General features: G+C 56.0%; 157 protein-coding genes, 1 tRNA gene and 1 pseudogene. 86 read left to right on the top strand and 73 right to left on the bottom strand.

Annotated elements, in window-relative coordinates:
* Nucleotides 1-556: 556 nt before the first annotated feature.
* The 9 genes from Pla52o_RS22970 (at nucleotide 557) to Pla52o_RS22935 (ending at nucleotide 6662) form a co-directional block, all read left to right on the top strand.
* Complete coding sequence (locus Pla52o_RS22970) at nucleotides 557-1096, top strand: hypothetical protein (protein ID WP_146596971.1); 540 nt, start codon at nucleotides 557-559, stop codon at nucleotides 1094-1096.
* A 68-nt stretch (nucleotides 1097-1164) separates the two neighbouring features.
* On the top strand, nucleotides 1165-1797 hold the full coding sequence (locus Pla52o_RS22965) for a hypothetical protein (RefSeq protein WP_146596970.1): 633 nt from the start codon (nucleotides 1165-1167) through the stop codon (nucleotides 1795-1797).
* A 359-nt stretch (nucleotides 1798-2156) separates the two neighbouring features.
* A complete protein-coding gene (locus Pla52o_RS27145; protein ID WP_197169449.1) occupies nucleotides 2157-2324 on the top strand; it encodes a hypothetical protein in 168 nt (55 codons plus the stop codon).
* A gap of 613 nt (nucleotides 2325-2937) precedes the next feature.
* Nucleotides 2938-3807, top strand: coding sequence for a hypothetical protein (locus Pla52o_RS22960; protein WP_390620920.1), 870 nt, complete (start codon nucleotides 2938-2940; stop codon nucleotides 3805-3807).
* Between the two features lie 306 nt (nucleotides 3808-4113).
* The gene (locus Pla52o_RS22955; RefSeq protein WP_146596968.1) at nucleotides 4114-4389 is read left to right on the top strand and encodes a hypothetical protein; all 276 of its coding nucleotides are present in this window, start codon (nucleotides 4114-4116) and stop codon (nucleotides 4387-4389) included.
* Between the two features lie 178 nt (nucleotides 4390-4567).
* Nucleotides 4568-4942 carry a hypothetical protein gene (locus Pla52o_RS22950; RefSeq protein WP_146596967.1) on the top strand — a complete coding sequence of 125 codons (375 nt, stop codon included), beginning with the start codon at nucleotides 4568-4570 and terminating at the stop codon, nucleotides 4940-4942.
* 89 nt (nucleotides 4943-5031) lie between these two features.
* Complete coding sequence (locus Pla52o_RS22945) at nucleotides 5032-5562, top strand: hypothetical protein (RefSeq protein WP_146596966.1); 531 nt, start codon at nucleotides 5032-5034, stop codon at nucleotides 5560-5562.
* A 61-nt stretch (nucleotides 5563-5623) separates the two neighbouring features.
* Entirely contained in the window at nucleotides 5624-6100 is a 477-nt protein-coding gene (locus Pla52o_RS22940; RefSeq protein ID WP_146596965.1) for a hypothetical protein, read from the top strand.
* Nucleotides 6101-6203: 103 nt separating this feature from the next.
* On the top strand, nucleotides 6204-6662 hold the full coding sequence (locus Pla52o_RS22935; protein ID WP_146596964.1) for a hypothetical protein: 459 nt from the start codon (nucleotides 6204-6206) through the stop codon (nucleotides 6660-6662).
* Between the two features lie 669 nt (nucleotides 6663-7331).
* Here the strand turns inward: Pla52o_RS22935 and Pla52o_RS22930 are convergent.
* Nucleotides 7332-7538 carry a hypothetical protein gene (locus Pla52o_RS22930; RefSeq protein ID WP_146596963.1) on the bottom strand — a complete coding sequence of 69 codons (207 nt, stop codon included), beginning with the start codon at nucleotides 7536-7538 and terminating at the stop codon, nucleotides 7332-7334.
* 403 nt (nucleotides 7539-7941) lie between these two features.
* On the opposite strand from Pla52o_RS22930, the gene Pla52o_RS22925 reads away from it, so the two are divergent.
* The 11 genes from Pla52o_RS22925 to Pla52o_RS22875 all read left to right on the top strand — a co-directional run bounded on the left by Pla52o_RS22925 (nucleotide 7942) and on the right by Pla52o_RS22875 (nucleotide 20336).
* Nucleotides 7942-8475 carry a hypothetical protein gene (locus Pla52o_RS22925; protein WP_146596962.1) on the top strand — a complete coding sequence of 178 codons (534 nt, stop codon included), beginning with the start codon at nucleotides 7942-7944 and terminating at the stop codon, nucleotides 8473-8475.
* Nucleotides 8476-8612: 137 nt separating this feature from the next.
* Nucleotides 8613-9077 carry a hypothetical protein gene (locus tag Pla52o_RS22920; RefSeq protein WP_146596961.1) on the top strand — a complete coding sequence of 155 codons (465 nt, stop codon included), beginning with the start codon at nucleotides 8613-8615 and terminating at the stop codon, nucleotides 9075-9077.
* Nucleotides 9078-9190: 113 nt separating this feature from the next.
* The gene (locus Pla52o_RS22915) at nucleotides 9191-9676 is read left to right on the top strand and encodes a hypothetical protein (RefSeq protein WP_146596960.1); all 486 of its coding nucleotides are present in this window, start codon (nucleotides 9191-9193) and stop codon (nucleotides 9674-9676) included.
* A 1668-nt stretch (nucleotides 9677-11344) separates the two neighbouring features.
* Nucleotides 11345-11668, top strand: a complete 324-nt coding sequence (locus Pla52o_RS22910; protein ID WP_146596959.1) for a hypothetical protein — start codon at nucleotides 11345-11347, stop codon at nucleotides 11666-11668.
* Between the two features lie 513 nt (nucleotides 11669-12181).
* Nucleotides 12182-12712 (top strand): hypothetical protein, encoded by a 531-nt coding sequence (locus Pla52o_RS22905; RefSeq protein WP_146596958.1) that lies wholly within the window; start codon nucleotides 12182-12184, stop codon nucleotides 12710-12712.
* A gap of 537 nt (nucleotides 12713-13249) precedes the next feature.
* Nucleotides 13250-13975, top strand: coding sequence for a hypothetical protein (locus Pla52o_RS22900; protein WP_146596957.1), 726 nt, complete (start codon nucleotides 13250-13252; stop codon nucleotides 13973-13975).
* Between the two features lie 2539 nt (nucleotides 13976-16514).
* Nucleotides 16515-16985, top strand: a complete 471-nt coding sequence (locus tag Pla52o_RS22890; RefSeq protein ID WP_146596956.1) for a DUF6585 family protein — start codon at nucleotides 16515-16517, stop codon at nucleotides 16983-16985.
* Nucleotides 16986-17132: 147 nt separating this feature from the next.
* Complete coding sequence (locus tag Pla52o_RS22885; RefSeq protein WP_146596955.1) at nucleotides 17133-17630, top strand: SecDF P1 head subdomain-containing protein; 498 nt, start codon at nucleotides 17133-17135, stop codon at nucleotides 17628-17630.
* 943 nt (nucleotides 17631-18573) lie between these two features.
* Nucleotides 18574-18996 (top strand): hypothetical protein, encoded by a 423-nt coding sequence (locus Pla52o_RS22880; RefSeq protein WP_146596954.1) that lies wholly within the window; start codon nucleotides 18574-18576, stop codon nucleotides 18994-18996.
* Between the two features lie 352 nt (nucleotides 18997-19348).
* Nucleotides 19349-19507, top strand: coding sequence for a hypothetical protein (locus Pla52o_RS27135; RefSeq protein ID WP_197169447.1), 159 nt, complete (start codon nucleotides 19349-19351; stop codon nucleotides 19505-19507).
* 292 nt (nucleotides 19508-19799) lie between these two features.
* Nucleotides 19800-20336 carry a hypothetical protein gene (locus Pla52o_RS22875; RefSeq protein WP_146596953.1) on the top strand — a complete coding sequence of 179 codons (537 nt, stop codon included), beginning with the start codon at nucleotides 19800-19802 and terminating at the stop codon, nucleotides 20334-20336.
* An 801-nt stretch (nucleotides 20337-21137) separates the two neighbouring features.
* On the opposite strand, the gene Pla52o_RS22870 is transcribed toward Pla52o_RS22875, so the two are convergent.
* The 4 genes from Pla52o_RS22870 to Pla52o_RS22855 all read right to left on the bottom strand — a co-directional run bounded on the left by Pla52o_RS22870 (nucleotide 21138) and on the right by Pla52o_RS22855 (nucleotide 25543).
* Nucleotides 21138-22331: an exo-beta-N-acetylmuramidase NamZ family protein gene (locus Pla52o_RS22870; protein ID WP_231612576.1), complete on the bottom strand. Its 1194-nt coding sequence runs from the start codon at nucleotides 22329-22331 to the stop codon at nucleotides 21138-21140.
* Nucleotides 22332-22357: 26 nt separating this feature from the next.
* The gene (locus Pla52o_RS22865) at nucleotides 22358-23563 is read right to left on the bottom strand and encodes an exo-beta-N-acetylmuramidase NamZ family protein (protein WP_146596951.1); all 1206 of its coding nucleotides are present in this window, start codon (nucleotides 23561-23563) and stop codon (nucleotides 22358-22360) included.
* 2 nt (nucleotides 23564-23565) lie between these two features.
* Nucleotides 23566-25101, bottom strand: coding sequence for a sodium:solute symporter (locus Pla52o_RS22860; protein WP_146596950.1), 1536 nt, complete (start codon nucleotides 25099-25101; stop codon nucleotides 23566-23568).
* Between the two features lie 253 nt (nucleotides 25102-25354).
* Nucleotides 25355-25543, bottom strand: a complete 189-nt coding sequence (locus Pla52o_RS22855; protein ID WP_146596949.1) for a hypothetical protein — start codon at nucleotides 25541-25543, stop codon at nucleotides 25355-25357.
* A gap of 19 nt (nucleotides 25544-25562) precedes the next feature.
* Here Pla52o_RS22855 and murQ point away from each other — a divergent pair, with 19 nt between their 5' ends.
* Together murQ and Pla52o_RS22845 are read left to right on the top strand one after the other, a co-directional pair.
* Entirely contained in the window at nucleotides 25563-26465 is a 903-nt protein-coding gene (gene murQ / locus Pla52o_RS22850) for an N-acetylmuramic acid 6-phosphate etherase (protein ID WP_146596948.1), read from the top strand.
* Between the two features lie 12 nt (nucleotides 26466-26477).
* Nucleotides 26478-27419: an N-acetylglucosamine kinase gene (locus tag Pla52o_RS22845; RefSeq protein ID WP_146596947.1), complete on the top strand. Its 942-nt coding sequence runs from the start codon at nucleotides 26478-26480 to the stop codon at nucleotides 27417-27419.
* A 167-nt stretch (nucleotides 27420-27586) separates the two neighbouring features.
* Here the strand turns inward: Pla52o_RS22845 and Pla52o_RS22840 are convergent, their stop codons facing one another.
* Entirely contained in the window at nucleotides 27587-30730 is a 3144-nt protein-coding gene (locus tag Pla52o_RS22840) for a DUF7133 domain-containing protein (protein ID WP_231612575.1), read from the bottom strand.
* Nucleotides 30731-31843: 1113 nt separating this feature from the next.
* Here Pla52o_RS22840 and Pla52o_RS22835 point away from each other — a divergent pair.
* The 4 genes from Pla52o_RS22835 to Pla52o_RS22820 all read left to right on the top strand — a co-directional run bounded on the left by Pla52o_RS22835 (nucleotide 31844) and on the right by Pla52o_RS22820 (nucleotide 36767).
* A complete protein-coding gene (locus tag Pla52o_RS22835; RefSeq protein WP_197169445.1) occupies nucleotides 31844-33094 on the top strand; it encodes an MFS transporter in 1251 nt (416 codons plus the stop codon).
* 3 nt (nucleotides 33095-33097) lie between these two features.
* Nucleotides 33098-34597 carry a M81 family metallopeptidase gene (locus Pla52o_RS22830; RefSeq protein WP_146596944.1) on the top strand — a complete coding sequence of 500 codons (1500 nt, stop codon included), beginning with the start codon at nucleotides 33098-33100 and terminating at the stop codon, nucleotides 34595-34597.
* A gap of 7 nt (nucleotides 34598-34604) precedes the next feature.
* Complete coding sequence (locus tag Pla52o_RS22825) at nucleotides 34605-35735, top strand: mandelate racemase/muconate lactonizing enzyme family protein (RefSeq protein WP_146596943.1); 1131 nt, start codon at nucleotides 34605-34607, stop codon at nucleotides 35733-35735.
* Between the two features lie 102 nt (nucleotides 35736-35837).
* Nucleotides 35838-36767 (top strand): alpha/beta hydrolase family protein, encoded by a 930-nt coding sequence (locus tag Pla52o_RS22820; protein WP_231612574.1) that lies wholly within the window; start codon nucleotides 35838-35840, stop codon nucleotides 36765-36767.
* 572 nt (nucleotides 36768-37339) lie between these two features.
* Here the strand turns inward: Pla52o_RS22820 and Pla52o_RS22815 are convergent.
* Together Pla52o_RS22815 and Pla52o_RS22810 are read right to left on the bottom strand one after the other, a co-directional pair.
* Nucleotides 37340-39157 carry a hypothetical protein gene (locus Pla52o_RS22815; RefSeq protein ID WP_231612573.1) on the bottom strand — a complete coding sequence of 606 codons (1818 nt, stop codon included), beginning with the start codon at nucleotides 39155-39157 and terminating at the stop codon, nucleotides 37340-37342.
* Nucleotides 39158-39228: 71 nt separating this feature from the next.
* On the bottom strand, nucleotides 39229-40401 hold the full coding sequence (locus Pla52o_RS22810; RefSeq protein ID WP_146596942.1) for an SGNH/GDSL hydrolase family protein: 1173 nt from the start codon (nucleotides 40399-40401) through the stop codon (nucleotides 39229-39231).
* Between the two features lie 994 nt (nucleotides 40402-41395).
* On the opposite strand from Pla52o_RS22810, the gene Pla52o_RS22805 reads away from it, so the two are divergent.
* From Pla52o_RS22805 to Pla52o_RS22765, 9 genes are all read left to right on the top strand, one after another.
* Entirely contained in the window at nucleotides 41396-42547 is a 1152-nt protein-coding gene (locus Pla52o_RS22805; RefSeq protein WP_231612572.1) for a thiolase family protein, read from the top strand.
* Nucleotides 42544-44394, top strand: a complete 1851-nt coding sequence (locus Pla52o_RS22800) for an AMP-binding protein (RefSeq protein WP_146596941.1) — start codon at nucleotides 42544-42546, stop codon at nucleotides 44392-44394. The genes Pla52o_RS22805 and Pla52o_RS22800 overlap by 4 nt, the downstream gene beginning before the upstream one ends.
* On the top strand, nucleotides 44391-45149 hold the full coding sequence (locus tag Pla52o_RS22795; protein ID WP_146596940.1) for a 3-hydroxybutyrate dehydrogenase: 759 nt from the start codon (nucleotides 44391-44393) through the stop codon (nucleotides 45147-45149). The genes Pla52o_RS22800 and Pla52o_RS22795 overlap by 4 nt, the downstream gene beginning before the upstream one ends.
* The gene (locus Pla52o_RS22790) at nucleotides 45146-46543 is read left to right on the top strand and encodes a GntP family permease (protein ID WP_146596939.1); all 1398 of its coding nucleotides are present in this window, start codon (nucleotides 45146-45148) and stop codon (nucleotides 46541-46543) included. The genes Pla52o_RS22795 and Pla52o_RS22790 overlap by 4 nt, the downstream gene beginning before the upstream one ends.
* 122 nt (nucleotides 46544-46665) lie before the next feature.
* Nucleotides 46666-47700, top strand: coding sequence for a peptidyl-alpha-hydroxyglycine alpha-amidating lyase family protein (locus Pla52o_RS22785; protein WP_146596938.1), 1035 nt, complete (start codon nucleotides 46666-46668; stop codon nucleotides 47698-47700).
* Between the two features lie 305 nt (nucleotides 47701-48005).
* Nucleotides 48006-48875, top strand: a complete 870-nt coding sequence (locus Pla52o_RS22780) for a sugar phosphate isomerase/epimerase family protein (RefSeq protein ID WP_146596937.1) — start codon at nucleotides 48006-48008, stop codon at nucleotides 48873-48875.
* A 359-nt stretch (nucleotides 48876-49234) separates the two neighbouring features.
* Nucleotides 49235-50092: a 23S rRNA (guanosine(2251)-2'-O)-methyltransferase RlmB gene (rlmB, locus tag Pla52o_RS22775; protein ID WP_146596936.1), complete on the top strand. Its 858-nt coding sequence runs from the start codon at nucleotides 49235-49237 to the stop codon at nucleotides 50090-50092.
* 524 nt (nucleotides 50093-50616) lie between these two features.
* A complete protein-coding gene (locus tag Pla52o_RS22770; protein ID WP_146596935.1) occupies nucleotides 50617-52212 on the top strand; it encodes an NAD(P)/FAD-dependent oxidoreductase in 1596 nt (531 codons plus the stop codon).
* Between the two features lie 293 nt (nucleotides 52213-52505).
* Nucleotides 52506-53930 carry a sulfatase family protein gene (locus Pla52o_RS22765; protein WP_231612571.1) on the top strand — a complete coding sequence of 475 codons (1425 nt, stop codon included), beginning with the start codon at nucleotides 52506-52508 and terminating at the stop codon, nucleotides 53928-53930.
* A 248-nt stretch (nucleotides 53931-54178) separates the two neighbouring features.
* On the opposite strand, the gene Pla52o_RS22760 is transcribed toward Pla52o_RS22765, so the two are convergent.
* The 6 genes from Pla52o_RS22760 to Pla52o_RS22735 all read right to left on the bottom strand — a co-directional run bounded on the left by Pla52o_RS22760 (nucleotide 54179) and on the right by Pla52o_RS22735 (nucleotide 63412).
* Nucleotides 54179-56335, bottom strand: coding sequence for a sodium:solute symporter family protein (locus Pla52o_RS22760; RefSeq protein WP_146596934.1), 2157 nt, complete (start codon nucleotides 56333-56335; stop codon nucleotides 54179-54181).
* 235 nt (nucleotides 56336-56570) lie between these two features.
* Nucleotides 56571-57377, bottom strand: coding sequence for an MBL fold metallo-hydrolase (locus Pla52o_RS22755; RefSeq protein ID WP_146596933.1), 807 nt, complete (start codon nucleotides 57375-57377; stop codon nucleotides 56571-56573).
* Between the two features lie 128 nt (nucleotides 57378-57505).
* Nucleotides 57506-60133 (bottom strand): aminopeptidase N, encoded by a 2628-nt coding sequence (gene pepN / locus Pla52o_RS22750; protein WP_146596932.1) that lies wholly within the window; start codon nucleotides 60131-60133, stop codon nucleotides 57506-57508.
* Between the two features lie 236 nt (nucleotides 60134-60369).
* Nucleotides 60370-60948 (bottom strand): alpha-ketoglutarate-dependent dioxygenase AlkB family protein, encoded by a 579-nt coding sequence (locus Pla52o_RS22745; RefSeq protein ID WP_146596931.1) that lies wholly within the window; start codon nucleotides 60946-60948, stop codon nucleotides 60370-60372.
* Between the two features lie 83 nt (nucleotides 60949-61031).
* On the bottom strand, nucleotides 61032-62375 hold the full coding sequence (locus tag Pla52o_RS22740) for an outer membrane protein assembly factor BamB family protein (RefSeq protein ID WP_231612570.1): 1344 nt from the start codon (nucleotides 62373-62375) through the stop codon (nucleotides 61032-61034).
* 284 nt (nucleotides 62376-62659) lie between these two features.
* Nucleotides 62660-63412: an MIP/aquaporin family protein gene (locus Pla52o_RS22735; protein ID WP_146596930.1), complete on the bottom strand. Its 753-nt coding sequence runs from the start codon at nucleotides 63410-63412 to the stop codon at nucleotides 62660-62662.
* A gap of 457 nt (nucleotides 63413-63869) precedes the next feature.
* Between Pla52o_RS22735 and Pla52o_RS22730 the strand changes: the two genes are divergently transcribed.
* The 3 genes from Pla52o_RS22730 (at nucleotide 63870) to Pla52o_RS22720 (ending at nucleotide 66801) form a co-directional block, all read left to right on the top strand.
* Nucleotides 63870-65141, top strand: coding sequence for a lactonase family protein (locus Pla52o_RS22730; protein ID WP_146596929.1), 1272 nt, complete (start codon nucleotides 63870-63872; stop codon nucleotides 65139-65141).
* A 320-nt stretch (nucleotides 65142-65461) separates the two neighbouring features.
* On the top strand, nucleotides 65462-66466 hold the full coding sequence (locus Pla52o_RS22725; RefSeq protein ID WP_146596928.1) for a sugar phosphate isomerase/epimerase family protein: 1005 nt from the start codon (nucleotides 65462-65464) through the stop codon (nucleotides 66464-66466).
* Nucleotides 66467-66480: 14 nt separating this feature from the next.
* Nucleotides 66481-66801, top strand: a complete 321-nt coding sequence (locus Pla52o_RS22720) for a hypothetical protein (protein ID WP_146596927.1) — start codon at nucleotides 66481-66483, stop codon at nucleotides 66799-66801.
* Nucleotide 66802: 1 nt separating this feature from the next.
* On the opposite strand, the gene Pla52o_RS22715 is transcribed toward Pla52o_RS22720, so the two are convergent.
* Nucleotides 66803-67015, bottom strand: coding sequence for a hypothetical protein (locus Pla52o_RS22715; RefSeq protein WP_146596926.1), 213 nt, complete (start codon nucleotides 67013-67015; stop codon nucleotides 66803-66805).
* 948 nt (nucleotides 67016-67963) lie between these two features.
* Here Pla52o_RS22715 and Pla52o_RS22710 point away from each other — a divergent pair.
* Together Pla52o_RS22710 and Pla52o_RS22705 are read left to right on the top strand one after the other, a co-directional pair.
* Nucleotides 67964-69892: a potassium/proton antiporter gene (locus tag Pla52o_RS22710; protein WP_231612569.1), complete on the top strand. Its 1929-nt coding sequence runs from the start codon at nucleotides 67964-67966 to the stop codon at nucleotides 69890-69892.
* Nucleotides 69893-69899: 7 nt separating this feature from the next.
* Nucleotides 69900-70343 (top strand): acetyltransferase, encoded by a 444-nt coding sequence (locus tag Pla52o_RS22705; RefSeq protein WP_146596925.1) that lies wholly within the window; start codon nucleotides 69900-69902, stop codon nucleotides 70341-70343.
* Between the two features lie 49 nt (nucleotides 70344-70392).
* Here Pla52o_RS22705 and Pla52o_RS22700 read toward each other — a convergent pair whose 3' ends face one another.
* Both Pla52o_RS22700 and Pla52o_RS22695 read right to left on the bottom strand, forming a co-directional pair.
* Complete coding sequence (locus Pla52o_RS22700) at nucleotides 70393-71238, bottom strand: alpha/beta hydrolase (RefSeq protein WP_146596924.1); 846 nt, start codon at nucleotides 71236-71238, stop codon at nucleotides 70393-70395.
* A gap of 375 nt (nucleotides 71239-71613) precedes the next feature.
* A complete protein-coding gene (locus Pla52o_RS22695; protein WP_146596923.1) occupies nucleotides 71614-73296 on the bottom strand; it encodes a Na/Pi cotransporter family protein in 1683 nt (560 codons plus the stop codon).
* 578 nt (nucleotides 73297-73874) lie between these two features.
* Here Pla52o_RS22695 and Pla52o_RS22690 point away from each other — a divergent pair.
* The 7 genes from Pla52o_RS22690 to Pla52o_RS22660 all read left to right on the top strand — a co-directional run bounded on the left by Pla52o_RS22690 (nucleotide 73875) and on the right by Pla52o_RS22660 (nucleotide 82242).
* A complete protein-coding gene (locus tag Pla52o_RS22690) occupies nucleotides 73875-75083 on the top strand; it encodes a hypothetical protein (RefSeq protein WP_231612568.1) in 1209 nt (402 codons plus the stop codon).
* A 347-nt stretch (nucleotides 75084-75430) separates the two neighbouring features.
* Complete coding sequence (locus tag Pla52o_RS22685) at nucleotides 75431-76741, top strand: beta-ketoacyl-[acyl-carrier-protein] synthase family protein (protein WP_146596921.1); 1311 nt, start codon at nucleotides 75431-75433, stop codon at nucleotides 76739-76741.
* Between the two features lie 221 nt (nucleotides 76742-76962).
* On the top strand, nucleotides 76963-77898 hold the full coding sequence (locus Pla52o_RS22680; protein ID WP_146596920.1) for a sugar phosphate isomerase/epimerase family protein: 936 nt from the start codon (nucleotides 76963-76965) through the stop codon (nucleotides 77896-77898).
* A 13-nt stretch (nucleotides 77899-77911) separates the two neighbouring features.
* A complete protein-coding gene (gene rsmH, locus Pla52o_RS22675) occupies nucleotides 77912-78880 on the top strand; it encodes a 16S rRNA (cytosine(1402)-N(4))-methyltransferase RsmH (protein ID WP_146596919.1) in 969 nt (322 codons plus the stop codon).
* Nucleotides 78881-79340: 460 nt separating this feature from the next.
* Complete coding sequence (locus Pla52o_RS22670) at nucleotides 79341-79865, top strand: HEAT repeat domain-containing protein (protein ID WP_146596918.1); 525 nt, start codon at nucleotides 79341-79343, stop codon at nucleotides 79863-79865.
* A 94-nt stretch (nucleotides 79866-79959) separates the two neighbouring features.
* The gene (locus tag Pla52o_RS22665) at nucleotides 79960-81114 is read left to right on the top strand and encodes an endonuclease/exonuclease/phosphatase family protein (protein WP_146596917.1); all 1155 of its coding nucleotides are present in this window, start codon (nucleotides 79960-79962) and stop codon (nucleotides 81112-81114) included.
* 162 nt (nucleotides 81115-81276) lie between these two features.
* Nucleotides 81277-82242 carry a lysophospholipid acyltransferase family protein gene (locus Pla52o_RS22660; RefSeq protein WP_146596916.1) on the top strand — a complete coding sequence of 322 codons (966 nt, stop codon included), beginning with the start codon at nucleotides 81277-81279 and terminating at the stop codon, nucleotides 82240-82242.
* A gap of 125 nt (nucleotides 82243-82367) precedes the next feature.
* Here Pla52o_RS22660 and Pla52o_RS22655 read toward each other — a convergent pair whose 3' ends face one another.
* The gene (locus tag Pla52o_RS22655) at nucleotides 82368-83630 is read right to left on the bottom strand and encodes an HD-GYP domain-containing protein (protein WP_197169443.1); all 1263 of its coding nucleotides are present in this window, start codon (nucleotides 83628-83630) and stop codon (nucleotides 82368-82370) included.
* Nucleotides 83631-83989: 359 nt separating this feature from the next.
* Here Pla52o_RS22655 and lhgO point away from each other — a divergent pair, with 359 nt between their 5' ends.
* The 4 genes from lhgO to Pla52o_RS22635 all read left to right on the top strand — a co-directional run bounded on the left by lhgO (nucleotide 83990) and on the right by Pla52o_RS22635 (nucleotide 88229).
* On the top strand, nucleotides 83990-85258 hold the full coding sequence (gene lhgO, locus Pla52o_RS22650) for an L-2-hydroxyglutarate oxidase (RefSeq protein WP_146596914.1): 1269 nt from the start codon (nucleotides 83990-83992) through the stop codon (nucleotides 85256-85258).
* 266 nt (nucleotides 85259-85524) lie between these two features.
* Nucleotides 85525-86430 carry a 4-hydroxy-tetrahydrodipicolinate synthase gene (gene dapA / locus Pla52o_RS22645; RefSeq protein WP_146596980.1) on the top strand — a complete coding sequence of 302 codons (906 nt, stop codon included), beginning with the start codon at nucleotides 85525-85527 and terminating at the stop codon, nucleotides 86428-86430.
* A gap of 597 nt (nucleotides 86431-87027) precedes the next feature.
* The gene (locus Pla52o_RS22640; RefSeq protein ID WP_146596913.1) at nucleotides 87028-88011 is read left to right on the top strand and encodes a D-2-hydroxyacid dehydrogenase; all 984 of its coding nucleotides are present in this window, start codon (nucleotides 87028-87030) and stop codon (nucleotides 88009-88011) included.
* On the top strand, nucleotides 88008-88229 hold the full coding sequence (locus Pla52o_RS22635; protein WP_146596912.1) for a hypothetical protein: 222 nt from the start codon (nucleotides 88008-88010) through the stop codon (nucleotides 88227-88229). The genes Pla52o_RS22640 and Pla52o_RS22635 overlap by 4 nt, the downstream gene beginning before the upstream one ends.
* 1313 nt (nucleotides 88230-89542) lie before the next feature.
* Here the strand turns inward: Pla52o_RS22635 and Pla52o_RS22630 are convergent.
* Nucleotides 89543-90037 carry a 6-pyruvoyl trahydropterin synthase family protein gene (locus tag Pla52o_RS22630; protein WP_146596911.1) on the bottom strand — a complete coding sequence of 165 codons (495 nt, stop codon included), beginning with the start codon at nucleotides 90035-90037 and terminating at the stop codon, nucleotides 89543-89545.
* A gap of 648 nt (nucleotides 90038-90685) precedes the next feature.
* On the opposite strand from Pla52o_RS22630, the gene Pla52o_RS22625 reads away from it, so the two are divergent.
* Nucleotides 90686-91390: a hypothetical protein gene (locus Pla52o_RS22625; protein ID WP_146596910.1), complete on the top strand. Its 705-nt coding sequence runs from the start codon at nucleotides 90686-90688 to the stop codon at nucleotides 91388-91390.
* A gap of 242 nt (nucleotides 91391-91632) precedes the next feature.
* Here Pla52o_RS22625 and lepA read toward each other — a convergent pair whose 3' ends face one another.
* On the bottom strand, nucleotides 91633-93429 hold the full coding sequence (gene lepA / locus Pla52o_RS22620) for a translation elongation factor 4 (protein WP_146596909.1): 1797 nt from the start codon (nucleotides 93427-93429) through the stop codon (nucleotides 91633-91635).
* 139 nt (nucleotides 93430-93568) lie between these two features.
* Nucleotides 93569-94435: a lipid II:glycine glycyltransferase FemX gene (locus Pla52o_RS22615; protein ID WP_197169442.1), complete on the bottom strand. Its 867-nt coding sequence runs from the start codon at nucleotides 94433-94435 to the stop codon at nucleotides 93569-93571.
* 737 nt (nucleotides 94436-95172) lie between these two features.
* On the opposite strand from Pla52o_RS22615, the gene Pla52o_RS22610 reads away from it, so the two are divergent.
* Both Pla52o_RS22610 and Pla52o_RS22605 read left to right on the top strand, forming a co-directional pair.
* Entirely contained in the window at nucleotides 95173-96585 is a 1413-nt protein-coding gene (locus Pla52o_RS22610; RefSeq protein ID WP_146596907.1) for an arylsulfatase, read from the top strand.
* 868 nt (nucleotides 96586-97453) lie between these two features.
* Nucleotides 97454-98368: a DUF4838 domain-containing protein gene (locus Pla52o_RS22605; protein ID WP_146596906.1), complete on the top strand. Its 915-nt coding sequence runs from the start codon at nucleotides 97454-97456 to the stop codon at nucleotides 98366-98368.
* Nucleotides 98369-99245: 877 nt separating this feature from the next.
* Here Pla52o_RS22605 and Pla52o_RS22600 read toward each other — a convergent pair.
* From Pla52o_RS22600 to Pla52o_RS22585, 4 genes are all read right to left on the bottom strand, one after another.
* Nucleotides 99246-99941 carry a hypothetical protein gene (locus Pla52o_RS22600; RefSeq protein WP_146596905.1) on the bottom strand — a complete coding sequence of 232 codons (696 nt, stop codon included), beginning with the start codon at nucleotides 99939-99941 and terminating at the stop codon, nucleotides 99246-99248.
* Between the two features lie 575 nt (nucleotides 99942-100516).
* Nucleotides 100517-100918 carry a TadE/TadG family type IV pilus assembly protein gene (locus Pla52o_RS22595; protein ID WP_197169441.1) on the bottom strand — a complete coding sequence of 134 codons (402 nt, stop codon included), beginning with the start codon at nucleotides 100916-100918 and terminating at the stop codon, nucleotides 100517-100519.
* Nucleotides 100919-100944: 26 nt separating this feature from the next.
* Nucleotides 100945-102096 carry a VWA domain-containing protein gene (locus Pla52o_RS22590; protein WP_146596903.1) on the bottom strand — a complete coding sequence of 384 codons (1152 nt, stop codon included), beginning with the start codon at nucleotides 102094-102096 and terminating at the stop codon, nucleotides 100945-100947.
* 14 nt (nucleotides 102097-102110) lie between these two features.
* A complete protein-coding gene (locus Pla52o_RS22585) occupies nucleotides 102111-102479 on the bottom strand; it encodes a TadE/TadG family type IV pilus assembly protein (RefSeq protein ID WP_261343358.1) in 369 nt (122 codons plus the stop codon).
* A 1184-nt stretch (nucleotides 102480-103663) separates the two neighbouring features.
* Between Pla52o_RS22585 and Pla52o_RS22580 the strand changes: the two genes are divergently transcribed.
* From Pla52o_RS22580 to Pla52o_RS22570, 3 genes are all read left to right on the top strand, one after another.
* Nucleotides 103664-105052 carry an MFS transporter gene (locus Pla52o_RS22580; protein WP_146596901.1) on the top strand — a complete coding sequence of 463 codons (1389 nt, stop codon included), beginning with the start codon at nucleotides 103664-103666 and terminating at the stop codon, nucleotides 105050-105052.
* A gap of 525 nt (nucleotides 105053-105577) precedes the next feature.
* A complete protein-coding gene (locus Pla52o_RS22575) occupies nucleotides 105578-106111 on the top strand; it encodes a shikimate kinase (protein ID WP_197169439.1) in 534 nt (177 codons plus the stop codon).
* A 196-nt stretch (nucleotides 106112-106307) separates the two neighbouring features.
* Nucleotides 106308-108497 (top strand): transglutaminase-like domain-containing protein, encoded by a 2190-nt coding sequence (locus tag Pla52o_RS22570; protein WP_146596899.1) that lies wholly within the window; start codon nucleotides 106308-106310, stop codon nucleotides 108495-108497.
* A gap of 125 nt (nucleotides 108498-108622) precedes the next feature.
* Here Pla52o_RS22570 and Pla52o_RS22565 read toward each other — a convergent pair whose 3' ends face one another.
* The 6 genes from Pla52o_RS22565 to Pla52o_RS22540 all read right to left on the bottom strand — a co-directional run bounded on the left by Pla52o_RS22565 (nucleotide 108623) and on the right by Pla52o_RS22540 (nucleotide 121336).
* Nucleotides 108623-109537 carry a hypothetical protein gene (locus Pla52o_RS22565; protein WP_197169438.1) on the bottom strand — a complete coding sequence of 305 codons (915 nt, stop codon included), beginning with the start codon at nucleotides 109535-109537 and terminating at the stop codon, nucleotides 108623-108625.
* Nucleotides 109537-113388 carry a secretin N-terminal domain-containing protein gene (locus Pla52o_RS22560; protein ID WP_146596898.1) on the bottom strand — a complete coding sequence of 1284 codons (3852 nt, stop codon included), beginning with the start codon at nucleotides 113386-113388 and terminating at the stop codon, nucleotides 109537-109539. The genes Pla52o_RS22565 and Pla52o_RS22560 overlap by 1 nt, the downstream gene beginning before the upstream one ends.
* Before the next feature lie 313 nt (nucleotides 113389-113701).
* Nucleotides 113702-114205, bottom strand: a complete 504-nt coding sequence (locus Pla52o_RS22555) for a flagellar export chaperone FliS (protein ID WP_146596897.1) — start codon at nucleotides 114203-114205, stop codon at nucleotides 113702-113704.
* 40 nt (nucleotides 114206-114245) lie between these two features.
* Nucleotides 114246-117017, bottom strand: a complete 2772-nt coding sequence (gene fliD / locus Pla52o_RS22550) for a flagellar filament capping protein FliD (protein ID WP_146596896.1) — start codon at nucleotides 117015-117017, stop codon at nucleotides 114246-114248.
* Between the two features lie 291 nt (nucleotides 117018-117308).
* Nucleotides 117309-119063 (bottom strand): flagellin N-terminal helical domain-containing protein, encoded by a 1755-nt coding sequence (locus Pla52o_RS22545; RefSeq protein WP_146596895.1) that lies wholly within the window; start codon nucleotides 119061-119063, stop codon nucleotides 117309-117311.
* Between the two features lie 518 nt (nucleotides 119064-119581).
* Nucleotides 119582-121336: a flagellin N-terminal helical domain-containing protein gene (locus Pla52o_RS22540; protein ID WP_146596894.1), complete on the bottom strand. Its 1755-nt coding sequence runs from the start codon at nucleotides 121334-121336 to the stop codon at nucleotides 119582-119584.
* Between the two features lie 252 nt (nucleotides 121337-121588).
* Between Pla52o_RS22540 and Pla52o_RS22535 the strand changes: the two genes are divergently transcribed.
* On the top strand, nucleotides 121589-121858 hold the full coding sequence (locus Pla52o_RS22535) for a hypothetical protein (RefSeq protein WP_146596893.1): 270 nt from the start codon (nucleotides 121589-121591) through the stop codon (nucleotides 121856-121858).
* 118 nt (nucleotides 121859-121976) lie between these two features.
* Complete coding sequence (locus Pla52o_RS22530) at nucleotides 121977-122303, top strand: hypothetical protein (protein ID WP_146596892.1); 327 nt, start codon at nucleotides 121977-121979, stop codon at nucleotides 122301-122303.
* A 154-nt stretch (nucleotides 122304-122457) separates the two neighbouring features.
* Here Pla52o_RS22530 and csrA read toward each other — a convergent pair whose 3' ends face one another.
* Entirely contained in the window at nucleotides 122458-122685 is a 228-nt protein-coding gene (gene csrA, locus Pla52o_RS22525) for a carbon storage regulator CsrA (protein WP_146596891.1), read from the bottom strand.
* Nucleotides 122686-123856: 1171 nt separating this feature from the next.
* Here csrA and Pla52o_RS22520 point away from each other — a divergent pair.
* Nucleotides 123857-124555, top strand: coding sequence for a helix-turn-helix transcriptional regulator (locus Pla52o_RS22520; RefSeq protein WP_197169437.1), 699 nt, complete (start codon nucleotides 123857-123859; stop codon nucleotides 124553-124555).
* A 63-nt stretch (nucleotides 124556-124618) separates the two neighbouring features.
* On the opposite strand, the gene Pla52o_RS22515 is transcribed toward Pla52o_RS22520, so the two are convergent.
* Nucleotides 124619-124816, bottom strand: coding sequence for a hypothetical protein (locus Pla52o_RS22515; protein ID WP_146596889.1), 198 nt, complete (start codon nucleotides 124814-124816; stop codon nucleotides 124619-124621).
* A gap of 529 nt (nucleotides 124817-125345) precedes the next feature.
* On the bottom strand, nucleotides 125346-127241 hold the full coding sequence (locus tag Pla52o_RS22510; RefSeq protein ID WP_146596888.1) for a hypothetical protein: 1896 nt from the start codon (nucleotides 127239-127241) through the stop codon (nucleotides 125346-125348).
* A 362-nt stretch (nucleotides 127242-127603) separates the two neighbouring features.
* Between Pla52o_RS22510 and Pla52o_RS22505 the strand changes: the two genes are divergently transcribed.
* The 3 genes from Pla52o_RS22505 to Pla52o_RS22495 all read left to right on the top strand — a co-directional run bounded on the left by Pla52o_RS22505 (nucleotide 127604) and on the right by Pla52o_RS22495 (nucleotide 131785).
* A complete protein-coding gene (locus Pla52o_RS22505) occupies nucleotides 127604-128269 on the top strand; it encodes a BON domain-containing protein (protein ID WP_146596887.1) in 666 nt (221 codons plus the stop codon).
* A gap of 396 nt (nucleotides 128270-128665) precedes the next feature.
* Nucleotides 128666-129148 carry a PEGA domain-containing protein gene (locus Pla52o_RS22500; protein WP_231612567.1) on the top strand — a complete coding sequence of 161 codons (483 nt, stop codon included), beginning with the start codon at nucleotides 128666-128668 and terminating at the stop codon, nucleotides 129146-129148.
* 6 nt (nucleotides 129149-129154) lie between these two features.
* Nucleotides 129155-131785 carry a hypothetical protein gene (locus Pla52o_RS22495; RefSeq protein ID WP_197169436.1) on the top strand — a complete coding sequence of 877 codons (2631 nt, stop codon included), beginning with the start codon at nucleotides 129155-129157 and terminating at the stop codon, nucleotides 131783-131785.
* Between the two features lie 111 nt (nucleotides 131786-131896).
* On the opposite strand, the gene Pla52o_RS22490 is transcribed toward Pla52o_RS22495, so the two are convergent.
* The 4 genes from Pla52o_RS22490 to mnmD form a co-directional block, all read right to left on the bottom strand.
* On the bottom strand, nucleotides 131897-132556 hold the full coding sequence (locus tag Pla52o_RS22490; protein WP_146596885.1) for a toprim domain-containing protein: 660 nt from the start codon (nucleotides 132554-132556) through the stop codon (nucleotides 131897-131899).
* A gap of 184 nt (nucleotides 132557-132740) precedes the next feature.
* Nucleotides 132741-135209, bottom strand: a complete 2469-nt coding sequence (locus tag Pla52o_RS22485) for a protein kinase domain-containing protein (protein WP_146596884.1) — start codon at nucleotides 135207-135209, stop codon at nucleotides 132741-132743.
* Nucleotides 135209-135805, bottom strand: a complete 597-nt coding sequence (locus Pla52o_RS22480) for an ECF-type sigma factor (protein ID WP_146596883.1) — start codon at nucleotides 135803-135805, stop codon at nucleotides 135209-135211. The genes Pla52o_RS22485 and Pla52o_RS22480 overlap by 1 nt, the downstream gene beginning before the upstream one ends.
* A gap of 258 nt (nucleotides 135806-136063) precedes the next feature.
* Entirely contained in the window at nucleotides 136064-136858 is a 795-nt protein-coding gene (gene mnmD, locus Pla52o_RS22475) for a tRNA (5-methylaminomethyl-2-thiouridine)(34)-methyltransferase MnmD (RefSeq protein ID WP_146596882.1), read from the bottom strand.
* A gap of 590 nt (nucleotides 136859-137448) precedes the next feature.
* Between mnmD and Pla52o_RS27130 the strand changes: the two genes are divergently transcribed.
* On the top strand, nucleotides 137449-138306 hold the full coding sequence (locus tag Pla52o_RS27130; RefSeq protein ID WP_197169435.1) for a DNA-binding protein: 858 nt from the start codon (nucleotides 137449-137451) through the stop codon (nucleotides 138304-138306).
* Between the two features lie 56 nt (nucleotides 138307-138362).
* On the opposite strand, the gene Pla52o_RS22460 is transcribed toward Pla52o_RS27130, so the two are convergent.
* The 6 genes from Pla52o_RS22460 to Pla52o_RS22435 all read right to left on the bottom strand — a co-directional run bounded on the left by Pla52o_RS22460 (nucleotide 138363) and on the right by Pla52o_RS22435 (nucleotide 143826).
* Nucleotides 138363-138584 carry a hypothetical protein gene (locus tag Pla52o_RS22460; RefSeq protein ID WP_146596881.1) on the bottom strand — a complete coding sequence of 74 codons (222 nt, stop codon included), beginning with the start codon at nucleotides 138582-138584 and terminating at the stop codon, nucleotides 138363-138365.
* 167 nt (nucleotides 138585-138751) lie between these two features.
* Nucleotides 138752-139441 carry a hypothetical protein gene (locus Pla52o_RS22455; protein WP_146596880.1) on the bottom strand — a complete coding sequence of 230 codons (690 nt, stop codon included), beginning with the start codon at nucleotides 139439-139441 and terminating at the stop codon, nucleotides 138752-138754.
* Between the two features lie 131 nt (nucleotides 139442-139572).
* Nucleotides 139573-140127, bottom strand: a complete 555-nt coding sequence (pyrE, locus tag Pla52o_RS22450) for an orotate phosphoribosyltransferase (RefSeq protein WP_146596879.1) — start codon at nucleotides 140125-140127, stop codon at nucleotides 139573-139575.
* Between the two features lie 111 nt (nucleotides 140128-140238).
* On the bottom strand, nucleotides 140239-141678 hold the full coding sequence (locus Pla52o_RS22445; protein ID WP_231612566.1) for a L,D-transpeptidase family protein: 1440 nt from the start codon (nucleotides 141676-141678) through the stop codon (nucleotides 140239-140241).
* Between the two features lie 187 nt (nucleotides 141679-141865).
* Complete coding sequence (locus tag Pla52o_RS22440; protein ID WP_146596878.1) at nucleotides 141866-143023, bottom strand: glycosyltransferase; 1158 nt, start codon at nucleotides 143021-143023, stop codon at nucleotides 141866-141868.
* Nucleotides 143020-143826, bottom strand: coding sequence for a lysophospholipid acyltransferase family protein (locus Pla52o_RS22435; RefSeq protein ID WP_146596877.1), 807 nt, complete (start codon nucleotides 143824-143826; stop codon nucleotides 143020-143022). The genes Pla52o_RS22440 and Pla52o_RS22435 overlap by 4 nt, the downstream gene beginning before the upstream one ends.
* Nucleotides 143827-144305: 479 nt before the next feature.
* Here Pla52o_RS22435 and Pla52o_RS22430 point away from each other — a divergent pair, with 479 nt between their 5' ends.
* Together Pla52o_RS22430 and fliG are read left to right on the top strand one after the other, a co-directional pair.
* Nucleotides 144306-145229: a metallophosphoesterase family protein gene (locus Pla52o_RS22430; RefSeq protein ID WP_146596876.1), complete on the top strand. Its 924-nt coding sequence runs from the start codon at nucleotides 144306-144308 to the stop codon at nucleotides 145227-145229.
* Between the two features lie 124 nt (nucleotides 145230-145353).
* Complete coding sequence (gene fliG, locus Pla52o_RS22425; protein ID WP_146596875.1) at nucleotides 145354-146403, top strand: flagellar motor switch protein FliG; 1050 nt, start codon at nucleotides 145354-145356, stop codon at nucleotides 146401-146403.
* A gap of 86 nt (nucleotides 146404-146489) precedes the next feature.
* On the opposite strand, the gene Pla52o_RS22420 is transcribed toward fliG, so the two are convergent.
* From Pla52o_RS22420 to Pla52o_RS22365, 12 genes are all read right to left on the bottom strand, one after another.
* On the bottom strand, nucleotides 146490-147425 hold the full coding sequence (locus tag Pla52o_RS22420) for a lactate/malate dehydrogenase family protein (RefSeq protein WP_146596874.1): 936 nt from the start codon (nucleotides 147423-147425) through the stop codon (nucleotides 146490-146492).
* Nucleotides 147426-147574: 149 nt separating this feature from the next.
* Entirely contained in the window at nucleotides 147575-148441 is an 867-nt protein-coding gene (locus Pla52o_RS22415) for a class II aldolase/adducin family protein (protein ID WP_146596873.1), read from the bottom strand.
* A 115-nt stretch (nucleotides 148442-148556) separates the two neighbouring features.
* Nucleotides 148557-148835, bottom strand: a complete 279-nt coding sequence (locus Pla52o_RS22410) for a EutN/CcmL family microcompartment protein (RefSeq protein WP_146596872.1) — start codon at nucleotides 148833-148835, stop codon at nucleotides 148557-148559.
* 16 nt (nucleotides 148836-148851) lie between these two features.
* A complete protein-coding gene (locus Pla52o_RS22405; RefSeq protein ID WP_146596871.1) occupies nucleotides 148852-149439 on the bottom strand; it encodes a hypothetical protein in 588 nt (195 codons plus the stop codon).
* Nucleotides 149436-149705, bottom strand: a complete 270-nt coding sequence (locus Pla52o_RS22400; RefSeq protein WP_146596870.1) for a EutN/CcmL family microcompartment protein — start codon at nucleotides 149703-149705, stop codon at nucleotides 149436-149438. The genes Pla52o_RS22405 and Pla52o_RS22400 overlap by 4 nt, the downstream gene beginning before the upstream one ends.
* A gap of 86 nt (nucleotides 149706-149791) precedes the next feature.
* Nucleotides 149792-151219, bottom strand: coding sequence for an aldehyde dehydrogenase family protein (locus tag Pla52o_RS22395; RefSeq protein WP_146596869.1), 1428 nt, complete (start codon nucleotides 151217-151219; stop codon nucleotides 149792-149794).
* A 62-nt stretch (nucleotides 151220-151281) separates the two neighbouring features.
* Nucleotides 151282-151593, bottom strand: a complete 312-nt coding sequence (locus Pla52o_RS22390) for a EutN/CcmL family microcompartment protein (RefSeq protein WP_146596868.1) — start codon at nucleotides 151591-151593, stop codon at nucleotides 151282-151284.
* Between the two features lie 23 nt (nucleotides 151594-151616).
* Complete coding sequence (locus tag Pla52o_RS22385; protein WP_146596977.1) at nucleotides 151617-152804, bottom strand: acetate/propionate family kinase; 1188 nt, start codon at nucleotides 152802-152804, stop codon at nucleotides 151617-151619.
* Between the two features lie 95 nt (nucleotides 152805-152899).
* Nucleotides 152900-153169: a BMC domain-containing protein gene (locus Pla52o_RS22380; RefSeq protein ID WP_146596867.1), complete on the bottom strand. Its 270-nt coding sequence runs from the start codon at nucleotides 153167-153169 to the stop codon at nucleotides 152900-152902.
* A 77-nt stretch (nucleotides 153170-153246) separates the two neighbouring features.
* A complete protein-coding gene (locus tag Pla52o_RS22375) occupies nucleotides 153247-153543 on the bottom strand; it encodes a BMC domain-containing protein (RefSeq protein ID WP_146596866.1) in 297 nt (98 codons plus the stop codon).
* A gap of 94 nt (nucleotides 153544-153637) precedes the next feature.
* Complete coding sequence (gene pduL, locus Pla52o_RS22370; RefSeq protein WP_146596865.1) at nucleotides 153638-154429, bottom strand: phosphate propanoyltransferase; 792 nt, start codon at nucleotides 154427-154429, stop codon at nucleotides 153638-153640.
* 76 nt (nucleotides 154430-154505) lie between these two features.
* Nucleotides 154506-155327: a DeoR/GlpR family DNA-binding transcription regulator gene (locus tag Pla52o_RS22365; protein WP_231612565.1), complete on the bottom strand. Its 822-nt coding sequence runs from the start codon at nucleotides 155325-155327 to the stop codon at nucleotides 154506-154508.
* A gap of 379 nt (nucleotides 155328-155706) precedes the next feature.
* Here Pla52o_RS22365 and Pla52o_RS22360 point away from each other — a divergent pair, with 379 nt between their 5' ends.
* Nucleotides 155707-156504, top strand: coding sequence for an SDR family NAD(P)-dependent oxidoreductase (locus Pla52o_RS22360; RefSeq protein WP_146596864.1), 798 nt, complete (start codon nucleotides 155707-155709; stop codon nucleotides 156502-156504).
* A gap of 301 nt (nucleotides 156505-156805) precedes the next feature.
* Here the strand turns inward: Pla52o_RS22360 and rimI are convergent, their stop codons facing one another.
* The 5 genes from rimI to Pla52o_RS22335 form a co-directional block, all read right to left on the bottom strand.
* Entirely contained in the window at nucleotides 156806-157282 is a 477-nt protein-coding gene (rimI, locus tag Pla52o_RS22355; RefSeq protein WP_146596976.1) for a ribosomal protein S18-alanine N-acetyltransferase, read from the bottom strand.
* A 338-nt stretch (nucleotides 157283-157620) separates the two neighbouring features.
* Entirely contained in the window at nucleotides 157621-158787 is a 1167-nt protein-coding gene (locus Pla52o_RS22350) for a trans-sulfuration enzyme family protein (RefSeq protein WP_146596863.1), read from the bottom strand.
* Between the two features lie 368 nt (nucleotides 158788-159155).
* Nucleotides 159156-160499 (bottom strand): trans-sulfuration enzyme family protein, encoded by a 1344-nt coding sequence (locus tag Pla52o_RS22345; protein ID WP_231612563.1) that lies wholly within the window; start codon nucleotides 160497-160499, stop codon nucleotides 159156-159158.
* Between the two features lie 572 nt (nucleotides 160500-161071).
* Nucleotides 161072-162250 carry a sialidase family protein gene (locus tag Pla52o_RS22340; protein ID WP_146596862.1) on the bottom strand — a complete coding sequence of 393 codons (1179 nt, stop codon included), beginning with the start codon at nucleotides 162248-162250 and terminating at the stop codon, nucleotides 161072-161074.
* A gap of 678 nt (nucleotides 162251-162928) precedes the next feature.
* Nucleotides 162929-164641: a hypothetical protein gene (locus Pla52o_RS22335; RefSeq protein ID WP_146596861.1), complete on the bottom strand. Its 1713-nt coding sequence runs from the start codon at nucleotides 164639-164641 to the stop codon at nucleotides 162929-162931.
* A 733-nt stretch (nucleotides 164642-165374) separates the two neighbouring features.
* Between Pla52o_RS22335 and Pla52o_RS22330 the strand changes: the two genes are divergently transcribed.
* The 3 genes from Pla52o_RS22330 to Pla52o_RS22320 are packed head-to-tail and all read left to right on the top strand — an operon-like array spanning nucleotide 165375 to nucleotide 170194.
* Nucleotides 165375-168776 (top strand): WD40 repeat domain-containing serine/threonine protein kinase, encoded by a 3402-nt coding sequence (locus Pla52o_RS22330; RefSeq protein WP_146596860.1) that lies wholly within the window; start codon nucleotides 165375-165377, stop codon nucleotides 168774-168776.
* The gene (locus tag Pla52o_RS22325) at nucleotides 168715-169767 is read left to right on the top strand and encodes a DUF1559 domain-containing protein (protein WP_146596859.1); all 1053 of its coding nucleotides are present in this window, start codon (nucleotides 168715-168717) and stop codon (nucleotides 169765-169767) included. The genes Pla52o_RS22330 and Pla52o_RS22325 overlap by 62 nt, the downstream gene beginning before the upstream one ends.
* Nucleotides 169751-170194 carry a hypothetical protein gene (locus Pla52o_RS22320; protein WP_146596858.1) on the top strand — a complete coding sequence of 148 codons (444 nt, stop codon included), beginning with the start codon at nucleotides 169751-169753 and terminating at the stop codon, nucleotides 170192-170194. Before Pla52o_RS22325 ends, Pla52o_RS22320 begins: the two co-directional genes overlap by 17 nt.
* A 32-nt stretch (nucleotides 170195-170226) precedes the next feature.
* Here the strand turns inward: Pla52o_RS22320 and ygfZ are convergent, their stop codons facing one another.
* From ygfZ to Pla52o_RS22305, 3 genes are all read right to left on the bottom strand, one after another.
* A complete protein-coding gene (gene ygfZ / locus Pla52o_RS22315; RefSeq protein ID WP_146596857.1) occupies nucleotides 170227-171132 on the bottom strand; it encodes a CAF17-like 4Fe-4S cluster assembly/insertion protein YgfZ in 906 nt (301 codons plus the stop codon).
* A 263-nt stretch (nucleotides 171133-171395) separates the two neighbouring features.
* A complete protein-coding gene (locus Pla52o_RS22310) occupies nucleotides 171396-173348 on the bottom strand; it encodes a 6-phosphogluconolactonase (protein WP_146596974.1) in 1953 nt (650 codons plus the stop codon).
* A 28-nt stretch (nucleotides 173349-173376) separates the two neighbouring features.
* Nucleotides 173377-174312, bottom strand: a complete 936-nt coding sequence (locus tag Pla52o_RS22305) for an ROK family protein (RefSeq protein WP_146596856.1) — start codon at nucleotides 174310-174312, stop codon at nucleotides 173377-173379.
* Nucleotides 174313-174649: 337 nt separating this feature from the next.
* Between Pla52o_RS22305 and Pla52o_RS22300 the strand changes: the two genes are divergently transcribed.
* Nucleotides 174650-175450 (top strand): 3-keto-disaccharide hydrolase, encoded by an 801-nt coding sequence (locus tag Pla52o_RS22300; protein WP_146596855.1) that lies wholly within the window; start codon nucleotides 174650-174652, stop codon nucleotides 175448-175450.
* Nucleotides 175451-175605: 155 nt separating this feature from the next.
* On the opposite strand, the gene metF is transcribed toward Pla52o_RS22300, so the two are convergent.
* Complete coding sequence (metF, locus tag Pla52o_RS22295) at nucleotides 175606-176472, bottom strand: methylenetetrahydrofolate reductase [NAD(P)H] (RefSeq protein WP_146596854.1); 867 nt, start codon at nucleotides 176470-176472, stop codon at nucleotides 175606-175608.
* A gap of 278 nt (nucleotides 176473-176750) precedes the next feature.
* Nucleotides 176751-177581, bottom strand: coding sequence for a phytanoyl-CoA dioxygenase family protein (locus Pla52o_RS22290; protein ID WP_146596853.1), 831 nt, complete (start codon nucleotides 177579-177581; stop codon nucleotides 176751-176753).
* A 505-nt stretch (nucleotides 177582-178086) separates the two neighbouring features.
* On the opposite strand from Pla52o_RS22290, the gene Pla52o_RS22285 reads away from it, so the two are divergent.
* The 8 genes from Pla52o_RS22285 (at nucleotide 178087) to Pla52o_RS22250 (ending at nucleotide 193238) form a co-directional block, all read left to right on the top strand.
* Entirely contained in the window at nucleotides 178087-179451 is a 1365-nt protein-coding gene (locus tag Pla52o_RS22285) for a metallophosphoesterase family protein (RefSeq protein WP_231612562.1), read from the top strand.
* Nucleotides 179448-183293 carry an AAA family ATPase gene (locus tag Pla52o_RS22280; RefSeq protein WP_146596852.1) on the top strand — a complete coding sequence of 1282 codons (3846 nt, stop codon included), beginning with the start codon at nucleotides 179448-179450 and terminating at the stop codon, nucleotides 183291-183293. Before Pla52o_RS22285 ends, Pla52o_RS22280 begins: the two co-directional genes overlap by 4 nt.
* 589 nt (nucleotides 183294-183882) lie before the next feature.
* Entirely contained in the window at nucleotides 183883-184944 is a 1062-nt protein-coding gene (locus tag Pla52o_RS22275; RefSeq protein WP_146596851.1) for a TIGR03009 domain-containing protein, read from the top strand.
* A 1370-nt stretch (nucleotides 184945-186314) separates the two neighbouring features.
* Nucleotides 186315-187061, top strand: a complete 747-nt coding sequence (locus Pla52o_RS22270; protein WP_231612561.1) for a ParA family protein — start codon at nucleotides 186315-186317, stop codon at nucleotides 187059-187061.
* Nucleotides 187054-188037 carry a ParB/RepB/Spo0J family partition protein gene (locus Pla52o_RS22265; protein WP_197169434.1) on the top strand — a complete coding sequence of 328 codons (984 nt, stop codon included), beginning with the start codon at nucleotides 187054-187056 and terminating at the stop codon, nucleotides 188035-188037. Before Pla52o_RS22270 ends, Pla52o_RS22265 begins: the two co-directional genes overlap by 8 nt.
* Nucleotides 188038-188820: 783 nt before the next feature.
* A complete protein-coding gene (locus Pla52o_RS22260; RefSeq protein ID WP_146596849.1) occupies nucleotides 188821-189744 on the top strand; it encodes an alpha/beta fold hydrolase in 924 nt (307 codons plus the stop codon).
* The gene (locus Pla52o_RS22255) at nucleotides 189734-190585 is read left to right on the top strand and encodes a triphosphoribosyl-dephospho-CoA synthase (RefSeq protein WP_146596848.1); all 852 of its coding nucleotides are present in this window, start codon (nucleotides 189734-189736) and stop codon (nucleotides 190583-190585) included. The genes Pla52o_RS22260 and Pla52o_RS22255 overlap by 11 nt, the downstream gene beginning before the upstream one ends.
* Nucleotides 190586-191114: 529 nt before the next feature.
* Nucleotides 191115-193238, top strand: a complete 2124-nt coding sequence (locus Pla52o_RS22250; protein WP_146596847.1) for a hypothetical protein — start codon at nucleotides 191115-191117, stop codon at nucleotides 193236-193238.
* A gap of 353 nt (nucleotides 193239-193591) precedes the next feature.
* Here the strand turns inward: Pla52o_RS22250 and Pla52o_RS22245 are convergent, their stop codons facing one another.
* The 3 genes from Pla52o_RS22245 to Pla52o_RS22235 all read right to left on the bottom strand — a co-directional run bounded on the left by Pla52o_RS22245 (nucleotide 193592) and on the right by Pla52o_RS22235 (nucleotide 197915).
* The gene (locus tag Pla52o_RS22245; protein WP_146596846.1) at nucleotides 193592-194956 is read right to left on the bottom strand and encodes an acetylxylan esterase; all 1365 of its coding nucleotides are present in this window, start codon (nucleotides 194954-194956) and stop codon (nucleotides 193592-193594) included.
* A gap of 461 nt (nucleotides 194957-195417) precedes the next feature.
* Complete coding sequence (locus tag Pla52o_RS22240) at nucleotides 195418-196800, bottom strand: neutral/alkaline non-lysosomal ceramidase N-terminal domain-containing protein (protein WP_146596845.1); 1383 nt, start codon at nucleotides 196798-196800, stop codon at nucleotides 195418-195420.
* Nucleotides 196800-197915 carry an alpha/beta hydrolase gene (locus Pla52o_RS22235; protein ID WP_197169433.1) on the bottom strand — a complete coding sequence of 372 codons (1116 nt, stop codon included), beginning with the start codon at nucleotides 197913-197915 and terminating at the stop codon, nucleotides 196800-196802. The genes Pla52o_RS22240 and Pla52o_RS22235 overlap by 1 nt, the downstream gene beginning before the upstream one ends.
* Nucleotides 197916-198261: 346 nt before the next feature.
* Between Pla52o_RS22235 and Pla52o_RS22230 the strand changes: the two genes are divergently transcribed.
* The 4 genes from Pla52o_RS22230 to Pla52o_RS22215 all read left to right on the top strand — a co-directional run bounded on the left by Pla52o_RS22230 (nucleotide 198262) and on the right by Pla52o_RS22215 (nucleotide 201435).
* The gene (locus tag Pla52o_RS22230; protein WP_146596843.1) at nucleotides 198262-198738 is read left to right on the top strand and encodes a hypothetical protein; all 477 of its coding nucleotides are present in this window, start codon (nucleotides 198262-198264) and stop codon (nucleotides 198736-198738) included.
* Between the two features lie 274 nt (nucleotides 198739-199012).
* Nucleotides 199013-199969, top strand: a complete 957-nt coding sequence (rarD, locus tag Pla52o_RS22225; protein ID WP_231612560.1) for an EamA family transporter RarD — start codon at nucleotides 199013-199015, stop codon at nucleotides 199967-199969.
* 326 nt (nucleotides 199970-200295) lie between these two features.
* Nucleotides 200296-200586 carry a hypothetical protein gene (locus Pla52o_RS22220; RefSeq protein WP_146596841.1) on the top strand — a complete coding sequence of 97 codons (291 nt, stop codon included), beginning with the start codon at nucleotides 200296-200298 and terminating at the stop codon, nucleotides 200584-200586.
* Nucleotides 200587-200742: 156 nt separating this feature from the next.
* Nucleotides 200743-201435 carry a hypothetical protein gene (locus Pla52o_RS22215; RefSeq protein WP_146596840.1) on the top strand — a complete coding sequence of 231 codons (693 nt, stop codon included), beginning with the start codon at nucleotides 200743-200745 and terminating at the stop codon, nucleotides 201433-201435.
* A gap of 95 nt (nucleotides 201436-201530) precedes the next feature.
* Here the strand turns inward: Pla52o_RS22215 and Pla52o_RS22210 are convergent, their stop codons facing one another.
* From Pla52o_RS22210 to Pla52o_RS22195, 4 genes are all read right to left on the bottom strand, one after another.
* Complete coding sequence (locus Pla52o_RS22210; protein WP_146596839.1) at nucleotides 201531-202937, bottom strand: tetratricopeptide repeat protein; 1407 nt, start codon at nucleotides 202935-202937, stop codon at nucleotides 201531-201533.
* Complete coding sequence (locus Pla52o_RS22205) at nucleotides 202934-204277, bottom strand: ATP-binding protein (protein WP_146596838.1); 1344 nt, start codon at nucleotides 204275-204277, stop codon at nucleotides 202934-202936. Before Pla52o_RS22205 ends, Pla52o_RS22210 begins: the two co-directional genes overlap by 4 nt.
* A gap of 229 nt (nucleotides 204278-204506) precedes the next feature.
* Entirely contained in the window at nucleotides 204507-208631 is a 4125-nt protein-coding gene (locus Pla52o_RS22200) for a hypothetical protein (RefSeq protein ID WP_146596837.1), read from the bottom strand.
* Nucleotides 208632-209002: 371 nt separating this feature from the next.
* Nucleotides 209003-210700: an alpha-keto acid decarboxylase family protein gene (locus Pla52o_RS22195; protein ID WP_146596836.1), complete on the bottom strand. Its 1698-nt coding sequence runs from the start codon at nucleotides 210698-210700 to the stop codon at nucleotides 209003-209005.
* A 309-nt stretch (nucleotides 210701-211009) separates the two neighbouring features.
* On the opposite strand from Pla52o_RS22195, the gene Pla52o_RS22190 reads away from it, so the two are divergent.
* The 3 genes and pseudogenes from Pla52o_RS22190 to Pla52o_RS22180 form a co-directional block, all read left to right on the top strand.
* The gene (locus Pla52o_RS22190) at nucleotides 211010-212809 is read left to right on the top strand and encodes a proteasome accessory factor PafA2 family protein (RefSeq protein ID WP_146596835.1); all 1800 of its coding nucleotides are present in this window, start codon (nucleotides 211010-211012) and stop codon (nucleotides 212807-212809) included.
* Between the two features lie 239 nt (nucleotides 212810-213048).
* Nucleotides 213049-213133 (top strand) — tRNA-Leu (locus tag Pla52o_RS22185).
* Between the two features lie 202 nt (nucleotides 213134-213335).
* Nucleotides 213336-213639, top strand: a pseudogene (locus Pla52o_RS22180) (hypothetical protein); the annotation flags it as partial.

Below are 213639 nucleotides of genomic sequence, written 5' to 3'. Positions count from 1 at the left end.
AATCAAAAAAATGACGCATTTGCAATTCAACGTCTTTTGCATAGCCTTCCATTGAAAACCTCCGTAAATTGAGTCTTTCAACATGATAGCCGATTCCACGAAGTTATTTCCGAACAGTGCCCTACTACGAATGCTGGGGCGACAACCTTGCGCAATGGCTTTGCGAAAGTGAGACTGGCGGGTACGACGAATTCAAGCCAGCGTTCCGATCCATGACCGATGCTGATATCGTTTCCGTCTCGTCCGGAGGCACATCAAATGCATTTGGGATTTTCGACACATACCATCACCCATCTTCCCTCGTGTTACAATACCGTCGAACAACGACTGACGGAACAAGTCGATTGCATCGCGTACGGATTCCGATCCCGCCAGGGCGTGGCGACCGTGAGACCTCCCTCGACTTTACCCAGGCTGGCGTAGAACAAAAAAATGCACGGGAGATCGCGAGCTAGATTACTGGGTCGTTAGAATATCGCTCGCGCGATCCCCGTGAATTTAGGCGTTCGTCGACTATTTCGTTTCTTTCTCCAGCCACGACCCACGAGTTCCTACTATGACCTCACGACTTCTACTTGCCGTCATATTCACTGCTGCCGCGTTTACACAGGCCGGCTACGGTACTGACTCTTCGGGTTCTACGAAGGCGATCTGGGTCGTAGTTGAATCGCTACCTGACTCAACCGATGGAAAGCCGCGGTATTCGGTTCAGGTCTCCAGCGGAGTGGGGTTTGGCCTGGCTGACGCTATCTCCGAAGCACTCACAGGCTCTGCGACAGAAAATACCTTTTTGAGGCCGGTGACGGATTTCGATCTTTCGCTGTCGTTGCAGTCATCATTAGTGATGAAGATTGATAAGAGCCATTTGACGATCGCGCCGGGGGAGAGATTTTCGTTTTCAAAGGTTGCTGAACTGGCGAAGCGGCTTGAGAAAATTGGACTGAGCGAGGCATCCATTGCCTCCATTGATACTGTTTTGACACCAAAACCCGTATTGACAGACCGAAAGACAATTTTCAGCCATCCCTTCGAAGAATCATTTGAGTTTCACGTCGCCACGACTTCGCCATCCGATGCGGCGCCAATTGGTCGGTAGGCTGCGCAATCTGAATCGCCGCGACGAACCAACCGATGCAAGCGAGCGGCGAAGTCGGATGTGTTCAAATGGATGATCTTCCGTCGCCGCCGGGTGAACGCCGCCGTAATGCCATATCGATTGGAATACCAAAAATGCAAGTTGAAAGACGTCCTCGGCTACGATACTCAATAGCATCTCTGCTGTTGTTGTTTCCGCTGGTCGCCATTGCAATGGTGTTTATTCGCACAAGACAGGGGATCGCGAGCGAGCAGCGCAATGCCGTGGCCTGGATCGAATCGCAAAACGTCGGACTGATACGTTACGACTCTCAGCCATCCGAAAATGGTTACGTCGATCCCCGTATGGCAGACCCAGGAATTGTCGGACGGCTAATTGGAGCGGAGTATGTACAGTCCATCGAAGAGATAAACATCTATGATCCAGGATTGACCGATTTATCGCCGATCGGTGATCAAGTCCAAATCAAAATCGCAATGATCAATACCAATGCGGAGCTCGATATTTCCGCGCTCTCAAAACTGAAGAAGCTAGAGTCGTTACAGTTGAGCGCTAAGGAAATCGATTCCCTTGCCCCGTTGTACAAGTTGGAGAACCTGACGCGGGTTATGCTGGTCGACACTAACGTATCCGACGCCGAAATGTCAGCTTTCAAGGACGCTCGCCCGGATATTCAATTTGAGTCGCTCATTTCACAGTGATCTGCAGAACAAAGGCATTCATGCGGAGGCCAAAAGTCAACGTAGTTGGTATTGGTGAGTGTCGATACTGCGGCATCGGTGTTGCATATCGCTCTGCCTGTAAATCCTTGCTCGGTCGACCGCCTAAGCACGAGGCGAACTCGGTCCGCCTGAGTTTGTTATCCTTCAGAGGCGGATGGACCGCGACGGTTGGGGAGCCAATCGTCGCTCAAGCCAAGCGGCAGAACCATGAAATGCACGCGAGAACGGGTGGTGCGTTTACTCGTCTGCTTGCAACTCTTTCGCCCATTCCACGTGATTTCTAACGTTCTGGCAATCGTAACGATCCGGTCTACATTCATCCCCAACGGAGAGTATCCATGAGCTTCCCAAAATACGCGTTGCCTGTTCTGGTCTCGGTTGTTGCAATTGGTACCGTTGCCTCATTGGCAGCAACCAATGCTTCGAATAGCGAATCTAAGCTTGCCGGAAAATTTGTGCTCGTAGAACAACCTGGGGTGATCTTCAGCGTCCATGAGAAGGTCTGATTTGAATCGGCTGGTCAAACCGATTTCGTTGTTGTACCGATGCAACATACCGACACAACGGTTACTTACGACTACTGGATCCCATTGAAGGATGTGAGCCTATTGCGGGTCTTCCATTCGAAAGAAGACGCTAGAGACTACATTGATAGACGTGGCAAGAGGCGACAGGCGGCATCGGATCGGTAGTGCTCAATGAGAACTTAGGATTCAGACTGTCTCATCGGCGAACCATCCCGGGCAACGGAGCGGCGGTGGCTGGGCGTTACGAAGTGGATGGTCAACTTCCGCCACCCCGCTGATGCGAACCGTTCGCCGACTGAATGGACTGTCTGGTTTTTGTGAACTTGTTGGTAAGGCTAGAAGACGACTTGGATCGCATCCCGCGTTCTCGCTCAATCGTGGCCCAGAATCACCCCGAGGCGACTCTGGACGTGTATCGAACTGCTCCTGATTTCATGGCAGGGTATTTCCGACTCGCAGCAGGGGTTCAATCGACGCGCTACCGCCAACCAATCGCACCGCAGTCGCCGATCACCTGTGAAATAATCACACTCCAAGTCAACGGTCCGAAGAGAAATCCATGTACTATCTAAAAACGCTTGTATTGGTCGCTGTGGTCGGTTTGTGGCTACAGCCGGTTATCGCCGACGAGCAAGAACAGCCTGCTGCGGAAACCGCCTCGAAGGAGGAGCCATCGGAGACAAATATTGAACGCATCCGATCGGAGTTCGAAGATCTCCTAATTGCTCAGGCGACGGATTTTTCGAGTCCCACCGCGACGCTGGCCAAGATGTCGAATTTGTCGAATAAGTACTTGCGGGCCGATGAACGTTTCAATCAGCCGATTCGCGAGGTGCTACTGCGTTACGCCTCCAGTCGATCGCCGGACGATTCGAACGGGGCCGGCGACTTGTCCATGGCGGTGCAGATGTTTGAGCTTACGACGTTTCCGCCGGAAGTAGCGGCCGAACTATTGTTTAAGCCCTTGTTGTCGGAGCATCCGGCGATCAAAGATGCTACGCGCTCACAAATAAAGTCGTTGCTTTCCAAACGTCCGGATGAAACCAGCCTCCTGGTTCTGGAAGCGTTGCGTCGTGGCGAACGGTCACCATATGTTTTCTCGTTGACAGGCATCACGGGCGAAGCCAGCGAAGCGGTGGCCGGCGAGTTGCTGAAAATAGCCAAGAGCGGTGATGCCGAACACACACCGGCAGCCCTGGAGTCATTGGCCTCGGTGATCGACGAAGTGGAGCGTTTCAATCAGCGACGACAGGCCGGCTTGGGATCGGACACTGCTGATACCAAGCTTTTCAAATACGCCCGCAGGATCGTCGCACGCTATGATCGCAATCAGGATGGCAGTTTGACGAAGGACGAATACCGGTCGATGTTATCGTCTCCCGAGCCCGCCGACGCCAACCAGGACGGAGCGATTAATGTGGCCGAATACGCCAAATGGCTGGCTGAGCAGAGAAACCGTTAGCCGGACGCTGGCCCAAGCCCCCGTAACTGGCCCCCAATAAGCCAACTGCCCGCCGGGCTGGTCCGGTGAGAGCCGTTAACCGGACCAGCATCCAACCGGCGAGCGATCCTGTATAGCGGCGGAGGGTTTTCCCAGGCTCAGCCCACTTTCGCGGATGATCGACACTCAGTGTGAGCCGTTCTGGAACGGTAAACAGCGGCGAACCAGCGGATGCATGCGAGTCGCCGAGTTGAGTTTTTTGAAGTGGTGAGTCGTTGGCGACGACCACGTGATCCGTATCGTTATTCGACTGAAATGTACTCTGCAGTGTTACAGGACATGCTTCGACAACGCTTCCTACCTCGTACTATCACTGCTTCATCGGACACCGGTCGTGAATCGGGGTTTGTCGCTGATGGGTACGACCGTTTAGTTTCCGCCGTGGAGTCAGACGCGCGCCTCATCATCGAGACAAAATATGCCGACGAGTGGAATGCGAACAGGCTGATCCGTCGGTGGAAGTTGCAACGCAAAATGGACGCTGAAATTGCGGTGCTCGTTGCCGAAATGATGCCTGGCGTTTCGCCGGACGCTTTGTTCTGATGGTATGCTTGTTGATACTTGGCCCTGCTTGATACAGGTAACGACCTGACGTCCATGCTCGATCTAACACGGCGGGGAACCAAGCGATGATGACGGAGCGGCGGTGATCGCCGTTTTCGTCTGCTTGTTAGGTAATCGCCGCCGCCCGCACATCGCTACCGTTAAGCCACAGAAAAATATGTCTGATTCCAAGAATTACATTCCGCTTTCGGAACGTCTTCAGCAGGACGTATGGCACGACAACTTCGTTCCGAAATACTCTGCGCTCGCATCGGTAAAGCCGAGTAAACTCGTCTTAATTGGCGTCTGGTTGATCTTTGCCCCGGGGGCTCTAGGTGCGATTGCTGTCGGACTATCGACACTATCGGACTCGCCTGATTTGGCTACTGCCGTATTATCCTTGATTGGGCCGGTTCTGTTCTTCATGCTCGCTGCCGCGATCCTGTTTACTCAGACGCGACGTTACCGACTCGCGAAATTGCAGTCGGACGACAACGGCGACGAAGCTGACGATACCAACTATGCTCCGGGCGAAGGCGTAACCAAGTCGTGAACCGGAACGCCCGACACGCGTTTGCAAATGGAAAGTCTTGGGCGGTCGCCCTTTACGACCACCGTTCTGTTAGTCAATTGGAGACTGAAATGCGATCACGATTTAAGCGTCCTGCAATCGCACTCGTGATGGCGTCGCTGTGGATCGGATGGGCGGTTTGGGCCAACGCCCCTCACTACTATGACGCTCAAGCAATGGAGAGGGAGATCGCGGCTGTCCTCGGCCACGCAGACGTGAATCTGCAACCGGCAGAGGCTGGTTTCCCCTTCGCGTACATGCGGTACGATTATTCTGATTCCAACCAGCTTTCAATCCACGCCACGGATCTCTCGGTCCTATTGCCAAACGTTTTGTTCTCGCTCGCTGGCACGTTTGGCGTAGCATTACTCGTGGTGCGAATGCGCCGTATGTCGCTTCTTGGCATCGTCGCCTTGTGTTGCCTGGTTGCTCCAGCGGCATTCATGTCCATCCGCCTCAATGGATTGCATCCCACGGTCATGAGTTGCCTCTATCTCGTGCCACTAATCTTGCTCATGATGTCGCTCGCAGCGGAAGCAATTCGAGGCGGAAGAGTGCGGAGCAATTCTATGCAACGGAGCTCGGCGTCAGGCGTTTACTAACGGAAAACAAATCAGCCGTACCCGCTGATGCCCACCGTTCTGCAATGGACTACTGATACCCGTGACAACGAACCATGACAGCCTGAGAGCAAATGTTCGACGTTGGACTCTGATCCTTGGGGTTCTCCAGATCACGGTCGGCTGCATCGTCGGTTTCATCCCACCGACCGCCGTGGCATGGTTTCGCGGCATCGTGATGGCGCATATCGAGTTCACCGCGAACGGCATCCTGATGGTTGCCTTCGGGTTTTTGGTTAATGAACTCGCTTTAGGCCGGAAGGCGTTGTGGGTCTGGTTTGCGACGCTACAGATTGGCACATGGACAAACGGTGCGGCCGGAGTGGCGGCGGCGTTCATGGGCGCTTCGTCGAAGCTGATGCCCACAATCAACGAAGCATTTCCACCACCTCACGGCACTGACAATCCGATTGTTTCGGGGTCACTACAGGTGTGTGGCGTGACCATTATGGTAATGCTGCTACTTACACTTTATGGCCTGTGGCAATCCAGGGGGGCGGACAAAGTGCCGATCGCCTAACAACGGGGGGAACCGGAGTGGCGGTTCACGCGGAATTTGAAATCATCGTCGTTGGCCGCCACTCGGTTAACCTAAGCGTTTTGCCCACCAAATGGAAACCGTTATGAACCGAAAACCTATCATCTTCGCTCTCGTTCTGCTTCTCATCGTGTTGGCGATCGGTCTTCGTCCCTCCGAAAGGACGGACGATATCGCGATGGTCGGTCAAACGGTTCCGGTCAATTTTAAAAACTACGGTTCGGGCGCTTTACTTGACTCCACGACGCTTCTTCACACCTACGCTGCTCCTGACGGCCGATTCCGTGCTGCCGCCGATGCCAATGGTCTCGTTCGCATGGTCATTCCGGTTGCGGATGATTTTAGGTCGCCGGAAGGAATTTCGCAGAGTTCGACATTTGCTGCCGTGAAAGAGGTGACTGATTCCGCACTACGGAAAGTTCCCGGATACGGGTACCTGCTAGACATGCCATCGGGGTGGACGGCGGTCTTTTGTGTTGGCAATGGGATGACCGATTCAGAACCGAATGACAACACTTGGGTCACGTTCATTTGCCAACGTTAGACAGAAGAGGCAGAACCAGAGAACTTGCACAGGAGTGGCGGTGGCCGCGCGATTCAAACGGGATGATCAACTCCCGCCACCGCGTGAATTCCGCCGTTCGTAGACGCTGGTGACTCTACGGGCGGTTCGCGGTATCGATCACTCCGGAGCGACTTGGGGTTCGGGATTAGTGTTTGCTTAGTGCGGATTAGTGTTCCCCAAAACGAGGCTGCGCCGAACACTAATTTTCGCTGATCGGACACTGATCCAACGCTGGTGATTTCCGAAGCCTGACCGCAACGCCCGAAAATGCGAGCGACTCAATCGGAGACTCGATGCGATACAGATGCCGTCAACATTTGACTGTGTGCCGCTATACGCTTAACCCAGGGGACGCGGCGACCCATTCGATGCACGGCAGCGGCGAAGTCACGGTTTCTAAGAATGGAACATCGAGCGTCGTCGCCCCGTGAACGCCGTCGTCCGCCAATCGGAGATGCAGTCACGAATTCAACTGCCTGCTATCGCTTGAAACCCTACGTTCGCAACGTTGGCGTAGCGTGTACGACGCTGTTCGCGGTGATCGGCCTAGCGTCTGTGTTCGTTGCATACTTCAACGTGGACAACTCCTTTTCGAGACCGCTCCTTGCTGCAACCTGCTTCGGTATATTTGGGTCTTGCCTTATACTCCTAGGCGTTTGGCAACGATTGTTGCACCGTCGACACCGTGTCTTCATCACCGATGACACAATGCGTCAATGTGGTGTAGTATCCGATCACACCGTGACGCTGTCCGCGGTAGACCAATTCAAGTGACGACGAATTCCGTTCGGCGGCCACGTGCGGATTTCGGGCGTTGATGGCACTCTCAAAATCGAACTCGGTAACTTTGTTCACTCCCAGCGTGATGACGTCACTTCGTTTTTGCGTAGTGCAATTCCTAATGATCGTCAGTTCAGGTGGGACGAATTTCTCAGGCAACTTCAAGACGGTCCAGAACGGAAAATTCGGACGCGACGTGTGTCGTGGGATATTTCGCTAATACTCGCGTTTCATGCGATCGCATTCTCGATCCTCGGGGGCCTGCGATTTGGCGATCAGTGCTTACTAATTGTGCTCGTCAACGCTGCATTCATTGTATACTTTTGTCGAGGAACCCTGAGTCGCCCAGCGGACCCGAAAGCTGGCGAACTAAATAGTACACCCGAGTCGCGACGTCGGGCGTTTTGACAATAGAGAATCTCTCGTCGCGACCGGGAGATTGCAACTATTCTGCCCTGACTCTCGTCGGAGAAACGACATGCGACTACTCTCATTACTTATCGTTGTTCTGGTGCTGACTCCTGCGTTTGGTCAGGATCAGGAGGTGCGTTCCGCCGTAGAGTCTGCGCCGCAGAAAGCGGACCCGACGCAGGTCGCTCCAACCGCTCTTTGGAACGTTGCACCACTTTCGGCGTCCGAAAATCAGCTAGTTGGCGAGTGGAAACAAACGATTCTACCGACGAACGAAGAGGGCCCAACGTGTACATTCTCATCAGACCGCGTGTTTCGTTCTGATTCCGGGATTGCGGGGCGATGGCATGTCAGTGACGAACTGCTGCACGTTCAATACTGGACTGACAAGCCGTCTGTTTTGCCGTTTGCCGACCTTTTGCGACGCTGGCAAGCTCCGTCGGATACCTGGAAAATCACGTTTAGCGACGAGGGCAACCGGGTTGAACTGGCTCCACCCAACAAAGCGACTGAGGCTGTGTTCACGCGTTTAAAGGACGAGGGCAAACGCAGCGTCGCTGATCAGCCATTAGCTTCACATAAGGAAATAGGCGGGGAGTAGCAGAACCAAAAATAGCAGGGGAGATCGCGAGCCGGATCTCTTGGCCGTCAGAAGATCTACCGCGCAATCCTCGTGAATTTTGACGTTCTGCCGACTGAAAACGACTTCCCCCTTCGTAACCAATCAAGGTAGCCACAATGGATGAAACACAAACCGTAGGGCCGCAGCGAGGATCATGGGTTGGCACATGTTCGTTGTTGTCCGTGCACTTAATCGCGTTTGGAATGCTCGACCTCGTTCTCGTGCAAATGAATTGGGCGTTTGGTGACTGCTTCATCGTTGTCGGAACAAATCCAACGCCAAGGTTTGAGTCCGCGTCAATGATTTCAGATTTCATTGCCGCATTCACTCCTGTGGTCCTCGTCTTGCTCGCGTTGCATCTGTTTGTTGTTTTTTGTTTGGCACGCCGCGGCAATCGATGGACATCCGCGTATTCGCATTTGGCCCTGGTCTGCATGGGAGCCACTGGATTTCTCTGGACCGGATGGGGAGTTCATGCAATGAGTTGGGGCCAACCAGGAATCGCGAATCCCAAAGCGTTTGCCACGGCTGCACTTAATGCTGATCAATTTGCCATCGCCAACATCATGCGTGACGAATAGCGGCGAACCATCCGATGCGAACGAGCGGCGAAGTCGGGCGTTGTGACAATGAGAAATCTCTCGCGCCGACCGGGTGATCCGCAACGTTCGCCGACTCAAACCGATACCATCGATTGCCACGCTTCTCGCTACTCTCGATTTTCTACTTCGTCGCCGGGTGCGTGGGCTACTTCGCATTATTTATTATCGCCGGTCGCAATGATCCTTTCCTGTTGGCATGGCTCGCAAATTCTCTCGGCATGCTTTACGGGACGCTGCTTTACGTTAGCGGTTTAGCGTCGTTCTATGTTGCCTGTCGATGTTCTTGGCGATTCGCAGATGCATCGGAGGTCGCAGTCGCGCTTCCGTTTGCATTTTTGCCTGCGTTTGTAGGTTTGATTGGTCTCGTTCACGGTTACATCAGCGTGTTTCGAATTCTGTCCATGTATGGCACGCCCCCAAAGCCGACCGAGATGTACGAAGCGCATGCAACGATTTTGGTGTGCTTGCTGGTGGGCCTATGCCTTTCATTGATTTCTTTTGCTTTACTGGCTATCGCGATGCTCGTAAAATGCCACAAACCACAACACTCGACCGCGACATCCGATCGCGGCGGATAACCATCGGATCCAACGGCGGGCCGGTGACGCGTTTTTCACGAATGGTTGCTCCATTCCCGTCCCCCGCTATTATCCGACTCGATACAGATCTCGCGACACAGGAATGCTCTTAGCCACTGATGCGATTCACGACCTGCACGCTGTTAACCTTCATCGCTGTGTTCGCATGTGCTTTCGCATCGATCAAGCATCCAAGCACGATGGTAATTGAGGTACTCACTCACCTCTACGTTCTGTCTGCGTGCACCGCACTTGTCGCCGCGTTCCACTCAACCGGTCGCGTTCAGAGCTACTCGCTCACATACGGCGTATTCGGATTCGGACTAATCCAGTTTCGCTCTTTCCCACAATCTATATCAATGTGGATTTGGGAAAACGTTACACATGACGGGCCACAAACCGTGCCGATTGATAACGGCGAGTGGTATCTAGTTCAAAATATTGTGGAGACGACGACATCCGTAGTATTGTGTCTTTTCGCCGCTTCATTAGTCGCTGGCTTTCAACGTCGTGCTTCAGATGCTTGAATGGCTGGTAACGATGTCTGCACTGAAGGACGGCATATTATATTTACACATGGAAACCACATTGGACGTCCTCGGTGTCGACCAACGTTCCCCGACATAAGTAACATCTTGAAGCGTCACTGTTGGCACGCATTCCAAAGATCGAAATAAGCAGCCACGACGAGTTGCTCATCTATCTGAAGTCCGAATTAGGGTAGTGCGGTGGCGGCTACTATGAGGAAGCGATTCGGGGTCTTCGGGACATACTGCAGTTCGCTGCTGACCGACAAGAAACGCGTGGAGATGATTTCGAACCATTCTCGGCAATTACACGTGATGTGGAAGCATGGTTGCTGGCGTCACCAGGACTTGCGACATCGTTCGTTTGGCTGCTCGACAAGCATGATCTCATCTGGCACGGATTTAATGCATCGGACATCTGGATAAGCAAAAAGGGAACTGCTGTCCTGGATGCGATTAAACAACACAATGTGTTTCGTGGATTGCCCAACGACGATTCGAGCTAGCAATGGCCATTCAACGTGTGATTTGATCGATTGTTCTGAACGTTCTCTTGCGACAGACTAGGAAGCGGGGAACAATGAATTGCACGTGAGTATGGGAGTCAGGTTTCTTGGTCTGCTTACACGTCGCTCACCCGTCCCCCGCCTGATGTCCGCCGTTCGGATCAAAGCACTTGAACCACTCCACAACAGAGATTCGATGGCTCCCCCTAGTCTTCGTCGGTTTTTTGCAGTTCGCTCTTCTTCCCGTCGCTATTGGAGTAACGGTCTGGATCAACGACCCCAGCTGGATGCCGCTATACAACGAGATGGGCTGGACATGTGTTCCCTCAGCGCAGACGGCGTTGTCCACACTTTATTTGGCCTTTGGCGCAGGTGGTTTGGTGCTTCGATTTTCGCTGACCCTTGTAACGCTGGTCATGATCCTCCTCTCGACAGGATGGGCTTACGGCGTCATCGGTGTTTTCGATAATCCGTGGGCCGAATTGCCAGGTCGGTCAGGGTGCACTGTGGTCCCCGCATCACTTACAGGGCTATTCCTGTCATTGCTCCGGCCTTGGATCGGGACTGTCCGTTGTACTCATACAATCGCTGACGCGCGCTGCGGAATACAGGACTTACTTCTCACCACGTTTTTCGTGAGTGTGCTGTTGTGTTGGTATCGCTATGCTGTCTCGGTCGTCTCAGGCGAACCAGTGGATGTTTTGATGCTTGCGCTGTACAGCAGCCTAATCGCCTTATTTGGCCTGTCCTGTCTACTGCTTGTGATGGGCTCGACCCATCTTCGCCGGTTCGCTGGGGTCGCGGGATTCGCCATCGGTTTGACGGTCAACGTTTCTCTGTTTTCATGGTCGACTTGGTTCCAAACGGTTTCGGTGTGGGGGATCGTCATTTGTACGCTCGCAGTACTTCGCGTTTCAGGCGTTTGCTTGCGTAGAATTACTACTGCAACTACCAAGTAACCAGAACACGAACCGGAGAACGTCATGGCGCCGTTTCAGATGCATCGCACATTAGGCGATCCCCGCTAGGGGCATCGATATTTGTGAGGAGTGGTGTTGTTCAACGCAAATGCAACTTGCCGACTGACGTATCCAGGCTGCTGCGGACTCGCAAACCCGATAATGGCTTCGGAGCCGATTTCGGAATCGGAAATCGTTGGCTCGCATTCTCACTACAGCGTCGAGATGTAGAATATCATGACCGACGTCGTTCTACAGGAATGGTTCGGTTTACGACTGTCAATCTCGCCATTTTCGCTCCCTGAATGACTACCTGTTCATCCTGCAGCAGGTGTATCCTGATGGTAACGGCGGAACGCAACAATAATCAAGCGATGAATGCGGAGCGGCCGATCTCGCGTTTTCACAGTGGAAGATCAACCGCGGCCACCCGGTTAAGCTCAACGTTGTTCGAATTGAAATATTCCTTTGCCTTTCCACATCCCTGTTCTAAAGGACGTTACGATCATTCGAATGCTTCTCGTGTTTGTGTCGCTTTGTTCATTGGTTCTCTCTGGTAGTGTTGGTATCGCATCTGATACCGGCACGAGTGAGCCCGTCTGGGCCGCAGTGGTACAACATTCATCTTCGCAAGAAGGTGGGCCTAAGTACCATGTGACGATTACGAGCGGTGCGAGATTTGATTTGATATCAACGATTGTCGACGCACTCGCCGTCGACAACCCCGACAAGATCACTCTCGCGCCCAAAAAAGAACTTGAACTGAAATTCCATAGCAGTCCAATTCTGGTTTTGAAGGTTGATAAAAGAACCGCGACGATCGCGCCCGATGATCGTTTCCCGTACGCGGTGACTGAAAGTCTAGCGAAGTCGCTAAAGTCACTTGGCACGCCTGAAATCCATGTGTCTGCGTTGGATGATTTGCTGAAACCGTTGCCAGAGCTAAAGCAAAGCGGCGACCCATTTGGCGATCCGTTTCACCGAAGATTTGCGTTTCGCCAAACAGAGTTGGTCGATCTAGAGATTGAAGGAACGGAAAACTAGAAGTTCTGTAGCAGGCTAGGGCTGCAAACCAAGCAATGCGACAAATACCCATCGCATTGCGAGTGGCCGTCCGGTGCACCGGAGCCAGCCGTAAGCGGAAAGGGCTAGTTGAGACTTAACACGCCCGGCCCGGTGACCTCTACCGTTTTATCCGACTTAAATTGAACCGAACGCCAATAAGTTCGCCACACTCAGTGGCTTCGGATCTCTAGCATCGAGGAAATGGCAGACTCTCATGACGCGACCCGGTTACGGTCAGCATTCGTCAACTCAATCGCGATCGAACGTGACGCCAGTTACATGGAACACTCGCGAGTAATGTCGTTACAAGATTCGTTCACGGAGAGAACACATGAAACTGACTGTACTTTGCTCGTTGCTTGGACTCTTCGCGTTGGCCAATGCGGGTGAATCAGTCAGTCGAAAGACAACGCAGCCGAATGTGTCGCCACTATTCGATCGATGCGTGGAAATTGCCAATCAGCCGCTTTTTGATTTCCCCATCTCACGTGAAGTGGGTGTGTCAATAAACTATGAATGGGAGCCGCCGAAACCAACGGATACTCAGGTTTTCAGCTTCCTGATCGCCATGGAAGCGGGACATCGGTAAACGCAACTCCGCATCGCAAGCCGCCGCGACCAACGGGAGTCGTGTTGTGTTCCAATATTGCAGACCTAAGTGATGTGACGAACCCAGCAATGCTCTGCGGCGGCGAAGTGGGCTTTTTTGAAGTTGCCGCTGTGACGTTACTGAAATGGTCAATCATGGGCGGCAACGTGGTTACGCCATCGGAGCATTCAGGATTCATCGGCGAGGTCGAACTGAACGAGAGCCCATACATTCCGCCACACACATCGGATCAGTCCACGACAACAAGAAAACCTCATCGCACCTTTCGAGGCCCGTTGCTCTACTTTGCTGTCGCCGGATTGCTCGGTGCTGTTTGTGCGATGCCGCTTTTAGCGCCTACCTCAATCTACACTAACCCAAATCCGATTGGATACCTTGTAATCTTACTCAGCCTGCCGATCGGTGGGGTGGTATATCGTGTTCGGTCACGGAATTGGCCAATCGACACCACCGTCCGGCGACGCCAGTGGCGAGCCTGTCTAGCAACGCTACTGCTACCAATCGCTATCGCAATGATGACGGGGATGCGAGCACAGGGATTTCACATGACCATACTTGGCGGGATTGTGTCTGTCGCCGTCATGTTCGCTATACTGATCTCTGGGCAACGCCGTGCCAGGAACATGGCGTGACCATGGCATCCATCCAAGCCGCGTTGGCTGGACAAGTTGCTAATCGTAAATCGTTTTCCGCGGCTGGGTGACTATCGCTGTTACCCGAGTAAATGCATGAAGCGAAATGAGTCGACAATGCGACCGTCGTTTGTGGCACTTTGGATTCGATCGCTGACGAAGTCGGACCTTCACTCGCTAATTGAAGACGTGAAACGTGGCGATACCGACGCTGCAACACGAGCGGTTGCGTTCGTGACCGCGGAGAGCTTGGGGATGTGGCACAACCGGGCTCGTGCGAAACTGTGTCGGTACTTCAAAAATCACCCGCCGTCTGACGATCAATGCAAATCCATGGTCGACGCAATCGTCAATCGCCTTATTGATGGTCGGTTCTACGAGCAATTCAAAGACCAACTTTCGATGGCCATACGGTTTGCTCCTGCTCGAATGGCGGAAGCTGCTGATGTAGCATCTTGTTCCAACAGAGAGTACATTCGCAGGTATGCAGCCTGGGTGCGTCGTGCCGTTGACTCATCGGCCACTGTCCCAAATGGCGGGTAACAATGCGATGCACGGCGGGTCGTAGTTATTGAAGTGGATGATCACTCACGGCGACCACGTGCTCGCGGACGTTCTTGCTCTCCGTCGATGCGCAGTGGATTGCCACGCTCCGTGTCGGTTGCTCGATTGCTCGCCGCTGCCAACCGAGGCAGTGCGGCCCTCCACGGCAAAGCCTTTCGTGTGCGATTAGCGAAGATGAGTGTTCTTTCCGACTGAAACACTCATCGCCACGAATAAACACTAATTGTTGCGCGGTCTCGCCCACGTCCGACTTCCAGCGCAGTCGATGATCGCTGGTCGTCGCCGAGTTGCTTGTTTGCTGGCTTGCTCGGTCGCCTGTTGCTCGGGCCCTATTCGGCCCGTATTCTAAGGTTTGTGGATCTCGTCCGATTGGCGAGTCGTCTGCCACTCAAGCCCAGTGCAAGAACCATGTGTCGCACACGAGATCACGAGCTGGGTTATTGGGGCGATAGAGAATCGTCCGGGCAATCCGTGTGAACATCAACGTTCTGGGATGGAAGAAGTTATGCAGTCGAATCGGTGCGACTAATCTGCGCGGTCGATGATTTGATCGCAACATCGTGAGGCCGATCCATTGGTTCGCGTTGGTGCCGTCAACGCTCGAAATCAAGGGACGCCGCAGACGCTTTGAACCAGGCGACGCGCTGTCGAGGCTCTTTCTCCACTGCATTGCCGACAAAAACATGTGGGGCAAAAAGACGTCTAACGTATGGGAAAGAACACAACGCCGTGATTGCCAAGATCCATTCTTCATTTTTTTTGCCAGACATCTTTTTACCTTCAACACGATCCATACGTTCGGATTGAACAGGAGGTCGCAGAGTCAACGGAGATGCCGGTCAATTCTCCTCTGTTCTCTCCGTTTGCTCCTGTTCGTTCATTTCTTCTTGCGGCGACCAACCTATGCTCCATCGTTCGCGGACAAATCGTGCGCTGACGATCAAACTCTGGTATCCTTTTGGGGCACTTGTTCTGACGGTGGCTCGTCCGCTTGGATCGGGTGACCGCCACCGTTCTGGCATGGAAGTAATCACGAGGTCGATCCAGTCGTTCGCGTTGATATCGTCAACGCTCGAAATCAAGGGACGCCGCAGACGCATTGAACCGGGCGACGCGCTGTCGAGGCTCTTTCTCCACTGCATTGCCGACAAAAGCATGTGGGGCAAAAAGATGGGTAACGTGTGGGGAAGAGCTCAACGCCGCGGTTGCCAAGATCCATTCTTCATTTTTTTGCCAGACATTTTTTTGCCTTCAACACGATCCATACGTTCGGATTGAACCGGAGGTCGCAGAGTCAACGGAGATGCTGGTCAATCCTGCTCTGTTCTCTCCCTTTCCTCCTGTTCGTTCACTTCTTCTTGCGGCGACCAACCCATGCTTGCACGTGTGAGTACAACTCTTGCGCTGCCGATCGAACTTAGCTGCTCTTGATGGGCGCGGACTTGTTCTGAGGGTCGGGGCAATACCCGGACCAAAATTGCCAGAGCCAAGCCGTGCACCCGCAGGACGACTTGCGTGGTTTTGCAAATGGAAAATCAATCTTCCGTGCTCGATGAATTTCAGCGTTCTGGCATTCGAAGTTGATTTCCGGGGACGTGTTTTCGCTCTGCAATGCTCTGGGGCTTTGCGTTGATATGAAAGTGCAGCGTTTAGTAGAGGTGTGGTGCCGAAATGCTGCGCGGCCGAGGATTTGCTGGATGCTGATGGGGTGACAAGCTCGGTTTGGATTGGGCGATTTGATGTCTTTCGAAGAAAGCCAGTGCCATCCGATGCAACCGAGCGGCGAAGTCGGGCGTTTTGAAGGGGAAGATTGACGGTCGGCGCGGGTTGATTGGTGTTGATTGGTAACGTTCGCTGTACAGATAGCGTCGACGACGCCTTACTCAAATTAACGGGAGTTTTGAAGTGGATACCTCCACCTGCAGACCGGAATCACTTGGACGTTTAAAAAACGCTTCAACCAAAAAATGAAAACGTGATCGCTGATTATTTAATTTCATTCCTGTTTCTTTGCGGCGGTGGATACTTGGTCTACGCAGCGCAACAGGACTTTGAGCCAATGGGAGAGTATATCATGGCGGCAGCTCTCTTCGTCGCTGCGGTGGAATTTGGTTATTACGTGAGAAGATTGTCTCAGTCGAAAGTCGCTATTCATGAACAGGGGTTCGTGGTTCATCGAGGATCAAATCGACCCACGTTTGCTTGGGATGAAATTGAGTGCCTTACCGAAAGGGTTGTTCATGAGGGCTTGCCACTTAAGGGCGTCACCGGAAAACTCTCCGCACGTATAATGGGAAAGAAAGCATATCGCTACACCGTTGCACGAAACGATGGCGAAGCGTTCTTATCCGACAATAACGTTGTGCCGCGTGGGGCCTTGCTTGCGGGGCCGCTGCGGACAGCACAGAGGAGCCATGACTTTCGATGGAGTACCGAAACGGATTGATCGCCGCAGAACGAGCGGCACGAATTTGAATCGCACCTGCGAAGCATGCGATGAACCGAAGCGGCGGTGGAAAGTTTGGCTCCAAGGGTGGAGCAAGTTCCCCCGTCTATCTCTTGTTACCATTGTCCCACAAACATCGAGACCGTTATGAAATGCATGATCCCGCTGGCATTGACCGTCGTGCTTTTGGCCGGTTGCGAACCGGGAACGACTGCGATTCCTGGCCCTGTTCCGCCGGGCGTAATAATCGAGATCTACGCTGTGGCCGCAGTGGAGGGGCTAGGCACGAAGGCTGCCGTTGACCCGACCACAAAGGCGACGATCAACTTGGTCGGCCCCCCCGTGGTACAGACTTCGGATATTGCGACGGTCGCAAAATCGATGATTGAGATTGAGACGGTCGGTGGTGTAGAACCTGCCGAGTCGGTTCCCGCTCTCGAAATCGTATTGAATCCTGCTGGCACGAAGAAGATGCTTGCTGCAACCACTTCTCCAAATTCGTCGACGCTTGCCGTACTCGTGGATGGCCAGGTTGTTTCAGTACCACAAATCTTCAGTCCCATTAACGGCTCCTTCCGCGTTACGGGTGACCATCGCGACCCTTCGTTCCTGAACGCTATTTCCGCGGTAACCGGGCAGCCGTAGCGATACCCATGGCGTGAACCAGAGCGGCTGAGAACGTGTGACTAAAAATCAGAGTTTGCCGCGGCCGCAACAAGTTTTTGCAAATGGAACATCTACTCACGTCTCTGCGTGAACTCCGCCTTTATCGGACTCAGAACATGATGTTTGGCTTCGTTGCCAATTCGGTATTTGTATCAATGCCCCGCTCGTCAGACGGATGCCTTGACCCGCGTTCAATCTGAGAGTTCGCCGCCAACGGTGATGTGCAACGAATCTCTATCCGCGTTCGCTGATCGAGAAGACGCTGAGCTGTGTGGCTCGTATTCTGATACTGGCCACCTCGTTTGCCTCGTTGGCGGCGATGTCTTTACGTAGGGCTTGGTCGGTTGAACCGTGCGTCACAGGAAACGCTTTGCGCGGTTAGGCCTTGAGGACGGAACCCGTGGTCGCAAATTCACGTCGTCGGTTGAACCGTGCGACGATCGCTGTCGACGCTACCGCGGCGATTGATCGTCGTTGTTTGCCTTGCATTTTGTCCCTAATGCAATTCCGTCATGCGGCGCTCATTCGCGATGAATAGCGTGATTCGTGGGCAAACGTTTAGTGCGAATTTGCGCCAAGAACTAAGCGAATCTGCGCGAATCTCAATGCTCGCGATGCGGACTTGATCGTGATTGTAGAGTGCGAAGGGATGCCGGTTGAGAGCTGTTGGCTGGGAGCCCGGATGCGTTAACTGCCCCCTTCGGGTTCCGAGAGGGGGCGGTGGGTGAATTGGACCAAGAACAGATATCGCGATACCACGAAGCAGGAATCCGTGGCACATGGTGAATACAAAGCGTATCCTAAACCTGAAAGACCCTCGAGCGACTCGCCCGAAGCACGGAAGTGACCGAAATTTGATGGATCGTTCACTCTCCGTCCCTGGTGATCGGATTGGAATTCACGCTTGTTCAAAGGTGTTTGAATGACTCGTCGAACAAAACGACTGCTCATCACCGCGATGACGTTAGGCGTGATATGCATCTCCATTGCGGGATGGAGTGCGGTCAAGGTGGTCGCTTGGGCTCGTGGCCTTCCAAACCGTATCGTGATTGACGGCGACGGACTGGCCGACGCATTTGGTGCCGCGGTTGTCCAGTCATACCACGAGGGCCTGATCAATGGTGATACTCCGACGCAAAGTCAAATCATTCGTGACTTCACCGCTTTGGTTGAAAACAACGTCGCCGCTCAAAGGTGGGTCCGCACGGAATACGCGAATGACCTTCGTCAGCTGACTTTATCACCAAACGCTGACGTTGCCGCCCTTGCTGGCACGCTACTCACCTTGCTGCCTGAATCACCAGACCCCGTTCAATGCCATTCAACAGATCAAGGTCTCCGGTAACAATGCTGCGCACACGGATTGTGGCTTGCATCATTTTGCAAATGGCGAGTCGGCTCTGCGTGCTTGGTGGCGACCGAGGTTCGGGGAGTAATTCGAACTACGAAATCGAAAGGGGCCGCTCGAATCGAAAGGGGCCGCTCGTGAAACTTGATTTGAACGACCGCGTCGCACTTGTTACCGCTTCCCTCGCTGTTTTTGATTGCCAGTCCGAATGACGCCATCGCACCCGTGCCCAAACTGTTCCGAACAACGTTCTGCGTGGGACGCCAGCTGTGATTCGTGTGGCTACCCAAAGCACGCTCGCGCCGTATCATCCGAGTGTCATCGCCCTGCCACGGCGCTGCAGTTTCATTTGTGCACCATTTTTGCCGCGGTCACCATCGCCGCAGTGGTCTTTGCGATCTTACGTGCTGTCGGATACGAGGGACTTTGGTTTTCGATCGAGATTGGCGCGGCGTTTGTTCCGCTGGCTCATTTGATTCGCGCGTTCCACAAGAACCCGATCGCTTGATTTGTTCATTCAACTTCGACGATCGTTGCCGGATGGGCTCACGGTCGATATTTGCACGGTCCTTCGATGGATCGGCTATGCTGGTGTGTCCGCAGCCCCTGAACTGGTTGACCTCGACCCGCAGCTCCCAGCAACCGATCACCCCACGATGGCGGTGAGCGGCGGTGAATGCCAGTTGGGGCTGCTTGCCAGTCAGTGCCCGCCGTCAGTCTATCGCCAACGCTCTTATGCGATGGAGGTCCGGTCGAGATCCAACGACTAACCCCGTGTGCTTGGAATTCAATTTCGCACCGTGTCCCGCTCCCCCGCAGACGAGGATGGTTACGACATGTTCCGTTCCAACAAAAAGGTGACCGCAATGAAAGCGTGCCTCCACTCTTTGTTCTGTCTATTCGTTTTTACGACGTTGAGCGTCGGAGCACCACCACGTGACGAACGCAGTAAACCGTCTGACCCGCACGCCAATGAAACGGCCTTCGATGAAGCTGTCGATGCGCAGCCGAAGCTACTACGCATCTCGGGGCAATTTGATGGTAGTGGACGGATCGTCTTTGATCGCGATGCCGTGCGTTACGTACACAAACACTGGGCACGCCCCAAGAAGGTGCTTTTCGATGGAGAGCCTTGGATCAAGTTGCATCGGACTCCCACGCCATGGCGAGATTTCGGAAATCGATTGGATCTATCGAAGGCAAGGATCGTTAATCGTCAAGGTCGAGACGTGATCGCAATTGAGCATACGCCGGACGGTTTCGATATCTATTTCAGTGACTCGCCCGTTGGAGCCGCCGACTACGCTGTGACTCTCGCCATCCCTCGACGAAACTGAAATGAAGTTTAGAAGGCCGATCCACTTCTTGGATCGCTAATTGGCTTTGAATGCCAAACCGTTGGTCGGGGCCACTCTTGTGCGCGTGAGCTGCTGTTGCGCTATCGGCGTTCATGGAAGAAGCGGAGCGGTTCGATTGGTTGGTCGCGATGAACGCGGGCAAAGTTTTGGCCGAAGGAACCGCTGCTGACTTGCGTACGAAGACGAACAGCGAAACGTTGGAATCGGCATCCGCGAAGTCTGGCCGCAATTCGCCGCGACGGCCGGACTCGGGCTGCTGTGTTTTTTGGACAGCCTAATGCTGTTCCGCCGCTCGATTGCCGCGAGCCATTGAGGCAAACGTGACCGGTACCGCAACACTCTATGGCCAGTGGTGATGCTGGTGGAGTGACATCGCATTGCAACGCATGGCCGGGGGGACTCGGTCGGCAAGATTCGAAAAGCTGCCTGTCATGCGATGCGGCACCTGAACCTCAGCAGACGCGTCGGCGACCACGCGTGGAGCGATGAGAGGCAATGGAGGATCGATTGGTATCGCGACGCAGGCCCCGCATTCTGGAGCCATGCCAAGGGCAGGGCATGGACGTACACGAAGAACGATTTTGGCAAGTGGGGGCTAAGGGGACGGGGCTAAGGGGACAGTGATCGTTTTCAGGAACGTCCCCTTTGCCGCGGCCGAAAAAGAGAGTCTGGACTTTGACGGCCGGACGTTTATGCAAAAAGATAGATGGCAAAGAGTTGAATGCGGTCAGTAGAGGACGGGAGAAGCATTTCGAATCATCAATTGGATACTCCACTCGCTCAACCGCGAAAACGCTGCTCGCTGGGATCGTAGATTTGGAATTCGAACGTTCGTTGGTTCCACGCGGTGACATCGACTTCGGTAAGTCCGTCGACCGTCTGGCCCGAACCTAATCCCTCTCGTAACTTGTTGCTGCCGTAGATAATGTCGATCGGCGGCTTTCGTGTCTCGTACTCGTAGGGTGGATCGAGCCAGCGAAAATCATTGGGCCAATGTTGTTGGATCACGGAGAGGATTGCGATCGATGTTTTCAGTGAGCGGAAACGTTCGGCGTCGGTGATGTGAATGGAGACGCCTCCACAGAGCTGGTCTCGCCATTTGTCAAAGGTAGGCCGAAAATAAAGCGGCAAAAAATGGACGCCTGGTAGGTCGATGTCGCCTAGGGCTTGGATCATGGTATCAGGATCGATAAACGGAGCACCGACGACTTCGAATGGCGTCGTGGTGCCACGGCCTTCGGAGAGATTGGTTCCCTCGAGCAAAACTTGGCCAGGATAGATGATCGCGGACTGGGCGGTGGGCAAGTTGGGTGAAGGTAATAGCCAGTGCCGACCGAGTGCTGCAAACAAGTCCTCCGGAGACCATCTCTGAACGGGGACAATCTCAAGCGAAACATCGATTTGCAACTCGGATTTCAGCAGCAACGCTAGTTCGCCCATCGTCAATCCATGACGCATCGGAACGGGCGCTCCGCCGACAAAGCTGCGATACGCGTCCTCTAACAAGGGGCCTTCGATGATCCGGCCGCCGATCGGGTTGGGCCGGTCCAACACCAGTACCGCGACGTTTGCTTCGGCACACGCGTGCAGGCACTCCAGCATCGTCCACACGAAGGTGTAAACACGTGTGCCCACGTCTTGCAAGTCGATCACAAAGCAATCGAGTCCGGCGAGCATCTCGGGTGACGGTCGCCGCGAGGCGCTGTACAGACTATAGATCGGAACGTCCAACCCCGCGTGCCAGCCGTGGTCGGTTTCGATCATATTCGCTTGGGCGTCGCCCCATAGCCCATGCTGAGGTGTGAACAGGGCGGCGATTTGGCCTGGATACGCATCGTGCAAGACATCGCAGGCCAAACGAAGGTTGCGGTCAACCGAGGCGCGGTTCATCAGTAAACCGATCCGCGCGGATCGGAGCGCCGGGGGACGCTCGGCCACGCAGGCTTCGAGCCCAAGCATGATTTCACGCTTCATCAATTTCACGGTTCTCTAAGGAAGGATTAGCGATACAGCAAGAACGCTTCGCGGCGGCGTATGAAGTCGTTCAGCTCGTTTTGGTAGGCCGCTTGCAGTTCGTCAATCGATTTGCCATCGAGAATCCCATCGCGAGTTTTTTCGCTAACCAGCAATCGGTTCAGCGACGTTGTCTTCCAATCCTTGGGATAGAGTCGATGCAGCGTAATAGCCAGCAACAAACCGGTTTCGAGCGGATCAAAGCTGGCTCGGTCGATGACGATGATGTTCACGCCGCCACACGTTTCGGACTCGTACTTACTCGCGTTCGGGGTGAACTCGACCGGCACGAACCGCACTCCTTTGAGTGCGGCGGCGTTCAGTTCCCTCGCCAGCGTGAGGGCATCGATCCAGGGGGCGCCGAGAAGTTCGAAGGGAGTGTCAGTACCGCGTCCCACCGAGACGTTGGTGGTTTCCAACAGCCCGATTCCGGGGTAGAGCAACGCTTGGTTCAAGCTGCGCATGTTCGGTGACGGGTTGATCCACAGTCGTCCTGTGGCGTCAAACATCTCGCGGCGATTCCAGCCCTCAATTGGAATGGTTTGTAAATCGAGATCAAGTTTCCATTCGGCTTGGAACATCCTTGCCAATTCCGCAATCGTCATGCCATGGCGTACGGAAATCGGGTGGTATCCGACGAACGACTCGCCGCCACGATCCAAGACAGGGCCTTGCACGGTGATCCCATCGATCGGGTTGGGGCGATCCAAGACAACGAAGCGAACGCGGTGCTCGGCCGCTGCCTTCATCGCGCCGCCCATCGTCGAGATGTAGGTGTAGAAACGCGTGCCGATATCTTGAATGTCAAACACGAGTGTGTCGATTCCTGCGAGCATCTCGGGTGTTGGCACTCGTGTTTTGCCGTACAAGCTATGGACTTTCAGACCTGTCAATGAGTCACGTTGATCCCCGATGTTCTCATGGTCCAAGACGCCGGCGAAGCCATGCTCGGGACTGAACAGCGCCACTAGGTTAACATTCGGCGAATCATGAAAAAGCTTGACGGTGGAAACGCCGCGAGCGTTGGCCCCCGTGTGATTCGTAATCAAGCCAATCTTGCGACCGGCGAGTTGTTGGAAATGGTCTCTTTCGAGCACATCGATGCCGGCGAGAACTTGAGCGGGGGCAGTCCGCGGCAACGCCGTAAATAGAGCAACGGCAAACAACAGAGAAAACAAAACGTTTCGGTTCATGTTTATTCCTTGTCACGCATCGAGTCATCCTCGACGGTAGACGCAGCGGGTGCATGGAGAGGGGAAATCAATTGACTCGCAAGGTAACCGCAGACAAAGGTGGTCAGCGATCCAATGATCGCGTACCAGGGCCAAGCAATGGTGGTTCCAAATTTGATCCCGGTCAAAACCGCGATCCCGCAGACCATCCCCACCAGGGCACCGCGTTGATGGGCCGAACGGGTGAACATGCCAAGCCCGAACACCCCGAGCAAGATGCCAGCGGTGAAGCCCGCGATCGCCAACGCATCTCCGACGACGCTGCGTGACACGTAGCTGGCTCCCATTCCAATGGCGATTTGGAGTATCCCAAAAATGATGGTGAAGGAACGGCCGGCCAACAGCAGTTTGTCGCTGTGATCGGGATGAGATGGATCGTCGCCGACCTCGGGGTAAGCCCAAGGCGCGTAGAAATCCGATACGGCGGCAGCGGCGGAAGAGTTCAGTGAGCTGGAAAGGGTCGACATCGCTGCGGCGAAGACGGCGGCCAGCGTGATTCCGACCAAGCCGATCGGTAGATGGTCGACAATAAAGGTGGCAAAGACTTCGTCGTTGTGGGCGAAGGTTTGGGGATCGACATTGGTGTAATAGGCGGCCAAGGCAACGCCCAGCAGTAGAAACAGGGCGAATTGAGCAAAGACCACAAAGCCGCTGGCGATGACGGCGCGTTGCGCATCGCGTCCGCTGCGCGCACAAAGGTAACGCTGGACAAACATTTGGTCGGTGCCATGGGTGCCTAGCGTCAGCACAGCGCCGCCGATCAAACCCGACCAAAACGTATACGTTTCGCTCCAAAGGTTAAACGTGGCGGTCGATTGCCAGCGGAAATCGAGGATGTGAAAGCGCCCGGTCGAGTTGCCAAATTCGAACAACTCAGACCACCCGCCCGGCAAGAAGCCGACTAAGATCTTCAACGCCAAGAAACCGCCAACCATGTAGACGACCAATTGGATACAGTCGCTCCAGATCACGGCCTTCATTCCGCCAAAGAACGTGTACACGATCGTGGCGATCCCGATCACGGCGATGCAGAGGTGCAGGTCGATTCCGAGCACCTTTTCGAGCGCGATGCCGGCTAAAAAGAGCCGCAGTCCGTCTCCCAGATTCCGCGTGATCAGAAACAAAAGGGAGGCACATTTCTTGCTAGCCCCGCCGAATCGCTGTTGCAAAATTTCATAGGCGGTAAAAATTTCGCCACGACAGTACAACGGCACCAGCACGATCGCTACGATCACGCGGCCCACTAGAAATCCGAACGCGAGTTGTAAGAAACGCATGTCGCCGTCGGCCGCGAACGCGATTCCCGGCACACTTAAAAATGTGGCGGTACTGGTTTCGGTCGCCACGATCGAACCCAGGATCGCCCACCACGGCAAATCGCGTCCGCCGAGCAAGTATCCCGATAAATCCTTCTGGTCACGCCCTACCCAAAGCCCCAACGCGACCATGATCAGCATGTAGAGGACTAAGATCGCAGCGTCGATCGAACTGATTGCCAAACTAATATTCCTGTTGGAAAGTCGCTCTTGAGGCCCCCCGATGGATATCGGAAACCTGGCGAGGTGTAGGGAAAGCGGAGGCAGTGGGACGAACGTGAACTCATTTAATCATCGGGATCACTCCTGTGACAAGCAGGCGGGCGGCGAAAATAGGGGAGAAACCAAAACGCATTATGTGCCAGACGACTGACACCCCAGGCAATCGATTGACGTCACTTCGGCTTTACCATGTCACCGAAAATGACGAGCCACGCTATTCTACAATACCGTGTTTCGTTTCTTGAGGTTGCTTGTTATGACAATGCATGATCGAGGCCATCGTGGAATCATCTTTGGGGTGGTCGTCGACGATCCGGTGCCCCCCTAATTCGCTGGCCCCCGCGTTCGCTGCGACCCGCGTTCGATCCGTGTCGATTGGCAACGAAAACGATGAATCAACCATCTGCAAAGAACAACCAATTATGCTTGAAAAACTGACTACGGAAGCTCGCAATCCTGAGTCGAGCAAAATCGATTCGCTCTCGGCGCTCGAGATCGTGCGGTTGATGAATTCGCAAGACGCCAGCATTGCTGCGGCCGTGGCCACTCAAGCGGAGTCGATTGCGGCCGCGATCGATGTGATCGCCGATCGTTTTCGCGCGGGAGGTCGACTGCTTTATATGGGGGCGGGCACCTCCGGCCGCTTGGGGGTATTGGATGCCAGCGAATGTCCGCCGACGTTCAACACCCCCGCCAAGATGGTGGTCGGTTTAATCGCAGGCGGCCGAGACGCGCTAACGCGAGCGATCGAAGGCGCCGAAGATCACCCCGAGTTTGGCCAGCGAGATTTGGCCGACCATCACGTTTGCGACAAAGATGTGGTGATGGGGATCGCGACGAGTGGGCGAACGCCTTACGTGATCGGCGGTCTGCAATTCGCCAACCAAGTCGGTGCGTTCACGATCGGATTGAGCTGCAATGCCGATTGCGAACTGAGACCTCATTGTCAAATCATGATTTCGCCCGTCGTCGGTCCTGAAGTGATTAGCGGTTCGACCCGCATGAAGGCGGGGACCGCCACCAAGATGGTGTTGAACATGCTCACCACCGGGGCGATGGTCCGAATCGGCAAGACGTACGGCAATTTGATGGTCGATCTACGCGCCACCAATGCGAAGTTGAGCATGCGATCTTGCCAAATCGTTTCGGACATCACGGGCATCGCACCCGAGGAAGCTCGCCGTTTGTTGGACCGTTGCGATGGCGAAGTGAAGACGGCAATCGTTTCGCATTTGCAAGAAGTCACTGCGGAGGCGGCGCGTCAACAGCTGGCCGATTGCGGGGGACATTTACGCCGCGTTCTCAACCAAGATCGTCCTCAATAAAAAAACAGCGTGATGCACCAAGACGACTTGATTCTAGGTATCGACGGAGGCGGTTCGAAGACGGTTGCGTGGTTGGCTCGTCGCAATCACCAATGCCGCACCGAAACGATCGGTCGTGGACGGTCGGGACCCTCCAACGGCCGCAGTGTCGGGTTCGACCAAGCGACCGCGAACCTCGACCTCGCGATCGACGCTGTGTTTGCGGACGCCAAGCGAACCAGGACAACGGTGGCGAGCGCGTGCTTGTCGCTGGCCGGTGCCGATCGCGAGGCCGAGCAACAGTTGATTCGCACGTGGGCCGAGCAATGCCAATTGTCGCATCGCATAACGATCACCAATGATGCGATGCCGGTGTTGTACGCGGCGTCGCGTGATGGAGTCGGCATCGCATTGATCTCCGGCACTGGATCGCTGGCAATCGGACGCAGTGCGGACGGATCGACGGCGCGGTGTGGAGGTTGGGGTGGTTTGTTTGGTGATGAGGGAAGCGGCTACCAAATCGGAGTGGCTGGTTTGCGTGCCGCAGCCCGCGCCGCCGATGGACGCGGTCCGCAAACGAGCTTGCTGCCGAGCATCCTCGAGCATTACCAAATCACCAGCCCAAGCGAATTGATCCCGGTCATCTATTCCGAGCAAACCAATCGCGCGTCGATCGCTCGGCTTGCCTTGATTGTGTTCGCAGCTGCGGAGTCGGGGGATGTTGCCGCAGGAGACATTATCGAGTCCGCCGCGGCGGAGTTGTGCGAGATGGTCACAGCGTTGGCAACGCGTCTGGGATTTGCCGAAACGCCGTTTGCGTTTGCCGTCACCGGCGGCGTGCTGACGCAACAGCCACGTTTTGCCGATCGTCTGTGTCAGCTGCTGTCGGATGTGGGGCTGCAACCGCAGATTCATCCGATCCGCGAACCGGTCGCCGGAGCGGTCTCGATCGCTGCGACCCAGCTAAACGCCTAGGCAGGAGTTTTTACGCAAAATCAGCCGCATGGCGTTAGCCGCGGTTCCCGCAACAAACGCGACCGCCGGCCTTTAACTAATGCATTTTTAATTTTGCTGTAGCTCATGTCGCCAGACGGTGGACCGCGTTCTTGCGAACGCAGCTACGAAAGCGAACCCGACGGGAACTACTTCGCCGATTGCAATAATGCCATCAGGTCCGAGAGCTCTTCGATTGTCAATTGCTCGGCCAAGCCGGCTGGCATCACCGAGATGTCGCTCGGTTCAAGCAGTTCGATCTCTTCGCTTGGGATCACCACCAATCGTTCGGCGGTGACTTGCAGTTCGATGGTTTCGGGGGTGCGATGTTTGATCAGCCCGTTGTAGACCTGGCCATCGATCGTCAACACGCGAGAGCCCTGGTAACTCTGTTCTTGGCGGGCGCTGGGGAACAAGATCGCTTCCAACAACGCGTCGGGTGTCCGGCTGGCGCCAATGCGAGTGAGCTCGGGGCCAACGTCATGTCCGACGTAACCGATGCGGTGGCAAGCACTACAGGCTGCCTTGCTGCTACGGAACACTTGCAATCCGCGAACGGGATCGCCGCTGCTCAGTCGGGCCAGTGTCTTGTCGACCGTGGCCTTGACGTCCGCCGCGGGACGGATCAAATCCGCGGCGGTCTGCTGGGCCTGTGCCTGCAGTTCCTTGGATGATCGTTTATACAGATTCGTCAAGTAGGTTTGCGGCAACGTTTTCGCGGCAGGCAGGGATGCGAGTCCCGCCAGCATCTTGGATTGGATTGCATCATTGCTGGCCCGATGGACCGCTTCGATGGCGGTCGTCAAGGATTGCGAGGGGATGCTTGGCAACGCATCGGCCAATTGGCTTGCATCCGAGAGTTTCACTCGCTGGAGCACTTTGGATGCTAGCGGGGCAAGCGTTTCGTCGTCGCTCAAGAACGACGCGACGACCTCTTTTTCGAGTTCGGGATCGTCGACTTTGCGTCCTGCGGGGAGTGCCCCAAGCACACGCAAGCGATGGTCGGTCGATTCCGCTTGACGTGCGATGCGAATGATTGTTTCGGGTAACGAGGACGCATCGGCCGCTTCGATTTGGAGCCGAGGTAAATTTTCGGTTAGCGCCCGTTGCACCGGTTCACTCGCGGCTTCCAACCACGTCGCGATTGGGGCAGCCCAGTCACGTGGGACCTTCGTGGGCGAGATTTGGCTCAGCTGAGTGGCCAAGAACCGTTGCTGCGACGGTTTCGCTGCGGCGGCGTTGCCGATCCAATCGGCGACCAATTGCTGGGTCGATGGTTCGTTCTTCCAACCCGCGACCAGACGTGCGAGGTTGTCCGCAGCGGGGGAATCCGCAGCATCGAGCTGAGTGTACATCGCAGCGATCTTGGTGATCGATTCCGATGCCCATTGAGGGTGCTTGGCCAAAATTTCTGCGGCGATGTCACGCAACTTGGGATCGCTGCTGCTCCAGGCCGTAAAGAACCGAGAGAGCTCGACTTGGTCGCTGCGTCCGACGCGGTCGAGAACCAGCAACACGGCGGTCCATTGCGTGTCGGAGTTAGCCATCGCGATCAGATCGATGGAATTCGATTGCGCGATTTCGATCAATGCGTACAACAAGGAGTGTTCTAAGTGGCGATCGCCGCCGGTATGTTCGCATGCGGATAGTAATGTGGGGGCCGAGGCAGCGCTCGCGATTTGGCCGAGTGCTTCGGCGGCAACGCGGCGGACGGCAAGCGAGGGATGTTTCAGTAAACGCTCGAGTTGCGGGCGCGAGCCCTCGTGGCGGTGAAGCGACACGGCGTGACAAGCCGCTTGCACCATTTGCGGATTGGGATCACGCAGGTGATCGGAAATGGTAGCGACCGCCGCGGGGCTGCCGACTCGGCTAAGCGACCACAATGCGGTCAGTCGGTCGTCGATCGAACGATCCGCATCACGGAGGATGGCATCGAGAGACTTGGTCGCTGTGTCGCCCGCAACCGTCACGGCCAAGCCCGCTTGGCGACGAACCCAAGGCCGCCGATCGTACAATTGTGCTGTCGTTACCGACGCTTGGTCAGCGGCGGAGGAAACGACCACCGGCCCGCGAGCGAAGCCGTTTTGAGCTGTCTTGTCCGTCGAGATTCGATAGATGCCACCTGAGGCCGTTTTTTGATCGATTCGCGACGTAGGGCAACACAGGTCGTACCAACCTCCGGTATCGATCACCAGTAGACTGCCATCCGCGTCTTCGATCACATCGGTGGGATGAAAGTCAACACGGTCGGCGACCACCAAGTCGTGATCGATCGTGCGGAAGCTGGCACCCTCGGGAACCAATTGATGGGCGGTTACTTTTTGCAAATTGAACAAGGCGGCGACAAGGACACGTGTATCCGGGTGCTCGGTGAATCGCGTCAATTGATTGGATCTTAGGCAAGCGAGTCCACTGGGCGCCGCCGGGCCAAGTTGGGTCAAAATTGGCATCAATGGTCCCGTGCGAGGATGATTCGCCAAGACCGAATTCTCTTTGCCGTACACGCCTCCGTAGACAGCGTGGGCGATCCCATCGCGGAGTCCGCCGCCAGGTTGTTGCAAAAAGGTGCTGGTAAAGAATTTCTCGCCCTCAGGGGTGATGGCGACTTCGACTGGATTGTCCATCCCGCCCGTCATCACCGGTTCAATCGGTCCCCCGTCGATGCGGCGACGAAAAATGTGAGCGGCTGAGGTTTGCAGGGTCTGGCCATTAACAAGATCGTGCGTCTGGGCTGCAAAGGCACCCTTGCACCAATAAACCCATCCATCGGGACCAAGATACGGGCCATGTAAATCGTTTGCACAGCCGGTGATCGTTTGCCCATCGAACCAGACTTCACGATCTTCGCAAACTCCATCCCCGTCGGCATCGGTCAGTTTCCAAATCAACGGCGGTGCCGAGACGAGCACGTCGTTTCCCAGACACAAGACGCCTTCGGGAAAGGCGAGTTGCTCGGCGGCAACGATTCGCTTGTCAAACGTTCCATCGCCGTTGCTATCGACTAAACGGATCAGTTTGTGAGGTTTGGTTTTGTTGTGTTCGACGATGGGCTTGGTGACGCCTGCGGACTCGGCGACCACCAAACGACCTTGATTGTCCCAATCGGCGACGATCGGCCATTTGATCAAGGATTCGTTCGTGACCTTTTCAATCCGCAACCCCTCGGCGAGCGTGAAGTGAATCCCATCAATCTCGGTGGTCGAACTCGCTTGGTTTTGGGCAACCGCGATCTGCGAAATCAGGCTGGAAATGACTGACAAACAGACAATCGAGAAAAGCGGCCGATGGAGCATGGTGCACATTGTTCGCTACAGGTTTTTTTGGGGGAAATAAGGCAGGAGGGGGGCGCGGTGTCACAGTATAGGTGGCCATGTCGCCCGATTCCATCACGTAAGGAAGTCCCAAGGTGCATGAGGGCGGATTCGACGATGGCACGGGGGCCAAACTGGGGGGCGTCAAGCCGAGTCACGAATCAGTCATGATTATAGGAGTCATGATTATAGCGAAACCGTAGTCGTGCGGTTGTGGCGTTGATTTGCATGGCCGGAGCGTCTGTGTTTGAAGTGAGCGACGGTGTTTGAAGTGACGGTGTTGCCGTTTTTTCTAGCAATACACATCCCCACGCGTCCGTAACGGAGTGACTCAAAAAGGTTCTCCTTCACTTGCACACAACTTGGGCATACACACCGAGGACGCTGCGGGTTCACGGGTGCAAGCGGTTGAAATGTTCTTTTTGTTCCCGTTTGTCAATGACGCGATCAATTCAAGGTTGCGTTCAACAGACGCCGTGGCCGGCGTGCAATTACGAGGCTGGTTTCGGCTGCGGGACTGGCTTCGTTGAGGTGAAACGCCTTTCGGCGCGAGACTCGACTCGCAGACAAGAAGGTGAAACGATGCGTGAGGACACTGTGCTTGGTGAACCGCTAACGAACCTTTAATACTGACACGGATGCAAGCGGTTGTGGTTTTCGGTTCGTCTGCTGCGGACGCCACTAAGGTCGCAGGCGAATTTGTTACGGCAAGTGGCCAAGGGACGCTGCTGGTTCACGGTCGTAGGTAACTCGGGTGCGATAGCGCATCATTGTCGTTGTGTACCTGCGTACGTGGGGGAGTGTTGATGTGAATGATGTGAGTGTTGAGCATCGTCGATGCTTTTTTTAGCAGAAACTGGATTTCTCAGTTTCGATCGGATAGACTCCAGCCTCCCCAAAACGGTTCGTGCTTTCCCCCAGGGTTCGCGGACTGCAGATCGGACGCCGTCATGGCCGTGCTCCAACCCGGCGCGGGCTCGACCGTTCGAGAGTCCCACCGGAAGCTACCTGCACCGTGCCTCACACCGAATGTCGATTGTGTCGCGGGCATCGCGTTTAGAATTCCAATCCTCCAACCCCTGGCCCGCGCAGATCGTGACACAAGCTGAAATTAAGCAGAGCGGGCGCAAGGCCACGCATTTGGTCGCATTCATGTGGTGCGCCTATTTTTTGAACTACTGCGACCGACAAGCAGTGTTCGCGATGTTCCCTGTCTTGCAGTCCGATTTGGGACTGACGGACCGCGAACTGGGCTTAACCGGATCGATCTTTCTGTGGGTCTATGGGCTGGGGTGTCCTTTGGCGGGGCAGATCGCGGATAAGTACTCAAAACGCGTGTTGGTCGTGTTCAGTCTGGCGATCTGGAGTTTGGTGACGGTGGGGACTGGATTTGCGACATCCGCTTTCATCTTGCTTGCCCTCCGCGCCGCGATGGGGGTTTCCGAATCGCTGTACATGCCCGCCGCGATCGCGTTGACGTCCAACGCCCACGCACCGGAAAAACGCTCACGCGCGGTGGCGACGCTGACGACCGCCCAGATCGTGGGTACCGTGGCGGGCGCGTGGTTCGGGGGCTGGATGGCACATCAAGGATACTGGCGTGAGGCGTTCTTTATTCTCGGCGCGATCGGGCTGCTTTATTGCTTGCCGTACGCGATGTTTTTGCGCACCGTGAACGAGGACGCGGAGGTGGAAACGAAGCGCGCGGACGGCACATTGGCGATCACCGAATTAGTGAAAGTGCCAACCTTTTTGCTGCTCTGCGTTGTCTTTCCCACCTTCGTCTTCGGTCTCTGGATGCTGTACAGTTGGTTGCCCAGTTTTCTCTATGAAAAGTATTCGCTGGACCTTGCGGATGCGGCCTTTACGGCGACCGCTTATCTACAGAGCACCACGTTTATCGGACTGCTTGGAGGCGGCTTCTTGGCGGACAAACTGTTTTTGCGTACCAAGGCAGCGCGGCTGTGGTTGATGGCGATTAGTTTGATGTTGTGCGCCCCGTGCCTGCATTGGATCGGCAGTGCCGAGTCTCTCGATGCGACCCGGATTGCAGCGGCCGGTTTCGGATTGTTTAGTGGTTTTTTCATTGGCAATGTCTTTCCGGCTGCCTTTGAAGTGGTCCCCGCTAATACGCGCGCCTCGGCGGTGGGATTGCTTAATTTTTGCGGAGCGGCGCTGTCCGGTTTTGCGCCACTGGTCGGTGGCATTTGGAAAAAATCAGTCGGCTTGGAGCGGATGCTCTCGTACACCTCGCTGGCGTTCGCCGTGGCCGCCGTCCTATTGGTCCTCGGCATCCTCTATCTGTTTCCCAAAGACTACGAACGAATTCATCACGACGGAGCCTAGCTGATGCCAAGGATTTTGATTGCGGAATGCAAACAAGAAGTTTCCACGTTCAATCCGCAGCTCAGCGGCTACGATGACTTTGCGATTCGTCACGGCGATGAACTGCTCCGCTACCACCGCCGCGTGCGTAATGAAATCGGGGGAGCGCTGAGCGTTTTCGATGCAACCGATGGCGTTGAGATCGTCGCGGGATACAGCGCGGCGTTCATTACCTCGGGAGGGACATTGGCCAAGGAGGCGTGGCAGCGCATCGCACGAGAGTTTCTCGACAGCGTTCGCGAAGCAGGGGCGGTCGATGCGGTTTATTTCTGCATGCACGGCGCGATGGCGAGTGAGGATGAACTCGATCCGGAAGGCTATCTGATGGCGGAGGCACGCAAGATCCTGGGTGAAGACATTCCGATCGTGCTGTCGCTCGATCTGCACGGCATTCTGACCGATCGGATGGTGGAGCACAGCGACGCGATTGTCGCCTACCACACCTATCCTCATGTCGATTTCTATGAAACGGGACAACGAGCCGCTCGGTTGCTGCTGCGAATCGAGTCTGGCGAGGTGAAGCCGGTGACGGCGAAAGTGGCGGTTCCTGCTCTGGTTCGCGGCGATGAGCTGATCACGTCCAGTGGGCGGTTTGGCGAGAGTATTCGTATCGCTCAGCAAGTCGAAGGCGATACCGTGGGGCTTTCGGCGGGCATGTTCATCGGCAATCCGTTCACCGACGTTCCGTCGCTGCAAACGTATAGCTTCGTCGTCACCGATAACGATCCCGAGTTGGCGAAGCGTGAGGCGCTGCGGATCGCAGATCGTTTTTGGGAGCACCATGCCAAGATGCGAGTCCCCTTGGCCAGTCTCGATACGATGGCAAGTGTCGCTTGCGCCCACCGCGAAGGGACGCTCGCGTTGGTGGATGCTGCGGACGCGACAAGCTCGGGAGCATCGGGCGACAGTAATGCCGTTCTGCGGAAACTGGTCGAAGCCGGCTTTAAGGGACGCACCTTGGTTCCGATTGTGGATGCCGAGGCGGTCGCCCAAGCGTTCGCGGCAGGCGTTTCCGCGACGATTCAAACGACGATTGGCGGCAGCGTGGATCCCGAGCGGTTTCAGCCGCTGGAGATGACGGCGACCGTACGTTCGCTTTCGGACGGTCACTTCCATAGTGAATCGTTTGGGGAACAGTGGTTTGCCGGGCCTACGGCGGTGCTCGAGTCAGAAAACTTTACGCTCGTGGTCAGCAGTCGGGCAGTGAATTTGTACGATCGTTCCTTCTTTTACGCTCACGGCCAGAACCCGAAAGCGTTTGATGCCGTGGTGGTCAAGTCGCCTCATTGCCAGCACCATATGTATGCGGATTGGTGCACGCAAATGGTCAATATCGATGCGCCGGGTTCGGCCAGTGCGAACGTGCCGTACCTTGGTCACACCCGCTGTCCCCGTCCAATCTTTCCGCTCGATGCCAACGTCCCTTTCACGCGTCAAACCCAACTGTTTCAACGATCACACTAAAGACTTTATGAAAATACGAGAAATACGCTGCGCGGGTCTGCGCGGCGCAACGCCCGAGGGCGGTTGGAGCAATGAACTGCGGCCCGACGATTGTGTGCATACGCTGATTGCGGTCCATACAGATGAAGGTGCCGTGGGACTGGGCAGCGTGTTCACCAACGATGCATTGGTGCAAGCGGCATTGGCAGTGCTCGAGCCGTTGTATCGCGGCGAAAATGCGCTCGAACCCGAACGCGTTAGCGAAAAGTTGCATCAACATATGTTTTGGCTCGGGCGTGGCGGTTCCCTGACCCATGCGATCAGCGGCATCGACATTGCATTGTGGGATTTGTTCGGTCAAGCGACGGGGCAACCGGTGGGCCGATTGTTGGGCGGACGTTATCGCGATCGAGTGCAACCTTATGCCTCGTTGTTGATGGACGAACCGAGCAAACTGCGAGATCACTTGTTGGCAGTAAAAGCCGAAGGGTTTCGCGCCTTCAAAATTGGCTGGGGACCGTTCGGTCGTGTCAATGCAGCGACAGATCGTGCGATCGTCCAAGCCGCGCGAGAAGCGGTCGGTGCCGAGTGCCGATTGATGGTGGATGCCGGTGGCAGCGACGCGTTTTGGACGAACGGCTACAAGTGGGCGTTAAACACCGCAACGATGTTGGCCGATTATGATGTGCACTGGTTCGAGGAAGCGCTTCCCCCGGACGCCATCGAAGATTACGCCAAGCTCCGCGAGCATTCTCCGGTGTCGATCGCAGGCGGCGAGGTGCTGACGCGCCGCCAAGCCTTTATGCCTTGGATGGCCGCCCGAGCGTTGGATATCGTGCAACCGGACGTCACCAAGGTTGGCGGGATCAGCGAAGAACGCCGGATCGCATGGATGGCTCAAGAGCACGGTATTCGCTTTATTCCACATGGATGGAACACCGCGGTAGGACTCGCCGCCGACTTGCATCTTGCCTCGGCGTTCCCTGGTACTGATCTCGTCGAATATTTAACCGGCTCGCCATTCATCGATGAAATCAGTGCGAACCAGTTCAAGTTGGATGCCGATGGCATGCTCGCGATTCCATCCGGCCCGGGTCTGGGGCTCGAGCTCGATCCCGAAATCGTGAAGAAGTACACGGGCGGAGCAAATCTGTTGTAACGTGATTGCTTCCTGGCGAACGGTTTTCTGATTCCTCTCCTTCGTTGCACCTTGTTGAGAATTATGCGTACAAAAAGTCAATGTCACCCATCGATCCGGTTCGTGAAGCTCGTGCGATCGATGCCAAGTTCATGGCGTTTGAAGCGGTTGAAAGCGAAGGCATTGGTTGAACATGTCCAACGATCCTTGCGGCCTTTCGCGCTCGCCAGCGTTTGTATCGCATTGTTGGCGCCATCAATGGCGTTTGCCGAAGACAAAGCGTCTCCGTTTGCGGCGATCGTCGATCGAACGTTCACGGCGGATTACGACGGAAGTGAGCAAAAGTACGTCGAGCTGACGCCGCATCAATTTGCAGCGGACAAGCCGATTTCGGTGTTGATCGTGTTGCATGGACACGGTTCAGACCGTTGGCAATTTGCCACTCAGATGCGAGGTGAGTGCCGAGCGGCACGTGACGCTGCGGCCGCAAACGGGATGCTGATGATCACACCTGACTACCGAGCGAAGACATCGTGGATGGGGCCGGCCGCCGAAGCCGATCTGTTGCAGATCATTCGCATCCTGAAGAAACAGTATCAAGTGGAACGTTTGATCGTGTCGGGCGCATCGATGGGGGGCAGTTCCGCGCTGACGTTTGCCGCATTGCATCCCGAGTTGGTTGACGGCGTCGTTGCCATCAATGGGACCGCGAACCATGTCGAGTACGAACGCTTCCAAGACGCGATCAGCAAATCCTTTGGCGGGTCGAAGCAGGAAGTTCCCGAGGAATATCGCAAGCGCAGTGCGGAGTTCTTCCCCGAGAAGTTCACGATGCCATTCGCGGCGACGACCGGAGGCCGAGATGAGTCGGTGCCGCCGGAAAGTGTTCTGCGGCTCGTCGAAAGTCTCCGCAAACAGCCTACGAAATTGCTCAGTATCCATCGCCCCGAGGTCGGGCACACCACCAGCTACGACGACACGAAGCGGGCGTTCGAATTTGTGATTGCCGCCAGCCAAACGGCCTCGCGGGCACCACAATCCGCAGGGCAATGATCACGACCTTGGCGTGAACAAGGTCGGTTCCGCATCCGATCACGACGGGTCGCAATATCCATGATGATGGATCTGTGACCTCCTTCGGAGACTGCTGACTTAGTAGCATCACACCCTCCCAAATGGGAGGGTCGAGCCTAAGCGAGGGGAGGGCTTAGGTTGGTTTAGAAACGTTACAGACGAGCCACGAACGCCTAAAGCCCTCCCCGCTCGTTCCTCGCGACCCTCTCAGAAGGGAGGGTGTTTCTTGTTTTACGTTTCCTCGACGACGCGCAACGCGACTACGTCAGCGGTCTCTTTCGGGGTCGGCGTTTACGTTTCGATTGGTTTCCGGCGGTTTTCGCTTCGCTCGGCCGCCGGCTAATCTCTGCTGACGCCTCCGGCGTAATCGTCTTTGTGGATAATCAGCAGCCCGTTGGGCGGAGGCGAGGCAGATTGCCGGGCTATCGGCCCGGAATACATACAAAATCGCAACTTCAAAACGCGTCAGCGAGGGATCTAGTCGTGCCACCGTCCAAGGCGGTCCCTCGCATACGCTCCGGGTTATGAAAGACGCGCTGCTGCGACGCGTGTCAGCGAGCGGTGTCGGTGTTCGGCTTCGATACCGCCGTGCCGATGCCAGTGTTTCCATAACCGTTTCCGCAATAGAACATTCGCAAGTGCTCTCCCTCGCGAATGACCGTTGGGTATTCCACCATTTGTTTCTCCCAGCCGTCGCCGGTAGGGGTTAGTTGCAGATTGTCGTCGGATTTTGTACCGCGACGCCAGTGCATTCCATCGTCGGATTCGGCGTAACAAATCGAATAGAATCCCCATCGTGATCCGATTGCGGAATACCACATGCGAAACGTTCCATCGGGTTCCTGGTGGACCACGGGACCGGCAACCGCGATGTCTTCGTAGTCACGCTCGGGATCACGCAGCAGCACCGCTCCACGTTTTTCCCAGTGGATGGCATCGTCGGAGACAGCCAAACAGATGGTCTTTTGCTGATGCAATGCGTGGCTCTTTCCCGTCGTCGGGCAACCGGTGTAGTAGAACCGCCACTGGGTTGATCCGTCCTTTTGACGCACCTGCAATACCGATCCTCCGGCGATCCCGATCGCATCAGGGTCACCGTGTTCACCGCTGCGGGCTAGCACAGGTTGATCGCTGGTACGAGACCACGTCTTGCCATCGGAACTGGTCGCCATTCCGATCCCGATAAACGAACTCAATCCCGTTCCTTTTCCAGCGTTGCCGGTGTAATAGAGATGCCAACGGTCGTCACTGATTTGGACGACATGCGGTAGCACCGACCAATTCGCATCGAACGATCCTTTGCCGCCGTTTTCGAATAGCGGCCCCACCCGATCCCATTGGGTGAGATCATTGATCGGGGCAGTGGCGAATCCGATGCGCTGCTTTTTACCGTTGATGCCACCGGAGTAAAACACTCGATACGTTTCATCGGCACGCACGACCCACGGATTCATCACTCGTGAGGAATCGAATTCACCTTTACGCGGCGGAAGCACTGGATTGTTCTCGTTTCGAACCCACTGGACCGGTTGTTTCAGCGCCGCATATTCGTCGCGGTGAGATAACCGCATCGTGACCACTTCATGGCTGCTACGCACGATTCCAAACAAGGTGCCGATATCGCTGCGGTCCCAGGCAATTCCTTGACCGGCGATCGGAGCGGGGACCGTGGCGATGTGATTGAGTTCGCCGTTGGTCTCGGGCAAGGTCAACACATACAACTCCGCGTGGTCATGGCCGGTCACGAACAAGCGTCCATTGGGTCCAAATGCGCCCCCTGAATTACTATTGGGCAGAAATCGCTCAATGACGGATTCCGGAAATGTCCACGATCCCGTCTTTTGCCACTGGTCGTCGTAGCGAACCAGATGGGTGCGACGGACGTTTGCCTCGCCATAAAATGCGAACGCAATCCACCACGATCCGCGATGCCGTTCGACCCAGTTGATGGCCCCTTCGTTTTCGTCGAACTCTTTTCGCTCAACAGGTTCAAGTGTTTCGGCAGAAAAAATCTCGATTGAGTTTTTGAGCGGGGACTTAGGCCAATTCGAGTTGGCACAATACAGCCGACCGTCGACCACGATACCACTATTGAGGTGGATGACGGGAGAGTCGTCGGGAGCGGTCCATTTTGCCAACGGACGGAAGGTTTCTTTCTCGTAACGGCCAATCGTGCGATTGGAGATTGCATAAAACGAGGACGCATCGACAGCAACGGCCTGGTGTGCCTCGGGCACCGAGACTCGAGAACGTTGGCGAAGCGTGATCTCCGACGCCGTGCCTGTCGGCGACGCAACGAATAAAACGCTGAGCAAGATCACCGCGGCGGAGGACTGTAAACGGACGGCATTCATAGAAGTGCGGTTCATGGGGGGGAGTGAGAAGGTGGATGGGAGGCAGGGAAACCAAGCTTTGATTTCCCTGCCCTGCTGGCAATGAATTATTCGGCGCCTACGGATGCGGCAGCTGGCGACTCGGCAGCTGGGGAGGCGGGCTGGGCGTTTGCAAGCTTCCATTTCAGCCAGGCATAGACACTTGCGCCGATCTGTTTGTACCCCGCGGTATTGGGATGCACCGCATTGTTGTTAGGGTAGCCATCGATGGGGTCGAGGTTCAACTCGGTGGGCAGGATCGTGATCATTGGATCCTGCTTTTCCGACACGTACATCATTTGGCGTTGAACCAAATGATGTTGAATCTGCTTCCATCCCCAACGTGTGTACCGATCCTTGTAGTTGGCCTTGAACGCTTCGGGGCGATCATTTCCGGGCGTGGTCAAACAGATGCCAATGTGTGCTTGGGGCGCAGCCTCGCGGATCGCGGCCAGCAACGTATCGGCAAACCCGAACACTGTATCGATGCGGGCGTCCATGCCTGCGCGATCATTCACCGGGGCTGAGAAGCAATCGTTGATGCCGAGCTTGATGATGACGTAGTCGGGGCGTTGGTCGTCACAATGCTCTTGGAAATAACGAGTCAGATTTAATTGCGGTTTAGCGTTCTCGTCGAGGAACAAAAACGGACTGCTGCGTTTGGCATAACTGCCATCGGGATTGGGTTCATACTTGGTCACAAAATTAGCCCAAGTCCAACCGCCGTACCCTTCATGAACAACGCCCTCGGCGGCTGACGATGGCTTGTGGGTTCCCAGCATCGTCCATTTCGGATTGTTTTGCCGTGAAAGCAAACGAGCGATTTCGTTGGGATAGGCCGATGCGTGCGTCAGACTGTCTCCGATAATCAAAAGCCGAATCGGATCATGCTGCTGCGGGTCGTCATCGGGAATCACCTTCAAGACGCTCGACTTTGATTCCAACAATTTGTTGTCAGCGGAGTAAACGGCCACGCGCAGTGGATGATCCCCAACGTCTTGGGCGGTGGGCGTCAATTCCCAACGTCGATCGGCACTTTCGCCAACGTCGCAAGTCACTTCGAATCGATAGTCCGTCGGCGATTGTGTCAACACGATGTTATCGAAGTAGATATGGGTCGGCACTCCGGTGACGGCATAGATTTCCGGCGGCAGAGTTAACTGTAATTCAGACTGTTTCTGCTCGCCCCAAGCCGGGGTCACGCTGAAGAGCAGTAAAACCGCGAAAGCAAGACGCATCATGTTGGGGTCTCAAAATTAAAGGAGAATCAAGGCAGGTAATACAGTGTCGTTGATCGCTCCGCGATCTTAACGTTAGGGTGTGGGCTTGACGTTGGGTTGTGGAGTGCTCAGCGACGCAATGCGATCACCGCGTCCCAATCGATTCGTTTGATCGGGTGACCTCCGCGGACCAGTTTCCTTGTGAAGTCCCGGTGTCTTTCCAGATGCCCGAGTCCGCGGGACGGTCTCGCCAGCAACGTTTCTCGCACTAACCTGGGTGGGAATGACAAGCGGTGCGGCAAACGCTAGGAAGGGCTGCATGGTGGGGACGTGGTGCGGATTCGTTCATCGTTAAAATCGTCGTTGAATTCGGCGCTGCACTGCAAACTTCCGTAGCGAAGCGTGCGTAAAAGTGAAGCGGCGCTATAACCTCAAGCCACATGCATCATGCCACGACGATTGAATCGGTGAACTTGTTTCCGTCGCTTCCTAGAATAACACGGATGACAAGCGAGATGAACTTCCGCTTGAAGAAAACAAGCTGAGACACCCAGCGACGCTTGCGATCGGCTAGAATCATCTGGCAAACGAGCGGGGGCAAATTCGGTTGCGAACTTCTACTGTGATGTCATGTGGGTCAAAATTACAAACCGTTTTGATCAAGAATCTCTCTCCCAAGCACACGAGCCCTGCGCAGATCGTTATGTTGTCTTCACTGAAAAAACGGTCTGTTTCGAAAGTTCAAAACAGTTGGTGAATGATTGACCTGTTATCGACGTGGGATCGAATCCCCTGCTAACGCGTTTTGAAGTTGCGGTTTTGCCGTTTTTTCCAACAAAATATAACCCGAAGCGTCAGCGAGGGACCGAGTCGAGCGTCATGTTCCCTCGCTGACGCATCGGGTTATGAAAAAAGCAACTTCAAAGCGGGGCAGCGAAGGTTGCAAGTGCAACCATGCTTAAGCCGCCGAGCCGGGATTCCCGCACCCACCCCACATTTTAAGTCAAGAACGCGAGTGAGTAAAAAGTTGACAAACCGTAGCAACGCCGTCTGGATCGTCGCGGCAAAACGTACACCTCAGGGGCGGTTACTTGGGGCGCTGGCCAAACATTCTGCGGTCGATTTAGCGGTCGCTGCGGGGCGCGAGGTAATCGCAGGCATCGATCCTCACCGGATTGACTCCGTTATCATTGGAAATGTGCTCGGTGCAGGCTTGGGAATGAACGTCGCTCGACAAGTGGGCGTTGGATTGGGGTTGCCGATGGAAGTGCCCGCGTTCACGGTCAACATGATGTGTGCCTCAGGCATGCAAGCGGTGATGCTGGCGGCTCAATCGATCCAACACGGTTCAGCGCGGATGGTGTTGTGCGGTGGAACCGAATCGATGTCCAACGCCCCGTATTTGTTACCGCGTGCCCGCGGTGGCTACAAACTTGGTGATGGCGTGCTCGTCGATTCGTTGTTACGCGACGGATTGACCGATGCCTTCAGCAGCGAGCACATGGGATTGACGGCGGAGCGTGTGGCGGAGTTGCACGGGATCTCACGCGAGTCCCAAGACCGTTTTGCCGCGACCAGTCAGTCGCGATGTGCGGCGGCCCTAAACGCTGGCCATTTTCACTCGGAAATCGTTGCGGTCGATGGGCTCGATGCGGACGAGCATCCACGACCGGGCACGACGTATGAAAAACTCTCGTCGCTGGCACCGATGTTTAAGAAAGAGGGTACGGTAACGGCCGGCAACGCTTCGGGGATCAACGATGGCGCGGCACTGCTGCTGCTCTGTGACGAACAATGGGGCCGCGAGTGTGGGTTGCAGCCGATGATGGTGCTGACCGCGACTGCGGCGGCCGGTTGCGAGCCTTCGCTGATGGGAATGGGCCCGGTCCACGCGGTGCGAAAGCTCGGCGTCGACGCGCGAGATTTCGACATGATCGAACTTAATGAAGCGTTTGCTTCCCAATCGCTCGCTTGTATCAAAGAACTCGACCTGGACGAAGCGAAGGTGAATCCCGATGGCGGCGCGATCGCATTGGGGCACCCGATCGGAGCCAGCGGGGCGCGGCTGCTGGTTCATTTGGCACATCGCCAGCCAGGTCGCGGTCTAGCATCGTTGTGCGTCGGTGGTGGAATGGGATGTGCCGTGGTTGTGGAGCGTCCGTCATGAAAACCGTTAAAGCAAACTCCGCTGGCGTCTGGACCCCAACGCCCGAATCCCTTGTCGACACCAACGTGGGTTGGTTGATGCGGCATGCGGCGGTCGATTCTTATGGCGACCTGCATGCCTGGTCGGTGCACGAGCGTGAGCGTTATTGGGCCGCCGTGATCGATCGGTTGGGCATTCAATTTCACCAGCCCTATGATCGCGTGCTCGACCTTTCCGGCGGAGTGGAATCGCCGAGTTGGTTTCCGGGCGCGAAGATGAACATTGTCGAAAGCTGTTTTTCCGCTCCGGCGGATTCCCCGGCGATCGTGTATCGCGCCGAGGGTGGCGAGCTCTCGGTGATCACCGTGGGTGAATTGAAAACGATGTCTGCTCGCGTTGCCTCTGGGTTGGTCCGATGTGGGTTCACGCCCGGCGACGCGGTGGCGATCATGATGCCGATGACGCCCGAGTGTGTGGCGATCTATCTGGGCATTTTGTGGGCTGGATGTGTCGCCGTCAGTATCGCGGATAGTTTTCGTCCCAAGGAGGTCAGCACGCGTCTCGAACTTTCCAACGCCGTGGGGATCTTTACTCAAGACGTCATCCGCCGCGGTGGCAAATCCCATCCGCTTTACGCCAGCGTGAAGGAGGCCGAGGCACCTCTGGCGATCGTGATCGGAGACGACGAGGGAGTGGAAATGCGCGAGATCGATTGTCGGTGGAGCGATTTCCTAGGCGATGCGGATGCCGCTCCCGTGGTCGTTCAAGACCCCTCGGCGCCGCTGAATATCCTCTTTTCTTCGGGCACGACCGGCGAACCGAAGGTCATTCCGTGGACTCAAACCACCCCGTTGAAATGTGCCGCCGACTCGCATTTTCATCATGACGTTCGCCCCGGTGACGTCGTGGTTTGGCCGACGAACATTGGGTGGATGATGGGGCCATGGTTGATTTTCTCTAGCCTCTTGAACCGCGCCACGATGGGACTGTATTGCGGCGCTCCGACGGGCGCCGAGTTTTGTCGCTTCGTCCAAGACTCGCGTACCACGATGCTCGGTGTCGTCCCCAGCCTGGTGAAAACCTGGCGTGCGACCGGAGCGACTGAGGGGCTGGATTGGTCCTCCATCCGATTGTTCAGTTCGACCGGTGAGTGCTCGGACGTTGGTGACATGCGTTGGTTGATGGAACAAGCCGAGGGCCGCCCGATCATCGAATATTGTGGCGGAACCGAGATTGGTGGTGGCTACATCACGAATGTCCTCGCGCGGCCCTGTGTGGCTGCGGAATTCAACACACCCACGTTGGGGTTAGACATGGTGATCCTCAATGAGGCCGGTGAACCGGCCGACAGTGGCGAGGTGTTTTTGGTCCCGCCTTCGATCGGATGCTCCACGACGCTGATGAACAAGGACCATCACGAAGCCTACTATGCCGACACCCCGAAGGGGCCTAATGGGGAACGGTTGCGGCGTCATGGTGACCAAATGGAGCGGCTTCCCGGCGGCGGTTGGCGCGCCTTGGGACGCGCCGATGACACGATGAATTTGGGGGGCATCAAGGTCAGCTCCGCTGAAATCGAACGGGTGTTGCAAACCGCCCAGGGGGTCTCCGAAACCGCTGCGATCGCTGTGGCTCCTGGTGGCGGTCCGAGTCGTTTGGTCGTGTATGTCGTCGCGGCTCAAGGACACCCGCAGGACAAAGCCTCGATGATGGAGCACATGCAGTGTGCGATCCGTCGAGAATTGAATCCCTTGTTCAAAATCCACGATCTCGTTTTTATCGACGCGCTACCACGTACCACTTCCAATAAAGTGATGCGCCGCGTGCTTCGCGACCAATTCCTCCAACAATCCCAGCTTGGCTCATGAATCAGACGATCCTAATCACCGGCGCGGGCAGCGGCTTGGGGCGCAGCTTGGGGATTTCACTAGCGCAACAAGGACACACGATATTGGTCACGGATGTCGACGAGACGCGTGCCCAGAGCGTCGCGGGGGAGATCGTTGCCGCGGGGGGAACAGCAACGGCGCACCGCTTGGATGTGACTTCCGAAGCCGACGCTCAACGATTGCTCGATGAACACGGCCCCGTTGGGGTTTTGATCAACAATGCGGGGTTACAGCACGTCGCTCCCTTGGATGAGTTTCCAGTCGCGAAGTGGGATTTATTGATCGATGTGATGGTCAAAGGCACATTTCTAATGACACGCGCGGCGCTGCCCGGTATGCGCGCGTCGGGATTTGGCCGCATCATTCATATCGGCTCGATTCATTCGCTCGTTGCGTCGCCTTACAAGTCGGCCTACACCGCTGCGAAACACTCGTTGATTGGATTTTCTAAGGTGCTGGCGTTAGAGACGGCCGGCACCGACATCACCAGCAACGTGATCTGTCCCGCCTACATTCGCACCCCGTTGGTCGACGCTCAAATCGGCGATCAAGCTCGCGCTCGAGGTATTTCCGAACAACAAGTGATCGACGATGTGATGCTTGCTCCGATGCCGAAAAAGGCCTTCATTAGCTGTGAAGAGGTTGCGGGGGCCGTTGGCTATCTGATCAGTCCGTTGGCGCGGAATGTGACCGGGCAAGCGATCACCATTGACGGAGGCTGGACGGCGCAATGAGTTTATTGATCATCTTGGCGGCGCTTGGGTTTTTGATGCTGGCGGCCTATCGCGGTTTTAGCGTGATCTTGTTTGCACCGGTGGCAGCGATGGGGGCGGTGTTTTTGACCGACCCGGCGGAGGTCGCGCCGATGTTCACGGGGCTATTCATGGAAAAGATGGCCGGGTTTTTAAAACTCTATTTTCCGATCTTCCTGTTGGGCGCTGTGTTTGGCAAAACGATGGAGTTATCGGGGTTTGCCAAGTCGATCGCGTCGTCGATCATCGTTTTGTTGGGACCTCGCCGTTCGGTGTTGAGCATCGTTGTCGTCAGCGCGTTATTGACGTACGGCGGTGTGTCGTTGTTCGTGGCGGTGTTCGCGGTTTATCCCTTTGCTGCCGAATTGTTCCGTCAAAGTGGAATCCCCAAGCGATTGATGCCTGCCACGATTGCGTTGGGGGCGTTTAGCTTCACGATGGACGCAATGCCGGGAACGCCGCAGATCCAGAATGTGATTCCCGCTGCGTTTTTCAAAACCAATATTTACGCCGCACCGTGGTTGGGCATTGCGGGCAGTTTGTTTGTGTGTGTCGTTGGCCTGCTCTATCTGCAATCACGTTGCCGCCGGGCTGCCGCCCAAGGCGAAGGTTACGGAGACAAGCTGCTCAATGAACCTGAGCCGTTTCATCACGATACCCTACCGGCCGCTTGGATCGCGATCCTGCCCTTGATCCTGGTTGCGGCGACAAACAAAATTCTCACCGGCGTGATCCCTCGTCTGTACGACGAACACCACTCCTTTTTGCCCTCGGTGGTAGGTTCGGCGGAACCGATCCAACAAGAGGTCGCGAAGATTTCAGCGATTTGGTCGATCGAAGCCGCGTTGTTGATCGGGATCTTATCGGTGTTGTTGCTCGCTTGGCGACAGGTGCGTGACAAGCTTTCCGAAGGCACGAAGCCGGCGATCTCGGGCGCGATGTTGGCCGCCACTAACACGGCGTCCGAGTATGGATTTGGTGCGGTGATCGCGGCGTTGCCCGGCTTTCTAATCGTTTCCAATGCAATGAAGTCCATCCCGAACCCGTTGGTCAACGAAGCGGTCACCGTGACCGCACTGGCGGGCGTCACTGGATCCGCTTCGGGCGGCTTGAGCATCGCCTTGGCAGCGATGTCGGAATCGTTCATTGAAAACGCCCAGGCGGCGGGAATCCCGATGGAGGTGCTGCATCGTGTGGCGTCGATGGCCAGCGGTGGGATGGACACGCTGCCTCACAATGGTGCCGTCATTACGTTGTTGGCCGTCACTGGGCTGACGCATCGCCAAGCGTATGGCGACATCTTTGCAATTACAATGATCAAGACATTGGCTGTGTTCGTCGTGATTGCGCTCTATGAAGCGACCGGTTTGGTTTAACGAGCCCGCGTTTTTAAAACCACTCGTTCTCCAATGGGGCCCAGCGCGACCCCACGCGTGCTTGTGCATCGACTAGATTATCTAGACCACTGCCCCGTCATCTTTTGAGAGAACCTAGATATATGACACGCCACCTGCCGTTGCTTGCTTGTGCCGTTGCGCTCTGCACTACGACTACGTTTTCGGATCCGTCGCATGCTGCGGAGCCTGACAAGGGGAAATCGCCCGATTACCCACGCGTCAATGTTGCCCCTTGGTATCGTGTCGATCCGACGTGGCCACAGAAACCCGACGATTTCATTTGGGAAGCCGTTCCGGCCGTCGCGGTTGACAAGCATGACCATGTGTATGTGTTCACGCGTTCGAAGCCTCCGATCCAGGTCTATACGACGGACGGAAAGCTCGTGCGTTCATGGGGCGATGATACGATCGAGACGGCTCATCATTTGAAGATTGATGACGAAGGGAACATCTGGGTTGCCGATATTGGTTTGCATGTGATTCGGAAATTCAGTCCCGAGGGCAAGGTGTTGTTGACGATTGGGACCCCAGGCGTGTCGGGGGAAGACAATACGCATCTCGACAAACCCACCGATATGGCGATCGCGGCCAACGGCGACGTGTTTGTCTCGGACGGCTACGGCAACAATCGCGTCGTCCACTACGATGGCAAAGGAAATTTCGTCAAGGCTTGGGGCAGTTTGGGGACGGGACCGGAACAGTTTTCGTTGCCTCACGCGATGGCGATCGACTCGGCAGGACGGTTGTACGTCGCGGACCGAAACAATGCCCGCGTGATGATTTATGATCAACAAGGCACGTTGTTGGATAGTTGGGACAACGTGATCGTGCCCTGGGGTTTCTGTGTTACCGCAGAGGATCACATTTGGGTTTGCGGCGCGTCACCGATGCAGTGGAGGAATGATCCCGACTACCCCGGTGCGCCGCTGAGTTGCCCGCCGAAAGACCAAGTGCTGATGAAATTCAATACCAAGGGAAAAGTGCTTCAATTATGGACGATCCCGAAGGGCGAAGATGGCAAAGAGCAGCCGGGTGATGTGAATTGGTTGCACGGTTTGGCGCTCGATTCGCATGGAAACATTTATGTCGGGGACATCATTGGCAAGCGAGCTCAAAAGTTGGTGCTACAGAAATAGCATGCTTGGTCGCTCGAAGCGTGAATCGTTGTCCTTCGATTTTCATCACGATTGGGAGTCGTTGGACGGAGCGTCGTTGAGCTCGCGAGTCTCCAGTGGATTGTTAAGTCAAGTTTTCTCCACGCCGGCACGCCGCGTGGTTATACTGTGACGCCGAGCTACGGCTCCGGATAACCCCACCCACCGAAAATTCGCCCCCAGGCGAGTGTTTGTTCACCTGTCCCCCCTTCCTTATCGCTGGCCAGATTCCCGCTCCTATTCGCTGGGAATCGTCGCGATGGGTCACCTTCATAAAGGAATCCAAGATGTCACTCGATCGTCGTCAATTTCTCGCCCATTCCGCTGTCGGCCTTGCCGCACTCTCGGCACCGCGCCTCGGGGCTGCCGAAGCTGCCAAGAATCCACTTCAACTCGGTCTGGTTACTTACAATTGGGGCAAGGATTGGGATGTACCGACCCTCATTAAGAATTGCGAAGCGTCCAATTTCAGCGGCGTTGAATTACGTAGCACTCACAAGCACGGCGTCGAAATCACGTTGGATGCGAAACAACGCGATCACGTTCGCAAACAATTCGCAGACAGCAACGTGGCCGTCGTCGGACTTGGCAGCGCGTGTGAGTATCACGCGATTGACCCCGCGGTGCTGAAGAAGAATATCGAAGAAACTCAACAGTTTGTGAAACTGTGTAAGGATGTCGGCGGCAGCGGCGTGAAGGTGCGGCCCAATGGATTGCCCGCGGGACGTCCCGTCGAGCAAACGCTCGAGCAGATCGGCAAATCGCTCAATGAGGTCGGTCGTTATGCCGCCGACTACGGCGTGCAAATCCGAGTCGAAGTGCACGGTCGAGGGACGTCGGAGATCCATCACATGAAGACGATCATGGACATCGCCGACCACCCGAACGTCGCGGTTTGCTGGAATTGTAACCCGGCGGACATGAATGGTGAGGGACTCAAGCACAACTACAACTTGTTGAAGGATCGAATGGGGACGGTTCACATCCACGACCTTCGCAACAACAAGTATCCTTGGACCGAGTTGTTTCCGATGTTGAAGGCGACCGACGCAGAAAGCTTTACCGGGTGGACGTTGGTCGAGGAAGGCGCCGTTCCTAAGGACTTGGTTCAAGCGATGAAAGAGAATCGCGTTCGTTGGGAAGAGTTGGTGAGCTAGCCGAATGGCATCCGCGTAGCAGCATCAGCGTCCGTCACGTCAACCAAAATGGCCTCGGTTCGGTGGTGTGTGTCGCTCCTTTGTGAGCTTTCGGAGTTAGGTTACAATTCGCGGTCCCACACCGCGATGTTTTCCTACTCAGGAAGCTCACGCGGTGTTTTGTGGACCGTTGCTACGTCTTTTGAAGTGGCGCTATAATCGTTTTTCCCGGAGAATCATAATCCGAAACGTCTGCGAGGGACCGAGTCAAGATCGAGATTCCCTCGCTCACGCTTCGTATTGTGAAAAACACGCAACTTCAAAAGCTACGCCCCCCCCTGATCACGGAACCGCCGCAGGCTGCGGAAAAACATTGCCCCATGGTTGAACCGACACGCAAGAAGAACAGGAAAGCGAAGAAGTCGAAGGGCAACTACAGCGGAAATCATCAACGCGGTTGGTTGTGGGGGCATCATGCCGTCACCGAAACGCTGGTCACGGGGACATGGCCGGTCAATGAGATTTACGCAAATCAAAAGGCGTTTGATCAATTCTCGGACTTGTTGCTTGCCAAGCAAGCTGCAGGAATTCCGCTGGAAATCGTCGACAATGCTCGACTTGAGCAACTGTCACGTTCGAGTGAGCACCAAGGATTGGTAGTGCGATTGGGCGGGTTCCCCTATCAAACCTTGGAATCCTTTACGCCGGTCCTTCGCCAAGCTTTGGTCGGTCACGCCAGCGACGCATCGCCGCCCGCCGAAGTCGCCACGTCACCCCCGTTGGTCGTGATCTGTGATCGTTTGCAGGACACCTTTAATTTCGGAGCCATTCTGCGCTGTTGTGATGGTGCCAACGTGGTGGCGGTGATTGTCGGCAATCGAAGCCAAGCGGAGGTGACCCCGCATGTCGCCCGTTCCTCTTCGGGTGCTGTGAACCATATTCCGATCGTCCAGGTGGACGACTTGCTCGGCACCGCCCAGTTCGTGAAAGATCAAGGAATGCAATTGATTGCTGCCGATTCCAATACGAAAACAAGTGTCTGGGATTCACAGCTCCGTGGCGCGACCGCGCTGGTGATTGGCAGCGAAGCGACCGGGATTCAACCTGAGCTATTGGCGCTTTGCGACCAACGCGTCTGCATTCCGATGCAGGGCAAAGTGACGTCGTTGAATGCGGCGGTCGCGGCGGGAATTCTGCTGTACGAGATTCGCCGCCAACAAGCGGCGCCGCTGAGCTAGAGCTGGGCTGCTAAAACCTTGGTATGGACAGCGCATTTCGTGAAGGCATTTTTGGTCCGCGATCTTCGTGCTGACGGCTTTGGCTTCATCCCGAAGGGGGGCTAAGAGAATAGCCGGGGATAAGCGTAGCGACATCCCCGGCATCCGAACCGTTGGCTTTGCGGTGGTGTTCGCTGCGCTCAAACCACCGGCTACGGTCTGTCATCCCGTCGGGATGAAAATTGCGAAAACCCAAAAAACCGAAACCCCAACTTTTCCACCGTCCAGGCGAGAGCCTATTAAAAATTGATGTGGGATGATTGGCCGCTTCCCACCGGCCAATCCTTCGCAGCGGTCTCGCCCAGGATGGCCGCGTGCCCCCTTTTTGGCTTCTGCGGTATTCAAATCCGTTCGGTTTGAGTCAAATATCACTCCTAGCAGCGAGCGCGGGGAGTGCCCTCCATCTCGTCCATATCGATGCCAGATTTACTTTGACGGATCATCATCGAGCAAGTCTCCTCCCCCCCACTCGAAAGCCAACGCCAATGATGCTGCGAATCACCAATCTTCGCACACGCGTCGAATCGCCTGAGACCGATCTAGCCTCACGAGCCGCAGCCGCGGTGGGGATCAACGAGGATCAATTTCGCTCGCTCCGGATTTTGCGGAAGAGTCTCGATGCTCGCCAACGCGAAAGTCTGCAATTCGTCTATTCGTTGGTGGTGGACGTCCCGGATGACGTGAAGACGAGACGTTCGCTTGATGTTCGTGTAGAACCGTACCAGCCGAAGCCGTTCTTTGATCCTGATCCAGGCAAGGAGGAGTTGCCACAGCGACCGGTGATCGTCGGTTCCGGTCCCGCCGGATTATTGGCCGGATACTACTTGGCATTGAAAGGGTACCGGCCGATTATTTTGGAACGCGGGCTGGCGGTCAAAGAGCGTGTGCCTGCGATTCGCAAGTTTGATCGGGGCGGCGAACTCGATCAGGAGAACAACTATCTATTTGGCGAAGGAGGCGCGGGGTGCTTCAGTGACGGAAAACTGACTTGCCGTATCACTGGGCCCGACGTTGATTGGGTGTTGCAGAGTTTCGTCGATTGCGGCGGTCGTCCGTCCTTGATGTATGAACATCGTCCCCATCTTGGCAGCAACAAACTGCCGATGATCTGTCGCAACTTTCGGCGAAAGATTGAAGCGTTGGGTGGCGAGTACCGCTTCGGTTGTCGTTTTGATGGGCTGACATTCAGCGAGGGACGACTGACGGGATTGTCGACCTCCACCGGTTCGATCCCGACCTCGCATGTGTTGCTGGCGATGGGGCATAGCGCGCGCGACACCTACCACATGTTGCTCGAGGCGGGGTGTCCGCTGCAAGCGAAAGCGTTCCAACTTGGGCTTCGTATCGAGCAACCGCAAGCACTGATTAACGAGCATAAGTACGGCCGCCCTGAGTACCTCGAGCAACTCGGCGCGGCCGACTATACGTTGGTTGCCAAAGGAGAACGCGATCTGTTCACGTTTTGTATGTGTGCTGGGGGAATCGTGATCCCGAGTGTTTCGGAGCCGAACATGTATTGCTCTAACGGGATGAGCAATTCGCGGCATGACACACCCTTTGCAAACAGCGGTTTGGTGGTCACGTTGGATCCGGATCAATTCGGCAGCGACCATCCGCTGGCGGGCGTCGAGGTCCAGCGAAAATACGAAGCCATCGCCTTTCAACTCGCCGGTGCCGACTATCAGGCTCCGGTGCAACGCGCCCATGATTTTCTGGCCAATCGCACGCCTTCGAGCAAGGATGTCGTTCCGTCCTCGTATCAACGAGGTGCCGTTCCGCGGAACTTGAACGAAGTTCTGCCTCCGGTGATTGCCAAAGCGATCCACGCCGGGTTGCCGTTGATGAATGAAAAATGGAAAGGCAAGTACCTTCCCGACGCGGTTTTGGTCGGGCCTGAGATGCGGGGCAGTTCTCCGGTCCGAATCGATCGTGATCGTGAGTCGTTTCAAATTCCGGCGATGCCTGGTGTTTATCCGGTTGGGGAAGGGGCGGGGTATGCCGGTGGAATTGTCACCGCCGCAGTCGATGGTTTACGCGCGGCACGCAAAATCGTTGAACATTTTGCCCCCTGCAAGGGGTGAGCCTGGAGCACGCACGGTGGTAACGGGAAGGACGTCTATAGGAAGTGAGCCCGTAGGAAGGGAGCCCATCGAAACATAGCCCGCAGGAAGGGAGCCCGTAGCACGGGATCTCGGACCGTGACTCAAGCCTGCGTCGATCAACGACACCAACGGCACGGTCACTTGGGTTAAACTGATTTACAATCATTTTCCTCGCCCACCCCACCACCCAGCGCAGGTGACACCGGCTCATGCACGCCTTACTCCCACTTAACTGCCATCTTGCCATTTTGGCCCTCTTCATCGCGACGATGATGGTTGATTTGTCTCACAGCCATGCGGATGAAGGAAGCAAGCCCAACTTTATCATCATCTACTGTGACAACTTGGGGTACGGCGACATCGAGCCGTTTGGGTCGACGCTGCATCGCACCCCGAATCTCAATCGAATGGCAAAGGAAGGCCGTAAGTTCACTCATTTCTGTGTCACCGCTGGCGTGTGCACTCCCTCGCGAGCGAGCATTATCACAGGGTGTTACTCGCAACGGATCGGCTTGCACACGAACCCTCGAGACGGCCAAGTGCTGCGTCCGGTCTCGCCCTACGGTTTAAATCCTGATGAAACGACGATCGCAGAATCGTTAAAAGCCCAGGGCTATGCGACGGCGATTGTCGGTAAGTGGCATTTGGGGGATCAGCCTGAATTTTTACCCACGCGGCATGGCTTTGATTGGTTCTTTGGCGTCCCCTACTCCGACGATATGACGGAGCGAGTTTGGCAGGATGGATCGAAGTGGCCACCGCTGCCGTTGATGGAAAACGAAACGGTGATCGAAGCTCCGTGTGATCGTGATGGCTTGACCAAGCGTTACACCGAACAGGCAATGCAATGGATTGCATCGCATAAAGACGAGCCCTTTTTTCTGTATTTTCCCCAAGCGATGCCCGGCAGCACCTCGACGCCGTTTTCGAGCACTGAATTCAAAGGCAAAAGCGCCAACGGCCCGTGGGGAGATTCCATCGAAGAACTGGATTGGTCGATGGGAGTGATGCTCGATCAGTTGCAGGAATTGGGGATCGCCGAAAACACGTTTGTGATTTGGACCTCGGACAACGGCGCGCCAATCAATCGCGACCCCAATGATCTTCGTCGCGGTTCCAATCGACCGCTCCATGGCCGTGGCTATACGACCAGCGAAGGCGCCTTTCGCGTGCCCACGATCGTGTGGCAACCCGGCAAAGTGCCTGCCGGAACGGTCTGTGACGAGCTCGCTACCACGATGGATCTGTTGCCCACGTTCACCCAACTTGCCGGTGGCGAGGTTCCCAGCCGTCCTAAGATCGACGGCCACAATATCGCCCCCCTGTTGTTCGGGCACGACGACGCAAAGTCGCCCTATGAAGTGCTGTACTATTACCACCAAGACCAATTGCAAGCGGTCCGTAGCGGACCTTGGAAGTTGTTCCTGCCGGTTGAAGCGGCGGGGCATCCGCACTTTAAACCGAATCAACCCCGATCGGCATTGCTCTTTAATGTCGTTGACGATATCGCCAGCGAGCATAACGTTGCTGCGGAGCATCCTGAGGTCGTCGATCGATTGATGCAGTTGGCCGAACGCGGGAGAAGCGAATTGGGGGACAAAGGACGTCGTGGATCGGGACAACGCGAACGCGGCCGGATCGCTGAGGGAACGATACCGCAGCCACACCGATTGATCCGTCAATCGGAGCCCAAGTGAGCCACCTTCGCCGTTGAGGTGAATAGCCCTTCGCGTGCGTTTTGAAGTTGTGCTTTATTGACAACCCGAAGCGTCAGCGAGGGGATCTCAATCTTGACTCGGTCCCTCGCTGACGCGTCGGGTTGTGATTTGCTTGGTGAAATCCGACTGCTTGGGCGGAGACCGGTCACGAACTCAACAATGCCCAGACGCGGTGCTGGAAAATCCATGCACCGCGAGTGCCCAAACCAATTCAAACGGCCATTGCATCAATTCCCAGACACGCTGCCGATCGTTGCGACCCACATTAGCATTCCGACGAACAGAACACAGAAGATACACGAGGCGACAAAACCGGCCACGTCCTTGCTCGTCGGTTTGACAAATTCCCAATCCGACGCTGGGAACAATTTACGCGTTGCGGTGGTCGCCGGAGAAGCGTAAGCCTGCTCGAGCAATGCTTGATCAGCCTCGGGGTCGGCTACGACCGGGGTGTTCATTTTGGCAAAGTATCGATTCAAGACCTCGGTGCTGCCTCGCGGTGTCAGCAAGCTGAGTAGGATCAGAACGAGGAACGGGGTTAACAAGCGTGTCGGCAACCGCAACGTTTCTAACGTCGCCCGAGAGGCTCCCGACAAATCGATGCCAACGGCGGAGTAAAGCAGGAAGTCCAAGTTGAACGAACCTTGACCGATTTGCGGCCCGGTTTTTCGCTCCACACGGACCAACATGTCGCCTTCTTGGCGTTCATCGACCAACTCTAATTGCGGCGTACCCACCGCTTGCACATCACCTCTCCAGAAGATTGAGGCTCCGCCGCTTTTGATCGTAATCGCAATCGGTTGACCGAGCGTTGCGGCCGGGGGTGGCGGTCCGATTGTCGCCTTTGCGGATCCGCCGTTCGCTGCCAACGCCGCATTGGCGGCGGTCCATGCTTCGTGGCGAGCCACGTCGGACTCGGTCGCCGTGCGCTCGAATGTTTTCGTCACCACGTGGGTGGTCGTGGCCAGCGAGGGATTCGTGCGGAGGCCGGGATTGATCATCGGAATCGCAACGGGCAAGATGAAGAAGAGCAGCAACGAGAACGCGATCGTACCCCATACCGCCGTCCGATTGACGCGCCGCCAATACATGCCAAGCCAAAACGGTGCGGCAAACAAAATCGGCAATTCCATCGCCATTTTGAACTGACCAAATACATCGGCATACATCAATGCGAATACGGCGGCGCCAATGATGATCACCAAACCGGTCATCCGTCCGACTAATACGTATTTCTTTTCGCTGGCCTCGGAATCCACATAAGCAGCGTAGACGTTGCGGACGACCAATCCCGAGGTGACGATCATGTAGGTGTCGGCCGAGCTCATCATCGCCGCTAACAAGCAAGCCAGCATGAGCCCAACGAGTCCTAGATTCAACGGTCCCAGGATCTCTCGAGCCGCGACGCCCCAGACGCGATCGGGGTTCGTGGCAATCTCGGGATTGCCCGCCAACAGTGCTAACGCGATCAACGCGGTTAACGCCCAACCGGCAGTGCAAAGTCGCTTCAAAAAGTTACCGACGACCAATCCAATCCGAGCTTCGTCTTCGGTTTTTGCTGAACCGCCTCCGGTAGCAATGAAGTGGGGTTGCACCACGATGCCGACCATCGCCAACAACGATAGTGAAATGATGTAGTGAATCGGAAACTCACCACTGCTGGGACCGGAGAATAAGTTGAAATAGTCGATGGAAACGCGTTCGTGCATGATGCGAAACCCGTCCATCAATCCTTGTTCGTTCTCGCCGCCGTATTGTTTCGCCAACGCCCACAGACCATACGGAATCAGCAGGACCGAGAGCAAAATAATGAACAGCCCCTGAACCAAGTCAGTCCAGTACGCCGCAGTCAAGCCACCCAGAACGCCATACAAAATCACGACCATCGCAATCGCAGGAATCAGCGTGTACTTTAAATCGTATCCAAAGAGTCCGGTTTCTACGCCCATCAAAGGCACCGCAAACGCCGCCAGGGCGGAAAACATCGTCGACAGATAAACCATATAGAAGACGATCGCGAATAATGTGTAGGCCGCTCCCATGTTGCGTGATTCATACCGTTCGACGAACCAATCCCCCAGCGTCAAATGACGCATGCGGCGATACCAGACTGCGGTGATCCAATAGATCGGAGTGACGAATAACCACATCAATGCGGACCAAGCTCCACTCAATCCGCTGGTCCAAGCCGTGCTGCCAACTTGGACCGGTTCGTGGGCACCAGTGCCCGCACCAAAGGCCGCAAAGGTTTGCATCACTTTGCCAAAACCACGGCCGCCCATGAAGTAGTCTTCTTGGTCGCTGACCCGACGCATCGCCCAGATACCGATCGCGATCATGACGGCGAAATAGCCAGCGAGTACAAAATAGTCGATCGGAGTCATTGAAAGGGCCGTGAATATATTTGCGGGGGATCGCTGTAAACACAACAGCAGCGAAGAATGGCTGCAATGATACCGTGGCGGGCGTCGCAGAAACACCTATTTAGCAGGCCTCGCAGCGCTGTTTTTGCGATCGAATTCGACTGGCCAAATGTCATCTCGATTCCCGCGATGACGTGATGCCTCTCAAGTGCACGGATCCCCAGGCAAGCGATCGGTGAGTCCCGGTGACGCACGATCAATCTTGAAACGCGTCAATGTAACGCCGAGCGGATCGATCGACCGCCGCCTTCGCGTCCGACGGAACCACCTTGTCCCACCATGCACCGTAGATACGGGCAAAATCGTAAGGGGCGACTGATTCGGCGATGCGCCGGACCTTTGCTGCCGACAATGGGATCAGGTTCGGATACGAATGCATGAAGCTGACCCAACGGCGATCGGGGACGACTTGCAAAATATCACCACTGAGCATCACTCCGTTGCCATCGGCCCCGTTCGCCCAGTGAAGTACGGTGCCGCCAGCGAAGTGACCGCCACAGCGCACCAGCGTCAAACCCTCCCCAATCGTTTTTGTCTCGCCCTCCCAGAACTCGATGGCCGGGTCGGGGCGCATCACCCATTGGCGATCCGCCGCGTGCAGATAGATCGGACACTGGAACGCTCGGCTCCACTGCACCATGCTGCTGTAGTAGTGTGGATGGCTAATCGCGATCGCGGAGATGCCGCCGATCCCGTGAATCATTTGCACCAAGCCATCGTCGATCAACGGGATACAATCCCAGAGCACGTTTCCGCTGGGATGGGTGACCAACAAGGCGCGTTGGCCGATCGCGAACGCAGGCTCGATGCCGATGCCAACTAAGCCGGGCTCTGCCAACTTGACGGTGTTGCGGTGCGATTGTTGCAATCCGCTCAGCGTGGTCCAGCGCTGCCCAGCGAGGCCGACGTATTGTCGCTCGTCCTCACAGATCGTGCATGAATCGGGAGGCTGGTCGGTCGCGGCGAATTGCGTCCCACAGGTCACGCAGATGAATTCCGTCATCGTATTCTCCATTGGATCCAGCAAGTCACTCGATCTAAAACGTCATTCTCCATTGATGCCACTGACGATCCCGTGGGATCGTCGGCTCAAGCATCCGAGCGGAGGGGAATGCACTTCTGGATAGAATTTTAGAAAGACAGGGCTCGTTGTACGATCTCGTGAACGTCTTTGCACAAGCCAGGATGGTCAGCAATCCGTTTCAGTTCGCCTCGGATGATCGCTTGCCGCGAAGCATCAAATCGCCGGTAACTATTAAACGCCGCCACCAATCTCGCGGCAAGCTGAGGATTGGCAGCTTCGATTTGCAGCACATAATCCGCGAGCAATTGATACCCCGCCCCGTCGGCTTGATGAAAACGGACTTGGTTTTGCGTAAACGCTCCCAATAACGATCGCACGCGATTGGGATTCTCCATGCAAAAATCTTGGTGCTCCGTCAATTGTCGGACTTGCTCAATCCCATCGGCACGTTGCGAACCTGCTTGAACGGCAAACCATTTGTCGATGACCAAGGGATCGTGGTGATATTGATCATAAAACGCAGCAAGCGCTTGCTCTCGATCGGGCGTGTCCAAATCGGCCAACAATGACAATGCAGCTTGTTTGTCCGTCATGTTATCCGCCCGCTCGAATTGGTTGCGGATCAACGCGATGACCTCGTCGGAGTGCTGGGTTGCAAGGTATCCCAACACGACGTTTTTCAAGCGGCGACGATTGATCGAAGTTTGATCGTTTTGATACGCCCCATCGGCAGCCAACGCGTGATACATCGCCATGAATTCGGTGTAGAAAACTTCGCCAAGACGGCTGCGAAAGAATTCACGTGCGGTGTGTAGTGCATCGGGATCGATCACATCCATCTCTTGCCCCAACACGCTCTCACGCGGCAGGGTCAAGGCAAGCGCTTTGAAGGCTTCGTCCACAGCATCATCCTGCAGCACGCGAGCAAACGCGCTGCGGAAATGTTCGGATAATTTCAGTTCGACGCCATCAGACACGTCTTTGGCTGACTGTAGCAACAATTTTGCGGCCAGCGTTTGGCCGGCATCCCAACGATTCAGGGCATCGGTATCGTGTGCCATCAGAAAGGCAAGTTCAGCATCGCTACGATCCATTCGCAGCCGAACCGGCGCCGAAAAACCTCGTAACACTGACGCGATCGGCTTTGCGTTCAGACCGCTAAATGTGAACGTCTCGGACTCGGTTTCCAATTGCAGCACACGTGAATGCTCGTTCAACTCATCGCCGCTGTTGGCGTCGAGCAAGCCAACACGGACGGGCAACGGCACCGGTTTTCGGTGGGTGGTGCCGGGATTGCCGCCGGAAAGCGACGGATAGGCTTGTTGCAACGTGAGCGAGAATTCACTCTTGTCGGCGTCCCAGTGTTCGCTGACGAACAACTCCGGCGTTCCCGCTTGCGAATACCAGCGATCAAACCGATCGAAATTCATGTCGTTGGCATCCGCCATCGCAGCCCGAAAGTCGTCGCAGGTGACGGCGCTGTTGTCATGCCGTTGGAAATACAGATCCAGTCCGCGTCGGAATCCTTCGGGGCCCAACATCGTGTGATACATTCGCACGATCTCGGCCCCTTTGCGATAGACCGTTGCGGTGTAGAAGTTGTCCATCGAGATATAAGATTCGGGCCGGATCGGGTGTGCCATCGGTCCGCTGTCTTCCACGAACTGGCCCGCCCGCAATCCCGACACATCATCGATTCGCTTGACCGCCGCGGAGGTTTGATCGGCGGTGAATTGTTGGTCACGGAAGACCGTTAACCCTTCTTTCAACGTCAATTGAAACCAATCGCGACAGGTGACGCGGTTGCCGGTCCAATTGTGAAAGTATTCGTGGGCGATGACCGCTTCGATCAACATGTAGTCTTCGTCGGTCGCCGTCTCGGGCAAGGCGAGCACGTACTTGGAATTGAAGACGTTGAGGCCTTTGTTTTCCATCGCTCCCATGTTGAAATCGTTGACCGCTACGATCATATAGATGTCCAGGTCGTATTCGAGCCCAAAGACGTCCTCGTCCCACTTCATCGATTTCTGTAGCGATACCAAGGCGTGTTCACACTTGTCGATGTTTTGCGGTTCGACCCAGATTTCCAGCGCCACTTCGCGACCGCTGGCGGTGGTGAAGGTTCCGCGATGGCATTTCAAATTGCCTGCGACCAACGCAAACAAGTAACTGGGTTTGGGGAAGGGATCTTCCCAGACGACTTCGTGTCGATCGTCGCCCAAATCTCGTTGGGCAATGCGATTTCCGTTGGACAGCATCACCGGACACGTTTTCTTGTCAGCACGAAGGGTCACCCGATACGTCGCCATTACATCGGGGCGATCAAGAAAATAGGTGATCCGGCGAAAGCCGACCGCTTCGCATTGGGTGCAGTAATTTCCCGAGGTTTGGTAGAGCCCCGAGAGCGTTTTGTTGGAGACCGGCGAGACGAGCACTTGGGTCTCGATCACGCACGTTTCGGGGAGCTCCGTTAGCGTCAAAGATTCGTTGCTGATGGAGTATTCGTTGGCGCTGAGCGGTGTGCCATCGACCGACACGGATTGCAGCTGCAAATGTTGTCCGGCCAATTCGAGCGTGTGGGAAGCTTGGTCCGCATTGCGACGAACCGCGATCCGCGCCGTCACGAGCGTCTCGCGAGGATCGAGATCGAATTCAAGTTCGACGTTGTCGATCCAATAAGTCGGGGGTTGGTAATCGCTGCGATAGACGGCTTGAACAGATTGGGTAGCGGTCAAAAGAATGGCTCCGGCAATGGAAGGGTTGCGAGCGCTCTATTTGACCTGACGGCACGGGGCGCAGGCCAGCCCCGTTAAAAATTCAGCCCCGTAAAAATTTTATTACCGCACGATTCCGGGGCTGGTGAAACGGCAAAGGGGGGCGATCCGGCGACTCCGCGTCAGGCAAACCCAATTGGATATACGCCACTGGATACACGCCACCACGGGAAATCCAGTCTCGGCGAAAGCTAAGTCTACTTGATCTCAGTTTTCTTGATCTCACGGAACGTCAGATTGATTCTCTCGCCCACCGCTTGCGTCGTCTTTGGAATATCGTGTTTCCAGAATTGCTGCATCGTTCCGGCCATGATGATCAAGGTTCCGTGCCCGGCGGGAAACTTCCTCGTTTCCTTGCTAAAATTATGGCGAATTCGAAACGTGCGGGTCGCCCCTAACGAGAGTGATCCGATCACGTTGCCCATCTCCGGTTCATCATCGGCGTGCAATCCCATGCTGTCCGACCCCGATCGGTAGCGGTTCATCAGACAGTAGTTGTATTGGCCGCAAACCGCTTCGATTCGGTGTTTGATCTCCAACATCGTCGCGGTCCACGGCAACGCGACATTCACGGTGCCGGAATAGCGATACGTGATTCCTGCGTCGCCGTAGGACGCGGTCAAGCGAGGTTGCATGTGACCAAACAACGCCGGTTTCTGTTCCCAGAGGCAATGATCCCGCAGTTCGACAAAATAGCGATCCGCCAGCTCTGGCTCTAGAAAGACTTCTTCGTAAAGCAGTCGTCCTCCGTCGGCGAGTTCAATCGTCTCCACCATCGCTCCTGGTGTCGTTTCAAAATGAGCTGGCTATCTCAGCGGAGCTGGGGCTTGACGCAGCTTAGGCTCGCGGGAGATCCGAATCATTTTCCAATGCAGTACAGGAATTCTTGACGTGTATCACCCTCGTATTGGCCCACGCGAAGGTAGATCTGGCCACCGGTGATCGCCGGTGACGCGAAGACACTTTCGCCGAGCTCGTTCTCAGCCAATTTTTCAAAGCCATCCGGGGTCGCTCGGAACACAAACGTGACGCCTTCTTCGTTGGTTGCGTAGATGCGATCTTGAACGAGAACCGGCGAACTGCTGAAGGTTCCCCCCAGTCGCTCTTTCCAGACCGTTTCACCGGTGTTGCTGTCCAAGCACATCGCAACGCCTGCGTCGAGCGTGAAATAGAGGTAGCCATCTCGATGCAGCAGCGAGGGGACATAGAGTCGTAGGTTCAGGTCCCAAACGATCTCTCCGGAGCCATCCGCGGCGATCGCGGCGATGTGGCTGCGTGGGTATCCACCACTGCTGTAAACATGCTTGCCGTCGGTCACGGTGGTGGTCACACATTCCGTGGTCGCTCCCTCAATTTCCCACAACGTTTCCCCGGTCAATGGATTCAGACTGGTCACCAACTCACACCCGGTGACGATCAATTGGTCGCGTCCGTCGATCTTCAACACGATCGGAGAGGCATAGTTGGGTAACTCGGGACGATCGCGTTTCCAAACAATTTTGCCACTGTTGCGATCCAATGCCGCGATCGCACCGCCTCCTTTGTTGTCAGACGTCACGATCACCAAGCCTTGATAGATCGTCGGTGACGAACCGTAACCTTGGTGGATCAAATAGTCACTGATTCGCGTCTGCCACAGAACCTCGCCCTCCAAGCTGATCGCGGAAGTGAACATGGCGCTGTCATTGATGAAATTGATAAACAACTGCTTTCCATCGGTGGCGATGGTCGAGGAGGCTAGGGTTGCTTTCTCGTTGGCTTTGCGACCACTTTTGTTCTCGAAACCGCCGCGATGCACCACTGACTCCCAAATCGGTTTTCCCGTCTCGCGGTCCCAGCACAACACCTTCTGAGTTTCATTCGCTGCATCGGCGGTGGGAAGGTACACCCGTTGCCCCAACACGGTGGGTGAACCATGGCCGCGACCAGGAACCGGCACTCGCCAGCGAACGTTAGTGGTATCACTCCATTTGATTGGCGGATCTTGCTCGGAGGACGCGACGCCGTCACTATTGGGGCCTCGCCATCCGGGCCAATCCGTTGACGTTAGCTTCACAGGATCGGCCGCCAACGTGGGCTCCGCAGCTTGCGTGGTCGACGGTGCGTTTGGCATCGCGCCGAACGGGGCCAGACCGAGCACCAAGGCGGAGAAGGCAACCACGTAGGAGCTTGCAATCCAAGGGGAAGGGGGGAATCGCTTCAAGGGAAAATCCAATCAAGTGAGAGTCGCGGTGAGATCATTGCCGTGCAAGGTCGGCTTCTGCGAATCCGCAGAAGGCATCCCGCGCAGTCGCAATCATACCTGCAGCGAGGGGGTGGCGTGATGACGATCGGCATGGGGAACCGAAAAATTGTAACTCAGAATGCGAGGGTAAGGAAATGATTCCGCAGCGGGACGGTAATTCGCGTTGCCTCGTCCGCTGCCGACGTTTGCCTTGCCGGCGGATGTCGAAGGGATTCATCCCGCCTACCACTGGTTTATTCAGCCTACCATTGCCCAATGATCTCGTAGACGTACGCAGCCAGGGCGCCGCCGACTATCGGTCCAACAACCGGCACCCAGGCGTAGCCCCAATCGCTCGAGCGTTTGCCAGGGATCGGCAGCAGGGCGTGGACCAATCGTGGCCCCAGGTCGCGAGCCGGGTTGATCGCGTATCCCGTTGTCCCGCCTAGCGACAACCCGATCCCGAAGACCAGCATCCCCACCGGTAAGAATCCGAGGGTGCCGAGGCCCAATACCGGATCGGTATCGAGCGGTGCATCACCTTGGGTCAAGCTCGGCGTGATCATCAAAAAGATGGGCAGAATCAAGGCGAAGGTGCCAACCGCTTCACAGAAGAACGCTTGCGGCAAGTTGCGGATGTTGGGGGAAGTGCAAAAACAGGCCAGCTTCAGATCGCCATCATCGGTCGCTTTGAAGTGTTCGCGATAATACAGGTACACGAGCACGGCACCGGTGATTGCTCCAAGCATTTGAGCCGTGAAATAGGGGACCGCCGAGGCGGTGCTCAGCTTGCCAGCCACCAGCATGGCGACGGTGACGGCCGGGTTGAGGTGGGCGCCGCTGAAGTCATTCGCACAAAATGCACCAATGAAAACTGCGATGCCCCAGCCCGCTGCGATCACAATCCATCCCGAATCGTTGCCTTTGGTTCGCGCCAGCACCACATTGGCCACCACGCCGTTGCCAAACAGGATCAGCATCATCGTTCCAATGAACTCAGCAACAAATGGCGACATCGATTAGGCCTGGGCGGTGAGAGAGTGTGTGTGAGTGAAATGGGGCGAGCGAGCTTCGAACGGCGGCGGAGACGCGAGAGATGGCAAGCGAATCAAAACGCACCGCTTCGTTCGGCGTTTCCTTGGTCAACGTTACCCAATCGAGCGGCGCCGGATTATAGCAATCTGCATCGTGTCGGTGGAGAAGTGAGCGGGTGAGCCGAGTTGTCGTCCGTACGCAAACCAAAAGTAACCGGTTGAGCCAACGGTCGGCCAACCGGCCCTCTCGCACGGTGAGTGCCCCGTCGAAGCGGGCGAATTCGACTATAGTGTGCTGGACGTCGGGATGCTGGATATTTAAACGGCGAGAAACATTGGCATCGACGCCTTCGCGTCTTTGTAGCTCCCACTCGCATTGGTTCACCGACGCCCCCCCCTTCTGAATCCTCATGAATTTTACTCCATCGATAAATTAGCTATGACTCCACAGGACCGTTCCCGCCGTTCGTTTCTAAAAACCTCCGCCGTCTTAGCGGGGGCTACTCCGTTGATCGCTGGATTGCCTCAGGCACTGGCTGCCGAAGGCGATGGGCCGTTGATGGCCTATGTCGGCACCTTCACTTCGCCGCTGCGTGACGTGTTACCAACGCAAGTCGATTTACCGCCAGGCAACGGTCGCGGGATTCACCTATTCGAGGTCGATCGCCACAGCGGCGCGATGACGCCCGCCGGCATTCACGAGATGGGAACCAGCCCCAGCGATTTGGCGATCAATGACGCTGGCACTCGGCTGTATTCGGCCAACGAGACCGATCGCGTAGGCGAAGACAAGCAGGGCACCGTCAGCGCGTTCGCCATCAATCGCGCCAATGGAAAACTCGAGTTATTGAATACCGTTTCCTCGGGCGGCGCCGGACCAACCTATGTCAGCATCCATCCTTCACGCCGTTTTTTGTTGGTGGCTAACTATTTTGGCGGTTCCGTGGCGGTGCTGCCGATTCTAGCCGATGGCCGGTTGGGCAAGGCCAGTGACGTCAAAGTGGATGAGGGGGAAATTGGTCCCACCAAGGCAACGCACGCTCCCGAGGGCAGCTTTGCGATCAGCGGCCACGATCGGACGCATGCCCACATGATCCTGGCCGATCCCTCTGGACGCTTCGTCATGCATGTGGATTTGGGCTTGGACAAGATCTTCGTTTGGAAGTTTGACGAGACGACCGGAACGCTCACCGCGAACGATCCCCCCTCGGTCTCGCTTCCTCCAGGCGACGGGCCGCGGCATTTCCATTTTCACCCCAATGGCCGTTGGTTCTATTCGATCCAGGAAGAAGGATCGACCCTCGTGTTGTTTGACTACGATGCCGAAACGGGACGATTGACGGCACGCCAAACGATCTCGACGCTGCCGCCGGGGTTCAAGGGGAGTAACTTCTGCTCCGAAATCTTGGTTTCCGCCGATGGGAAATTCGTCTACGCGGGTAACCGTTTGCACGACAGCATCGGGATCTTTTCGGTCGGCTCCAACGGCGAGTTGACGTACCTCGGCGAAGAATGGACACGCGGGAATTATCCGCGCAGCTTCAACTTCGACCCGACCGGTCGATTCCTCTATTGTTGCAACCAACGCGCCGATCACATTACCGTCTTCGCGGTCAATCGTGAGACCGGGGGACTGCAATTCACTGACCACTACGCTGCGGTTGGCAATCCTTCGAGCATCCTTTTTCTTGATCTCGCCAAGCGAAATTAGCGTCGCTGCTCTCTAGAAGCGGCGTTTTGAAACGCCGCAGTTTCGAAGTTGCACGATTGCAGTTTGCCCCGGAAATCATAACCCGAAGCGTAAGCGAGGGGCCGAGTCATGAGTGGTGTTCTCTCGATGACGCGTCGGGTTGTGATAAATAACTTCAAAACCCAGGCAGGCGTGCACCACGCGGACGCTGCTGTAATCGACGTTTCCCAGGTCGCGAAAGTGATTTTCCGCTCCTCGTTGTGGTAGGATCCACACAAGCGGATGTCGTCCGGGGGTGCGTACGCCCGACCGCACTCTCTCTAAGCTGCGAGGCCAATTGAATGCTCCCTCCATCGTCACTCAAGCGTCGTGATTTGTTGACCTATGCCGCGTTCGGCAGCGCGGCCCTTGCAGCTTCAGGTCAAACCGTTGCAGCGACATCCGAAGGGGGCTCCCCAGACCGGCCGCGGCCTACCTACACGATGAAAAAGTCGATCAATTTGTGGGCGTTTCCTTATCCTGACAAGATGACGTTACGGCAATGTTTGCAGCTTGCCAAAGCAGCGGGGTTTGACGGAATTGAACTGAACTACGATCTTGAGAGTGACTTGTCACCCAAATCGGGCAGCAAGGAGTTCAAACAGATTCGCCAGATGGCGGACGAGATTGGAATCGCGATTAGCGGCCTGTGCTCGTTCCTGTTTTGGCCTTATCCGTTGACCAGCAATGACCCTGCGGAGCGAGCCCGGGGGATGGAATTGGCCAGCAAGATGACGCAAGCGGCACACGACTTGGGCTGCGAGAATTTGTTGGTGGTCCCCGGCGCCGTTCATATGCCTTGGCGCCCTGATCATGATCCCACTCCCAATGACGTTTGTGAACGCCGCGCACGCGAAGCCATCGGCAAGTTGTTGCCGCAAGCCGAGAAGTTGAAGGTTTCACTGAACATGGAGAATATCTTCTTCAATGGGTTCCTGATGTCGCCGATGGAAATGGTCGACTTCGTGGACCACTTTTCCAGCGAGCATGTGAAAGTCCACTTCGACACGGGAAATATCATGGAGTACCAGTTCCCGGAGCACTGGATTCCAATTCTCGGCGACCGCATCAAGAACGTGCATTTAAAAGAGTTCACCAAGAAGGGAAGCGACCACTCGCTCGAAGCATTCCGACCGCTGTTGGATGGAACCACCAATTGGCCAGCCGTTTTGTCAGCGTTCGATCAGATCGGGTATGACGGCTACCTCACGTTCGAATACTTCCATCCCTACTCGCACTTCCCCGAAGCGTTGATCTACCAAACCGCAGATTCGCTCGACCGCATGCTCGGGATCAAGCAAGGTTAATCCGCAAGCGTTCAATGGAGGACGCGACGCGTCCCTTGATCACCGCAGTGAGTCACGGAGAAAAAATCGCGATTCGTGGTAACACTGAATGGAATGGCTCAAGTCGCCGCCGATTCGCATGGATGAACGGAATTCAGGTGGCTGAATATTTCAGCTTGCCAAGCCAAGAGAGTGGCCGAGGGCTGGTCAAGCCTGGGGGCGGGATTGGTCGCAGAGGGGGAGAGGCGGTGAAGGCCGAATCGCTCGACTCGGCGTTCCCTTTTTGCCGTGGCCGGTTCATTGCGGCCAAATCATTGCGACGGGGGCAAATTGACTTTGCCGCCGTTGATCGCTGACTTACGCCTGCGGAGCGCAAGCTTGGTTTGACGGTTGGCATTCCGTGGTTTGATCGATGCCCGAAGTCAGCTGCTTTGTCTCCGTGGATTCCGGTTGATTTAGCGAGAGCGGTTCAAAAAAGACTTCCTGTCGCAGTCCATGTACGGTCTCGACCACCATACTGACACGTGGTGAGCTGGACTTGCTATTTCCCTGTTCCGTCATCAGAATCATTTTGAATTACTTTCGTTAAAACGGCATTGATTTGACACTGCATTGGGATGTGTCAACGGTGCATCGGAGGCTAGGATCGGCCCGTGACGCTGGACGACACAATTCTCCGCACCTCTTTAGCAATTGTCGTGCCGCAGCGGTTTGGTAACCGTCGCTCCACGCGTAGGGGCACCATCTACGGGAGCAACTCCGCCAATGCAGGCGAGAAAGCGATTGTTTAAGGCAGACAATCGGGCGATAAAGATTTTGCCACTGATTGTGTCCGAGACCCGGCGTAGGGACCGTGGGGCGATCCAACGAAGCGACTGCAACGAAACGAGGCACCTCGATGTCGCCCCGGGATGACACGAGCCGTCCTCGGACGTCAACGTTAGGTGACAGCCGTGGGAAGTCATGTCGCCATCACGTTGCGATAAGGTTCACTTCAACGTCCTTTCCGCTCCGTCCATGGTTGCGCGGGGGGAGGCGTTTTTTGCCAATCCGACCTCAATGGGTTTCGTTGCGCGATTGGGCTTCGTGTTCGGTTACGGCAATGAGATCCGCCGATTGCTGCCGCCATGTGAAGACTGACTGCGGGAACCTAGTGGGTTCATCGGTCGCAGACCACCCAGTATAGATTCTCCGAGCTCGATCCGGGCGGAGTTTGCATCGTGTTTAAGAGAGCCAAGCAGGTGCCGATTCAACGAGAATTTCACTCGATTTTGATGCGTCGCAACCGCCGCGTGCGTGTGCATCGCCTTAGGGCGTCTTCCCTCGCAAAAACGACGCATTTGACGTGATGTGGGGCCATTCACCAAAAGGCTGTGTGCACTAAACTGTTCCCTGAGTGAGCGTGCCAAGTCAAGCGAGCCCTAGGAAATGGGCCGCCGCCAATAGGCCAAGCCGTATCGCGGGCGTTACGTTTCGCCAGCTTGTGCGATCGCTCTGTCCCCCTAACCTGGCCTGCGCATGCTAAGTATTGAAACATTGATCTTGATCACCAGCGTTCTGTTGTTGCTGGGAATTGCATCTAATAAATTCTCGGCACGGATGGGGGTTCCCGTGCTGGTTTTGTTTCTTACGGTCGGAATGTTGGCAGGTTCCGAAGGCCTGGGGGGGATCGAGTTCGAGAATTACTCGTTGGCGCACGGCATCGGCACGATCTGTCTGAGCTTGATTCTCTTCGATGGCGGGCTGCGCACTCCCTATCGGTCAATCCGTTCGGCTTGGAAACCTGCGGGGGTGCTTGCGACGGCGGGCGTGTTTGTGACCGCCTTGATCACCGGCCTCGCAGCCTCCTGGTTCCTGCAAATTCCGCTACTCGAAGGTCTGCTGCTGGGCAGTATCGTGGGCTCAACCGATGCGTCGGTCGTCTTTTCGGTGCTCCGCTCCGGTGGGGTGAATATTCGCCGCAGGTTGGCCGACACGTTGGAAGTGGAAAGCGGATCGAACGATCCGATGGCGATTTTTCTAACGGTGGGGTTGATCCAAGTTTTGACCGGTGCGGTTCCGTTGGGAACGGGATTGCTGACGCTGTTTCTGTCCCAGATGATTCTGGGCACGGTGGTGGGCGTGCTGGTGGGATGGGGCGGAGCTTGGCTTTTGAAACACATCCGACTCGACGCCGCGGGGCTGTACCCGGTGTTGGCGACCGCCCTGGGATTATTCTCATTCGGGTTTGCCGCGGCCTTCGGAGGCAGCGGATTTTTGGCGGTCTATTTGACCGGAATCGTGATTGGAAACCGGCGTCCGGTCTTCCATCGAGGCATCTTGTTGTTTCATGATGCGATTGCCTGGATCTGTCAAATTTTGATGTTTATCGCGCTGGGGATTCTGAGTTTTCCCAGTCGCTTGTTGGAGGTCGCGGGACCCGCCCTGCTCATTTCTGCGGTTTTGATCTTAGTCGCGCGACCGCTTGCCGTTTTTCTATGTGTCGCACCGTTCAAGTTCGCCTTTCGTGAACTGACCTTTTTATCGTGGGTCGGATTAAAGGGAGCCGTTCCCATTACGTTGGCCACCTTCCCGATGCTGGCCGGATTACCCGGAGCGTCCTTGATGTTCGACACGGTGTTCTTTGTGGTCTTGGTTTCGGCCGTGGTGCAAGGATGGACCTTGCCCGCGGTGACGCGTTACTTGAAACTCGAAGTACCGACCCGATTACCGCCTCCGGTAACGCTCGAGATCAGTTCGTTGCGAAACGTCGACGGGGACATCGTCGATTATTTCGTCGACGATGAATGCCGGGTTGCCGGTCGGATGTTAAGTCAATTGGCATTGCCCGACGGCGTCGTGGTCGCGTTGATCGTCCGGGACGAGCAAATCATCCCGCCGCAAGGCCGCTCGCAAATCGAAGTCGGTGATCACGTGATTGTGGTTCTGCGTCCCAGCGTACGTGCGATGGTCGACCGCATCTTCGCCCATCGTGAACAGGAACCCGTAACGTTGCCCACCGCTTTAGAGTTCCCATTGCGGGGCTCGATCAAGGTGGGCGATGTGGAACAATTCTACGACCTGCAACTGGGCGGCAAGCCAGAGTTGACGCTCGACGAGGTCATGCGTGAACGATTGGGAACCAAACGGCTTGTTTTGGGGGCCTCGGTTCGTTACGAACAAATCGTGTTGTTTGTCCGCGAGCTCAACGCATCGGGTACGGTCGAATATGTTGGCATGATGATCCTTCCGCAATCGGAGCCCGAAGCTGAAGAATCCGTGAAACCTGAAGTTTCGCCGGTTGAACCGTCGGGCACAGAGGGTTCGGGCGCTGAGAGAACGGGCATAGAGGGCACGAAACACGAACCGCAGGCTGGGACTCCGCCAGCACCGGAGGCTCTCAGATCTCCGGTGAAACCAGCCCCCCATTCTCCAACTTCAAACGACTCGGTGCCTCGCAAACCGTAACGGTCCCATGCAAATTCGCCAAGCTGTGTCCGACGATCATGATGTTTTACTCGACATTTGGCTGCGATCGGTGCGTGCGACTCACACCTTTCTGTCGGAGGACGACATCCAATTCTTTCTGCCCTTGGTGCGCGACCAAGCCTTAGTGGAACTTGAATTATGGGTGCTCGTAGCGGAGGACGACGCGGCGATCGGTTTCATGGGGCTGGCGGGTAACCAATTGGAAGCCCTTTTTCTAGCCCCAGAACAGCGGCGTCGCGGAGGGGGGCGATTGTTGGTCCAGCACGCTCAACAGCGCAAAGGGCTGCTGAGTGTCGATGTGAACGAACAAAACCCGATGGCCAAGCGGTTCTATGAATCGTGCGGATTCGTCGTCGTAGGGCGATCGGAATGTGACGGCTCGGGAAAACCGTTTCCGCTTCTTCAGATGCGTCAACTCGTTGCCGGCTAGGTTCCAGCGACCTCAATCGTTGGGGCGCCAGCGGCGACGTGAGCCGCGTTTACTTTTTCGCAGGCAGTTTTTGGGCATGCTGCTTGACGAACCGTAACAACAAGGGCATCGCGGGCTCGACCATCTGGCTATGGTTGGACCCATCGAGCTCATAAAGCGTGGTTTGGGTGTGACCGGCGATCTTCATCATCCGCCACAGGTAGGCGTTCTCTTCATAGCGACCGAGCAATTCAAGCTCGCGATCTCCGGTGATCAACAACAACGGCGGGCAATCGCCGCGTACATGAAACAGCGGCGCCATGTCATCAACGATCGGTTGCTTTTCATCGATGCCTCGTTCCTTGCGGACGGTGAAATGGGTGATCGTATGACCGCTCAACGGGATCAATCCGGCAATCGTGTCGGCGTCAACGTGATGTCCCGCCAGCCATTTTTTGTCGAGTCCGATCATGCTGGTTATGTAACCACCGGCGGAGGCTCCACTGACAAAGATTTTCTCAGCCGATCCACCATACTGTTCGATGTGCTTCAATGTCCATGCGACCGCGGCGGCGGCATCGTCAAGGCAATCGGACGCTTTGACCGAGGGGCTGAGTCGATAGCTGACCGCGACGACGGCGACGCCTTGCTGTCGCAATTGCTTTGGCACTCCCCGTTTACCCGCAGTCAAACCTCCACCATGAAACCAAACGATCGTTGGGAATTCACTAATGTGTTCGGGATAATAAACGTCCAATCGACATGACTTGTTGATCGAGGCGTCATCCGACGTGCGGTAAAGAATATTCTCGTCGGTGCTATATTTGGGCGTCTTCGCTGCGTTGTCCACGGCCAACGCGTTGGTCGATGTCCAGGTCGTCAACAACGCCAGTAACAAAAGCAAAGGTCGAGTCATGGGGGGCCTCTTGGAAAGAGAGGGGGCGGGCGCGGTGGGTACAAGAATGTACCACACCACAACGAACGCGGTGCCGTGTCGACCCATTCGCTTCGATCGCGTCGACCCATCGTCGCTGCCAAGCGAACCCCGTGCGGCGCTGCGACTAGAGCCTATTTCGTTTTGCTGTAGCGACTTTCGCCAGCCGATGGACCCCGTTCTGGCGAACGCAGCTACGGCTTGAATCCCATATCGCCATTACAAATGGCTCTAAGGTAAGCCCCGTTGGGCTCGCCTTCACATTAGAGCCAGACGCGTTATCACTCGCCGTTCCCGTGCGCATCGGAATCGCACAAGGAGAGCGGGGTGAATTGGCGAACTTCGCTTGCCGTGCGACTACTTTTCCGCAGGGATGGATTCGGCGATGTTTTGGGTATGGTCGCGAACGCGGGCAAACGCGTTCAATGCCGCCAAGTAGGCCACGCTGACAAGCGGCGCGATCTCCCCATCAGAGAGCTCTTCCAGGTGAGCTTTACGCAGCGTCTTGATTTGGCTTCGTACGCGTTTGTTCGCCGCATCGGTCTGGGTTAGCACGTTGTCATTACCGAGATGAAAGGCCTCGTTGACTTCGCGTAGATATTCGGCGGTGTTGCGATTGAGTGAAACCAAGTCGAGTTGTTGTTGATGGGTGAAACGCAATCCATCACGTCGTAACTTGCGATCAAACTTGTCCAAGTTGACGAGGTAATCGCTGATCGATTCGTACTCGTCGGCCATCCGCAATTGCCGGCGAGCTTCGTCAGCGACGGAATGGGGCAGGTTGCTGGCGAGCAGATTGGTGACGTAAACCGCGATTTCGTCTTGGATCGAATCGAGAACTTGTTCGCGTTTGCGCAATCGATCGGCTAAGGGTTTGTCAGGGTGTTCTTGCTGAATCAAGTCGACCAACCAATCGAGCATCTTGGAGCAACCGTCGGCCATCCGCTCCACCTCGTGACGAGATTGCTCAATCGCCAATAGGGGCGTTTCGAGCAAGCGAATGTCGAGGTCGGTCAGACGCGGCTTTTCTTTGAAATCCTTTCCGGGAACCGCCCAATTCAAAAAGCGAACGAACAGCGAAACAAAGGGAAAGAACATCAGCACGTTGGCGATATTGAATATCGTATGTGTCGCGGCAATCGCGGCGGTGCGATTGGGATAGGTTATTTCATCCGCGACCATCACCTCGGCATCGATATCGCCGACCATCAACCACTTAATCAGCACGATATAGAAGCGGAAGATCGCCGTGATCCAAAACACGCCAAAGAGGTTAAAGATCACATGGAAATAAGCGGCCCGCCGCGCGTTAGTGGTCGCTCCGAGCGATGCGAGGAAGGCGGTAATCGTGGTGCCGATATTTTCACCAAGCACGAGTGCGGCAGCCGTTTCGTAGGAGATGATCCCTTGCGTGGCTAGCGAGATCGTGATCCCGAGCGTTGCCGAGGAGGATTGAACCATGGTCGTTAAAACGCAGCCAACGAAGGCACACTTCAAGACGCCGATGTACGAATCGGCCTCGAACGTTTTGAACCAGGCTTCAAAATCAGGCATTTGCTTGATGATCGAACAAGCGTCCTTCATCAACTCCAAGCCAAAGAAGACCATCCCCACGCCCATGATCGCCATCGCCCAATAGCGTGCCCGTTCACCCCGCGAAAACAGATAGATAAACGCGGCTCCCCCGAGCACCGGCAATCCATACTTGCCGATCTTCAGCACCAAGATCCAACCGGTAATCGTCGTGCCAATGTTGGCTCCCATGATCACCCCGATCGCCTGAGAGAGCTCCATCACGCCACTGTTGACGAAGCCGACGACCATCACCGTCGTGATCGAACTCGATTGGACCACGCAGGTCACGATTACGCCGACCGTGGTCGCAAAGATGCGATTGTTGGTGACCATCGCGATCATTTTTCGCAGACTGCTGCCGGCCACCGCCTGCATCCCCTCGGACATGTTTTTCATGCCTAAGAGAAAGATCCCAAGTCCGCCGACGAGACCACAGATAAGTTCGGTAAGTGCAGAGAATTCCACGGCAGAAGTCCGATGAACGCGAATTGTTCGGCAAAGTTAAAACGGGAACCAAGATGGAGGAGAATTCTAATCGCCGCATCGAGAAAACAACAACCGCTAGCAAATTCGAATCGTGTTGTCCTCCGCTTTCGCCGAGTTCCAAGACGCGCTCGTCCAATCCTTAGACGCGTTCGCCACCCCTCTTCGATCGAGAGGATCCACAGGTAGGGGGGGCTGGCGACGCTCCTGCCCGCAAAACAATCCGGGCTTGTCCCCCATCGGTGATTCTCAGCCGCGAAGGAAGGTCATTGGCCCGTCATCCCGGATGGGAAGAGGCCAAAACAGCCCTCCGCAACGGGGCTGTCCCCCCTTGTGAAGTTGTCTTCCCCCCTGGTTCCTCTCGCAACAGGTTTGCTGCTCCCAAGCAAAATCTAACCGTAGGGGACGCTGGCTGCGGCCGGGATACTGCTGGGAACATCGTCTGAGATTGGGCAATCGAGAAATCTTTGTTTTTTTCTCCCTTGCGACCACTTCGGCTCAAGTCGTATAGGCAGGGTTCGAAAAACTTGTCTCCTATCGCCCGACCAGGAATGGAATCGATGCGTCCAATTTTGATTGCCGGGGTGCTTTGCGCCACTCTCCATGCCACGAGCGACATGCCCGCGGTTCATGGGCAAGCGCCACCTCAACAAGCCATGGGACTGCCACCGGGGGCGACGCCGCCAAGTTTGCAGCAATCCCCCGCCACTCCACCCGCTGGCGCCGCACGCCCTTCGGGCAACGGCCAAGTGACTGGGGGAGGCGAATTGCCGCGTGGCGCCGGGCAAGAGCACCGGGTCTACGATTTATCGCCCTACACACGTTATTTGACACAACACGATCGGCCGGAACAGGCCGTGATCGACTGGATTTTACGAGAAACCGGGACCGACGTTTGGTTCACCGAGCCGTTCGGGTTCATGAGTGCCACGCGTGATCAATTGTCGGTTTACCACACACCGGAAGTTCACCAAGTGGTCGCCAGCATTGTCGATCGCTTTGTCGCCGGCGACATCCAGCCCCAGGTTTTGCATTTGCGGTTGATGACCGTCGGGAACCCCAATTGGCGAGCTCGCGCTCACATGTTGATGACGCACGTGCCGGTCGATTCGGCTGGCGTCCAGGCATGGCTATTGAGCAAGGAAAACGCGGCGATTGTGTTGAACCTGCTTCGCCAACGCACCGACGCACGTGAAGTCCAAGGGGTCGATCTTCCGATTTTTAACGGACAAACCGAAAAATTGTCACAAACCCGCGGCCGTAACTACGTTCGCAATGTTCGCGAGTCACCGCATGGATGGCCTCCCTACGAACCGGAAACGGGCGAAGTTCAAGAAGGTTACCGGTTGTCGTTGAGTCCCTTGTTGACGACCGACAACGGAATCATCGATGTAATGATCAAGGCTGAAATCGACCAAGTGGACAAATTCAATCCGGTTGAACTCGAGCTGCCGCTTCGCAATCAACAAATGCATCGCACCCGTATCGACGTGCCTCAAGTCGTCAGTTGGCGATTGCACGAGCGGTTCCGTTGGGAATCCGACAAGGTGTTATTGCTCTCCTGCGGCGTGGTTGCGAGTCCGGAACGCAAAGGGGGATCTTCGATCATGAATCTCGACTTTGTGACTGGAAACACCTCGGGGCGAGCTGACGCATTGATGTTCGTCGAATTCCGAGGCCGCGCGTCGGAGAATTTGTCGACCAACCCGATTGCTCCGCGAACCGCAACTGCGATCCCATTCGATGCTCCCCATCGCGGTCGCTACTAGTTCAAGGCCGCGGGATTGGCCGATCCTGTGAAAACGACGGACACGAAACGCTCCACGTTTCGCGTCTTTGACTGGGGGGATTTCCCTTCTGCGTTAATCGTTCTGCGTTAATCGTTGCCGTCCAAGTTCCTTTGCTGCAAAATGCCCCTTGCTGCAAAAAAAGGTTTGCGGCTACGAAGCTAGCAGTGGCGGATTAAAATGATGCCGATTGTGTTGCTCCCCCCTGAACATGCCCCCACTGAAACCATTCGCCAAAACTGGCTAGAATACTCCCCTTCGTTGTTTCCGGCGCGTCATGCGTTTCTCGACACTCTTAGCGAATCGACCGGTTTGGTCGCAAACCCTCCATGGATAGAACCCCCTCACGTCGCGTTGTGATCACTGGTCGCGGTGTCGTCAGTCCTCTCGGAATCGATTCTTCCACGATGTTGTCGGCTTTGCGAGCAGGCACGAGTGGTGTTCGACCTTTCACACAATTGCCGCTTGGGGTGCTCAGTGTGGATCATGGGGCGGAGGCAATCGAGTTCACGGGCGATATTTCGAACTACGGACCGTTGGACAAAGCCCTGCAGCGAACGATTCGCAAAGGCAGCAAGGTGATGTGCCGCGAAATCGAAATGGGCGTCGCGGTGGCGCAGTTGGCGCTGCATGATTCCGCGCTCAGCGAAGACAAACGCGTTCCCGAGCGAGTCGGTGTGGTCTACGGCAGTGATTACATCATGTCGTTGCCGGAAGAGTTTTCCGCTGGGATTCTCAAATGCATGGACGAGGACGGCACCTTCGATTTTGACAAATGGGGCAGCACGGGCAAACCGCAAGTCAATCCGTTGTGGTTGTTGAAGTACTTGCCAAACATGCCGGCCAGTCACATTGCGATTTATAACAATCTTCGCGGCCCCAACAATTCGATCACCGTTCGCGAAGCGAGTGGCGGTGCGGCGTTGGGCGAAGCCGTCTCGACGATCGAGCGTGGGCATGCCGATGCATTGGTCGTCGGCGCGACCGGATCTCGAGTCCATCCGCTGCGAACGCTGCATGCGTCGCTGCAAGAAAAACTCGCTAAAGACACCGAGGATCCTGCAACGATGAGTCGCCCCTTTGACGCGTCACGCGATGGCAGCGTCGTTGGCGAAGGAGCCGCAGCGATCGTTTGCGAGTCGCTTGAGCATGCCGAAGCGCGGGGGGCGACAATCTTAGGCGAGGTCGTCGGCTACAGCAGCAGTGCAGTCGGTTCCCAAGCGGGCGATGATTTTATCCGGATCGCCGTTCGAAACGTGCTCAAGGGAGCACTCGGCAAGGCCGATCCCAAGTCGGTCGGTCACATTCACGCCCATGGACTTGGCACCGTCCAGAGCGACCGTTGCGAGGCCGAGGCGATTGCCGAGGTTTTCGGTGCCCCCTCGGAACAACCACCGGTGACGACCGCGAAGGGCCATTTTGGCAATTTGGGTGCGGGAGGATCGATGGTCGAGATCGTCGCCAGCCTCGATGCACTTGGCGGCGAATTGTTTCCGATCTTGAATTGCGGAAAACTCGATCCGGCATGCCCGATCAACGCATGTGTCGATTCGGGCGTCCCTGCGGGCAACGAGTTCATCAGCGTGAACGTCACTCCCCAAGGTCAAGCTTCGGCCGTCCGCATTCGCCGTTTCGCCTAGCCGGGTCGCATCAACCGGTTCATTGGCCGGAGTGTTACGGACACGCAACGTTCTCGGCAAACTCTCCCTGTGACGGTCAAACCGGTGATTCAACCGGGATGGGAACCGCGATGCCGGTGAATTTCAATCGCAACCGCTATCTTGTTCCTGCGAGCGGTTGGTTCGTCTACAATGGCGGACTCTACTATTGAATCTCACCTTTGCCGGGATAACAACGACTGATGAATAAACCCACTCTGTTTCCACGACGTCAGATCCTTCAACTTGGTGCTGCGTCGGTTGCCGGTTTGGCGATGATGCGAACCTCGGCCGTGGATGCCGCCCCCGCTGCGGGCAAACCATGGCTGCGAAAAACTCTGAAAATCGGCATGATCGGTGTCAAAGGTTCGCTTGCCGATAAATTTGCCGCGGCTAAAGAAGCGGGGTTTGAGGGTGTCGAACTTAACGCTCCTGGATTTAACGTCGAGGAGGCCAACGCGGCTGCCAAGGCCACCGGTTTGATCATTGATGGCACCGTGGGATCGGACCACTGGGGCGTCCGGCATACCGATCCCGATCCCGAAGTTCGAGCGAAAGCACTCGTAAGCCTTCGTAAAGGAATCGAACAAACCGCGGCGGTCGGTGCCGATACGATGTTGTTGGTCCCAGGTCGTGGAAGCGACGGAACCGCCGACGAGGTCTTCAAGCGAGCGCTGGACAACATCAGCCAAGCCCTTCCCGATGCGGAAAAGCACGGTGTTTCGATCTTGATGGAGAACGTTTGGAACGAAATGTTCTACGATGTCGACGGCGGCACCGAGCAAACCGCCGATGCATTTGCCGCGTTCATCGACGCCTTCGATTCGCCGTGGGTCGGTGCCCAATTCGACATCGGCAACCACTGGCGGTTCGGCGATCCTGCGGGATGGGTTCGTACGCTCGATCAGCGAATCAAGAAGCTAGACATCAAGGGATTCTCTCGCGAGACTGGCAAGTTCACCAAAATCACCGAAGGCGACATCGATTGGCCAAGTGTGAAGAAGGCACTTCGCGACATCAAATTCACCGGTTGGTTGGCTGCGGAAGTCGGCGGGGGAGATTTGGAGCGTTTGAAGGAAGTCAGCCGTAATTTAGACAAGGCGCTGCAATGCAGTGAATCGGTTCCGAGTGTTGGATAGTTCAAGCGAGCCCATGAAAACGACTGAGAACGGCATCGGCGAAACGAACGTGGATGAAATCGACGCGAACGAAATTGATGCGAACGAAATCGACACGTGCCATGTTTCGGTGATGCCCGACGAAGTCGTTTATTGGGTGGCCGATCCGACCGTAGCCGAAACGCCAACGAAGATCGTTGTCGATGGAACCTACGGTGGCGGAGGTCACTCGCGATTGTTGCTCGAGGCGTTGCCGGCCGATGACGTGCGCGTGATCGGCCTGGACCGCGACCCCGCAGTCAGTGCGCGGGTCTCCAGCGAAACGCACGATCCTCGGTTGACCGTGTTTCTGGCCAGCTATGAACAAGTGCCCAAGGCGCTCGACCAATTCGATCTCACCGCCGCTGACGCGTTGGTTTTAGATCTCGGTTTATCGAGTGACCAATTGGCCGACCGCGAACGTGGGTTTAGCTACACGGTGGATGGACCGCTCGATTTGCGGTTTGATCCTGAGAATGGCGTGCCGGCAAGTCGTTGGTTGGCGATGCACGATGAAAAACAGATCGCCGATGCGATTTACCAATACGGTGAAGAGCGTTTTAGCCGCCGGATTGCCCGGGCGATTGTGGCTAAGCAACGCGAGCGTCAACCGATCAGCACGGTGAACGAGTTGGTCGAGATTTGCCGTCGCTGTGTCCCGCGTAGCCGCAATCATGACATTCACCCCGCCACGCGAACGTTCCAGGCACTGCGCATCGCGGTCAACGACGAGCTTGGCATTCTCGAGCGAACGCTCCGTGATGCACCGAATTGGATCGCACCGGGCGGCCGGATGGTGATCATCAGCTTCCATTCGCTCGAAGACCGGATCGTCAAAAACGCGTTTCGCGAGGACGATCGTTGGGAGATCTTGACTAAGAAGCCGCTACGGCCAACGGAATCCGAGGTGGCGCATAACGCACGTAGCCGAAGTGCGAAATTGCGAGTCGCCCGTCGGCGATAACCGCGGTTTTCTCTTTTGACCGTCCCTTGGCCACGGGCCTTAAAATCGGAGCAACGCGGTTCACGCGTGCGCCGCTAACGCTCTGTTGCACGGTTAAAATTTCCCCGGCCTCGTTGCCATTGACGCCAACGGCGTTCAACCACCGAGAGCATCGTTAGATAGGGCGTAGGCCGGTTCCAGCCGGCCGGATTGTGGTTGGCCGGATTCTTGCGTCCTTCCGCTAAGCAATGCGATTCCGCTGGGGCGATGGTGGTTGGGATTCGCTTAGCACCGTCGCAGATCTTGTTGCATGCATTTCTGCGGTTCGGGAACTTGATCTTGTGTGAAACTGAGATTTTTTGCTACCTCGGACGCAGCATGCTGGTGAAGCAAGTGTTTTCGGGCACCGGACGCTAACGCAGGCTGTCCTACGTGAGGGGCCGACTGCACAGTGGCAATGTGCTTCACAAACCGATTAACGATGACGGCAAGGGATGGCAAGGCGATGATGGCAAAATCGGATTGGGCCGCGGGCTTAGCGAGCCAACGCGTCGAAGACAAAATTGCGACCTTGCGAACGCTGGCCAATCAGGACGCCGTTACCGGTCTGGCGGTGGCGTGCATCAAGCTTGTCGTCGACTCGGATGAAGAGGTTCGGATGTGGGCCGCCGAAGCGTTGCAGCGTTCGGTTTTGCCAGACGTGGACGACGTTGAAACGCTCGCCGAATTGGTGCTTTATCCGAACGATGGCGAGATCCCCTATTGGGCTGCGACGATGCTGGGCCGTTTGCAATCTGAAGCGGTTGGCGGCGTCGAGGCGTTGCAGCATTGTTTGTTGAATTCAAATTACTTGCCGGCGCGAGAACGCGCCGCATGGGCGTTAGCCCAAATCGGCCCCGCGGCTGCGAACGCAATCGGATCGCTCGAAAAGGCGGCCCCGACGGCTCCGCCACGATTGAAGCAATTGGTGCGTGAAGCGATCCAAGCGATCGGAAACGCGGCGTAGAGACGCGTCGGTTTCGTGATGATCGCGGAGCGATCAACGACGATCACAGAGCGATCAACGACAAACGAGAGCAACCATCGGCAAGGAGGCCGGGATGGGCTTACTAAAGAATCTACTTCCCAGTCTGCTCCAGAGCAGCCGATCGCGATCACGCAAAAAATCGGGCTCCGGTGCGCGCTCCGTCTCTAGCTACATTCCGTTCTCTCGCTGGCTGGGCCCGTCGATCAGTGTGTTGGGGATTGTCGGGGCAGTGTTCCTCGTCATCACCGGACGCGTCGACCTTGCCTCGCTGGATCGTTTAACGACGAGTGAAGCGGCTTCCACTGCGACCGACGGGATGCCCGTTCAACCGATCACGCTTAAGCAGCTTGGGGAGCGGTCACCGATGACGATCCGGTTGGCGAGCTTCAACATCCAAATGTTCGGCGACAAGAAATCTTCGACACGAATGCGCGATGGCGTCGACGTGATGGCCACGCTCGCCCAAATCGTCAGCCAATTTGATTTGGTTGCCATCCAAGAGGTACGCGGCGGAAACAGCGTTCCCGTTGAACGGTTGGTTCAATTGATCAATACGTCTGGGGCACGCTACACCGCCACGGTCAGCCCGCCCATCGGCCGAACGTCGCAAACCGAATGTTATGCGTTCGTTTGGGACGAGACTCGCATTGAAATGGTTCGCGACAGCGGCTACGTCGTGCAGGACACCGCCGATCGAATGCACCGCGAACCGATGGTGGCTTCGTTTCGTGCCTTGGCCGTTCCACGCGCTGGACACGACCCGTTCAGTTTTACGTTGATCAACGCCCACACCGATCCGGATGAAGTGACGGCAATGGCGACCAGCAACGAGATCAACGTTCTCGACGACGTTTTTGTGCGTGTTCGGCAATACGAGTACGATCGGCTAGGCGAAGAGGACTGTATCTTGCTGGGCGATTTGAACGTCGACGCCGACAACCTTCAAGAATTGGCCATGATCCCCAATGTGTTTTCCATTGCCGGTAACACGCCGACCAATACGCGTCGCACAAAGACTTATGACCACATTCTCATCGACGGACAAATGACGCGGGAATACACAGGGAGATTCGGCGTGATTGATTTGCAAAGTGACCTCGGTTTGAGTGAAACGCAAGCGTTATTGGTCAGCGATCACATGCCGCTTTGGGCCGAGTTCAGCGCTTACGAGATCCCTCAAACGCCTGCGGTCGCGGCGCGGCCCGAAGCGGTCCCGATGATGCGTTAGCCGATGCGGGCATCCTTGTTTTTAGTGCCGTCTGCGGCATGACGGCGCCGAGGGCATTGGGCTCGCGTCATCCGCTCACTAATATATCGCATGGGGGCAACCGCCCGAAATGCGTTCTTCCAACGACATTGCCTTGATCCTTGACGAACGGACTCGCTTGCTGTGAAACAAACTCTCGGTCGCATTCGCACCTTGATCATCGACTTTGCGGCCTACACGGTCGTTCGATTGTTGGTTGCCGTGATCCAGACATTGCCCTTGGACATGGGGAAATCGTTTGCCACGGCAGTCGCATGGCTCGCCTCCGGTCCGCTCCAAATTCGCCGTACCGCGACTGACGAGAACCTCCGTCGCGTGTTTCCTGATGCAGACGAACGCGAACGCACCGCATTGTCTCAAGCGATGTGGCAGCATTTGATCCTGATGGTTTGCGAGATCGCTTGGGCGCAGCGGCGATTGCACCTGACGAACTGGAGCGAATACCTGACGTTCCGCGACAACCGATTGATGCTAAAGGCGCTGTTGAGTAAACGACCGATGGTGGGGGTGACCGGTCACTTTGGCAACTTCGAAATTGGCGGCTATGCGCTTGGCTTGATGGGGTTTAGTACCACCACCATCGCCCGCAAATTGGACAACCCGTTCTTGCACCGCTGGGTGGAGCGGTTCCGTGGCGCCAAAGGCCAAGTGATGGTCGACAAAGAAGGTTGTGCACCGCTAATTGATCAACATTTGCAAAACGGCGGCGTGCTGTCGCTGCTGGCCGATCAACATGCCGGCGACAAAGGGTGTTGGTTGCCGTTTCTCGGCGTACCTGCGTCCAGCCATAAAGCATTGGCGTTGTTCTCTCTCAGTTCCAACGCCCCGATGTTGGTTAGTTTTACGATTCGGGCCGATGGCGAGCCGATGAAGTTTGTATCGGGATGCGTTGGCGTGGCGGATCCACAAAATGATCATGCCGGGGTGTGCCAATCCGTGACGACATTGACTCAGTGGTACAACGAACGGTTGGCCGTGGCCATCGACATGGCACTCGAGCAATATTGGTGGTTGCACCGGCGCTGGCGACAACCGCCCGAACGTGTGGCAAGGCGGTTAGCTAAAGAAGCGGCCAAACAGGCCGCCTAACGCGCATTTTGAAAAATCAGGTAGGCACTGGGAAAGTAGCTACGTTTGCCAGAACGTGCTCCGCCGCGAACGCGACGATAGCGACATCAATGGGAAAGAGGCTCTAGGACGGCGCTGAACGGCGGTTACACGGGGACAAAATTCTCAGCCGGGTTCCACTTGATCGACATCATTTGCGACGCGGTGATCGCCATCTGGTTCATCTTGGGCGCCGATACCGGACGAATGATTCGATTCTCCGAGTTATCCTCGTGAACCCGTACGCCGTCTTCACGCAATAAAGTGGGACAGGCGTAACTATGAGGGGAGCGGCGGATGATGGTCGCTCGACTTCCCGAACGTAATTCAACGTGGCTGCCCAGCGGGTACAATGACTCGGTATTCAATAGGGCGCGGACAACATCGGGATCGAAAATACGCCGAGTTGCTTGATGTAAGATCATGCCAATTGCACTGTGCGGCAAAATCCCAGCTCGATTCTTCGATGGCGTGATCAGTTGGATGTAAGCATCCACCACATTCAAGATTCGTGCATACAGATGTGTTCGGGGGCCACGTAACCCACGTGGGTAGCCTGAACCGTCATATTGCTCGTGGACTTGCTGAACCGCGACACGTACTGAGGCCGGCGTTTCCGGGATCGCTGCAATGCAATCGAGCGCGATGATGGGATGTTTCTCGTACTCCCAGCGCTCGGAATCACTCAACGTTTGAGTCGGATCGCGGAACTTTGGGTCGAGCAGGTAGAGGCCGATATCGTGAAGCAAACCGGTCAAACCAATTTCCAACGACGTGGGGGCGTCGAGTCCCATTTCGATCGCGATTGCCATGCCCATCACGGCAAGTTGTACCGAGCGATTCTCCAGCCCAAGGTCTTCGCTGGCGGAACCGATCACTCCAACGGTTTGGTCGAAATCTTCGATAATCGACCTGGCGAATTCATCCGAGGTCATGTTGAGTGAGGATGTCGAATCGAAGTCACGCGTTTGCAACGCCCGGTTGATCTGGTCGAAGCGAGCTTTCGCAGTCGCTACCCCTTGTTTCAAGCGGGCGGTCCGTGCGTCGCAGAGCGGTTCGTCCGAGCGGTCCGTTAGCAGATCTTTCAGCGAGATCGATTCATCCCATTCCCCAGTGAAACGAGGCATTTCACTGGCAATTTCCGCTTGGCTGACACGGCCTCGCTGCGTTCCGGTCAACTCCGCGAGATCTCTCGGTTCGATCGCAATCGTGTCCGTTCCTTGGTCACGAAGCTGGGCCAAAACCGCCGGCGTGATGTGGGTTCCCGACCCTAACAGCATGACGCCGTTGTGATCGAGTATCGGATAACCGCACGTGGCGCCGACTCGCAATCGTTCGACGGGTAGCTCAATTGAATCTGGACGTGACATTTGCCCCTCATGTCCCAAAAACTTCATTCATGACAAAGCACGCATACGACGTGACAACGATCGGCGGATAATGCCGCTCGCTTTCACCAGCGACAAAATGAAGTACAATTTCCGCCGCGCTGTAGTGCATCGATGGAAACCTACGTCGGCTTTCGTCGACATCACAGCGCGGAAGACTCTGGTACCGTCGGTTTGCGGTTTCCCGCACTCGTTTGCGAGTACTCGTCCCGCCCAAGCGACTCGAGCGATTCCGATTGTGGGGATCGATCCGATAATTTTGAATCGACCACCATTCCGCAACGAGGCATCGTAGAATGACGTCTCGTCCCGATGGATCCCTTCTCATTGCAGCGCGTTTCATGAATTCTCCGAGATCGAATGCTCCAAACACGCTTCCTACCAACCCGGACGTCGTGATCATTGGTGGGGGGATCGTTGGTTTAGCGACGGCGTTGACCCTGATGAGACGCAATCGGTCGCTGTCGATTTGCGTTGTCGAAGCCGAATCTCATGTGGCGGCGCATCAAAGTGGCCACAATTCAGGTGTCTTGCACTCCGGGATCTACTACAAACCGGGCTCCGTCAAAGCGATCACCTGTCGCACAGGCAAAGCGATGATGGAAGCCTTTTGTGACGAGCACCACATTCCCTGGGACCGCTGTGGCAAGGTCGTCGTCGCTACCAATGCGAGTGAGGTCGAGCGATTGGAAGCGATCGCCCAACGAGCGACCGCTAACGGAGTCTCCTTTGATCGCATCGACACCGACACGCTGCGGAAACTCGAGCCCGCCGTCGCGGGAATCGCAGCGCTGCACGTGCCCGAGACCGGAATCGTCAACTACGCGACCGTTTGCGAGGCGATGCGGAGCGAGGTCCTCCGCGGCGGGAACAACGTCGTGTTGTCTTTCAAAGTCACGAAAATTGAAACGTTTGCCGACTCGTTGGCGATCATTGATGATCAAGACCGCACGATTCATTGCGGGCGAATGATCAATTGTGCGGGATTGCAGAGTGACCGCATCCTGCGATTGGCTGGTGCGGAGCCCACGGTCAAAATTGTGCCGTTTCGCGGTGAATACTACGAATTGGTGCCCCGCAGCGAACACCTGTGCCGCAATTTGATCTATCCCGTTCCCGATCCCTCCTTTCCATTCCTAGGAGTCCATTTTACCCGCATGATCGATGGCGGCGTGGAGTGCGGTCCCAACGCCGTGCTAGCGCTATCGCGGCATGGCTACGATTGGCGAACCTTCAATTCCCGTGATTTCATTGAAACGCTCGGTTATGGCGGTTTTCGCAAACTGGCACGTACCTATTGGCGCACCGGACTCGGCGAGATTCATCGCTCGCTCCGCAAAGCCGCGTTCGTTTCGGCACTGCAAAAATTGATTCCCTCAATCCGGGCCGCCGATTTGAAAACAGGACGCAGCGGCGTGCGAGCTCAAGCGGTCACGCCCGCAGGCAGCCTGGTCGATGATTTTTTGATTCACTCGACGCAGCACGCCATTCATGTGCTCAACGCCCCCTCGCCCGCCGCCACCGCCTCGTTGGCGATCGCCGCCCAGATCCTAGATCGGTTCGATTCGATCGACGGGAAAGAAGTCTCCCTCCCGGGCGTGGTGCGCTAGCGGCGGCTTTGGGAGGGGAAATCAATGTTTTCCTCCCTTTCTCGACGGAGGCCCTCGCTTTCTCACGCCAGACCCTCGCTTTCTCACGACGGAGACGTCTGGCCTAGAACGCCCTCGACCGCAACTCGGGTTGCCAATCCAATTGAGACGCTTGACGAATCAGGGCTAGAAACACTAGGTTTTCGGCATATCCGAAGCCGATGACGTGTTTGATCGGCTCCGTCTACCCTTCACTCCAAAACCGCGATTCCAACATGACTTTTGAGATCCGCCCACGAAAGGGATCTGATTTTGCTGGCCTTTCGGTCGCGATTGTCACCCCCTTCACCGATGGTGAGGTGAATTACCCGCGTCTGAGAGAGCAGGTCGAATTCCAAATCGAAGCCGGCACTCGCTGTATCGTTCCCGTTGGAACGACGGGCGAATCGCCCACGCTTTCACATGACGAACACGAAAAGGTGATCGCCGAAGTGATCCAGTGCGTTGCGGGGCGTGCAAAAGTTATGGCCGGTACCGGTAGCAATAGCACCGCCGAAGCTTTGCGTTTGACCAAGCGTGCGGCCGCCGAAGGGGCCGACGCGACATTGCAAGTGGCGCCGTACTACAACAAGCCAACCCAAGAAGGGTTTTACCAACACTTCAAAGCGGTTGCCGAAGCGGTCGAGATTCCGGTTTGTGTCTACAACATTCCCGGTCGCTGTGGCAAAGAGATTGAGGTCGAAACGATCCAACGCCTCGCGGACGTTCCCGGCATCACCATGGTCAAAGAAGCGACCGGCAAATTGGACCAGTGCTCGGCAATCGTCGGGACGACCGACTTGACCGTTCTGAGTGGGGACGATTCGTTGACGTTGCCGATGATGAGCGTGGGTGCGGAAGGAATTGTCTCGGTGGTCGGAAACTTGGTGCCACGCGATATGATTGAATTGGTCGAAGCCGCCGCCGCAGGCGACTTAGCCAAAGCAATGCGCATGCATCACAAGTTGTTTGCGTTGTGCCAAAACATGCTCGGCTTGTCGACCAACCCGATTCCGTTGAAAGCTGCCATGATGATGGTAGGACGCGACTCAGGCGAGTTGCGATTGCCAATGACGACGCTCGATGCGTCCTCGATGCAGAAGTTGCAAGAGACGTTGTTCGCCTACGGCATGAACTCGGCTCTCGCAAAATAAGCGGATCGGTGCTGCGTTGCCGTGTTCCTCCCAGCTCGCATGCATGGCGATGGCGTAAGATTTCCTTTCGTGCGCCCGTCGCGGCGTGACTTTTGTGCACTCCGTCGCAGCGTGAATCGACTCGCTGTGCTTAGCGGGGCGTGGTCGCTGGCGCCGGGGGGCGGGGTCGCTGGGGGCGGGGGGCGTGCGCACGCATCGATGCTGGGTTCTCCGATGCTGGGCTGCTCCGGTGTTGGGCCTCTCCTGTGTGCCGGTCACGTGTCGCAGCGTGACTCGGACGCCATCGTTTGCGCAGCGGCTGTACCGCTTTTCCCTTTTGCTCTTTTCCTCCGCAAACCGGCGGGGGGAACGCCCGTTGAGAGGACGACGCGAAAGGGCACCTTTGTGCGGTGCTGCGGGGAAGTTAAGTTCTTAGTGGCCATGTTGTTCAAGGGTCCCAAAGGCCGCCCAAACGTCTGCTATCCGTCACGCCTGCTCCGCGATCCGTCACCACACGGCACTCGTTGCGAACGGAGACGCGAATGGGGGAATTTCCCGCCGCAGGCGGTTCATTGTTAACGCTCTCTAAGCCACCTTTCCTTTCAAGTAACCATAGCCATGCGAATCGTTCTTTGTTTTCCGGTGACCGAAAAGCACATCCAACAAATTCAAGACGCAGCGCCGGAGGCGGAGATCGTCAACGCAGGGCAAGAGCGGATCGATGAATGTTTGCCCACCGCCGATATCTTTATCGGACATGCCAAAGTTCCAGTGGATTGGCAACGAGTGCTCGATGCAAAACGTTTGCAGTGGATCCAATCCTCCGCCGCGGGGTTAGATCACTGCTTGGTGCCTGGCGTGATTGATTCGGAGATCCCTGTCAGCAGCGCTTCGGGATTGTTTGCGCCCCAGGTGGCCGAACAAACCTTTGCATTGCTGTTCGGTTTACTGCGTTCGCTGCCGCTGTTTTTCCGGGCCGAAGCGAAACGTGATTTCACGCGATTGCCGACCGATGATTTGCGAGGCAAAACGGTCGGCATCGTTGGTCTCGGTGGTAATGGCCGGATGATCGCGCGCATGTTGGCACCGTGGGACGTGCGGATCGTGGCGACGGATTATTACCCAGTGGAAAAACCAGACGAAGTCGATGTGCTTTGGCCGGCGGATCGTTTGGATGACTTGTTGGCGGTCAGCGATATTGTGATTTTAACGCTGCCGCTAAACGCCGGAACGCTCGGTTTGTTTGACGCACAACGCATTGCGAAAATGCGACCGGGCAGCTACTTGATCAATGTGGCCCGTGGAAGCGTTGTCCAGGAATCGGCATTGGTGGACGCCTTGGCCAGCGGTCATCTGGCCGGCGCGGGGCTGGATGTAACCGAGGTCGAGCCATTAGCTGAAACCAGTCCGTTATGGGACGATCCCAAGGTGATCATCACGCCACATGTGGGAGCCCAATCGTATCGCCGAGTCGATGACACCGTTGATTTGGTGTGCGTGAACTTGAAGCGATTCCAGCAAGGGAAATCACCTTATAACTTGGTCGACAAGTCGTTAGGGTTTCCGCATCCGACGGTGGTTTGGCAAGGAGAAACCGAGTGAGCAGCCCCCGAGGAGTACGCGAGTGCCAAGCCGTGCTTCACTGTCCGGCCGATGGCGGCATCAAGCGTGCCGTGCCTAGCCCGATCGCGCTGCCGGAAGTCGACAGGGACGCGTTTGTTGATGAGTTCCAACGCGTTTATGCGTCTCTGGGTTGGACCATTGAAATGATCAAGACGATCGCCCCAAAATCGGAGCAGGCGAAGAAGGACTCGCGTTAAGTGGTGCGTGAGTCTACGAAAAAATCCTCGACGGCTATCGTGGCAGCCGCCGAGGATTTTGTTGTTTCGATGCTGAACTAGAGCATGTCGCGGTATCGGATGGGATGCGACATCTAGTCGATCATTCTATCCTGCAGTCAAGCAATGACTACCAACCAGCGCCACAGCTTGGCTCAACGCCGCAGGTGGGCTCAACGCAGCAAGGTGCAGCGTCACAGCAGTTGTTGTGCTTGTGGAACAAGCCCTTCAAGAAGCCCTTTACTTTTTGGCCGCAAGTAGGACCACAAGCGGGAGCACATTGTTGCTCGCATCCGCAAGCTGGCTCGATGACTTCGCAACCACAAGCTGGCTCGACGCACGAATCACAGCCGTGATTCTTGTGGAACAAGCGAGACAGAAGGTGAGGGCGTTTGATCTTGAATCCGCTGTCGCAGCAAACGTCCGCTCCGCAAGTTGGCTCTACAGCACAACCGCAAGCGACGGGTGCTTCGCATCCGCAAGCAGGTTCAACGTCACAACAAACACTGTCACAGCCGTTGTTACAAAGTTTGTCGAAAAGGCCGAATGCACTTGCATTGACCGATGAGCTAGCGACGAAGGCAACGGCTAGCAAAGCAGGAATGAATACACGACGCATCGTGGTTATCTCCAAAGATGTTTTAGTTATGGGAAGGTTGAGCTAGCACTGCCGCAAAAAGGGCCAAGTCGCTCCGTTGGATTGACTTGTAGTAGTGCGTAACCCTGGGTTAGCGAAAACCACACACTGTGATCTTCAATAACGTGTGATACGGCAGAGCCAGCGAGAGTGAAATCAATTGTTGTTTCCCTCTCACACAATGAAGTATCGACCCCATTAGTGAACCAGCAGACAAGTTCCTTCAAGAATCCCCCATCCGCTAGCATCCTGGTTGGGAACGTAATGACGGTAGTAGTTAGACGGAAGAGAGGGCCGCACGATCGGCACGTATTTACAAGGAACCCGTCTGTAGAAGTGCATTGCAACCCGCCGAAAAGCGGTGGGACCACCCTCGATGTCTCGATTTCAATCTCCAATCGGGTGGTTTGGGTGCGGCTATGTGGGTGCAGGCGTGATTCGCACCGTCCCCTTTTTACCCGTGCAGGTACTTCCGAAGAGACGGTGACATCGGGGGGAGGTGCTTTCGGTAGGGCAGGTTGGGTGTCCCCACCTAGGTATCTGCCATCGAGACCTTTGGCGTCGCCACCCGATATCGACATGCGTGCCCTGGGGACACGCATTAGTACGTCAGTGACTTACTTCCTACTTCCGATTACCTTCAGTGACGAAGCGAGTCTTAGGCCCACGGCATGCGGCAGACGCCCCATTGGCCAGCGTTCTCATCGACGGCGACTTCCAACCAGGTTAACGCGTCGCCAAACTTCTCACGTGTCGCCCGCATGACACGCTCGGCAATCACCCGGGCGATCTCTTCGGCCGTGGTGTTCACCACCGGCAAGATCACGCAATCCTCATTGGGGAACACCCAGCGGCGATCGCGGAACGTCGCCGTCGTCTCTTTTGCATCGCTGGTAATCTTGATCTCCGCGTGACTCGCCGGCAGGATCACATGGTGATCGAGCTGCGATGTTTCCGCTAAGACCGCATCGCGTAACGCGATGAAATCCACGACGTAGCGGTTTTCATCGAGCGGCCCCTCCACACTGGCACGCACTGCATAGTTGTGTCCGTGCAGTCGTTCACAGATATCGCCCGCGAACGTGATGAAGTGGGCCGCCGAGAAAACAAACTGCTCTTTGCTAACGTCGACTCGGAAGAGGGGCTGGGTCATGGGATGTGCAGGGGCTAGAGAAACGAAGCGGGGGACCATCGGGGTCGGCCGGCCGGTAGACCGGATTCTGGGCTGATTCTACTCGTTCGCTTGGCGACCGCGACCGCCAAGCGGTTTTGCACAGCCAGTGCTGAGCCCGCGACGCTGGCGTGGTTCCAAGATACGATCCATGCGTTGGGTTTCAAAGGTCGTCTCCGTGATCGCCTTTTAGGAAAGGTGGGGGCGATTGGCAACTTAGGGTTCCGGCTTACTCGCAATGCTCGCAAAACCAGGTCCCGGGGCTAGGTTGATTCTCGCCATTGGCGTAAATGAAATGGAAACGAGACCCAAGGGAAACGTAGCGGTGCAAGCAAATCCGGAGTCATGTGCCACGTTTTAACCGCCTAGGCTAACACCATGCGGCTAATTCAGGGAAAAGACGCCTGCCTCGGTACTTCGCAACGAGGAGGCGTGGTTCCACGGCGGGAAAGAAGAAGAGGTAAGCAAACATCTTGGCTTGCTATCGGAGCGAAAAATGAGCTAACTTCGGGCCACCCACCTGGCAGCGCTCAGTGCCGTGCATCCTTGGCAATGACGCGGCGGTGTGTGGCAACGTCGCAATCAGGTCACTCTGCAATCTGGCAACTCGGAAATTTGGGAACGACATCCATGTACTGTGTTCACTGTGGTGCCGAAGGGGCAGCCGCGTTTTGCGCCGAGTGTGGCCAACGTCAAGATCCCATCGTTGGCAAAGACGACTCTCCAACCGAAAGCGTCGACGCGATCATCGAGGCGGTGATGCATTGGACCGAATCGATTCAATACGAAACGGTGCTCGGGAACTCCGACGCGCGAAATCGCATTGCCTTCGTGGCCCGTGACACTCAGCAAGGAGTCACCGGAGAGGACTTATTGGCAGTGTTTGATGCCGTATCGCCGGTCGGGGTGTCGCTGGTCAAACTCAGCAAAGTGATTGTGCCGATCTGCGATAAACTGGGGATCAAGACCGATCGACAAGCACAGCATGCGTTTGTAGCGCCACCCGGACGCGTACTATTGGCGACCTTGTGCGCGATGGCATCCAAGTCGTTGGTGATTGCCGAGGTGCGCCAGGATGTCGAGAAGTGTTACTTGTCCGCAGAGATTCCAGCGACGTTGATCACCCATTGTGGCAAGCTGCAGATCTTGCTCGAAGTCAGAGACGGTTATGTTCAGGTTTCGTTGGCGACAACGATTTCCGCTCAATGGTACGACTGGGGGAAATCAACGCGGTTGATCCGCGAGATTTTCGCAGCGATCGATAACGATTTGAGAGACCAGCAAGCGCAGCAGTTGGCGTCATCTGACTCGGCGAGTTTTCGCCAAGTCGCGTGATCGCTGGTTTTGAAGTGGCGTTATTGGATGGGGATTGGGGGCGAGGACCGCCATTTTTGGGCCCGTCGATTTTGCCAGCCCGTCCATTCTGCTAGCCGGTCCATTTGCCAGCCCGTCCATTTGACAGCCCGTCCATTTGACAAATGACGCGGGATTCAAGCCGTCGCTGCGCTCGCCAGAACGCGGTCCACCGGTTGGCGACGTAGCTGCTCGATCAAATTGAAAATGCGTTAGGCGTCGCGTCAGTCTTTCTCGGCGCGGAGCACCGAGATAAAGGCCTTTTGGGGGATATTGACGCTGCCGAACTGCTTCATCTTGGCTTTGCCCTTCTTTTGTTTTTCGAGCAGTTTGTTTTTCCGAGTGACGTCACCGCCATACAATTTTGCGGTCACATCCTTGCGGAACGGCTGGATCGTCGCGCGGGCAATGATGGTCCCGCCAATTGCACCCTGGATCGGAATCTTGAATTGGTGACGGGGAATGGCTTCGGCAAGTTGTTCGCAATAGTGCAGCGCCCGCGTTCGCGCCTTGTCGCGATGGACCAAATACGAGAGTGCGTCGATCGGTTCCTTGTTGACCAGAATTTCGACTTTCACGACGTCGGTCTTTCGATATTCAATCGGAGCGTAGTCAAACGATCCGTAGCCGCGCGTGATCATCTTGAGTTTGCCGTAGAAATCGAACAGCACTTCGCCGAGCGGCATCTCGCTGGTCACTTCGACTCGTCCGGCCGAGAGATAATTCATCGTTTGGGTCTCCGAACGATGTTCCCGGCACAGTTCCATGATCGGACCGACGTACTCTTCGGGCGTCAGGATCGATGCTTTGATATAGGGTTCGCTGGCCGAGGCGATCTTCATCGGATCGGGCCAATAGCTGGGGTTGTCGACCTCCAGCGTCGTGCCGTCGGTGAGCTCCAGTTTGTATTTCACCGAGGGGGCGGAAATGACCAACCCGATGTCAAACTCGCGCTGCAAACGCTCCTGGATTACATCCAAATGCAACAGCCCGAGGAATCCACAGCGAAATCCAAAGCCGAGGGCTGCTGAACTATCCTTTTCATAGGTCAGCGCGGCGTCGTTGATCGCGAGTTTGTCCAACGCCTTGGTGAGGTTTTGGTACTCGTCGGTGCTCATCGGATAAACCGACGAAAAGACGACTTGGCGGGCTTCTTGGTAACCGGGGATCGGTTCGGCCGCGGGGCGGTCCAGCAACGTGATCGTGTCGCCGATTTCAATGTCTTGAACGCTCTTGACCCCGGCGACGATGTAGCCGACTTCGCCAGCACTGAGCTGCTTTTTGGGATTGAGTTTGAATTGGTTGTAGCCCAGTTCATCCACCTTGAAGTCACGATTCGCATGCATGAAATGGATCGTATCGCGAGGTTTCAGTGTCCCATCCATCACGCGGCACTGCAGAATCACCCCTCGATACTTATCGAAATGGGCGTCGAAGACCAATGCCTTGAGCGGCGCGTCGGGATCCCCTTGAGGGGCAGGTAGATTTTTAACGATACCGGCTAACACATCCTCAATGCCCTCGCCCGTCTTGGCGGAAACCGGGATCGCAGCAAATGGATCGAGTCCCAAATCGGCGTCGATCTCCTCGCGGACTCGGTCGACATCCGCCGCAGGTAGATCGATTTTGTTGATCACCGGCAGCAGCTCCAGATCATATTCGAGCGCTAAGTAGAGGTTGGCCACCGTTTGAGCCTCCACTCCCTGAGAGGCATCGACCACGATCAAGGCGCCGTCGGAAGCCATCAACGAACGCCGCACTTCGTGAGAGAAGTCCACATGGCCTGGGGTGTCGATCAGATTCAGCAGATAGTCTTGCCCGTCCGGGGCAGTGTAATCGAGCGTGACCGTATTGCTTTTGATCGTGATCCCCCGCTCTCGCTCGATATCCATCGAGTCAAGCATTTGGTCATGAAACTCACGTAGCGAAATGCCACCACAGGCTTGGATTAGCCGGTCGGCCAGCGTCGATTTGCCGTGATCGATATGGGCAATAATGCAAAAGTTCCGAATCGGTTTCATGCGTCGCGTTCTTCTCGAAAATGGGCCGGTGCTTCGTTCACCATGGTCAGTCTAGTGAATAAGGCATCTTCCTGACAGGGATTCGGATCCCCGCAGCCAAGGGGCTAAGCCAAGTTAGCTCCTCGGGGCTGCATTCGCTCTATTTTCGATATTCTCGGTACTCGCGGTACGCATCGCGATGGTAGGGGTGGTCCAGTGCGGGGCCAAAATGAAGCTCGCGTCCGCCAAACTTTCTCTTGAAGGCGCTGAAGTCGGCCCAGCGATCATCGGGTTGATCGGCGGGCGCCACGCCGTAGAAGTCGTACCATTTGTGCCCACGTGCTTTGGCATCGAGCATCGCTTCGAAGTGCAATCGATACGGTGCCATCACGCTGCGATGGGACAATCGCGTGCCGCCGTATTTGTAGGTGGCGTAATCACCACAGCGGATCATCAGCATGCCGGCAAGCCGGATCCCTTCGTATTGTGCGAACATTAGCGAACCGCGATCACGTGCAAAGAGCAACTCGGTTAACGTCGCAAAGTAGTTCCGCGAGTGTGCGTCGATCTGTTGTCGCTGCACCGTTTCTTTATAGAGGCCAACAAAGTCCGCGAGGCCCTGCGGCGAGTTATCTTCGACGACGGTGACGCCTTTCTTGCCAGCCAGACGAACGTTGTAGCGGCCTTTGGGTTTCATCTGTTGCAAGATTTCATCGGGGCTCAGGTCAAGGTCGATACAGAGGGTGTCGCGGGGTTCATTGCACATACTCGTCGCCCGGAAACGGGAGACGAAGTTCGGTTGGGTTTGCCAACGAGGTTCGATGCGAAGATGGCTGACCCGGCACGGATCGGCTTGGCGATGCTCATCGATCCGCTCCATCGTCGCCGCGAAGACCTGTTCCGCGGCGTTAGGGTCGGCGGGTAAAACGGGCCCATCGGGGATGTGGTAGTAGCACCGGTGCTTGGCGAAGTAACGCACGTAGACCCTCGCACCACCGATGGGCAGGCCGCCTGCGTCACGAATCATCACTACAAATTGACCCCAGTTACGCGATGCCAGTAGATCGCCCCACCAGGAAAATTGTTTGTAACCAATGTCTGGTCGCGAGGTCTGAAGAAAACGGTCCCATGCGTCACTCTCGCTCGTCAACTCCGAATGTATTTCTGGGGCGGTCGAGCTGGGGACGGTCGAGCTTGCTCTTGCGTTGCCTGTTTCGCTCATTAGGGGGGGCTCGCGATTGGTTGGGGGCCAAAGGGGGAGTCATGTCTGCCCGCGATCGTGACCGGACCGGCTTTGGTGCGGGGGTCCGGTTTGCCCCATTAGTATATCTTCGCCGTTCGGGTGTGGTGGCGATCAATTAGGGGGGGAATACGAACTCCCGCCGAGTTGTTTCGATATTGCGTGATGGTCGTTTGTTCAAGGAAATCACAATCCAACGCGTTAGCGGGGACCGAGTTAAGTTCGATTTTTCCTACGCTGATGCGTTTTGAGCCATTTGAAAAATGTCGTGAGATTCAAGCCATCGCTAGGGTCGCCAGAACGTCGTGCACCGACTTGCGACGGTCGCGGCATCAGATTTCGAAATGTTCTAGCGTGCCGATCCCTGGTCGATCTGCTGGGGATGGCTTTGCTGGGGCCGCCCCTCCAGCGAAGGCCTCTCTTCCTCGAGTTAGCGGGTCGACGCGATTTGCTTAGGTTTTGTGTATATTGGAACAACCTCAATCTCGTTTTTCGACCAATTCTCTCACCATCTAACGTGCTCAATGTCGTTTTTGCGTTTCAGTGTGCTGGTTGCCACTGCTGTATGTTTGTCAACGGCGCTGGCGACGGCGAAGTCGCCGAACATGATTTTCATCATGGCCGATGATCTCGGTTACGGTGATTTGGGGTGCTACGGTCAAACTCAGATCAAGACGCCTCGGTTGGACCAAATGGCGGCCGAGGGCCTTCGCTTCACTCAGTTCTATGCGGGCAATACGGTTTGTGCTCCCAGCCGGAGTGTGTTGATGACGGGGCAACACATGGGACATACGCATGTGCGCGGAAACGCGAGGCCCGGAAATCGGTCGATTCAGTCGCTTCGCGATGAGGACGTTACCGTTGCCGAGGTGCTCAAAGGTGTCGACTATACCACCGGATTGATCGGAAAATGGGGGCTCGGGGAAGCGGAGCACGAAGGCTATGTGTTGAAGCAGGGGTTCGATCGCTTCTTTGGCTATTTAGATCAAACTCACGCGCACAACTATTACCCCGAGTTCGTCTGGAACAACGATGAAAAGCTTGCTCTGGAGAATGTTGTCAAACGGGTCGAAGGCAAGGACCCCCAACGCGGTTTTGTCGGAGGCGCGGCGACCAAGCGAATCGACTACTCGCACGATTTGTTTGTCGACGAAGCGATGAAGTTCATCGATGCTCAGAAAGAGAAGCCCTTCTTTTTGTTTTTATCGTTGACGATCCCGCACGCCAACAACGAAGGTTTTCGCTTGACCGGAAATGGCGCGGAGGTGCCTGATTTTGGCATCTACAAAGATCACGCATGGTCCGACCAAGACAAGGGGCAAGCGGCCATGATCACGCGGATGGACGGTGACGTGGGCCGAATCCTCGATCAACTTCGCGAGTTAAAGATTGCCGAGAACACGCTCGTCTTTTTCACCAGCGACAACGGGCCGCACAACGAGGCCGGTCACAACCTCGATACGTTCCATCCCTCGGGACCGCTGCGAGGGATCAAGCGGGCGTTGTACGAAGGCGGAATCCGAGTGCCCGCGATTGCGTGGTGGCCTGAGACGATTGCCGCAGGGGGAACGTCCGACCACATCGCTTATTTTGGCGATTGGATGGCGACGGCAGCCGAGATGGCCAGTGCGGAATTGCCACCCAATGTCGATAGCATCAGCTTTTTACCCACGCTCACCGGCAACACCGCCGAGCAGAAGCAACACGAGTATTTGTACTGGGAGTTCTACGAGCAAGGTGGTCGCCAAGCGGTTCGCTTTGGAGAGTGGAAAGCGATTCGCCAACCGATGAAAACGGGGCCGGTCGAATTGTACGACTTGAGTCGCGATTTAGGCGAACAAGACAACATCGCGAGTGAGCACCCGGAGGTGGTGGAGCAAGCGAAGAAGTACATGGACGAAGCGCACACGCCGCATCCCAATTGGTCGCCTCGTTAAACTGCAGAGCAGTCCTGGCCCGCATCCCACCTGATTTTCCAGTAGTCCACAGAGGCACCGAGTTGCAACAACGCACGAGTGCTTTGTCTGAACTGAAAATCGGGGGTTGACCGTAGCGGAAGTCGTCAAGACTTTCGTCGTATTTGCCGCACGATCCAAAACGCTCACGCTTGTTCAGCTACCCCTGGAGCTGAACTTAGATGAAGTCCTAGGGGGGAGAAGTTGGTGGGAAGATTAACCCGGACGCGACATAACAACGGTTCGGTCATGGCGTTGTGATGTCGATGCTCATCGCCGAGTTCGGTTCTTAGCGCTCGCAGAGGTGCGCGGTCGGATTGAACAGGAGAGCACAGAGGAAACGGAGGCACTGGCCGATTCCCCTCTGTTCTCTCGGTTTCCTCCTGTTCATTCATTTCTTCTTGGGCAATCCTTTGAACAAAACCCAGGTTCCTGGAGCCGCTCCCGCGATTGTGCTCGCTGTAGCACGGTCAACGGTTCGGTGGTGGCATCGTGATGTCGATGCTCCTTGCCGCGTTCGGTTCTTAGCGCTCGCAGAGGTGCGCGGTCGGATTGAACAGGAGCGAGCAGAGGAAACGGAGACGCTGGCCGATTCCCCTCTGTTCTCTCGGTTTCCTCCTGTTCATTCATTTCTTCTTGGGCAATCCGTTTAGTTCCGACAACGAACCAAAAAAACGACGCATTCGTCATCCAAGCTCTTTCGCATCGATTTCCGGTGAATACCTTCGTGAAAATGAGTCATTTAACATGATCACCGATTGCACGAAGTTATTTCTGAACCGTGCGCTAGCGAAGTAAGTGCGTTTGCCAAGTAGAAGCAGACAAAAAGCGATAGTAAATTATAAAAACCATGATTCAAAAACAACGCTTTAGCTTACCTGCCATTGCTCGATTCGTATTCGCGCCCATCCTGGCATTGGCAACTCTATCAATTGGTTCAGCGCAACCCGTAGCGTTCACATTCAACGCCGAGAGCAACGTTTCGATTATCCTCCCACAAAACGCGACGCTGCCCGAACAGACGGCTGCTCGCGAACTGAGCGATTATCTGACGAAAATTACCGGCGGTGACTTCGCGGTTCAAAACGAACCGGCCACAGCGACGTCGACGGCGATTTATGTTGGCGACACCGCGTTTGCTAAAAGCGTAGGTGTGGTTGGGAGTACTGTGGCGTCCGAAGCATGGCGTATGAAAACGCAAGACGACAATTTGATTTTAGTCGGCGGTGGAACGCGTGGAACACTGTACGCCACGTATCGTTTTTTGGAAGATGTGGCTGGCGTGCGTTGGTGGAGTCCGTGGGCCGAAACCGTGCCGAAGCGGGGCTCACTCTCGGTGCGGGCGATGGATGTGAGTGGCAAACCGGCTTTCGCCTACCGCGATATCTACGCGACTTACGGCAATGACAATGGCCGCTTTGCGATTCGCAATCGATTGAATCGTGATGGCGATTGGCCCATCGGCGCAGAGTATGGCGGCGGCCGTGACTACGGTCCTCCATATCATGTTCACACATTTTTCAAAATCCTCTCGCCCGCCAAGTATTACGCCCAGCATCCCGATTGGTTTGTCGTCCGTGGACCGGGCGCTCCGACGGTTAACACCGCTGAATTGGCGATGTCGAATCCGGAGATGCGGCAAGAGTTTTTGAAGCTGTTACGGGAGATTATTCGCAAATCGCACCAGGACGCCAAAGACAAAGGCTTGCCGCTGCCGGATGTTTTCAGCGTTTCGCAGGAAGACAACGACGTTAGTGAAGTTTGAAGGCCCGATGTTCCCGCACGGAACTGGCGATGAGAAGAACTCGATTTCTTTGGAACGCGTGGTGCTGGTTAAGAAGTCGTCCTCACTCTCGACAACGCATCGATGATTGAGGGTGCAATTCTCGCTGGCTCGAGAAAGAACCCATCGGTCAGTCTGCTGATTGGCTGTTGAGGCAAACTAGCGTGGGCGGCCACGCATTTCTCAATGCGTGGATTGCAGATAGCGCTTTCGTGCGTGCGAACCGAATCAGTACAGATCGCCGAAGGGCTGGTTTCGAGCGTCCTATCTTCCTACCTCCGTGTTCCGACCAAAATAGGTTCTCACCTGTGATCGATCAGCAAGAGGCTTAGCGTTCTAACGGAGGTGTATCGCCCGATTTCACCTGAGGTTGTGGTTGGACTAAGTCCATTCGTGTCGTTCCTCTCGCATTGGTCTCGATCGCTGCGGTCGCTACCACGGCTAGAGGGCGTCGTTCATTCGCGTGATTTGCGGGCAAACTTGGACGTGCGGTTTTGGGTCGCGAATCAGGCGAATCTCCAGGAAGCTCAATATGCGTTAACGTCGCCCGATAACAATGCAACCGGCGGTTCGGAGACAATTCGGTGGTCCATTGGGGAGTGATACATTGGACCGTGATTCATTGGATTCGGATCAAATATTGTGATACCGCAAAGGTGAACTCCGGGGCAAACCGTGAACACAAAGCGTATCCTAACACCCGAGAAACAGCGTTCTACTCGCCGAAAGGACCGTTTGCGGCGTTTGTCAGAATGGATGTTCCGTTCCCCGTTCCCCGTGATGTCTGACGTGCTGGCTGCCTGATGAGCGTTATCGCAGACGCTGGGCGAAACACGTGCGGTGTGACGCTGGTGCTCGTTTACTTCACGCCGAAGAACAACCAGTCCGTTTGCTCATCATTGACCAGGGCGTTGAAGGTTCTGATCGGCTCAACGTGAACGGTGTCGAACGTCTCCCGTAATGCATCGGAAAAAGTGCTGCTTTCCGCATAGGACCACACCGCCAGCACTCCGCCATCGGCCAGATGTAACTTTGCGGTGGCAAGCCCCTTGGCTGTATAGAATTCATGCTCGACTTCGCCCAGCTGGTCACCCGGTGAATGATCGACGTCGATGACGATCAGATCGAACGTTTCCTCAGGCTCGCTAAGCAGTCGCTGATAAACATCACCTGGCGTGAGTCGCAGATGTTCGGCGGCATTCAATTCGGTTGATAAGGGAATCAGACCGTCGCGAAGCCACTCGAGGACCTGTGGCAAATATTCAACCACCTCGACGGACGCAACACCATCACGTTGCAACAGCTCCCAGGCAGTGTAGCCCAGACCGAAGCCGCCCACCAACGCTTTGAGTTGCCGACCGCCATGGATCTCAACCGCTCGATTTGAAATCGCTCGCTCTGAGTCGGTGTTGTAACTACTCATCAAGAATTCGTGGTTCAAAGTCACCTCGGTGACCACCGTTCCCGGTTCAGCCTGCAGTTCACGTCGACGCAGGCATAGTGGCCCCAGCGACGTTTCTTCGTACGCCAAAATCTCCAACTTGAGTGGGCTCATGGATCGATTTCCAGGCTTGTGGATAGAGGTTGCCGAGTGATTCATCAATGCCGTCAACGCACTTCGATGACGGGCAGAAGTCGCGTCTAACCTAACGCGTCTGTGGCGTGAGTCGCAAGCTAGAGCCCCCTGCAGAATGCGTCATCACTTCGTTTGTTAATAAAACCAACGTTCCGGAAGTCGCTTCCGCAATTGTGCTCGCTGTAGCACCGTCAACGGTTCGGTCGTGGCATCGAAATGACGATGCTCAGCGCCGCGTTCGGTTCTTACCGTTCGCAAAGGTGCGTGGCGGAATTGAACAGGAGCGAACAGAGGAAACGGAGGTGTTGGCCGATTCCCCTCGGTTCTCTCGGTTTCCTCGTGTTCATTCATTTCTTCCTGGGCAATCCATTGTGCTCGGTGTTCAGGGGAACGCCGAATCGAATTGAAGTGCCCAATCCCCAGCCTCGCTGAACCGCGGTTCCTGGTCGGCGTGACTGGAGACGCAGTGTCGGGACAGGGCGATTTGTAGGACAGCAAGATTGATGCGGAAGTGGCAACCGAGAGCGGCCGCGGGGCCGCTGCGATTGTCTTAACTAGAAGGTCGCTTCACGCGGCAGCGTGACGCTGGTGACGATGTTCCTTCCCAGGAAGTACTGGGGCGCGATGAACGAGTTCTCCGACGTGATCGGTACTGTTACGGTGACCGTGACCGCTTTGGTGTTGGCTTGAATGGTGCTAGGAGTAACAACCGCGGACCCACCGCTGATGTCAACGAAGTTCAAAAGTTGAGTTGCGGCCTGTGCACATTCGGATGACGTGGCCCCTGGCACAATTCCCTTTCGAGCCCCTTCGTATGCCGCGTTGATCGCGGTATTACGAATCATGTTCACCCGAGAGAACTCGATTCCAGCGAAGGTGAACAGTAGCAGAATGGGGAACGCGATGGCGAACTCTACCGTTACGGCTGCGCGACGTGGTTTTCTCGATCGGGTCATTGGTGTGGCTTGGGGTATCGAGAATATCATTGGGTCAGGATCGAGATCGAACCTGCGATTTTGCTAAACGCATCATTGAGGGTCGCGGCGTCAGGCGCGTGGAAATGGTACCCACCGCCTGCGATGGCAGCATCTTGCATATCGGAGATCACCGAAGCGGGACAGGAACCGAATGTAATGGTATGTACTTTGATGCGGTCGCCCGCAGCCAATGCTGCCACATCCGCCGGATGGACGTTGTTGGTATAGGCTCCATCGGTCAGCACGACCATGATCTTTTCTGCGGTAGCGCGAGCGCCGGCTCCATTAAGTTCGGTTCGAGCGAGCGACATGCCTTCGCTTGTTTCCGTGTTGCCGCCCCACACGGTGGTACTCAAAACTTCCATCGCAGATGTGATGCTGCTAAAGTCGGAAGTCAGGGGTTGATCGAGTGTGACGTTCTGGTTTGTCACATCACAGGCGGTATAGTTGCTGGAATAGGTCACGACCGCGACTTGTTCTTCCGCAAGGGTATCGTTCATCTTCGCTAAGAATATTTTGATGGCGTTATCCAGTGCGATCCATCGACTATCCGCCCACGGAATATCGCAGGAGCGAGGATCGCCGCCGCCCATGCCCGTAGCGGTATTCGAAGCGGCCAGTTTCATCGAACTCGATCGATCCAGGACCAAACAAATATCGGCGTTGATGAAACCTGCGGTTGCGTCGGCGACCGTTTGAAAGCCCTCGCCATTAAGCAGACCGGAGAAAAAGAGATCAACTTCGCCATCGGGGGCATCCGAGGTGCGGCGACCGTTGACTTGAACCGCGTTCATAGGCGAACCCTGCGCAGTGAACGTCCATTTGCCAGTGGTGGATCGAATGGTATTACCAAAGACAAAGTCCGTGTCTTGAAGTGTCAGCCCGTTCCCGGCGACCTTGTTAGCGCTGGCGATTTGCTTTCCTTTGGCGATCGCCTTTGCGGTATCGCCGGTTTCCGCCAGTTCAGAGGACGCGGCCTTGGCGGCCAAGTCTGTTGCCGCGCGCAGTTCGGCACGCGATAATTGCATGTAGGCAAGGTCAACGGAGAACCCGAGCAACAACATCAACACAGGAAGCATGATGACAAAGGCCACCGCGGTTGCCCCTCGGCGACAACGATTTGCCCATGTTCGGGATTGGATGCTTGAATGTTTCATTGCGATTCCATGGTTTATTGCTTGATGGCCGTCAATTGACTCGACAAGGAGTGAGTAAATCCGAACAATTGAGGCCCGGCGATATTTCCGTTGGTAGCCGCTTGGATGGTCACGGTGACCGTATCGCCGCGGGCCAGCGTACTGTAGGCAGCACCTCCAGCGCCTGCGACGGAAACTTCGGATGGCGTGACGCCACGAGATGCGAGCGTGGCATTGACTCGGTCGACGACATCCGACTCCGTTGCATCGGGTTTCAGGGCGACCAGTGCCCCTTCGTAGGCTGATTCGCAGATGACTTGCTTCATCGCGATCATGTTACAGGCTTCAATCGAGGCAAATACAACGAGGAACAGAACTGGCATACAAACCGCCAATTCCACCATTGCCGTCCCGCGTCTGCTTCGTTCTCTGCTTCTACGCACAGGTCGATGTCCCGAGATTGAAAAATTGTTGATCGAGAATGCGATCGCTCGCAAACTGAAAAACGGAAACCCCATCAAGACGAGTGCCCCGGTTAATCACTGAGCAATGAGGGTATACGAATATGTACTACAGATCGCAGTGTCCGGTCATGATGACAAGTCAAATGTGATGGGCAATTGACGCCAGTCCGCGAGGCTGTAACGGTCGCAGCGATTGGATGGTCCAGAACAGTCCCCCAGAGGAATGCTTTCCATGGTGTGAGTATTTGCAACGTGGCTGATATGCGTGAAAAACGCTTGCTGTGTCAGTACGCCACAGGAGGACCATGACGTTTTTAGCAAACGGGATGTTTCATGAGCAAAGACAAAATCGAGCGATGGAACGAAACTCCGTTCACGCCCACCAAGCTTTTGCATGAACGAACAAACATCGCCCAGGCGTCGCGGGGTGCGTCGACAAAATAAAAGTTCCGACCGAGCAAAGGATTCAGGAACCGCTCCCGCGATTGTGCTCGCTGTAGCACCGTCGATGGTTCGGTCGAGGAATCGTAGTGTCGATGCTTATCGCTGCTTGCGCGCTTAACACTCGCTGAAGGAGCGTGGTGGGCTTGAACAGGAGAGCACGGAGGAAACGGAGGTGTTGGCCGATTCCCCTCTGTTCTCTCGGTTTCCTTCTGTTCATTCATTTCAACTTGGGCAATCTGCGGGGGGGCGGCTTCGCTGGGGGGCAGTCCTTAGAATAAATCAAAGGATCCTGAACAAATCAAAGGTTTCTGGAACCGCTCCCACGCCTGTGCTCGCTGAAGCACCGTCGATGGTTCGGTCGAGGAATCGTAGTGTGGATGCTTATCGCTGCTTGCGCGCTTAACACTCGCTGAAGGAGCGTGGTGGTCTTGAACAGGAGGGAACGGAGGTGTTAGCCGATTCCCCTCTGTTCTCTCGGCTTCCTCCTGTTCATTCATTTCCTCTTGGGCGATCGCGGGGGGCGACTGCTTCCCGGTACGTTGAACGCGAAATGAAACCTGCCCAACCTTGTTGAAATCACAGCGAACCCATACACCTATGTTCTGTCTAAAGTGTGCATGCGTCTTCGCGGGACGTTTCTTTGCTCGAGATTCCCTTTTTTCCATCGAAGCGAGTGGTCCATGGTTGAGGCTGATGCGCGTGGCAACCCTAGCTACAACGAACGGTGGATTCTGTTCGTATTGGCGACGGTTCAGTTCATCACCATCGTCGATTTTATGATTGTGATGCCGCTTGGTCCTCAGTTAATGCGAGTGTTGCATATCGATCCCGCGGCCTTTGGGCTGATCGTTTCCTCCTACACACTTGCGGCCGGAGCGGCTGGGCTTGTTGCCTCGGCGACGGTGGATCGTTTCAGCCGAAAATCTGCATTTCTCGTGCTGTATGCTGGATTCATTCTAGGCACCCTGTTGTGTGGATTCGCACCCAACTATGGAACTCTGGTTTTTGCTCGGGTGCTCACGGGGGCCTTTGGCGGCATTCTGGGAGGCCTTTCGATGGCGATCATCGGAGACGTTTTTCCCGATCATCGTCGCGGGCGTGCTACCGGCGCCCTGATGACGGGCTTTGCGATCGCTTCGGTCGTCGGCGTCCCATTTGGGTTGGTGATAGGCAACCACTTTGGTTGGAACATGACGTTCATTGCGTTGGGGTTACTCGGGACGCCGATTTTCTTCATGGCGGCGTATGCGCTGCCCACCTTGGATGCTCACTTTGGCGAGGCTCACGTTTCCCCGTTGGAATCGCTTCGCAGGACGTTCACGGTAGGCAATCATCTAAACGCGTTTGCGCTGATCATTGCCTTGACCTGTAGCGGTTTCCTGATATTCCCTTACGTCAGTGCTTATTATGTCGGAAATATCGGAATGTCCGAATCGCAATTGCCTTGGGTGTACATTGTTGGAGGGGGGCTGACGTTTGTCGCCTCTCCCCTGGTTGGCCGCTGGGCCGATAGAGCAGGCAAGCTATTCGTGTTTCGCGTGATCGCTCCTCTCTCGGCCGGACTAATGTTTGCGATCACCCATCTCGGTTCAGGTGAAATCATTCTTGCCGTCGCAGTCTTCGGAGCGTTGATGGTTTGCAATGTCGGTCGAATGATTCCCGCAATGGCGATGATCACCGCCAGCGTTGCGCCGCGAAATCGTGGAGCGTTTCTTAGTGCGAACTCATCCGTCCAGCATCTCTTTGGCGGAATCGGTGCGTATGTTGGAGGATTGATGGTGTCTCAAGCCGGCGAAGGGGCGCCGTTGGAAGGTTTTGGAACCGTGGGTTGGCTTGCCGCCGGCATCGGGTTGATCAGTGTGTGGCTGGCGGGACGGTTGCGCAGCGGCGAGCAAGGGGATGCGATTTCGGCGACCGAGCTCTCGCTACCGGCGGCGGCAGAAGCTGCCTTTGACGCTAGCGAGCCGTTGATCGCATTGGTCGACGGTGCCTCCGACTTGAACACAGCCCGGCTGAGGCCCAGCGATCCTGAACTTCGCCGCAACCGCGACACTCAGTACCTGCAGTAACTGCGTCAGGACCGTAATCATCATGGCCCAAGATCGCGAATTCCCTTCTGCGGTTTTATTGAGACGCGAGGGGCTTCCGAAACGCGAGGGGCATTCGGCCCGATCGAAGTTGACTTGGTTATGTCCTGCGGCAACTGGATCCGTCCCGTCACCGATGACAGGGCGGCTGGATCGCTCGGGCATCAAGAAGGTTGGTTTCAGAGGAGTGGCCTAGCTGACCCCGTAGTGGTGATGGACAATTCCGCTATGGACGTCGATCGTCAATTATGGACGTCGATGGTCAATCGAGTGGCTCGAGCAACGCTGGGGTTGGGGCGGGAAACGCGCGGCCTGATTTCGAATTGCTCACTTGGGCACAGCCGAGTAGGATGTTGAGCCCGACGGAGGTTGCCAATGACGCGTCGCAGGACGGCTGAGAAATTCCGCCCTTGCGTCGTTGAATGCCGAGCGATCCACGATCGTGGTCACTTGGCAAGACCTCCTTCGATTTTCTGATACCTCTATCGCTCTCAAGTCGACGACCTGTTGTTGAATCATCTCTATCTCACTGGATATCGTGGAACGGGAAAAACTTCCGTTGGAACCTTGGTGGCTGCTGCGATGGGGCGAGAGATGATTGATCTCGACGCGCGTGTGCAAGCCCACGCCGGACGTTCGATTCGCGAAATTTTTCAGGATTCCGGTGAAACCGGGTTTCGAGACCTCGAGTCAGAGATGCTTCGCGTCGTTGCCGCCGAGTCGCCTGCGGTGGTTTCGCTCGGCGGAGGCGCAATACTGAGAGCGGAGAACCGAGCGATTCTGCGCGCGAGCGGGAATTGTATTTGGTTGGTCGCGACGGCGGAGACCTTGGCAAACCGGATCGCCGCGGATGTGGCAACGACGGCAAACCGTCCGGCGTTGACATCGCTGGGAGTCTTGGACGAAATCCGTCAAATGCTTGAGACTCGCCAGCCGCTGTACGCCGACGCGGCGGATCTGAGCATTGACACCTCCGCCAAGTCGATTAAACAAGTCAGCGACGAGATTGTGCGAGTCTGTCGCGACCGTAGCTGGTGCTGATTTCTGGGGCGTTGTCGCGTTGAATCCAACGCATTTGATGTCATTCGTCAACGATGGCCCGGCTTTTCGGGGCATTTTGATGAGGCGAACGGACCACGGGCTTTATGCTGCAGGGGCCGCGGCAGTGCGATAGAATGTCGGGTGGTTGCGGAATACACCTCTGTAGGCCGCCGGACTCGAGTCGCATTGGAATCCCATGTTGTTGCGTCATCAATGGTTTCTAGTGGTTTTGTATTTAGCGCTCGGCGCGTTCGTTGGCAATACGTTCCAAACCTGGGCGGTGCTGTTCTGTATCACGTTGGCTGCCGCCGCTGCGTTGCTGGCCCAGCGGTATCTTCAAAGCCATTCTCACAACCCAGCTGACTCGTTGGCACGTGTGGAGGCCACGCCTCGAATGGGCGTTCGGGTCGCCGGAGGGGCGTGTCTGCTGGCGATCCTGGTGATGCGTGCCGGACCTTTGGTGATATCGTCACAGTCCGATCCGTTCACTGGGGTGGCCGATGGCGTTGTGCATGCCGCGTTGGCGTGGATCGCGTTTTTGTGGGTGATTCGCCGAGCGGAGGGGCATCCATTGATGCTGGTGCTCGGGATGATGATCGTGCTGCTTTGTGTCTCCACAGGCGACACGCTTAGCAGTTCGGCGAGCCAAATGATCGTCGGCTTGTGCCTTTGTTCGGGATATGCACTTGCCTCCCAATGCATTTTGGGATGTGGACCGCTTTCGGACTCGCGATTTCGCACGCGATCTTCTTCGCTAAGTGAAGCGGCAGGGGCAAACCAAAATGCGGCTGTCGCCCCAGAAACCTCTTACCGTGCATGCAATCGCAGCGTTGTCATTTTGTCGGCGTTTGCGTTGGTCGCGATGATCATCGTGACTGGCGTGATCGGGACTGTCGCGAGGTCCGTGTTGCCGCAGATGCAGGCCGCGGTTCAATCGACACTGAAAAACAGCGTCGAAGCCTCGTACAGTATGTTCGCGGAAGTCGGAACTCGCTACGTCAGCGGGTCCACGTTAGGATCGCTATGCTCGGATAAGGGGCAGAACGCGGATGAGATCGGGTTGCGCATCTATGCGCATGATACACCCGGTTATTTGCGTGGGACGGTATTTGATTTCTACAAACAATCCCGTTGGTGTATCGAAAGCACTTACGACGGTAATTCCATTGAGGGAATGAATCCCAATCTAATTCGTTCCGTTTTTGCAGCGGGGCGAGGCTTGTCGAATTTGAAACATGGTCGCGGGAATAAATTGGACCATTTTGAATTTGTCTCCGAATCGAAGGATCCTGTGCAGACGATGGAAGTTCACAATGTTCCATTTAAGGGGACGACCATCTTCCTGCCTCTAGGCACTCGTTGGATCGAAGCCCAGAGTACCTGTGTCTACGTGTCGCATCATCAATCGGTGAGTTATGGGGTGGACGTCACTCAGCCCTACGTGGTCGCTGTTGCTGCAGAGCCGGCGAAGGAGGAACTCAATCGATACCGTCACGAATTGTTGACTCAGGTCCCTGAGGAAGTTCGAAGCGTTGCCAAGCCATTGGCGGAACACATTTGTGTTGACGATTTGGACGTGCGTGAAAAAGCGAACAAGATTGTCGACTTCTTTCGTCTCCATTTCGATTATTCATTAGATCTGACGAGGGCTAGAGAGGGAGTCGACCCCATCGTTTACTTTCTACAAACGCGGCACCCGGCACATTGTGAATACTTTGCTTCGGCCACGGTTGTGTTGCTGCGTTCGTTGGGAATTCCGGCTCGTTATGTGACCGGTTATGTGGTCGACGAGCATCTCCGGAATGGAGGATATTGGGTTGCTCGGAATCGCGACGCTCATGCATGGGCAGAAGTGTATGACGCGGAATCGCAAACGTGGTTTGCGGTCGAGTCGACTCCCGGGCATCGCTATTCGGCACTCGCGAACCGCCCAATGGAAGATCGGCAGTGCGACCTCGCCGGGGCACCTCTAGCGGCGCGAAGTACGTTCATCGCTGCGGTTGGTTCTTCGCTCGCTGCGTTCATGGTCTCGATTCAGTCCAGCGATTCGGTGTTGGCACTGTTGCGTCTCTTGCATGCCCCAATGTTTTTGCTGTTGTCGATTGTTGTTTGGCGACGCTATCGGCAGGGGACGCGACGCAGTTCGGATCCCTTGGAGCTGCGAAGCCGGAAGATGTTAAAGCGAATCGATCGTCGTTTGCAGCGAAGGGCGTTGGTCCGTTCGGGGAACGAGACGATGCATCAGTTCGCCGACCGAATAGACGCCTACAACGATTTCGAGAGGAAGGGCGATTCCGAGGGAATGCGTTTGCTTGCGGATTGGTACCGCGAATTCGCCCAGGCACGTTATCAAGGCGAGCTGCCGACGGAGATACGCAAAATATAGCGGAGATGGCGTAACGCGGCTTGTCGAGAAACCGCAAACGCCGCGATGGGCATTTGTCAAATTCCGTTTTCCGTCTACGTTTTGCGGCTACGTTTTGCGTCGATGGCTTCACATGCCCGATCCCGCTATTGCAGTGGCAAACTGACGCTGGCGGGGCGGATGTCGCTTTGCGAATCTCGTTTACTCATCTTGATCTCGGCCGACGGAGTGGACCGTCCCTCCACCAATTGTGCACTTGGGATTGGGCTTGGCGATGGTTCGATCGATTGCGAGGGCGTGTTTCGGCCGCGGCGTTGGATGGTCGTGGTGGTCAATCCCGACGTTTGCGTACTGATCGACGCCGCAGCTTTTCGGTACTCTTGGTACTGGGGCGACAGCTTGGTTTCGGCTTTCGCCAGTGCGGTTTCTGCCGATTCTTTGCCAGGCAACATTACGGTCGCCGGCACGCCTTGGACGGTGACGCCCGCCTCGGTTCGGAACGAGGCGACCAAGGAAATGCGTCGCACGTCACCGCCGACAGCATCCCAGGGCACCCAAACGCTATAGGAAGCGCCTAGGTCCGATTGGCTAAAGTGACGTGTGAATTGCTCCGGAGTGAACTCGAATCGCTTGGTTGCTTGATCGGCTGATTCCGCTTGCTCGTCAAATCCATGCACGACAAGCGTTCCGTCAACAGGGACGGCGCGTGATTTTTCATCGTAAAAAAAGATTCGACCGCCGAAGCCACGTGTCGGAGTGCGATTGGTTTGGACCAGGGTATCAGGGGTCCACGTTGCCGCCATCTTGACTGGATTTGGATACGGTTCCGGCACCGCGTCTTTCTTCTTTGCCCAAGGCATCTTTTCGGCAAGGGAGCTCTTGGGTTTCTTGATGACCTCGCCGTTGGGGCCGACCGTGGTGCAACCCATCACCGAAGCGATCATGATGATGGCGACGGATTGGGTGAACCGATTGGCAACCGTGGGGGCGATGGAAACGGTGGAGTCCAGAGCACGCCGAGGCAATCGCGACGGGCTGGATGCTGTTCGTGATTGTGTCATTATCGAATCCATGTCTTCGGGGAGATGCTCGGGATTGGGTTCACTCGGGTTGCGGTTTCGATCGGAAGCTGATCGGGTTGGCCAATCGGCGTGTCGCGAGGGTCCGCAACGGAACCTAAGCGTTGGGGGCGAGTGCCGTTGAAGCGAGCAAAATCGACTGCCTTGTCCGCGGTGGACGTTTGCAGCCAACTGACTTGGTTCGCACTGGGTTCCTCGCCGAGCTGAGAGTAGGGATTTACCACAGGGCCCGTGATCGTGGGATGATTGGAATCGGTCTTCTCGTGGAACGCACCGAACGGAGGCGATTGGAATTGAACCGGTGGCATGTCTAAGCCGTTGGGAGCCGAACGTAGCGTTAGCGGTTGACCGTCGCTCGGTGTGCCCAATGAGGGTCTAGCCGAAGCTTGTGGCGCGAACGTCTGCGGGGCGGCCTGTTGCTGTGGCTGCGGCATAGGTACCCCTGTGCTCGAAGCCGGTTGCTCGTGCGAATGCTCGGGAAACGCATTTGATTCGTAGATCATCGGAGAGTCGAGCTTCGATGCCCCGGAATCAATCATCATCGGTTCGTCCAAGATGATCGCGTCAGTGGGGATCGTGTTGGCGGGGATCGCGTGTTGTGATCCGTGGTGGAAATGGTCCACGGTGGGTTGCAAGTCGGGATAGATGGTTCCGCCCGTTGCAGGGCCCCACAATCCATAGCCTCCACTCAATCCCACGTCGCCGTGCATTTCGACCACATCGGCCAAACACCAACTCATGCGGCTCGATTCGGTTGCTTTGACGTAATCCAAGTCCTCTTCGCCGGTCACCAGCATCGGAGTCAAGATCACCAGCAACTCGGAACGACTTTCTGTTTCTTGGTCGTACTTGAAGAAGTATCCCAAGATGGGAATGTCGGCCAAGAATGGAACGCGACGACTAAAGTTACCACGGGTCTTTTGAATCAAACCACCAAAGATCACGGTTTGACCACTGTACGCCGCGACCGTCGATTGGGCAGTCGTCTTCAAAATGTCCTGGATCAAAACGGAGCCATCTCCGGTGGGAACCGGGGTGCCTCTGGAGGCGTCGCGGTCGGATCGTTCGGCATCGATGTCCATGATGATCAAGCCGTCGGCACCCACGCGAGGGCGAACTCGCATGATCAAGCCGATTTCCAGTGGTGTGGTGACCACTTGGGTCCCGGCGACACCGTTATTGATAACGTCCGTGACCTGTGCGATCGTCCGCCCGACTTGGACCAAACCTTCGGTATTGTCCATGGTCATGATTTGAGGGCGGCTGAGGATTTGAAGACGCGAACTGTCTTGTAACGTCCGCAACAACAAACTGACCGATTCGCTAGCGGCACTGAGAACAAAGCCGCCGTAGTTCAAGTTGCCATTGGCCGCACCGACGCCGAAGCTGGTCAGCCCACGTCCGGCGAGATCTTCTTTACCGAACGAGTTCACGTTCGGAGTGCTGTTGCCGTTGTAGTTAAAGCCGGGAACGGAACCTGGCGTGGCGCCTGGAATCGCACCGGATGCAACGCCGCGGTCGAACATCAGTGAGTCTTGGAGGCCGACTTCGCCTCCGATTTCAAATAAGTCGTCGAGTTTGACTTCGGCCAGCAAGACTTTGATCAAAACCATGGGGGGGCGACGGTCGAGTTTGTCGATCAAACGCCGCACGTCTTCGTAGAGACGCGGTGAAACACTCAGCAGCAGCGTGTTGCTGTCCGGCTCGGAGACGACGATCAAATCGCGATCCGGCAGGTCGAAGGGACCCAGTCCGCCCTGTTGAAACTGCTGAATCGTGTTGACGCCTTGCGTACGCTGTTGAACGTAGGTTTGGATCGCCGTGGCGATGTTATCGCTGCTTTGATGGCGAAGCCAAATCACTTCGGTGATCCGTTCGGAGAATCCCGCACCGTCGAGTCGCAACAGGATGCTTTCGACGACTTCGAGGTCTTCGGCCGAACCGCTAGCGATGATGCTGTTGGTTCGTTGGTCGGTGCTGAAGCGGAGCGGCACGAGCGAGCTATCGCTGGCGGCGGTGGCGTTTGGCAATCCGACTCGATTGCCCGCGCCCACGGTCGTTCCGCCGGTCGCGGCATCGGCACCAAAAAGCTCGGTCAAGGCAGTGGTCAATTGCACTGCATCGCCATTTTCAACGGTAAATACCTTAACGAGCGAGCCAATGCCCGGGGTTTTATCGAGCTGGCGAATCAGCTCGTTGATCAACGGCATGCTCGAGGCGGGAGCACGCACGACGAGTGAGTTTGCACCCGGATCGGCCGTAATCACGGCTCCGGCAAGAATCCCCGAGTCGAGAAGACGCTCGCCTTCGGCATCGACGGTGACCATCGATAACGTGGTCGATGGTTTGCTGATCTCGGTAGTCCCGGCGCCTTCGGCATCGCCATTGATGGCGGCTTGAATCACGGGCGCCAAATCTTCGGCGACGGCATTTTTAAGCGGGAAGATTCGAATTTCGCTTTGCGCAGAAATTTGTTGAACATCGAGGTCATTGATCAACCGCGTAACTTCATCCATGTCGCGTGGTGCGCCGCTGACGATCAGCGAGTTGGTACGATAATCGGCGAGCACGCGCACGCGCGGACCGACGCCGGGACGAAGATCTTCACCTCCGCCCGGACGATCGACAAAGAAGTTGCGGATGGTTTCTTCGGCGTCCGATGCGGAGGCGTGTTGTAGACGGAAAATCCGCAATCGGCTGGCGTCATCGACAGGCATGTCGACTTTGGCGATCAGGTCGCGCACGCCGTTGATCGCTTCGGCGCGGCCGATTAACAATAGCGAGTTGGGAGAATCGAGCGCTGTGATACTGACTTCACCTTGGCGCGCCGAAAGCACGTCGTCGTAGAGTTGCTTTAGCAGCGTTGCAACCGCATTGCTGTCGGCGTGTTGAAGGTTGACCACCTCGATCTCGGGGCGAGTCAAATCGCTCTGCTTTTCAATCTCCTTGATCACTTCCATGACTCGTTCGACGTCGCGTTTTGCACCGCGAATGATAATCGTACCGAGCTCAGGAACGAATTGAATTTGGGTGTCTCCGATCACGCCGGAGCCCCCTTTTTCGTCACTCGCGACATCGGCGGTTTTTGCGGTGTCGTCCGCTGCGTTGTTCGGTGCGGGGGCAGGTTGTTGGAACAATGCGTTTTGGAACGCGGCCTCGGCGGTGATCGGTTTGACACGCCGGGCGTCAAGTTCACCGAGCAATCGAATCGCTCGTTGGATCGGTGCCGGTTCGGCGTTTTCGAGTCGCAGCAGTTCGGTGACTTTGGATTGATCGGCCGAGCGGACGTCGAGCGTGTTGATGACCTTCTGCCAACCGGGTTGGTTTTGTTGGGCGCCGATCACCGTGACAAGATTGCGACGTCGATCCACTTCGACGGTGGTGCCTTGTAACGGGGGAGCGCTGAGCTGGAACGACGCTCGTTCACCGTTGCGAGTGGTCGTGATCGGTAGCGGTAACCCGGCGAGTCGTTTCAAGTCGTCCTCGAACTCACGCCAAGTCACGTTCCGCAACTGAACATGGACGGGACCGGTCGCGGAGGCTTGTTGCACCTCTTCGGAATTTAGCAGCGAATGCACCTGCGCGGCGATCTTGCGCTGGGCCGCTTCGGGCGCCATTACGACGAGTTGATCTTTGTGGGCGTCAGGCGAGATTTGCACACCCGGTATATCGCGATAAATCAAGCTAAGCTTGGTGGCGATCGAGCGGGTTTGTGCCGCAGGAACCGAGAGTTTACGAAGCTGGGGACCTGATGCATCTTGGGCCCTGATTGCGCTGGGGTTGGATACCAGCGTAAGGCCAAGTGTCAGTGTGCTGAGGATCCATCGCCGCATTTGCGACCACCTTTACTGTTGATCGAGAGTCGTTCGCTTGAACAGGCATACGTGCGCTCCAGCCCGTTCAATCAGAATCATCGGCTCATTCAGTAAAGTCGCTACAGTCAAAATAACCGTTAAGGGTTCACAGCCGGGGGATTTGGGGGGTGAGGGGCAAAAAAAACGCACGGGACGCGTGAAACCGTAGGTTACGGTTTCACGCGTCCCGTGCGGGGGCGTTTTGTCGTCGAAATGGTTACACAGGATTTCGGCCCGCGACCCTCCTTGGTTTGTAGGGCGGTAGAGGGGCCATGCGATCCAATCAGCGCGTTCAGCCTTGCAAATTCAAGCCGCCACGAGCTGGGGATCCGGACGAGGTGGCATTAGAGGCGTGGCCCGAGGGTTGGGCTCGGGTGTCATTTGCGCACACCATACGCCATGTATCCGCTTCGATTTCCAAGACGGCACGAAGCTCATCGATCGCATCGGCATCGCTGGTCTTCTCGGAGATCAACAAGTGTTTGGCGAGAAAAACGTACAGATCAGCGACTTGGGAGCAAACCCCATCGGCGGTGGTGATTCCGGAGAGCAACTCGGTAATCAGGTCGAGCAGCTTGAGCGAATATTCGTTGGGCCCATGCGATTCGGGACGGGTTCGCCAAGAGTCCGCGAGGGCGCGAGCGACTTCGATCGATCGCTCCAAAAGCATCAGTCGCAAGCGAGCGGGGGAAGCATGTTTGATACTCGATTCGAGATATTCATCGGCGGAGCGTCGCGATTGCTTGTAGCCACTGGGCTGGAAATTAGACGGTGCATGCGAGGGGGAAAATGTCATGCGCACCCTGCCTCCTTGCAGGAATTCGGACAAGGGGAAATTAGGTAGGGATAGAAATACGTTGGATTTGATCGATATAAGACGTGTTGCCTTGGATCTTCGCCAAGGCTTGCTCGGTCGCGTAGAACTGATTCAACAACCGTTCACGTTCTTTTTCCAAACGCTCGTTCATTTGCTCGACGCGTTGGTTCGTTTGATTGATTTGTGTGTCCAACGTATTGGAGCGACTGATGAGCAAACTGTTCTCCGGACCGGCGATGCGGTCGGCCAGCGTGCTGAGCCGATCGGCCAACCCGGTGTCCGCAGTGGTAAAGAAGGATTCGACCGAGGACGGGTCATCGGCCAAGGCTTTTGTCATTTTTTCGGAATCAAGCTCAAGGCGTCCTTCGGTATTGATTCGAATGCCCACTTGTCCGAGCGACTTGAAGTCACCCGCCTGGGTGATTCGGCCGGACAACAGGTGGGAATAACCATTGCGAATTCGACTGACTTCGGTCGAACCAAACAACAATCCCAGCTCCCCTTCGTCAGCGTCATAGAAGGACAGTTGGTCGAGTTTATCCATCAATTTGTTGTACTGGCTGACGAATGTTTCGACCGCTTTGGTGGCCGCTTCGGGATTGTCGCTGACGGTCACCGTGATCGGCGAGTCCGACATCGTTTTGATGGTCAGCACGACGCCGGTTGAATCCGTTTCGCCGCTACTGGCACCGGGGCCGACCAAGGCGGATACCGAGGTTCCATCGATCGTTTTTTGGGTCGCTTCGCCGGCAATTCCCAGATCCGAAGCACTTTTTCCGTTACCTACATCTTCAATCGTTAGCTTTTTATCGCCGCCCGCGGTATCGATGACTTGGATGCCAGTGCCGTCTTGGTTGATCGCAGCGCTCACGCCAATCCCGAGCGCGTTGATCGCGTTGACGAGTCCCCCGACGGTGGTGATTCCTTCGACCTGCAGATTGATCGCGCTGGCGACTTCGGCACTGTCGGTGATTTTGATGCTTCCCAGACTGATGCCACGCCCCTGATTGAGTTCCGCCAGCGGAGTCGAGCTGGTGATGCTTTGGGATTGGGCGCCTTGGCTAAGATCAAAGACTCCATCGGCAGCGCTGAGAAAGCGTTCGATTCCGCCATCGGTTGTGACGGCGATGACGGCGTCTTGGCCGCGTGTTTCACTGCGAAAATCCAGATTGAAACCGGAGGTATTGATGGCGAGTTTGCCAGCTTCGCCTCCCTGCGTGCTTTTTACGTTTAACGAAACAGTGCCATCCTCGTTCGTCTGGATCGACGCTTTCGCGTAGCGCGGGTCGCTGCTCAATTTTTGCAGGATGGAATCGAGGCTATCGTCGGCGTTGACTTGGATCACATCGGCTTGGGTACCAATTAGAGCCGAAACGACGGCTCCCCCGACGTCTTGATCGGAGGCGACCCCAGCAATACCGAGTTTTGCAGCCGTTTGGCCGCTGCCGGTGTCTTTGATCGTCAGTGACTCGGATCCGCCGGCGGTATCCACGATCGCAATGCCGTCGCCGTTTTCATTGAGCGACGCGGTCAATCCGAGTCCGAGATCGTTGATCGCGTTGACCAGTTCGCCAACGGTTTTGATGCCTTCGGCTTTGATGTTAACGGCACCCACGCCACCACTGCTGTCCGTGATCGTGAAACTGCCTTCGCCAACCCCGAGGCCTCCGTTGAGTTCGCTGAGTTTGGAGTCGAGGGTGACCGTTTGTCGGTTTAAATTGGCGCCGATCACGATGTCGTCGGTTGACGAAGCCTCTATTCCGAGCGAGGACGCGGTATCGTCCAACGATGAGATCGAGAAGTTTCCCGAACCGCCCGAAACGTCGCGAATCTGGAATCCGTTGCGGGCATCGTTTAAACGAGCGGTTACTTTTAGTCCCGAGCCATTGATCGCATCGATAATTTCGCTGGTCGTCGTGGCGGCGGAGAGATCGATGCTGGTGGCGCTTCCGTCGGACAAGGTGATCTCAAGCTGGGTGAGCGCTGCGAGTCCGTTGCCCCCCTTGAGTTCACTGAGTGCGGCACCGCGGAGCGAATGGACTCCGTCGGGCAACTCGAGTTCGATTCCCGTGGCGGTGTCGGCGGCTTCGTCGATGCCCCATAACCCCAGATCGGCCGCCGTTTCGGCATCGCCGAGTTGCTCCACTTTTAGGTTGCTGAGCGTGCTTCCGCTCTCGTCGGTCAATTCGATGCGATTGCCGGCCGTCGTCGCGCGGACTGCGATACCAGCATCGTTGATCGCCGCCAGCACATCGTCCATGGTTTGGACTTTGCTGAGGTCGATTTCGGCGGTCGCCCCGGACCGGTCGGTGATGCGGACGGAGCCTGGTTCGACGCCACGTCCGCCATTGAGTTTGGCCAGGGCGACGGACTCGTCCAACAGCTTTTCGCCAGGACGAATTTCGATTTTACCGACAAATCCGAGTGCCGTTTCGGCACTGGTGAACCGTTGTAGCGATCGAACGTCGTGCGTTGCCGCAGTTTGAATGGTACGGACTTGATGGGTCCCCGAACTGGCCGCCGAACCGGTGGTAACCGAAAGGGCCTCGGGAAGGGAGGACTCCGCTTTTTTGGAGCGAAAAAGTGCGGTGCTGGAGAGGCGGTCTCCACTTAATTGCACGCCGATGACCGAAGCGGTTAATTCGGCTAAGGATTGCCGCTCTAGCGATTGGGTCTCATTCTGTGCCACCAATCGATCACGAGAACGACCGTTAATCGCCATCAATTGGTCGACCGTGCCCATGATGTCGGTGCCGGTGACCAAACCGATCGAGGATTGGATGCGTCCCATGGAAAGAAAAACTCAGTCGATGTGAGAAAGGATTCAAGTCACCATTTGCGACGATTAGGGAAGTGCGCACGATTCTCCCTATTGTCTCTACCACGTAATCGACCACCGAGTGCGAATGGAATGAGGAAAAAAGGGATTCGTTTGCATTGAGTTCACGGTCTTGCGTGGAAATCCGATTGTCGTGGGAGCGGGGCGGAACGCGTCGAGCGATCAATGCAAACGACCGACTTGAGCCCATGCTCAAGTCGGTCGGCGCAGTCAACCCGTTGTCAGGAACTTGCTGACGAAGGATTATCGGAGTAGTGAAAGCACGTTTTGGGGGTTTTGGTTGGCGAGCGAGAGCACGTTGGTGCCCGATTGAACCAAGATTTGGGCTCGCGTCAGGTTGGCTGATTCTTGGGCAAAATCGGCATCCCGGATCGAACTTTCCGCTTCTTGCAGGTTCGAGGAGGTTTCACCTAAGGAGACGAGATTGCTCGCCAGCGTGGTGGCTTGGAATGCCCCCAGACGGCCGCGAAGTCCCGTGACCTTGGCAATCACTTCGTCGATCACTTCGGCCGCCTCGTTGATCCCATTGGTCAAACTTTTCGATTGCCCGCTGCCGAGTTCGTATAAACGTCCCGAGGATCCACCGAGTTGACCGGTGCTGACGCTGCCAATGCCCATGCGAGCTTGTTGGTTGGTTGTCACATCGGGGCCGAGTTGGAACAACGCTCCGCCATCGGTGATCGAGAAGTTAAACGCGGTGCTGCTGCCCTCGGAGACCGAGAGCGAAATGTCTAGCGTGCTGGTGTTGATCGAGAATTGATTGGCTTTTCCGTTCGCTTCGACCCCGTTGATGGTCGCTTTGATGTCGGTACCGGTGTCGCGAGCGGCGCTCATGTTGGCAGCGAACTTTCCAAGCGTTCCCTCGTTGATCACTTCAAGATTCACGAGCGAATTTTCACCGTAAGCGGTGGATTGGAAGGACAACCCCGTGAGGCTCGTGTAAGTCGCTTCGACGCCGGTACTATCTTTGACTAAGTTGATCGCCGCCGCGATTTGATCGCCACTGGTGCCGGCACCGAAGTTGAAGGTTTCCGCCCCATCGGTCCCGTTGAGTTGGAATACCAACTTGTCCGCCAACACATCGGCCGTGGCACCTCCGGCGGTGACAAGCGTGCCCGCCGGTGGGGTGAAGGCAGCGGTTCCATCGGGCGCTGTGCCGGTGTTGGTGGCGGTAAATCCGGTAATGGTCGACAACGCGGTCTTGATCGCGTCGTAATCATTGTGGGTGGAGGTGCCCGAGGTCGAGTCGTAGGTCACCGTGATAATGTTGGTGTCCGTATCGAGGGCGGCCGTCGCGGCGGCGCCGGTCGCTTGGTCATCAAAGACCACGGTGTAGTCGTTGAACTCCGAACCATTGGCATCGGCGGTCAACGTGACGCTGTTGGCGGCGGTACCGATCTCGACGGAGGATTTCGCTTCGGCGAAGGCGGCCGGATCCACGTCGATTTTCGCTTGCGTCGCAGCTGCGGAAATCTTCACGTCGACATCGATTTGGCCGGTCGCTCCGAGGTTCGCTTGGTCGATGTTGACGTCGACGATACTGGGCACGCTGTTGGCACTGCTGACGAAGTCAAGCGATCCATCGAGCAGTTTTCGGCCCTGAAAGGTCGTCGTTTGAGCGATCCGGTTAATGGCTTCGAGCGAGCTGTCAATTTGCAGTTGGTTCGCCGCGATCTCTTCATCGCTGAGTGCACCCGAGTTCGCCGCTTCGACCACCAATCCACGAATGTCATTGAGCAGGTTACTGACTTCGCCTAATGCGCTGTCGGCGGTGCTGATGATCTGGCTCGCACGACGCGTGTTGCTAATCGCTTTGTTGAGGCTGCTGATTTCGCTGCGCAGGGCCTCGCTGGCGATCAAACCTGCCGGGTCGTCCGCACCGCTGTTGATGCGAAGCCCTGTGCTCAAGCGGGTCAACGCGGTTTGCAGGTCGGTGTTGCTCGCTTGTAGACGGTTTTGAGCCACCAGCGACGAGACGTTCGTGTTAATTCTAGTCATGGTTTGATTTCCCCTGCGGCGAATCGAAAACGGAGTGCGACGAAGCCGGCCGAAATGAACCGGTTGCTTGTTGGAAACTTGGGAATGATTCGCTGCCCAACTCCGACACAGGGAAGATCGGAATCGTCACTGCAGTGACTATTTGATTTATAGGCAAATCCGGACCAGCCGACGCCAACCGCGTGAGATATCAGGCACAGACGTCACAAGCTCACTAGCCGACCTAGTTTATGCGTCTAAATAGCTAAGCCGCGTGGACTTTGACGGCCAGAACTAACCTTTAGGGAGCGGGGATCCCCCTTTGCGGGGCCTTGTCTCGACCTCACTTTGTCTCGACCTCACTTAAGGGCCGTTGGTGATGCGGCGACGGGCAATACGCTCTCGTTGCAGGGAAGGATGGTCGCAAAGTGCAACGGGGGCAGCAAAACCCAAGTAGAAACGAAAACAGGCCGCGGGAGATCACTCTCCAGCGGCCTGTTAACTATTAAAATCGTCTCTTCCGACGCTGCGATTCGAGATTATCGAAGCAGCGAGAGAACGTTTTGTGGGTTTTGGTTGGCCATCGACAACACGTTGGTTCCCGATTGGACCAAGATCTGTGCCCGCGTCAGGTTAGCCGACTCTTGCGCGAAGTCCGCGTCACGGATCGAGCTTTCAGCTTCGGAAAGGTTCGCAGCGGTTTCCGTCAAACTAGCCATGTTGCTTTCCAAGGTGGTCGATTGGAATGCACCCAGACGACCTCGGATCGCAGTGACTTTGTTGATCACTTCATCGATGATTTTGGCAGCTCCCGAAACATCGCTTTCGAGACTCTTGCCTTGACCACTTCCGAGCTCATAAAGGCGACCTGATGCACCCCCAAGTTGGCCTGTGCTCACGCTGGAAATGCCCAACCGAGCTTGTTGGTTGCTGGTCACTTCAGGGCCGAGTTGGAACTTCGCTCCACCACCGCTGATCGTGAAGTTGAATGCGGTGCTGCTGCCCTTGTCGACGGTCATCGAAAGGTCCAGCGAACTGGTGTTGATCGAGAACGAGTTGGCTTTGCCGTTCGCTTCGACACCGTTGACCGAAGCCTTGATGTCGGTGCCGTTCGAACGTGTTGCGTCCAAGTTGGTGGTAAACTTGCCCAAGCTGCCTTCGCTGATGATGTCAACGTTAACAAGCGAGTCACTGCCGTAATCGGTTGACGTGAACGTCAAACCTTCCGCGCTACTGTAAGTCGCTTCGACGCCGGTACTATCTTTGACCAAGTTGACCGCGGCGGCGATTTGATCGCCACTGGTGCCGGCACCGAAGTTAAAGGTTTCTGCACCGCTGGAGCCGTTGAGTTGGAATACCAATTTGTCGCCCAATTCGTCGGCCGTAGCACCGCCGGCGGTAACAAGCGTGCCCGCTGGTGGAGTGAAGGCAGCGGTTCCATCGGGCGAGGTTCCGGTGTTGGTGGCGGTAAATCCGGTAATGGTCGACAACGCGGTCTTGATCGCGTCGTAATCATTGTGGGTGGAGGTGCCCGAGGTCGAGTCGTAGGTCACCGTGATAATGTTGGTGTCCGTATCGAGGGCGGCCGTCGCGGCGGCGCCGGTCGCTTGGTCATCAAAGACCACGGTGTAGTCGTTAAACTCCGAACCATTGGCATCGGCGGTCAGCGTGACGCTGTTGGCGGCGCTACCGATCTCGACTGCGGATTTCGCTTCGGCGAAGGCGGCCGCGTCGACGACGCTGGTTGCTTGTGTCGCAGCGGACGAAATTTTGACGTCGACGTCGATCTTGCCTGTTGTACCAAGGTTTGCTTGGTCAATGTTGACATCCTTGAGGCTCGAAACGCTGTTGGCGGTGCTGACGAAGTCAAGCGAACCGTCGAGCAGTTTACGACCTTGGAACGTCGTGGTTTGAGCAATCCGGTTGATCGCTTCGAGCGAGCTGTCAATTTGCAGTTGGTTCGCCGCGATCTCTTCATCGCTGAGTGCACCCGAGTTCGCCGCTTCGACGACCAAACCGCGAACGTCATTGAGCAGGTTGCTCACCTGGCCCAGGGCGCTGTCGGCGGTGCTGACGATTTGGCTGGCACGACGAGTGTTACTCACCGATTTGTTCAAGCTGGTGATTTCGCTGCGAAGGGCTTCGCTTGCGATCAAACCCGCTGGGTCATCCGAGCCGCTGTTGATCCGCAGACCGGTGCTCAAACGGGTTAATGAAGTTTGCAAATCCTGGTTGCTGCTTTGCAGACGGTTTTGAGCAATCAGGGATGAAACGTTGGTATTAATTCGAGTCATAGTGCAGTAATCCTCTTAGTTTACGGCGAATCGCATAGACGATAATGGGATCCGGCCGCTAGAAAGGACCGGCAGACGTCATGACTGCATCCACTCAGGAACCGACATTCGATCCCGACCCCATGGAGGCACTCGTGTCTGAGGGAATCATGGAACACGAATAGGGGTGGGGCTGGGAAAGTCAGGTAATTTTTTCCGAACAGTTGAAAATCAAGGGCTGCAAACTATGCCTAGCCCGCACGATCGATCGAGATGTTTGTTGCCCAAAAAAGCCCAAGTGCACGTGACGCGTTTGCAGGGGCGTTGTCCATGGGCTTCGCTCTGGCTCGCGTGCTCGGAATCATTCACTTCCTGAATCCTTTCCTGCACGGGCCGGGCAAGCCAACCGAGGACCGCAGCGGGATTTTCGCTCGCAAAACGTGTGTGATTGCCCGATGGGGCGTGGGAATTCCCACCGCTGCGTTGGTTTTGCAGTTGCGAGTGATGTATCACCGGATGCATCACTCGGCGTATCCGTTCTGAAATCGACATTTTGTTACGTAGCGACGTTCTGTGGCGAACGATCGAATCACAAACGTCCCACTGCGACTGATTTCATCTTGACGGAAATTCCTCGAACCCAAGTCCGAGGCTCTCGGAAATGGTCACTTCGCAACCGACGAAAACGCAACTTCAAGGCTTCGATGTCGAGTTGCGTTTGACTGAGACAAACGGCAATGGCGCAACGTCAAAGTGCGTTTGCGATCCGACGCGCCAGGTGCTTGGACGTCGCGCCGACGCGCGTGTGGGGGCCGCGTCGAAGCGTGTTCGTATCGCAATGTCGATCGAAAACAACGGACATCCCGTCGACTCGCTGATGCGCACCGCCATGAATCGACGACGCAATCCGGCATTCTGTTTGGCAAGGCAAACGTTGCGTCAGCCCATCCGATCTTTCGCGAACGCGACATCGCCGAAACAGATGTGAAACATCGCCGAAATCGATGCACAGAGAGTGATGTAAAGAGGGGGGGCACAAAGCGTGTGCCCTCGCCAGAAGGACCGTCATTGGATGAAGCGTCAACGGCACGCGGAACGATGCCGACTGCTTTTGTCCCTTCTGGCACTGCGTGATAGACGGATTACTCGCCGCGTTGAGGGCGTACGTCTTTGGTGGCACCCGGGCCGGTTTGCGCTGACTTGCGATTCTCTCGTTGAATCGCGTCGTAAACTTCTTGTCGATGAACGGGAATCGATTGCGGTGCTTCGATGCCGAGACGGACTTTGTCGCCTCGAATGTCAACGATGGTTACAACGACATCGTCGCCAATCATGATGCTTTCATCACGGTGTCTGGAAAGGACGAGCATGGTGCCCTCGAAATGGATGGATGGGTTTGGGGGTGTAATATTTCGTGTTGAGGAATCCTTCCTCAAATTACGTCAAGATGCGGGGCCAGCACTTGGACTGCACTCCTCCTTGAACACAGTAGAGATCGGATGAAAGCGATGGGAACATTGGCCTAGCCCCCCAAAGTCTCTTCGTACCGATCGTGATGATTCATCTCAACATGCTGCATCCCCCTGTCTTAACCATTGCATGGCGGACCATTGCCGCGGAATGCTTGTTTGCAGAGGGGATCGATCCTCGTTTGCCGTACGCAAACCGCTCAACCGCGATTGTTGGATGAGTTCCACGAGAGAAATGGCGGGAAATGCGATTTGCGTAAATGAAGTCGCCCCGCCATGTCGGTGACAATGACCTTGGCAAATAAGCAACTCGCCAGCGCTCTGGCGGCAAAACCAGCCACAGGAACGAAGCCGTCCGTTCCCATTCTCGTGCGGAGGGATGGAGGACAACCGGCGCCGTGTTACATTAAAATAAGAGAAGATGTTTAGAGAAGGAAAGCGAAACGCTCGGAGACGAGAGTGGTATGCGAAGAATGAGTCGACAAACCCAACGCAACATAAAGGCCGTTCCTCGGCGGAGACCATGGGGTGGCGAACAGCCGAATGCTGCGTCAACTCACTGGCCGAGAGTCAGCGATGGGGGAGCCGGTGGCGAAACGCTTGCCCCTGCTTCATCACCTACTCCCCATCGCTAACGTCCAAACGACTCGTGTTGCCCCTTCCACGATTCGGTGTGCTAGACGGTATCGGCGATCCTCGCAGCGGAGGCAAAAACTTTGTCGGTTGGTGGCCATTCAAGCAATCGATTCCCCCCCGAACGATCGCTACACCCCGGATTTATTAGCATGGTGAGTTCGTAAGTGCGAAGACTCCGTCGCACTGCATCACGCGTTAAAACGGGGGGAGCTTTTAGAAACGTCCGTTTTTTGCAGCGACTGAGTCCGTAATATGGACTCGATGGGATCATTTACCTGGGGTTCGGATCTCTGAAATCTGGTGCGTTCAAAAGAATAATGCCTGGACGGACCCCCCTCTAGTGGAGCATATTGTGATGGATGAGATTAGTGGCGGCCAATCTCGGGGATCTCCCGTACCGCAATCGCGCGGCGCACTGAATGATGGGATTCGCTCTATGGAATTGACTAACCGAATTGATTCAGCCCACCAAATTCATTCGCGCACGTTTGATTTGGCGAAGACACAGGTGGTGAACGCATTGCTTCAATGGGCCGAGAGCTCGTCGGGAGATGAACCCGATCTGAGCCGGTTCACCGATTGCGTTTACATCAAAGATGCGAGCGGTAGCATCATTCGAGAGAATCGGGCGTTTTGTGACGCCTTTGCCAATGGCGAAACGATGATTGGTCGCCCGCTTTCGAGCGATGAGACGTTCACGCATCTGGATGCGGTGATCATGCTCGGCAGCCCTTGGATCGAGTGTCAGCATTTCTCCAGCGATGCGGCGGGGCGAATGTGTGCGTTGCAAACGTATGAGCGGAGATTGGACGAGATCGAGGATCCTGCATTTTGTATTCTTGTGGTGACGCGAATCCTCGGGTATCTGGATAAGGAAGAGGACGTCCGGCGATTGTCTCTGCGAGAACAGTTCGCAGTGTTCAACACCTTCGATGATACGGATCACACGATTTGTCGCATGATTGCCGAAGGGGAATCCACAAAAGACATTGCGGCGGCAGTCAGCTTGACGACGAAGTCGATTGAAAATCGCCGTCAACGGATGTTGACCTCGCTCGGTTTGCAGCGACCCGTGGAAATCGTCAAGATGATGGTGCGGCTCGAAGAAAACCGGCTGATCGGGCGTCGCCGATAGTACGTCAAGCGAGGGCGTGATTTAAAGTCAACGAGGTCGCGCGCATCGGCGACCATCGATTCCTCAAGTCGTGAACTGTGACCGTAACAGAATCGCGATGGCAAACAGGCAGCACAACAGGATTTGACCTAACAACTCGTTGGGAACGGATTGGGTTTGATTGACTTCGTCGGCGACGTCGTGCTGCGGTCGGTTGAAATCCATTTGATCAAACGGATAGTCTGGTTGATCAAGCGGATAGTCTGGATTACGCATCAACATTGTTAGAGGCTCCATCGAGAACGCAAAGAAATCGGCACTTTCGTGGTGTCGATGGGGTTACCTATGCAATCAAGATGCCAGCGGCGAAATTCACGGCGTTTTTAGCAGGATGTAAGCTTGGTGCGGGTGGACGCTCGTGTTACAGCGTCTTTGCCGTGAAATGAGTGTCGACACGCGTTGACGAGGGTCGACGTGTGTTGACAACTTTTAGCGGCCCGCCAGCGAGGCCAGCCAGCGAGGCCAGCCAGCGAGGCCAGCCAGCGAGGCCAGCCAGCGAGGCCAGCCAACGAGGCCAGCCAACGAGGGCGGCTAAGTAGTACAGCAGCTAAGTAGTACAGGCGGCTAAATAGCACAGCGACTGGCCAACCAGGGCGGCGGGCCAGGGCATCCGGCCAGCCAACAGGGGCATCCGGCCAGCAAGGATGCGGATCCAGTGGTGACAGTGGCATGGTTCATTGCATCGCATTGAGGGGAATGCGATGCAGGCGGTTGGCCAATGACCAGTGACCAGTCGGCGGCGGGCTCCGGGCTACTTTTTTTCCGGTTTCAGGTTAAACGAGCCAAAGTGGATCCCGGTGCTTTCGTCGTAGGCAAAGACACCGCCGGGGGCAAAGTACTTTTCAAACTCTTCATACGGCGGCAACTCATTGCGTTGTAGCAGATCGGAAAAGTTCTTGGCGACCACGTTGCGTTCGCCCGCGCTACGCAAAAACTGGCGAGTGTCTTTGGATTTTGCCAATTCGTACAATTGGCGAAGGTAATCCGCAGCACGCACGAACGATATCATGAACGGTTTTTCGCCATCGAGTTTGCCCCCCAACTCGCTGGCCACGAGATCAAACTCCGACACCGCGACCAGCCGCGGTAGTGATCCCGCATTCGCCTGGATGATGCGGGTGAGGAAATTGCGGCTGTCGCCTGTGATCAACCAATGGCCGAGGATCGCCATACTCGGTTCGGGTTGACGTAACCCCTCGGGAACGTTGCGGCGGGTTCGCGTGGACGAATAAACCACGGCGCCTGCGATGGTCTCGACCGAAAGGGCTTCGGGTTTTCGCTCACGGAACCTGGCGATCACAGCCTTAGCGGCATCGGGATCCTTCAATTCGAAGGCGCGTGCGGTAATTTGACTGTTCAATTTTACTGGCTGTTCCAACCAAGTCGCGCTGACGTATCGGCCGGTCAAATTTTCAAGAATATCCTCTTGGATCTTCAATCCGGTGGCTTTGAGAAAAGGTTCTTCGATGATTCGTTGTAGCGGGGCTTCGCCTTGGAACTTGGCAAGAATCTTGTCGAGGTTTTCGTAGGCTTTGGAAAAGTCCCATTTGAATGTGGTGTAAGCCGTCACATCCGAGGGAACCCAGTCGGGTGGCACCACGTCGACCGTTTCGGGCCGGAGCACGCCGAAGAAGCCATCGCGTGGTGAGTCAATCAGGACGTGGAAATGACTGATGTCGTCGAAAACGTCGCCACCGGCAAAACTGCTGCCGCCGACGCCGCGAAACTTGCTAATTCCGAGTTCTTCGAGCAGCGGCCACACGAGAGCGGCTGCGCCCCCCCGTTTTACCAATCGCTCAACGATATGATAGGGATCGGCGTAGAACGTCAACTGAGGCCGTGTTGCCTCGGCTCCGATGCAACGTGATATCACATTTGCAAAATTTGCACTGTCCGCCATGCTGGGGTCTTTGCTGCGACCGAGCCAGCGTTGGAGAGCGTTCTCAGCGGTTTGGTGACCGATGCCAAGCACCACGGTCTGTTGGGATTCAAAGTACTCGACTTCGGGAGCGCCTTGCCGCGCGGGGATCAAACGAACGAGATCGACGTTTTCCACGTTGCTGACGCGGCGAACGTAACCCGATTGGAGCAATCGTTCCTCCAGACGAAGGACGATCGCCATCATGTCTTTGGTCTGTTCGCCTGACTCGATGATAAATAATCCGCCAAGCGAATTCTGCTGGCGTCGCTTGCGAGCGATCCGGCGACGAATCGCCTCGTCGGAATCGTCTTGCGTTTCGTCTTGTCCGCTCGCATTGGCGGGGCCGTCTGACAAGTTGCCGGGCATCATCGCCGCAGCGACCTGGCCATTGGGGATCGCCAGTAATTCATCGAGTGAAACTCCGACTTCGCTACTGATGCTGTCGAACAACTCCGCTGCGGTGTGATAGATATCTCCGGCGAAGGGTTTCAGCTTCGGGTCGGCTAACATGCGGCCGATCGACGAGTCTTGTAAACTTTTGCGAAACTCCGCGGCGTTATCGACGCGGACGTAAAGCAACGTGTCCTCAGGCAATAGATGCGGAGCACCAGGAATCGCGGCCTTCTCTTCCGCAGTGCCGAGAGTCGGATTCGCGACAACGGCCAGCAGGAGTAGGAAAACACGAACGAGTCGACTCAGTTCTAGCCGGGACAAAACAATTCGCATGACGAATGTCTCTCAGGTGCAGGAGCAAAGGGAGTGAAACCGAAAAGGACCGAAACCGAAGCATAATCGAGGTTCGAGTCCAGATGTAACGTTTTATTCGAACCGAGAGGCAATGTCTTGCTCGTCGAGAAAAAATCTTCTCCCCGTCGTTCCGCGAAACTATTGAGCCTCTCGGTGGTTAAAATGCAACGGAGTGGTTAGGTACCCTTCATTCGCAAATCCCATTCGCAAATCCAGCGATCGCGGCGGTTCACCCGAGAAAAACCGGCATCCGCCCCAGCCCGTCAACTTGGGTTGCCCGCTAGACTCGGGTTGCCCGCTAGACTTGGGTTGCCCGTCAAACTCTGGTTCATAGATTTATTATGCATATTCGCCTATCGATCGTCGTTGCCATCCTGTCCTTGTTGGCTCATCCGGCGTTTGCTCAGCAGCCGAGTATTGGTGCGGCGACGGGCAACGCTGGTTCCAATGGATCCGCGAATACTGGGGGGGCGACTGCGTCAAACGGAGGTGGCGGTAGCAATACAGCTTCCGCTAATGCTGCCGAAGCATTTTCAGGAATTCAGCGGGGAGACACCGTGGGCGCGACCGGTGCGACGGGAAGCGGATTTAATGATCTCAGTGGCGCAGGAGCGGGAGTTCAGTCGGGTGGGGGGCTTGGCCGATTCGGAGGATTGGGCGGGTTTGGTGCGGGGGGGCTCGGTGCGGGGGGGCTTGGCGCCCTGTTTGGGAACGCGAACGCGTCGTCGTCAACCAAGTCGGTCATCCGGACTCAACTGCGTTCGGCAATCGACGTTGCTCCACGATCCTCGGCTGAAATTCAACAATCCGCGGTGACACGTATGCTCACCCTTCCGAGTCAAAGCCAAATCCCAGGGGTGAACGTCACCGTTGACAACCAAACGGTGATTTTGGGCGGCGTCGTGGGCAGCGAGAAACAGCGACGGATGAGCGAATTGCTGATGCGATTGGAGCCGGGGGTGCGGAATGTCGAAAACCGCATCCGCGTGTCTTCCTCGGCTCAATAGCTCCGTGGTCTCGGCTCAAACGCCCCGGTTGCGTTGTCCGTTGCCAATGAAGCGTTGCCAATGAAGCGTTGCCAATGAAGCGTTGCCAATGAAGCGTTGCCAATGAAGCGTTGCCAATGAAGCGTTGCCAATGAAGCGTTGCCAATGAAGCGTGAGCCCTCGATTTAGATACGCGTGAGCCTTCGATTTAGTTGCCCTGGGCAGCCGTCGATCGCGATTGAGTCGCCGCGTGAGGGGGGGGGGCGAACCTCGACGCATCGATACAAAGCCCTGGGGATTCATCTGGGCTGAGATTCGCTTCCGCCGCAAAATCGCTCTAGATTCCGTGGGCTTGGAATTGATAACACCCACCTTGGTTCCTGTTAGCCAGTTCCAATCCGCGCCGGAAGCGAAAGCTTGCAAACGACTCCCCCGTTCACTCTAACGCCGCTGCACTCCGCGAATGCCAACCACACCCGGTTGGTTCATTTGCTATGGATCGCGTTTCTAGCACTGCTATCATTACCGTCCATGGGCTGTGTGCGGCGCCGAATGACGGTGCGTACGAACCCACCTGGAGCCACGGTGTCGGTCGACAACCAAATGATTGGTACGAGTCCTGCGGCTTCGAGCTTCGTCTATTATGGGACGCGTGAGTTTCGAATTGAAAAGGATGGCTACCGCACTGAAACGATTCGTCGTCGCTTTAATCCTCCCTGGTACCAGATGCCAGGCATCGATTTCATTTCCGAAACATTGTGGCCAGGCGATCTTCGTGACGAGCGAATCATTGACGTCGAATTGGTACCCAAGACGCTTGAGCCGACTCCGGACATTCTGCAGCGAGCCGATTCGCTACGCACGCAATCGCAAACGGGCATGGTTACCTCACCGCGATAATCGACTGTGAGTAAGGATTACGCCAGCGGAATGAGCCGCGTTGTTGCCCCCGTGGGCATTTTATTGCTCTTCGCCAGCGTATTGTTGGGGATCGATCGCTTAGCCTTTCGCGACATCGGCCACTTCTACACGCCGTTGTACGACTACATTGCGAGTCGCAGTAGCGGCGAAGGGTTGCCGCTTTGGAATCCACTGGACCAGACCGGAATCCCGTTGGTCGGAGAAACGACCACCGCGGTATTCTATCCGGTGCGTTGGGTCGTGTTTTCGCTGCCGATTTCGCGTGACATTGCGATCGGGTTGTATGGGGTCTTGCACCTGATGTTGGCGGCGTCGACGGCTCGCTACGCTGCGTGCCGCGCTGGGATCAGCCCGACCGCTGCATCGATCGCCGGAGTGACGTATGCGTTGTCCGGCAGCGTTTTGTTCCTTTACACCAATCCGCCTTTTCTAGTGGGTGCAGCGTGGTTGCCGCTGTTGTTGTCGGCGTTGATCGATCGGCGGGAAGCAACGCAGTTTGGCCGAGTCCTGGTGGCCGGTACGGTCATGGCGTTGATGATTCTGGGGGGCGATCCGCATACCGTATTGAATGCCATGGTCGTTGCCGTGGCGGTCGGTTTGTTGCGGTGGGCGAAAGCTCGCAAGGAGAATCCAGGCAAGCGAGTCGCTAATTTGTCGATGGATTCGCGACCCAGTGGAACGAGTTCGCTGCAAAACGGTTTCAGTTCACCACGGCTCTTCAGCCTCGTCGCAAGTGGGTTGCTCGCGATCCTAATGTCGCTTCCGCAGATTGCGGCATCGGTTTCCTGGAGTGCTCAAAGCGACCGGGTGATCTCCGAGGCCGACTCGGATTGGTTGTCGCCGCCGCAGCCCGGTTCGCGTCGCGGCCAAGCGTACCAGTTCTCGGTTGCTCCGTGGCATGTGGCCGAATTGGTGACTCCGAATGCATTTGGAAGTCTTTTGCCAGAGAATCATCGGCTGAGCAGTTTGATTCGTGGCGAGGGACGTGTTTGGACCCCGTCAATTTACATGAGTTTGCTGGTTGCGATTGCGTTGACGAGTACGGTGATCGGTCTGGGGCAACGCCAAAGGGATTGTGAAAGCGTTGCCCGTATCAAGCTTTGGTTATGCGTTGCGGTGGCCGCTTCGTTGGTGTCGCTCGGACATTTTGGTTTCGTTTGGTGGATTCAAAACGCAACAGGACGACTCGCCCACGTTGATAGTGGCGCGGGAGGTTTGTATTGGTGGTTGTATCACTTTGTTCCTGGTTATGATTCGCTTCGCTATCCCGCGAAATGGCTACCGATTGCCACCTTCGCGGCGTCGATGGTGACCGGCGGTTGGATCGATCGACTTTCCACCCAAGTGAGGTCGACGCGAGCGGCGATCGCGGTTCTCGCCATCGGTATGGCGATCGGCATGATTGGCGTGAGCTGGCTTCGGTACCACCCCAACGCGTTGATCCACGACGCCGATACGCTACCGTTCGATCCTTTTTGGGGACCGCTCGATATCGCAGGTGGACTGCGCGAGGTCCAGTACTCGATCGTCCATTCCATCGTCGTGCTCGCCAGTATTGGCTTGGTGATGTCTCAATTCTTCCGAACGCGTTGGTCGTTGACCCGAACCACACGATTCCTATGGGTGATTGTGACATTGGACATGATGGTGTTCGGTGCCGGGATGATCGCGCGTGTGCCCGCAGGGGATGCGAGCGAAAGAGCGGGGGATTCCGGCGGCCAGCCCGACGCGATGACGTTGAGGACGCGTACGGGAAAAGGGTGGCCGAGAGATTGGCGTGAACATCGAGATTCGGATCGGTTGATCGAAGTCGAGACGAGTGGCGAGATCGCGTGGTTTGGTCGCTGGCACCTCTCCCAACGCGGTCACGTTTTCAACAGCATGACGTCGATCCGCAGTCGCTCGATGGCAATGTTTTGGAACGCCACCAACGAATTGACTGGTGAGATGTCGGCAGAGCAACGAAGTAAGTTTTGGGAGTCCTTGCGTGATTGGCTGAGGATTGAGCAAGTCGTTAACGTCAGCGAACGCTCCAATCTCGTTTCGGGCTATCAACTCGCTGATGTGTCTTGGGCGATCGACACACCGCATCCTTCGTTCCGAGTCCACTTTGATTGGTCTGAGCATGGTCGAGGCGATCCGAGTGTGGACGACTTCAAGTCGCTGTTGCGGCAGGTCTCCGATCAAACGCATCGGCCCAGCGTATTTCTGCGTGATGGATTACATCGCGGGGCGGCACCCGATCTCGCTCCGCATGCTGTGAGCGAGCCGATTTTGGAAAGCGAGCTGTTGATCGAAAACGAAACGGCCGATTCGGTCGCGGTTACGGTCCACGTCGCCGCAACATGTCTGTTGGAGCGAACCACCTATCAAGACGGCCATTGGCATGCGACGCTCGTCTCGCTTGATTCCGGCGAGTCACAAGCGGCTGCCGTCCATCGCGTGGACTATCTGAAGCAAGGCGTGCTGGTCCCCGCCGGCCGATGGCGTGTCGTTTTCGAATACTCGCCTTGGTGGATGACTCCCGCGATCGTTGGCTGTATCGCGGGATGGGGGATCGTGTGCGTGTCCGGCGTGGTTCTCTACCGAAGGAATGTGGCGAGTTTTGTAGCGTAAAGCATTCGCGTCCCCGCTCTCCGCTTAAGTGGGGCAGCGATTAAGTGGGACGCCGTTTAAGGGACGCACCGTTTAAGGCGTTCAGCGGGGAGGCTGATCGAGACCGACAGTTTACCGGAAATTAGGAGAGAAGACTCGGATTGCTTCCTCGGCATCGGCCAGGCCCACTTCGCTGGCGGCGCGTGTTTCGGGACCCAAGCATGTCCTTCGCAAGGTCGCCTCATTCAAGCTGGCCAGGCCTCGGAATCGATTAATTTTGATTCCCTGAATGCCTTGGGCATCGAGTTGTTCGCGAATGATTCGGTAATGTTCTTCGCCGTAGGCCAAGAGGGTGTCTTTGTAACGCGTGGCTGAGATTTCAAACATTGGCGCACGCACAATCGACACGCGACCCGATTCCAGCAGCGGTCGCATCCAGCGATAAAAAAACATCATCATCAACGCGCCGCAATGGATCCCATCGGCATCGGGATCAAAGAGCAGGATAATCCGGTCATACCGCATGGCGTTGACGTGAAAGTAATCTTCGATCCCGGAGCCCAGCGCATCGATCAAGGCGAGGTAAAGTTCATTGCGTTCGATCGTGCGGCGAGTCGACTTGAGTGCATTCATCGGCTTGCCTTGCATTGGCAGCACCGCTTGGAACGCAGTGTCGCGTGCGCGTGCGACGCTGCGCGAGGCCGAATCGCCCTCGACAAGAAACAATTCGGCTCCCGAGCCGACCCCGTGATCGCGGCAATCGTAAAGCTTGATGGGTTGTCGAGGAAACATGGTGTCTCAGGTAGGAGGAACGATTGGGAAAGAGCTTCGGCGTCGGATCCCCAGTTTCGGCCCCTCCCCCGTGTCAGGTTTCATCGTGTCAGGTCTTACCGTGTCCGATCGGTCGCGAGCTGGCGGTGCAAAGCCGACAAGAACGGAAGCCAACAAGAACGGAAGGGGGCTACCCAACCCATTGCTAGCTGTCGCCGTGTTGGCTCCACCAATTCACCGCGTCGTGGCTCGTCCAAGGAAACTCAACCCGCAACGCATCGATGGCGGCGGCGAGTTCGGTGATCGAAGCGTAGCGATCTTCGGCATTTTTAGCCATGCACTTACCCACCAACGCCCGGATGGTTTCGGGAACTTCATCGCCGCGATGGATCCCAATTCCGATTGGTTGTTCGCTGATGATCAAGGCAAACAGTGATTCGGGGTCACATTCGGCGAACGGGGGACGCCCCGCCAACAAGTAGTAGGCGACGCATCCTACGGAGTAGATGTCCGAGCGAGGATCCATGACCGACGGCGAACGAAAGCGTTCGGGCGCCATGTACATTGGCGTGCCGGCCCAAATCACCTCGCTTGTTTGATACGTTCCCTTGTCAGGGCTGAGCGGTTTGGCAAGTCCATAATCAAACACGACGGCCCAGTCGCCCACCGAAGGATCCAAGGACAACATGATGTTTTGGGGTTTCACATCGCGGTGAACGAGATCTAGGCTGTGTGCCTCGCCGAGCGCCTCGCAAACTTGACGCAATAGGAACAACACCCGACCCATCGGTTGAAAGCCGCTTCGTACGACCACTTCATGAAGCGTTAATCCACGCAAGTACTCCATCACGCAATACGCTTCTCCCTCTTCGCTGCGGCCGTAGTCGTAGATCGTGACGCTGTGGGGGTTCGTCAGTGACGCGGCTAACCTTGCCTCGCGATCAAAACGCAATTGGTCTTCGCGATTATGGCGGTCACTGCGGAGCAGTTTCAACGCGGTCTCGCGACCGAGTTGCAAGTGCTTGGCTTTGTAGACGACTCCCATTCCGCCGCTGCCCAATTCCGAAATGATTTCGTATCGACTTAGCGGGTGTACCGCCGCTTGATCACGAGCGGATCGGCGTGCCAAACGACTAGCCGTCACCAACGCCGTCACCGTCAATAAACTCCCCAGCAAGAGGAATCGGTACCAGACAATTCGGGCTGCCGCGAAGGCATCCTTGACGTTCTTCTCAACGATCACCGCATAACGCCATCGTGGGTTCCATCGCCAACTGCCAATCACCGATTCGCCCGCATAATTTGCATACGGATCCAACCGTACCGTCGACTCCCCCAGAGTGGCGGAGGACGCCGCTTCGGTAAGCGGAAGGGCGCGACGCACGATCGCATCCCGATTGCCTCGGGTGATCAAACTTCCTGGGTCACTGACTCGCAAATGATCGACGATCGTATCGGGGGACATGTCGAATCGCGAGAGATGGAACAACTTGGCAGCATGGGGACTGACGCTGATCATTTCACCGCTACGATTGATGGCGTAGATATCCAACCCGCTGGTCGCGGACGCTTCTTGCAACATCTCGTTGAACACTTTGAATAAGCCAATCTGTTTGACCAGCAATGCGGCGACGATCTCGGAATCCCCATTGCGAATCGGCAAAATGCAAGCCATGGTGGGCTCTTCGGTATCCGTCGTGGAAGCATCGGCGTTGTCGTCCCAGTCGGCGGGGCCCTCACCGCGCTCGGGACCGTAGATCACGGTCTCGCCACGTAGCGCGCGTGCGACGTCGGCGGTGCCACGGGGCGAAACAGGTTGGCCGAGATCGGCTTGGTCTGCGCGCCAACTCGCGATCGTGGTGAAGGATTCATTCCAGACCACAAACTCGACGGTCGGTTTGCCCGAAAGAATTTGTAGCTCGCTAAGAATACGCGCTGGCAACGGCGACGTTTTTGGTTCATCGAGTGACGATTTTTTATTTCCGATTTCGACCAACGCAAGAATCGAATCGCGAATCGTACTCTGGCGCGCCCACGACTGGACCATCTGTGCTTTGTCGTCCAGGAAGCGACTGGTGGCGAGATCGATACTATTGGTCACGCCCGTCAATTCATTTTGCAACGCGGATTCGGCGTTGTTCGAAACGCTGAAATAGGTCCAACACCCCACCAGCAATGTTGGCAGCACGGCCGCTAACCATAACCACCCCGAATTGATCCGGCGGGCTCGCCGAGACTTGCTGGCCAACAACAGTGCACTGGGCGAAGTTCGGTCCTGGGATCCTCGCGACTCAAACGTTTTGGGCGAAGCGTGGGTGCGTTCGGCTCCACGCTGCGTGATTTCGGATGCGGAAACCTTGCTTTGTCCTGACCGTTTGGTATCCGACGCCGCGGAGGTCACGCTTCTTTTTTCGGAATCACGGGGCGCAGGTGCAACGGAATGTTCCTGTCCCGTCGGCTGTTTTAACCCACCGGGAGCTGGGGTGGGCATGGCGGATTCACCTTCGACTTTTGCCGACTCCGCGTCATGCTCGTTCAGTAACGAGAGAACCTCATCCATCAACTGCGGGTCATCGCCGGTTTGCGCTTCGAGATAGCTTTGTCGTTCCGGCTCGGACAGTTCGTCGGCAGCAAAGAACAGATCTCGGAGACGGGCGTATCGCTCGGCATCCATCAATCCGATTCCGACCCCGTACTCGTGTCGTGGTCCGGTTCGTCGCTGGATCGTAACTCACGACGCATCCAAGCTCGCGCCATCGCCCATTCTTTCTCGATCGTGCGGAGCCCTAAATTCATTTCGGTAGAGATTTCCCGCATCGTCATGCCGCCAAAGAAACGCAGCTCAACGATACGAGCTTGCCGTTGGTTGAGTGTGACTAACGTGTTGAGTAAATCATCGAGGGCGACGACGTCATCATCGCGGCTCAACTCGAACGTGATTTGATCGGTTAACATCCGTCGCCCCCAACCGCCACCCCGTTTCAGGGAGCGGACTTTGCGGGCATGATCGACAAGAATGCGGCGCATCACCGTGGCACCGATGGCAAAAAAATGCGTCTTGCCCTGCCAATTGATGCGTGATTGATCAATCATCCGCATGTACGCTTGGTGAACCAGCGACGACGAACTCAGGCGTTCCCGCATCGGTTCATGCTGTAGAAAACGCCCCGCCAATCGGCGCAGATCGTCATACATCAACGTAAACAAGCGATCGGTCTCAGCCGGTTCCCCTTTGACGCTTTTTTCGACGAGCTCGTTTACACCATTCATGTTCTCAGCCATGTTTGCGGGCGTCGTCTACTATACCAGCCGAGATTCTTGCTAGCCATCGCCGCACGATGTATTTCTGGCCCCAATCCGAGGCTTCCCTATCGCTTTCGTGAAGCGCGCTCAGGGGCTCGATCGCAATGGGGAGCCGACCCGCATGCATTAGCTCCGCTTGCAAAGTGAGAGGAAACGCTCAGCGAGTTGTTCAGCCCGCCGGCGGGGCAAGCCAAACGCGACACTGAATCACCGGTGTCTCGATGCCTAGCCCGCTTTTTCGGCAACCAATACCTCGCGTTTTCCACCCGCTGGGCCTCGTGTTTTTCGCACTTTAAAGCCGACGGCGGACAAGCGGTCACGGACTTCGCGTTTCACACAGTAGGTCACCAAACGACCGCCTGGGGGAAGTAGTTTGTACATCTTTTCAAACGTTGCGGTTTGCCATAATTCGGTATTCGTCTCGGGAGCGAACGGATCGAAGTAGATCGCGTCAAATCGATCTCCGGCATAATCCCAAGCCAATACATCGGCGAGATGCACTGCGACCTCTTGCTCGTCACCGGCTTGCCAGTGATGAACGGATGTCTCGGCATCATGGGGCGGACGGCTAATCAGACTCGCCTCGCCGTGGGCTTCCACTGCGCTGGGAAGCTTCACTGCCGCACGCCACTTCAAGTAGTTTGCCACGATCGATGGATTACTGACCCACGTTTCCGGCGCAAGGCTTGCGACGACTGGCGCCGAGATCCACTCGTATTCCACCGCGACATAGTGAAGTTGTGTTTTGTGTGCGATGGCACAATCGACCGTCACGAACATCCCCATGCCGGTGCCCAGTCCGATTTCCAGTACGCGGGTGCTTTGTCCACTCGACAAGCGTTCCTGGATTCCACTGTTTAGCAGATAGACGTGCCGCGTTTCGCAGAGGGCGCCTGACGCACTGTGGTAGCTGTCGCCCGTGACCCTGCTCTTCAGGGTGCGGCTGCCGTCGTCGGTGACTTCGATTTCGAGCGTGGCGACGTCACACGGCAATTTCGTCCTTTCGACTCGCTGGTTCATCGTGAGGCTCCGCTGGCTCGTTTTGAGGTTTGAATGACTGTATTTCTCACACGATGGTACCGTGGTGGCCCCGTTTTAGTCAGCTCGGATTTGCTCGTCAAAAATGGCTGTGCAGCACCACGATACGGCATCGCGAGCAACCACATGCGAACCCGCTAGGCGTGTCGCGCGCCGAGGGTACGGATCCCCGCGTTGGAGACACCATTGCAGGCATGTCCCCCAGTTTAATTCATCCGCCTAATCCAATGCGTCCCTCTTTTCAGCGCGCCGCCGCTCGATTCAATACGGCGGTGAAGTTCCTAAGCTTGGGTGCAACCGTGTGCATCCTAATTTATCGTGCTTGTTGCGGCCGATTGGGAAGGTACATCCTGATGCACGCGAGCAACTCGAGGTTCGCCGATTGCGCAAACGATGCGCAAATATCGCGCAAAGACGACAATTGCAGCAAGTAGCCTATTGAGATGTGTGACTGTTTCTGTTTACATAAGGTCTTCGTAATCTCTCGGGGGGGGTAAGTCTCCGCCTCGTTGGCATTTGGGAGCTAGGTTTTGGTATCGCAAAAGCTTGCTGGACACTCACGAAACGGTTTTATGGCGAAGAAACTCTCTGCGGCAATTTCAAAACAATTGGGAAAGTTGCCTGACGCCGAACTTGCGGAAGAAGCAGGGGTTCCCGTCGAAGAAATTCAGATTGCCCGGCAAAAGCGAGGCATTGTTCCCTATGGTTGGACCAAATGGACCAAGAAGAACATTGCGTTGCTTGGGACTCGTTCGGACGTCGATGTGGCTGCGAAGCTAGGGGTGACCAAGACAGCGGTTTCGCGAAAGCGAACCCAGCTTGGAATCGAACCCTTCGGCTACTCCCGTAAGCAACTGAGGCATCGCTGGACCAAGCCTCAATTGGCGTGGCTGGGCAAGTTATCCGATGCCGAGATTGGGCGTCGCTTGGAACTCGATGCGACGACGGTGGCGTCAAAGCGAGAATCGCTCGGCATTGATCCCGTCCGTAAAGGACGTCCTGCGCGAAAGTGGACCAAACGCGAACTTGGGTGGTTGGGAAAACTATCGGATGCCGAGATTGCTCGCCGCATGCAAATTGGGCGACGCAAGGTAATCGCAAAGCGTCAATCGCTGGGGATTGAGAACCCAACGGTGGCTGCTACCAAAGCCCGTTGGACGCCCGCCGTGGTCAAAATGCTCGCCAAAATGCCCGATTCCGAAGTCAGCGAGATTACGGGGATTCCGGTAAGTGCGATTAGCGGTTATCGAAGTCGTCATGGCATCCGCATCAACGGGAAACGTCGCACGTGGACTCCCGAAGAGATCAAAATGCTCGGTAAAAAGCCGGACGAAGAAGTCGCAGAACTGTTGGGGGTCAAAAAGGAAACCATCGCCACGAAGCGACGTCGATTGCGGATCGACGCAGTCACTTACGAACGTCGTGCCTAACCATGCCCGCCCGTTCCAAACGATGGCTGCCCGTGCCTAACGAGGGCCGCCAAGGTTTAGCAGCCTTGGTCGCCCCAGAAGTATCCGGCTACTTGATTCACTCCCTTGGATTTTAGGATCTCGCGGAGTTTAGCGGAGCCGAGTAATTGATGGGCTTCGATCTTGGATTTCACCGGCACGCGGATCAAGCGGCCTGCGATCTCGATATGCAATGTGCCGCCGTCTTGATTGGCTTCATAGCGGCACTCCGCCGTCTTCGCTTGCTTTGAGTCGTCCATTGTTTCAGGGGGTCCGTGGTTGCAGGTCTTGCTGGGCCAAAATGTGAGAGCGGTGATCGTCCCTACTGGGACGGTGGCGGCGGCAACGGGCATGCCGCGTCGGGGTGGCGTGTAAGGCGGCGAGGACAACGATTCCGCCGCCGCGTCGTGTTCGGAATGGAGAACGGCTATGCCGCGACTTTGTTCGCTGAATCCGTTTTACATCGATAGATAATCCCGCTGCGGCGACGAGCGACCGTTTCGATCGCCGACATGTGTTTCAAAGTGTACGCGATCTTCTGGGCAACCCAGCGAGGACGATCGATCCAGGAGGCCAGATCCGAGGTGATGAACTCGGACGTTCCCGCGGGGATGTTGAGCAGCGCTAACAACTCGTCCGTCGTGCGAAACTCGTGAGTCCATTCAATCGACTCCAGCTCGATATCATGAACCTTGTAGTCCTTGCGCGCGCGGCCACGGCGGCGTTTGCTGGGAATTCGCGTCTCCCGGACCTGGACCATCGGGACTTCCAACACCAGATTGGGATGCGGAAAGACGCGGGTGAAATAGATCAATTCTTCGAACACTTCTAAGACATTGCCCCGTTTGGGGCTCATCCGGCTCGATTGAATTGGGCCGCCGGGCTTCGCAGCCTTGGCGATCCGTGTTCGCCAAACCACCGGTTTGACGACACGCAGTGAATGGCGTTTTAGCAGTTTGTTTGCTTTATCGCGGATCGCCGACAACGAAGCACATTGGATTTCGATCAATTCATCATCGCGAATTGCATCGATCCGGTACTCCCCCAGTACCACTTCGGTACTGGCTTCGTCGGGCGCGTAACACCGCTTGAGTTGTTGATGCAGTGATGTTTCCAAGGGACGCTCCGCAACGAACGAGAATCGTTTTTATGGGCGTCGCCGAAGAGGTGGAGGGCTGCGGCGGCGCGGGGAAATGACCGCAGTGGGTGAAGGGGACGCAATGCCAAGTCGCGTTCGCCGCGTCGCTACTACGGCTCGATTCCAAAATCGCGGATCGTCGTTAGTACCTTCAGCTCAAGGCCTTTGGCTGCGAACGCTTCGGCGCCTCCGGCTAAGCGGTCGATGATCCCGATCACGCAATCGACGTGGAGTCCAAAGGCTTGGGCCGCTTCGACTGCTTTGATTGCACTGCCGCCGCTGGTGATCACATCTTCGACGATCACGACGCGCTGTCCCGGCTCAACGGGGCCTTCGACTTGCTTGCCCATGCCGTGACCCTTGGGTTCTTTGCGAACCATAAAGCCCTTGATCGGCAAATCGCGTTGACCGGCAATGGTGACAATCGAGGCGGTGATGGGATCGGCACCGATGGCCATCCCGCCGACGGCGTCAGGCAACTTTCCTGCCGATTCGATTACGCTCAACATTCCTTCGGCGATCAGATTGGCTCCCTTGGGGTGCAACGTGATCTTGCGACAATCGAGGTAGTAAGAAGCCTTTTTCCCACTGGCGAGTGTGAAATCGCCGGTTTGTAGGGCTTCAGCACGGATCAGGTCTAAGAGTGCGTCTCGGTCGTATGTCATTAGGTTTAGCGGGGTGAAGGGGAGGGGGCCAAGGATTCGCCGAATCGCTCTGGAGACACGTCGGTCATCGCTTCAGGGGCGATTCCAAGTGGGCGAACGGTAGACCGAATCTTACCGACGAATCGTAACCGAGGAACCCTGGGTCAAAATGCCATACAAATCGTCCGCGTAATCTGCGGCGACGCTGATGCAACCTTGCTCGGTGGGTTTAGTGGCATACGGGCTTCCGTGGATGCACAATTGACCACCCAAGTCCAACCACAGCGAGCCGTACGGGTTTTCCGGGCTGTTAGCAGGAATCGGTGCGCCGCTGGGGCCGTAGAACGGTCGCTCGGACTGTTTGTCTTGAACCGTGAAGGTTCCTGGCTTGGGGTGAGGGTCGCTGCCGACCGCGATCGGAAATCGGCCGGCGTAGAGGTCGCCGAGGAACAATGTCATCTCTTGCTCGGTGATGTCCACATCCGCTCGGAAGGGGCCACGCACCACTTTAAGTTCGGTTCCCGGCAAGACGGTGATGGGGTCTTCGATGCCGTTGATATTGGCCAGTAATTGCCAAGGAACTTCGTACTTGACCGCGATTTGCATCAGTGTTTCGTGATGTCCAACGCGATGAGGTTGTTCTAGCAGATGGCGTTTGGAGTAGATCACTTCGGCCGCCAGTGGGTCGAGGCGATTGAGTAACTCTTGTCGCTGCGCCGAGGGAACATTGGGCGTGTGATAGAAGAGACTTAGCGTCTCGAGAGCTTCTTTGCGCTGATCGGCTTGGTATTGTTCATCCGCCAATTTCAACGCGTTCGCTAATCCTGTGTTGTTCTTCCTCGGATCCGCTTCGGCGCCGCTGACCTGCGCGATTTTGTCGCCCGTCGCCGGTTGCGATTGATCGCTCAATTCGGCCACTGCCGTTCCACTTTCCGGCGCGGAGTCCTCGAGGGGCAACGAGTCGCCTCGCTTAAAGTCGGAGGTCGCTGTCAGCGGGTCCGGAACGCTAAACGTGAGATCGGTGGATTGGTAATTGGGGGACTCGCCCGCGGCATCGATCGGTGACGCTGAGCCAGGCGGCATGCTGGTGCTCGCGGATGCGAGACTCGCCTTCGGTGTGAGGTCCCTTTGCGCTGGGCTCTCCTCATCCAAGGGTTGATGAACGGTTAGACCGTCGGGGGCATGATCATCGGAAAGTTGAATCGACACTCCGCTGTTTGGAGCACCGTGGGAGTGAGCATTGTCGCTCATCGTGAAGGCGCTGCTTTGGGGAGCGTTAGGCAAATCATTGAATGAGGCGCCGAAGGTTTTTTCCGTATCGGATTGGGATGCAACCGAAGTATTGGCTCCCTGCGATGCGGATTGGGGAGTCGGAGCAGCAAAATTGCCATTGATTTCGAGCGCACCGAGAGACTCAGGTAATCCGCTTTCGATATCGAAGCCCCCTTCGTCCATGACGATTCGTTCGACTTCGGGTGGCAATGAATCGGGTGGGGTGGTCAGCGACATGTACGCTGTATACATCACCGTCATCAGAAGCACGATGATTGCCGCGGTTTTCAGCGTTTGCACGACGATTCTCCAAGGCTTGGTCGCATCATGCGACCCATTAATTGGCAATTTGATTCCGTTCAACCCGAGAAAACCTCGAGCGACTACCGCGAACCTAATCAATACTGAAGCGGGAATGCCAGAGCATTTTTTATTCGGTCGGCGGCAATCAAGCACGCCGGATCGCGTGGGCGTCAGTGGTTCAGCCCTAAATGCGACCGCGCCAGCGAATCGGTTTCCCAAAAATCGTTAGTGCAAGAGAACCCCATTGCAGCCCAAGGAACAGGATCGCGGCGAACGATTGCAGCACGACTCCTGAAACAGGTTGGCGGAAATGGCGTGCGGCCAAGGCCCTCGGTAGATGTGAGAGCACCACCGCGGGCAGTGCAATTCCTACCGCGATGGGCGAGCGGTTTAGTAACGCGACCACGAGCGCCACCAGCGGCAGCACGCTAGCGGCAAAGATCAGCAGGGTGAAAATCACAATCACACGAGGATTTGCGACACCTTCGCTAGCATTCTTGAGCAGGCCACGGATCACTTGGGGGCCATTCTGGTACATTCGGCAACGGGCCAAGGAGGTGCCGTCGATGACGTCGGTCATCAGGCTGGCCCTCCGGTAAACGCGTGGCAATTTCACTCCGTCGTGTCGGGACGACTTGATCGCTTGGTGTGTCCCAGAGGCAATGTAGGCGGTTTGGGATGTCAGGAATAATTGGCCACACCCGGCCGCATAGGCTGGATTCGTGCTCTCTCGCATGCGGTCGAAGGGCAAAAAGCAAAGCAGGATGTAGTGCATCATTGGAATCAGCATTTTTTCCAAGAACGTTTCCGTTTCCTGCTGGGGGAACGCGCTTAATAGTGCAACGTCAGTGGTTTCTTGACGCTCGATCAAGGTTCGGATGGCATGGGGCGCTAGTCGCACATCGGCATCGAGAAACAGCAATCTCGGATAGCGAGCCTGCTGGGCGAGTTGCCAGCACGCGTACTGTTTCCCATTCCAGTCGTGCGGAAGGGGGGGCCCCGAAACTCGGCGTACACGATCGTCTCTCGAGGCAATGACGTTGACGATCGAAGCGGTTGCATCTTCGGAATCGTCGTCAAGCACGATCACTTCGACAGCGACATCACGGTTTGCCAATATCGACTCGACGCACGCGGCAATCGAGGCCTCTTCATTGCGAGCCGGAATCAGGACCGAGACTTCGATGGGGGACCGATCCTCGTAGCGGAAGGAAGCCAAGGCCGCGTCCTCGGATCCCCTTTCGTGAGGTGAGGGTGTCAAGCGAAACAACGGCAAGTTGCGTCGAAACATCACCACGGTCAACAGGGCGGCGAAGAACGCGATCATTGAAAGCCAAATCACGGAAGCTTCTCTCCGTGTGATGCTTTGAATTGCGTTCCGGTCAGCAAGCTCTTCAGACGTCGCATCGAGTCGTAGAGGATTCCGGCGCCACGAATGCCCGATAGGATGTTTTCAAACGCCTCGGAATCACGCGTGACAACGGCGGCGCTGAGTTCCGTTTGCGTTTGCCGCAGCCGAGCGGTCAATAATCGTTGCCAATCCGCCTTCGTCGCATCGACATGTTCGGAGATTCGCAGGGGAGTGCCGATCTTGCACAAGCACTCCGGCAACCGCTCTTCCCAAAACGCGTACTCCAGTGCGATGGGAAGCACCCATCCATGCTGCATTCGCGAGCACAGATGTGCGGTCCCCGGCATCAACGTCGCCGCATGATCGCGGACGTCGGCGAATCGACCTTCCGGAGTTAGCCATAACGACGTCCCTTGACTCATCAAGATCGCTCGACTTTGTTGCAAAAATGCAGTCGCGCCTGCGGTTGAATTCATCGTCACCCCATAGAAGCCGAGTTTGGCAAAGACACGATACTGTTCGAGCGCCGCCGCATCGATCGGCGCAAAGAATTGACGCTGGGGGAACAGTCGTCGATTCAAATAATGAGCGGCCAAGGGATCCCACCATGAGGGATGGTTTGCAATCACGACAAGCGGTTCTTGCTCGGGAATTAAAGAGACGTTCCACGAATCGCGGGTGATCGCAATCGAATGGAAATGGCGACGCAGGTAGGGTGTCAAGAAGCGATGGAAACCCTCTTGAAGCCAACCACTCACCGCCGGACGCGAGGCCTTTGAGTCTTCGGAGGTCATCAATCAGTGAATTTCAAAATGGAGTGGTAAGGAAAGAGCGAAGTCTCGTTGTCCACGCGAACGCTAGATTATCGTACCGTCGTTGGTCCCTGCGATTCGGCAACGGTTGGGTGGACTCATCCTTCGGCGATCAAACGCAATGATCCCGGAGCGGTCAACGACTTTTCGCGATTGAGTTTCCTCTCCTCTTGCGGCGGAATCAGTTTACGCATTGCCGGACAATACATAAACCACCCAAAGTCGATAGGTGATCAGGCGGCATCAAGACCGGGGGGACGTGCAACCGCAAAAGGTTGCATCGCGCGTGCGACTGGGCTAGAACAGACGATCGTCGTGATGTCGAAATGCGAAAAACGCGTCTTCGGCGGAGCAAGCCTACTCCGAAGACGCGCCTCCAATCGCTCACCGAACCGCTCCGATATTTCCGATATTCCATCGGCGATTGAACTCAATCCCCTTCGTTCGCTCAGGATTTTAGCATGCCGATTCATCTGGATTCGCAATCACGTCGTCGTTTCCTGCAGAACCTTTCGGCGACCAGTGCGGCGGTTGCTCTTTCGACCACCCTGCGGGCAGACGAATCGACAACGGCCATGGATGACCGTTTCTTTGCCCTGCTTTCGGATACTCACATTTCCGCATCTCCCGATGGCACCGCGCGGGGGATCAATATGACGGACAACCTGAAGTCCGTGATCTCGGACATTGCGGGGCTAGAGAAGCGACCGGCGAACTTAATCATCAACGGCGATTGTGCCTTGTCCGTTGGATCGCCCGGCGAGTATCAAAATTTTGCGAATTGTGTCGCGCCACTCGATGAATTGGGGATTCATCTGCACTTGACGATGGGGAATCATGATGACCGCGAAACCCTTTACGAACACTTCGCAAAAGCACGTCCCACAGCACAACCGGTTCCGGTCAAGCATGTGGGAGTCTTGGAAGGTGAATTTGCAAACTGGTTTTTGATCGACACTTTGATCCGGCCTGGGCACGTGGCAGGGGAAGTCGGCTACGAGCAAATGATCTGGTTGACGAAAGAGCTTGACGCGCGTCCCGACAAGCCCGCGATTGTGATGGGGCACCATACTCTCCAGTTCACCCCGCCCAAACCGGGAGCACGCTGGACCGGCCTTTGGGACACCGATGCGTTGGTCGAAGCGTTACAGGCTCGGCCACACGTCCGCGCCTTGTTTTACGGTCACAGCCACGTTTGGAAGACCGAGACGATTGGCAATTTACAACTCATCAATTTGCCCGCGGTCTCGTATGTTTTCTCCGAAGAGATCGCCAATGGCTGGGTTTCGGCTCATCTGGACGAGCATGGTATGAAGCTGCAGTTTCATACCATGGATCCCAAGCATCCCCAGAACGGTACCCCTTTGGAAGTCGTTTGGGGCTAAAGTCTAGCGACGCTCGAGCCAGCGTACGTTCCGTATATCCAGCACAACAAGCAAAGCGAACGTCACAATCACGCGGTGCGACGCCGCCGGTCGATAAGCTTCTGATAAAGGAAGGCTAATCGCGATGACGGACGTAATAAACAAATCGAAACCGCTCCCCGCCGGCGCGTCGATGTTTAACGAGGAAGGTCTGAAAAAGGCTGCCGTGTTACTCATGTCGATGCCGACGAAGATGGCCGCGCGTGTGCTCGGGCAATTGCCGCCGCGCGCGATCGAGGCGATCAGCATCATGATCGCGCAAACCGACTCGTTCGGCGGCGATGAGCAAGAGGTGGTGATTGCTGAGTTTTTGACCAGCAAAGCGAGTTCCATTTATGCCAGCACCGGTGGATTGGAACGCGCCAAAGAGCTGATCAAGGAGGCCCTCGGACGCGATGCCGGGGAATTGCTGGGAAACCTTCAGCAGACCATTGAGTCGATGCCGTTCGGCTTCATTAAAAAGGTCGATTCGCAAACGTTGTTGCAGTTTATCGGTGACGAACACCCGCAAACGATCGCGCTACTGCTCAGTCATGTGCCATCAAACTATGCGTCCGAAGTGATGTCGGGGCTTGATCCGGAAAAACAACTTGAGGTGATTCGCCGGATCGCAACGATGGGACGCACGAGTCCCGACGCGGTGGCGGAGCTAGAGTTCGGTTTGGAAATGCGGCTCAGTAGCATGGTCAATCAATCGCATAGCAACACCGGAGGGGTCGCCAGCGTTGCGGAGATTTTGAACGTCGCCGAACGCAGTGTCGAGCGAAATATCATGGAATCGCTCGGACGCGACGATCCGGAATTGTCCGATGAAATTCGTCGCTTGATGTTCGTCTTCGAAGACATCTCGAAACTGGGCGATCGTGATATCCAATCGCTGCTCAAGAACGTCGAAACATCACAGTGGGCAATGTCGCTCAAGGGCGCCAGCCAGACGTTGCAAGACAAAGTGATGAAGAACATGAGTACGCGAGCGGCCGAAAATCTCCGCGAAGAAATGGAGTATCTCGGCAGCGTCCGCATCAGCGAGGTCGAAAGCGTGCAACAGAAGATCGTCGATATCGTCCGGCATCTCGAAGACACCGGCGAGATCTCACGCCCCACCGGCGAGGAAGAGGAAGAGTACGTGAACTGAGCGTGATGAGAACGCGTGGCGTGGGCGTCGAAGCTTATCTAGCATCGATCCCACGCGAATCATCTCATGTCACGCTTCGGCGAATGTTAAGCGATCCGCGGCAGTACGAGCTCAAGGGTTTTCTTCAAAGCGCCACCGCTGGCTCGTAGTCCCTGGACCTCCTTGGGCCACAACTCGATTTCAAGTCGATCGACGACGCCGTTTCGACCCACGACCGTCGGTACCGAAAGCGCGACATCGCGAATTCCGTAGCAACCGTTTTGCACTGAGCTGACGGGTAAGATGCAACGGCGGTCCAGGGCAATCGCGTCGAACACGTCTCGGATGGCAATGCCCACGGCGAAGCCCGCTCCCCCTTTTCGTTTGATCACTTCCGCACCGCTGCCACGAGTTCGGGTGAACAAGTCGCTGGCGAGGGAGGCGTTCCAGCCTGGGAATTTGTCTAACGGCAATCCGCCCACGGTCGCACTGCTCCAAATCGGCACCATCGAATCACCGTGTTCGCCCAAAATCAAGGCTTTGGTTTGCGTTGGAGGGGCGTTGAGTTGTGCGGCGATCAACGAACAAAAACGAATCGTGTCAAGCTGAGTGCCTAAACCAATGACTTGATTCGCAGGCAGATCCAACATCTCAGCGGCGACGTACGTCAACACGTCGACGGGGTTGCTGACGACCAAGACGATCGCCGATTTCTTGACGCCGGCGGCTTTCACATCGCGAACGATCTGGACGAATAGGTCGGTGTTGCGATTGATCAAATCGAGTCGCGACTCGTCGGGTTTGCGACGAAGACCTGCGGTGATGCAGATCATATCGCTATCGGGAATATGTTCATAGCCTCCCCCCACGATCGTTTGATCGGCCACGCTGGGGCTGCCGTGTTGCAAATCAAGGGCCTGCCCAACGGCGAGTTCCTGATTGACGTCTAAAAGTGCGATTTCGCGAGCGATTCCGCCACACTGGATGGCGTAGGCAGCACACGATCCGACGAGCCCACCGGCACCAATGATCGAAATTTTCATGTTGTCAGACTTCTTTGTTGTGAGTTGATTTGTGTCGTAGCCCGGGGACGTGTAAGCCCGGGAGGGCGTGTAGCGAGGAAAGGAGGCTCTTCCGCTGGCTTTCCCCAAGAGAGGCGACGGCCAGCGAGCGATGCCCCGAGGGGGAAAGTCTACGCCTGCATTTGACGGATGACTTCGTCGGTGATCAATTTGACAAGTTGCTCCTGGTCGAGCCCGCTTGTCGGAGCTTTTTGCACGGCCGCTTGGGCTGCCGCTTTGATCGCCGGCGGTGGAGTGAAGGCGCGTTGTTGGACACCCGCATCGGCCCACGAATCACGGAAGATGTCGTTGGCACAAATGTCACAGTTTTCGTACTCGGCGGTATTGCGAGGGTCTTTGAAGCCCCACTTGTCCTTCAATTCGAGCAATTCCTTGGACTTGTCCTGACCTAAGTAGGAAATGTTGCCCAGTTGTTTGGCCAGCAGCAACATGCGGCAGTACGAGTCGAGAATCTCAGACCACCAATACGCTTGCTCGACCGTTTCACCGTAGCTGACCGTGCCATGGTTCGCCAAAATGATCACGTTGGTTTTTTTGACAAACGGAATGATCGTGTCCGCAAACGCTTGCCCGCCCGGGGTTTCATACTTCGTGATTGGGACATCGCCAAGGAATACTTCGACCTCGGGCAGAACGCACTGAGGAATGGGTTCGCGGGCGATTGCAAAGGCGGTTGCGTGGGGTGGATGGCAATGCACGACGCTACGAATGTCTTCGCGTTGGCGATAGATTTCCAAGTGCAGCAGTGCTTCGCTACTACGCTTTTTGCGACCCGATAATTGTTTGCCTGTCATGTCGACAAGCGAAATGTCGTCGGGGACGAGATAGCCTTTGCAATGCATTGTCGGCGTGCATAACACTTCGTTTTCGCCTACACGCACGGTGATGTTACCATCGTTGGCGGCAGCGAATTGGCGGTTGTAAATCCGCTTGCCGATGTCGCACATGTCTTTTTTGATCTGATGAAGATTCTGCATGGTCGCTTCCCTTTTCGTATCCATTAGCCGCTGCCGTTTTCACGGTGGCGGTTTGTGAAGGTAGTCAAAGCCGAATGCGTTCACGCAGTCGGTGGAATGTGTTGCTGATTGCTGGCTAATTCAATTCGATGTCATCCAGCAACGCGACGATCGAGGCATCGATTGGCGTTTTCGCGGAGATGGGGAAAGCCGCTTCGGGGCCTTCGGCCAACGCCACCAAATCACCGATTCCTGTTCCGCATAAATCCCAGGCGACGATGGTGTCGCCACCCAGCGGTTGCATGTCGACTTGCTGAATCGACTCAACCACTTCCACGCAACGCAACTTCGCTCCCTGCATCGCGGGATGCGAGCGAGAGAGGGTGACGGTGCCAATCGTGCGAGCGATTTTCATAGGTTCTAATTTCGTGCTATTGCAACAGGCGAGCGGCGACGTTGACGGCGGCGATAAAGTTCAAGGCATGCATGTCCAAGACCCAAACCTGCGGTGAGAGTTCTTTTTCAATGCGCTCGATCGTTGCGATCGAACTTACCGCGGCGGCGCGGCGACCTCCGCTGCAAATCCGGTAAACGTCCTTCGCGGGGGTCTCACTTAAGATCACCGAAATGGAGGACGAGCCGCGGATGCCGCGACGAGCCAATTGCTCGCAAACGGCCGTGGCGCGTGCGGGATTCTCGGAGTCGGTTACCGTGCCCAGCGATTCGAGCTTTCGCAGTGAGGCGGGAGCTGACGGGGGAGTTGGGGTGACGCGAATGATCGCGATACCCCGCTGTTTCGCCTCGTCCCGCGCCGCCGGCGTGACAATCGTTTTTGCAGTCGTTTGTATTTCCTGTTCGCCGTTTTTGGCGGCCGCTAGGATGGACGACACCGAGACGACGTTGGAAAGCGAGCCGAGCGGCGGACGTTCCGCTGTTTCCGGGCCGTGTTGTTTGACTCGTTCGAGCACTTCACGAACGATCGTGGCGACCCGGTTCGGATCGATCGAGGCGTTACTCATGAGGGCTCCCGTTCGTCGATCAATCCAATCACGCTCCACCGCGCCGGAGAATCATCATGCTTGGTGATTTCACGGGCATAGGCACTTTCGCTCGTCAACATCACTTGGTCGCCTTTGCGGCATCCCAGAATGTCCAACGCAATGAGCGGCGGACCGTCGGGAGCATCGTCCACCCCCGTCGGCTGGACGATCACGAGTCGCTGGCCAATGAAGCTCTGATGCTTCACGGTGGCGCGAGTCGAACCGAGGACGGTGGCAGGTTGCATTGACGAAGGATTTTTGCGGAGGTGATGACGGTCGAGGATTGCGAAGACGACGACGGTGGTCGTCTTCGTTGATGAAACAATGCGGGTTACACCACACGCAGTTCATCGATCATGCTGCAACGACGCTCACGAGTGAACGTCGTTGGCGATGTGACGCCTTCGCCGGTGGGGCCAGCGATCGAGAAGGACAAGTAGCCTTCGCCGCCAAGTCCAAGCGAGGCCATGCAAGGACCATTTTTGACGTACAACGTGGTGTCTAATTCACGCCCCATCTTGGTCATGTTGTGGACGTTGCGTGAATGAATCATCGCGGTGTGACGGAATCCGTGCTCGTACTTCTTCGCCATCGCGATGGCGTGGTCGACGTCGCGAGCACGCACAAAGGGAAGAAAGGGCATCATTTGCTCGACGCTGACGAAGGGGTGGTGCTCGTCGGTTTCGCCAAAGACAAGTTCGGTGCCCTGCGGAACCGAGACACCGGCGGCCTCGGCCAAGACGCTTGCGTCGCGGCCGATGAAATCTTTACAGGCGGCTTCGTGTTGGTCATCGCCAACCTTGACGATCGCTTTGCTGGTCAAGCGAGCGATTTGTTCGCGGTTGAGCTGGACCGCACCGGCGCGTCGCATGGCGTCCATCATCTTGTCAAAAACGCTGTCGACGACGAACACTTCCTTTTCCGCGATGCACAGCAAGTTGTTGTCGTAAGCAGCTCCTTGGATGATGCAGCGAGCGGCGTTGTCAAGATCGGCAGTCTCGTCGACCACGACCGGTGGATTACCCGGGCCGGCGACGATCGCACGTTTGCCGCTGTTCAGTGCCGCGCGTCCGACCGCGGGGCCGCCCGTCACGCAGATCAATTTAACGTCACGATGGGTGAACAACTCGTTGGCGCTTTCCAACGTCGGTTCGGCGATCACACAGATCAGGTTGTCGATGCCCATCTCACGGGAGATCGCTTCATTGAAACGTCGCACCCCTTCGGCTGCGACCCGTTTGCCCGACGGATGCGGATTGACCACGACGGTGTTGCCGCCGGCCAGCATGCTGACCGCGTTGCCGGTGATCGTTGGCAAGCTGTGGGTGACCGGAGTGATGGCACCGATCACCCCAAACGGCGCCCGCTCGATGATGGCCAAGCCGTGGTCACCGCTGAAGCACTTGGTTTCTAAGAACTCGACGCCCGGTGAAAGTTCACCGAGGGTCTTCAGCTTCTCGATCTTGTGCTCGGGACGCCCGATCCCGGTCTCATCCATTTCCATCAAACCGAGCTCTTCGCACTGCTCGATCGAGATGCGACGGATGATGCTGATGATTTTCTTGCGATCTTCGATGGAACGCTCACGCAGTTGCTCAAATGCGGCTCGTGCCGCTGTGACGGCGGAGTTCGCATCGTAGAAAATGCCATGTTGGCCCCCGGTCGACTTGCTTGAAGAGCGGGTAGCGGCGGGCATCGGTCCCACTTCGGCTAAGACTTGGGCGACGACATTGCGGATCAGGTTTTCGTCGAATTTCATCGTTTAGATTTCTCGTGGGATCTGCGTTGGGTTCGGGGGCGAGATGGGTCGCGAACGCGTCGCTACTTGTCTCGGTCGTAAACGCTTTGTTTGTCAATGTGGACCGTGTCAACGATGCCAATGATGCAGGCGTCAATCGGAAGGGGGTTTGTCTCTGGCATCAATCGTGCGCTGCTGCCTTGCACGATCAAAACAAAGTCACCTTCGCCCGCTCCGATCGTATCGACGGAAATGAACGTTCGCCCGGTTGTCACCAGCGACTCACGCTTTTCGCCCTCGAGCCGGTAAGGCTCGACGACCAACAATTTATGGCCCGTCATCGTGCTCACCTTTTGGGTGCTGACGACCGATCCGATTACTTTCGCGATAAACATATTTGTGGGGAGTTCCTGTTTGCTTACGCGGGGTGCAATGCGGATACCGTTTGGCGAGCCACGATGATCTCTTCGTTAGTGGGAATCACCCACAGTGCGGTGCGACTTGAAGGGGCATGGAACGTCGTTTCGCCTTTGAGCGATTCGTTGGCGGCCGAGTCAGCGACGATGCCAAACTCTTCGAGTCCCGCACACACGCGGCCGCGAATCATCGCATCGTTCTCGCCAATGCCTCCGGCAAAAACGATCGCGTCGGCGCCACCGAGAGCCACCAACATGCCGCCGAGATGCCGACGAATCTCCTCGACAAAGACATCCAATGCCAATTGGGATCCGGCGTCTCCCTGCTCCGCGGCTTGTTCCACATCGCGGATGTCGCCACTGCGGCCGCTGAGCCCTAGCAGCCCACCTTCACTAGCTAAGCGAGTCAGCGTTTGTGCGAGCGTCAAGCCGGTTCGCTCGATGATCAAGGGCAACGCGAAGGGGTCAAAGTCACCCACTCGGTTGTTTTGCGGCAATCCCGTTTGAGGCGTCATGCCCATCGTCGTCATCACACTTTTTCCATGATGAATCGCCGTTAGCGAACTGCTGCCGCCCAAGTGACAGGAGATCACGCGAGCGTCGTCGCGACCGAGCAACTCGGCCGTTCGGGTGGCGATATAGCGATGACTGGCACCATGGAAACCCCATTTACGAATGTGAAATTCGTTGGCCCAATCGCGAGGAATGGCGTATTCCTTTCTGGCCGCCGGGATCGATTGATGAAAATCGGTCTCGAATGCCGCCACCAAGGGCAAATCGGCAAACCGCTGCTGCATCGCTTTCATCGCGGCGATGTAAGGCGGGTTGTGGGCGGGGGCGGCCGCGTTCATTTCCGCCATCGCTTCGAGTACCTCCGCGGTGACGCGGAAGACTCCCGATAAACGACCGCCATGAACGGCTTTAAAGCCAATCGCCGCTACCTCGGACGCATCCTTTAGGACACCGTGCTCGGGGTCCGTTAATTGGTCCAAGCAAGCTTCGACGGCGACACCGTGATCGGGCACCGACATGATTCGCTCGTCTGCCCAATCTCCGATCGAAACCATGCATCGGCTTTCCGCATCCCCAATGCGTTCCACCGCACCGCGCGCTAAACAACGCTCGTTACTCATATCGTATAAACGATACTTAAAGCTGGTCGAACCAAGGTTGGCTACGAGAACTAGCACGGCAGGCTCATCGTGGGTAGGAGGCACGGATTCCATTCGCTGCATCGATAGAACGTCCATCGATGCCGATTGTGTGTCTGAGGTTGGCTCAGACTCTAAGACAAAAAAGCCGACGCCAAGCCTTCGGCAGGACGAGGGATGATGTGGCTGCCGACCAATTCGCCGACCTGGGCGGCTGCGTTTGCACCCGCTTCGACCGCGGCACGGACGCTGCCTACGTCTCCGCTGACGACGGTTGTGACATAAGCACCGCCGATGTCAACGCGTTTTACGATTGCCACGTTTGCAGCCTTCGCCATTGCGTCGGTGGCTTCGATCAGTGCCAATAAACCTTTGGTTTCAATCAAACCGATTGCATCGTTCATGTTTCGTTTTCTTTATTTGGATGGGATTGGGGGGGAGGGGGCCGGAGAACCTGTGCCTGCGGCGGCTGAAGCGTTCACTACTTCTTAGCCGGACCGGAAACCTTCAGGATCTTGCCGAGGTCATCATGCGGACGCGGGATGACTTGAACGCTGACGACTTCGCCAATTCGGCCCGCAGCCGCTGCTCCGGCGTCGGTCGCCGCTTTCACAGCAGCAACATCACCGGTCACGAACGCGCTGACCAAACCGCTGCCGACTTTGTCCCAGCCGAGGAACTGAACGTTGGCGGCCTTCATCATTGCGTCGGATGCTTCGAGAAGAGCGATGAAGCCCTTCGTCTCGATCATGCCGAGCGCTTCGCTAACTTTTGCCATAGGAGTATTACCTTAGAAGGAGAGGAACTAACGGATGTTTTTGTAAGGATTCAATCGGTCGGGAGGTTGCGGGCCCTAGCGTTGCGGTGCGAGTCTAATGCGACTTGCACGCACAATCATCTTTGCGAAGCAACACTTCGCTTGCCGCTTCGAGATTGCACGCGTTGCCTTCGTCGGTGTCGATGTGAACTTCAAGCTTCGCAGCTTCATCGGCTCGCACCAAAACATCTTCAAACACAACACTGCAGCCATCGCTCTTGATTTTTAATTGCATGATGTCGCCGTTCTTCACACCGAAGTGCTCCGCGTCGGCAAAATTCATGTGGACGTGACGCGCCGCGCGGATCACTCCTTGGTCGAGTTGGACCGTTCCAGCCGGTCCGACCAGCACGCACCCCGGCGTGCCTTCGATCTGGCCACTGTGGCGAACCGGAGCGTTGATGCCCAACGAGATGGAGTCCGTCAGCGCCAATTCGACTTGGCTAAAGGGACGCGTTGGACCAAGCACACGCACGCTCGGAAGCATCCGCCGGCGAGGGCCCACGACCATCACCGTTTGCTTGGCCGCGTAGAAGCCGTCTTGATAGAGATCCTTGTCAGGCTCGAGGACGCTTCCCGCACCAAACAGAATCTCAACATGCTCGTCGGTCAAATGAACGTGCCGCGCCGAGATGCTGACTCGCAAATTCGGTTTGCCATTAACCCATCCTGGAGGATGCTTCGGCATCACGCCTGACGACGAACGCGACACGGGCTTCGCAGCCGAGTTGCCATTGACCGCGGCGGCATTGAGGGCGGCAAGGTCGAGAGAGCCATTGGCCGTCGAGGCCATCACGGCGCTGCGGACAAGTTGTTCGATACGGTTGCGATCGATGGTTTGCGTCATTGCTGTGTTTTGCTTTCTTGTCTTGTTGGCACAATGTCACCCCTGGCGGCGGCATCGGTTATCGCATCGCAAGGCATTAGTCCTCGCCCAGGGAGCCATCGCTGCCCAGGGAGCCATCGCTTCGCTGAATCCCACTCAATGGATCTGCCAAGATTAGTCCGACTCCGGCCGTTTCCAAGCGTTCTTTCCATTGCGAGTCAATTCCTGTGTCCGTGACCACCGCGTTTACCTCGTTTAAGCCGCATAATCGGCTCAGACTCACTTTTCCGAACTTGCTGCTGTCAGTCACGATAATGGTTTGGTCTGCGGCGGCAATCATCGCCTTTTCGCTTTCCACTAGCATCATGTCGCTATTGAAATATCCGCGTTCGTTAATGCCAGCGACCGACAAAAACGCCTTTCCCACGTTCAGCGTGTGCAGCATCGAGTCGGCCATCGGGCCAATCGCTACGGCCGTTCGCCCTCGAACGCAGCCCCCAATCATGATCAAATCAATCGACTCACTCGAGGAAAGCAAATGAGCCACCGGCAAACTATTTGTTACCACTTGGAGCGGTCGTTTCACTAAATGCCGCGCCAACTCGTAAGTCGTACTGCCTCCGTCAAGCAAAATCGTGTCGTGGTCGTCAATCAACTCGGCGGCCCTCAAGCCGATTGCGCTTTTGGCTGGCCACATCGTGTCCCGCCGGTTGCCAAACACTCGCATCGTCTCGGGTTTGCCCGTCCAAAACACACCTCCGTGCGTTCGCCGTGCATCGCCCGCCATTTCAAGCGCTTCCAAATCTCGCCGGATCGTCGATTCGCTCACCTCGAGCATTTCGGCGAGTTCACCCAGTGCCGCGAAGCCGCGGGTCTGAATCAACTCGCGGAGACGGCCTCGTCGCGATTTGGTGGTCACTTGGCGATCCTTACCACTGAGTCTTCCTAAGTTGCGTAACTTACGACACGTGATAGTTTTCTATCATGGTTGGCAGAAATCAATCACCTGGGAGACGTTCTGAAAGAAAATTTGCAAAGTAAATGCGTTGGATGCCGGTTTTGGGGCGAATGCATCGGCGTGGAAAAAGAGTCAAGTGGCGTGGGATGAGGGGGCCGGGTGAAGTGTTATGGGAGTCGATCTCGTTCTCGGGTCGGGGTAGGCTATGTGACGAAACCAAAGGAACCGATAGTGACGAATTCGGCGGGGCACGTGAACGCAATGGACCCCGATGAGAAACCCCGCCGCATTGGCGAGACGTGATTATCGAAACAAATCTGACCCACACAAACGAGCAAAGATGAGCACATTGAAGGGTAAGCGGGCCGTGGTAAGCGGCGCTTCACGAGGGATTGGGCGAGGGATTGCTCTGCAACTAGCCAAGGCCGGCGCCGATGTGGTGATTAATTACCGCAGCCATCCCGAGGAAGCTGACGAAGTCGTCTCGGAATGCCAATCGCTCGGTGTCCGCGCATTCAAGGTTGCCGCGGATTTAGCGTCCCAGCAAGAGACCGAAGCTTTGGTCGATCAAGCCAACGAGATGCTCGGCGGTTTGGATATCGTGGTCAGTAACGCAGCCTATAGCGATCGGCATACGATGTTGGCGTCCGACATGGACGAGTTTCGTAAAACGGTCGACATCAGCATGTGGGGGGCGTTTTATCTGATCCGCCGCGGGGCGCAGAAGTTGGTGGACGCAGGCAACGGGGGCAATTTAATCGTCATTAGCAGCCCGCACGCTCATTTGGCGATGCCCGGTGCGATGGCCTACAACATGTCCAAGGCGGCCAACGACCAAATGGCGCGAACGGCCGCTTGCGAATTGGCTCAGTACAACATTCGTTGCAATATTATTCATCCGGGCTGGACCAATACGCCGGGCGAACGCAAGTTCTTTAGCGAGGAAACTCTCGCAGAACAGGCTAGCAAGTTGCCCATGGGGCGGCTTGGCGAACCGGAGGAGATCGGGCGTGGCGTCGTCTTTTTATGTGATCCGGCGAGCCAGTACATTACCGGCAGTACGATCACGATTGACGGCGGTATTCAGTTGCCGTTCGGTGAAATGTACCGTGTCGATGAGGCCGCCAAAGCGGTTTAACCGGCATTTGACAAATGACGTGGAATTCAAGAGGTCGCTGCGTTCGCCAGAATCACGCTCCACCGTCTGGCGACGTAGCTGCATCAAGCGAATCACGCCCTTGCCCGTCGTCTTCGATCGTGGGGGGGGGGGGGGCTCGTTGGCGCTCATGATTCGTGACTGCCTGAAGTGGCGGTCCGAATGCGTAGGCTTCGGGGGGGGGGATGCCCTTGGAAAAAACGCACCTCCCAGAAGAGAGGTGCGTTTGGATTACCGTTTGTTCGATCCCAGCGTGATCCAGCGGTGCGCTGAAACGTGACGGTTAGCCAGCCATTCGCGAAATGCGGTTGTGTGGCTGAGAGAGTTCTTCGACGGAGGCTTGATAGCGAAACTGCATCAAGTAGGCGTCTTCGACGGTGTCTTCGTAGAAGTCGCGAAGTACCGAGATCGCTTTGAAGCCAACCGATTTGAAAAACAATTGTGCTTCGAGGTTGGTTTCACGCACTTCCAACATGATTCGGTTACGGCGTTCGTGCGAAAGTTTGCCGAGCAATTTGCCGAGCATGGCGTGTCCAACCCCTTTGCGACGACCCTCGGGATGAACGGCGAAGTTCAGAACGTGCAGTCGATTTTTATGGAGTTCGTAGATCATGAACCCCACGACTTGCTCGTCCAGTTCGGCGACCATGCCAATGCAATTGCGTTGGCGAAGGCAGCGGATGAAGTCGTCTTCGGTCCAGGCGAACTCAAAGCTTTTGTTTTCAATGCCGAGGACCGCCGGCATATCGCGACGAATCATCCAACGAATGTGAGTGTTTACAGCCTGCTTGGTATCCATGCTGGACTCCTTTCCACCTGAATGAAGCAAATTGCCTCGGGGTGGCTTGCCCTCATGGCATCCCCAAGGTGCGAATTAAGTGTCGTCACCAACGACAAGCGAAGATTAGCAGATGCGTTAAATCGCACCAATACAGAATGCGTAGTGGTGAACAATTTCTTGGAAAGGATTGGATCGAGTGCGAGATTTGCAGGGAAAACGGCATCCTCAAGCGGCGGATCCCCCCGCGCCAATGACCGGCGTGGCGTCGCGTTGTTCGCGTCGGAAATCACCCTGGGGGTGGTACTAGGAACGCGGCTTTAGCCTATCGCCTGCGACAAATCCTGCTTGAGATCGTCGAAGGATTCGAGTCCAACGGACAATCGAATCAACCCATCGGTGATGCCGAATTTCTCGCGATCCGCTGCGTCGTAGCTGGCGTGTGACATCGTGGCGGGTTGTTCGATCAACGATTCCACCGCTCCCAGACTGACGGCGAGGTGGAATAGCTGGGTCGCTTCGCAAACCTTGGCCGTTTGCTCTTTGTCTGCATCGAGTTCGAAGGTCACCATCGCGCCGAATCCGCCGCTGAGAATTTCTGCTGCCAACGCATGCTGCGGGTGGGATGCCAATCCAGGGTAGAGAACCGATTTGACGCGGGGATGCGTCTGCAACCACTGCGACAATCGCAATGCGGTCGCCGATTGTTCGCGGACGCGCAAATCGAGGGTCTTCAAGCCGCGTGAGATCAAAAAACAACTGAGCGGATCGAGCACGGCTCCGGTTGCGTTTTGGATGTAATACAGTTGGTCATAAAGCGCTTGGTCGCTTACCGCCAACGTGCCACCCAGGCAATCGCTGTGTCCACCGAGGTACTTGGTCGCCGAGTGCATGACGATATCGATACCACTTTCGAGTGGCCGAATCAGCGCGGGCGTTCCGAAGGTGTTGTCGACCCCAATCAAACAGTTGTTTGCCTTAGCGACCTCGGAAAGCTTGCCTAGATTTGGGATCGATAACCGTGGATTGCCAATCGTTTCGGCCCAGATAAGTCGTGTCTTGTCGGTGATGGCCGACTCGACCGCAGCCGGGTCGGTGATATCGACGAGGGTCACTTCAATCCCCGAGCGATCGCAGATTTTGTGCAACAAGCGGTACGCACCCCCGTACAAATCGCAACCCGCGACGACATGATCACCGCTGCGGAGCAGCATCGTGACACAGTGGATTGCCGCCATGCCGGAGGAGAACGCGAGTGCACCGCAACCACCTTCGAGTGACGCCACGGTGGTTTCTAAGTTGCGGCGGGTCGGGTTTCCGCTGCGGGAATAGTCAAATTCACCCCACTGGCCTGCGCCCGGTTGGCGAAACGTGCTGGCCAGATGAATCGGAGGAACGACGGCGCCGGTTGCAGGATCGATCTGGTTGCCGACATGGATCGCACGGGTGCGGAAATCGGCGTTCTTTAACTCGTCGGAGTGGTTCATGATGAAATCAATACTTGCGTGAATGACGCCAAGATTCTCGGCGAATGGAAGCTCGCCCATGGTGCACGTCGCGGACGATGCGTGGCAATCGGGCTGCGAAAGTGCGACCGGCGTTTCGCAACCTCGTTTACGAGACGACGAATAGGAAGCCGGACACGACGGGGGGGCGCTTGTGAGTTTTAAAGCGGGGTCATTTCATAACCTGACGTATCAGCGACGGACCAACACGCTTGATCCGGTCCCTCGCTGATGCTTCGGGTTATGATTCCCTAGACGAACGGCCAAAGTGGATCTCGTTAAAAATCTACTACCTGAAACCCAAGTTGCGGCAGCTCGGCTAGGCCAAGATGCGTGATGCATGAAGTCGATTAGGCTTGGAGCGCTTGCTTCAGGTCAGCGATCAAATCGTCGGTATCTTCAATGCCGCACGACATCCGGATCATGTTGTCGGCAATCCCAAAGCGAGCTCGATCTTCGGGCGTACAGTGATAGTAGCTCATCACCAAGGGTTGTTCGATCAACGACTCCACACCGCCCAAACTGGCGGCAATTCGTGGGATCTTCGCGGCGTCGACGATCCGTGACGTCGCTTTCCAATCCGCATCTTTGACCGAGAAGGTGATCAAGCCACCAAAGCCTCGCATTTGCGCTGCAGCGGTTTCGTACGACGGATGCGACTTTAGACCAGGGTAGTAAACCCGTTCCACTCGCGGATGCGATTCCAGGAACTGGGCGATCGCCAGGCCGTTTTCGTTGTGCCGCTGCATCCGCAGTGCAAACGTCTTCAACCCGCGTTCAAGCAGGTACAAGTTGTGAGGTGAGTTCACTCCACCGAGCACGCCACGCAGCGAACGCACCGATTCCAATTGCTCGTTTCGCCCGCAGATCACGCCAGCGAGCAAGTCGTTGTGACCGCCGAGGTATTTGGTCGCCGAGTGCAAGACATAATCGACGCCGTACGCGATGGGTTTGATGTTGAACGGGGTCGCCAACGTCGCGTCGATCAACGTCTCGACTTCGTTGGACTTTCCAACCGCTACAAACTTTTCCAAGTCAATCGTGGTCAAATGAGGATTGGTCGGCGATTCGCTGACCAACATCTTCGTGCGTGGGGTGATCGCAGCTTCGAGTGCCTCGAAATCGCCGGTCGGTACTTGGTGCGTGACCACGCCGAAACGCGACAGATGTTTTGCACAAAACTCGCGACTACGGTGGTAGCATTGGTCGAAGAAAACGATCTCGTCGCCGCTGCTAAGTTTCGCCATTAACAGGCCGACGATCGCGGACATGCCCGAGCTGTACAGGATCGCGGATTCGGCGCCCTCGAGCGCCGCCAGCTTGGCTTCCACGCTTTTCTCGTTCGGGTTGCCGTAGCGTCCGTATTCTTCGCGGTCGTCTTCGCCGTTGACGAAACGCAACAAGGCGTCGGTCGACTCGAAGGTAAAGGTCGACGCCGCGTAAATCGGAGCGGTGATCGAACCTTCGGCCTTTTGCCGCTGTTCGCCGCTGTGCACGCACTGAGTCGAGGCGCCCAGGGTTTGCTCGTTGACGAGTCCGCGAGGAGACGCCTTTTGAGTCGAACTCGGGGTTTGACCCGAACTTGGGGCTTTTGATGAGGTGTCTGCTGGCGAAGGGTCGCACTTAGCAGGCACGGAGTCACTTGGGCGACCGAGATCGGTCGCGCTAGAATCAATCGTCATATTCTTTGTCATGGCTCTTTAGCAGGTCAGGCTGCAAGCGGCCGCAAATCCCAATGTGACGAGCCTCCGCCGAGGGTCGCCCATTCACGTTAGGTCTAGGCTATCCGCCTAGGGGCAACTCGACAAGGCTTTTCCCGAAATTCCATCGAAGCTGGCCGTGTGGCGGATTGTTCGACTGACAGAACCGCCAAGGTTTCACATTTATCCCCTGTTACGCCGACCCCCCTGTTGCGCCGGACGATCTCTGGTTCCCCCCCGGTCGTGCTTGATGGGCGTCCACTTCACACGGTAATGGCCCAACGAGCTCTTGCCGAGCATCATTCCGCCTCTCAAGCTTCGATCCCATGACTGCTTTTGCCAATGCCGAATGGATTGCTGCTACGCATGCAAAGGAACCCTGGTAAGGTTGCCTAGATCTTCGCGGGGCTCATTTTGACAGACGATCATTTTGACGGACGCTGTGTTTGACGGATACTGTGTGTGACGGACGCTGTGTGTGACGGACGCTGCGTTGCAATGGGATTATCAGCCCCGTATCCAAACGAGAGGCCGCTGGTGCGTTGGACAGAACAACTCGGCCAAGGCTATTTCATCGGTTCTTTCTGGTCGATCTCATCGAGCTTGAATCGGGTCGTCACGACCGAATGCTTTTCGGGGCCAGGACGATATTTGATGTAAGTGGTGGCGACAAATGTCCCATCCGGAAGCAACTCGAAGCCGGAATAGCCACAATCTCTACCCGCGTTGCTATGCAACAGTTTGATCCGATACTGTCCCTGGCGGTTCGAGATGACATCCTCATATTTCCCGACCCAGGCAATAAAGTGTCCGTGGGTCTTTGAGGTCGTTGTTGTGTCACGCATCACGATCACGAGGCGTCCATCCGGAGCGTAAAGCATCTTTGGACGATGACCGGTCAATGCTGCGGGAAGCGGTCGAACCTCGCTCCAACTCTTCCCGTTGTCATTGCTGACTGAAAAAAGCGAGTGGAAATCCTCGTTGCGAAGCACCATCAAGAGTTGCTTTGCATCGGGCGATCTTATCACCGCTGGCTGGCCCCAACGCGACTGAGTACGGACCACCGGACGTTCGGGTGACCAAGTAAGGCCACCATCACGCGACTCGGCTTCCCAGATGTAAGGTTCAGCATCGGGGCGATTGAGGGCAAAAGGGCCTCGGCGATCGCACCACATCACCAAACGCTTGCCGTTGTCAAACGACATGATCGTCTTCGGCGCACACTCAGCCGTTAAGCCGGTGTCCTTCATCGCTGTCCACGTTACCCCGCCATCTTCCGAGTACGCCTGACGAAGTCGTCCAGGAAAGTCGAGGCCACCGAAAACAAAGATGCGTCCCTTGCCATCGGGATCGACCAAATAGTGGATCGTTGGCGTTGTCTGGGTAACTTGCCGCCAATTATCAGGCACATCAAGTAAGCCGCCCCACGTTTTGCCGCCATCATCGCTACGGGCAAGTGGGCCGAGGTGACCGGCGTGATTAATCGACCACGCGCAGAACATCGTCTTGCCGTCGGGAAGCAAGACCGTGCAGGGGTGCCCTTGATAAATCTCAGAGGTGCCTTGGGCTACGAACGAGTGACGCTCTGTCTCGCCTGAGATGTCGATTGTCGGAATCGAAACGGTTTCTGCTACCTCGTGACTCGGTCCTGCTTCGCTGCCGCAAACCGACGTTAAGGTGAACCCGAAAAGCAGGATCGCAACGGAGGTCGTGCGAAGGGGGGCACGCATCGTGATGAGGAGCATTTGATTCCTGTTGGTTGCAAAAGGTGCTGTTGAAAAAGCAGGCTTGCCACTGCCACGCTCAATCACGTGACGGGGCGCTTCGTTGTTGGTCAAACGAGATACCAACTTTAAACCAAAGGTCAAGTTGCTGCGTTGGGACGCATCTTTACTGCAGGATATTCGTGATTCAGCGAGGCCTCAAGGTGAACTTGATCGAGTTTGGGAGCACGCTGTGCTTGTTGACGACCTGGAGAAGTGCTTGTTGACGAACTGGAGTGGCACGACAACGACGACTTGTCCTCGCTTCCCCTTAGCTCGTCCGTTTGCGGCAGCGGAGGTTGGATTGACGCAGAATCACACGTCGAAAAGGCCACTGACAATTTGGCCGCTAAAGAGTGAGCCCAGCAGAGTGAGGCCAGCAGAGTGGGGCCAGCAGAGATGGGCGAGGTGGAACCTGCAGCCTGAAACGCTGGGCTCCAGCGGCGATGCGGATGCGGCAGGGGGAGATTGAAAAAGGGTAAATCGGTTTGGGACGTGGGATGGTGCGTTTGGTGAAACGCTTGGTAGCCGATTCCAGGGGGGAAAACGAAAAAAGCGGAGCGAGTCTCTTTTTAGAGTCTCACCCCGCTCATTCGGAACACTAACGTCCTACGGTATTGTCTAGGCTTCCCTTGCGTCGGGCCTATTCAAACCGTGTTTCTAGCAACCGCAAGCTGGAGTTGCATCGCAACCGCAATCTGAAACGCAACCACAGTTGTGGCCGTTGAACAGACGGTTGAGCAAGCCACGAACGGGGCCTTGAGTCGCTGGGCAGCAAACTGGAGCCGCGTCGCAGCAAGATGCTGGAGCACAAACTTGAACAGGAACTTGCTTGCAGACAACTCGAGCAACACAACGAGTTACGGTGTAAGGCTCGCAAACTTTACGGCACTTAGCAACCTTGATCGTTTTGGTGAAGCACTCTTTCTTGTAAGTCGTGCAGCAAACGGTCTTGGTGCGAACTTCAGGAACCATGGTGCAGACCTTGTAGCAAACTTCCTTAGTGCGGCACTCAGGTACCATTTTGCACACGGTGTAGTTCACGGTCTTTTGACGGTTTTCGCAAACCATCGTGCAAGTCGTGTAGTTGACTTCCTTGGTGCGGCATTCAGGAACCATTTTGCACACGGTGTAGTTCACGGTCTTCTGACGAGGCTCGCAAACGATCTTGCAAACCTTGTAGCAAACTTCCTTGGTGCGGCATTCTGGAACCATCTTGCAAGTTGTCCAGTTGACAACCTTGCTGCGGCACTCAGGAACCAATTTGCAAACGGTGTAGTTTACAACTTTGGTACGGCACTCAGGAACTCGCTTGCAAACGGTGTACGGGATTTCACGAGTGCGGCACTCACGAACGTACTTGGTGCAAGTGATTTCTTTGGTTTCGCAAGTAGGAACCCAAACTCGCTTGGTGCAAGTCGTTGGGCAACCTTGAACACATTCAACGCGGCAGCTGCCTGGGCAGTAAACGCGACGGCATGTCGAAGGGTCGTAAGTCCAGGTGCCTGGCTCACGAACGGTGCGACGCATCATTTTGCCAGGGATCGTTTCGGTAACGGTGTCCCAGTGGCCACCCTTGACCGTAACGGTCTTGGTGTACTGCTGAGGAACGACAACGCTGTAGTTCTCAGTGCGAACTTTTTGTTCTTGCACGGTGTTGTAAACCGTGTAGTTGATCGTACGCGATTTTTGCTCACGAACAGGAACCATCACGGTGTAGTTGACGGTTTTGCTGTGATTTTCACGAACGGGGTTCATGACCGTGTAGTTGATCGTCTTTGTACGAGTTTCCCACACTGGCTTGCGAACGGTGTAGTTGATCACCTTTTGGTGAGTCTCGTGCACCGGCTTCATGACCGTGTAGTTGATCGTCTTCGTGTGCTGCTGATAAACAGGCTTACGCACGGTGTAGTTGATCACTCGCGAGCGAGTTTCGTGAACGGGCTTCATCACGGTGTAGTTAATCGTTTTGGTACGATTTTCTACGTGAGGAACGTTCACGGTGTACTTAACTTCACGGCTGGTTGTCACAGGAACCATGCGGCTGCTGGTGACTTCTTGATCTTCGTAATACACTTCGTTGCGTGTGCGGTAACGAGTTTCTTCAACTTGCTCGTAAACCGTCTCGCTGACGTTTCGCATCACGGTGTAGGAACCACCAGCGACAGCGCCGCCAGCAGCACCAGCAGCACCGTCGACGATTGCTCCGTCGTCAGCGACTGCACCTTCAGCAACCACACCACCTTCAACAACTGTATTTCCACATCCGCTACAGCCTTCATAGCTGACGGCGCCACAGTAAGCAGCGCTGGCGGAGTTAACCCCGAAAACGATCGATAGGATCGTCAACGTAGGCAACAATAACCTTTTCATCTTCAAGTCTCCACGGTAACAATACGGGTTTTTGGACGTAGCTTTCCGGGGCCAGAGCACTAGCAGCTGACCCGGCATCAAAATTCGTGGGGTTCGTCACAACCGTCTTCCCATGACCGATTTGCTTCGGTTCCACCGCGTAACGCACTACGCAGAATGGAGTTTGTTTCGATTGAGCAGACTTAATGCACAAGCGAGACGAATCCTGATGCACAAACTTCATCGACTACGGGTGAACAGTTACCTACGTAAAGATGGTGGGCAAGGCAAAAGATTCCGTTTGAGCTGACCTGTTGGATCGAACGTGCTTTCCGTATCGAATTTGACGGTTGTAACGGCATCGCATCCCCGTATCGACTTCTCTTCGCTGGCCAAATTCAGGCGACAAGCGTGAGAATCGTTACCACCGCTACAACCATCACGGGGTTGCCCGTTTCGACACTCGCGTTCCCTCGACGCACCGTTGTGACGGAGCAGAAGGTCGGATCCCTGCCTTTAAGAGACACTGTGGATCTAGCTCTTTTGGGGAGGGCTTGAGTCAGAGTCTTGGCAAAAGCAAAAAAAGGCGAAGGATGGGGGCTGGTGGTACCCCGCACGGGCGCAGGGCAGTTATAATCGCTACAAAGGTCGTGTCGGACATCGCTTTTGATTACGCGAACGACTCGCTTTCTCTTCTTGTCAGCAGTCTATTTGAGCGAAGGTTGTATTTCCTTCGGGTAGGAACGGAGTTTTGATGCTCAACCAACGCAACCTGCGTTCCCCTGCATTTCCTTCGGCGCGTCCCGCCGCGGAGGGTTCTCCGTCTCCCGACAATCGGTCTGGAACGAGTGCTGGTGAATCTGACCGGTCGCAGGGTTCGGATGTACTTGGCCTAGAGCAAGAACCCTCCGTTTCAAAATCGCCGATCTTCGAGCCCAGGGAACAAACGCAGGTCGATCATTTTGTGTTGACCAAGGAACTCGGTGGGGGGGCGTACGGACGTGTTTGGTTGGCCCGTGACTTGCAACTGCAGCGGAATGTCGCGATCAAGTTTCCACGCTTCGACTTAACGACGAACCAGAGTAGCGCAAGGCGATTTCAGCGTGAAGCAGAGATTGCGGCCGGCTTGAGTCACCCGAATTTGATTCCGATTCTTGAAGCGGTGTTAACGCCCGAGAAAGCCTACATCGTCTCGGAGTATTGTCCGGGGCCCACGCTGACGCAGTGGATGAACGAGCAGGACCGCCTGCTTCGCGTCGACACCGCCGTTTCCATCGTCGCTCAGATTGCCAATGGCTTACGTGCGGCTCATGAACGCAATTTGATGCATCGTGATATCAAGCCATCCAATGTGATCATTAGTGATGACGCAATGGGGCGACCGTTCGCCAATCTAACGGACTTTGGCATGGCGCGTTCAATGAACGATGAACGCGATGTAAACGAAACGTTGATGGGGACCCTGATTGGTAGCGCACCGTACATGTCGCCCGAGCAGGCGTGTGGTCGTGTTGAAATGCACGGCTTTCATTCGGACGTCTTTTCATTGGGCGTGGTGCTGTACGAATTGTTAACGGGAGTTTCACCGTTTACCGCAGCGACTCAAATGCAGGTGATCCAACGTGTGATGGATTACGATCCGCCGCCGATTCGCAAGATCCGTCCCACGGTTTCGCGTGACTTGAGTGCCGTGGTCCAGCGATGTTTGGAAAAGTCGCCTGCGCGCCGTTATCAAGATGCTGGCAAGTTATATGAAGATTTGATCTGTGTCGCTCAGCGGCGGCCCACGTCGGCTCGCCCCATCGGAGTGATCGGTCGGGCAACGCGATGGGCTGCGCGAAACCCGTTGGTCGCGATGTTTGCCTGGATCGCTGTATTTGGAGTTTTGTTCGGCATCGCAAGTCTATCAATGTTTGCCTTGAAACAGCGTCAGCACGCCGCCAAAAGTCTGGCTCATGCGAACGAGTTGCGATTGGCGCTCGATCACGCTGAAGACTCGCGCGAACGTTTGTATGCCAGCCGATATGACAGCGATTTGACGATGGCGTACCTGATGTTCAATCGCGGTCAATATGGGGAGGCACGTCGCTTACTTAACCGACAACTGCCGAGCGAAGGCGAACGTGATTTGCGAAGCATTGAGTGGGATCTGCTCGATAGCGAAGTCTCGGCAAAGTATGCGCTGTGGGGAAAGCATCAAAAGCGGGCTGGCAGGTTGGTGGGGTTGCCCGACCAGCAGACAGTGGTTTCCTCCGGAGACGACGGGAAGCTCATTTTCTGGGATATCGAGACGGGAACCGAACGTCATCGCTTGGATGGGTTTCAGGGTCAATCCACCGCCATCGCAGCCTTGCCGAACGGCAAACTTGCAATACCGGGCCCCGAATGGCCGCTTGGTTTTCGCGGCGTCATCGTGATCGATCCCGCGACCGGCCAGACGGAGCAGGCGTTACAGGTTCACCCCACCACAATCAGCTCGATTCGAGTGGCTGGCGATAAATTGGCTTCGGGATGTCGCTACCATGGCATCAAGGTATGGTCGTTTTCGAAACAGAAAGCGATCGCGATTCCGGGGCGTCTGAGAAACTCGAGCATTGGTCTGAGTTCGGACGGAAGCACACTGGTGAGCGGCGAAAAAGAAGTCAACTCGCTAAGATTTTTCGATACGGAAACCGGCATTTTAAACCATGAATTTGTGTTGCCGGCCCCGGCGGTTTTGGTTCAGTGCGGACAACAACACGATTGGGCAGCCTACACGGTCCAAGGAAAGCAGGGCTTCGGTATCACGCCGATGCAAAAGTCGGAGTCCAACGGGGAGAGTTGTTGGGTTTCGGCAAATTCAATTCCGTTGGCGCTGGCGTTTTCGCAACACGATACTGCGATCGCGATTGCCGACTCCCATTCGGGAATCCAGTGGTTTAATCGCCACAGCGCGGACGGGGATGGGGATTCGATCGGGGTATGGGAATCCACGGCATACGTTTCGGGGGCGGGGGGGCGTGTCACCGACGTAGAGTTTCTCTCAGCGGATGACGTGTTGACGACGGCATTGGACGGTGCCGTCGAAAGGTTCTCGCCAAATCGCGTCGGCCATGAACGCTTCGTTCGTCCCGCCACGCGGAGCGAGTGCGTCGGTTCCGCAATCACGTCAGACTTTCGTTCGATCTTAGTGGTGACGGACGACAACGTTGTTCAAGTTGGCGATTTGCCCGATCAAGCCGAAGCGGGGGATCCCCTTGATTCCCAAGGGAACATCGCGGTGGCCTATCGAGATGTTTGGAAAGCGAAGACTCCGATTCGTGCGATTGCCCTTTCGCCAGACGACAAGACCATCGTTTTGTCTGATAGTTTCGGACGATTGATATGGCTTCGCGATTGGCGTTCGGGTGAGCCCACGGTGCATGTCACGCCGCTTCCCAAACGAGGGAGGAGGGATTTTTTTGCCCAACTGCGTTTTTCACCTTCGGGACGCTATCTGGCCGTGGGCGGGGACTCGGATGTCATGTTGGTGTTTGATACTTCCAACTCGCTCGATCAACCCGCGTTCCTTCGCGATCACGATAAAGAGACACATTGCTTTGCCTTTTCATCGAGCGAGCGAGAACTGGTGTATTGCGGGGATGGTGAATTGGAACTGCTTGATCTCGAAAGCGGGCGATCACGGATCTGGCAAACCACTTCGGAGCAAGCCAGTTGTGTTGAGTTTGCACCGGATGCAAAACGAATCGTGGTGGGTTGGCAAGACGGATCCTTGTCGGTCTTTGACCTCGAAACGACGCAACTCGAATCAGTGATGCAAGGGGGTGCGAGTACAGGAGATTACGCAATGCGTCCATCGGCGATTCGGTTTCTTTCAAACGATCGACTCTTAATGATGACGCACGGAGGTACACTCCTCTTTTGTGATTTAGACAAACGCCTGCAATTAGGAACATTTACAGTTTGGAAGAGTGTAAATTATCAGAGTCATTGTGATGCCATTCGGCTCAGCGATGACGCGACGCAATTGATTGTTTCTTGTAACGCCTCCGGCGATTCGCGAGTCTGTCGTTGGCAAATTTCTAATCATCGCCATCATAAGGAAAGCGGAAACTATGCAAAGCATAAAACGTCATCTGTCGCTCCACCAACGCAGTGGTCAATGGAAGCGAGGTAGGTCCAAGCTTGATTCTTCTGGGTTCACGTTGGTTGAGTTGTTGGTCGTAATCGCAATCATCGGTGTGTTGGTGGGTTTGTTGCTGCCCGCCGTGCAATCCGCTCGCGAAGCGGCTCGAAGAATGTCTTGTAGCAACAATATGAAACAATTTGGGCTCGCGTTTGCGAACTATCACTCGGCCTTTAAAAAGTTGCCGCTCGCATGGTGGATCGAAACGCCACCGGCTGCATTCAATGGCCAACCTTGGGGCGTTTCCTTGTTGCCCTTCATGGAACAACAGGCGCTGTATGACGCCTATGATCACAATGTCTTAGGAGCGGATCAGCTTAGTCCTGCGAATGTTGCGGTACTGCAAACGCCCATCGCCGGCTTTATTTGTCCGTCCTCTCCAGGAGATGCCCAAAGTCGAAGGTATACCCTCGACGGAACCGGCGAAGGGTTGCCGTTTACCGCGACCAACCTTGCGCCGTCGGACTATTGTCCGGCCACGGGCGTGCTGGGCACTTATCGGCAGCACGCCTATCCCGGTGGGGCGCCCTCGAGTACCAGTGGAGCGTTGGAGACGTGGGCGGGGACTGGGGGCAGAGGCCCGGAAAGCAACTTCGCAAAGTTGACCGATGGGCTCTCCAATACCATCTTGCTCGGTGAACGTACCGGCGGTCCGGTGGTCTACAGCGGAAGACGCCAAGATCCGGTGGCGACGACCAATTTAATGGGTACCGAAGGTGGCGGTTGGGGAGATATCCTCAATGGTGAACATTGGTTGCAAGGCTCGCTGCAAGGAGGACTGTCATGGCCGCCTCAAGGAGGTCCGTGTGCAATCAATTGTACCAATGCGCGAGGCTATGGATACTATAGCTTTCACCCCGGTGGTTGCCACTTCGTGTTGGCGGACGGTTCGGTGCGGTTCTTTACCGATACCGTTGCACCTAAGATCTTGGCGGCATACATCACGCGACAAGGGGGAGAAGTCATTGAATCAAACCAGTAGTTTTAATGCCCTTCGTTTTGATGCCCGATTGGTTGCCTTGGGGTTCCTGGTCTTTGCTTGTCTCGGCTGCTCGGAGTCGACTCAGCGTGAGGGGATGGTGAAGATCAAGGGGCTCGTGCAGGTCGATGGAGCTCCCGCCGAAGGCGTCTTGATGACGCTGCATCCCCAAACCGGAGATGCTTCGATCTCGACGGGTACCACGGGCGAAGATGGCTCGTTACAAATCTCGACGTACACCCTCGGGGATGGCGCCCCGGCGGGCGATTACATCGTCACCTTTACCTGGGGCAAGTATGATCGTGTAAAACGAGCGTATTTAGGGGACGAATTGGGCGGCCGCTATGCGTCGCCCAAGAAGTCCGAGGTCGTGTGGAAGGTATCCGCGGGAGAGGAGTTCGACGCGGGGACCATCGACTTGAAACGCTAGTCCGATCGCTAACCGGATTCGTAAACGACGCGTTATTCGATCACCGTCGCGACACAGTCACTACCTTGGGCTGTCGCGCCGGGATCGAAATGCGTTCGTCGTGCGAATCCAATCGCCAATCCCTGGTCGTCTGCAATCTTGGTCACGCTGGTGAGCCGCACGACCGTTTTGCCATCCGCATCTAGCGTCGTTCCTGGCGCGGGAAGCGTTCCTTCAATCGACAACCGAACCCGTTTCTTTTGCACTTGCCCAAGTGCGTCCAAGCGAGCGACCGTTTCTTGGCCGAGGTAACAGCCCTTGGTGAAGGAGATCGTAAAGTCTTCGCGGTTGATTTCTTGCGGCAGATTCGAGTCGTCGATATCGATGCCGTACCAGGGATAACCCGCGACCGTGCGCGCGTGATCAAACGAGCTCTCGTCACCCAGTTTTGTGGTCAGCCCTTCGTCGAATGTCGCCATCGCCGCATCCAGATCCCGACGAGCCACCAAAACCAGCCAACTGGTGTCGTTGAGCCAGCGGACGCGATAGGTGCTGCCCGGGGTCTCGCCTAGCGAACCGTCCCACCACGTCAGCGGATCTTCGTGAGGTGCCGACGGCAAACTGGCAAACAAGAATCCGACGAATTCCTCGTCCCGGATCGTGACCGCCGCATCCTCGCGAATGGTGTAGCGATCCGCGTGAGCAGCGAAGGACTCGCTTTGCCGATGCGCGGCAAGTCCTGGGGCTCCGATCAAGCGAAAGCCATCTTCGCGGCGAAAAATGTGGAAATGAGCGAGTGTTTTGCCACGTACATTGGTCACGAAACTTTCACAGCCTTGGCCAACCTCAAGCGATTTGACGTCGTTGGTGGTCAAGTTGTGCAGGATCGCAGTGGCGTCGGCGCCGAGGATGTCGACGACCGAAAGCGATGATAGAAGGTGAATTTGAGTGGTCGTCATCGAAGCCGGTTGGGGGTTAGGGTGAGCGGTGGAGCGGCTCGGTACATGAAGGATGCATTCTAGCGAGGGCAGGGCACTTCGCCACCGCGTGTGCCCACCGCGTGAGTGTCCTGCGCGTGTATCGGCGATCCGATGCTAACCACGCCGGCCGCTGACACTCGCGCGAACCGTTGGGGTGCGCGAGCGCTTCGGGCGGTTGCGGAGAATGCCCGATTGGTTGACGGCGATCGCGGCGGGGCGACGTCGGGGACGGATCGGGACGCTTACAATTCGATGCCGGATTTGCCGTCCCAACGCACGAAGCCCTCGATCGCGGCATACTCGGCGAGTCCTAATAAATCGTAGCGTTGGGCTGTATCGGCGTTGCGTGCTTCGGCTCGCTGCCAGAATTCTCGCAGATCTGAACCCGGAAACAGCGCGCGGTCCTTTTGAGATTCGTGTTTGAAAATCGCCACTCGTTTTCGCTCGACTTCCAACGGGCTCAGTGGGACCGCCATTTCGATGTCCTCGGGGGCCCATTCCTGCCAAGCGCCACGGTACAGCCAAACCGCACAGGCCTCGAACCAGGGATCGTTCTGGCACTCTTGGCAGGCCTGCAGAATCGCGCTCAAGCAAACTCGGTGGGTGCCGTGTGGATCGGACAGATCGCCTGCGGCATAGATTTGATGCGGCTCGATTTTACGCAACAGGTCGACCGTGATTTGAATATCGATGTCACTCAGCGGCGCCTTCTTGACTCGTCCAGTTTGGTAGAACGGCAAGTTCAAAAAGTGCAGATTTTCGTCCTTCACGCCACAGCAACGAGCTCCTTCGCGAGCCTCGCCACGTCGGATCAGGCCTTTGATTCGTTGGATTTCGTCGCTGTCGACTTGCCCCGAACGTTTCTTTCGTAGGAATTCGTCGACATGGTCTTCGAGTTGTTCGAGTCCCTCGGCATGAATCTGGAATTCGCGGCAGAAATCGCCAGCAAACTCCGCAAAACGAATCGCATCTTGATCAAATACAGCGATGTTTCCCGAGGTTTGATAGGCGATATGGGTGTCGTGACCTTGATCGACCAAGCGGATCAGCGTTCCGCCCATCGAGATCACGTCGTCGTCGGGGTGCGGCGAAAAGACGATCACACGTTTGGGGAAAATGTCGTCGCGGTGCCCCGGTCGATCGCCCACCTGTTTCGCGTGCGCTGGCTTGCCGCCGGGCCACCCCGTGATCGTCGATTGCAGATGCCGAAAGACACGCAAGTTGATGTCGTAGGCGCTGCCATGATTGGCCAACAGGTCCTGGAAACCCGCTTCGTTGTAGTCCGCTTCGGTTAACTTCAAAATCGCTTTGCCCAGTCGGGTGGCCAGCGAGATCACGGCACGCCGTGTGGTTGCGTTGTCCCAAGTGATCTGGCTGACCAACCACGGCGTTTCAAAACGGGTCAAGCTTGATGCAGCCGCTTCGTCTAAGAAGACCACGGCGCCCTCGTGGCCTTGCAAAAACGTCGCGGGAATTGCTGGTGTCGCTTGCTGTTCAACCGCTTGGAAAATGATCGACGCTTTGCCTTCGCCAAAGCCGAGCATGAAGATTTGCTTCGATTCGAGAATGGTGCCGACGCCCATCGTGATTGCATGACGAGGAACGTTTTCGGCGCCGAAGAAGTTGCTCGCCGCATCGATTCGCGTGACGCGGTCCAAGGTGATCATGCGGGTGCGGCTGCTGCGTTCGCTACCGGGCTCATTGCAACCGATATGGCCATTGCGACTGAGCCCGAGGATTTGGATATCGATGCCACCGGCCGCCGCAATTTTGGCTTCGTACGCCGCACAGAATTCGGCGACCTCTTGTTTGTCGATCGAGCCATCGGGAAAGTGGATGTTCGACGGGTCAATATCGACGTGGTCGGTTAGGTATTCGCGGAGGAAACGCGAGTTCGATTGCAGTTCATCCGGTTGCATCGGAAAGAATTCATCGAGACTAAAGACAACGACGTTGGCAAACGAGAGCGATTCTTGCTGGTGCAAGCGGACCAGTTCTTCGTACATTCGCGTTGGCGACGAGCCGGTCGCTAGTCCTAAGACGCACGTTTGTCCCGACTCCGCGCGTGCGCGAATCAGAGCCGCGATGTCGTTGGCTGCCGCGATGCTGGCGTCCGACGCTTTGGCGAACACTCGGCAGGGGATTTTTTCGCGAACCGTGTTGTCTGCTGTGTTGATGATTGCTGTCTCCGTCATCATGGAACTCCTTTTAGAACCTCAAACATTATAAGAGATCGCGAGCCACCATGGCGGCGCCGATCATCCCCGCTTGATTGCCGAGGGTTGCGAATTCAATCTTCATGTTTCCGCCAACCTGGACCAAGGTTGTCTCTTTGACACTGTGCCGAATTTGCTCGAGAAACTGCAGGCCCGTTTTCGTTTCGCTGCCGCCAAAGGTCATTGCCCCGCCGAGTAAAACCACGGCGGGATCGGCGACTTGGCCCATCATTCCAATCGCACGGCCCACATAAACGGCCGTCTCGGAGATGACGTTTTGGCAGATCACATCGCCTCGCTCCGCTCGACTGGCGATTTTCAAGGGAGTGATTGCGCCGGCGTCTTCGCCGCTGGCTGCGATCATACGGGCGATCACGCCGCTCGCGCCGGCGTAAGTTTCCAGGTGTCCGCGACTTCCACAAGTGCAGGGGAGTGCCTCGGCGGAAAAGTCGATCGCAATGTGCCCTAACTCGCCGGCACAGCCATGGTCCCCGCCGTGGGGATCGCCGCCGACCACCATCCCACAGCCGACTCCCGTGCCAAGCGTCACGAGGGCTAGGGATTGTCCACCGAGAGACCGCAAAGCGTGCTCGGCGTAGGCCGCCGCGTTCGCATCGTTGACCACGATCGAGGGCAAGCGGGTAATTCGGGCAAGTTCGTCACGCAGAGGAACCCCCAGCCAACCTTCGAGATTGACGACTTCACGGAGCACGTAAGCTCGCGTATCGAGGACCCCTGGGACCGCCAAGCCGACCGCCGCAATGGGCCGATTGCCTACGAATTCAACCGCGTGCTGGAAAACATTTTGCGGAGTTTTGAGAGTGCTGGTCGCCGTGCGGTCTGAGTCCACAATGCGACACTCCCCATCGACTAAACCGAGTTTTACATCGGTCCCGCCGACATCGATACCAAGATACAAGGGGGCAGGATCGGAAACAGGCATGTCGAAAGGGGGCAAAGGAAACGCGAGAGGGCATTCGATAATCCGAATTCGTGACGCTCATCATAGTCGCATGCGCGATCCCTGCGGCATAGGTGGCGTTGTTTTCCCAGAGCTCGACAAGGTCCCAGTGGCCGACGAGGGTAGGTGTTGACGAATGTGCGAAAACGTTGGATTGCGCGGCTTGGTTTTGTCGTCGGGAATTTTCATGGTCGCGGTTGCCCTGTGGTGGAACTCAGCAGCGACATGGGATTCCAATTGCGATTATGATGAATGCCGATCGCGTTCTTCACACTCTCCCCCCCATTAACCTCTCGAATTTGTCAGCGAGTTTTTACGCATGATTTCTCGGATCTTCGTTGCTGCGACCTTTGCCCTTGTCTCCTGCTCATTCGCCGCTGCGGAGGAGGCGGAAACCGCGGGCCCGGAAACCGGAAAATGGGTTTCGCTGTTCAATGGCGAAAACATGCAGGGGTGGACGCCTAAAATCCGCAATCACAAGCTGGGCGATAATTTCAAAAACACGTTTCGCGTCGAGGACGGATTGCTAAAAGTTCGTTATGACGGCTACGAGAAATTTGACCAAACGTTCGGGCATCTGTTCTACAAAGACGCCTTCTCGCACTATCGATTTCGCGTTGAGTATCGATTCGTGGGCGACCAGTGTGCGGGCGGGCCGGGATGGGCGTTCCGCAACAGCGGGGTGATGATCCACGGTGAACAGCCTGAAGCGATGAGCCTCGATCAAGATTTTCCCGTCTCGATCGAAGTGCAATTACTCGGCGGCAATGGAACGGATTCCCGCCCCAACGCTAACTTGTGCACCCCCGGAACCAATGTGATCAAGGAGGGCAAGCTGTTCACGCCCCACTGTGTCAGTTCCTCGTCGGAAACCTTTCATGGCGACCAATGGGTCACCGTCGAGATCGAAGTGCACGGCAACCAATTGATCAAGCACATCATCGACGGCAAAACCGTGCTCCAGTACAGCGAGCCTCAGCTCGACCCACGCGACCCCCACGCAAAAGAATTGGCCGAGAAACAGGGAGGGATTCAGCTCAACGGTGGATCGATTTCCCTGCAATCCGAAAGCCACCCGATCGATTTCCGCAAAGTCGAAATCATGGTGCTCGAAAAATAGAGTCGGCTTGGAGTGGTTTGACTGGATTGGAAATTAGGGTGCGAGCCGTGGCGGAAGTCGTCAAGGCTTTCGGCGAATCACGCTGCGAATCGAAATTCTCGCGTGTGTTCGGCTACCCTAAAACTAGAGTTTGGCAAACCATTGCGGCCTCGCTACTAATTCAAGTCGACGCCATCGAGAAGTTTCTCCGCTGCGTCGCTTTTGTTCAACACGTAGTAGTGAATTCCGGGAACGTCGTTCTTGATCAGGTCGATTGTTTGCTCTCGAGCATGGTCGACTCCGATTTTGAATTGCGAATCTTCGCAATCGGTCGCGTTCATTGCATCGCAAAGCACGCTGGGGATAGCCGCTTTGCACATCGACGCGATCCGCAACGCTTGCTTGAAATTCGTCACCGGCAGAATGCCTGGGACGATCGGTACCGAGATTCCTGCTGTGACACAATCATCGCGGAAGCGATAGAAATCGGCGTTGTCGTAGAACAATTGAGTCACGACGACATCCGCGCCAGCGTCGACCTTTCGCTTTAGATTATCGAGGTCGGTCTTCGCATCGACCGCTTCTTGGTGCACTTCGGGATAACCGGCGACCAGAATGCCGAAGTTTTTGAAGCGGCTTCGAATCAGTTCCACCAGTTCGTTGGCATAACGCAATCCGCCTTCGACCGCTTGGAATGTTTCGGTGCCCTTGGGCGGATCCCCACGCAGGGCCACGATGTAATCGATCCCTCGAGTCTGGGCTTCGTCTAAGTAGTCTTCTAATTGAGCCACCGTCGAGCCGACACAGGTCAAATGCGAAGCGACCGGCAGCCCCGTGATTTGTTTGACTTGCTCGACCACGTCGAGCGTCGTGCCACGGGTCGAACCGCCCGCGCCATAGGTGCAAGTGAAGAACGTGGGGTTAAATTCCTTCAAACGCTTTACATTCTTCATCAACGTTTCGATTCCCGCCTCGGTTTTGGGGGGGAATAGTTCGAACGAGATCGCACAGCCAGACGAGTTGAAATGAGACTCTAGAGACATTAATACTTAATTCACGGGGGGATTTCCAAGGCTAGCACCCAGAGCGAGCGTCCGCATTGTAATCATATGCTCGGCGGGTTGAATCCCCTCGCTTCCAAGTCATTTGCCCCGTTCACGCTCGCTGCGAGTTAACGAGATTCGCCCGCAAATATGAATCCCGGCATGGGAATTAGCAGGCAAACTGCGCCGATTGTGGGGTGTTCGCCTTGGGCCTTGTTGACCGCCCTGTATGTTGACCGCCCTGTATCGCGTCACCATTCAAAATTCGCGTGATCGGTTCAGTGCGAGGGACGCTTCGCACCAGGCCATTTGCTGGGAAGGGCCGTTCCTCGTACCACGACCCCTTTTTGATTCCAGCCCAAATAGGCGTGAACGTCGGCGGGGCAATATCGTAACGTCAAGCCACAGCGGCGGCGATCGCTCCGATTCGGCGAGGATCCGTGCAATAGCAGGTCGCTGTGAAGCGATATCTGCCCGGCCCGCAGTGGCGTCAACGAGGCGGTTCCATATCGCTCGGGATGATCGACGGTTTGGTTCAACACGTTGCCGGTACTTGAATCGCTAACCGCGAAATCAATTAGCCCGTGTTTGTGTGACCCGGTGAAAACTTCCATGCAGCCGTTTTCGGCGTCCGCGTCATCGATTGCAAGCCATGCGGTGACCGCTTTGCTAGGTGTCAACGGCCAATAGCTACAATCTTGGTGCCAATCGACCCGTTTTCCGTCGCCGGGCATCTTGCAAAAGAAGTGTGAGCCCCAACCGATGACATTCTCGCCGAGCAAGTCGGACACGTAAGCCACAATCCGCTCGTTGGTCAAAATATCCCAGGCCAGTGTGTGTTTCAGATGGGCGCTGCTGATCGAGTAGCTGTCTCTGCCTGCTGCAAGCGTCTCCGCCAATAGGCTGTCAAAGTGGCTGCGAATCGAGGCGATCGCATCCGCGGTGTAGGCCTCGAGCGGTCCGAGATAACCGTTTGCGTTCCACTTCGCAATTTGCTCGGAGGAAAGCGTTTGCGGTGAATCGTTGTCGGTCGGAAAGAAATCGATCACCCGCGGTTGAGAACCAATCGCCTCGCGGTCGGGAATGGTGTCAAAGTCGTTTTTGTTCATGGGGGCCATTTTGAATCTAGGATACTGGACTTTCGATAAGTCGCCATGTTTTCCTGCGCGGCGACGTATGCGGGGGAAGTCCGAGTGGAAGTCGCGGTGCTCCTCATCGGGTTCTTGTTGGCCAGGTAATCCCCTCGACCGATCGAGTCATGTCACCCGAAGCGGTTTCGAGCGGGCTGAGCGCGAGCAAGCGAGAGGGCAGGGCAGGGGGGCGATTCGCTGCGACGCCTCCGTCTTGAGTGTAACTTGATTCTTTTCAGGCTCTTGGTTTAAACCACTCATCCCACGTTGTGCAGGCCGCCCAGTTGGCCCAGTGTGCGGGACTGTGTTTTTGCTAGCGTCGCAATGAGCTCGATTTTTCGTGAAACATTGCAAAACTGACTTGGTCCTTTTTTGCAAGTTTCGTTAAACTTCCAGGCCTACGCAGCCGAGGTGAGCTGCCCACACCGACAAAACCAGGCTTTGCAAGCAAAGCTTGGGGTGGCGTTTGGGTTGGTTCACCGCCATGCCACAGTTCGCAAATGAATTGAACGAACTGCGGCTGCGACGTGTTTTGCAGGGACGCCGAGACCCGCGGTCTTCGCAAAACGGTTATGCCACGGAGCCTATCCCAGGGAGGGAACCCATGCCGGGCGAGTCGTTCCGATTTATTCACGCCAGCGATTTCCATCTCGAAGCCCCCCTTGGGGATCTCGACGCGATCCCACATCACCTTCGCGAAGCGATGGCCGACGCGCCACGTCGAGCGGCGAAGGCGGTGTTTGAGGCGGCTTTGGTCGACAACATCGATTTTCTCGTGTTGTCGGGTGATCTTCTTAATCCCCAAGCTGCCGGTCCGCACGGGATGGCGCTGTTGTTGGATTACTTTGAAAAGCTGAACGCCAAAAAGAAACCCGTGTTCTGGGTTGCCGGAACTGCGGATGATCCCCAAAAGTGGCCCGAGGCAGCGCCGTTGCCCCCCAACGTCACGTTGTTTCCCAAGAACAAGGCGGTAGCAATTCCCGTGGAACGTGCCGGGCGAACCATCTGTGTCGTCGTTGGCCGTAGCAGTGAAGGGCGTTCGACACTTCACGTTCCCAGCTACCGCATCGATCCTACCGATGAATACACCGTTGCGATCGGCTACGGTTCCTCCGATGCCGACGCGTTGAAGGAAGGGCGATTCGATTACTGGGCACTTGGCGGCAAACATAATCGCCAGCAGGTCGACGGCGGTGCCGAAGGTGCTGCGGTTTACTGTGGTTCACCTCATGGCCGCTCGCTCGACGAGCCGGGGGCCCACGGCTATTCGATCGTAGACGTCGATGCCGACCAGACGACACGGGTGCATGATGTTGATTGCGACGTCTTTCGCTATTGCCAAGTCGAAGTCGATGCCGCCGAGATTGCAGCGGTCGGAGGTATTCGCAATCTGTTAGGCGAACGGATCGTGCGACTCCAGCACGACCATGGCGGGCGTCATCTGTTGATCGGTTGGGATATCTCGGTTAGCAGCGGCGAAAGCTTGCATGCCATTGGTGATTCCGAGGAATTGCTGCAATGGCTCCGTCGTGAATATGGATCGGGAACGCCAGCGGCTTGGACGGCGTCGCTTGTCGTGCGTCCGCCCAAGCACTACCCCAAGTCGTGGAACGATGAAGACACGATTTTAGGCGACTTTTTGCGGGCCGCAGAAAAGCATCGCAAGAGTGACGCACGTGGATTGAATTTGTCTCCGTTCACCGAAGAACACTCCGGTATCCAGAGCACGACCTCGTCGCTGTTGGCCGACGTTTCCCCTGCGGCACGCGAAGACATCCTTGACCAAGCTACGCTGTTGGGCGTTGAGCTTCTGCGTGGCGGCAAACCAAATTTGGTGCATGAATCATGAAGATAAAAGACATTCAAATTGACGGTTTCGGCGTTTGGACAGGGCTCTCGGTAGACTCGTTGCCCGACGGGATGACGTTGTTTTACGGACCCAATGAGGCCGGCAAGACCACGTTGATGCAGTTTGTGCGTGCGATGTTATATGGATTCACCTCCGAGCGTCGCCAACGTTACATCCCACCGGTTCACGGTGGGACACCGGGGGGAGCAATCCGCGTTTCCGGTCCGGGCGGTGGTTACCAGATTCGTCGCACTAGCCAGCTCACCGATGCGGGGATTACCGGGAACTTGACGGTTACCGGCCAGGATGGCCTCGCCCAAGGACAACATCGGCTCAGCGGTTTGTTGGGCCAGATTGACGAGCCTATCTTTACCAATGTGTTTGCGATCGGGATTCGCGAGCTGCAAGAATTGAGCACGTTGGACGGTACCGACGCGGCCGACGAGCTTTACAAATTGTCGAGTGGCCTGGATCGCGTTTCGCTGGTCGATGTGCTCCGCAATTTGCGGGACGGGCGCAAGAGCATGATCGGCAAGGAGAGCGTCGTCGATTCCGAGGAGACGGCGAAGCTAGCGGGGATGGTCCGTAAACGCGAAAAACTTCGCGATGAAGTCGAGCAGCTCACTCGCCGCGGTCGCCGCTGGAGCGAACTGGCGACCCAGCGTCGGTCTCAGCAACAGGAAATCGAAACTTCCTCCGAACGTATGCTCGCTTGGGAACGCGAGGCTCGTTGTGTGGAGATCGCATCGAGCGTGTTCGAAACCTGGACTCAACGCGACGACTTGAAGAAGTTGATTGCGGAAACCGAAGGGCAGTCCGAACTGCCCGACGATGCGCCTGGGCAACTAGTCCAGATCGAAGCGATGGTCGAGGACAGCAAGTCCAAGATGGAGGAGGTAAAGGCAAAACGGCGTGCGCTGCGCGTCAAGAATGAACAATTGCCGGTCAGCAAGCGATTATTCGACCTGCAGGGCAAGATTGAAGCGGCGTCCGAGCAAGCGACTTGGGTCGAAGCGCTCGAAGAGCAAATTGAGCGACTCGATGGCCAAATCGAAAAGGCACGCAAGCAGCTCGAAGTGGATGCGGATCGGTTGGGGATGGACGCCTCGGATACCGCCGCCGTTATTGACGGCGATCTGTCGATGTTGCCCGATTTGTCGAAGCAAACGCTGGCGGCGTTGTCGGCTCCGGCGAAGCGGGTCAAGGAGCAATTGTTCTTGCTCAAACAAGCTCGCAGCGAAGGGGCCGAGCATAAGCAGCGCGCCGAAAAAATGGGATCGCAGTTGCAGGGCATTTTGTCTCGGGCCCGCGCGACCAATTTGCAGCAAGCGATCCGCGAAGAGAATGAGTTGATCACCGCGCTTCGCCACCGCAGCCAATTGGGCGAGCATATCGATAAACTCAAGCGTCATTACCGTGACCTCGAGAAAGAATCGGTCAACCTGACCACCGACGAAGCGTTGCCGATGGATCGGCTTGTTTTGTTGGCTGTCCCCTTTGTGTTCGGCAGTCTGTCGCTGGTTTACGGGATTTCCAACCTGCTGGGGTTGACCTGGTTTTCTCCCGACCCTGACCCGACCGCGGGGATGTTTTGGTTGTTCGCCGGATTCATGGCGATGATGACGTATTACTTTGGCAAAGAGAACGGAATGCGTTCGACTTCGCGCGATCTCGATGATTGCGAACGCCAAATCGACACGTTGCGCAAACAGATTCGTGAGTTGGAAGCCGAGCGGAACGATGCCGATTCTTCGCTGCCCACGAGTAGCGAGTCGCTCGAATTACGCATCCGCGAGAGTGAGCAATTGCTAGCGGAATTGGAAGCGATGCTGCCAACCTATCACAATCACGAAGCGGCGTTGCAGTCGTACAAGACGGCACGCACGCGGGCGACCGAGGCTGCCGATGGTTTGAAGGATTCACGCCGCGAGTGGGCGGCAACGCTCAAACGACTGGGGCTTAGTGAGTCGATGTCGCCTTCGAGTGTTCGCGGTTTGAGTGATGGCTACGAGACACTTTTGAATAGCCGCCGTCGTTGGGATGAATTGAAAACCGAACGTGAGCAGCGAAAACGCGAGCGTCAAACCTTGGCGCGTCGCATCGAATCGTTGTACTTGGAAGCGCTCGATCTGCGTGACCAGGTAGCCGGGCGAACGCCGCCCGATGGGGTTGAGGAAGACGACGTCGACGATTCCCCGGCTTCGGCCCGACCAAGCCGCGCACGTTCGAATCCATTGGATCAATTGAATCATTTGCATGAGGAGCTCTCTCGGCAACAGCACTGGATCAAGCAACGTCGCAGTTTAAAGGAGCAGGACCAGCAGCTGAAAAAACAGCAAAGCGGTTACTTCCGCGCGATCCAACGTGGCGAGACTCAGCGTCGAACGTTGTGGGCCAAGTGTGGCGTCGCAACGCCGGAGCAGTTCTACTCGCTGGTTGATAGCAAAGCGAGTTTGGCTGAGATGCGCAAGGAGTATGCCGAGCTTGACAAGCAGGTTCGCTCGATCATCGGAACGCATGTCGACTATGATGCGGTCGCCCGTGAACTTGATGGGGCGAAGCTAAGCGACATCGAGCGTCGCTTTGATTCGCTGACCACGCGAATGACCGAGACCGAAACGCGCGTCGCGCAGCTAAGGACACAGCAAGGTGAGTTGGCTCAAGAGATGAAGCAGCTCGGCGAAGACGCTCGTCTGGCGACCGCCCAATTGGAGTTGGCGTGTGTCGAGCGAAAGATTGCCTCGTCCGTTCGTCGTTGGCAAACGCTTGCAATGGCGAGCTGTTTACTCGAAGACGTTTGCGGAACCTTCGAGCGTGAGCGTCAGCCCGAAACGTTGCGTGAAGCGTCGTCGTTCCTCAATCAATTGACCGACGGAAAGTACAACCGGATTTGGACGCCGCTCGGTACGAATCAATTGAAAGTTGATGATGCCGAGGGCAATGCGTTGCCGTTGGATGTGTTGAGTCGGGGGACGCGAGAAGCGGTTTTCATCGCGCTGCGATTGTCATTGGCTGCGGCCTACGCTCGCCGTGGGGTGATGTTGCCGCTGGTTCTCGACGATGTGCTGGTCAACTTTGATCGCGATCGAGCGGTCTATGCGGCTCGCACCTTGAAGACGTTCGCCGAACTCGGGCATCAAGTCATGATGTTCACTTGCCACAAACACATCGTCGAGATCTTCCACGAGATTGACGTCCAAGTGCGTATGATGCCGCCGCAAGGTGAACCGGGACGCGCTGAGATTCTTGTTCCCGAAGCGCCGAGCGAAGAAGAAGAGTACGAAGAGGAAGAAGAATACGAAGAAGAGGTCGTTGCCGAAGAACCGGACGAAGAGCCAACGCCCGCACCGGTCGTCGTGGTGGTGAAGGAAGAGCCTAAGCCAGCGCCCAAGGTCTTGTACGTCCGCAAGAAAATTTCGAAGCCACAACCCAAGCCTGAACCGGTCAAGCCTGAACCCGAAGCGATCAAGCCTGAGCCTGAGTTGGTTAAGCCTGAACCGACGCTGGTACCACAGGTCGAAACGCCGGTTGCCGAAGTGCTTCCGGTCGAGCCGCCGAAGCCCGCGCCACGCCGGGTTGAGCCGAAACGCGGCAGACCGATCGTGATCGAGCCCGAGTACGTCGACGACGAGCCGGAGTATTCCGATCCCGAGCCCTCGATCGGCTGGGCATGGTTCGAACGTGAGCCTGAACGGCGGATTGCTTCGTCCGAGGACGAGATGGCTGCGGTCGCGCGTAGCGAATGGATCGAATCGTCGGAGATCGATGACGGCGACGAAATCGAAATCAACGAACAGGTCCAGAGCCAGAAGGATCCTTGGTGGCAGGCCGCCGCAGAGTAGGCGGGGCAGGGGAGCGGTCAGCGTCGTGTGATGCCAGGATTAAGCGTTGGGGTTGGATGTCACGCAAGCCGTCACGGCTTTCGTAGTCTTTGCCCAACGGACTGGAACTCATAGCAATTTCCGCTACCTACGATTTGGACTTAGATATATATATCCCGTGCTACGTCCTATCTCTGATATTTTGGGGAGTCGATCTTGCTAAGATCCTTCCGCACCCAAGAGCTGGATGGGGGGACATTGCTGAGCTCAAATAAGTTGGGGATCCCGACTGACACAGTCGACGAAGCACTCGGTTTTCCCTGCACACGATGCTTTTATCTTGATACGCTTTTATCTTGATGCGAATGCGTCTAACCGCGGGGTCCGTGGATGGATCGCACGGTGGCTCCGACGCAAACGGGGTTACGGGTAGGGATTCGGTCACGCCAAGCGATTCGCCTGAGTGACGGATAAACACTCGCATTGTGAAAACTTTAGCTTTTCTCTCTTTCCCTCGCGCTTTAATCGCTGTTAAAGTCGCCCCGTAGATCGGACCATACGGACATGGCCGAAGTCAGAGGTTCACGACTTTTTCACATAGGCGTCACGGATGATGCGACCTAACTGGACAATGCTGCTGGCTGCGGCACTGGCGGTTCCATTGGCGATCGAGTTTCGAGCAGTAATGGCACAGCAGCCAGCCCCACAGACTCAGGCTGGCGCAAACGGAAACGTTCCCTCCTACGCACAAGGCGGTCAAACGTCTGGTAAGGCAACACCGGCACCGCAAGGTCAGGTGGCAGCGCAAGGTCAGGTGGCACGCCAGTCAATGCAGAATCAAACTGCGGCCCCGGTACAGAACGCCCAGCCTTTTGCTCCGCTCAATGCCGCCCAACAAGCTCAACTTCAACAGCTACTGCTGGCTTGGCAACAACAAAGCCAAGGCACACGAACGCTGGATTGCAAATTTCAACGCTGGCATTACGACAATCTTGCCGCCCCGGTTGGCCAGCATGCGACTCGGGCCGACGGCGTGATCAAGTATGCTTCGCCCGACAAGGGGTTGTTCCGCGTTGACTCGCTCGTCTTCTACAGCGGCATGGAAAATGGCAAGCCCGTTTACAAGCCGCAGTCAGGTTTGTTTGGCGAACATTGGGTCTGCAATGGAAAGCAATTGATTGAGTTCGATCGCAGCCAGAAGCAATGTAAGATTCAAGATCTTCCCACGGAGATGCAGGGCAAGCAGATCTTCAACAGCCCGTTGCCGTTTGTCTTTAATCTGGATGCCGTCGAGATCCAGCGTCGTTATTGGGTTCGCCAAGTGGCGGCTCCCAATGACAAGCTGGTGCTGATTGAGGCGTGGCCAAAGCGTCAAGACGATCGGGCTCAGTACAAGATGGTTCAGATCGCGTTAGAGAAAGAGACGTTCTTGCCTCAGGCGTTGATCATGTACGCGCCCAACTTCCATGCCAAGAACGCCCCGAAGTGGGACCACTACGAGTTTGTTGACATGAAGCGAAACGGTGTCGGCAATGCGATCTCGAACTTCATGGACAACTTTATCCAAGAGCGACCACCAGCAGATTGGACTATCTTCCGCGACACGTTCAATCCCAACGCTGAGCCGCCCGCTCAACAAGCGGCGAACCCTCGCGAAGGCCAACTCAAGTAGAACGGCATCGTTCTCGTTCGCAGCGGAACCATTCATCGAAAGCCCAGGGCATTGCTCTGGGCTTTTTTCGTTGGTTAATGCAGATCGGCAGGAATGATTCGGCGTGATCCACATGAGCCGAAGGGTGCGAGGCCGGCCGATTGCTCAAAAACGTGGTGCGCATTTTGAATGATGTACACAAACAAAATTATAAGCCGACGCGTGAGCGAGGGGCTTTTATGAAGGAGCCCTCGCTTAGGCTTTGGGTTATGAAATATCCGCGTCTAGTGCTTCGTCTCGCCTAGGGATTGGGGTTGAAGCTATTAGCCGCTTTGGCGTTAGCCACGGTTCTGTCGCTAAAACCGTGGCTAACGCCATGCCGCTAATCCCAGAAGTAAAGTTTGACGCAGTACTAGTGCATTTTTAAGAATGACGTGAGATGCAAACCGTAGCTGCGTTCGCAAGAACGCGGTCCCCCGTCGGGCGACACTAGCTACATAAAATTTAGATGCTCTCGCCCCGGTCGTGAATCCTTTTCGTTATCCACACCTTCAGTCGCGTTAGCAACGACCGCAATGGTTACCGTTGGAGTTCGCTTCGCTCGATCGCTGGATATTGACTGAGGATCCCTTCGGGATGATGCTCAAGCAGCCGTATCGGTCCATCTTGGCATTTACGGCTTTCGGGACTGCAGCGAGCCACTCTCCGCCATGCTTAGCGGTCAGGAGTCTTTCGGGATACTAGCCGCTTTGGCGCTAGCGGTGGTTCCCGCGTTCAACCGGAGCTAACGCTGGACCGTGGAAAAGTTGGGGTTGTGGGTTTTTTGGTTTGCGCAATTTTCATCCCGACGGAATGACAGACAGTAGCCGGTGGTTTGAGCGCAGCGAACACCACCGGAAGGCCAGCGTGGATGTCCCAACCGACCCCGCCGGGTGTCGCAGACCGAGCATCTGCGACACCCTGCGGGGTCGGCGGTGTACTACGGTTCGGATTCCGGGGATGTCGCTACGCTTATCCCCGGCTATTTTCTAAGAATCCCTTCGGGATGATGACAAAGCCTTCAGGACAAAGATCGCGGAACAAAAATGCCTTGATGAAATGCTCTGTCCATACCAAAGTTTTAGCAGCCCAGGCTAACGCCCAAGCGGCTAATGGGATTTTTCCCAAGCATTCCTGCCTACGTGCTTACCACGCAAGCTAATGCCGCACGTCGAAAACGGCGTATCGGCGGTTGTCGAGGCGTGCCGTCGCTGCAGTCTGGCCTTGAAATACGGCCCATCGTCAAGTTCAGTTTCTTGTGAAACCAGTCTTGTTTCACCTGAAACTTATATCGTACGGTTCGTTGTGGCTGCGACGGAATGCAGTCGGTCTCTAATAGGAACGTGGACACGGTGGGAAGGATTCTTTGCGTGGTCAATCAGAAGGGAGGCGTGGGGAAGACAACCACCGCCGTGAACCTTTCGGCCGCATTAGCAATGTCCGGAAAACGCTCGTTGCTGGTCGATCTCGACCCGCAATGCAATGCCACCGGGTCGTTAGGCTTTGAGCCTAGCGACGGACACGCGATCATTGGGACCGAATCGATCGAAAGCAATATCGTGGAAACGCAAGTGGCGAACCTATCGATGTTGCGTGGCAGTCGGACGCTGCAGGATGTCGATCGTTTAGCCGACGCGGGTGAGACTGAAACGTCCCAGGTGCGAAAGCACCTTGATTCGATTATCGACCAATACGATTTCATCTTGGTGGATTGCCCACCGAGCGTGGGTCCGCTAACGCAAACCGCCTTGACCGCCAGCACTGAGGTGTTGATGCCGATCCAGTGCGAATACTTTGCGATGGAAGGACTGACGCAATTAATCCAGACAATAAAAAAGGTGATCGTCGCCACCGACGGCAGACTGACCTTTGGTGGGATCCTACTAACGATGTATGATCCCTATCTCGAATTGACCCGAGAAGTCGACGAGGAAGTACGCGATTTCTTTGGCGATATTGTGTTTGACAGTGTCGTGCCTCGGGATGTTTCGCTCAGCGAAGCACCGAGCCACGGCAAAACCGTGTTTGAGTATGCACCGCGATCCCGCGGCGCGTTTGCTTATACCCAGCTGTGCATGGAGGTGCTCGAGCGTGACTAGTGCAACAACGAAGGATCGACGTTTAGGGAAAGGGCTAGCCGCGCTATTGGGCACGCCCCTGGATGACGATGGGAATCCCGTTCATGAAGCAAGCGACCTCGGTGGTCCCCGGGAATCTGGTGGATCGAGTAAGGTCCAATCGCTCGAGATTAGCGTCGACGAAATCCAGAACAATCCGTTTCAACCACGACGCGAATTCAATCCAGAGGAAATCGCATCACTGGCGGAGAGTCTAAAGAACCATCAACAGCTGCAGCCAGTGTTGGTTCGCATTGTCGATGGCAAGTACCAATTGATCAGCGGCGAACGTCGGCTGCGAGCGACCATTCACGCAGGATTGAAAACGATCCGTGCCGAGGTGCGTGAAGCGGACGATCGTTTGGTCGCCGAATTGGCGATCATCGAGAACTTGCAACGCAAGGACCTCAATCCCATTGAAAAGGCGTTGTCATTCAAACGCTACATCGATGAGCACAAATGCAAACAGGACGATCTGGCGCGTCGCTTGAGTATTGACCGCAGCACGATCGCCAACCTGATGCGACTGCTCGAATTGCCCGACGCGATTCTCGACTTGTTGCAAGCTGGCGAGATCAGCGCCGGACATGCTCGGGCGCTATTACCGATTGGTGACGAGGAAATTCAAATTCGCACCGCCGGTAAGATCATGGAAGAGACTTGGAGCGTTCGCGCTACCGAGACGCATGTTGCGGAGTTGTTGAAGGCCGAAGAGGATGCCGAGACCGGCAAGAAGGTCGTCAATGCAACCCGCCAAAAGCGACGATCGATTTCGCCTCAGATCGAAGCGATGCAGCAAGAGATGCGAATGATCTTCGGCACCAAGGTCGAGATCAAAAGTTCAGCACGCGGTCGCGGCAAGATCACCTTGCACTTTACGGACCCCGACGAATTCGATCGACTGCGTGCGATCCTCGCCGACGCCGCACAACCACCGCGTCTGAAGGTTGCCGGCTAAGACGCTGCGGCAAATGGGTTGTCGTCCTTGCCGCAGGGCAGGGCGACACCGGGGCAAACGTCCCGACGCGGATCACGAGGCCAGCGCCGAAGGGAGCGGCCTCAATCTGGATCCCCTTCTGTCGGATCCTCTCATCCGGATCCCTCTCGTCCGGATCCCTCTCATCCGGATTTTTGGCAGAGCAGGGCAGGGTCCAGCGAGAGTTGCCCCCCAATGGATTGCGGGGCCCCAGCGTATCCCAGCGTATCCCGGCGTTCAAAAGTGGACGCGCTGCGGCTGTCACCGTATCTCTGGTATTTCTTCCACAATGCCATCTTCTTTGGTAGCGGTGCGATGCCGCCCGGTCGCAGTAAGCGACGAAATGCGCTGGAGAAACAGCGAGCGGCCCAGCGCCGTACCACTACCCAAAACACCCCGTCAATGTCCGCCCCGATCGTATGGGGCGTTAGGCAGTTGTTTTGCCCAGACGAGATGCGGCTCGGTTGGCGAGGGGCTAAGCGTGAGCTCGATCTGCGGAGTTGTTAATGCATGTCGCCATTGGGGGCCTCTCTGGCCGGGATGGGGACGGATTTCTGGCTCGGCAATCGTGCAGCTTTGAAAGCCGTGTGTTCGCTCTGTGGGTGGTCATTTCGGCCAAAATTGGCTGCGTTGACACGCGGGTCCAGAAAAGTTTGTCGGCGGGGACGCTACGTTGCCGCCGGTGATAGTTTGGCCCCGATTTAGTTTCCCGCTCGTGTTTCACGGGTGGTTCCCTAATTCGAGATTCTGAGCCACACTTTGGCAATGAAATCGATTGCTGAAGACCTGCTGCCTTATCAGTCAGGCGAATTGACTACTGGATCGCACACGCTGCGTTTTCTCGACGAAGGTGCCGGGGAGCAGACGCTATTATGCGTCCACGGAAACCCAACGTGGAGTTTCTATTGGCGGTCGATTGTCGAGCGATTTAGTGCGAGCCATCGGGTCGTCGCGGTGGATCATTTGGGCTGTGGCCGAAGCGACAAGCCGCCGCGAGGCATGCACATCGACAATGGCGAATTTCCCTATCGATTGTCGGATCACCGTGACAACTTAGTTCAATTGATTGACAGTCTGAATTTGAAACGAGTCACCCTGATTGCTCACGATTGGGGGGGGGCGATTGGTTTGTCGGCGATGTTGAAACGGACCGATCGACTCGAGCGGATCGTGCTGCTGAACACCGCTGCGTTTCCACCGCCGTATGTTCCTTGGCGGATTGCCGCCTGCCGAATCCCACTGCTCGGTAGCGCTGCGGTACGTGGTTTGAATGCGTTTGCCGGGGCAGCGATTACGATGGCCATGTCGCGGAACAAGTTGTCCAAGGATGCGGCTCGTGGATTGCTCGCTCCATATAATTCGTGGGCGAACCGTGTGGCCAACGACGCCTTTGTTCGCGATATCCCGATGTCCGACAAACACCCGACGATGGCGACGCTACGCCAACTCGAGGCCGATTTGCCCAAGCTCGCTGAACTGCCGTCGCTGTTGGTTTGGGGCATGAAAGATTGGTGCTTTCGGCCGGAATGCCTGCGGCGATTTCAACAGGTTTGGCCTCACGCCAAGACGGTCGAAATCGCGGATGCCGGGCACTATGTGATCGAGGACGCAAACGCAGAAGTGGTTTCCGCGATCGCCGCGTTCCTTCAGGACAGTGATAGCAAGGATTGCTATAGCGATGGTCAATGATCCACTTGGCGTGGTGCGATCGCAGGTGCGGTCGGTTGCCGATGCGGTTCGCTGGTCCCTCCTGTTGGAAGCGACCTCCCCGAAAGCAGGGAATGTGTTCCCGGGGCAATCGTTCGATGATTTGAGTTATGGTGACTTCGTCGTCGCCGCTGAGATTGCGGCCGAGGTGTTTGCGTCGCCGGGACGCCATTTCAGCGAAATGGTTCTCGGTGCGGTGCGGCAAACAAAATTGGCAACGGGCTCCAATGTTAACTTAGGCATTTTGTTGTTGATCGGTCCGATCGCGGAAGTCGCTCACCGCGATCTCGACTGCGATTTGCAAGCCGCCGTTGCTTCACTACTCGAAGCTCAGAACCAAGACGATGCCGCTTGTATCTTCGAGGCGATACGCAATGCCACCGCCGGTGGGCTAGGCGAAGTCGATGAGTTGGATGTGCGCGATCCGGCTACGTCGGGGGACGATTTGATTGCGGCGATGCGATTGGCGGCCGATCGGGATTCGGTAGCGTCTCAGTATGCCAATGGGTTCAAGGACTTATTTGAGCGCGTCGTGCCTCGTTTGGAAAAGGCCATCGACGCGAGCGGCGATATCCTGGGCGGGATCGCCGATGCGCACCTCGAGTTGCTCGCCAGCCAAACCGATACGTTGATCGCGCGTAAGTGCGGCGCAGCAGTGGCGGAGGAAGTGACGCGTCGGGCAAGCGAAGTCGACAAACTTGATCGCACGGCACGCCAGCAGTTCGACGCTTATTTGCGAAGTGACGGTAATCGTTTGAACCCGGGAACTACTGCCGATTTAATCGCCGCGGCGTTGTTCGTATTGCTCCTGCGGCTAGAGTGAGAACTCGCCGCTTGCTTCTCGGGGCGATGGAATGCTTGCTGGTAACGTCGCTAACGTCCGTTGCCTCGACGTTGAAGTTGATTGTGAAACTCGTCGTGAGCCAATCTCAGTGGCTTGATCAGCAACGCGTTACGACATCGCCAATGATGCATGCAATCAAAGTCATCACCCGAAGCAGAACTTTTGAAGTGGTGCTTTTGTATTTTAGCGGCAAGGCTTCGGAAGTTTATCTAGCCTGTTGAGCTTGTCATTACCCACACCTTCAGTCGCGATAGCGACGACAGCAGCGAGCACGATTTGCCTTCGTCGCTACCGCCACGAAGGCACTCCCCTTTCGGATCGGTTCTAGGGGGCTCGGCGATCAAAGCTGTGCGGTTACAAAGCTGTGCGGGTACAACGGCCCGCCCGATTTTCTCATTGAGTCCTGCGTCGCAATTGCGTTGTCGTTGTCGATTGGCGAGACGACTTGAGTACAATGGTCGTCGCGTCGATGTTTGAGCCCACTAACTGAATTGAAAAGACCATCTTCATGTTGTCGTTGAAATACCATCGTTTTCTCGCTCCATGCGCATTCGCCGCTTGTTTGCTACTCAGTAATGTCCCGGCGCTGAGCCAATCGGACCCGGCGAAGAGCGAATGGACGATTCGCACCATCGCGGGGACCGGGGAAGCCGGCTTCGATGGTGACGGGCCCGCCTTGGCGAAACAGCTCGACAACCCGTTCGGAGTGGTTCGTGGACCGGACGGTGCGATCTGGTTTTGCGAATATTCCGGACAACGCATTCGCCGCATCGATGCGACCGGCCAAATGGAAACGATCGCAGGCAATGGTCAAAAAGGATACTCCGGCGATGGCGGACCCGCGATCGACGCGACCTTCAACTTGCCGCATGAGATTCGCTTCGATGCCGCAGGCGATCTGTATGTCGTCGACATGGGGAATCATGCGATTCGCAAAATCGACATGAAATCGCGGACGATCTCGACGATCGCTGGAACAGGCGTTGCCGGATACGCCGGCGACGGCGGGCCAGCTCAGGCGGCTCAGCTAAACAAGCCACACAGTATTCAATTTGGTCCCGATCGTAATCTTTACGTTTGTGATATCGGTAACCACGTGGTTCGCAAAATTGACATGCAATCGGGCAAGATTGCGACGTTTGCCGGCACTGGGAAACCGGGCGCGACGCCCGATGGTTCGCCAATATCCGGCACGCCTCTGAAGGGCCCCCGCTCGATCGATTTTGATCAAGCCGGAGACCTCTGGCTTGCCACTCGCGAAGGCAACCAGGTCTTCAAGCTCGATAGGAAGACACAAACGATCCATCATCGCGCAGGGACGGGAGCAAAAGGTTTCACGGGGAATGGAGGTCCGGCGAAGCTAGCGACGTTGAATGGCCCCAAAGGAATTGCGATCGATGGTGACGGGAATGTTTGGCTCGCCGATACGGAAAGTCATTCGGTTCGGATGATCAACGCACGAACTGGCAATCTCGAGTTGATTGCCGGTACCGGCGAAAAAGGGGATGGCCCCGATGGCGACCCGCTGCGATGTAAACTGGCCCGACTGCATGGCATCTATGTCGATCATGATGGTTCCATTCTGATCGGCGACAGTGAAGCTCATCGCGTCCGCGTGTTGCAGAGGCAAACACCACGACGGATCGAGTTGGTTGCTGGCGGGGAGGTTGACGCGACCGAAGTCGACGCTCGTACCGCACGACTCTTCGAGCCCTACGGCGTCGCTTTTGACAAGATGGGATCGACGTGGATCATCGAGATGAGCCAGGGGAATCGGTTGCTGAAGATTGACCCGCAGGGCAGTCTGCATCACGTGGCGGGGCAGCGTGAGGCAGGTTTTTCAGGCGACGGTGGACTCGCGCTGAACGCACAATTCAACGGCCCCCACAATTTGGTCATCCGTCCTGAGGGCCAAATTTTGATCGCCGATACCTGGAATGGACGTATTCGCCAATTCGATCCGAGCACAGGCAAAATTGGAAGTTTGGCTGGTTTCGATGTCCCCAGCGAACGCGCCAGGAAGCGGGGAGCGTATTGCATCACCTTGGATTTCTCTGGCACAAAGCTACACGTTGCAGACCTTGGTCAAGTGCATGAAATCGATTTGACCACGGGCATCGCTCGCGTGGTCGCGGGCAATGGAACCAAGGGAGTGCCCGTTGACGGGACCTTGGCTACCGCATCACCGCTCGTCGATCCACGTGCGGCTGCAGCCGACCGACTCGGCAATCTTTACATCTTGGAGCGTGGCGGACATGCGTTACGAGTGGTCGATGCGGATGGCAAAATCAGAACCGTCGTGAACGCTGCTGGGACGCGGGGGAACAACGGTGATGGTGGCAACGCCTTGGCCGCGACGATGAACGGGCCAAAACATCTATGCATCGACAACGACAACCGCGTGATCATCGCCGATGCTGAGAATCACCTGATTCGTCGCTATGATCCGAGCACCGGGACGATCGAGCGAATCGCCGGAACCGGCGAAAAAGGCTCTCAGGGCGTTGGCGGTCCTCCCTTGGAATGCCAACTCAATCGCCCGCATGGCGTGACCGTTCATCCCGAAACGGGAGAGCTTTACATCACCGACAGCTACAACAATCGCGTGCTAAAGATCGTCACGGAGAAATGAAAACCCCAGAGCAAACGGTGTCATACCAAGCGAGTCACCCCAGTGCGCCGATGTCCCTGTTTAATGGTTTCTCAATCGCGACTGATCGTAGCGACTTTCGTGGGCGGCCAAGCAGAGCAGGGGAGAGGTGAACGTTCCCGCGGCGTTGCCCCGGAACACGGCACGCATCTGGCATCGATTCGGACCCGCCAGGCTTCTCATCGACGTCAGCGTTGAGAAGCCTGGAACGAATACATCAGCTAGCGCATTTACATCTTTGATGTAGCTGCCGTCGCGTTCGCGGTGGACCACGTTCTGGCGAACGCAGCAACTTTTTTTACCTACGACATTTCTCAAATTGCTCCAGCGGCGTCTTAGTTCGCCGCGGCTGCAGGCTGAGCTGCGTCCGCAGGTTGAAGCGTCACGTGCTCCAAGACACGATCAAAGAATGCTTTATGAATGTGCGACGGTGCGGCATGACCCATCTTGGGTTCATTGATCATCTGTTTTTCACCTAACAAAGCGTTGTAGGCGGCGTAGCAACTCGACGGTGGACAAGTCCCGTCGATGAATCCGACACTCATGATCGCTTCGGCACGGCAACGCGAAGCGAAGTTCACCGCGTCGACGTATCGCGAGGCCTGCAACGGCTTCGGTTCGGGCTTGCCATCGGCTCCACGCGGTACGAGCTTGGGCCAACCGTTGACCCGTCCCACGACTTCACCGGAGTGATCACAAATCGCTGGCACCCCGCTTGCAATCAAGGTGACGCGATCATCGAGTCCACCCGCTGCGAGCGCCTGGCCACCGCCCTGGCTATGCCCAATGACGACGACATCGCGGCCGTTCCACTCCGGTTGCGAAGTCAAAAAGTCGATCCCTCGCACCAGTCGTAAAAACATGCCACGAAAGTAAACGGTGTCGCGACTCTCGTTGCCGGCGTTTCGGTAACTCCGCAGTGGTCCGGCGCTCAATTCAGCGTAGTATGCGGCGGGTTTCCCGTTAGGAATGCCGTGGGCATTCATGTCCATGGATAACATCCCCGCAGCGGCACCTTTGACCGCGGTGCCGAGACCCGAGCTGCGGACACCGGCACCGTGCACCCACAAAATCGCTGGCAAGCTTTTGGGCTTGGCTTGTTTCGGTTTGCAAAAATAGCCCGATACTGGAGCCCCACCGAGACAAGGAACTTGAACGTCATAGGACGCGATGGAGTCGTTGGCCTGGTCGACGGGCGTCAGAGTTGCATCGGCCGGGACCTCGGCGAGTTGACGTTTTTGCTCGGCCCAATAGGCATCAAAGTCATCCGGGACGGGCATACTCGGTTCGATCTCTGTCACCGAAAAACCAGCGCCCACGGCGGCCTTGATCGGCTTGCCCTCGCTTGGCGTATAAGTCACTTGGCAGCGTAAAAATCCGGGCCGATCTGCTTTCACCACAATTCGCGCAGGTTCGCTACCTAACGCCAATTCTCCTGCGGGAAAACCGCCCGTTTTCCCGCTTTTCAGGAAATCGTCGATCACGTACGAGACCTTCCCTTCCTCGACCGCTTGTTTCCCGTTTTTCAGTGTTACGAGAAAGGTCGCCTCTTCACCCACCTTGTAGAGCGAATCCTCGTGATCGGTATCCACGCTCAGCACGAGTGAATCGGCAGCTTGTAGAACGCCGTACATCATTGATGCATGAACACATGCGATCAGTAATAAATAACGGCTGTAACGCAACGGAAGACAACGCATCGAGACTCTCTTTGAAATAGGGATGGAGGTAAGGAGGGATTTCGGAACGCGAATCGAAAACCATTCGCACCGAAAATAAACATGGGGAATGCATCACGCACCGAGAACCGCGGCCAGCGCAGTCACCGCGGTGCGGATTCCGGCTCTGGTTTTGATCCGGACGGGCAGCGAGTATAAGTTACCCGGCGGAACCGTGTGAGTCGCGTACGAGTTTAATCACAAAGATAAAACCGTGGCGTGCAAAAATAACGCGGGTATCAGGCGTAAGAATGAGGGGGGAGATACCTTCAATTAGCGAGCCGAGTGAGCGCCGTTTCCTCTGCGCCCGCTGCTGTCACGAGAGGGGCTCTCACCACGACATGTGCTACTCCACGCGGACACGCTCCGCCGCAATCTGTCCCTCCCCCCTCGCGCCGAAAGGCCAGATGGTCGCCGTGCGGTCGGTGCTATTCATTTGGCGATCACTTTGATGTGCCAAGCACTTCAACTCGCCGATGCACCTCATTGACGATGTCGTTTTCGATCGTGGGTGACCAAGGTGCTGGTAGCCCGAAATAGACCATCGCCCCGCCGCCTTCGTATCCCCCTTCGGCAAGCACGCGGCGCGACGGAATGTAGGCCATCACATCGTTAGCGTAACTGGCCACCCAGGTTTGACGGCCTTCCAATTCCGCTTTTAATCGTAATGCATAATCGACGACCACTTCTCCCCCGAGTGATACAAATTGGATTTCGTCGCCGATACTCCATACGCTGATGGGATACGGATGCGTTGGAGCGAGTGGTTTGCCGGCATCGAGTTGCTCCAAAAGTAGTTTAGCGCGTGCTACCTCATACTTGTTGGACGATTTTGAGTTTCGCTCGATCTCATCGCGTTGTGGTAGCGTTCCAAACGGCAAGTCAAGTTCAGCAAACGTGGTGCGTAGGGTTCCGGATACGGGATGCATCTGAGAGGTCAAGAGCACGGAGTCGACTGCGGTGGCAAGTCGTTTGCCGTAGTGCCTCGCTAACTCGACCGTTCGTCGCGGCAGTGGATTTTGATCGGCCCCACAACCTGCGAAGAACAACGCGACGCAGTCCGGATGATTTTCTTCTAACTCCATTTGAGCGAACCCGGGATAGTCGCCCGACCACAAATTCAGACTCAACACCGTCGCATGACAGGCGTATCCAAACAAAACCGCCGTCAATTTTCCCTCCGCGTTGTGTGCGGCCAGCACCGGGACATCGTGGTCCACGGGGCCTCTCAATGTGCCGTCGACTCGGGCCTGTGGCACTTTTGACTCTGGCACATTCTCGCGGCGATTGACCGCAAACGTCGACGTACCGCTGCCCCATGCCAACTGGCTTGGTGCAAGTTTGCCAATGGCTTCTTCTGTTACCGCTACGATCTTCGGATGCAAGGTGGCGACCCACGCCTCGACCGCTTGATGTTGTTTCTTAGGCAGCGTGTCATAGAGCACCGAAACCGGTTCTCGGCCGACAACGGGCCCGGTATGGGTGTGGGAGGTGCAAATGACGATCTGGTCTCGTGACAAACCATGCTTGGCCTTCAATGAATCACAGACCGCTTCGGTCAACCGGCGATCGATGCCCACCAAGTCCAACGTCAATACGACGCAGCGATGCCCTTCGCCATCCTGGATCACCAACGCCTTGGCCCACAGTTCGGTAAGTTTGCCTTCGGCTGGACTCTCTCGTGAAGCATAACCCGCCATCGCGATGGGCTCGTCGGGCGTGATGACCTTCTTCGCTGCTCCCACCTTCCACGTCAACTCTGCGGCCGATCCAACCGCGGCAAACATGACCACGATGATCCCCACCAAACTTAGACTTCGTTGCATCACTTCGCTCCTTGTGTTTTGGAATCATTCGGAGTGTGTTGTAAAACACGATCGATCACTCGATAGGCTTCCTGACGCATTTCGGTTGGGAAGTCATGTTCACAATCAGGCGTCAATAAAACAAGCTCGTCGCGAGCCTTGAACAGCGAATAGATGGTGCCTGCGACTGGAATTGCCTTGCGCACGCCGTTGACATCAAAGTTGGAATCGTGAATTGGCGAGACGGAGACAAAGGTCCGCGGCGCCAAGGCTGCCACCAACTCATAGAAATCAAAGGGAACCTTGTCGGGGTTCAAATCATAGTCATCGCGAAGCTTGGGCATGTAACGATCGCTCGTCCATCCCTTGATGTCGCCGCCATAGTAATCATGGAACGGGCACCATCCGCAACTCGAAACGATGACTTTGACTCGTTCGTCAAAGACGCCCAAAAAGATTGCATTGTGTCCGCCAAGCGAATGCCCAATGGCGCCAATCCGTTCGGGATCGACAAACGAAAGTTTGGAAACAAAGTCGATACAGCGGCGATGATTGAAAATTCCTTTCATCGTTCCCGAGACGTACGCGTCAGCTGCGAAATCATATTGGTTGTATTGACCAAATGACGGATAATCCGGGGCCACCACGACGTAGCCGCGTTGGGCGAGCTCAATCGCATATTGCCGACCCGGTCTGCCCCCTTCGCCTGCGACGATCCGCTTACCGGCGGCACCGGTGGGATGAAGTGCGATTACGGCGGGTAACTTCGACGACCCAATGGATTTTTGCATTCTCGTTAGATCAAAATCGTCGGCGACCGATGACGGAAGATAGAGATCGAGCGGTAAGCGATCGGTGCCGTCGACTGCGATCGTCATCGTGATTCGTCGCACGTCGCCCAAACGCACATCTTCATTCGGCTTGGGGGCAAAGTCGGGCAGGTTTTCAAACGTCGGCATTGGACCCATTGCTAACTCTGCACCCGCGATGATTTGTTTTCGTCGCGCAGCCCAGTCGTCGGTCGTCTGAATCGGACGCACCGTTCCCTCGGTGTCGCTGAAAACGCTCAAGTCGGAATGGCGGACTTCGGTGGATGCGTTCGTGTTGTCATCGCCAACGGTGTCAGAGGTTCGCACCGTCCCGTCGATCAGCAGCAACAAAATCAGAGCGAAAATGAACCTGGATGGCGAGTTAACCCTCAAGAGAGTCGCCGAATGAGATTGACTTCGAATCAACATGCTGGAGTTCCCAGGGGTGAGAATCAAAAGGGGCGAGAGCGGTGGATTATAGCGTAGTCCGATGCCCCCTGGGGCGTGAAACATTTGCCCTTGTGAATCCAGACGAGGTGAATCAGGATAGCGCCGCGAGACGTCAAGGATGGACGCGTGAGATACACTCCAACCGGAACCGCGTCATAGCGGATTTGACAGACGGAATTTGACAGACGGAAACGTAGTCGTACACGCAAACAACGAAAGAGACATGGCGAAGCAGCAGCGAGACCGCGAAGACTTACTGCGTGATGGACACCAAATGACCTCTCGTGGCGAGACGACGATCGATGCGATCGCGGTGACAGTCGGCTTCCGCGCTGGGGGGCAGGCCAGTTTGTATTGTGGTGCCGACCCGGTCTTTCAATTCAATGCTCAGCACCAATTGCGGCGAGTGTACTTTGCGAACGAACGCTTCGCCGCTGAATCGGGACGCTTGGTTCGCCTGGATCGCGAACAGCTCGGGGGCAAGGTCCAGTTCGTTCGCTGCGAAGTCCCGCCCACCGATGTGCAGGCGATACTCGCATCGCTTCGTGGGTGGATCGATATTTTGCGTGCCGCTGCGTCGAGCGACGGCACCGCTTGGCGAGTGGCGGACGAGCCTAGCGAACGGTTCATTGTGCAGCTGCGAGAGTGGATGGATCGACTACCCCAATCGATTGCCATTGCCGCAGGCCCCGGGGCCTAAACAAAGCGGGGGACTTCTCAATTCGATGACGCCGCTAACGCATGGGGGCACGCTAGCAATCGTCCAATGCTAATTGCCGCCACGCGGCAACCATCGACGCGGGGGTGACGCCCGTATTGGTAGCCTTTTTGATCGCCCGCAGCGAGCGTCAAGTGGGCGGATCTCAACCGCAAACGGTCATTTGAGAACGTTGCTGCACTGTCCCCCTCTGCCTCTTCGGTGTTGGACGTTATGGTTTTGATTCGATTGTTCCGTCCATCCATTGAGTAATGTTTTGAACGCGCCTGTTGCTTCGACTGCTTCCTCGACGTTTGATCTGCGTTTTGGGTTCGGCTGCGCCATCGCTGCCCACACCCTGTGGGGGCTGTTTCCGATCTTCTGGAGGCAACTCAATCACATTGATGCAATGGAATTGGTTTGGCACCGAGTTCTGTGGTCCTTTGTGCTGCTGACGATCATCATTCCGCTGCTGCTTCGCAAGGGAAACCTCGGTGGCTTTCGCGAGTTCGCAAACGCGCTTGGCAACCCTCGCGTTTGGGCGATCTATTCCCTGGCCGCCGGGTTGATTGCGATTAATTGGTTCACGTTCATTTGGGCCGTCAACAACCATCGGGTTCTCGAGGCGTCGCTGGGGTACTACATCAACCCTCTCTTGAATGTCACGCTCGGCGTACTTGTCCTTGGGGAGCGGCTCGGACGCATTCAGTGGTGCGCGGTGATGGTGGCTGCGGTTGGCGTTTTGGTGATGTCAATCGCCGGGGGTGGGGTACCGTGGATCTCGTTGACGATGGCATCCTCGTTTGCGTTTTACGCGTTGATCAAAGCCAAGGCTGGCTTGCCTGCCGTTCTGGGACTGTGGTTCGAGATGGCTGTCTTGTTCTTGCCCGCCCTGTTTTTTATCTCGTCCAAGGTGATGGTTGGCGAAAGTGCGTTGGATGGTTCGCCCCTCACAGTAAAGGCGATGCTGGTGTCAGCCGGATTGGTGACCATTTCACCGTTATTGCTGTTCGCCGCGGCGGTGCGACGAGTCAGCCTTTCGACCATCGGCATCCTCCAATATATCGGCCCTACGCTTCAGTTTGTCGTCGGTGCGTTTGTCTTCGGCGAAGCGTTGGATCAATGGCGAATTATTGGGTTTGCATTCGTATGGGCAGGCTTGGTGATCTATCTGCTCAGCCCAACGATCCGGCGGCGTTTTGGGCCTCATCCGGTCCCCTGTACCAGCAACTAACGCGAGTGCACGCGTTTCATTGACGTGCAAGTGAATTCGGTCAGGATTTGTGCTAACTGTGTGCCCCCCCCGGTGGTCTTTGGCATCGCCGTCACTTTCCGTATCCGACGCGTTATCGCTGCGGGAGGCATCACAGGTGCACCCGATGCGAACGGTTGGTTTAGAAATGAATTGACGTCGGAGTCCGGCAAGCGTCGATGTCCTCATGGTGTGCCTCTGTCGCCGGTCTGCAAACGCCGACAGGACCTCGATTTTTCGTTTCTCCATCCGCTGGTCATTCGCGTCCACAAACGTGGTGAATCTGTACCGCTAGGGCTTTAACTGTCATGACAAAATATCGCCATCGCTACTTTTTCTTTGGCTTGCTATTGGTCTTACTCGGCGTTCAATTTCGCATGGTCGACTCGTTTGTCTTGAACGAATCGACGACTCGAACGCTGGCCCGGTTCAGCCAAACCACGACCGCCACCAACACGTCTTCGATGGTCGATTCGATTCTGTTGCGTGTGCATCCCAAGCCGATGAAACGTGTCGAGCCACCGCGCTGGCTTGGCCTTTCGATGATCGCGTTTGGCACGGTGATCACCTTGCACGCGTTTGCGATCCCCCGAGAGTAAGCGATTCGCGAAACGTTGGTAGGTTGGCTCTTGCGTTTGGGGCCACTCCATCGTTCTGCTCGATCGTTCCCGCCCCATCGTTCCCGGCCTGCATGGAAGCCGTCATCCGAGGAACCGTTTCATCTCCTGAAACTGTTACCACTGCGACATTCCATCATGCTGCTACTACCGCTCTTGCTTTTGTGGGCACGTACACCGATGTATTTTTCGCGTTACTTGATGGGGTGTTTGATCCCAACGACGTCCCTCATCGCTGTGTTGACGCCGCTGTTTGTGGTTGCGATCGATGGACATGTCGTCGCATCAGACCGCTCTACCAGTGACACGGCTGGCGTGGTACCCGACGGCGATTCCGATCGCGTGAGCCAGCCTTCCGCACTCGATTCCTTGTCGCCCGGCGGGAAGGTCAATCATCCCGAGAACACACACTACAATTCTCTTCGTCACCAGTTGCGAGATGGATCGGTCATCCCCCCGATAACCGGCCAGATATCCATGTCGGGGCGGCGATGGTTGTTTACGCCCGTCCAGGAAAAAGGGACGCAGGCTGTTTTGCCAGGCAACAGCCTCCGCCAAATCAACATTGAGTCTCGAGAATCACTACGCAGCAACGCTGCATCGGTCGTCTTCGAATCGTCCCTTCGATCGTTCGCAGAAACCGCCTCGGAAAAACCGTCCAACCCCGAAGTGAAGTCCTATGAGCTCGTCGAGAATCTTGTTCTCGAACGTGTTGTGAACGCAATTCGTGCCGATGCGAACGACAACCAATGGACCATCACGGCACAAGCGACCGAGTTCTTTAAAGACAATCGCTTGATCCTGTTGACCGCGCAGCGATCTGGGAAATAGAGGTTGCACGGGGATCCCCAAACGCGTTGGAGGCCTTTCAACCGATGTTGCCGGCGGGGCTTGTTTTGATCCCAATCAGCACCGCAACGGCATGACTATGTGGGATCCATGATCCCGATAGTGACAATCAATGCGATGAAGGCGCACGTTGCAACCGCAGCGATTCCAAGCAGGGTGCCGCCGATCACCCAAACCTTCTTTTCCGTATGGGTGCCGCGTTTGGGGGTCGCCGAAACCAACGCGTTGGTCAAGAATTGGGCGCCGATCGATCCATACAACAGCGGGGTGAAGTACAGCAGGCCGATCCCTTGCAACGGTCGACGGATGTCATGGGTGAGCCAATGGCTTACCAGCAGTGTGGAAACCACCACCGCAGCCATAAAGCCGAGGGCGATGGTGACCAGTGACAACGTCGCTCGTGGCCAACCTTGTTGACAGCGATAAATGCCTCCTAGTGGCGGTATCAACAAGACGCACGCCAACGCACATCCAAGCAACGCAGCGGCGCCGGTTGCAAAATAGGCGACCACCAACATGATGCCACTGAGCACGCAAACGCCGACCCAATTGGACGTGCGAATTTGTTCCTTGGACAACGCTAAACGACCAAACGGGCTGGTTCGCAATACCAAGTTGAACAGCGGGCTTGCCACCCAAGTCATCAAGGCAAACGCGATATACAGAATCAGCAACGGTTGCAGCAACGGAGACCACTCGGGATGCTTAGCGGCAAATCCCGAAAGCAACTGAAAACCAATGTAGGCGCCGATAATCACACCCCACTGAGCTTTCTGTTGAAGCTTTTGCATCCACAGAAACCAATTCAGCATGATCCGATAAAGGAAGTAACGCGACTTCATCGCTTCGATGATTCCAGCACGCGCCCAATCCATTTCGGGATTCAAACGGAGCGATTCGCGAAAATGCTCCATCGCTTTCTCAGGTTGATTTTGTTCAAGCAGCGTCCAACCCATGTTAGCGTGCGCGTACTCGTCTTCGGGTGCGCGTTTGAGTGCCGCGCCGATCGCCTCTTGCGCTTCGATCTTGCGTCCTAACTTCACCAACGCCATGGCGCGTAGATTGGTGCACGCGGCGGACTCGGCATCGAGAGAAAGCCCGGTTTGGGCAGCCTCGAGCGTCCCTTTCCAATCGCTTTGATTGAACCGGATTTGAGCGAGTTGTGCAAAGAAATTGGGGTTGTAGGGATCCAATCCGATCGCGGTCTCAATCGCGGTTTGGGCCGCAGCAAACTGGTTGCGGTTCGCCATCACCAAGGCTTGCGCATAGAATGCGAACGCTTGATCGGGAGCTAAATGAATCGCCAACTCGGCTTCACGTTGTGCCTCATTATCGTTTTTTGTGTTGGAAAAACAGATCGCCAGCACGGCATGTGCCACTGCGTGATTGGGCTCCGACGCCAAGACTTGTCGGAGTTCATCGATGGCTAACTCATAGCGAGCTTGGTCCAACAGCATCAAGGCGCGTTGTAAATGTGCATTCATAGATTCAAATACTTTAACACGTCGTCGTAGATGCCGCCTTGGTTGGAATAGATCGCGTAATTCCGCGCCGTTGAAAACCACTCACGCGTCGTTGGGCTGAGGGACTTCGCTGCCCCGATCAAGTCTTTCGTGACCAGCGGTTTTGGGATGCCTTCCTTCAACGCAATGCGTAATTTCTCTTCAATCGCTTGGTCGACGACCGCTTTCATGTCGGCCCCCGAAAACTCAGCCGTCTTCTTAGCGATTTGCTGAAAATCGATTGAGTCTTGTGGTTTCCCTTTCAAATGGATCCGCAACACCTCCGCCCGCGCATCGTTGTCCGGTGGCGGGACAAACAACACTCGATCAAAACGCCCAGGGCGACGAAATGCCGGGTCAACGTGCCAAGGAGCGTTGGTCGCAGCCAAAACCAACACCCCTTCGTTGGAGTTTTTGACGCCATCCATCTCCGCTAAAAATTGATTGATCACGTGTCGCCCGGCACCGCTGCTCATGTCGCTGCGGCGGCCGCCGAGTGCGTCCACTTCGTCAAAGAACAACACACAGGGTTGGTTAACGCGGGCTTGCTCAAAGATCTGAGCAAGATTGCGCTCGCTTTGGCCCGTCCACATGTCCAACACATCGCTGATGCCGACGGAGATAAAGCCAGCTCCCAATTCGCCAGCGGTGGCGCGCGCCAAATAGGTTTTTCCGCATCCGGGGGGACCGTACATCAAAATCCCCCCACCGATTTTTTTTCCGTAGGCTTCGTACATTTCCGGATGTTGAAGCGGGTACAAGATCTTTAGCCGGATCTCTTCTTTTAGCTTGTCCATCCCTCCGACATCATCAAACTTGATCTTGGGACGTTCAATTTCAGAGACAACGATTTCGGGTGAACGCTGGCTCGATTCGCGACTCCGCCCTTCGACCACGTCGCCGTCTTGATACGCTTCACCCACGCCCAATTGATCTCCGAGTATCGGATCGGCGCAGGCGGGATCGCGTTGGATCCCCTCCTTGTACTGAATCACCGCGTCACGCACTTTGCCTTCGCCCAATAACAATTTGGCCAGCACGATGAACGCTTTGGCAGGCGCCGATTCCGAGCGGCAAAGATCTTCTAGGATCACCATGGCTTTGCTCTGCTCGCCGAGCGAGAGGTAGGCCGACGCCAATCCATATTTGACCTCTCCATGATCAGGCGAAAGGCTCAGTGCGTTGCGATACTCCGCCGCGGCCTCTTCGAAACGGCCAAAACTGACCAACGTCTGGGCGAGGTGAACTCGGAGCGGCAGATTGTTAGGCGAAACCTTCAAGGCCTCACGAAGTCCGTTGAGTGCTTCGTCTTCGGGCGCCATGATCGATCCTGGGCGAGTTGGTCGGGGGTCAATGAGTCTCGCCGATTGTACGAGCTGCGCAGTGGCGTTCCTAGTACGTGGCTAGGCGTACGTGGCTGGGCGTACGTGGCTGGGTAACGAGCTGTTCCACCACCCGAGGGCACCGAATCATTCGCCACCCTCGTTGCTCCAACCGTTGCACTTCGCGGCACTCCATCGCTCAGCCAACGCGACCCGCCGTATGATTCCGTTAGTTCGCATCCTCCGTGCTCAACGTGGCCTCCAATACTTGCTCACGCTCGGACACCTTGCTGAATTGCTTCCACCCCCACGCCAACCAGCGCAACAATGCTGCAGCTAACCACAATGCCCAAACCAACATGAACAGTCGGTAGAACCACACCGAGATCGAGACCACTCGAGTCAGCGGCAGCTCGGCTCCCGTTCGTGGGGTGAACCAATGCAATTCGCTGCCCCATGATTGGTTGCCCGCGATGAACATATCGGGATGTCCGAGCAGCCCTTCGCCCACCACGATGAACAAAATGACAAGCGAGATCAGCGTCATCAACACGATCAAGCCTTGCAGCAAGTAATCACGCCAATGGTAATGGCGATCCAAGGGATGCTCGCCTCGCCACCCTAGCAAGAACAACCACCCCACCACGATCATCGCTGCGGGCAAAGGCACCTGGGTCAAACCAATCGACAGTAACACCCACTCGAGCCGGTTCAGCGGTGACATCGGGAGACTGCCCAACACAAATGCGATCAGGATCGCCACCGCCAAGATGGTCCAAAATCGGACGGCCGGCCCACGCAGCGGGCCGTCGACCCACAGGATCCAGCGGTTCTCGGGCATCACCATCGTGGTGGTCACGTTCGAAGCATCTACTGGCAACGTGACTAACGAGGAGCGCGCCGTCATCTGCAACGGCTTCGCAGTACTCCACCCTATGGCTACCGTTTGCCGTCCCGGTCTTGCTGGAATGATCAAATTCGCTCCGTCTCGCTGAACGGGAATCGCTTGCTGATCAAGCGTCAATGAAGTGATCTCAATCTCAGGTTCAAGGGCAATTACGAAATCGTTTGCCAAACTGCACTCAAGTTCGAGCTCCATTTCGCTGGTGCGTCGACGATCGCCAAGTGTGGTCGAAAGGTTCACACGTTGCGCCGTGACGGTATCACCCACGACCGCTGCTGGGCGACTGAATTGGATCGTGGCGGTTTCGCCCGGCCACGGTTTCCAGATCGGAACCAAGGCCTCTTGGTTCACCGCAAACATCGGGGGTAGCCCCGAGATCGAAACGTTCCAAATCGGTGAGGTGATTAAATGCCATCGCTCGACCCAGCGATCGGTGGATGCGGCCGTCAACTTGATTGCAGGGGTGGGTTGGAGTTCACTCACCCAGGAAAATTGGGCTTGGTTTGCCCCCATCTGTACGTCGATGGATTGGTCTTTGACCTCTCGTCCCGAGCTGAGCACGTTCTCGCCTTCGATGAGCGGAACCTCAAGTGAAATCGCTTTTCCTGTGGCAGAAAGGCGTGTTACGGTATTGTGAACCTTCCAAACCAAGCCGATTTCGAGTTTTCGATCGATGACCACCACGGTATTGAAGGCGGTGCGGTCGTACGCCGCCGCTTCGTCGCTCGGCGCTTGCTCTTTGGCGAAAAATACTTGGTCGGCGGGCACTTGATTGGGACCGAGCCCGGTGACTTTCCATCCCGGAGCCTCAATCGATACACGCCGTGGTTTCAACAGGAACGTCCATTCCCATTCTGCTGCGTCGCCGAGCGTGCCTTCCACCGTGATGTCATGAATCCCTTTGGGGACCACGATCCAAACGTAGCCTTCGTGACGGGAAACCGTCACGTCATTGTTACCGTCCATGGTCACCGAGATGGGAGACCACGCTGGCAAACGTCCTGGCAAAGGTACCGCGACATCTGCCGCCGCATGCAGCGTGACGTTCATGGTCAACCGGTTGTCTAGGATCTTCAGCTCCACCGCCGGGATGTCGGCCGCATTGGGAAATGCATCCGAACGCTTCAACAATCGCTCGCGAAGGGTGCGGAGCATCTCTGCTGAAGGAATTGGCTGAGGATAAGACTCGGGCTTCTCAGCCGCAGCAGACGCCGGCTTCGCATTCTCATCGTTGCTGTTTCCTTCTTGAGCGGAGGCAGAAGCCGGCAGGAGTGTCAGTCCCAGTAAGGCGGCCGCCGCGGCTTTTCGGATTTTCCATCCCGCCCAAGGCCATGGGGGGGTTCGCTTGCGAAGCAAGATCGCCGCCAAAAGAATCAACAACACAAGTCGCACACCCGTGATGACACGGTTCACCGTCAACGAGACCAGCACGGGGTGGATTGTTTGCTCCGCTGCAACCGGGCCGTTCCAAATGCATACCACATCGTTCCAACGCCACTGTGGCTGAGCCGGACCGGTTTGGATCATGGCCTGAGGGTCGTAATTCAAATTTGATTCGTCGGCGGACTGGCGTTGCGATGATTTGGATTTGCGTTCGTTACGACGGGACTGGGATCTCCCCAAATATCCACCGGACGATTCGACCAAGTCAAATTCAGTCACTGACTTCGTCTGATAATCACGTTTCGATCCGATGCCACTCCACACGAACAATCCGCGACTGCCGTACGACATGCCTTGGGGTTCGAGTTGAGGGTAAAGCACGTTTTGCACCTGAGTCGCGATAAAAGGAACCAAGCAAAACAACAGGATCACGGTCGTCACGGCTTTCCATACCGTGATCCATTTCTTCAGCGTTCCTTCCCCGACGACCCGCAGCAGTGCAATCGGCATCAGTAATAACAACCACGTAATTCGCGGTGCACCGGGCTCATGGTAGGACAACGCGAACGCCACCAACGCGACAAACCCACCTACAAACCCAAACAAGCGGAACACCGCCAGCGAAAACACTAGCAGTAGAAAAAGGTCCAACAACGACCATGCCGTTAACCAATCGCCGCGGACCTGGTCCGCTCCGAAAACCGCAAACACACGCCAACCAGGCGGAGTGGTTAACGTCACCTTAAGTGACTCGGCATTCGCGTCCCAACCGGTGGCCGATAATTCGTCATCGAGCGGGACACGCCCAACCGCTTCCATTTGTAAGTTGCGACGACGGATCTCGCTGCCGCTAACGCCTGTAGCGGGATTAACGGTGATCAGTTGCCCTTCGCCATCGACTCGTACCGCGCCAAGATCATGACCATCGGCCACATCCAAACGCCAAATTTGTTGCATTTGTCCATTAAGATGGTCGAGGTAAGTCAACGAGTTGCCGTCTTCATCTAGCCACAGATGCCGAGTGATATGGAGGCCTTGGCGTGTCTTGGCTCCCATGCCTCGCATCTTTTCAACGAGCGAAAATGGTTTGCTGACGTCCCATTGATAAACCGGCAAGCCTCGCCAGTCCGCTGGGAACGTCGTTTGCGAAGCGTCGACCATCGGCAGCCCTTCGATCTGGGAAACCCGGAAATCGGGATCCGTTTGCAATCCGACTAACTCCATTGCGACCAACGGGTTGGCGTTGGCCGCGAAAGTAACGTCCGTTGCGTCATGGGTGCGAAATGCATTGAGAGTGATCGTCCACTTGCCTGCTCGGACCTGGGCCTTGATCGCCCCGAGTTCGTCGACCGCGACCGGGATCGGACTCTCCACCGTCGCCAGTTGCCATCCTAACGGAAGGATCGAACCGAGTGATTCCTCACGGCTCTTACCCGAAACCGTGATTTCGATGCGAGTCCGCAACCACAATGGAATTCCGTCTTCAATCTTGCGATACACCTGCAGCGTTAGCAGATCTTTATCGGTCGCCTCACTACGCGATCGCTTCAACCAAACCTCCCCCTGAGCGTCCCAGGTCGGATTGGCTACCTCGGTGCCTGACACGCGAAGCGTCAGCATGCCGATTTCTTTGGGAATGTGGATGCGTTGTGGCATGGAATCCCAAAGGAATTCCCCCGACAACACGCTGCTCCCTTTCGCCAACTTGATCGCGGGGGAGCCATCACGCTGGACCACCACGACCGGTTCGTTATCGACGCGAACGTTGGTTGGCCAGATCGAGGGAGTCCCTGGTAACGTCACCCATGTGTCCTCAAAACTTTGAACACGAAGCTTGAAGGAACCTCCCCGTTCGTCCGCCGTCAACTCGAGTGTCGAGGGCCAAACACAGATGCTCTCATCAGCGTTGTTGTACAACTTCGGGCAGTCACGATTCGTCGTGTCCCAAGTGACCCAGTCCTGCCACGGTTTCAGCACCTCGGGGATTGCCGCTTCGTCGCCGTATGCCGTGGACCGCGTGCACGGGGGAGTTCCGAGTGCGACCAACAAAAATAGTGGCGTAACCATCGAACAAAATCGTCGAGCCAATAGACGGAAGTCACACATGAGACGCTACACCGGTAGGGAAACTGGGCATTGGGGGGCGACAGAGATTTAAGGCTACATGCCTCCAGAGCCCCCGAAAGCGAATAACTTCGCAAGAAACGATAAAAACACTTCATTGGGTTAGGAAGGGACGAGTGCTTAGGTGGAGATCGCGTTGGAAACGCGTAGTGAGCCACCCCTGGGCCGATCGACGCGAACCGGCCTAAGCGAGCGGATCTACGTGAGTTGATCTACGTGAGTTGATCTACGCGAGCATCGTCACCCAATAAGCCAAACCGGCGGTGGCGATGCATCGGGGTTTGGCGGAGGGGAAACGATTCGAAAACGGTTCGCTAACCAACCGTTTTGCTCATTCGCTCGGCCAGTTTGCGCAGCGTTTGACTGGCGTCGTTCTCCTCCAGTTTGGCGTGGATTAGATGCGGCAAGTCTGTTTGATTCCACGCGGCATCCAAGGCGTTGTTGAACTCCGCTTTGGTGGAGACCAAGTGACTTATGCCTCGCCCGTAGACCTTCATCAATTCGCCATAATTCCACTTGGCCACTTCGTTGTACTTCCACTCCCCTTCGTGCAAGTAACGCTCGGTGCCATACCCATGATTGTCCAACAAGATGACGATAGGATTGTGACCTTGGCGGATCAACGTGCTCAATTCTTGACCGGTCATTTGAAAGGCACCATCGCCCACAAGCACGACGATCCGATGATCTGGCTTGGCGGTCGCCGCGCCTAGTGCTGCCGGGATACTGAATCCCATCGACGTGTAGTACGCCGGACTCAAAAACTCACTGCGATCATGAATCGTTAACTCCGTCGCGGCGAACAAACAATCCCCTACGTCAGTGATAACGATGGTGTCCGCGTCCAAACGCTGGTTCAGTTGACGAACCATCCAACTTGTCTGTAGCAATTCGGTCGCCGCTTCCTCCGCTGTCTCCGTACTCGTCCGCGCGACTAAATGCGTCGTGTCCCGCGTGGTGGTCGTGGGGGCGGCCTCGATTAAGCCGGCCAGGTACGCCTTCAAATCAACGTTATGAAAGTGATGGTGAGAAATCCGCAGCGTCTCGCTGGTCGCCAAGATGCAGCGGCCAGGATCCAATTTTGCCGTAAAGATGCCAAGATTGATGTCCGTTAAAAAGGTGCCCAACATCAACACACAATCGCTTTCTTCGACGAATCGGGTCACTTCCGCGTCCCCGATCGCTCCCTCATACAATCCGATGAACAACGGATGCCGCTCGCTTACGACACTTTTACCAAGCATCGTGGTGGCGATCGGCATGTTCGTCGATTCCGCCAATTGAATCAATTGATCTTGCAAACGGAAACGGTGCATCTCGACCCCAGCTAAGATCACCGGGTTCTGGGCGTTGGCTAATCGCAGCACCGTTTCGCGAATCGCTTCGTCCGTCGCTTCCTGGTTGTGCTGGAAACCGGCGCCGGTGTATCCGTGTGCCACCGGCGGGATCACGTTGACCATGTCTCGTGGCAACTCGATGTAAACCGGTCGCTTGTAGCGGTCGCATGCATCGAGCACTCGGTCGATTTCTGAAAACGCGGTTAAGGAATCGTTGAGCTCGGTTCCCGCGATCGTGAACTTTTCGAAAACGTCGTACTGTGTTCGGAAATTGCGGACCATGTGGTGCAACAAGGCCCCGGTGTTGCGTTCTTTTAAACCTGGCGAACCCGTCAGTACGACCACGGGCGACTTTTCGGCGTACGCTCCGGCGATGGAGTTGCAAATGCTTAACCCACCGACACAGTAGGTGACGCAAACGGCCCCCATCCCTCGGACCCGGGCGTAGCCGTCCGCTGCAAAGCCCGCACAATCCTCTCGCGTGCACCCGATCATGCGAATCGGACTCTTTTCCAATTCGCTGTACAACGCCAAGATATAATCCCCCGGAATCCCGAACATATCGTCAACGCCGTAGTCCTGTAATCGCCGGATCAAATACTGTGCTATCGTGACGTTCGCGGTAGCCCGGCGGGGCGGTTCATCGGTGTGAATGATCGTAGAGGCTTGACTCATCGTAGATTCCTTTGAAGGCGAACGTAGATAAGACGTACCCCCTTATTGTACGAGATCGTAGCCGGCTGGAGACCGTTTTTCAGTTTGGGAAATGTCGTCTCCCCAGCGGGGTATCGAAGATGAATCGCATCGCACGCAGGGATCAAAGTCACGTCGTAGGGATTGGTTGCGTTGCGTTACCCGAATTTTTCGTTGTCGCGGGTTGATCTACAAAACGTCGCTACACGCCGCACTTTCTCGCAGCGAATTTGGCTCCTACAATAAGCCCGCTCTCAAACGCTCCCCCTCGATTCTCATAAAGTCGCCCTATTGAATTCCCGTCCCTCCTCCTCGCACGATCCCAACACGGCGTCCTCACGGGCTTATCGACGCACCACCCCTTTGGTGTCGCGGTTGATGGGGATGGAAACGGAGTATGCAACGTTGGTGGCGGATCCTCAAAATCTATCTACAGAGGATTTGCCTGCGTCACTGTTTGTCTACGAACAAATTTGTGAGGCGATTCGCCGTGATCAGCCCACTGCAAAAGGAGTTTTCGATCAAGATCAACTGTTTTTAGCAAACGGAGGTGCGGTTACGTTTGAATCCCATCCGTTGATGTACGACTCGCCTGGTGGTTTGATCGAGATCGCGACGCCCGAGGTTCGCAGCCCCGACGAACTGCTCGCCTGCCAGCGTTCGATTGATCAATTGGTTGCCGAAGCAACGGCCGCTGCCGAGACCAGTTACGATCTTCGTGTACTAAAAAATAGCGCTGATGCGCTCGGGCATGTTTATGGATGCCAAGAGAATTACGAAGCCGAGGTGGCGAGCGGTGTGTGGCTCGTGATCTACCGCGTCTTTGTTCTGTTGTTGTGGTCGATGCAAGTCGTCAATCTGGTCGTGTCCATGCCGCTGTTGTGGGCGATGGTGTTTGCGGGATGGATCGCCCGGCGACGACGAGGATCGGCCAGCGACGGAGACAACCAGTCCGTTGTGGATGACGAGGGATTCGACAGCGACGATGGCGATTGGGGCGACGCGGACCAGGGGCAAGACGTTAGGATGGCATTTGGCTCGGTACCGCGTTGGGTGACTTGGACGGTCGTCAATCTATTGCGTTTGATTCACTTGCCGACCTTGTTCGTGCTTCGCTTCGTCGTCCGCCACGTCGCGTTTCGGAAGCAGCGGCGGTACTTATCTGCCTTGCTCGCGTCACGGTTGGCGTTGTGTGGTTCAGGCTCACTGGACCATGACGGACGTTATCGCCTGAGTGCCAAGGCGATGGCGATTGACACCATCACCGATATGGGTGGTTTTCGTGGCGAGCGTCCCGTGTTTGTATTCGGACATTGGTTGGCTCACTATTGTGCCAAGACGTTTTTGTCGTTGGTCTCCACGCGAGGCATGCTTGCTCGGCGACAACGGTTACAGATCGGACTGTCTGATTCGAACATGGCAGACCATGCCGAGTACGTCAAATTTGCTTCGGTTTCTCTCGTGCTCGACATGATCGAAGCAGGCGCGGTAGCTGAGTTGCCCATTTTGAAAAAGGGCGTGGCGTCGATCCATCGTATCGCCAGCGATTGGAACTTGGTGTCGCAAGTGCCAACCTCGCACGGTGAATTATCAGCACTGGAGATTCAGCGAAAGATTTTGGCGGCAGCCAAGCAGTTCGTTGACGGCACCTCTGACCAGTGGCATGGGGAGGCCACCACGGTGATCCAACGCTGGGAATCGCTGATCACGGTCTTGGCTGAGTTTCGGCAGGACCATCGACAAACCGCTGCCGCAGTCGGCCGCGTCGATTGGTTAACCAAACGCTTTTTGATCGATGCGTTGGGTGAGAATGCCGCCTGGACCGACAAGAAGAAGGTCGACTTGCGTTACCATGAGTTATCTGCGGACGGTTACTTTTATCAGCTGTTGCCAGCGAAGCCTGAGGTCATGCTCGTCAATCCGGACAATGTGCGACGGCGTCGGCGTTCGCCGCCAGCCGGAACGCCGGCGGCAAGGCGAGGCTGGATGATTCGTGAATTCGCCGGTGGGGAGGAGTGGATTCAGACCGACTGGACTTATGCGATGATTGGTCGCGGTGGCAAACGCAAGCGAGTCAATTTCGATTTGTAGTTGTGCCAGTCGATTGATTGCTGGGTGCGGGAGATTGTGGTGATCACGTCGATGTTTTTGTGGCTCAGCGGAAAGGGAGGGTGAGCAGCCAGAAGGAATGAATTGGCGTTAAAACCAATACAAACGGTGAACCGTGGGGGCTGTGGAAAATTAAGCGGCAAGGAATGGCCCAGGGGGAGTTGACGGATTCGTCAGTGGACGCAAAACTCTGCGTATTGCCGAGCGAAGACACGACAAAAGCGGCCGTGGCGGAACTGGCAGACGCGCTAGGTTGAGGGCCTAGTGGGAGTTAATCCCGTGGAGGTTCGAGTCCTCTCGGCCGCATTAGAAAAACCCCGTGATTCACGGGGTTTTTTCGTGCGCGGACCGAATCGCTCATCGTCGGCAATCCCACCAAAAATACTTGGCAAAAATACTTGGTGCCACCCACTAATTTTGGTGCCACCCACCAAAATTTGACAGGTGACGCGTTCGCTGGGTCTAATGGCAGTAGTCGATTCGTCCCTCGAAGTCTCGGAGGTGTCCGATGACGCGACCGCCTCGTGCCGAACAATTCACGCCCGATGAAGTGTGTATCGTCCATGCTGTACAGCGTTGTGTACGACGCGCCTACCTAGCGGGCGTCGACGCGGCCACCGGGAAAGATTATTCCTGTCGCCGCGAGTGGATTCGCAGGCGAATGGAAGCATTGGCCTCGGTCCTCGCCATCGACGTGCTTAGCTACGCCGTGATGAGTAGCCATCTGCACCTGATCATCCGCAACCGGCCCGATGTCGTGGCCGATTGGACCGACAGCGAAGTCGCCCTCCGCTGGCTCAAAGTCTTTCCAG

This window comes from Novipirellula galeiformis, assembly GCF_007860095.1.
In the GTDB taxonomy this organism is placed as follows: domain Bacteria; phylum Planctomycetota; class Planctomycetia; order Pirellulales; family Pirellulaceae; genus Novipirellula; species Novipirellula galeiformis.
The sequence above is the reverse complement of the archived record's forward strand: the minus strand, read 5'-3'. Positions and strand labels throughout refer to the sequence as shown.

Bases quoted from the DNA above. Each gene is read 5' to 3' on its own strand.
- Pla52o_RS27130 (WP_197169435.1), top strand. From the start codon at position 137,449: ATGGCGAAGAAACTCTCTGCGGCAATTTCAAAACAATTGGGAAAGTTG.
- metF (WP_146596854.1), bottom strand. From the start codon at position 176,472: ATGTCTCTAGAGTCTCATTTCAACTCGTCTGGCTGTGCGATCTCGTTC.
- Pla52o_RS22785 (WP_146596938.1), top strand. From the start codon at position 46,666: ATGACACGCCACCTGCCGTTGCTTGCTTGTGCCGTTGCGCTCTGCACT.
- Pla52o_RS27145 (WP_197169449.1), top strand. From the start codon at position 2,157: ATGAGCTTCCCAAAATACGCGTTGCCTGTTCTGGTCTCGGTTGTTGCA.
- Pla52o_RS22480 (WP_146596883.1), bottom strand. From the start codon at position 135,805: ATGAATGGTGTAAACGAGCTCGTCGAAAAAAGCGTCAAAGGGGAACCG.
- Pla52o_RS22865 (WP_146596951.1), bottom strand. From the start codon at position 23,563: ATGAACCGAAACGTTTTGTTTTCTCTGTTGTTTGCCGTTGCTCTATTT.
- Pla52o_RS22415 (WP_146596873.1), bottom strand. From the start codon at position 148,441: ATGCAGAATCTTCATCAGATCAAAAAAGACATGTGCGACATCGGCAAG.
- Pla52o_RS22220 (WP_146596841.1), top strand. From the start codon at position 200,296: ATGACAAAATATCGCCATCGCTACTTTTTCTTTGGCTTGCTATTGGTC.
- Pla52o_RS22255 (WP_146596848.1), top strand. From the start codon at position 189,734: ATGGTCAATGATCCACTTGGCGTGGTGCGATCGCAGGTGCGGTCGGTT.
- lepA (WP_146596909.1), bottom strand. From the start codon at position 93,429: ATGAAACCGATTCGGAACTTTTGCATTATTGCCCATATCGATCACGGC.
- Pla52o_RS22970 (WP_146596971.1), top strand. From the start codon at position 557: ATGACCTCACGACTTCTACTTGCCGTCATATTCACTGCTGCCGCGTTT.
- Pla52o_RS22555 (WP_146596897.1), bottom strand. From the start codon at position 114,205: ATGACATTTTCCCCCTCGCATGCACCGTCTAATTTCCAGCCCAGTGGC.
- Pla52o_RS22745 (WP_146596931.1), bottom strand. From the start codon at position 60,948: ATGGTGGAGACGATTGAACTCGCCGACGGAGGACGACTGCTTTACGAA.
- Pla52o_RS22510 (WP_146596888.1), bottom strand. From the start codon at position 127,241: ATGCGAATTGTTTTGTCCCGGCTAGAACTGAGTCGACTCGTTCGTGTT.
- Pla52o_RS22230 (WP_146596843.1), top strand. From the start codon at position 198,262: ATGGCGAAGCAGCAGCGAGACCGCGAAGACTTACTGCGTGATGGACAC.
- Pla52o_RS22420 (WP_146596874.1), bottom strand. From the start codon at position 147,425: ATGAAAATTTCGATCATTGGTGCCGGTGGGCTCGTCGGATCGTGTGCT.
- Pla52o_RS22810 (WP_146596942.1), bottom strand. From the start codon at position 40,401: ATGATGCGTCTTGCTTTCGCGGTTTTACTGCTCTTCAGCGTGACCCCG.
- Pla52o_RS22435 (WP_146596877.1), bottom strand. From the start codon at position 143,826: ATGACCTCCGAAGACTCAAAGGCCTCGCGTCCGGCGGTGAGTGGTTGG.
- Pla52o_RS22905 (WP_146596958.1), top strand. From the start codon at position 12,182: ATGCTTCTCGTGTTTGTGTCGCTTTGTTCATTGGTTCTCTCTGGTAGT.
- Pla52o_RS22615 (WP_197169442.1), bottom strand. From the start codon at position 94,435: ATGATTCGTGACGCAGGCGGCCTGCCCATCGGTGGTGCGAGGGTCTAC.
- Pla52o_RS22410 (WP_146596872.1), bottom strand. From the start codon at position 148,835: ATGAAAATCGCTCGCACGATTGGCACCGTCACCCTCTCTCGCTCGCAT.
- Pla52o_RS22585 (WP_261343358.1), bottom strand. From the start codon at position 102,479: ATGGTGGAATTGGCGGTTTGTATGCCAGTTCTGTTCCTCGTTGTATTT.
- Pla52o_RS22770 (WP_146596935.1), top strand. From the start codon at position 50,617: ATGATGCTGCGAATCACCAATCTTCGCACACGCGTCGAATCGCCTGAG.
- Pla52o_RS22945 (WP_146596966.1), top strand. From the start codon at position 5,032: ATGCGATCACGATTTAAGCGTCCTGCAATCGCACTCGTGATGGCGTCG.
- Pla52o_RS22800 (WP_146596941.1), top strand. From the start codon at position 42,544: ATGAAAACCGTTAAAGCAAACTCCGCTGGCGTCTGGACCCCAACGCCC.
- Pla52o_RS22735 (WP_146596930.1), bottom strand. From the start codon at position 63,412: ATGTCGCCATTTGTTGCTGAGTTCATTGGAACGATGATGCTGATCCTG.
- Pla52o_RS22330 (WP_146596860.1), top strand. From the start codon at position 165,375: ATGCTCAACCAACGCAACCTGCGTTCCCCTGCATTTCCTTCGGCGCGT.
- Pla52o_RS22205 (WP_146596838.1), bottom strand. From the start codon at position 204,277: ATGGCGCCCGAAGACGAAGCACTCAACGGACTTCGTGAGGCCTTGAAG.
- Pla52o_RS22520 (WP_197169437.1), top strand. From the start codon at position 123,857: ATGGAATTGACTAACCGAATTGATTCAGCCCACCAAATTCATTCGCGC.
- Pla52o_RS22240 (WP_146596845.1), bottom strand. From the start codon at position 196,800: ATGCAACGAAGTCTAAGTTTGGTGGGGATCATCGTGGTCATGTTTGCC.
- Pla52o_RS22245 (WP_146596846.1), bottom strand. From the start codon at position 194,956: ATGCGTTGTCTTCCGTTGCGTTACAGCCGTTATTTATTACTGATCGCA.
- Pla52o_RS22490 (WP_146596885.1), bottom strand. From the start codon at position 132,556: ATGTTTCCTCGACAACCCATCAAGCTTTACGATTGCCGCGATCACGGG.
- Pla52o_RS22195 (WP_146596836.1), bottom strand. From the start codon at position 210,700: ATGAGTCAAGCCTCTACGATCATTCACACCGATGAACCGCCCCGCCGG.
- Pla52o_RS22580 (WP_146596901.1), top strand. From the start codon at position 103,664: ATGGTTGAGGCTGATGCGCGTGGCAACCCTAGCTACAACGAACGGTGG.
- Pla52o_RS22200 (WP_146596837.1), bottom strand. From the start codon at position 208,631: ATGGTTACGCCACTATTTTTGTTGGTCGCACTCGGAACTCCCCCGTGC.
- Pla52o_RS22665 (WP_146596917.1), top strand. From the start codon at position 79,960: ATGGGCTTACTAAAGAATCTACTTCCCAGTCTGCTCCAGAGCAGCCGA.
- Pla52o_RS22390 (WP_146596868.1), bottom strand. From the start codon at position 151,593: ATGTTTATCGCGAAAGTAATCGGATCGGTCGTCAGCACCCAAAAGGTG.
- Pla52o_RS22780 (WP_146596937.1), top strand. From the start codon at position 48,006: ATGTCACTCGATCGTCGTCAATTTCTCGCCCATTCCGCTGTCGGCCTT.
- Pla52o_RS22405 (WP_146596871.1), bottom strand. From the start codon at position 149,439: ATGAGTAACGCCTCGATCGATCCGAACCGGGTCGCCACGATCGTTCGT.
- Pla52o_RS22760 (WP_146596934.1), bottom strand. From the start codon at position 56,335: ATGACTCCGATCGACTATTTTGTACTCGCTGGCTATTTCGCCGTCATG.
- pduL (WP_146596865.1), bottom strand. From the start codon at position 154,429: ATGACGCAAACCATCGATCGCAACCGTATCGAACAACTTGTCCGCAGC.
- Pla52o_RS22870 (WP_231612576.1), bottom strand. From the start codon at position 22,331: ATGAAGCGTGAAATCATGCTTGGGCTCGAAGCCTGCGTGGCCGAGCGT.
- Pla52o_RS22900 (WP_146596957.1), top strand. From the start codon at position 13,250: ATGGGAGCCGCCGAAACCAACGGATACTCAGGTTTTCAGCTTCCTGAT.
- Pla52o_RS22715 (WP_146596926.1), bottom strand. From the start codon at position 67,015: ATGATTCTGATGACGGAACAGGGAAATAGCAAGTCCAGCTCACCACGT.
- ygfZ (WP_146596857.1), bottom strand. From the start codon at position 171,132: ATGACGACCACTCAAATTCACCTTCTATCATCGCTTTCGGTCGTCGAC.
- Pla52o_RS22545 (WP_146596895.1), bottom strand. From the start codon at position 119,063: ATGACTAGAATTAACACGAACGTCTCGTCGCTGGTGGCTCAAAACCGT.
- Pla52o_RS22600 (WP_146596905.1), bottom strand. From the start codon at position 99,941: ATGAGCCCACTCAAGTTGGAGATTTTGGCGTACGAAGAAACGTCGCTG.
- Pla52o_RS22285 (WP_231612562.1), top strand. From the start codon at position 178,087: ATGCCACAGTTCGCAAATGAATTGAACGAACTGCGGCTGCGACGTGTT.
- Pla52o_RS22690 (WP_231612568.1), top strand. From the start codon at position 73,875: ATGCGTCCAATTTTGATTGCCGGGGTGCTTTGCGCCACTCTCCATGCC.
- Pla52o_RS22705 (WP_146596925.1), top strand. From the start codon at position 69,900: ATGCAAATTCGCCAAGCTGTGTCCGACGATCATGATGTTTTACTCGAC.
- Pla52o_RS22830 (WP_146596944.1), top strand. From the start codon at position 33,098: ATGCCAAGGATTTTGATTGCGGAATGCAAACAAGAAGTTTCCACGTTC.
- Pla52o_RS22720 (WP_146596927.1), top strand. From the start codon at position 66,481: ATGGAGGACGCGACGCGTCCCTTGATCACCGCAGTGAGTCACGGAGAA.
- Pla52o_RS22935 (WP_146596964.1), top strand. From the start codon at position 6,204: ATGAACCGAAAACCTATCATCTTCGCTCTCGTTCTGCTTCTCATCGTG.
- Pla52o_RS22335 (WP_146596861.1), bottom strand. From the start codon at position 164,641: ATGAAAAGGTTATTGTTGCCTACGTTGACGATCCTATCGATCGTTTTC.
- Pla52o_RS22825 (WP_146596943.1), top strand. From the start codon at position 34,605: ATGAAAATACGAGAAATACGCTGCGCGGGTCTGCGCGGCGCAACGCCC.
- Pla52o_RS22570 (WP_146596899.1), top strand. From the start codon at position 106,308: ATGTTGTTGCGTCATCAATGGTTTCTAGTGGTTTTGTATTTAGCGCTC.
- Pla52o_RS22605 (WP_146596906.1), top strand. From the start codon at position 97,454: ATGATTCAAAAACAACGCTTTAGCTTACCTGCCATTGCTCGATTCGTA.
- Pla52o_RS22730 (WP_146596929.1), top strand. From the start codon at position 63,870: ATGACTCCACAGGACCGTTCCCGCCGTTCGTTTCTAAAAACCTCCGCC.
- Pla52o_RS22515 (WP_146596889.1), bottom strand. From the start codon at position 124,816: ATGTTGATGCGTAATCCAGACTATCCGCTTGATCAACCAGACTATCCG.
- Pla52o_RS22680 (WP_146596920.1), top strand. From the start codon at position 76,963: ATGAATAAACCCACTCTGTTTCCACGACGTCAGATCCTTCAACTTGGT.
- Pla52o_RS22250 (WP_146596847.1), top strand. From the start codon at position 191,115: ATGTTGTCGTTGAAATACCATCGTTTTCTCGCTCCATGCGCATTCGCC.
- Pla52o_RS22340 (WP_146596862.1), bottom strand. From the start codon at position 162,250: ATGCTCCTCATCACGATGCGTGCCCCCCTTCGCACGACCTCCGTTGCG.
- Pla52o_RS22290 (WP_146596853.1), bottom strand. From the start codon at position 177,581: ATGAACAAAAACGACTTTGACACCATTCCCGACCGCGAGGCGATTGGT.
- Pla52o_RS22565 (WP_197169438.1), bottom strand. From the start codon at position 109,537: ATGACACAATCACGAACAGCATCCAGCCCGTCGCGATTGCCTCGGCGT.
- Pla52o_RS22485 (WP_146596884.1), bottom strand. From the start codon at position 135,209: ATGGATGCCGAGCGATACGCCCGTCTCCGAGATCTGTTCTTTGCTGCC.
- Pla52o_RS22505 (WP_146596887.1), top strand. From the start codon at position 127,604: ATGCATATTCGCCTATCGATCGTCGTTGCCATCCTGTCCTTGTTGGCT.
- Pla52o_RS22345 (WP_231612563.1), bottom strand. From the start codon at position 160,499: ATGACAAAGAATATGACGATTGATTCTAGCGCGACCGATCTCGGTCGC.
- fliD (WP_146596896.1), bottom strand. From the start codon at position 117,017: ATGGGACGCATCCAATCCTCGATCGGTTTGGTCACCGGCACCGACATC.
- Pla52o_RS22300 (WP_146596855.1), top strand. From the start codon at position 174,650: ATGATTTCTCGGATCTTCGTTGCTGCGACCTTTGCCCTTGTCTCCTGC.
- Pla52o_RS22710 (WP_231612569.1), top strand. From the start codon at position 67,964: ATGCTAAGTATTGAAACATTGATCTTGATCACCAGCGTTCTGTTGTTG.
- Pla52o_RS22925 (WP_146596962.1), top strand. From the start codon at position 7,942: ATGCGACTACTCTCATTACTTATCGTTGTTCTGGTGCTGACTCCTGCG.
- rimI (WP_146596976.1), bottom strand. From the start codon at position 157,282: ATGATTCGTCGCGATATGCCGGCGGTCCTCGGCATTGAAAACAAAAGC.
- Pla52o_RS22630 (WP_146596911.1), bottom strand. From the start codon at position 90,037: ATGACCCAGCCCCTCTTCCGAGTCGACGTTAGCAAAGAGCAGTTTGTT.
- Pla52o_RS22725 (WP_146596928.1), top strand. From the start codon at position 65,462: ATGCTCCCTCCATCGTCACTCAAGCGTCGTGATTTGTTGACCTATGCC.
- Pla52o_RS22350 (WP_146596863.1), bottom strand. From the start codon at position 158,787: ATGAACCACTCCGACGAGTTAAAGAACGCCGATTTCCGCACCCGTGCG.
- Pla52o_RS22950 (WP_146596967.1), top strand. From the start codon at position 4,568: ATGTCTGATTCCAAGAATTACATTCCGCTTTCGGAACGTCTTCAGCAG.
- Pla52o_RS22560 (WP_146596898.1), bottom strand. From the start codon at position 113,388: ATGCGGCGATGGATCCTCAGCACACTGACACTTGGCCTTACGCTGGTA.
- fliG (WP_146596875.1), top strand. From the start codon at position 145,354: ATGACGGACGTAATAAACAAATCGAAACCGCTCCCCGCCGGCGCGTCG.
- Pla52o_RS22325 (WP_146596859.1), top strand. From the start codon at position 168,715: ATGCAAAGCATAAAACGTCATCTGTCGCTCCACCAACGCAGTGGTCAA.
- Pla52o_RS22275 (WP_146596851.1), top strand. From the start codon at position 183,883: ATGATGCGACCTAACTGGACAATGCTGCTGGCTGCGGCACTGGCGGTT.
- rsmH (WP_146596919.1), top strand. From the start codon at position 77,912: ATGAAAACGACTGAGAACGGCATCGGCGAAACGAACGTGGATGAAATC.
- Pla52o_RS22845 (WP_146596947.1), top strand. From the start codon at position 26,478: ATGCACCAAGACGACTTGATTCTAGGTATCGACGGAGGCGGTTCGAAG.
- Pla52o_RS22610 (WP_146596907.1), top strand. From the start codon at position 95,173: ATGTCGTTTTTGCGTTTCAGTGTGCTGGTTGCCACTGCTGTATGTTTG.
- Pla52o_RS22400 (WP_146596870.1), bottom strand. From the start codon at position 149,705: ATGCAACCTGCCACCGTCCTCGGTTCGACTCGCGCCACCGTGAAGCAT.
- Pla52o_RS22215 (WP_146596840.1), top strand. From the start codon at position 200,743: ATGCTGCTACTACCGCTCTTGCTTTTGTGGGCACGTACACCGATGTAT.
- Pla52o_RS22815 (WP_231612573.1), bottom strand. From the start codon at position 39,157: ATGAACCGCACTTCTATGAATGCCGTCCGTTTACAGTCCTCCGCCGCG.
- pyrE (WP_146596879.1), bottom strand. From the start codon at position 140,127: ATGACATACGACCGAGACGCACTCTTAGACCTGATCCGTGCTGAAGCC.
- Pla52o_RS22260 (WP_146596849.1), top strand. From the start codon at position 188,821: ATGAAATCGATTGCTGAAGACCTGCTGCCTTATCAGTCAGGCGAATTG.
- Pla52o_RS22460 (WP_146596881.1), bottom strand. From the start codon at position 138,584: ATGGACGACTCAAAGCAAGCGAAGACGGCGGAGTGCCGCTATGAAGCC.
- Pla52o_RS22755 (WP_146596933.1), bottom strand. From the start codon at position 57,377: ATGACGGAATTCATCTGCGTGACCTGTGGGACGCAATTCGCCGCGACC.
- Pla52o_RS22360 (WP_146596864.1), top strand. From the start codon at position 155,707: ATGAGCACATTGAAGGGTAAGCGGGCCGTGGTAAGCGGCGCTTCACGA.
- Pla52o_RS22855 (WP_146596949.1), bottom strand. From the start codon at position 25,543: ATGGTTGATTCATCGTTTTCGTTGCCAATCGACACGGATCGAACGCGG.
- Pla52o_RS22655 (WP_197169443.1), bottom strand. From the start codon at position 83,630: ATGTCACGTCCAGATTCAATTGAGCTACCCGTCGAACGATTGCGAGTC.
- Pla52o_RS22880 (WP_146596954.1), top strand. From the start codon at position 18,574: ATGACTCGTCGAACAAAACGACTGCTCATCACCGCGATGACGTTAGGC.
- Pla52o_RS22380 (WP_146596867.1), bottom strand. From the start codon at position 153,169: ATGAACGATGCAATCGGTTTGATTGAAACCAAAGGTTTATTGGCACTG.
- Pla52o_RS22540 (WP_146596894.1), bottom strand. From the start codon at position 121,336: ATGACTCGAATTAATACCAACGTTTCATCCCTGATTGCTCAAAACCGT.
- Pla52o_RS22395 (WP_146596869.1), bottom strand. From the start codon at position 151,219: ATGAAATTCGACGAAAACCTGATCCGCAATGTCGTCGCCCAAGTCTTA.
- Pla52o_RS22305 (WP_146596856.1), bottom strand. From the start codon at position 174,312: ATGCCTGTTTCCGATCCTGCCCCCTTGTATCTTGGTATCGATGTCGGC.
- lhgO (WP_146596914.1), top strand. From the start codon at position 83,990: ATGAATTCTCCGAGATCGAATGCTCCAAACACGCTTCCTACCAACCCG.
- Pla52o_RS22530 (WP_146596892.1), top strand. From the start codon at position 121,977: ATGGTCACTTCGCAACCGACGAAAACGCAACTTCAAGGCTTCGATGTC.
- Pla52o_RS22375 (WP_146596866.1), bottom strand. From the start codon at position 153,543: ATGGCAAAAGTTAGCGAAGCGCTCGGCATGATCGAGACGAAGGGCTTC.
- Pla52o_RS22595 (WP_197169441.1), bottom strand. From the start codon at position 100,918: ATGACCCGATCGAGAAAACCACGTCGCGCAGCCGTAACGGTAGAGTTC.
- Pla52o_RS22920 (WP_146596961.1), top strand. From the start codon at position 8,613: ATGGATGAAACACAAACCGTAGGGCCGCAGCGAGGATCATGGGTTGGC.
- Pla52o_RS22700 (WP_146596924.1), bottom strand. From the start codon at position 71,238: ATGACTCGACCTTTGCTTTTGTTACTGGCGTTGTTGACGACCTGGACA.
- murQ (WP_146596948.1), top strand. From the start codon at position 25,563: ATGCTTGAAAAACTGACTACGGAAGCTCGCAATCCTGAGTCGAGCAAA.
- Pla52o_RS22965 (WP_146596970.1), top strand. From the start codon at position 1,165: ATGGATGATCTTCCGTCGCCGCCGGGTGAACGCCGCCGTAATGCCATA.
- Pla52o_RS22310 (WP_146596974.1), bottom strand. From the start codon at position 173,348: ATGACGGAGACAGCAATCATCAACACAGCAGACAACACGGTTCGCGAA.
- Pla52o_RS22795 (WP_146596940.1), top strand. From the start codon at position 44,391: ATGAATCAGACGATCCTAATCACCGGCGCGGGCAGCGGCTTGGGGCGC.
- Pla52o_RS22670 (WP_146596918.1), top strand. From the start codon at position 79,341: ATGACGGCAAGGGATGGCAAGGCGATGATGGCAAAATCGGATTGGGCC.
- mnmD (WP_146596882.1), bottom strand. From the start codon at position 136,858: ATGAACCAGCGAGTCGAAAGGACGAAATTGCCGTGTGACGTCGCCACG.
- Pla52o_RS22640 (WP_146596913.1), top strand. From the start codon at position 87,028: ATGCGAATCGTTCTTTGTTTTCCGGTGACCGAAAAGCACATCCAACAA.
- Pla52o_RS22685 (WP_146596921.1), top strand. From the start codon at position 75,431: ATGGATAGAACCCCCTCACGTCGCGTTGTGATCACTGGTCGCGGTGTC.
- Pla52o_RS22885 (WP_146596955.1), top strand. From the start codon at position 17,133: ATGAAATGCATGATCCCGCTGGCATTGACCGTCGTGCTTTTGGCCGGT.
- Pla52o_RS22280 (WP_146596852.1), top strand. From the start codon at position 179,448: ATGAAGATAAAAGACATTCAAATTGACGGTTTCGGCGTTTGGACAGGG.
- Pla52o_RS22790 (WP_146596939.1), top strand. From the start codon at position 45,146: ATGAGTTTATTGATCATCTTGGCGGCGCTTGGGTTTTTGATGCTGGCG.
- Pla52o_RS22840 (WP_231612575.1), bottom strand. From the start codon at position 30,730: ATGCTCCATCGGCCGCTTTTCTCGATTGTCTGTTTGTCAGTCATTTCC.
- Pla52o_RS22535 (WP_146596893.1), top strand. From the start codon at position 121,589: ATGTTTGTTGCCCAAAAAAGCCCAAGTGCACGTGACGCGTTTGCAGGG.
- csrA (WP_146596891.1), bottom strand. From the start codon at position 122,685: ATGCTCGTCCTTTCCAGACACCGTGATGAAAGCATCATGATTGGCGAC.
- rlmB (WP_146596936.1), top strand. From the start codon at position 49,235: ATGGTTGAACCGACACGCAAGAAGAACAGGAAAGCGAAGAAGTCGAAG.
- Pla52o_RS22590 (WP_146596903.1), bottom strand. From the start codon at position 102,096: ATGAAACATTCAAGCATCCAATCCCGAACATGGGCAAATCGTTGTCGC.
- Pla52o_RS22625 (WP_146596910.1), top strand. From the start codon at position 90,686: ATGTACTGTGTTCACTGTGGTGCCGAAGGGGCAGCCGCGTTTTGCGCC.
- Pla52o_RS22765 (WP_231612571.1), top strand. From the start codon at position 52,506: ATGGTTGATTTGTCTCACAGCCATGCGGATGAAGGAAGCAAGCCCAAC.
- Pla52o_RS22210 (WP_146596839.1), bottom strand. From the start codon at position 202,937: ATGAATGCACATTTACAACGCGCCTTGATGCTGTTGGACCAAGCTCGC.
- Pla52o_RS22430 (WP_146596876.1), top strand. From the start codon at position 144,306: ATGCCGATTCATCTGGATTCGCAATCACGTCGTCGTTTCCTGCAGAAC.